The sequence below is a fragment of the Serratia sp. CY76391 genome (assembly GCF_052166695.1).
GTDB lineage: Bacteria > Pseudomonadota > Gammaproteobacteria > Enterobacterales > Enterobacteriaceae > Serratia > Serratia nematodiphila.
Map to the genome: position 1 here is coordinate 1 of NZ_JBJNOJ010000006.1, position 223,552 is coordinate 223,552.

Annotated in this window: 218 protein-coding genes, 7 tRNA genes and 2 pseudogenes (1 of these 227 cut by a window edge); 123 read left to right on the forward strand and 104 right to left on the reverse strand. The window is 58.5% G+C overall.

The features are described from left to right. Positions 1-164 (forward strand): IS3 family transposase (locus ACJ8PN_RS10760; protein WP_442534998.1); only part of this gene is annotated, 164 nt, incomplete at its 5' end. A gap of 167 nt (positions 165-331) precedes the next feature. On the opposite strand, the gene ACJ8PN_RS10765 is transcribed toward ACJ8PN_RS10760, so the two are convergent. Next, positions 332-937, reverse strand: coding sequence for a tyrosine-type DNA invertase (locus ACJ8PN_RS10765; RefSeq protein ID WP_420277198.1), 606 nt, complete (start codon positions 935-937; stop codon positions 332-334). 281 nt (positions 938-1,218) lie between these two features. Between ACJ8PN_RS10765 and ACJ8PN_RS10770 the strand changes: the two are divergent. The 12 genes and pseudogenes from ACJ8PN_RS10770 to ACJ8PN_RS10825 all read left to right on the forward strand — a co-directional run. Next, positions 1,219-1,954 (forward strand): annotated as a pseudogene (locus tag ACJ8PN_RS10770) (transposase); the annotation flags it as partial. A 1,815-nt stretch (positions 1,955-3,769) separates the two neighbouring features. Continuing rightward, the gene (locus tag ACJ8PN_RS10775; protein ID WP_442534918.1) at positions 3,770-4,669 is read left to right on the forward strand and encodes an integrase domain-containing protein; all 900 of its coding nucleotides are present in this window, start codon (positions 3,770-3,772) and stop codon (positions 4,667-4,669) included. A gap of 560 nt (positions 4,670-5,229) precedes the next feature. Beyond that, a complete protein-coding gene (locus ACJ8PN_RS10780) occupies positions 5,230-5,568 on the forward strand; it encodes a hypothetical protein (RefSeq protein ID WP_071532891.1) in 339 nt (112 codons plus the stop codon). A 93-nt stretch (positions 5,569-5,661) separates the two neighbouring features. After that, on the forward strand, positions 5,662-6,036 hold the full coding sequence (locus tag ACJ8PN_RS10785) for a hypothetical protein (RefSeq protein WP_442534919.1): 375 nt from the start codon (positions 5,662-5,664) through the stop codon (positions 6,034-6,036). A 95-nt stretch (positions 6,037-6,131) separates the two neighbouring features. Next, positions 6,132-6,710, forward strand: a complete 579-nt coding sequence (locus tag ACJ8PN_RS10790) for a hypothetical protein (protein WP_442534920.1) — start codon at positions 6,132-6,134, stop codon at positions 6,708-6,710. A 73-nt stretch (positions 6,711-6,783) separates the two neighbouring features. After that, entirely contained in the window at positions 6,784-7,269 is a 486-nt protein-coding gene (locus tag ACJ8PN_RS10795) for a hypothetical protein (RefSeq protein ID WP_442534921.1), read from the forward strand. Positions 7,270-7,356: 87 nt separating this feature from the next. After that, positions 7,357-7,959, forward strand: a complete 603-nt coding sequence (locus ACJ8PN_RS10800; RefSeq protein ID WP_442534922.1) for a DUF3085 domain-containing protein — start codon at positions 7,357-7,359, stop codon at positions 7,957-7,959. Positions 7,960-8,034: 75 nt separating this feature from the next. After that, the gene (locus ACJ8PN_RS10805; RefSeq protein WP_442534923.1) at positions 8,035-9,045 is read left to right on the forward strand and encodes an ArdC family protein; all 1,011 of its coding nucleotides are present in this window, start codon (positions 8,035-8,037) and stop codon (positions 9,043-9,045) included. A gap of 11 nt (positions 9,046-9,056) precedes the next feature. Beyond that, positions 9,057-9,335: a TA system toxin CbtA family protein gene (locus tag ACJ8PN_RS10810; RefSeq protein WP_049209639.1), complete on the forward strand. Its 279-nt coding sequence runs from the start codon at positions 9,057-9,059 to the stop codon at positions 9,333-9,335. Next, the gene (locus ACJ8PN_RS10815; protein ID WP_442534924.1) at positions 9,328-9,600 is read left to right on the forward strand and encodes a hypothetical protein; all 273 of its coding nucleotides are present in this window, start codon (positions 9,328-9,330) and stop codon (positions 9,598-9,600) included. Before ACJ8PN_RS10810 ends, ACJ8PN_RS10815 begins: the two co-directional genes overlap by 8 nt. A 111-nt stretch (positions 9,601-9,711) precedes the next feature. Continuing rightward, a complete protein-coding gene (locus ACJ8PN_RS10820; RefSeq protein WP_442534925.1) occupies positions 9,712-10,635 on the forward strand; it encodes a DUF1281 domain-containing protein in 924 nt (307 codons plus the stop codon). A 114-nt stretch (positions 10,636-10,749) separates the two neighbouring features. Then, positions 10,750-11,439, forward strand: coding sequence for an N-6 DNA methylase (locus ACJ8PN_RS10825; protein WP_442534926.1), 690 nt, complete (start codon positions 10,750-10,752; stop codon positions 11,437-11,439). 54 nt (positions 11,440-11,493) lie between these two features. Here ACJ8PN_RS10825 and ACJ8PN_RS10830 read toward each other — a convergent pair whose 3' ends face one another. From ACJ8PN_RS10830 to ACJ8PN_RS10845, 4 genes are read right to left on the reverse strand one after another with little or no spacing between them, the layout of a single operon-like run. After that, complete coding sequence (locus ACJ8PN_RS10830; RefSeq protein ID WP_442534927.1) at positions 11,494-13,206, reverse strand: hybrid sensor histidine kinase/response regulator; 1,713 nt, start codon at positions 13,204-13,206, stop codon at positions 11,494-11,496. Continuing rightward, positions 13,203-13,706 carry an oxidoreductase gene (locus tag ACJ8PN_RS10835; RefSeq protein ID WP_442534928.1) on the reverse strand — a complete coding sequence of 168 codons (504 nt, stop codon included), beginning with the start codon at positions 13,704-13,706 and terminating at the stop codon, positions 13,203-13,205. The genes ACJ8PN_RS10830 and ACJ8PN_RS10835 overlap by 4 nt, the downstream gene beginning before the upstream one ends. Beyond that, positions 13,699-14,685 (reverse strand): glycosyltransferase family 9 protein, encoded by a 987-nt coding sequence (locus ACJ8PN_RS10840; RefSeq protein ID WP_442534929.1) that lies wholly within the window; start codon positions 14,683-14,685, stop codon positions 13,699-13,701. The genes ACJ8PN_RS10835 and ACJ8PN_RS10840 overlap by 8 nt, the downstream gene beginning before the upstream one ends. A 6-nt stretch (positions 14,686-14,691) precedes the next feature. Beyond that, a complete protein-coding gene (locus ACJ8PN_RS10845) occupies positions 14,692-15,525 on the reverse strand; it encodes a helix-turn-helix domain-containing protein (protein ID WP_442534930.1) in 834 nt (277 codons plus the stop codon). Between the two features lie 666 nt (positions 15,526-16,191). On the opposite strand from ACJ8PN_RS10845, the gene ACJ8PN_RS10850 reads away from it, so the two are divergent. The 3 genes from ACJ8PN_RS10850 (at position 16,192) to ACJ8PN_RS10860 (ending at position 20,451) form a co-directional block, all read left to right on the forward strand. Further along, positions 16,192-17,640: a UvrD-helicase domain-containing protein gene (locus ACJ8PN_RS10850; protein WP_043139353.1), complete on the forward strand. Its 1,449-nt coding sequence runs from the start codon at positions 16,192-16,194 to the stop codon at positions 17,638-17,640. Beyond that, the gene (locus ACJ8PN_RS10855) at positions 17,634-19,334 is read left to right on the forward strand and encodes a TraI domain-containing protein (protein ID WP_442534931.1); all 1,701 of its coding nucleotides are present in this window, start codon (positions 17,634-17,636) and stop codon (positions 19,332-19,334) included. The genes ACJ8PN_RS10850 and ACJ8PN_RS10855 overlap by 7 nt, the downstream gene beginning before the upstream one ends. Positions 19,335-19,419: 85 nt before the next feature. Beyond that, positions 19,420-20,451 carry a tyrosine-type recombinase/integrase gene (locus ACJ8PN_RS10860; protein WP_442534932.1) on the forward strand — a complete coding sequence of 344 codons (1,032 nt, stop codon included), beginning with the start codon at positions 19,420-19,422 and terminating at the stop codon, positions 20,449-20,451. Between the two features lie 192 nt (positions 20,452-20,643). On the opposite strand, the gene ACJ8PN_RS10865 is transcribed toward ACJ8PN_RS10860, so the two are convergent. The 6 genes from ACJ8PN_RS10865 to aspA form a co-directional block, all read right to left on the reverse strand. Next, positions 20,644-20,719 (reverse strand) — tRNA-Phe (locus ACJ8PN_RS10865). A gap of 160 nt (positions 20,720-20,879) precedes the next feature. Further along, positions 20,880-21,455 (reverse strand): division control transcriptional repressor DicD, encoded by a 576-nt coding sequence (gene dicD, locus ACJ8PN_RS10870; protein ID WP_016929381.1) that lies wholly within the window; start codon positions 21,453-21,455, stop codon positions 20,880-20,882. Between the two features lie 39 nt (positions 21,456-21,494). After that, on the reverse strand, positions 21,495-23,213 hold the full coding sequence (locus ACJ8PN_RS10875) for a protein-disulfide reductase DsbD (RefSeq protein WP_442534933.1): 1,719 nt from the start codon (positions 23,211-23,213) through the stop codon (positions 21,495-21,497). Next, positions 23,189-23,512, reverse strand: a complete 324-nt coding sequence (cutA, locus tag ACJ8PN_RS10880; RefSeq protein WP_004929657.1) for a divalent cation tolerance protein CutA — start codon at positions 23,510-23,512, stop codon at positions 23,189-23,191. Before cutA ends, ACJ8PN_RS10875 begins: the two co-directional genes overlap by 25 nt. Before the next feature lie 109 nt (positions 23,513-23,621). Then, positions 23,622-24,923 (reverse strand): anaerobic C4-dicarboxylate transporter, encoded by a 1,302-nt coding sequence (locus ACJ8PN_RS10885; protein WP_171453203.1) that lies wholly within the window; start codon positions 24,921-24,923, stop codon positions 23,622-23,624. A gap of 249 nt (positions 24,924-25,172) precedes the next feature. After that, positions 25,173-26,609, reverse strand: a complete 1,437-nt coding sequence (aspA, locus tag ACJ8PN_RS10890) for an aspartate ammonia-lyase (RefSeq protein ID WP_004929659.1) — start codon at positions 26,607-26,609, stop codon at positions 25,173-25,175. Between the two features lie 368 nt (positions 26,610-26,977). On the opposite strand from aspA, the gene ACJ8PN_RS10895 reads away from it, so the two are divergent. The 5 genes from ACJ8PN_RS10895 (at position 26,978) to ACJ8PN_RS10915 (ending at position 31,997) form a co-directional block, all read left to right on the forward strand. Then, on the forward strand, positions 26,978-27,466 hold the full coding sequence (locus tag ACJ8PN_RS10895; protein WP_004929660.1) for an FxsA family protein: 489 nt from the start codon (positions 26,978-26,980) through the stop codon (positions 27,464-27,466). A 189-nt stretch (positions 27,467-27,655) separates the two neighbouring features. Continuing rightward, complete coding sequence (locus ACJ8PN_RS10900) at positions 27,656-27,949, forward strand: co-chaperone GroES (protein ID WP_004929661.1); 294 nt, start codon at positions 27,656-27,658, stop codon at positions 27,947-27,949. Positions 27,950-27,993: 44 nt separating this feature from the next. Further along, the gene (gene groL, locus ACJ8PN_RS10905; RefSeq protein ID WP_046897953.1) at positions 27,994-29,640 is read left to right on the forward strand and encodes a chaperonin GroEL; all 1,647 of its coding nucleotides are present in this window, start codon (positions 27,994-27,996) and stop codon (positions 29,638-29,640) included. A 226-nt stretch (positions 29,641-29,866) separates the two neighbouring features. After that, positions 29,867-31,474 carry a methyl-accepting chemotaxis protein gene (locus ACJ8PN_RS10910; RefSeq protein WP_171453206.1) on the forward strand — a complete coding sequence of 536 codons (1,608 nt, stop codon included), beginning with the start codon at positions 29,867-29,869 and terminating at the stop codon, positions 31,472-31,474. A gap of 178 nt (positions 31,475-31,652) precedes the next feature. Beyond that, entirely contained in the window at positions 31,653-31,997 is a 345-nt protein-coding gene (locus ACJ8PN_RS10915) for a DUF4156 domain-containing protein (RefSeq protein ID WP_004929664.1), read from the forward strand. Positions 31,998-32,085: 88 nt separating this feature from the next. Here the strand turns inward: ACJ8PN_RS10915 and epmB are convergent, their stop codons facing one another. Continuing rightward, positions 32,086-33,114 carry an EF-P beta-lysylation protein EpmB gene (gene epmB / locus ACJ8PN_RS10920; RefSeq protein ID WP_042783506.1) on the reverse strand — a complete coding sequence of 343 codons (1,029 nt, stop codon included), beginning with the start codon at positions 33,112-33,114 and terminating at the stop codon, positions 32,086-32,088. Positions 33,115-33,156: 42 nt separating this feature from the next. Between epmB and efp the strand changes: the two genes are divergently transcribed. From efp to sugE, 4 genes are all read left to right on the forward strand, one after another. After that, positions 33,157-33,723, forward strand: coding sequence for an elongation factor P (gene efp / locus ACJ8PN_RS10925; RefSeq protein WP_004929666.1), 567 nt, complete (start codon positions 33,157-33,159; stop codon positions 33,721-33,723). A gap of 70 nt (positions 33,724-33,793) precedes the next feature. Continuing rightward, positions 33,794-33,925 (forward strand): entericidin A/B family lipoprotein, encoded by a 132-nt coding sequence (locus ACJ8PN_RS10930; RefSeq protein ID WP_004929667.1) that lies wholly within the window; start codon positions 33,794-33,796, stop codon positions 33,923-33,925. A 120-nt stretch (positions 33,926-34,045) separates the two neighbouring features. Next, positions 34,046-34,177 (forward strand): entericidin A/B family lipoprotein, encoded by a 132-nt coding sequence (locus ACJ8PN_RS10935; RefSeq protein WP_004929668.1) that lies wholly within the window; start codon positions 34,046-34,048, stop codon positions 34,175-34,177. Between the two features lie 192 nt (positions 34,178-34,369). Next, complete coding sequence (gene sugE, locus ACJ8PN_RS10940; protein WP_004929669.1) at positions 34,370-34,687, forward strand: quaternary ammonium compound efflux SMR transporter SugE; 318 nt, start codon at positions 34,370-34,372, stop codon at positions 34,685-34,687. Here sugE and blc read toward each other — a convergent pair. The 5 genes from blc to frdA form a co-directional block, all read right to left on the reverse strand. Continuing rightward, positions 34,681-35,214, reverse strand: a complete 534-nt coding sequence (blc, locus tag ACJ8PN_RS10945; protein ID WP_171453207.1) for an outer membrane lipoprotein Blc — start codon at positions 35,212-35,214, stop codon at positions 34,681-34,683. The genes sugE and blc overlap by 7 nt on opposite strands. Positions 35,215-35,298: 84 nt before the next feature. Further along, complete coding sequence (frdD, locus tag ACJ8PN_RS10950) at positions 35,299-35,658, reverse strand: fumarate reductase subunit FrdD (RefSeq protein WP_004929672.1); 360 nt, start codon at positions 35,656-35,658, stop codon at positions 35,299-35,301. A gap of 12 nt (positions 35,659-35,670) precedes the next feature. After that, entirely contained in the window at positions 35,671-36,063 is a 393-nt protein-coding gene (gene frdC / locus ACJ8PN_RS10955) for a fumarate reductase subunit FrdC (RefSeq protein ID WP_004929673.1), read from the reverse strand. 15 nt (positions 36,064-36,078) lie between these two features. Next, positions 36,079-36,813, reverse strand: coding sequence for a succinate dehydrogenase/fumarate reductase iron-sulfur subunit (locus ACJ8PN_RS10960; protein WP_004929676.1), 735 nt, complete (start codon positions 36,811-36,813; stop codon positions 36,079-36,081). Then, positions 36,806-38,602 (reverse strand): fumarate reductase (quinol) flavoprotein subunit, encoded by a 1,797-nt coding sequence (frdA, locus tag ACJ8PN_RS10965; RefSeq protein ID WP_171453208.1) that lies wholly within the window; start codon positions 38,600-38,602, stop codon positions 36,806-36,808. Before frdA ends, ACJ8PN_RS10960 begins: the two co-directional genes overlap by 8 nt. 385 nt (positions 38,603-38,987) lie before the next feature. Here frdA and epmA point away from each other — a divergent pair, with 385 nt between their 5' ends. Beyond that, a complete protein-coding gene (gene epmA, locus ACJ8PN_RS10970; RefSeq protein WP_033631603.1) occupies positions 38,988-39,965 on the forward strand; it encodes an elongation factor P--(R)-beta-lysine ligase in 978 nt (325 codons plus the stop codon). A gap of 68 nt (positions 39,966-40,033) precedes the next feature. On the opposite strand, the gene mscM is transcribed toward epmA, so the two are convergent. From mscM to rsgA, 3 genes are all read right to left on the reverse strand, one after another. Then, the gene (mscM, locus tag ACJ8PN_RS10975) at positions 40,034-43,381 is read right to left on the reverse strand and encodes a miniconductance mechanosensitive channel MscM (protein WP_442534934.1); all 3,348 of its coding nucleotides are present in this window, start codon (positions 43,379-43,381) and stop codon (positions 40,034-40,036) included. A 13-nt stretch (positions 43,382-43,394) separates the two neighbouring features. Beyond that, positions 43,395-44,288: an archaetidylserine decarboxylase gene (asd, locus tag ACJ8PN_RS10980; protein ID WP_442534935.1), complete on the reverse strand. Its 894-nt coding sequence runs from the start codon at positions 44,286-44,288 to the stop codon at positions 43,395-43,397. A 76-nt stretch (positions 44,289-44,364) separates the two neighbouring features. Beyond that, entirely contained in the window at positions 44,365-45,414 is a 1,050-nt protein-coding gene (gene rsgA / locus ACJ8PN_RS10985) for a small ribosomal subunit biogenesis GTPase RsgA (RefSeq protein WP_004929686.1), read from the reverse strand. Positions 45,415-45,659: 245 nt separating this feature from the next. Between rsgA and orn the strand changes: the two genes are divergently transcribed. The 4 genes from orn to ACJ8PN_RS11005 all read left to right on the forward strand — a co-directional run bounded on the left by orn (position 45,660) and on the right by ACJ8PN_RS11005 (position 46,745). Then, entirely contained in the window at positions 45,660-46,205 is a 546-nt protein-coding gene (orn, locus tag ACJ8PN_RS10990; RefSeq protein ID WP_004929689.1) for an oligoribonuclease, read from the forward strand. 192 nt (positions 46,206-46,397) lie between these two features. After that, positions 46,398-46,473: transfer RNA gene (locus tag ACJ8PN_RS10995), tRNA-Gly, on the forward strand. A gap of 66 nt (positions 46,474-46,539) precedes the next feature. After that, a tRNA-Gly gene (locus ACJ8PN_RS11000) sits at positions 46,540-46,615 on the forward strand. A gap of 54 nt (positions 46,616-46,669) precedes the next feature. After that, positions 46,670-46,745: transfer RNA gene (locus ACJ8PN_RS11005), tRNA-Gly, on the forward strand. 311 nt (positions 46,746-47,056) lie between these two features. Here the strand turns inward: ACJ8PN_RS11005 and queG are convergent. Beyond that, the gene (gene queG, locus ACJ8PN_RS11010; RefSeq protein ID WP_442534936.1) at positions 47,057-48,196 is read right to left on the reverse strand and encodes a tRNA epoxyqueuosine(34) reductase QueG; all 1,140 of its coding nucleotides are present in this window, start codon (positions 48,194-48,196) and stop codon (positions 47,057-47,059) included. Here queG and nnr point away from each other — a divergent pair. The 16 genes from nnr (at position 48,195) to ACJ8PN_RS11090 (ending at position 66,820) form a co-directional block, all read left to right on the forward strand. Beyond that, entirely contained in the window at positions 48,195-49,709 is a 1,515-nt protein-coding gene (gene nnr / locus ACJ8PN_RS11015; protein ID WP_442534937.1) for a bifunctional ADP-dependent NAD(P)H-hydrate dehydratase/NAD(P)H-hydrate epimerase, read from the forward strand. The two genes, queG and nnr, sit on opposite strands and share 2 nt — an antisense overlap. A 10-nt stretch (positions 49,710-49,719) precedes the next feature. Next, the gene (gene tsaE / locus ACJ8PN_RS11020) at positions 49,720-50,190 is read left to right on the forward strand and encodes a tRNA (adenosine(37)-N6)-threonylcarbamoyltransferase complex ATPase subunit type 1 TsaE (protein WP_015376387.1); all 471 of its coding nucleotides are present in this window, start codon (positions 49,720-49,722) and stop codon (positions 50,188-50,190) included. Between the two features lie 7 nt (positions 50,191-50,197). Beyond that, positions 50,198-51,994: an N-acetylmuramoyl-L-alanine amidase AmiB gene (gene amiB, locus ACJ8PN_RS11025; RefSeq protein ID WP_004929933.1), complete on the forward strand. Its 1,797-nt coding sequence runs from the start codon at positions 50,198-50,200 to the stop codon at positions 51,992-51,994. 22 nt (positions 51,995-52,016) lie between these two features. Continuing rightward, a complete protein-coding gene (mutL, locus tag ACJ8PN_RS11030) occupies positions 52,017-53,900 on the forward strand; it encodes a DNA mismatch repair endonuclease MutL (RefSeq protein WP_442534938.1) in 1,884 nt (627 codons plus the stop codon). Next, positions 53,893-54,834, forward strand: coding sequence for a tRNA (adenosine(37)-N6)-dimethylallyltransferase MiaA (gene miaA, locus ACJ8PN_RS11035; RefSeq protein ID WP_004933679.1), 942 nt, complete (start codon positions 53,893-53,895; stop codon positions 54,832-54,834). The genes mutL and miaA overlap by 8 nt, the downstream gene beginning before the upstream one ends. Positions 54,835-54,948: 114 nt before the next feature. Continuing rightward, positions 54,949-55,257 carry an RNA chaperone Hfq gene (hfq, locus tag ACJ8PN_RS11040; RefSeq protein WP_004933678.1) on the forward strand — a complete coding sequence of 103 codons (309 nt, stop codon included), beginning with the start codon at positions 54,949-54,951 and terminating at the stop codon, positions 55,255-55,257. A gap of 98 nt (positions 55,258-55,355) precedes the next feature. Then, positions 55,356-56,636 (forward strand): ribosome rescue GTPase HflX, encoded by a 1,281-nt coding sequence (hflX, locus tag ACJ8PN_RS11045; protein WP_004933675.1) that lies wholly within the window; start codon positions 55,356-55,358, stop codon positions 56,634-56,636. 68 nt (positions 56,637-56,704) lie between these two features. Beyond that, positions 56,705-57,955, forward strand: coding sequence for an FtsH protease activity modulator HflK (gene hflK / locus ACJ8PN_RS11050; RefSeq protein WP_442534939.1), 1,251 nt, complete (start codon positions 56,705-56,707; stop codon positions 57,953-57,955). Positions 57,956-57,958: 3 nt separating this feature from the next. Further along, positions 57,959-58,963, forward strand: a complete 1,005-nt coding sequence (gene hflC / locus ACJ8PN_RS11055) for a protease modulator HflC (protein ID WP_004933669.1) — start codon at positions 57,959-57,961, stop codon at positions 58,961-58,963. A 63-nt stretch (positions 58,964-59,026) separates the two neighbouring features. Further along, on the forward strand, positions 59,027-59,227 hold the full coding sequence (locus tag ACJ8PN_RS11060; RefSeq protein ID WP_004933666.1) for a DUF2065 domain-containing protein: 201 nt from the start codon (positions 59,027-59,029) through the stop codon (positions 59,225-59,227). A gap of 98 nt (positions 59,228-59,325) precedes the next feature. Beyond that, positions 59,326-60,624: an adenylosuccinate synthase gene (locus tag ACJ8PN_RS11065; protein WP_004933663.1), complete on the forward strand. Its 1,299-nt coding sequence runs from the start codon at positions 59,326-59,328 to the stop codon at positions 60,622-60,624. A gap of 233 nt (positions 60,625-60,857) precedes the next feature. Further along, positions 60,858-61,283 (forward strand): nitric oxide-sensing transcriptional repressor NsrR, encoded by a 426-nt coding sequence (gene nsrR / locus ACJ8PN_RS11070; RefSeq protein ID WP_004933660.1) that lies wholly within the window; start codon positions 60,858-60,860, stop codon positions 61,281-61,283. 59 nt (positions 61,284-61,342) lie between these two features. After that, positions 61,343-63,817, forward strand: coding sequence for a ribonuclease R (gene rnr / locus ACJ8PN_RS11075; protein WP_048325821.1), 2,475 nt, complete (start codon positions 61,343-61,345; stop codon positions 63,815-63,817). Between the two features lie 61 nt (positions 63,818-63,878). Next, on the forward strand, positions 63,879-64,610 hold the full coding sequence (rlmB, locus tag ACJ8PN_RS11080) for a 23S rRNA (guanosine(2251)-2'-O)-methyltransferase RlmB (protein WP_004933653.1): 732 nt from the start codon (positions 63,879-63,881) through the stop codon (positions 64,608-64,610). A 116-nt stretch (positions 64,611-64,726) separates the two neighbouring features. Beyond that, positions 64,727-66,355 (forward strand): isovaleryl-CoA dehydrogenase, encoded by a 1,629-nt coding sequence (locus tag ACJ8PN_RS11085; protein WP_351108808.1) that lies wholly within the window; start codon positions 64,727-64,729, stop codon positions 66,353-66,355. 66 nt (positions 66,356-66,421) lie between these two features. Continuing rightward, complete coding sequence (locus ACJ8PN_RS11090; RefSeq protein WP_015376394.1) at positions 66,422-66,820, forward strand: DUF350 domain-containing protein; 399 nt, start codon at positions 66,422-66,424, stop codon at positions 66,818-66,820. On the opposite strand, the gene ACJ8PN_RS11095 is transcribed toward ACJ8PN_RS11090, so the two are convergent. Both ACJ8PN_RS11095 and bsmA read right to left on the reverse strand, forming a co-directional pair. After that, positions 66,817-67,092 (reverse strand): DUF1471 domain-containing protein, encoded by a 276-nt coding sequence (locus ACJ8PN_RS11095; protein WP_028127568.1) that lies wholly within the window; start codon positions 67,090-67,092, stop codon positions 66,817-66,819. The two genes, ACJ8PN_RS11090 and ACJ8PN_RS11095, sit on opposite strands and share 4 nt — an antisense overlap. Before the next feature lie 122 nt (positions 67,093-67,214). Beyond that, the gene (gene bsmA, locus ACJ8PN_RS11100) at positions 67,215-67,523 is read right to left on the reverse strand and encodes a biofilm peroxide resistance protein BsmA (RefSeq protein WP_102948092.1); all 309 of its coding nucleotides are present in this window, start codon (positions 67,521-67,523) and stop codon (positions 67,215-67,217) included. 127 nt (positions 67,524-67,650) lie between these two features. Between bsmA and yjfP the strand changes: the two genes are divergently transcribed. Together yjfP and ACJ8PN_RS11110 are read left to right on the forward strand one after the other, a co-directional pair. Next, on the forward strand, positions 67,651-68,403 hold the full coding sequence (yjfP, locus tag ACJ8PN_RS11105; RefSeq protein ID WP_442534940.1) for an esterase: 753 nt from the start codon (positions 67,651-67,653) through the stop codon (positions 68,401-68,403). A 123-nt stretch (positions 68,404-68,526) separates the two neighbouring features. Beyond that, complete coding sequence (locus tag ACJ8PN_RS11110; RefSeq protein WP_099982117.1) at positions 68,527-68,889, forward strand: hypothetical protein; 363 nt, start codon at positions 68,527-68,529, stop codon at positions 68,887-68,889. Positions 68,890-68,988: 99 nt separating this feature from the next. On the opposite strand, the gene ACJ8PN_RS11115 is transcribed toward ACJ8PN_RS11110, so the two are convergent. Together ACJ8PN_RS11115 and ACJ8PN_RS11120 are read right to left on the reverse strand one after the other, a co-directional pair. Continuing rightward, on the reverse strand, positions 68,989-69,255 hold the full coding sequence (locus tag ACJ8PN_RS11115; RefSeq protein WP_033631615.1) for a DUF1471 domain-containing protein: 267 nt from the start codon (positions 69,253-69,255) through the stop codon (positions 68,989-68,991). A 10-nt stretch (positions 69,256-69,265) separates the two neighbouring features. Then, positions 69,266-69,472, reverse strand: coding sequence for a hypothetical protein (locus ACJ8PN_RS11120; protein ID WP_442534941.1), 207 nt, complete (start codon positions 69,470-69,472; stop codon positions 69,266-69,268). Between the two features lie 236 nt (positions 69,473-69,708). Here ACJ8PN_RS11120 and rpsF point away from each other — a divergent pair, with 236 nt between their 5' ends. From rpsF to ACJ8PN_RS11145, 5 genes are all read left to right on the forward strand, one after another. Further along, entirely contained in the window at positions 69,709-70,107 is a 399-nt protein-coding gene (rpsF, locus tag ACJ8PN_RS11125) for a 30S ribosomal protein S6 (RefSeq protein ID WP_004933634.1), read from the forward strand. An 8-nt stretch (positions 70,108-70,115) separates the two neighbouring features. Continuing rightward, the gene (gene priB / locus ACJ8PN_RS11130; protein WP_004933632.1) at positions 70,116-70,433 is read left to right on the forward strand and encodes a primosomal replication protein N; all 318 of its coding nucleotides are present in this window, start codon (positions 70,116-70,118) and stop codon (positions 70,431-70,433) included. Between the two features lie 4 nt (positions 70,434-70,437). After that, complete coding sequence (gene rpsR / locus ACJ8PN_RS11135) at positions 70,438-70,665, forward strand: 30S ribosomal protein S18 (protein ID WP_000135199.1); 228 nt, start codon at positions 70,438-70,440, stop codon at positions 70,663-70,665. A 39-nt stretch (positions 70,666-70,704) separates the two neighbouring features. Continuing rightward, positions 70,705-71,157 carry a 50S ribosomal protein L9 gene (gene rplI / locus ACJ8PN_RS11140; protein ID WP_004933629.1) on the forward strand — a complete coding sequence of 151 codons (453 nt, stop codon included), beginning with the start codon at positions 70,705-70,707 and terminating at the stop codon, positions 71,155-71,157. A gap of 110 nt (positions 71,158-71,267) precedes the next feature. Next, positions 71,268-71,621 (forward strand): DUF488 domain-containing protein, encoded by a 354-nt coding sequence (locus ACJ8PN_RS11145; protein WP_442534942.1) that lies wholly within the window; start codon positions 71,268-71,270, stop codon positions 71,619-71,621. Between the two features lie 3 nt (positions 71,622-71,624). On the opposite strand, the gene ACJ8PN_RS11150 is transcribed toward ACJ8PN_RS11145, so the two are convergent. Further along, on the reverse strand, positions 71,625-72,299 hold the full coding sequence (locus ACJ8PN_RS11150; protein WP_016929348.1) for an OapA family protein: 675 nt from the start codon (positions 72,297-72,299) through the stop codon (positions 71,625-71,627). 267 nt (positions 72,300-72,566) lie between these two features. Between ACJ8PN_RS11150 and fklB the strand changes: the two genes are divergently transcribed. After that, positions 72,567-73,187 (forward strand): FKBP-type peptidyl-prolyl cis-trans isomerase, encoded by a 621-nt coding sequence (gene fklB / locus ACJ8PN_RS11155; RefSeq protein ID WP_004933618.1) that lies wholly within the window; start codon positions 72,567-72,569, stop codon positions 73,185-73,187. Positions 73,188-73,285: 98 nt separating this feature from the next. Here the strand turns inward: fklB and ACJ8PN_RS11160 are convergent, their stop codons facing one another. Further along, positions 73,286-75,238, reverse strand: a complete 1,953-nt coding sequence (locus ACJ8PN_RS11160; RefSeq protein ID WP_049278073.1) for a bifunctional 2',3'-cyclic-nucleotide 2'-phosphodiesterase/3'-nucleotidase — start codon at positions 75,236-75,238, stop codon at positions 73,286-73,288. Between the two features lie 255 nt (positions 75,239-75,493). Between ACJ8PN_RS11160 and cysQ the strand changes: the two genes are divergently transcribed. Then, entirely contained in the window at positions 75,494-76,234 is a 741-nt protein-coding gene (gene cysQ, locus ACJ8PN_RS11165) for a 3'(2'),5'-bisphosphate nucleotidase CysQ (protein WP_004933611.1), read from the forward strand. A 1-nt stretch (position 76,235) separates the two neighbouring features. On the opposite strand, the gene ACJ8PN_RS11170 is transcribed toward cysQ, so the two are convergent. Continuing rightward, positions 76,236-76,793 (reverse strand): YtfJ family protein, encoded by a 558-nt coding sequence (locus tag ACJ8PN_RS11170; RefSeq protein ID WP_025159587.1) that lies wholly within the window; start codon positions 76,791-76,793, stop codon positions 76,236-76,238. Between the two features lie 330 nt (positions 76,794-77,123). Between ACJ8PN_RS11170 and ACJ8PN_RS11175 the strand changes: the two genes are divergently transcribed. Further along, positions 77,124-77,330 carry a DUF1107 domain-containing protein gene (locus ACJ8PN_RS11175; protein WP_004933604.1) on the forward strand — a complete coding sequence of 69 codons (207 nt, stop codon included), beginning with the start codon at positions 77,124-77,126 and terminating at the stop codon, positions 77,328-77,330. Between the two features lie 69 nt (positions 77,331-77,399). Here the strand turns inward: ACJ8PN_RS11175 and ACJ8PN_RS11180 are convergent, their stop codons facing one another. After that, positions 77,400-78,731, reverse strand: a complete 1,332-nt coding sequence (locus ACJ8PN_RS11180) for a hemolysin family protein (RefSeq protein WP_004933603.1) — start codon at positions 78,729-78,731, stop codon at positions 77,400-77,402. 180 nt (positions 78,732-78,911) lie between these two features. Then, complete coding sequence (msrA, locus tag ACJ8PN_RS11185; protein WP_048325839.1) at positions 78,912-79,553, reverse strand: peptide-methionine (S)-S-oxide reductase MsrA; 642 nt, start codon at positions 79,551-79,553, stop codon at positions 78,912-78,914. A 304-nt stretch (positions 79,554-79,857) separates the two neighbouring features. On the opposite strand from msrA, the gene tamA reads away from it, so the two are divergent. From tamA to ACJ8PN_RS11200, 3 genes are read left to right on the forward strand one after another with little or no spacing between them, the layout of a single operon-like run. Continuing rightward, positions 79,858-81,576 (forward strand): autotransporter assembly complex protein TamA, encoded by a 1,719-nt coding sequence (gene tamA / locus ACJ8PN_RS11190; RefSeq protein ID WP_249339672.1) that lies wholly within the window; start codon positions 79,858-79,860, stop codon positions 81,574-81,576. Next, positions 81,573-85,391 (forward strand): autotransporter assembly complex protein TamB, encoded by a 3,819-nt coding sequence (gene tamB, locus ACJ8PN_RS11195; RefSeq protein ID WP_442534943.1) that lies wholly within the window; start codon positions 81,573-81,575, stop codon positions 85,389-85,391. The genes tamA and tamB overlap by 4 nt, the downstream gene beginning before the upstream one ends. A 2-nt stretch (positions 85,392-85,393) precedes the next feature. Beyond that, positions 85,394-85,741, forward strand: a complete 348-nt coding sequence (locus tag ACJ8PN_RS11200) for a gamma-glutamylcyclotransferase family protein (RefSeq protein WP_004933596.1) — start codon at positions 85,394-85,396, stop codon at positions 85,739-85,741. A 52-nt stretch (positions 85,742-85,793) separates the two neighbouring features. Here ACJ8PN_RS11200 and ppa read toward each other — a convergent pair whose 3' ends face one another. Then, positions 85,794-86,324 (reverse strand): inorganic diphosphatase, encoded by a 531-nt coding sequence (ppa, locus tag ACJ8PN_RS11205; protein WP_004933594.1) that lies wholly within the window; start codon positions 86,322-86,324, stop codon positions 85,794-85,796. 260 nt (positions 86,325-86,584) lie between these two features. On the opposite strand from ppa, the gene ACJ8PN_RS11210 reads away from it, so the two are divergent. After that, positions 86,585-88,138, forward strand: coding sequence for a methyl-accepting chemotaxis protein (locus ACJ8PN_RS11210; protein ID WP_015376405.1), 1,554 nt, complete (start codon positions 86,585-86,587; stop codon positions 88,136-88,138). Between the two features lie 45 nt (positions 88,139-88,183). On the opposite strand, the gene fbp is transcribed toward ACJ8PN_RS11210, so the two are convergent. Continuing rightward, positions 88,184-89,188: a class 1 fructose-bisphosphatase gene (fbp, locus tag ACJ8PN_RS11215; protein WP_004933587.1), complete on the reverse strand. Its 1,005-nt coding sequence runs from the start codon at positions 89,186-89,188 to the stop codon at positions 88,184-88,186. A gap of 169 nt (positions 89,189-89,357) precedes the next feature. Between fbp and mpl the strand changes: the two genes are divergently transcribed. Beyond that, positions 89,358-90,737, forward strand: coding sequence for a UDP-N-acetylmuramate:L-alanyl-gamma-D-glutamyl-meso-diaminopimelate ligase (gene mpl / locus ACJ8PN_RS11220; RefSeq protein WP_004933582.1), 1,380 nt, complete (start codon positions 89,358-89,360; stop codon positions 90,735-90,737). A 197-nt stretch (positions 90,738-90,934) separates the two neighbouring features. Here the strand turns inward: mpl and yhcN (ACJ8PN_RS11225) are convergent, their stop codons facing one another. The 3 genes from yhcN (ACJ8PN_RS11225) to argR all read right to left on the reverse strand — a co-directional run bounded on the left by yhcN (ACJ8PN_RS11225) (position 90,935) and on the right by argR (position 92,456). Then, positions 90,935-91,198, reverse strand: coding sequence for a peroxide/acid stress response protein YhcN (yhcN, locus tag ACJ8PN_RS11225; protein ID WP_156866161.1), 264 nt, complete (start codon positions 91,196-91,198; stop codon positions 90,935-90,937). 120 nt (positions 91,199-91,318) lie between these two features. Next, a complete protein-coding gene (gene yhcN / locus ACJ8PN_RS11230; protein ID WP_004933574.1) occupies positions 91,319-91,582 on the reverse strand; it encodes a peroxide/acid stress response protein YhcN in 264 nt (87 codons plus the stop codon). Between the two features lie 403 nt (positions 91,583-91,985). Then, the gene (gene argR / locus ACJ8PN_RS11235; protein ID WP_004933572.1) at positions 91,986-92,456 is read right to left on the reverse strand and encodes a transcriptional regulator ArgR; all 471 of its coding nucleotides are present in this window, start codon (positions 92,454-92,456) and stop codon (positions 91,986-91,988) included. Positions 92,457-92,920: 464 nt separating this feature from the next. On the opposite strand from argR, the gene mdh reads away from it, so the two are divergent. After that, the gene (mdh, locus tag ACJ8PN_RS11240; RefSeq protein ID WP_004933569.1) at positions 92,921-93,859 is read left to right on the forward strand and encodes a malate dehydrogenase; all 939 of its coding nucleotides are present in this window, start codon (positions 92,921-92,923) and stop codon (positions 93,857-93,859) included. A 66-nt stretch (positions 93,860-93,925) separates the two neighbouring features. Here the strand turns inward: mdh and ACJ8PN_RS11245 are convergent, their stop codons facing one another. Next, the gene (locus tag ACJ8PN_RS11245; RefSeq protein WP_351108823.1) at positions 93,926-94,186 is read right to left on the reverse strand and encodes a helix-turn-helix domain-containing protein; all 261 of its coding nucleotides are present in this window, start codon (positions 94,184-94,186) and stop codon (positions 93,926-93,928) included. 181 nt (positions 94,187-94,367) lie between these two features. Here ACJ8PN_RS11245 and ACJ8PN_RS11250 point away from each other — a divergent pair, with 181 nt between their 5' ends. Next, positions 94,368-94,724, forward strand: coding sequence for a DNA-binding protein (locus ACJ8PN_RS11250; protein ID WP_015376406.1), 357 nt, complete (start codon positions 94,368-94,370; stop codon positions 94,722-94,724). A gap of 50 nt (positions 94,725-94,774) precedes the next feature. Here ACJ8PN_RS11250 and ispB read toward each other — a convergent pair whose 3' ends face one another. After that, complete coding sequence (gene ispB, locus ACJ8PN_RS11255) at positions 94,775-95,746, reverse strand: octaprenyl diphosphate synthase (RefSeq protein ID WP_016929331.1); 972 nt, start codon at positions 95,744-95,746, stop codon at positions 94,775-94,777. A 270-nt stretch (positions 95,747-96,016) separates the two neighbouring features. Here ispB and rplU point away from each other — a divergent pair, with 270 nt between their 5' ends. From rplU to cgtA, 4 genes are all read left to right on the forward strand, one after another. Beyond that, positions 96,017-96,328, forward strand: a complete 312-nt coding sequence (gene rplU / locus ACJ8PN_RS11260; RefSeq protein ID WP_004933561.1) for a 50S ribosomal protein L21 — start codon at positions 96,017-96,019, stop codon at positions 96,326-96,328. Between the two features lie 17 nt (positions 96,329-96,345). After that, positions 96,346-96,603, forward strand: coding sequence for a 50S ribosomal protein L27 (gene rpmA, locus ACJ8PN_RS11265; RefSeq protein ID WP_004933559.1), 258 nt, complete (start codon positions 96,346-96,348; stop codon positions 96,601-96,603). 105 nt (positions 96,604-96,708) lie between these two features. Beyond that, positions 96,709-97,680: a DMT family transporter gene (locus ACJ8PN_RS11270; RefSeq protein ID WP_021504260.1), complete on the forward strand. Its 972-nt coding sequence runs from the start codon at positions 96,709-96,711 to the stop codon at positions 97,678-97,680. 16 nt (positions 97,681-97,696) lie between these two features. Continuing rightward, positions 97,697-98,869 (forward strand): Obg family GTPase CgtA, encoded by a 1,173-nt coding sequence (cgtA, locus tag ACJ8PN_RS11275; RefSeq protein WP_004933553.1) that lies wholly within the window; start codon positions 97,697-97,699, stop codon positions 98,867-98,869. Positions 98,870-98,905: 36 nt separating this feature from the next. Here cgtA and pmrB read toward each other — a convergent pair whose 3' ends face one another. From pmrB to dacB, 3 genes are read right to left on the reverse strand one after another with little or no spacing between them, the layout of a single operon-like run. Beyond that, positions 98,906-99,967, reverse strand: a complete 1,062-nt coding sequence (gene pmrB / locus ACJ8PN_RS11280) for a two-component system sensor histidine kinase PmrB (protein WP_021504259.1) — start codon at positions 99,965-99,967, stop codon at positions 98,906-98,908. Beyond that, a complete protein-coding gene (gene pmrA / locus ACJ8PN_RS11285; protein ID WP_171453220.1) occupies positions 99,964-100,626 on the reverse strand; it encodes a two-component system response regulator PmrA in 663 nt (220 codons plus the stop codon). Before pmrA ends, pmrB begins: the two co-directional genes overlap by 4 nt. Before the next feature lie 8 nt (positions 100,627-100,634). Further along, positions 100,635-102,068: a serine-type D-Ala-D-Ala carboxypeptidase gene (gene dacB, locus ACJ8PN_RS11290; RefSeq protein WP_015376410.1), complete on the reverse strand. Its 1,434-nt coding sequence runs from the start codon at positions 102,066-102,068 to the stop codon at positions 100,635-100,637. A 256-nt stretch (positions 102,069-102,324) separates the two neighbouring features. Here dacB and greA point away from each other — a divergent pair, with 256 nt between their 5' ends. Then, complete coding sequence (greA, locus tag ACJ8PN_RS11295; protein ID WP_004933539.1) at positions 102,325-102,801, forward strand: transcription elongation factor GreA; 477 nt, start codon at positions 102,325-102,327, stop codon at positions 102,799-102,801. 112 nt (positions 102,802-102,913) lie between these two features. On the opposite strand, the gene yhbY is transcribed toward greA, so the two are convergent. Then, the gene (gene yhbY / locus ACJ8PN_RS11300; protein WP_004933536.1) at positions 102,914-103,207 is read right to left on the reverse strand and encodes a ribosome assembly RNA-binding protein YhbY; all 294 of its coding nucleotides are present in this window, start codon (positions 103,205-103,207) and stop codon (positions 102,914-102,916) included. 143 nt (positions 103,208-103,350) lie between these two features. Between yhbY and rlmE the strand changes: the two genes are divergently transcribed. From rlmE to yedF, 19 genes are all read left to right on the forward strand, one after another. Beyond that, positions 103,351-103,980, forward strand: a complete 630-nt coding sequence (gene rlmE, locus ACJ8PN_RS11305) for a 23S rRNA (uridine(2552)-2'-O)-methyltransferase RlmE (protein WP_004933533.1) — start codon at positions 103,351-103,353, stop codon at positions 103,978-103,980. Positions 103,981-104,036: 56 nt separating this feature from the next. Next, the gene (gene ftsH / locus ACJ8PN_RS11310; RefSeq protein WP_004933529.1) at positions 104,037-105,968 is read left to right on the forward strand and encodes an ATP-dependent zinc metalloprotease FtsH; all 1,932 of its coding nucleotides are present in this window, start codon (positions 104,037-104,039) and stop codon (positions 105,966-105,968) included. Between the two features lie 92 nt (positions 105,969-106,060). Then, complete coding sequence (folP, locus tag ACJ8PN_RS11315) at positions 106,061-106,897, forward strand: dihydropteroate synthase (protein WP_021504257.1); 837 nt, start codon at positions 106,061-106,063, stop codon at positions 106,895-106,897. Between the two features lie 4 nt (positions 106,898-106,901). Next, complete coding sequence (gene glmM / locus ACJ8PN_RS11320) at positions 106,902-108,239, forward strand: phosphoglucosamine mutase (protein WP_004933522.1); 1,338 nt, start codon at positions 106,902-106,904, stop codon at positions 108,237-108,239. A 220-nt stretch (positions 108,240-108,459) separates the two neighbouring features. Beyond that, positions 108,460-108,795, forward strand: a complete 336-nt coding sequence (gene secG, locus ACJ8PN_RS11325) for a preprotein translocase subunit SecG (protein ID WP_004933519.1) — start codon at positions 108,460-108,462, stop codon at positions 108,793-108,795. 70 nt (positions 108,796-108,865) lie between these two features. After that, positions 108,866-108,952, forward strand: a tRNA-Leu gene (locus tag ACJ8PN_RS11330). A 60-nt stretch (positions 108,953-109,012) separates the two neighbouring features. Then, positions 109,013-109,089 (forward strand) — tRNA-Met (locus tag ACJ8PN_RS11335). A gap of 217 nt (positions 109,090-109,306) precedes the next feature. After that, positions 109,307-109,759, forward strand: coding sequence for a ribosome maturation factor RimP (rimP, locus tag ACJ8PN_RS11340; RefSeq protein WP_028127574.1), 453 nt, complete (start codon positions 109,307-109,309; stop codon positions 109,757-109,759). 21 nt (positions 109,760-109,780) lie between these two features. Beyond that, entirely contained in the window at positions 109,781-111,289 is a 1,509-nt protein-coding gene (gene nusA, locus ACJ8PN_RS11345; RefSeq protein WP_004933514.1) for a transcription termination factor NusA, read from the forward strand. A gap of 23 nt (positions 111,290-111,312) precedes the next feature. Beyond that, entirely contained in the window at positions 111,313-114,000 is a 2,688-nt protein-coding gene (infB, locus tag ACJ8PN_RS11350) for a translation initiation factor IF-2 (protein ID WP_004933511.1), read from the forward strand. A gap of 70 nt (positions 114,001-114,070) precedes the next feature. Continuing rightward, positions 114,071-114,481 carry a 30S ribosome-binding factor RbfA gene (rbfA, locus tag ACJ8PN_RS11355; protein ID WP_004933508.1) on the forward strand — a complete coding sequence of 137 codons (411 nt, stop codon included), beginning with the start codon at positions 114,071-114,073 and terminating at the stop codon, positions 114,479-114,481. Then, on the forward strand, positions 114,481-115,425 hold the full coding sequence (gene truB, locus ACJ8PN_RS11360; protein WP_171453221.1) for a tRNA pseudouridine(55) synthase TruB: 945 nt from the start codon (positions 114,481-114,483) through the stop codon (positions 115,423-115,425). Before rbfA ends, truB begins: the two co-directional genes overlap by 1 nt. A 124-nt stretch (positions 115,426-115,549) precedes the next feature. Beyond that, on the forward strand, positions 115,550-115,819 hold the full coding sequence (rpsO, locus tag ACJ8PN_RS11365; protein WP_004933502.1) for a 30S ribosomal protein S15: 270 nt from the start codon (positions 115,550-115,552) through the stop codon (positions 115,817-115,819). Between the two features lie 256 nt (positions 115,820-116,075). Continuing rightward, positions 116,076-118,193 (forward strand): polyribonucleotide nucleotidyltransferase, encoded by a 2,118-nt coding sequence (gene pnp / locus ACJ8PN_RS11370; protein ID WP_004933498.1) that lies wholly within the window; start codon positions 116,076-116,078, stop codon positions 118,191-118,193. Positions 118,194-118,321: 128 nt separating this feature from the next. Beyond that, a complete protein-coding gene (nlpI, locus tag ACJ8PN_RS11375; RefSeq protein WP_004933495.1) occupies positions 118,322-119,206 on the forward strand; it encodes a lipoprotein NlpI in 885 nt (294 codons plus the stop codon). A gap of 122 nt (positions 119,207-119,328) precedes the next feature. Continuing rightward, complete coding sequence (gene yrbN / locus ACJ8PN_RS11380; protein WP_223182019.1) at positions 119,329-119,403, forward strand: protein YrbN; 75 nt, start codon at positions 119,329-119,331, stop codon at positions 119,401-119,403. Then, positions 119,393-121,306 (forward strand): DEAD/DEAH family ATP-dependent RNA helicase, encoded by a 1,914-nt coding sequence (locus ACJ8PN_RS11385; protein WP_033638901.1) that lies wholly within the window; start codon positions 119,393-119,395, stop codon positions 121,304-121,306. The genes yrbN and ACJ8PN_RS11385 overlap by 11 nt, the downstream gene beginning before the upstream one ends. A 146-nt stretch (positions 121,307-121,452) precedes the next feature. Next, positions 121,453-122,667: a selenium metabolism membrane protein YedE/FdhT gene (yedE, locus tag ACJ8PN_RS11390; RefSeq protein ID WP_004933488.1), complete on the forward strand. Its 1,215-nt coding sequence runs from the start codon at positions 121,453-121,455 to the stop codon at positions 122,665-122,667. Continuing rightward, the gene (gene yedF, locus ACJ8PN_RS11395; RefSeq protein WP_004933486.1) at positions 122,664-122,903 is read left to right on the forward strand and encodes a sulfurtransferase-like selenium metabolism protein YedF; all 240 of its coding nucleotides are present in this window, start codon (positions 122,664-122,666) and stop codon (positions 122,901-122,903) included. Before yedE ends, yedF begins: the two co-directional genes overlap by 4 nt. Before the next feature lie 37 nt (positions 122,904-122,940). On the opposite strand, the gene ACJ8PN_RS11400 is transcribed toward yedF, so the two are convergent. Beyond that, positions 122,941-123,954: a luciferase-like monooxygenase gene (locus tag ACJ8PN_RS11400; RefSeq protein ID WP_033633542.1), complete on the reverse strand. Its 1,014-nt coding sequence runs from the start codon at positions 123,952-123,954 to the stop codon at positions 122,941-122,943. A gap of 231 nt (positions 123,955-124,185) precedes the next feature. Here ACJ8PN_RS11400 and ACJ8PN_RS11405 point away from each other — a divergent pair, with 231 nt between their 5' ends. The 4 genes from ACJ8PN_RS11405 (at position 124,186) to ACJ8PN_RS11420 (ending at position 127,958) form a co-directional block, all read left to right on the forward strand. After that, positions 124,186-125,157, forward strand: a complete 972-nt coding sequence (locus tag ACJ8PN_RS11405) for an HlyD family secretion protein (RefSeq protein ID WP_004933479.1) — start codon at positions 124,186-124,188, stop codon at positions 125,155-125,157. After that, the gene (locus ACJ8PN_RS11410; RefSeq protein ID WP_044029869.1) at positions 125,139-126,293 is read left to right on the forward strand and encodes an ABC transporter permease; all 1,155 of its coding nucleotides are present in this window, start codon (positions 125,139-125,141) and stop codon (positions 126,291-126,293) included. Before ACJ8PN_RS11405 ends, ACJ8PN_RS11410 begins: the two co-directional genes overlap by 19 nt. Beyond that, the gene (locus tag ACJ8PN_RS11415; protein WP_442534944.1) at positions 126,290-127,429 is read left to right on the forward strand and encodes an ABC transporter permease; all 1,140 of its coding nucleotides are present in this window, start codon (positions 126,290-126,292) and stop codon (positions 127,427-127,429) included. Before ACJ8PN_RS11410 ends, ACJ8PN_RS11415 begins: the two co-directional genes overlap by 4 nt. A gap of 109 nt (positions 127,430-127,538) precedes the next feature. Continuing rightward, positions 127,539-127,958, forward strand: a complete 420-nt coding sequence (locus tag ACJ8PN_RS11420; RefSeq protein ID WP_442534945.1) for a hypothetical protein — start codon at positions 127,539-127,541, stop codon at positions 127,956-127,958. Between the two features lie 307 nt (positions 127,959-128,265). On the opposite strand, the gene ACJ8PN_RS11425 is transcribed toward ACJ8PN_RS11420, so the two are convergent. After that, positions 128,266-129,144 carry a U32 family peptidase gene (locus ACJ8PN_RS11425; protein WP_411261044.1) on the reverse strand — a complete coding sequence of 293 codons (879 nt, stop codon included), beginning with the start codon at positions 129,142-129,144 and terminating at the stop codon, positions 128,266-128,268. Between the two features lie 11 nt (positions 129,145-129,155). Then, entirely contained in the window at positions 129,156-130,151 is a 996-nt protein-coding gene (ubiU, locus tag ACJ8PN_RS11430; protein WP_033631633.1) for a ubiquinone anaerobic biosynthesis protein UbiU, read from the reverse strand. A gap of 258 nt (positions 130,152-130,409) precedes the next feature. Here ubiU and ubiT point away from each other — a divergent pair, with 258 nt between their 5' ends. Both ubiT and ACJ8PN_RS11440 read left to right on the forward strand, forming a co-directional pair. Next, complete coding sequence (gene ubiT / locus ACJ8PN_RS11435) at positions 130,410-130,931, forward strand: ubiquinone anaerobic biosynthesis accessory factor UbiT (RefSeq protein ID WP_033633544.1); 522 nt, start codon at positions 130,410-130,412, stop codon at positions 130,929-130,931. Next, a complete protein-coding gene (locus ACJ8PN_RS11440) occupies positions 130,925-131,428 on the forward strand; it encodes a GNAT family N-acetyltransferase (protein ID WP_442534946.1) in 504 nt (167 codons plus the stop codon). The genes ubiT and ACJ8PN_RS11440 overlap by 7 nt, the downstream gene beginning before the upstream one ends. Here ACJ8PN_RS11440 and ACJ8PN_RS11445 read toward each other — a convergent pair. The 4 genes from ACJ8PN_RS11445 to speFL form a co-directional block, all read right to left on the reverse strand. Beyond that, on the reverse strand, positions 131,415-131,720 hold the full coding sequence (locus ACJ8PN_RS11445) for a GIY-YIG nuclease family protein (protein ID WP_442534947.1): 306 nt from the start codon (positions 131,718-131,720) through the stop codon (positions 131,415-131,417). The two genes, ACJ8PN_RS11440 and ACJ8PN_RS11445, sit on opposite strands and share 14 nt — an antisense overlap. A gap of 86 nt (positions 131,721-131,806) precedes the next feature. Continuing rightward, positions 131,807-133,123, reverse strand: a complete 1,317-nt coding sequence (gene potE / locus ACJ8PN_RS11450) for a putrescine-ornithine antiporter (protein WP_044031912.1) — start codon at positions 133,121-133,123, stop codon at positions 131,807-131,809. Between the two features lie 62 nt (positions 133,124-133,185). Beyond that, positions 133,186-135,348 carry an ornithine decarboxylase SpeF gene (gene speF, locus ACJ8PN_RS11455; RefSeq protein ID WP_082997135.1) on the reverse strand — a complete coding sequence of 721 codons (2,163 nt, stop codon included), beginning with the start codon at positions 135,346-135,348 and terminating at the stop codon, positions 133,186-133,188. A 273-nt stretch (positions 135,349-135,621) separates the two neighbouring features. Then, positions 135,622-135,726, reverse strand: coding sequence for a leader peptide SpeFL (gene speFL, locus ACJ8PN_RS11460; protein WP_004933443.1), 105 nt, complete (start codon positions 135,724-135,726; stop codon positions 135,622-135,624). A gap of 433 nt (positions 135,727-136,159) precedes the next feature. On the opposite strand from speFL, the gene ACJ8PN_RS11465 reads away from it, so the two are divergent. Both ACJ8PN_RS11465 and ACJ8PN_RS11470 read left to right on the forward strand, forming a co-directional pair. Further along, positions 136,160-136,600, forward strand: coding sequence for a YhbP family protein (locus tag ACJ8PN_RS11465; RefSeq protein WP_015376428.1), 441 nt, complete (start codon positions 136,160-136,162; stop codon positions 136,598-136,600). A 30-nt stretch (positions 136,601-136,630) separates the two neighbouring features. After that, on the forward strand, positions 136,631-137,263 hold the full coding sequence (locus ACJ8PN_RS11470) for an NAD(P)H-binding protein (RefSeq protein WP_171453226.1): 633 nt from the start codon (positions 136,631-136,633) through the stop codon (positions 137,261-137,263). On the opposite strand, the gene phnP is transcribed toward ACJ8PN_RS11470, so the two are convergent. From phnP to phnF, 11 genes are read right to left on the reverse strand one after another with little or no spacing between them, the layout of a single operon-like run. Then, complete coding sequence (gene phnP, locus ACJ8PN_RS11475; RefSeq protein WP_437189439.1) at positions 137,220-138,002, reverse strand: phosphonate metabolism protein PhnP; 783 nt, start codon at positions 138,000-138,002, stop codon at positions 137,220-137,222. The two genes, ACJ8PN_RS11470 and phnP, sit on opposite strands and share 44 nt — an antisense overlap. 12 nt (positions 138,003-138,014) lie before the next feature. After that, positions 138,015-138,617: a DapH/DapD/GlmU-related protein gene (locus ACJ8PN_RS11480; protein WP_015376431.1), complete on the reverse strand. Its 603-nt coding sequence runs from the start codon at positions 138,615-138,617 to the stop codon at positions 138,015-138,017. Next, positions 138,614-139,183: a ribose 1,5-bisphosphokinase gene (phnN, locus tag ACJ8PN_RS11485; protein ID WP_442534948.1), complete on the reverse strand. Its 570-nt coding sequence runs from the start codon at positions 139,181-139,183 to the stop codon at positions 138,614-138,616. The genes ACJ8PN_RS11480 and phnN overlap by 4 nt, the downstream gene beginning before the upstream one ends. Next, entirely contained in the window at positions 139,183-140,319 is a 1,137-nt protein-coding gene (gene phnM, locus ACJ8PN_RS11490; protein ID WP_004933428.1) for an alpha-D-ribose 1-methylphosphonate 5-triphosphate diphosphatase, read from the reverse strand. Before phnM ends, phnN begins: the two co-directional genes overlap by 1 nt. Further along, on the reverse strand, positions 140,319-141,023 hold the full coding sequence (gene phnL, locus ACJ8PN_RS11495) for a phosphonate C-P lyase system protein PhnL (RefSeq protein ID WP_019453319.1): 705 nt from the start codon (positions 141,021-141,023) through the stop codon (positions 140,319-140,321). The genes phnM and phnL overlap by 1 nt, the downstream gene beginning before the upstream one ends. 16 nt (positions 141,024-141,039) lie before the next feature. Further along, positions 141,040-141,828: a phosphonate C-P lyase system protein PhnK gene (gene phnK / locus ACJ8PN_RS11500; protein WP_311265642.1), complete on the reverse strand. Its 789-nt coding sequence runs from the start codon at positions 141,826-141,828 to the stop codon at positions 141,040-141,042. Further along, complete coding sequence (locus ACJ8PN_RS11505; protein WP_351108853.1) at positions 141,828-142,688, reverse strand: alpha-D-ribose 1-methylphosphonate 5-phosphate C-P-lyase PhnJ; 861 nt, start codon at positions 142,686-142,688, stop codon at positions 141,828-141,830. Before ACJ8PN_RS11505 ends, phnK begins: the two co-directional genes overlap by 1 nt. Continuing rightward, on the reverse strand, positions 142,681-143,766 hold the full coding sequence (locus ACJ8PN_RS11510) for a carbon-phosphorus lyase complex subunit PhnI (protein ID WP_351108856.1): 1,086 nt from the start codon (positions 143,764-143,766) through the stop codon (positions 142,681-142,683). Before ACJ8PN_RS11510 ends, ACJ8PN_RS11505 begins: the two co-directional genes overlap by 8 nt. Continuing rightward, positions 143,766-144,347: a phosphonate C-P lyase system protein PhnH gene (gene phnH, locus ACJ8PN_RS11515; RefSeq protein ID WP_351108859.1), complete on the reverse strand. Its 582-nt coding sequence runs from the start codon at positions 144,345-144,347 to the stop codon at positions 143,766-143,768. The genes ACJ8PN_RS11510 and phnH overlap by 1 nt, the downstream gene beginning before the upstream one ends. 3 nt (positions 144,348-144,350) lie before the next feature. Continuing rightward, a complete protein-coding gene (phnG, locus tag ACJ8PN_RS11520; RefSeq protein ID WP_016929298.1) occupies positions 144,351-144,794 on the reverse strand; it encodes a phosphonate C-P lyase system protein PhnG in 444 nt (147 codons plus the stop codon). Further along, on the reverse strand, positions 144,795-145,523 hold the full coding sequence (gene phnF / locus ACJ8PN_RS11525) for a phosphonate metabolism transcriptional regulator PhnF (RefSeq protein ID WP_015376439.1): 729 nt from the start codon (positions 145,521-145,523) through the stop codon (positions 144,795-144,797). Positions 145,524-145,750: 227 nt separating this feature from the next. Between phnF and ACJ8PN_RS11530 the strand changes: the two genes are divergently transcribed. The 5 genes from ACJ8PN_RS11530 to ACJ8PN_RS11550 all read left to right on the forward strand — a co-directional run bounded on the left by ACJ8PN_RS11530 (position 145,751) and on the right by ACJ8PN_RS11550 (position 148,886). After that, positions 145,751-146,806, forward strand: coding sequence for a permease (locus ACJ8PN_RS11530; protein ID WP_442534949.1), 1,056 nt, complete (start codon positions 145,751-145,753; stop codon positions 146,804-146,806). A gap of 41 nt (positions 146,807-146,847) precedes the next feature. Further along, positions 146,848-147,033, forward strand: a complete 186-nt coding sequence (locus ACJ8PN_RS11535) for a hypothetical protein (RefSeq protein WP_016929295.1) — start codon at positions 146,848-146,850, stop codon at positions 147,031-147,033. 66 nt (positions 147,034-147,099) lie between these two features. Beyond that, on the forward strand, positions 147,100-148,203 hold the full coding sequence (locus ACJ8PN_RS11540) for an AAA family ATPase (protein WP_080033352.1): 1,104 nt from the start codon (positions 147,100-147,102) through the stop codon (positions 148,201-148,203). Further along, complete coding sequence (locus ACJ8PN_RS11545) at positions 148,200-148,466, forward strand: hypothetical protein (RefSeq protein WP_442534950.1); 267 nt, start codon at positions 148,200-148,202, stop codon at positions 148,464-148,466. The genes ACJ8PN_RS11540 and ACJ8PN_RS11545 overlap by 4 nt, the downstream gene beginning before the upstream one ends. 261 nt (positions 148,467-148,727) lie before the next feature. Beyond that, positions 148,728-148,886, forward strand: coding sequence for a hypothetical protein (locus ACJ8PN_RS11550; protein ID WP_442534951.1), 159 nt, complete (start codon positions 148,728-148,730; stop codon positions 148,884-148,886). Positions 148,887-149,755: 869 nt separating this feature from the next. Here ACJ8PN_RS11550 and nrdG read toward each other — a convergent pair. The 3 genes from nrdG to ACJ8PN_RS11565 all read right to left on the reverse strand — a co-directional run bounded on the left by nrdG (position 149,756) and on the right by ACJ8PN_RS11565 (position 153,686). Continuing rightward, positions 149,756-150,220 carry an anaerobic ribonucleoside-triphosphate reductase-activating protein gene (gene nrdG / locus ACJ8PN_RS11555; RefSeq protein ID WP_116404086.1) on the reverse strand — a complete coding sequence of 155 codons (465 nt, stop codon included), beginning with the start codon at positions 150,218-150,220 and terminating at the stop codon, positions 149,756-149,758. 168 nt (positions 150,221-150,388) lie between these two features. Further along, positions 150,389-152,527: an anaerobic ribonucleoside-triphosphate reductase gene (nrdD, locus tag ACJ8PN_RS11560; RefSeq protein ID WP_437189429.1), complete on the reverse strand. Its 2,139-nt coding sequence runs from the start codon at positions 152,525-152,527 to the stop codon at positions 150,389-150,391. A gap of 244 nt (positions 152,528-152,771) precedes the next feature. Further along, positions 152,772-153,686 (reverse strand): LysR family transcriptional regulator, encoded by a 915-nt coding sequence (locus tag ACJ8PN_RS11565; protein WP_442534952.1) that lies wholly within the window; start codon positions 153,684-153,686, stop codon positions 152,772-152,774. A 106-nt stretch (positions 153,687-153,792) separates the two neighbouring features. On the opposite strand from ACJ8PN_RS11565, the gene ACJ8PN_RS11570 reads away from it, so the two are divergent. Then, a complete protein-coding gene (locus ACJ8PN_RS11570) occupies positions 153,793-154,317 on the forward strand; it encodes an NAD(P)H-dependent oxidoreductase (protein WP_171453234.1) in 525 nt (174 codons plus the stop codon). Positions 154,318-154,345: 28 nt separating this feature from the next. Here ACJ8PN_RS11570 and treC read toward each other — a convergent pair whose 3' ends face one another. The 3 genes from treC to treR all read right to left on the reverse strand — a co-directional run bounded on the left by treC (position 154,346) and on the right by treR (position 158,708). Then, positions 154,346-156,010 carry an alpha,alpha-phosphotrehalase gene (treC, locus tag ACJ8PN_RS11575; protein WP_442534953.1) on the reverse strand — a complete coding sequence of 555 codons (1,665 nt, stop codon included), beginning with the start codon at positions 156,008-156,010 and terminating at the stop codon, positions 154,346-154,348. Between the two features lie 197 nt (positions 156,011-156,207). After that, entirely contained in the window at positions 156,208-157,623 is a 1,416-nt protein-coding gene (gene treB, locus ACJ8PN_RS11580) for a PTS trehalose transporter subunit IIBC (RefSeq protein WP_048325896.1), read from the reverse strand. A gap of 137 nt (positions 157,624-157,760) precedes the next feature. Next, the gene (gene treR / locus ACJ8PN_RS11585; RefSeq protein ID WP_015376450.1) at positions 157,761-158,708 is read right to left on the reverse strand and encodes a trehalose operon repressor TreR; all 948 of its coding nucleotides are present in this window, start codon (positions 158,706-158,708) and stop codon (positions 157,761-157,763) included. Positions 158,709-159,131: 423 nt separating this feature from the next. Here treR and mgtA point away from each other — a divergent pair, with 423 nt between their 5' ends. Next, the gene (mgtA, locus tag ACJ8PN_RS11590; protein ID WP_442534954.1) at positions 159,132-161,840 is read left to right on the forward strand and encodes a magnesium-translocating P-type ATPase; all 2,709 of its coding nucleotides are present in this window, start codon (positions 159,132-159,134) and stop codon (positions 161,838-161,840) included. 211 nt (positions 161,841-162,051) lie between these two features. Next, positions 162,052-164,442, forward strand: a complete 2,391-nt coding sequence (locus ACJ8PN_RS11595; protein ID WP_442534955.1) for a beta-N-acetylhexosaminidase — start codon at positions 162,052-162,054, stop codon at positions 164,440-164,442. Positions 164,443-164,471: 29 nt separating this feature from the next. On the opposite strand, the gene ACJ8PN_RS11600 is transcribed toward ACJ8PN_RS11595, so the two are convergent. The 9 genes and pseudogenes from ACJ8PN_RS11600 to argF all read right to left on the reverse strand — a co-directional run bounded on the left by ACJ8PN_RS11600 (position 164,472) and on the right by argF (position 173,516). Then, positions 164,472-165,200, reverse strand: a complete 729-nt coding sequence (locus ACJ8PN_RS11600; RefSeq protein ID WP_015376453.1) for a proteasome-type protease — start codon at positions 165,198-165,200, stop codon at positions 164,472-164,474. 75 nt (positions 165,201-165,275) lie between these two features. Then, positions 165,276-166,070 carry a transglutaminase family protein gene (locus ACJ8PN_RS11605; protein ID WP_004933384.1) on the reverse strand — a complete coding sequence of 265 codons (795 nt, stop codon included), beginning with the start codon at positions 166,068-166,070 and terminating at the stop codon, positions 165,276-165,278. Next, the gene (locus tag ACJ8PN_RS11610) at positions 166,067-166,993 is read right to left on the reverse strand and encodes an alpha-E domain-containing protein (RefSeq protein ID WP_004933382.1); all 927 of its coding nucleotides are present in this window, start codon (positions 166,991-166,993) and stop codon (positions 166,067-166,069) included. Before ACJ8PN_RS11610 ends, ACJ8PN_RS11605 begins: the two co-directional genes overlap by 4 nt. After that, a pseudogene (locus ACJ8PN_RS11615) lies at positions 166,987-168,302 on the reverse strand (circularly permuted type 2 ATP-grasp protein). Before ACJ8PN_RS11615 ends, ACJ8PN_RS11610 begins: the two are co-directional and overlap by 7 nt. Before the next feature lie 260 nt (positions 168,303-168,562). Continuing rightward, complete coding sequence (gene ridA / locus ACJ8PN_RS11620) at positions 168,563-168,949, reverse strand: 2-iminobutanoate/2-iminopropanoate deaminase (protein WP_004933379.1); 387 nt, start codon at positions 168,947-168,949, stop codon at positions 168,563-168,565. A gap of 98 nt (positions 168,950-169,047) precedes the next feature. Then, the gene (pyrI, locus tag ACJ8PN_RS11625) at positions 169,048-169,512 is read right to left on the reverse strand and encodes an aspartate carbamoyltransferase regulatory subunit (protein WP_004933377.1); all 465 of its coding nucleotides are present in this window, start codon (positions 169,510-169,512) and stop codon (positions 169,048-169,050) included. Positions 169,513-169,524: 12 nt separating this feature from the next. Next, complete coding sequence (gene pyrB / locus ACJ8PN_RS11630; RefSeq protein ID WP_171402869.1) at positions 169,525-170,460, reverse strand: aspartate carbamoyltransferase; 936 nt, start codon at positions 170,458-170,460, stop codon at positions 169,525-169,527. Positions 170,461-170,732: 272 nt separating this feature from the next. Then, positions 170,733-172,301: an ABC transporter substrate-binding protein gene (locus ACJ8PN_RS11635; RefSeq protein WP_442534956.1), complete on the reverse strand. Its 1,569-nt coding sequence runs from the start codon at positions 172,299-172,301 to the stop codon at positions 170,733-170,735. A gap of 195 nt (positions 172,302-172,496) precedes the next feature. Beyond that, a complete protein-coding gene (gene argF, locus ACJ8PN_RS11640; protein ID WP_442534957.1) occupies positions 172,497-173,516 on the reverse strand; it encodes an ornithine carbamoyltransferase in 1,020 nt (339 codons plus the stop codon). A 162-nt stretch (positions 173,517-173,678) separates the two neighbouring features. Between argF and rraB the strand changes: the two genes are divergently transcribed. Both rraB and miaE read left to right on the forward strand, forming a co-directional pair. Next, on the forward strand, positions 173,679-174,104 hold the full coding sequence (gene rraB, locus ACJ8PN_RS11645; protein WP_004933365.1) for a ribonuclease E inhibitor RraB: 426 nt from the start codon (positions 173,679-173,681) through the stop codon (positions 174,102-174,104). Positions 174,105-174,281: 177 nt separating this feature from the next. Further along, a complete protein-coding gene (gene miaE, locus ACJ8PN_RS11650; protein WP_280597853.1) occupies positions 174,282-175,046 on the forward strand; it encodes a tRNA isopentenyl-2-thiomethyl-A-37 hydroxylase MiaE in 765 nt (254 codons plus the stop codon). 15 nt (positions 175,047-175,061) lie between these two features. Here the strand turns inward: miaE and ACJ8PN_RS11655 are convergent, their stop codons facing one another. The 5 genes from ACJ8PN_RS11655 to pepA form a co-directional block, all read right to left on the reverse strand. Continuing rightward, positions 175,062-176,669 carry a GMC family oxidoreductase gene (locus tag ACJ8PN_RS11655; RefSeq protein WP_016929278.1) on the reverse strand — a complete coding sequence of 536 codons (1,608 nt, stop codon included), beginning with the start codon at positions 176,667-176,669 and terminating at the stop codon, positions 175,062-175,064. Between the two features lie 227 nt (positions 176,670-176,896). Continuing rightward, the gene (locus ACJ8PN_RS11660) at positions 176,897-177,400 is read right to left on the reverse strand and encodes a GNAT family N-acetyltransferase (protein WP_016929277.1); all 504 of its coding nucleotides are present in this window, start codon (positions 177,398-177,400) and stop codon (positions 176,897-176,899) included. A 199-nt stretch (positions 177,401-177,599) separates the two neighbouring features. Beyond that, positions 177,600-180,476, reverse strand: coding sequence for a valine--tRNA ligase (locus tag ACJ8PN_RS11665; protein ID WP_442534958.1), 2,877 nt, complete (start codon positions 180,474-180,476; stop codon positions 177,600-177,602). Between the two features lie 12 nt (positions 180,477-180,488). Further along, the gene (locus ACJ8PN_RS11670) at positions 180,489-180,938 is read right to left on the reverse strand and encodes a DNA polymerase III subunit chi (protein ID WP_004933353.1); all 450 of its coding nucleotides are present in this window, start codon (positions 180,936-180,938) and stop codon (positions 180,489-180,491) included. Between the two features lie 231 nt (positions 180,939-181,169). Then, positions 181,170-182,681: a leucyl aminopeptidase gene (gene pepA / locus ACJ8PN_RS11675; RefSeq protein ID WP_004933352.1), complete on the reverse strand. Its 1,512-nt coding sequence runs from the start codon at positions 182,679-182,681 to the stop codon at positions 181,170-181,172. A gap of 282 nt (positions 182,682-182,963) precedes the next feature. On the opposite strand from pepA, the gene lptF reads away from it, so the two are divergent. Then, positions 182,964-184,058, forward strand: coding sequence for an LPS export ABC transporter permease LptF (gene lptF / locus ACJ8PN_RS11680; RefSeq protein WP_004933351.1), 1,095 nt, complete (start codon positions 182,964-182,966; stop codon positions 184,056-184,058). Continuing rightward, positions 184,058-185,128 carry an LPS export ABC transporter permease LptG gene (lptG, locus tag ACJ8PN_RS11685; protein ID WP_004933350.1) on the forward strand — a complete coding sequence of 357 codons (1,071 nt, stop codon included), beginning with the start codon at positions 184,058-184,060 and terminating at the stop codon, positions 185,126-185,128. Before lptF ends, lptG begins: the two co-directional genes overlap by 1 nt. Positions 185,129-185,188: 60 nt before the next feature. Here the strand turns inward: lptG and ACJ8PN_RS11690 are convergent, their stop codons facing one another. After that, a complete protein-coding gene (locus ACJ8PN_RS11690; protein WP_351108925.1) occupies positions 185,189-185,947 on the reverse strand; it encodes a DeoR/GlpR family DNA-binding transcription regulator in 759 nt (252 codons plus the stop codon). 189 nt (positions 185,948-186,136) lie between these two features. Here ACJ8PN_RS11690 and ACJ8PN_RS11695 point away from each other — a divergent pair, with 189 nt between their 5' ends. Continuing rightward, positions 186,137-186,853 (forward strand): LuxR family transcriptional regulator, encoded by a 717-nt coding sequence (locus ACJ8PN_RS11695; RefSeq protein ID WP_351108892.1) that lies wholly within the window; start codon positions 186,137-186,139, stop codon positions 186,851-186,853. Between the two features lie 816 nt (positions 186,854-187,669). On the opposite strand, the gene ACJ8PN_RS11700 is transcribed toward ACJ8PN_RS11695, so the two are convergent. The 7 genes from ACJ8PN_RS11700 to ACJ8PN_RS11730 form a co-directional block, all read right to left on the reverse strand. After that, on the reverse strand, positions 187,670-188,062 hold the full coding sequence (locus ACJ8PN_RS11700) for a VOC family protein (protein ID WP_351108895.1): 393 nt from the start codon (positions 188,060-188,062) through the stop codon (positions 187,670-187,672). 1 nt (position 188,063) lies between these two features. Then, positions 188,064-189,395: an L-fucose:H+ symporter permease gene (gene fucP, locus ACJ8PN_RS11705; RefSeq protein ID WP_442534959.1), complete on the reverse strand. Its 1,332-nt coding sequence runs from the start codon at positions 189,393-189,395 to the stop codon at positions 188,064-188,066. Beyond that, a complete protein-coding gene (locus ACJ8PN_RS11710) occupies positions 189,392-190,921 on the reverse strand; it encodes a xylulokinase (RefSeq protein WP_442534960.1) in 1,530 nt (509 codons plus the stop codon). Before ACJ8PN_RS11710 ends, fucP begins: the two co-directional genes overlap by 4 nt. A 65-nt stretch (positions 190,922-190,986) precedes the next feature. Further along, positions 190,987-191,700: a deoxyribose-phosphate aldolase gene (deoC, locus tag ACJ8PN_RS11715; RefSeq protein ID WP_434093392.1), complete on the reverse strand. Its 714-nt coding sequence runs from the start codon at positions 191,698-191,700 to the stop codon at positions 190,987-190,989. 195 nt (positions 191,701-191,895) lie between these two features. Beyond that, positions 191,896-193,281, reverse strand: coding sequence for a GntP family permease (locus tag ACJ8PN_RS11720; RefSeq protein ID WP_411261138.1), 1,386 nt, complete (start codon positions 193,279-193,281; stop codon positions 191,896-191,898). Continuing rightward, entirely contained in the window at positions 193,281-194,246 is a 966-nt protein-coding gene (gene denD, locus ACJ8PN_RS11725) for a D-erythronate dehydrogenase (protein WP_437189414.1), read from the reverse strand. The genes ACJ8PN_RS11720 and denD overlap by 1 nt, the downstream gene beginning before the upstream one ends. 30 nt (positions 194,247-194,276) lie before the next feature. Continuing rightward, the gene (locus ACJ8PN_RS11730; RefSeq protein WP_351108906.1) at positions 194,277-195,044 is read right to left on the reverse strand and encodes a DeoR/GlpR family DNA-binding transcription regulator; all 768 of its coding nucleotides are present in this window, start codon (positions 195,042-195,044) and stop codon (positions 194,277-194,279) included. Between the two features lie 390 nt (positions 195,045-195,434). Between ACJ8PN_RS11730 and ACJ8PN_RS11735 the strand changes: the two genes are divergently transcribed. The 4 genes from ACJ8PN_RS11735 (at position 195,435) to ACJ8PN_RS11750 (ending at position 197,102) form a co-directional block, all read left to right on the forward strand. After that, positions 195,435-195,519 (forward strand) — tRNA-Leu (locus tag ACJ8PN_RS11735). A gap of 213 nt (positions 195,520-195,732) precedes the next feature. Continuing rightward, positions 195,733-196,254, forward strand: coding sequence for a type IV secretion protein Rhs (locus ACJ8PN_RS11740; RefSeq protein ID WP_351108909.1), 522 nt, complete (start codon positions 195,733-195,735; stop codon positions 196,252-196,254). Beyond that, on the forward strand, positions 196,251-196,631 hold the full coding sequence (locus tag ACJ8PN_RS11745; protein ID WP_351108912.1) for a putative T6SS immunity periplasmic lipoprotein: 381 nt from the start codon (positions 196,251-196,253) through the stop codon (positions 196,629-196,631). Before ACJ8PN_RS11740 ends, ACJ8PN_RS11745 begins: the two co-directional genes overlap by 4 nt. Positions 196,632-196,727: 96 nt before the next feature. After that, positions 196,728-197,102: a putative T6SS immunity periplasmic lipoprotein gene (locus tag ACJ8PN_RS11750; RefSeq protein ID WP_351108915.1), complete on the forward strand. Its 375-nt coding sequence runs from the start codon at positions 196,728-196,730 to the stop codon at positions 197,100-197,102. A 601-nt stretch (positions 197,103-197,703) separates the two neighbouring features. Here ACJ8PN_RS11750 and ACJ8PN_RS11755 read toward each other — a convergent pair. The 5 genes from ACJ8PN_RS11755 to ACJ8PN_RS11775 form a co-directional block, all read right to left on the reverse strand. Further along, the gene (locus ACJ8PN_RS11755) at positions 197,704-198,096 is read right to left on the reverse strand and encodes a type II restriction endonuclease (protein ID WP_351110273.1); all 393 of its coding nucleotides are present in this window, start codon (positions 198,094-198,096) and stop codon (positions 197,704-197,706) included. Between the two features lie 49 nt (positions 198,097-198,145). After that, complete coding sequence (locus ACJ8PN_RS11760; protein ID WP_351110271.1) at positions 198,146-199,363, reverse strand: type II restriction endonuclease; 1,218 nt, start codon at positions 199,361-199,363, stop codon at positions 198,146-198,148. 133 nt (positions 199,364-199,496) lie between these two features. After that, positions 199,497-199,970, reverse strand: a complete 474-nt coding sequence (locus tag ACJ8PN_RS11765) for a very short patch repair endonuclease (RefSeq protein ID WP_351110269.1) — start codon at positions 199,968-199,970, stop codon at positions 199,497-199,499. 8 nt (positions 199,971-199,978) lie between these two features. Next, positions 199,979-201,409, reverse strand: a complete 1,431-nt coding sequence (locus ACJ8PN_RS11770) for a DNA cytosine methyltransferase (protein ID WP_351110267.1) — start codon at positions 201,407-201,409, stop codon at positions 199,979-199,981. Positions 201,410-201,573: 164 nt separating this feature from the next. Beyond that, a complete protein-coding gene (locus tag ACJ8PN_RS11775) occupies positions 201,574-201,885 on the reverse strand; it encodes a hypothetical protein (protein ID WP_351110265.1) in 312 nt (103 codons plus the stop codon). Between the two features lie 405 nt (positions 201,886-202,290). On the opposite strand from ACJ8PN_RS11775, the gene ACJ8PN_RS11780 reads away from it, so the two are divergent. Continuing rightward, positions 202,291-202,716 carry a putative T6SS immunity periplasmic lipoprotein gene (locus ACJ8PN_RS11780; RefSeq protein ID WP_351110275.1) on the forward strand — a complete coding sequence of 142 codons (426 nt, stop codon included), beginning with the start codon at positions 202,291-202,293 and terminating at the stop codon, positions 202,714-202,716. Positions 202,717-202,728: 12 nt separating this feature from the next. Then, the gene (locus tag ACJ8PN_RS11785) at positions 202,729-203,148 is read left to right on the forward strand and encodes a putative T6SS immunity periplasmic lipoprotein (RefSeq protein ID WP_351110263.1); all 420 of its coding nucleotides are present in this window, start codon (positions 202,729-202,731) and stop codon (positions 203,146-203,148) included. A 14-nt stretch (positions 203,149-203,162) separates the two neighbouring features. Here ACJ8PN_RS11785 and ACJ8PN_RS11790 read toward each other — a convergent pair whose 3' ends face one another. Further along, complete coding sequence (locus ACJ8PN_RS11790; RefSeq protein WP_351107538.1) at positions 203,163-204,593, reverse strand: 6-phospho-beta-glucosidase; 1,431 nt, start codon at positions 204,591-204,593, stop codon at positions 203,163-203,165. A gap of 16 nt (positions 204,594-204,609) precedes the next feature. Beyond that, positions 204,610-206,052 (reverse strand): PTS cellobiose/arbutin/salicin transporter subunit IIBC, encoded by a 1,443-nt coding sequence (gene ascF, locus ACJ8PN_RS11795; protein ID WP_171453247.1) that lies wholly within the window; start codon positions 206,050-206,052, stop codon positions 204,610-204,612. Between the two features lie 284 nt (positions 206,053-206,336). Here ascF and ACJ8PN_RS11800 point away from each other — a divergent pair, with 284 nt between their 5' ends. After that, positions 206,337-207,359, forward strand: coding sequence for a LacI family DNA-binding transcriptional regulator (locus ACJ8PN_RS11800; protein ID WP_171453248.1), 1,023 nt, complete (start codon positions 206,337-206,339; stop codon positions 207,357-207,359). A gap of 24 nt (positions 207,360-207,383) precedes the next feature. Here the strand turns inward: ACJ8PN_RS11800 and ACJ8PN_RS11805 are convergent, their stop codons facing one another. The 4 genes from ACJ8PN_RS11805 to ACJ8PN_RS11820 form a co-directional block, all read right to left on the reverse strand. After that, a complete protein-coding gene (locus ACJ8PN_RS11805; RefSeq protein WP_442534961.1) occupies positions 207,384-207,806 on the reverse strand; it encodes a hypothetical protein in 423 nt (140 codons plus the stop codon). A 56-nt stretch (positions 207,807-207,862) separates the two neighbouring features. After that, positions 207,863-208,825, reverse strand: coding sequence for a GTPase (gene yjiA, locus ACJ8PN_RS11810; RefSeq protein ID WP_437189400.1), 963 nt, complete (start codon positions 208,823-208,825; stop codon positions 207,863-207,865). 21 nt (positions 208,826-208,846) lie between these two features. Further along, the gene (locus tag ACJ8PN_RS11815) at positions 208,847-209,050 is read right to left on the reverse strand and encodes a YbdD/YjiX family protein (protein ID WP_004953088.1); all 204 of its coding nucleotides are present in this window, start codon (positions 209,048-209,050) and stop codon (positions 208,847-208,849) included. Between the two features lie 288 nt (positions 209,051-209,338). Further along, positions 209,339-211,519: a carbon starvation CstA family protein gene (locus ACJ8PN_RS11820; protein WP_033648584.1), complete on the reverse strand. Its 2,181-nt coding sequence runs from the start codon at positions 211,517-211,519 to the stop codon at positions 209,339-209,341. A 436-nt stretch (positions 211,520-211,955) separates the two neighbouring features. Here ACJ8PN_RS11820 and sfnG point away from each other — a divergent pair, with 436 nt between their 5' ends. After that, on the forward strand, positions 211,956-213,050 hold the full coding sequence (sfnG, locus tag ACJ8PN_RS11825) for a dimethylsulfone monooxygenase SfnG (RefSeq protein ID WP_004933309.1): 1,095 nt from the start codon (positions 211,956-211,958) through the stop codon (positions 213,048-213,050). Between the two features lie 2 nt (positions 213,051-213,052). On the opposite strand, the gene ACJ8PN_RS11830 is transcribed toward sfnG, so the two are convergent. From ACJ8PN_RS11830 to ACJ8PN_RS11840, 3 genes are read right to left on the reverse strand one after another with little or no spacing between them, the layout of a single operon-like run. Then, positions 213,053-213,742 carry a trehalose-6-phosphate synthase gene (locus tag ACJ8PN_RS11830; RefSeq protein WP_016929237.1) on the reverse strand — a complete coding sequence of 230 codons (690 nt, stop codon included), beginning with the start codon at positions 213,740-213,742 and terminating at the stop codon, positions 213,053-213,055. Positions 213,743-213,755: 13 nt separating this feature from the next. Next, positions 213,756-214,166, reverse strand: a complete 411-nt coding sequence (locus tag ACJ8PN_RS11835) for a GNAT family N-acetyltransferase (RefSeq protein ID WP_049239727.1) — start codon at positions 214,164-214,166, stop codon at positions 213,756-213,758. A gap of 32 nt (positions 214,167-214,198) precedes the next feature. Beyond that, on the reverse strand, positions 214,199-215,569 hold the full coding sequence (locus ACJ8PN_RS11840; protein WP_442534962.1) for a glutamine synthetase family protein: 1,371 nt from the start codon (positions 215,567-215,569) through the stop codon (positions 214,199-214,201). A gap of 245 nt (positions 215,570-215,814) precedes the next feature. Between ACJ8PN_RS11840 and ACJ8PN_RS11845 the strand changes: the two genes are divergently transcribed. Next, positions 215,815-216,114 (forward strand): hypothetical protein, encoded by a 300-nt coding sequence (locus ACJ8PN_RS11845; RefSeq protein ID WP_442534963.1) that lies wholly within the window; start codon positions 215,815-215,817, stop codon positions 216,112-216,114. A 15-nt stretch (positions 216,115-216,129) separates the two neighbouring features. On the opposite strand, the gene ACJ8PN_RS11850 is transcribed toward ACJ8PN_RS11845, so the two are convergent. Beyond that, positions 216,130-216,531, reverse strand: coding sequence for a putative T6SS immunity periplasmic lipoprotein (locus tag ACJ8PN_RS11850; protein WP_131165162.1), 402 nt, complete (start codon positions 216,529-216,531; stop codon positions 216,130-216,132). Beyond that, on the reverse strand, positions 216,528-217,067 hold the full coding sequence (locus ACJ8PN_RS11855; protein WP_442534999.1) for a hypothetical protein: 540 nt from the start codon (positions 217,065-217,067) through the stop codon (positions 216,528-216,530). The genes ACJ8PN_RS11850 and ACJ8PN_RS11855 overlap by 4 nt, the downstream gene beginning before the upstream one ends. 445 nt (positions 217,068-217,512) lie before the next feature. Here ACJ8PN_RS11855 and ACJ8PN_RS11860 point away from each other — a divergent pair, with 445 nt between their 5' ends. Beyond that, on the forward strand, positions 217,513-217,812 hold the full coding sequence (locus tag ACJ8PN_RS11860) for a helix-turn-helix domain-containing protein (protein WP_442534964.1): 300 nt from the start codon (positions 217,513-217,515) through the stop codon (positions 217,810-217,812). Here ACJ8PN_RS11860 and ACJ8PN_RS11865 read toward each other — a convergent pair. Next, entirely contained in the window at positions 217,802-218,719 is a 918-nt protein-coding gene (locus ACJ8PN_RS11865) for a LysR family transcriptional regulator (protein ID WP_432409872.1), read from the reverse strand. The two genes, ACJ8PN_RS11860 and ACJ8PN_RS11865, sit on opposite strands and share 11 nt — an antisense overlap. Before the next feature lie 168 nt (positions 218,720-218,887). On the opposite strand from ACJ8PN_RS11865, the gene ACJ8PN_RS11870 reads away from it, so the two are divergent. The 5 genes in view from ACJ8PN_RS11870 to ACJ8PN_RS11890 are tightly spaced (at most 45 nt apart) and all read left to right on the forward strand, a layout consistent with a single transcriptional unit that may run on beyond the window. Continuing rightward, positions 218,888-219,586: a CoA transferase subunit A gene (locus ACJ8PN_RS11870; RefSeq protein WP_442534965.1), complete on the forward strand. Its 699-nt coding sequence runs from the start codon at positions 218,888-218,890 to the stop codon at positions 219,584-219,586. An 11-nt stretch (positions 219,587-219,597) separates the two neighbouring features. Further along, positions 219,598-220,251 carry a CoA transferase subunit B gene (locus ACJ8PN_RS11875; protein ID WP_015376496.1) on the forward strand — a complete coding sequence of 218 codons (654 nt, stop codon included), beginning with the start codon at positions 219,598-219,600 and terminating at the stop codon, positions 220,249-220,251. Positions 220,252-220,265: 14 nt separating this feature from the next. Next, entirely contained in the window at positions 220,266-221,450 is a 1,185-nt protein-coding gene (locus ACJ8PN_RS11880) for an acetyl-CoA C-acetyltransferase (protein WP_442534966.1), read from the forward strand. An 18-nt stretch (positions 221,451-221,468) separates the two neighbouring features. Further along, the gene (locus tag ACJ8PN_RS11885) at positions 221,469-222,392 is read left to right on the forward strand and encodes a 3-hydroxyacyl-CoA dehydrogenase family protein (protein ID WP_197753521.1); all 924 of its coding nucleotides are present in this window, start codon (positions 221,469-221,471) and stop codon (positions 222,390-222,392) included. 45 nt (positions 222,393-222,437) lie between these two features. Next, on the forward strand, positions 222,438-223,552 hold the 5' portion of the coding sequence (locus ACJ8PN_RS11890; protein ID WP_085058506.1) for a GntP family permease. The gene runs 277 nt beyond the window's last position; the window shows 1,115 of its 1,392 coding nt (coding positions 1-1,115); it begins with the start codon at positions 222,438-222,440; its stop codon lies off the right edge, out of view.

Below are 223,552 nucleotides of genomic sequence, written 5' to 3' on the forward strand. Positions count from 1 at the left end.
TCAGTTCACTAAAAAAAGAACGCATCAGGAAGCGAATATACAAAACTCGGGATCTGGCTCGGGCAGATATCTTCGATTACATTGAAGTGTTCTACAACCGGGCCCTGCGTCACAGCCACTTCGGCGGTGTCAGTCCGGAGGCCTTTGAACAGGCCTCGTCGTGAGGACAGGATATGTCTACGGTCGTGGGGGCAGTCCACATCTAGTAAAACGTGTTATAGTTAATAGAACTTACGACACACTGCCAATTACTTAGTCTGATTTGACGTAAATATCGCTATATTGGGGGGGGGCGAACGAAAGCCATCGCCGGAAAACGATGGCTTAGATGCTACCAAGATAAGAATGGGGATTCTAGCTCTTCTTCTTGTGGAGGGGGAACAGCGGTTTGCCACACGCTGGCAAACCTAGCTGCATTGCTTGCTGTGTAATGCACTGTGTGGCGTATATTTCGATGCCCTAGATAATCTTGGATCAGACGAGTATCTAATCCCTGTTCAGCTAATTCGTACCCACATGCATGACGTAGCATATGTGGGTGAACTTGGAGATTGAGCCCGGCCCGTTGCCCGTATAGGTGGAGCTGTTTACAGAACCCTTGGCGTGTCAGTTGTTTCCCATGGACGGAAAGAAATAACCATTCGTTATTTTTTTTGTTATACATGTGGCGTAGAACTAGCCATTTATTGAGCAAAGATAACTCCCTGGGAAGTAGTGGGTGAGTGGTGCTGAGACCATTTTTGAGGCGCCGGATATAAATCTTCCCACTCAAAAAATCAATATCTGTCATTTTTAGCCCGATGAGTTCACTGACTCTACAGCCATGAATGAAGCACATTAGGATCATGCAGCGGTCTCGTATGCAGTGTTTGGCGCCTGCCGTGGCCTTAAAAATCTGCTGAACCTCCTTGTAAGTGAGATACAAGCGTTTACTCATTATAGGTAGTACCTCTTGCTTACTATTGGGTTTTTAGTTACTACCAGATGTAATTATTATTGTCAATTGTTTGTTTTTGTTATGTGTAGTGCATTTGATTTGTGGGCAAGTATACGATTATTTAATTTTTTGCTAGCGAATGTGGTTAATATGGTATTATGCAAGTTTTTAAATGAATGGGGGGAATCGCAAATGCATTCATTGATGCTGTGGCTAGATTCCTCATTGATTGACATACTCCGATGTTAGTAATGTCTTCATAAGCAACATGAGGACGTCCCATGATGGAGCGTTTTCCCGATAAACATATCATCAGTGTTCTCCGCAAGGCTGAATCCGGGGGACAGCCAGTGAACTCTGCCGTAGGTATGCCATCTCCGACGCCGCCTTACTACTCTTGGCGTAAAAAGTTTGGCGGCATGGAAGTGCCAGATGTTAAACGTTTGAAGACTTCTCGAAGAAGGGAACACTCGCCTGCAGAAGTTGCTTGCAAGGAGGCGCTTCAGGTGGCTTTGGGGATTAAAGTACTGACGATAGACCAGAAGCGGGAAGCAGTGGGAGTGATGTGTGACGCGATGGGTGTGCTAGCCGGTCTATGTCAACATGCTGTCATGAAGCACCGCGGCTGGCAGTTGATGCTCGCTTATCTGAATGTATCACTGAATTGACACTTGGGCGCAGACGTTTTGGCTACCGGTGCATATGGAAGATTCTGCGGCGTGAAGGGCTTTACATTAATGCAGGTGTTTATCATCTGCTAGGGTTTGAAATAATTTCAGGTGATGTCGTAAATTTCAAGTCTTCAGGTGACACGTATTCTGGATAGAATTGCACTGTTTCATCATTATCCGGCGACGACGATAAGGGCCGAATTTACCTGCCAGGTGCCGGATCAATGGGCTTTTGAACATGGTGGGGTTGCGGCTTATTCAGTCGGACAGGCCGACACAGAACTGATTTATTGAAAAAATTAATGAGCGTATATTTCAGATGTTATTGGAAGATGGACATTGGTATGTAAAATGCCAAATTGATAGGAGTAGTGCTATACCTGCTGTTGTTAATATTGCATTTTTGTTTTCTTGTTGATTACCTTGGTGGTTTGCGAAGGAATGAAATAGTGTTAAAGATAAAGGGTGGTAATCAGGTGAATATGTTTTTTATACGCTTTCTATGAGAGAGGGAAGGTGAATTGATGTTGTAAGTGATAATGTGATTGCCAAACTCAACATTGTAAAATTAATTGATTGTATCTTAATTGATTTTTTACTGTTCTATTTAAGTTGATAGTCAGAAGTATGTGTCTTAGGGGCGGCAATGTCAACGTGAGAGCATGTTGCTCTATGAGTGTCTGGGGTCGTAAGGATGTTTATAGTTGTCGAGCTTAGACTTAATAACTGATTTTTTGTAATCTTGTTTGGGTGTTATATGGTTTGGTGGCTATTAGTGAAGGGAGTGTAACTATTACCAATGTTGCAGTTTTTCTTAAGGTTGGAAATGGAAAAGTAAGATTTAATCTGATTAGTTATACGTATTTTGTGTTATTTCATGCTGGAAGTGAGTGTGACAATATTATGAGCCCCTTTATTACTGCAAATAAATAGATGGTTTTTATTCTCTTTCTGGTTAATATTCAGATGTAAATCTTTGGTTTTCTGTTGTTGTCCGTTCTGTTTTTATTGAGGTTTTTAATGGTTTTATAATTATGTTTCCTTGGGTTTTAGAGTCGCCTCACTATTATTATCTAAATCGGATATTGTAACTAAAGTTAATGTTCTTCTTTTAATATCAGATCACTCTTACAACTCACAATAATCACAGGCGTTATCAATACAAGAGAAAAAGTGCGCGGCTAAATATAATTGACTGTACTCAAATGGATCGCTTAAGCTAATCCCGTTGTACTGTCGTCTCCGGACGACCACCAATGTTCAGTGGGTCCGTGATGAGCGCCTTCGGGTGACCCTGCTGTCGATAGGCAGCCACCAATGATCTGGCCATCTGCGAGGATCGCCTTCGGGTGATGGCAAAAGAAAGCTTCCGTAGCCTGAGAGGGAGCACGCCAAGTATGGTGTGGTACATCTGTCCGCCTTTGGGAGCAGATATCGCCTGCATAACGTAGTATTCGGGGCGGTTAAGGCTGCTGAAAAGTCATCACAATGCCATGGCCTCTTAGCTTGGCACACATCTACATCTGGCAGTCCTTGCCTGAAGAATTTAGTCGCAACAGACTGATATCGCTTACTTCTTTAAAGCTGTTAAGGCCTTTATGACGTGTTGCTGACGATGCGACTTTTGAACGCACGTATAAGGCCATTTGGTACATTTGGCCGCTTACGTGAGTCTCATTAGGAGCAGAGGAGCGCGCGTCACTTGTGAAGTGGCGAAGACACTACCAAGTGACGCGCGTAGCGCATAACGTCTCAACCCACGTACGACGTGGCTTTCAACGTTTAACTACCATCTGACCAACATGTAGTCTGTGTCAGTACGGTTTAAACACTCATTCACTTCAACGTAATTACGACGGAAAACACCGTTTTGAACGTTTCACTATCTAAAAGGAGGAAATCGACTCGGTATCGATGGCGACACTACGAACAGTAGTGTTGGAGGCAGCTTGATGAAAGTCAGCTCTGCATTAGCAGCAAACGGATCAGGGATCTGGGGTGCCTCGCAAGAACTCAACATTTCGCCGCCCCGATGCACAGATACCAGTCGAGACGCAGGAAGCGCAAAAGCAACCGTGTCGTCGGGGTTGAAATTACTGAGGTACAGATCCGTCTGCTTCTTTTAAAGCAGAAGGACGTGTATCCCATTGGAGATGTTAAGATGTCCAGATTCGGTAAACAGCTGGGAAAACAACTTGTCACGCTTGCTCGTCAGGGTCGAGGGAGTTTTAAAACCGTTGCTGACCGTTCCAGAATTGCAGACCGTTTTTCTGAACGTCTGGCAAAGTTAAATATTCAAATTCGGGATGTAAAACACATCAAGACCACTCATATCGAAAAGTACGTTCATAGCCGGCAGGCTGAAAATATATCGCTTCGCACATTGCAAAACGAGATGGCAGCTGTGCGCTCAATCATGTCAGCTGCGGGGCGGAATAAACTGGCTGATCCCAACCATGAGAAATTGAGTAACCAGGCTTTAGGGATTTCAGGTGCTAACCGTGATGGAAAAAAAGCCCCTATTTCGGATGAAAAGTTAACTGCTGTCATCAATCACGTCATAAAAAAAGATGCAGGGGTAGCATTGGGTGTTCAGTTGTCTCGCTATGTAGGTTTGCGAACGGAAGAAACGGTTCAGTCAGCAAAGTCAGTAAAAACATGGCGACAGGCTTTAATTAATGGAGACGAGCGTGTTCGGGTTGTGTTTGGCACGAAAGGAGGTCGTCCTCGTGATACGACCATTTTTAATCGTGAGAAGGTTTTATCTATTTTAGAGGCGGCAATAAAACATTGTGATGAACACAATGGGAAACTGATTGATAAGCCTTCATTGCATACAGCAATAGAACGGTACAGAAATATTGTTCGTGAAGCTGGAATGACAGGGAAAGATGCTCCCCATAGTTTGCGATACGCGTATTCACGTGATGCGGTGACTTATCATGTTAAAAATGGAATGAGTCGTGTAGAAGCAGAGGCATTGGTATCGATGGATTTGGGCCATGGTGATGGTCGAGGTCGTTATATTAAGCAAGTCTATTTCAAAGGTGATGTGGAGTAACGGATTAATTGCATTTAGTATGCGGGATTTTATTAATTTAAAATTTTATCAATTGTATGCGTGAATATGATGGTTTGTGCATAACGGTCGCAGCTCTCACAGGGCTGCGACCTCGAAATAATAATGGTGCTGAGACGTTATGTTATTAGGATAATAGGAAATATTATTCCAAAAACAGGTGTTCATGGTCTCTTGACAGATCAGCGATTTGCTCGGAAAATAAACATGCTTACTCGTTGTCTTCGGACAACCACCAATGCTCAATGGGTCTGTGATGAGCGCCTTCGGGTGACCTAGCTGTCAGTCGACAGCCACCAATGATCCTGTCACTTGTGAGGATCGCCTTCGGGTAGTGGCAAAAAACGTTTCCGTAGCTTGAAAGGAAGCACGCCGTTTACGGTGTAGTACATCTGCCCGCCTTTGAGAGTAGATGTCATCGTAGTTTTGATGAACAAGGCTTAACTTTCTTACCTATGATGATTGTGCGTGACGCAATCAAATCCCAAGGGAAATACCTTTCCCTTGGGAGCGGTGTTTCCCTTTTTTACAGGAGAAACACCATGTCTTCTTTTACTTCTTCAGTTGTTCCTGATTTCTTCTCAACCCTGCACCGTGTCAAATCGGCTGTCCAGCGAATACCTTTTCGCATGGCGCCGCCGCGTTTTACTGACTGGTACGTCAATGCAGCCGGTAATTTTGCCGTTCGCGCGCATGTTATCTGCAGTGATGATGGTTCGGTCAGCGCGTTACTGACGCTGCGCAAAGGTTGGTACAAAGGCGAATACACCTACGCAAGCACCCATGTTGTGCTGTCTTGCAAGCATACCGAGCGCAGAAAAGCTTACCGACTCGCCAGTCAACATGCTGAGCATTTGGCCAGACTGCGTTACCGCTTTTAGAGCGGTCAGTTTACTCACTTAATACCCTGACGGGGATTTAAACCCGTTATGGGGATAAATCCCTCGGCATTTTATGTTATGGAGGATTTATCGATGCATACCCCGTTACCCAACGTACTTGACTTAAAAACCGCGCTTGATGCGTTTCATTTCCTTTGCCTGGTTGAAGGCAAGCTCATGAGTATCCGGGCTTGCCAGCGTCTGGGACTGGGTCTTGAACGTGAAAATCCCACTGAGCTGAATGATGTGGAAAATGCCGCTATCAATGCGGGAGAGGCCTTTGGTGGTTTCCTGCTGGTCATGCAGTACGGCTATATATCGACACTTTCCGCTAACGGGCAAGCGCTTATGGCTCGCCTGGATACACTGAGCAAAGATATTCACGCGTCTTATTGGGCGCAGGCCGTGGAGCAAGGCAAGCGCGATGTCGAAGCCGACATTGCGATTGGCGAGCTCGAGGTTTGGTGATCGGCACGGCAGCCTGACAGACACACACCCTGACGGGGATTTATTCCCGTCCGGGGGATAAATCCCCCCAATTTTTTGTTACCGGAGGATTTATCGTGAGTATGAACGTTTATTTTGTCGCAACACCATCCCAGGACGCATGGATTGATTTCACCCTGGCGGTGACCGAGGTGTTCTGGCTGTTGCCGGAAGAGGCCCGGCCAGAAGGTATCACGGAAGCCGGTCAGCTGTTTGATGGCATGATCTTCGAAACGGCTGGTTTACGTGTATCACCGGGAGCAGAGGAAAATATCCCGATGCAACCGGTGGCTTACGTCAAAGAACGTGTGGGGTTCTTTCAGCACCCTGATTTTTTTCACCGACTGGTTCTGATACTGATTCATAACCTGTGCCCTGGCTCTGTACGGATAGAGCGGAACGACTCCAAACTTTCCAAAAATCCAGGATGGGAGTTACCACTGCTCTGGTTGCGCCACCACCTTAAACGCCCGGAACTTCTTGCTCCGGGTGAAGTGGATGAGGCGGCACTGGCTGATGATTCCATTCTTTACCATTTGGAAGGGTATAGCAGTCATAACGATGATCCCGATGAATTGCTTTGTCGCTGGCGCGTTATTGTCGGCATGGATGAAGTGCTGGCGGTGCGTCTGAATCAGGCGCATTCGGCGGCATAGTCGCGATTTTTAATTCACCCGGCAGGGCCTCCCTGCAGGGGAGCTCCTGTCCGTATACCGAGAGGAGTGACCCATGGGACTTGATATCAACTTTTTCCGTCAGCGTAAGGCTGACTATCCGATGTTGCCGGTAAACGGCGACTGGACACCCGTCGGCGACTGGGTGCCGTGTTCACCAGCGTGGCTGGAGGACGGCGGTGATTGTGCGCAGGCGCCGCGAATATACAACCACAAAATGTGTAACCACTACCATCCGCCGCTGCTGGCTCACACCTGTCATTTTCGCGGGTTTACTGCGTTGATGCATTGGGTAGCCAACAGTGTCGGCGACGTCAAAAGCGGTGAGCTGATGGCGTTCGACCGCAATGACATCCAGATGCTGGATTTGTGTCTGTCGCGGCTGAATGAAGCGAACTGCCATGATGAGTTTCCTTCTGAATCTCGTGACTACGGCGGTATTTACTGGACGCAAGTCGATTTACTGAAGGCGTACGTTAACAACGTTCTTGCCAGTTTTGATTTCAGTCGGGACCACCTTTACTTCCGGGCTTCGTGGTAACACCACCACACTGACCATAACGTTTCATTTCCCTGGAGGGGCTTTCCCTCCCGGGGAAGTCTGTCTCCGCAACTCAGGAGACTTACCATGTTGCATTTTAACCCTGCAGAACTGCGCGCCGTCGTGGCTGAAGTGCGCGCCAATCAGTGTGCGCTGGTGTTGGCCAAAGATAATGGCGTCTATTTGATGCCGGCCGTGGGCGAGCGAAACGCCTCCGGCCGTATCAAGCACCTGGCGTATGCTGACGGGTGTCATCCTGACAAGGATGCTGCCTGGTATGAAACGTCCCGGCAGCTTGCCGGCGGCGACGACTTTGGCGAGGAGCTGATGCTGAACGACAGTTGTATCGAGCGAATACTGTCGCAAGGCCATGAGCTCTGGATCCACCTGTTACCCGAAACGGTCTATATGCACGTTGCCACGGTTAACTGGGTGTGTGTCGCCGATTATCGGCGGGTGACCGCGCGCATGCTGCAGCTGGCCGAGGTCCATTACTCGGTCTGCGTCAGCCAGGATGAGTTTAAACACTGGCGTGAGCGGGCCATCAATCTGCTGGCCACGGCCTGTCATACCGATTGCAAACGGGCAAAGCCCGCCGATCGGGCTGATTACCTGGCTCTGTTCGAACGGCTGAAACAGCGTGTTGACACAGTGAATCCGAAAGGGGCGCTGCGTTACCCCGCTCTCTAACCACTTTTCCTGTCCCCAGGGGCGTATTCTTCGCCGCCAGGGGAGGAATGCGCCTTTTTCATTGAGGAGCATTCCATGAAGAAAACATCACCATCACGCCGGCCGGCAAAAGCCCGTCGCGAACGACAAGACCTGTACCAACAGGTCACGGACAACATCATCGGCGCCATCGAGCGTGGCACCTTACCCTGGCGCAAGCCATGGCGGACTGACCGGAACCGGATTTATACCGGGTCCGTCATGCCGCAGAACGGCACGACGGGTTACCACTACAGCGGCGTAAATGTGCTGCTGCTGTGGATAGCTGCGGAAGAACGCGGTTTTCACTCCAATCGCTGGCTGACTTATAAGCAGGCGGAAGCCGTCGGTGGCCATGTACGTGCCGGCGAAACGGCAACCCAGGCTGTGGTATTCAAACCCTGGGATAAGCAGGTGGAGGATGCTGATGGCCGGCAGCTGTTTGACGAAGAGGGGAAACCGCTGAAGACGCGAATACCCATGCTGAAGCCGCTGTACCTGTTTAACGTTGCCCAATGCGACAACCTCCCGGAGACCGTTGTCGGCGTTATGCCGGCAACCGAGACGGATGAGGGTGATGCGTTGGTTGATGCGAAAACGCAGGCTCAGGTTAACACCCTCGTTGAGGCCTGCGGTGTTCGGGTTGAACAGGTCTACCAGGACAGGGCGTTTTACTCCCCGCTCCGAGACCAGATTGTCCTGCCACAGACTCAGCAATTTCGGACTGAGGCGGATTACTGGTCAACGTTATTGCATGAACTGGTGCACAGCACCGGCCATGCTAAACGGCTTAACCGGGAAGGGATCACGTCTTCTTCCCGGCGGTTCGGCGACCCGGTATACGCGTTTGAGGAACTGGTGGCCGAGCTGGGCAGTGCTTTTATGTGCGCGCAGCTTGGCGTCTTTGGTGACATCCAGCACGACAGCTACCTTGAGCACTGGCTCAAGGTATTGCGTGAAGATAAGCGCGCGCTGTTTCGTGCGGCCAAACAGGCCCGTGAGGCGTCAGAATTTTTGCTGAAGCTCCTGGCGGACCCGATGACAACCGATCCAACCGTTGCGGCATGAGGAGTCTGGTGATGACGATTGAACAACGTTACTGGCAGACCATTGCCGGCAGGTTACTGGCCAAATATTTTGGCTTGGCGTTAAACGATACCGATCTGTGTGAAGCGGAGTGCGTGATGGCTTTACAGGAAGCGGGAGTGAGGCCGTTTGAGGCGATCAACAACCTGGTGGATAAATACCACCTGGTACGCCTTGGCGCCAATCCCTTTACCTCATCATCACCGTATCTGCGCCAGGTGGAAGAGCTGGGCGTGATCGGTGAAACAGAACAGGAGATAACCGATGACTAAAGCCACCAACAAGGGGCTACAGGTAACCGTTGACCCTGAGATTGCCAGCGAACTGGCCTACATGCTGAAGCTTCAGCAGACCTGTGGCGCCGCTGTTCAGCTTGAGAATGTCGAGGGCCTGCTCCATTACATTCTGGCGAGTATCGCCGATGGTAGCCGACGGCCGGGCTCCTGGGAGCGCGGAATATTGGTACAGCTGGGATTGGTCGCTAATGGCGACGAACATCAGGTATACCGGGCTCACTATGGCGAGCAAGCCCACTAAGGACAGGATCAGCGTCTTGGCCATCATGAGGTAACACCTAACCCAACGGGGGAGACTTTCCCCCGCTGGGGAAAGCTCCCTCTTTTTTCTTGTAAGAAGAGGAGAACGACCATGTCGAACTGGTGCAGTAACCGTTTAGTGATCACTGGCCAATCCGTTTTTGTTGATGAACTGCAGCAATGGGTCAATGGCCATGTTGTTCCTGACTACCGTCATGCTGTTCAACAAAGCTGCCGGCTGTTCCTGGCCGGGTGTGCCGGCATACTGAAGCCGGCGACGACAAAACCCGGTGTTTATGTGCCTTACCCGGCACTGTTAACGCAGCCGGGAATTGCATCGCCTCAGAATCTGGCCTTTGAACACTGGTTCTGGTTGCTGAAGGCAGATGTAACGTTAACGGGTGAGAACATTCGCCTGATAGAGCGACTCTACCGCCAGTCGGGTATCGATGCGGTGAAATGGGAAAGTATCCCCAACGTCGCGAAGGCGCATATGGCGGATGTACTGTCGCGCCAGTATGCGGACTGGTTCGGACTGGTGGGGGTGAGCCCTGACATCGATGCCGGCATTTGCTGGGAACGTTTGGGCGTGATGCCTGAGTATACCGCGCCATGCGATATGCTGATGTTGCTCCCGACGCGACTGGCAACTGAACTGAATGGCTCAGGCGGGCTGCTGCGTGATGTGCCGACCTCCACTGATCTCTATGGTCGGCAATACGGCGTCGAGTGGCCGGCCGGCCATAATGTCGGTTGCGTACGTGATGGCATCAATACGTTGACGGTACACTTCGATTCTCCGTGGTACCCGCCGGCCGGTGAGGTTATCGGGAGAGTGTCTGAGTTGTTTAGCTGCCAGGTGGAACATACCTGGTATATGCCTGATGCGGAACGCAGCGGCTACGATCGCTACGACCGCGGCGAGCATGTCGACGGTGGACGAATAGCGGCTAAGGTTGAGGAAGGTGAGGTGATCCACCTGACCTACGCCGACAAAGATTCTATTCCCTTGTCACCGAATGCAGCAGCCGGCTAATCACCGTTTTTTGCTGAAGCACTAACCTATGGCCACCGCTATCTCGGTGGCCTTTTTTTTCCGTGGGGGAGTTTTCCCACGGCGGGTGAACTCCTTTTGTTAATGGAGTTCACCATGCTGACGTTTACTGAAGCACAAACCCAATTCATCGGCCTCTTTGGCCAAACGGCACGCTACCATCACCGGTACAAGGTCTTTTCTGACTTTGTTCAGTGCGGCGCGATAGCAATACACAACCGCTTTTGTCCGGACGACGCGCTGGAGAAGCAGTACATGTCGCTCATCAAAGAGTATGAACGTGAGGATGTCGAACGCCTGGCGCACTTACTTGCTCTGGTACGAATAGCACTGGCCGCTAAACCTTGTGATTTTTTGGGCATGGCTTTCATGAGTCTGGAGCTTGGTGATAAACATCGTGGTCAGTTTTTTACACCCTGGAGTGTGGCATCCATGATGGCCAAACTGCAATTCACCGGACTGGAGCAACGGTTGTTGACTCAACCGTTCGTGACGATCAGTGAGCCTGCGTGTGGTGCCGGCGCCATGATGATCGCCGCTGCGGCCGAGATTCAGGCGTTGGGGTACATGCCTTCACAGCATATGTGGGTTTCCTGCGTTGATATCGATGTGGTAGCGATGTCGATGGCATATATTCAGTTGTCTTCGCTTGGCATTCCTGGAGAGGTTGTGTTGGGGAATGCACTGGCAGATGAACGGCGATTGGTGATGTGTACCCCGATGCATTGGTTAGAACAATGGCCACTTCGATTACAGACGCTTAGAGAGTTTAAAGCGATTAGTTGACAACAATCGCCCCTGACTGGGGCGATTTTTTTCGTATTAATTACGGGATGTATTTTATAAGTCCATGTTCCTAGCCAGAACTGACTCTATGGCTTTTTTGATGTCATTCAATCTAACCGGCTTTGTTAAGATCTCAACATCTTTAATGGGGCTTTCGCTCGTATATGCACTGATGAATATGAATGGCGTGCTTTTATTTGGTCCTTTGTTCTCTTTGACTCTTTTATATAAATCATCACCTGTAATTATAGGCATCTGCAGATCGCTCAAAACAAGATCGAAGGATTTCCTATATAATTTCTCCAAAGCCCTTTCTGGGGATGTCGTATACTCTACTGAGAACTCACTTTGAAGAATTGACACCAATGATTCACAGGCCATTTCATTGTCATCGATAATTAAAATACTGATTCCTTTAGCTGAGAAAGGCGTATCTGCGATATCAGTAGTAGTGTCAATCTCTTCAGGTGTTGAAAGTTCAATAGGTAGTGACACGGTAAATGAGCTCCCTTTACCGATGTCACTTTTTACATCAATTGTTCCGTTCATGGCTTTAACAACACCATGAACAATTGCCAAACCCATTCCAAAACCGGGAACCTTATTATCATTCCCAACCCGGATGAACGGATAGAATATTGTATCAATCTTGTCCTTCGGAATGCCTTGACCTGTGTCTTTGACTTTGATAACCAAACTGGATTTATCGTGGATATTTGCGCTTACCTGCACGAGACCATTGTCTGTGTATTTTATTGCATTGGTGACAATATTCTCTATGATTTGCATGACCCTTGATGGATCACTTTTAATATATGTATCTGGAATATTATCCATGCTTACACTAACATTTTTCTTGTTCAATATGGTAATGCTTTGTTCGACAGTATCATGAATAATCTTTCGTATGTTAAATGATGATTTTTTTATTTCAACGTTACCATTATCGACTTTGGCAAACTCAGCGAGGTCTTTCATCTGACGTTCCATTTTCATGGCAGCATTCTCTAATCGCTCAAAGTGGTTGAACGCTATAGCATATTTTTTCTGAATGATCACTTCAACCGAAGAAATTATTGCCTGAAGTGAAGTTCTTAATTCATGACCCAACACTCCGAGGAAAGCATTTTTGTTGTTAAAAGATTTCTTTTCGGACTCCAATTGATTATTGATGGACTTTACTTGTCGATATGAAATAAAAAGCATTAACAAAAACAGGAAGTACAGTGTAGCAATTGGAAACTTCATTGAGTTAGCTTTGTCGATATAATCCTGCTGAATTATGTTTCTTTGCCTGACTTCTGCATGGTCAGATATTACCACTAGATCTTTATTTTCTTGCCCTATTAATTCGATGTTATTAAGTATGATCGAATAGTCAGGGGTTGATTTATTTAGTTCGGTATCGATATTTTCAAGGTTGGCATTTATTTGCTCTATAGTTTTAGCATAGCCTTCCTCCTCATATAAATATCTAGTTGAAACGCTTTTATGTAATAGCACATTTGAGCTTGAGAATAGGAGGTCAAGTTCTGTTTGTAATTCATCTTTATCATTGTTACCTAACCGAAGCTGGCGCTCAATTTTTGCATTAAATCCTGCTAGTCTGATCGTGAATTTAGCAATTGCCCAAGCGTAGTTCTCTTGAGGTCCTGCTGAGTTCATATTATGGCTTGTGGAGAAATACTGTTCGTACATCCACACAAACCCACCCGTTAACACCAGGAAAACTAATAAGTACTGGATGATAAGCCTTTTCAGTTTCATTTTTCTAATACCGTTATGCCGCTGACCTGCCAAATATGACGAGCTTGATAAGTAGGACTATTGAGTTTATCGTAAAATTTGTCCATCGGGTAAATGACGAAGTATGGTCCAAAGTCTCTTACTTTCAGAGGGTTCCCATCCATTTTATTTGCCATCAAGATGTCGAATTGTTCTATATCTGAGACTGGGATATCGACCCAGTAATCATTTAATGCCCTAATTCTTAGCGTTTTTCCACGGGCACCAACAAGTTTCAACAATTCTTTGAATTTTACGCCTTCAAAATCAACAACTCGCCCCGGAACAGTCCAGGAAGTTGTCGTCTTTATATGGCTTTTTTCCAGCGTGTTGAACTCTTTTGCTGATAAGATGTATCCACCTTCGTAATTTCTATTAGTTATTTCGCCATCAATATAGATATCTCCTTTATTTGCGAAAGATGGAGCTGAAATAAATAAAGCAACTAAAAAAGACAATGTTAGAGATATTAATTTACACATAATAATCCTCAAATTCCTTACTGATTAAATCGAGTAAAAATACATTCTCACTGTTATGTATGCCCTCTGTTTTATTATTTCCTATGTAAATAGAGGTGCAGTTATCATAGTATAAGCTGCGTAGTTCAGGTTTCACTGTTGTGAATATACAAGTAGTGGGTGTTTTAAACCCCGCGCCAATATGCAAGGCTGCTGAATCACACGTATAAAGATGCTTCGCATTTTTAATGATGGATGTAAAACAAGTCGTGTTTTTAGATAATGAAGTGATGTTAGTGTAATTATCATGGTTAATATCACTAAACCCTAAGACCTTAACCTTAAATTTATCGCTGAGGTGAGATATTATCTTTTTATGATATTTACTGGGTATGCTTCTTATTTTTGTACTAGCGTATGGGCAGAAAAGAACATACTCACCCAAGTTTATATCTTCGATAGGCGCTGTATTGAGCCATGAGTTGATTTTTAAACTGGCTGATACATGTTTGTGTTCTATGCCTAAACTTCTTAAAAAGAAGTCATGCATTTCCAGTGTGTTAAAATCTTTCCAGTATAGTTGGTTTCCGATATCTATTACTAGGTCTGCATCGGTAGCCCTGGTAATGTCAAACGGCATATAGGAAATGTCATCTATTATATGCTTTGCCAACGTATAAACTTCATTAACATAGTTAGGGCAGTTTTCAGGACGAATGATTCTGATGTCGATGTTTGGATTGAATATTTTTATTACGTGCAGTGCTGATATCCCTACAACAGAATCACCTAGTGTTACCCCTAACCCATTGATGATGGTAAGGCTTTTTACCGTTGAATAGTCCACGGATACTTTACTGATTGCATTATTATGAATAATAGAGTCATTCAAGGGAGATATTTCCCCACACAGATTATCTTTACCCACACCATAGGGAGACACTATGTATCTTCCATCAAGCAATAGACTTCCTGTATAAGTCAGTAAATTATCGTTCATAATGATTCACTTGGGAAAGTGTTTATCCACTAATGATTTTATCACACTGGCTTTGATAGGTTTCTCGTGAGGTCCTGTTATATCATAATCATTTATAGCACTTGCGATCTCGCTATCTACGATCCCTGACAGTTGCCCGGTAAGAACCAGTATCATGGCATTATTATTTTCAGTTTTTCTTATCTCTTTAATCGTGCTGAACACGGTCTTTGTTCCTACAACCCAATCTAGAATATACGCATCATAAGGCTTGTTTTTCAGGCTCTCCTCTAATGAATCAATATCATAAAAGGCATCAACAAGATATTCATTGTTTACAATGATTTCTTTGAGGCTATCGACGATGTTTTTGTCATCATCAAGAATTGCGATTCGGTGTTTTTCTTCATTTTGTTTTTGAGGATATAACTGAATCATTTCAATGTTGCGTTTTGAATCGAATAAAACATCATCTTTTATATCGTTAGTATGAAAAACAACCCACTCATCATTAATCTTTAAAGCCGAATATTCAGCTGTATCAATAGCGTTCACATTAGATAGGTATATTTTGCATTTAACATTAGTTTTGCCATCATTCCATATAGCATCATGTACTTCGTTTATTGAATAATTATAAATGTCAAAGAAGTCACTCATCCTCATATCGATAGAGTCAATAACTTTAACCAGCTGGGATACCTCCCAGTTTGAGGCGCCGCTCATCTTTTTTTGGGCTGCTGCTGTTGTGATGTCCAGTACGTGGCTCGTATGGCTGATGTGTTTTTGCTTTGGAATTCCTTTCATCGTCATCGCTTTGGCAATGACTTCCCCAAGTGCAGTTTTATTGTTGGTTACCATCTCCCACCTTCAGCCTTTTTCGGTTTAAAAAACAAACATCATTCTACACTCCAAGTTGTTTAATTCAAGAAAACCGCACCGTTGTATGTCGCAAAGCGATTTTACAAATCATAAAAGTATCATTTATGTTGACATGTGGTCGCTGTAGTTGTTAGAAAGGAGCCTGAGTGTGGAGGCTCGCGGTGCTTAACTGAGGCTTCTAAGCGTTATGTTCATCTCCTTTCGGGAGAGCATAACGCTCAGGTGATGCTATAGCGCACAACACCAGAGAAAGCGCCCACTCAGAGTTTGGGGGAATAACCAAACGATGCGGAGGGATGCGCAAAAATCATGAGGGTGGACTTTTCATTTGTAGATGCATTTTGTGAATCGTCGGAACGCCCCGTAATAAAATCACCTGATATTTGTTGTTCTTGGCACCAGGGAAACCTGATAAAAACACAATAAAACAATAGATTGTTAGCTTTGGGGTTGCCTTCGGAGGTATAGGCTTCCCCATTGTTTTTGCCCTAAGAGACTCCAGCAATGAGGGGTTGATAGCTGCCTATCAACCTGAAAACGGCTGACTGCGGGAATCTATTTCTTTCGGGAAAAGGTTTTTCTGTGGTGCTGGCTGTACTGACCTGCGCAGGATAAGCGCCGGTCAAGTTTTACGGAGTGCTGCTTATGTCTTATTGTGATACACCTGAACAGGCCGCCATCATTGGTTGGTCCGGCCATCGCCTGGTGGTCAGGGCGTTTGCCGGCACCGGTAAAACGTCTACATTGGTCCGTTTTGCCCAGGCAAACCCGGATTGCAGGATGCTCTACCTGGCCTATAATCGCGCAGTCAGGGATGAGGCCGAGCAAAAATTCCCTTTTAATGTCGAATGCAAGACGTCGCATCAGCTGGCCTGGCCTAACTTCGGGCGCCATTATCAGCGGCGGTTGACAGCTAACCTGCGGATCACTGACGTTGCTCGCCAACTCAATACCCGCTATTGGCCGCTGGCACGCACATCTATCACGACCTTTAACACTTTCCTCTGCAGTGGGGATGGCGAATTGGGTTTGCAACACTTGCCTGATGAAGACTCACGCAGTGGTTTGTCGCCCGATAAAATCCTGGCAGCGGCGCAATTGCTTTGGCGCGAGTCTGCACGCCAGGATGGTACTTTCCCTGTCACCCATGACGTTTACCTCAAGCTGTATCAGCTCTCTCAGCCCGACCTTTCCAAACGCTGGCAGACGCTCTTGTTTGACGAGGGGCAAGACGCGAATCCGGTGACGCAGTCACTGGTACTGGCGCAGAGCTGTGATGTGGTGTTGGTCGGCGACCGGCATCAACAAATCTACCGATTCCGTGGCGCGGAAAATGCCCTCGATGCTCCTGAGTTGGCCGATGCGGACCAACTTTACCTGACTCACAGTTTCCGTTTTGGTCGTGCCGTGGCCCAGGTGGCCAATATGCTGCTTGCCCGGCAAGGCGAAACGATGTCTGTGGTCGGGGAGGGGAGGAACGACAGGGTTGTTGGGTGCATACCTGATGACGTGAAGGGGCAGCCTGTTGCCATATTGAGCCGAACGGTGGCGGGGGTCATCGGCGCTGCGCTGGATGCCAGCCTGGCAGGGAAGAAGGTCTACTGGGTTGGGGGTATCAGCGGCTATAAAACGGAAGAACTGGAAGATCTGTACTGGTTCTCGGCTGACATGCCTGAGCGGATGCAATCTCCGCTGCTGGCGCGAGAATACCGCAACTTTGAGGAGTTTGAGTCGGTTGCCAGAGCAACCCGGGATGTTGAAATGAACCAAGGCCTGCGGTTACTCGAACAGTACTTCCCGCTGCCACAAAAGCTGCAGGTGATGCGCGAGCATGCAGTGACTGATGAATGCCAGGCTCAGGTAACCGTTTCGACGGCGCATCGAAGCAAAGGGCTGGAGTGGCCTGTGGTGGTGTTGAATCATGATTTTGCCGATATCACAGATCCTCTGATGGCCGACAGCGAACGTACCGATGAAACCAACCTGCTGTATGTCGCTGTGACCCGGGCCCGGCAAACGCTGGTACTGAATGAATTGCTCCAGGTGTTGATGGACAACGAGGGTAATGATATCGCCGGAGACCTGGCATGCTGAAGGCTATCAAAGAACTGCTGGTTGGAACCCGGGTTATGTCGGCAAATCCAACGGCAGGCATTTCAGCCTCTCAATGTCCTGTAGGTTATTTTATGCCGGCATCCGCAGAGCAGCTTTTGAGCACGACCTCTCGTCAGCAGTGTTTACAGCAGCTGTGGGAGAACAGCGCACTGCCCAAAGATCTTTATGAACATTTCTATCTGCAGCCCTTGAAGCAGCTTGTTACGCTGATGCAGGTACTTCCGGCCGCGTCCCAGGGGGAGTATGCCAGGGAAGGAGGACTGGTCGATGTTACCCTGCAGACGACGACGTATGCGGTTCGACTGGCCAAAGGGCACATGTTGCCCCCAGGGGCCGCGCCCGAAGAACAATCCGCCCAGAATGTGCAGTGGAATGTCGTGGTGTTTTATGCAGCGCTATGGCACTACCTGCCGCTGTTAACTCAGCTGCAGGGTGAGCTTCAAAGTAGCCGAGCCTGGTTACCTGGTTTGACGGTGCCGGGTGAACCTTACCGTTTTCGCTTCAGAGCCACTCCGTTAGCCCCGACTCTGGCCAGCAGTCAGAGCGCAATGATTGCGGCACGACTGCTGCCTGAAGAGCTTATTGAATGGTTGTCAACACTACCAGCGGCGATACATTCGTTGATGACGATAGCGTCCAGGCAACCGAGCACATTACCTGCAATTGACGATATTACTCTGGAGGCGGCCAAACTGGCTCGTGGCGATGGTTTGGCCGTATCGCTTTTGCCGATATCCAACCCCGACACATTGGCAATAACCTTACCGTCAGTGGCGCCGGCGACAGAACATATCACCTCTTCAGTACCCGAGACTGATTTGCAAGGCGCAGTCAGCAGTATCCGTCCTCCTCTCGCTCAGGAGCAACTGCCGGCAGAGACATTAGATCAGCCCAACGAAAATGCACCGTTAGTCACGGAAGTGTTACTTAGCTCGGCCCTGGATGCGCCGGTCAACGATAAGCCTTTGGCTGAGATGGTCCTGGCGCCAGAAACGGTGGTTGGTGTGGAAGAAGATATGCAGGCTCTGTTGTCATTAATGGCGGTAGAGGTGTCAGTACCGACTTGCCTGGATAACCAAGAAGAGGGAAACGCCCCTCAGAAAGAGAGCCTCCTTCCTGAAGAAAAGCAGGGGTCGGTACATGACATAACTACTGTAATTGAAGATGACTGTGTTTTACCAGGCGTAATAGAATCTGAACTACTAAAGAGCACGGACACAACGGCTATTTTAGAGGCTCAACATTTATCAAAGGATCCAGGGTTAGAAGAAAATAACGTGGAAGGTATTTTGAATGCAGAGAGTAATGTTGGGAACGCATTTCTACAGTGGTTGAGTCTTGGGGTAAAAAAAGGGGATATATCCGTTAATACCTTAGGTTCCAGAGCACATATTGTCAGTGGGTTCGTTTTTCTCTGCGTTCCAGATATTTTTCATCTGTATATCAAAGAAAATAATTTGGAGCGTACTGACCGAAATGCTATCCAAAAAGCGTTTGAAAAACTGGGAAGACATCGGATCCGTAAGGGGCAGCGATTCTTTATTGGCCATCTTTATGAAAAGCCTGAGGGGGTGGGTACATATCGTCGTATCAATGGTTACCTGATTAAGGCAAATAGTTTGTACGGTGGGACACGCGTGCCAGAGGACAGTCAGTTACTCGTGATCCCGTAGTCTTTTGATGCAGGGAGAATCTCATAAATGTTGGGTAAAACTGACGGATTGTGAGTGGATAAATGAACTCATTCGAGGTTATGAAATGAAAAGTGAAGAAAAAATGCACGATGAGTGGGAGTTATTGCTCGAGGAATATTTTTTCACCAAACAACTACGTGCAGCAACGGAATGGAGCTATAGGAAAGTAGCACTAACATTTACGCGTTTTATTGGTGGAACTATAACACCCGCTATGGTGACGCAAAGGGATGTGTTGCTTTGGCGTCGGCATCTGTTAAAGGAGAAAAATCTTTCGGTACATACCTGGAACAATAAGGTAGCCCATCTGCGGGCAATATTTAATTTGGGTATAAAAAAAACGTTGGTTCAGCACGGTGAGAACCCTTTTAATGGAACGGTAGTTCGATCTGATACTAAGAAAAAACGAATATTGACGAAGTCTCAATTGACCCGTCTTTACCTCGTGATGCAACAGTATGAACAGCGGGAGAAGGAGAGAAAACCAGTGAAGGGGGAAAAGTGCGCACTATATCCTACCTGGTTCTGGATGACGGTATTAGACACATTTCGATATACCGGTATGCGTAACAATCAGATGATCCACATCCGCCTGAGAGATGTGAACATTGAGCAAGGTTGGATCGAACTTCGACTTGAAGGTAGCAAAACACATCGAGAGTGGAAAGTACCGGTGGTTCGTCAATTAAGGGAGCGAATAGAGTTGCTCATGATGCGTGCAATCGAGCGAGGTGCGGGTCAGCATGACCTGCTTTTTGATGTCAAACGGTTCACCAATCCACGGAATACTCATTACATCTATGACGAGAAAAACGTTCTGCAGTCATTTCGTAGCTTCTATCGTCGGTTGTCCAGGGAGAGTGGTTTCGATATTTCCTCACACCGTTTCCGTCACACACTTGCCACGGAGTTGATGAAATCCCCGGACAGAAATCTAAAACTGGTGAAGGATTTGCTGGGTCACCGTAACGTCAGTACCACAATGGAGTATATCGAATTGGATATGGAAGTAGCAGGAAAAGCACTAGAACAGGAGCTTGTTTTACATACGGATATCACCGCTACGAGAAGCTTACAAAGCTTGACACAGGCATGATTTGCTGTGAATATCACCAGTTATCGAGAAAAGGACGCCTGTGCTGTCACACAGGCATCCTTCTTGAGGAATTCAACTTACAACGTCGCGATAGTAAACAGTTACTCTGTTATCACTTTGACAAGTCGATTCCGTATTAACCACCCGTTAAAGTTCTCATCCTTTAACCAGTGTGCATTGATGCAGAATTAGTGGTGCCCGGACTCGGAATCGAACCAAGGACACGGGGATTTTCAATCCCCTGCTCTACCGACTGAGCTATCCGGGCAACGCGCAGCATTAAACCGTATTGGCCGATGGCCGTCAACGGCTTTATGCGTGAAAGACGTTAAAATGCCTCCGGTTGCTGGCTTTTCAGGCAAAGGGCGCAAAAAATGCGCCTGTTGTGGCTATCGCCTCGGGTTGGTGGCGCTGCCAACCCTGCAGATTCAGCTCAACGCTCCGTTGCGCCGGCACTGCGCCACCTGCAAGATGTCTTCCGCCAGCCGTTTGGCGACCGATACGTCCTGGAGCTGGCGTTTTACCAGCAGTTTGCTCAGGCAGCCTTCCTGAATCAGCTCCATTTGCTGCGCCACCATGTCGGCGTCGTCGGCGTCCATTTCACGCAGCAATTCGCGGGTCAGCTCCAGCGAGGTCAGCTTTTGCTGCTCCGCCAGTTGGTGGATCGGGTGATCCGTTTCCGGGAAGAAGCTGCAGGCGGCGATAAACAGGCAGCCGGGGTAGCGGTCTTGCTGCACGTATTCCGCCAGCACGTCATAGCGCGCCAGCAGCTTTTGCTGCGGGCTCAGATTCTCGTCCAGCAACAGCTGGCGGCGCCAGGTGTCGATCTGTTGGCCGTGGTAGCGCAGGCAGTCGTACAGCAGCGCTTCGCGATCCGGCCAGAACCGTTTGAGATCGCCGGGTTGAACGTCGAGTTTTTCCGCCAGCATCTCTAATGTGGCGGTCGCCAGGCCCTGTTGTTCCAACAGGCCCAGCGCGGTATCAAGGACGTGTTCACGTTGCACTTGTACTTCCTCCTCTTCGGTTCAGAACCTCAGTGTTATTTATCTCATCACTTTCTGCAAATGCGCGTTGAAGGCTTCCGCCTTCATAAAACCGGTGACCCGCTGCGCCGTCAGCTCGCGGCCAGCCGGATCGAAGAACAGGATCGTCGGCAGCCCCAACACCTGCAGATGCTTCAGCAGCGCAGCCTGTTCTGCGCTGTTGGCGGTCACGTCCGCTTGCAGCAGCACCGCGTTGGCCAGGCTCGCCTGTACCGCCGCATCGCTGAAGGTGTATTTCTCGAACTCTTTACAGGCCACGCACCAGTCGGCGTACAGATCGAGCATCACCGGCTTGCCCCGCGCCTGTTGCAGCACCAGAGCGAGCTGTTCGACGTTGTTGATGCGGGTAAAGGCCAGGTGCGGCTGAGCGGCCTGCTGCGCCTGGTCGGCGCCGAAAGCCCAATCTTGCAGCGGCCGTGCGGCGATCACCGTGGCCGCCAGCAGCAGCAGTTGCAAGGCGCGAGCCCAGCCGCGCGCGCTTCTCAGGCTCAGGGCGAAGGCCCAACCGAAGAATGCCAGGCCGAGCAGGCTCCACAAACGCATGCCCCACAGATCGCCGATCACTCGCTCCAGCAGGAACACCGGCAGCGCCAGAATGACGAAGCCGAAGGCCTCTTTCACGTACTGCATCCACGGGCCGCTGCGCGGCAGCAGGCGGTTGCCGAACAGGGTGACGATCACCAGCGGAATGCCCATCCCCAGCGCGTACAGGTACAGCGTGCCGCCGCCGGCCCACAGATTGCCGCTCTGAGCGATATACAGCAGGATGGCGCTGAGCGGCGCGGTGGTGCAGGGGGAGCAAATCAGCCCGGCCAGGGCGCCCATCAGGAATACGCCGGTCAGCGAGCCGCCGCGCTGGGTGTTGCTCCAGTTAGCCAGCCGGGTTTGCAGTGCGGAAGGCAGCTGCAGGGAATAGAGGCCGAACATCGACAGCGCCAGGGCGATGAACAGCACCGACAGGCCGATCAAGACATAAGGATGTTGCAGCGCCGCCTGGAACTGCAGCCCGGCGGCGGCCACCACCAACCCGAGCAGGGTGTAGGTGAGCGCCATGCCCTGCACGTAAACCACCGCCAGCGCCAGAATGCGGCCGCTGCTTTGCGGCCGGTCGCGGCCGAGAATGATGCCGGAGATCAGCGGGTACATCGGCAGCACGCACGGCGTGAAGGCGATACCGATGCCGATCAGCAATGCCCACAGCGGCGAAAACGGCAGGCTGGCCGGTGCGGCGGGCGCTTCCGCCGGTGCAGAGGCCGAAAGCGGTGCGGCTGCGGCGGCGCTGACCGCGTCCAATGGGATCACCCGGGTTTCCGGCGGATAGCAGAAGCCGGCCTCGGCGCAGCCCTGGTAGGTGACGCTGAGGCTGGCGTTGGCCGCCGCCTGTTGCAGCGGTACCTGCAGATTAAGCTGCTGCTTGAAGATGGCGACTTCGCCGAAGAACTCGTCCTTGTGGCTCAATCCTTCCGGCAGGGTAAAGGCGCCGAGCGTCGCCTGCTGTGGCACCAGTTTGATCTGCTGACGATACAGGTAATAGCCGGGGCGGATCTGCCAGTTCAGCGTTACCTGGCCGCCTTGCTGTTTGAAATCGAAAGCGAAGGCCCGATCGACGGGCACGAACTGGCCGCCGCCCGTCGGCGCGAACAGCGAAGCCTGCGCCGCCTGCGGCAGGAAGAACAGGCTGCACAGCAGCAAAATCAGTTTAATGAAGCGTTGATCCATAACAGGTAGTCTTTATCTCCGGCCATCACCGGCAATACCAGCAGCTCGGGTGTCTGGTAGGGGTGATGTTGTTTCAGGGTGTCGAGCAGGGCCTGCTGACGGCGGCGATCGCTTTTGAACAGCATCTGCACCTCGTATTCCTGTTCCAGTTTCCCTTCCCAGTAATACAGCGAGGTGGCGCCGGGCAGCAGCGTGGCGCAGGCCGCCAGCTTATCGCCCAAGACCCGCGCCGCCAGTTCCTGGGCGCTGGCTTCATCGGGTGCGGTACAGAGTATGACGACAGCTTCGCAATCAGACATCTTCAGCCCTCTCATCGGTTCGAATGGGCACTATACCCTGAAGGCGGATTGGCTAGAAGGCGAGTTTATCGCCAGAAGGAAAACCGGGGCCGCAGCCCCGGTCGAAGCGTTACAGCATGACGCTGCCGAGCAGGAAGCCGAATACCACCGCGAAGATCACGCCCAGGGTGCCGGGAATGAAGAACGGATGGTTGAACACGAAGCGGCCGATGCGCGTGGTGCCGGTATCGTCCATCTGCACCGCGGCGACCAGCGTCGGGTAGGTCGGCAGGATGAACAGGCCGGAAACGGCGGCGAAGGAGGCGACGGCGGTCAGCGGCGACACGTTCAGCGCCAGCGCCATCGGCATCAGCGCCTTGGCGGTGGCGGCCTGCGAGTACAGCAGCGCCGAGCAGAAGAAGAAGATCACCGCCAGCAGCCACGGGTGCGCCTGAATGACGCTGCCGGCCGTCTCTTTGATCCAGTCGATGTTGGCCTGCACGAAGGTGTCGCCCAGCCAGGCGACGCCGAGGATACAGATACAGGCGCTCATGCCGGCCTTGAAGGTGCTGGAGTTCAGCACCATGTCGGTGTCGACGCGGCACAGCAGGGTGGTCAGCGTGGCGACGCTCAGCATGATGATCAGGATGGCGTTGGTGGTGTTCATCAGCGGCTTGGCCACCAGGCCCAGGCCCGGGCTGTTGATGATGGCGTAGGCCACCACGCACAGCACGCCCAGCAGGAACAGCAGCACCGAGGCTTTGGCGCGTGGTTTGATCGCCAGCGCGTTGTTGCCGCGCAGGGTGATCAGGCCTTCTTCCAGGCGTTTCAGGTAGACCGGATCGTTAGACAGCTTGGAGTCGAACAGCCAGGTCACCAGCAGCGACATCACCAGCACGGCACAGAAAGTGGACGGGATCACCACCATCAGCAGATGCAGGTAGCTGACGCCGTGGCCTTCCATCACCGAAGACATGTACACCACCGCGGCGGAAATCGGCGAGGCGGTGATGGCGATCTGGGCGGACACCACGGCGGTCGACAGCGGCCGGCAAGGCTTGATGCCCTGTTCTTTCGCCACCTCGGCGATCACCGGCAGCGCCGAGAGCGAGATGTTGCCGGTGCCGGCGAAGATGGTCAGGAAGTAGGTGACGATAGGGGCGAGAATGGTGATATGTTTGGGGTTCTTGCGCAGCAGCTTTTCGGTCTGCTGCACCAGGTAGTCCATCCCCCCGGCGACCTGCATCGCGGAGATCGCCGCGATCACCGCCATGATGATGGAAATCACGTCGAAAGGGATGCTGCCCGGCTTGACGCCGATCAGCGCCAGGACCAGAACGCCCAATCCCCCCGCGAACCCGATACCGATACCGCCCAACCTGGCCCCTAAAAAGATGGCCAGCAGAACGATAACCAATTCTACGGCTAGCATAGTGTTTACTCCTTAAAATGAGATTTCCCGTCATCCTTGAAACTGCATCGGTGTTGGCTGCGAGCACTCACCCCAGTCACTTACTTGAGTAAGCTCCTGGGGACTTGCGCTCTTGCCGCCTTGATGCAGTCCCAATGATTTAGGGTGTAAATTGAAAATAAAACGTTAAAATTTTGTGGGCGCCGAAAAGTAAAAAGGCACGCTATCCAGAGGATTTAGCGTGCCTTTCAGGGCTACCGGGTAGGTCTGTTATTGTTCATTTTCATCCGTATAGCGTTTGGCTTTATAGGCCGGGTGCATCAGGTTCTCCACGGAGAAGATGTCATCCAGCTCGGCTTCGGTCAGCAGGCCGCGTTCCAGCACCACTTCACGCACGCTCTTGCCGGTTTCGGCGCAGATCTTCCCGACGATGTCACCGTTGTGGTGGCCGATGAACGGGTTCAGATAGGTGACGATACCGATCGAGTTGAAGACGTAGTGTTCGCAGACTTCTTTATTCGCGGTGATGCCGTTAATGCATTTTTCCAGCAGGTTGTAGCAGGCGTTGGTCAGGATGTGGATCGACTCGAACATCGCCTGGCCGATCACCGGCTCCATCACGTTCAACTGCAGCTGGCCCGCTTCGGCCGCCATGGTAACGCAAGTGTCGTTGCCAATCACCTTGAAACACACCTGATTGACCACTTCCGGCACCACCGGGTTCACTTTGGCCGGCATGATGGACGATCCCGCCTGCAGCTCCGGCAGGTTGATTTCATTCAGGCCGGCGCGCGGGCCGGAGGAGAGCAGGCGCAGGTCGTTACAGATTTTGGACAGTTTCACCGCCAGGCGTTTGAGCGCGCTGTGCACCATCACGTAGGCACCGCAGTCGGAGGTGGCTTCGATCAGGTCTTCCGCCGGCACCACCGGCAGGCCGCTGACTTCCGCCAGTTTTTGCACCGCCAGCGGCTGGTAGCCTTCCGGGGTGTTGAGCGCGGTGCCGATGGCGGTGGCGCCCAGGTTCACTTCCAGCAGCAGCTCCGCGGTGCGGTGCAGGTTGCGGGTCTCTTCGTTCAGCAGCACGCTGAAGGCGTGGAATTCCTGGCCGAGGGTCATCGGCACCGCGTCCTGCAGCTGGGTACGGCCCATCTTTAGGATGGTTTCGAACTCTTTCGCCTTGCGATCGAAGCCTTCGCGCAGCTGGTTGATGGCGTCGATCAGTTTCTGGTTGGAGGCGTACACCGCGATGCGGAACCCGGTCGGGTAGGCGTCGTTGGTGGACTGGCATTTATTGAGGTGATCGTTCGGGTTCAGGTACTGGTATTCGCCTTTTTGGTGGCCCATCAGCTCCAGGCCGATGTTCGCCAGCACTTCGTTGGTGTTCATGTTCAGCGAGGTGCCCGCGCCGCCCTGGAATACGTCCACCGGGAACTGATCCATGCACTTGCCTTTATCCAGCACCTCGTCGCAGGCCTGGATGATCACGTCGGCGATTTTGCGCGGGATGGTTTTGAGTTCTTTGTTGGCCATCGCCGCGGCCTTTTTCACCATCACCATGCCGCGAACGAACTCGGGGACATCGCTGATTTTGCTGTTGCTGATGTAGAAGTTTTCAATCGCACGCAGAGTGTGAACTCCGTAGTAAGCGTCTGCGGGGACTTCACGTGTTCCTAACAGGTCTTCTTCGATACGAATGTTGTTTGACATGAGAACCTTCTCTATGTGTTGCTGCCGAATTAATAATTTGTCAGGTCAAGGCTAAAGGGCACAGCCTAAATTAATATTGCCGAAGGCTTGGGGCGTGAAACGATTAACCAAATCGCCCGTTGCTGCCCAGATCATATGCTGGTTGATAAGAAATGACTGAATCCAGATCACCTTATGGTGTTTAAGGATATGCCCTTTTCCGGTTCTGTGACTTCTTTCACGTTTGTGAACTTTAGCAATAAAAACCGGCTCTCGGTTGAAATGGTGGGGGGATGCCCTCATTGTAATGGTGTCGGCCGTTTACGGCCTCTTTTTTCGCGCCGTCGCCCCCGTGGCGGCCGCGTTTTACCTACCGATAGGAGAACCAGGTGCGCTGGTTACCGCTACTGCTGATATTTCTGCTGGCTTACATAGAAATATCCATCTTTATCAAAGTCGCCGCCGTGCTCGGCGTGGCTGTCACCCTGTTGCTGGTGGTGTTCAGCTCCTGCGTCGGCATTTCGCTGGTGCGCAATCAGGGCATGAAAACCTTCGTGCAGATGCAGCAAAAACTGGCGGCCGGCGAAAGCCCGGCGGCGGAAATGGTGAAAAGCGTTTCGCTGGTGCTGGCGGGCTTCCTGCTGCTGATTCCGGGCTTCTTCACCGATTTCCTCGGCCTGCTGCTGCTGCTGCCGCCGGTGCAAAAATCGCTGACGCTGAAGCTGATGCCGCATCTGTCGGTGTATCGCCCCGGCGGTTGGACGGGCGGCGACGCCGCCAACGGCAACACCTTTGACGGCGAATTCCAGCGCAAGGACGACGAGCGCCCGGTGCTGGAACACCGCCCGGACGAGGATCGCAAACCTCACGATCGTTAAGCAAACGCGGCCCAGGCCGCGTTTTTCATCTCTGCGGCACTCGCCGAACCAAAAATGCGAAATTTTTTTCGTTAGCCCCCTTGAAGGGGGCTGGAACGCCCCCATCTCAAATGCCACGAGGCCGGTAATAACAACCATCCGGTGTACAACCCTAAATCTGATAGAGACCTTCTTACAGGAGAGCGTTCAATGAGTATTCGTCCATTGCATGACCGCGTTATCGTCAAGCGCAAAGAAGTTGAATCAAAATCTGCTGGCGGCATCGTCCTGACTGGCTCTGCTGCGGGTAAATCCACTCGCGGTGAAGTGGTTGCAGTGGGTAAAGGGCGTGTGCTGGAAAACGGCAACATCCAACCGCTGGATGTGAAAGTTGGCGATATCGTGATTTTCAACGACGGCTACGGCGTGAAAGCAGAGAAGATCGACAATGAAGAAGTGTTGATCATGTCCGAAAGCGACATTCTGGCAATTGTTGAAGCGTAATTGCGCTTTATCTTCTGAACTGAACGAGTTGAAGGGAAATACCAATGGCAGCTAAAGACGTAAAATTCGGCAATGACGCTCGCGTGAAAATGCTCCGCGGCGTGAATGTTCTCGCTGATGCAGTAAAAGTGACCCTGGGCCCGAAAGGCCGCAACGTAGTGCTGGATAAATCTTTCGGCGCACCGACCATCACCAAAGACGGCGTTTCCGTTGCGCGTGAAATCGAGCTGGAAGACAAGTTCGAGAACATGGGCGCACAGATGGTGAAAGAAGTGGCCTCCAAAGCGAACGACGCGGCGGGCGACGGCACCACCACGGCAACCGTACTGGCTCAATCCATCATCACCGAAGGCCTGAAAGCGGTTGCTGCCGGCATGAACCCGATGGATCTGAAGCGCGGCATCGACAAAGCGGTTGTCGCTGCGGTTGAAGAACTGAAAAAACTGTCCGTACCTTGCTCCGATTCCAAAGCTATCGCTCAGGTGGGCACCATCTCCGCCAACTCCGACGAAACCGTGGGTAAACTGATCGCGGAAGCGATGGAGAAAGTGGGCAAAGAAGGCGTTATCACCGTTGAAGAAGGCACCGGCCTGCAAGACGAGCTGGACGTGGTTGAAGGTATGCAGTTCGACCGCGGTTACCTGTCCCCATACTTCATCAACAAGCCGGAAACCGGTTCTGTTGAGCTGGAAAGCCCGTTCATCCTGCTGGCTGACAAGAAGATCTCCAACATCCGCGAAATGCTGCCGGTGCTGGAAGCCGTTGCCAAAGCAGGCAAACCGCTGCTGATCATCGCTGAAGACGTTGAAGGTGAAGCGCTGGCGACCCTGGTGGTCAACACCATGCGCGGCATCGTGAAAGTGGCTGCCGTTAAGGCGCCTGGCTTCGGCGACCGTCGTAAAGCCATGCTGCAGGACATCGCGACCCTGACTGCCGGTACCGTTATCTCTGAAGAGATCGGTCTGGAGCTGGAAAAAGCCACCCTGGAAGACCTGGGTCAGGCGAAACGCGTTGTCATCAACAAAGACACCACCATCATCATCGATGGCGTGGGCGACGAAGCGACCATCCAGGGCCGCGTTGCTCAGATCCGTCAGCAGATCGAAGAAGCGACCTCTGACTACGATCGTGAAAAACTGCAGGAGCGCGTAGCGAAACTGGCCGGCGGCGTTGCCGTTATCAAGGTTGGCGCAGCGACTGAAGTTGAAATGAAAGAGAAGAAAGCCCGCGTTGAAGACGCCCTGCACGCAACCCGCGCTGCAGTGGAAGAAGGCGTGGTTGCCGGCGGCGGCGTCGCGCTGATCCGCGTTGCAGGCAAAATCGCCGCGCTGAAAGGCGACAACGAAGACCAGAACGTGGGTATCAAAGTTGCGCTGCGCGCAATGGAAGCCCCTCTGCGTCAGATCGTGATTAACGCCGGTGAAGAAGCTTCCGTTATCGCCAACCAGGTGAAAGCGGGCGAAGGCAGCTACGGCTACAACGCTTACTCTGAAGAATATGGCGACATGATCGCGATGGGTATCCTGGATCCAACCAAAGTGACCCGTTCTGCTCTGCAGTACGCGGCTTCCGTGGCTGGCCTGATGATCACCACCGAATGCATGGTCACCGACCTGCCGAAGGCTGACGCACCGGATCTGGGCGCAGCAGGCGGCATGGGCGGCATGGGCGGTATGGGCGGCATGATGTAATCATCCCCCCACACGCTTGTGTGCTGAGAACCCCGGTCAAACGACCGGGGTTTTTTTTAGCTTAAAAATCAATAAAAAGGATGTTTTATTAGCTTGTTATTAGTTTGATGAATGAATGATTGCATTATTTTGTTTTTGCCCTAAACCGTTGTCGTTTCGTACCGATATAGCCCCTACCGGGTGGGGAATTTTCCCCCGCCGGGGTGATTGTCAACGGAGACGACTTATGCTGAAAAATATGAAAATAGCCACCTGGCTGATGTTGATGCTGTTGCTGCTGGGCTTGATGCCCATGGGAACCGGCGCCATCGCCTTCTATTTCATGCAGCAAAACGGCAACAGCATCGGCAGAATGAGCACTTTCTCCGACGAGGAAGCGGCGCTGAACCGCAGCTGGCGTGCTTTGCTGCAAACGCAGACGCTGATCGACAACATGGCGTTCGAGCGTATGGCGCAGACCAGCAGAGCCGATATTCAGCAGGGCATTGATGAGGCGCGCGGCGAGCTGCGCGGCGCCGATGTCGCTTTCAATCTGTTCTGGGATACGCCGGGCCTGACGGTATCGCGCCCGGAGCTGGGCGAGGCGATGAAAAAGGTCTACCTGGCGCAGCAGAGAGTGCTGAAGCAAGAGTTGACGCTGCTGGCCGAGACGCCGCAGGCATCGTTGATTGAACGGCTGCACGCCATGGCGGCCGAGAAGCGTCAGGTGCGCCAACGGTTGGACGGCCAGTTTGCCGACTACATGCGGGCCACGGTGGCCGCCCACCGTCTGGCGGTGGAGGAGGCGGAGCAGACTCAGAAAGTGTTCGCCCGCCTGCTGAGCGGCACCCTGGCGGCGATCCTGCTGCTGCTGCTCGCTGTACAGCGTGATTTCCGCCGGCGCCTGATCCTGCCGCTGCGCCAGATTGCCGAACATTTGCAAAAGGTTGGGCGTGGCGATCTGCGTAGCAAGATCGTGGCGCGCAGCAACGATGAGATTGGCATGTTGTTCGCCAGCCTGCAGGCGATGCAGCAGGAGCTGAGCGCCACCGTGCAGCAGGTGCGTGACGGCGTGGAGTCGATCAACCACGGCACGCATGAGATCGCCGTCGGCAACGCCGATCTCTCCAGCCGCACAGAAGAACAGGCCAGCGCGCTGACGGAAACCGCCGCCAGCATGGAACAGATCACCGCTACGGTGCGGCAAAACGCCGATAACGCCAACCAGGCCGCCGGGATGGTCAATCAGACCGCCGGCATTGCCCGCAACGGCGAAACGCTGATGGCCAGCGCGGTCGACAAGATGCGGGCGATCAACGACAGCGCGCGTCAGGTGGGGGATATTACCAGCGTGATCGACGGCATCGCCTTCCAGACCAACATTCTGGCGCTGAACGCCGCCGTCGAGGCCGCGCGCGCCGGGGAGCAGGGGCGGGGTTTTGCGGTGGTGGCCGGCGAAGTGCGCAACCTGGCGCAGCGCTGCGCGACTTCGGCCAAGGAGATCAGCAGCCTGGTCGACGGCGTCACCGGCGATATCGCCGCCGGCGTGCGGCTGGTGGAACAGGCGGGCGAGACGATGAATGCCATCGTCGGCTCGGTGAACCAGGTGACGTCGCTGATGGATAACATCTCGTACGCGTCGCAAGAGCAAAGCAAGGGCGTTGAGCAGGTCGGGGTGGCGGTGACCCAGATGGATCAGGTAACCCAGCAGAATGCCGCGCTGGTGGAAGAGGTGGCGACCACCGCCGTCGGCGTAGAGGAGCAGGCGGCCCTGCTGGCGCAGGCGGTGGCGGTATTCCAACTGGCGGGAGAGCCGGCAGCGTCGGCTTCGGCGGCCGGTGCCGGCTGGGTATAATGCCGCCGCTCTGTATTTGATGATATTTTTGCCGCCCGGGGCGATTTAGCTGGTAAACTGGTTAGTCATCAGCTGTCGCTCAAGACGTTGGCCCGCTCGCGCGGCAACGGATGCTTAAGAGATGGCATCGCTTTCTGATAAGCTTTTGCGTAATTCTCAACATCGAATGGGGAACAAGATGCGGATTAAAGCCTTACTGGGTCTTTCGGCAGCGGTGCTGCTGGCGGGTTGCAGCACCACTCATGAACTGACCGCTGCGGGTCAGCAGATCAAGTTCACTGACAGCAAGCCGGCGGCGGAATGCCAGCTGCTGGGGGAAGTGACCGGCACCCAGAGCAACTGGCTGTCCGGCAACGGCGGTGAGGGCAGCTCCATGCGCGGTGCGGCCAACGATCTGCGCAACAAGGCGGCGGCAATGGGCGGCAACGTGATCTACGGTGCCAACAGCCCAAGCCAGAACCTGCTCTCCAGCTTCGCGCCGCTGGACAGCAAAATGGTCGGCCAGGTTTACAAGTGCCCGTAAGGCGCTGAGGCCAAACGCCGCACAGAGATAAAAAAAGAGGAATGCCACGGCATTCCTCTTTTCGTTCCATCAGGCCATGTGGCGCGCATCACTCCTGCATCAGGCGCAGGTCGATCGGTGTTTTGCTCGGTTCGCCGCCTACTTCACGCGTCAGGCGCGGCACCAGATAACCGGACACCTTGCTCAGCAGCGCCTGCATGATGACGCGCGCTTCATCGTCGCTGACCATGAAGTGCGCCGCGCCCTGCACCTTGTCCAGCACGTGAATGTAGTAGGGCAGGATGCCGGCGTCGAACAGCGCGTTGCTGAGCGCGGCCAGCGTGTCGGCGTCATCGTTGACGTCGCGCAGCAGCACGCTTTGATTGAGCAGCGTGACGCCGGCGAGGCGCAGCTGAGCCATGGCACTCTGCAGCTCGCGGTCGATTTCGTTGGCGTGGTTGATATGCGTGACCATCAGCACCTGCAGGCGCGAGGCCGACAGCAGGCGGCACAGCGCCGGCGTAATGCGCGCCGGGATCACCACCGGCAGACGGGTGTGAATGCGCAGGCGTTTCAGGTGCGGGATGGCCTCCAGTTCGCCGACCAGCCACTCCAGCTCGCTGTCTTTGGCCATCAGCGGATCGCCGCCGGAAAAAATGATCTCGTCGAGTTCCGGGTGTTGGCGGATATAATCCAGCGCCTGCCGCCAGTTGTTCTTGTTGCCCTGATTATCCTGATAGGGGAAGTGGCGGCGGAAGCAGTAACGGCAGTTGACCGCACAGCCGCCTTTGACCAGCAGCAGCGCGCGATTGCGGTATTTGTGCAGCAGGCCCGGCACCACGCTGCGCTGCTCATCGAGCGGATCGGTGGTGAACCCTGGGGCGTTGATGAACTCCTCTCTGGCGGTCAGCACCTGGCGCAGCAGCGGGTCGTTGGCATCGCCGGGGCGCATGCGCGCAGCGAAGGCGCGCGGCACGCGCAGGGCAAACAGCCGGCGGGCATCGCGCCCCTGCGGCAGTTCCGGGTGCGTATTCAGTGACAAAAGCTGCAGTAATTCATCGGGATCGGTAATAACATCGGCGAGTTGATGCAACCAATCTTCTCTATGTGCCGTACTTTGGGTTATAATGTGTGCCATTTTTTTGGCTAAGCTACCAGTTCAAATATTCAGAGGGCCATCATGGCGACTTATTCTAGCAACGATTTCCGTCCGGGTCTTAAAATCATGTTCGAGGGCGAACCTTACGCCGTCGAAGCCAGTGAGTTCGTTAAGCCGGGCAAAGGCCAGGCGTTTGCACGCGTGAAAATGCGCCGTCTGCTGACCGGCACCCGCGTGGAAAAAACCTTCAAGTCTACCGATTCTTGCGAAGGCGCAGACGTGATGGACACCAACATGAACTACCTGTACAGCGACGGTGAGTTCTACCACTTCATGCACCCTGAGTCTTTCGAACAGCATCAGGTTGACGGCAAAACCGTCGGCGACGCGGCCAAATGGCTGCAGGATAACGCAGAGTGCATCATCACTCTGTGGGATGGCCGTCCAATCGCCGTTCAGCCGCCGAACTTTATCGAAGCGGAAATCACCGATACCGATCCTGGCCTGAAAGGCGATACCGCAGGGACTGGCGGCAAGCCGGCTACCCTGAGCACCGGCGCCGTGGTAAAAGTGCCGTTGTTCGTCCAGATCGGCGAAGTGATCAAGGTTGACACTCGCTCTGGCGAATACGTCTCTCGCGTTAAGTAAGTTTCAAAACAGAGGAACCCCCGCGGTTCCTCTGTTTTATCCCATCCTCGTTCGTTGGCAGAAAATCCGCATGTTCAAGAAAACGCTGTTGGCCGTGCTCTCCCTGTTGTTCCTTTTCTCCCTCAGCAGTTGCAATACGTTTCGCGGTTTCGGCGAAGACGTTCAGCATCTCGGCGGCGCCATCTCCCGCACGGCCAGCTGATCCTGCCTTTAACCCGATGTATTTGCGCCACAAAGCCGGTCACTATCCCACACCCTCCGTCAATTTTGACTACGCTTAGAAAGCCGTACTTTTTCATCAACGACCAATAAGGACTTTCTTATGCTGAAGAAAAGTATTATCGCGATCTTCTCTTTGATGATTTTGAGCTCGCTGACCGCCTGCAATACCACCCGCGGTGTGGGTGAAGACATTCAGGCCGGCGGCAAGGCTATTCAGCGCAGCGCGGAATAATCCGCATTCCACCCGGCGGCGTTCCGGCTGCGGAGAGCCGCCACATTTCTATCCCTTGCCTGAGCGTTAACGCTGCTGCTATCCTGCCGCAGTGCGGGTGAGGTTACCCCTCATGCATCACCTCGCTGAACGGGACGACCCGTTTACGCGTCATTTTATCGGGGACGACCCCAGTGGTAGGGAGGCCGTCTCATGGCCTGGATTATTCTGCTTATCGCCGGTTTGCTCGAAGTGGTTTGGGCTATCGGTCTGAAATACACCCACGGTTTTACCCGGCTGACGCCGAGCATTATCACCATCGCCGCGATGGTGGTCAGCATGTTGCTGTTGGCCAACGCCATGAAAACGCTGCCCGCCGGCACCGCCTACGCGGTGTGGACCGGCATCGGTGCGGTGGGCGCGGCCATCATGGGCATGGTGCTGTTGGGCGAATCGACCAATATCGCGCGCATCATCAGCCTGTGCCTGATCGTGGTCGGCATCCTCGGGCTGAAGTTCAGCAGTCACTGATCGGCGGACTGCTGCACCCAGATCAGCTTGTCGGTGGCGAAACCGTAGCCTTTGGCTGTCTGCAATAAACGGTCGCGCACGGCGGCGTCAAGCGTCGGCGTGCGCGACAGGATCCACAGATAGTCGCGGTTCGGGCCGCAAACCAGCGCGTAGCGATACGCCGGATCCAGGGCAATCACGTTATAGCCGCCGTAGAAGGGGCCGAAGAACGACACTTTCAGCGCCGCGACCTGCGGTGAACCGATAAAGTAGGCTTTGCCTTCGCTTTCTTGCCATTGCTGTTTCTGCGGATTGAAGCCGCGATTGATGACTTTCAGTCCGCCGTCGGCGCGCGGGCTGTAGTGGGCGGTCACCTGCTGCAAACCGCGTTCAAAGCGATGATCCAGACGTGCAATCTCATACCAGGTGCCGAGATAGCGCTGGCTGTCGAAAGGGGTCACGACCTTGATGTCTTTAGGCGGGGAGACGCTGCAAGCGACGGAGAGCAGGGCGGAAAGCATGACGCTAAGCTTTGACCATAAACGCATCGGTGACTCCTGTTTACCGGGGGCGAGTAGACAGTGTAGCCGATGAGAAAAGGGCGGCCAACGGGCGTTGGCCGCCTGAGCGGTTTACAGCGTGACGACGCCGATGACGGTGACCACGCTGAGGATTGCCGCCAGACCGTAGAACACCCACTTGCCGGCCGGCACGTGGATCTTCAGATCGTGCATCGCATGGTGGATGCGGTGCAGGCCGCACCACAGTGGCAGAATGATCATCAGCAGCAGGAACAGGCGGCCGATCAGGCTCTGGCAGAACGCCAGCACGCGCTCGTAACCCAGCGCCTCACCGGGGAACAGCCCCAGCGGCAGCAGAATGCCGACCAGCAGTACGATGGCCGGCGCGACGATCGCCCCCCACATACCGCCGGCGCCGAACAATCCCCAGAAAACCGGCTCGTCGGAACGTTTAGGTGCTTGATTTATCATGTTTCCTCCGGATTAGATCAGGGCCACGGCCAGGATGACCACGCTGACGACGATGGTGACGGCCCACAGCCCTTTCACGATGGGGCCCGGCCCCATTTTCTCGCTGTTGACCACGATATTGGCGGCCTTCGGCGCCAGATCGAACCAGGTTTTGGTGTGCAGCGCCGCCGCCAGCAGGGCGACGACGTTGATCAACAGCACCAGCGGATTCTGCAAGAAACCGACGAAGCCGGCCCAGCTCTCGGCGCCGCCCTTCAGCGCAAACACGCCGTACAGCAGCACGATGCTGAACCACACCGCCAGCACCGAGGTGCCTTCGCGCAGCATGTAGAAACGGTAGAAGCCGAGCTTTTGCCACCAGGTGGGCGTCATGGTGCGCACATAGGGCTTACGTTGAGTTGTCATGGCAATTTTTCTCCCTTATTGCGGCTTCAGCATGGCGATCATGAAGTCTTTGGCGCTCTCCACCTTGCCCTGCTGGATGGCTGCGGCGGGATCGACGTGTTTCGGGCAGACTTCAGAGCAATAGCCGACGAAGGTACAGCTCCAGACGCCGTTTTGGCCGTTGAGCTGCGGCATGCGCTGTTTCTTGCCGTGGTCGCGGTTGTCCAGGTTATAGCGGTGCGCCAGCGTGATCGCCGCCGGGCCGATAAACTCGGGGTTGAGGCCGAACTGCGGGCACGCGGCGTAGCACAGGCCGCAGTTGATGCAGCCGGAGAACTGGTGGTATTTGGCCATCTGCGCCGGGGTCTGCACGTTCGGGCCATCCTCCGGTTTGCGATCGTTGCCGATGATGTACGGTTTGATCGCCTCCAGGCTTTCGATGAAGTGGGTCATGTCCACCACCAGATCGCGCTCGATCGGGAAGTTGCCCAGCGCTTCGACCTTCATGCCGCCGACGTAGTCGCGCAGGAAGGTTTTGCACGCCAGCTTCGGCACGCGGTTGACCATCATGCCGCAGGAGCCGCAGATCGCCATGCGGCAAGACCAGCGGTAGGAGAGGTCTGGCGCCAGGTTATCCTTGATGTAGCCCAGCGCATCGAGCAGCGAGGTCTGTTCATCATAAGGCACGGCGTAAGTGACGAAATGCGGCTCGGCGTCACTTTCCGGGTTATAGCGCATGACGTCGATCTTCAGGGTTTGCATCTCAGCCATTTGCCTGCTCCTTATTCTTTTTCTCCTGCGCTTCGGCTTCTGCGCCGTAGACGCGTTTGGCCGGCGGGAGCTTGGTGATTTTCACGTCGCTGTATTCGAGACGCGGCGCGCCCTGCGGGTTATGGAACGCCAGCGTATGCTTGAGGAAGTTGACGTCGTCACGCTCGGTGCAGCCTTCGTCCAGGCGCTGGTGGGCGCCGCGAGACTCTTTGCGGTTAAATGCGGAGTGCGCCATGCATTCGGCGACGTCCAGGCCGTAGCCCAGCTCGATGGTGTACAGCAGATCGGTATTGAACACGCTGGAGTTGTCGGTGATTTTGACGCGTTTGAAACGCTCTTTCAGCTCGGCCAGCTTATCGATGGTTTTTTGCATCAGCTCCGGCGTACGGTAGATGCCGCAGCCTTCTTCCATCGACAGCCCCATTTCGTCGCGGATCTTCGCCCAGTTTTCGTTGCCTTCCTGCTTCATCAGGTTGCCCAGGCGGGTTTCGACGTCGCGGGTTTGCGCATCCAGCGCGGCGCCGTTGGCCGGCGCGGTTTCCAGCGCGCGGCGCGCGGCGTGTTCACCGGCGACGCGGCCGAATACCACCAGTTCCGCCAGCGAGTTGGAGCCGAGACGGTTGGCGCCGTGCAGGCCGACGGAGGAACATTCGCCGACCGCGAACAGCCCCTTGATGCGGGTTTCGCAGTTCTGGTCGGTTTCGATGCCGCCCATGGTGTAGTGCGCGGTAGGGCGCACCGGGATCGGATCCTTCACCGGATCGACGCCGACGTAGGCTTTGGCCAGTTCACAGATGAACGGCAGCCGCTCCAGCAGCTTTTTCTCGCCCAGGTGGCGCAGATCGAGGTAGACCACGTCGCCGCGCGGGGTGGCGATGGTGCGGCCGGCGCGCCATTCGTGCCAGAAGGCCTGCGACACTTTGTCGCGCGGGCCCAGCTCCATGTATTTGTTCTTCGGCTCGCCCAGCGGGGTTTCCGGGCCCATGCCGTAGTCTTGCAGGTAGCGGTAGCCATCCTTGTTCACCAGAATGCCGCCTTCGCCGCGGCAGCCCTCGGTCATCAGGATGCCGGAACCGGGCAGGCCGGTCGGGTGATACTGCACGAACTCCATGTCGCGCAGCGGTACGCCGTGGTGGAACGCCATGCCCATGCCGTCGCCGGTAACGATGCCGCCGTTGGTGTTGTAGCGGTAAACGCGCCCGGCGCCGCCGGTGGCCATCACCACCGCGTTGGCGCGGATCTGCACGCGGGTGCCTTCCATCATGTTGAGCGCCACCAGGCCGCGCGCCTGGCCGTCATCCACCAGGATATCCAGTACGAAGTGCTCGTCGAAGCGTTGAATTTGCGGGTATTTCAGCGAGGTCTGGAACAGGGTGTGCAGCATGTGGAAGCCGGTCTTGTCGGCGGCGAACCAGGTGCGTTCGATCTTCATGCCGCCGAAGCGCCGCACGTTGACCGAACCGTCCGGTTTGCGGCTCCACGGGCAACCCCACTGTTCTAGCTGGGTCATCTCGCGCGGGCACTGATGCACGAAGTGATCGACCACGTCCTGCTCGCACAGCCAGTCGCCGCCGGCGACGGTGTCGTGGAAGTGGTAGTCGAAGGTATCGTGATCCTGAGTGACGGCGGCGGAGCCCCCCTCGGCGGCGACCGTGTGGCTGCGCATCGGGTAGACCTTAGAGATCAGCGCGATTTTCAGTTGGGGATTGGCTTCCGCTGCGGCTATTGCTGCACGTAAACCAGCGCCCCCGGCCCCAATAATGGCAAGATCGGCGTTAAAGGTTTGCACTGCATTCCTCCAATGTTCTTATTAAGAACGGCAAGTTAAATATCTATGCTTAAAATTTAGCGAACTCTTCGGGTGCTAACTAATTGAACCGATTAATGTTGCTTAAAGGTTAAGGATAGATATCTCCCACCAATAATGGGGAATTAACTATACCTAAAGTTAAGTAGTGGAAATTTGATGTGATCGATTGTTTTGTCGATTAACGCTTGCCCAACAGGCTTGCCTGCCTTTTCGCGCGTTCGGCGTGCTTTACCCTTTTTAACGCGCTTTTGCCGCCTATTTGTCGGAAATTGGCGTTATGGCCGGTTGCGCATCGTGAAGAATTTGTTTGGCTGCAAGGATGCGAGTAGACTGCATCCCCTGTTTGATTTCGGAGTTAATTACCATGAGCGAAACGGCAAGCTGGCAGCCTAGTGCACCCATCGCCAATTTGTTGAAACGCGCAGCGATTCTGGCTGAGATCCGGCGTTTCTTCGCCGATCGTGGCGTGCTGGAAGTTGAGACGCCCACCATGAGCCAGGCGACGGTCACCGACGTTCACCTGTTCCCGTTCGAGACGCGTTTCGTCGGGCCGGGGGCGGCAGAGGGCCTGACGCTATACATGATGACCAGCCCGGAATATCACATGAAGCGCCTGCTGGCGGCGGGCAGCGGCCCGATCTACCAAATGGGGCGCAGCTTCCGCAATGAAGAGGCCGGGCGGCACCATAACCCCGAATTCACCATGCTGGAGTGGTACCGTCCGCACTACGACATGTACCGCCTGATGAATGAGGTGGACGATCTGCTGCAACAGGTGCTGGACTGCGAGAGCGCGGAGACCCTGTCTTATCAGCAGGCGTTCCTGCGCCATCTGGACATCGATCCGCTGTCGGCGGAGAAGGCGCAGCTGCGCGAAGCGGCGGCCAAACTCGATCTGAGCAACATCGCCGATACCGAAGAAGATCGCGATACGCTGCTGCAGCTGCTGTTCACCGTGGGCGTGGAACCGCATATCGGCCGTGAAAAGCCGGCGTTCGTTTACCACTTCCCGGCCAGCCAGGCGGCGTTGGCGGAGATCAGCACCGAAGACCACCGCGTGGCGGAGCGTTTCGAGGTGTACTTCAAGGGTATTGAGCTGGCGAACGGTTTCCGCGAGCTGACCGACGGCCGTGAACAACAGCAGCGCTTCGAGCAGGACAACCGCAAGCGCGCGGAGCGCGGCCTGCCGCAGCAGCCGATCGACTATCACCTGTTGGCGGCTTTGCAGCACGGCATGCCGGAATGTTCCGGCGTGGCGCTGGGCGTGGATCGTCTGGTGATGCTGGCGCTGGGCGCCGAGAGCCTGAGCGACGTGTTGGCCTTCCCGGTCGGGATCGCCTGACGTTTCAGGCGGTGAAAAAAGCAAAAAGGGTCGGCATTTGCCGACCCTTTTTTTATCGCGAGAAGCGCTTACAGCCCCCCGGCGTCGCGCTTGGTGTTCGGCGCCGGCGTAGACGGCGGCGTACGGCCGTTGTTGGTCAACCGCGACAGCGTCTCGGTGCGCACCTGGAACGGCGGGTACGGCAGCGTGATGCCGTGCTCGCGATAGCCCGCCAGGATCAGCTGGTGGATCTCGTGGCGCAGCGGCATGCGGTGGCCCATCTCGGCGGCGTAAATACGCATCTCGAAGATCTGGATACCCTGTTGCAGATCGACCAGGTAAACCTCCGGCGCCGGATTATCCAGCACCAGCGAGCAGCGCTCGGCGGCGTTCATCAGGATCTTGGTCACCTCCTCGCTGTTGGCTTCGCCCGGCGCCGGTACGGTCAGCACCACACGGGTCAGGGTGTCCGACAGCGACCAGTTGACGAACTGTTCGGTGATGAACGCTTTATTCGGCACGATGATCTCTTTGCGATCCCAGTCCGAAATGGTGGTGGCGCGGGTATTGATCTTGGTGACGGTGCCGGTCAGGTTGCGGATCGTCACAGTGTCGCCGATGCGGATCGGTTTCTCGAACAGGATGATCAGGCCGGAGATGAAGTTGGAGAAGATCTCCTGCATGCCGAAGCCCAACCCCAGACTGAGCGCGGTAACCACCCACTGCAGTTTTGACCATTCGATGCCGATCCAGGCGAAGCTGAGCACCGCGCCGAACAGCAGCAGCAAGTACTTGGTGATGGTGGTGATGGCGTAGCCGGTGCCCGGCGACAGATCCAGGTGCTGCAGCACCGCCAGCTCCAGCAGCGCCGGCAGGTTGCGCACCAGCTGCATGGTGATGATCAGCACCAGAATGGCGATCAGCACCGCGCCGAGGGTGATCGGATGGGCGGTCTCCACACCGTTGACCGTCGAAGTCACGTCCCACAGCGAGATGTTTTCCAGGAAGGCGAACGCGGAGTGGATCTCGGACCACAGCACGATCACCGACACCAGCGCGATCAGCGTCAGGATCGACCGCACCAGCCGCAGCGACTGGGCGCTGATGGTGTCCAGATCGAAGTCCGAATCGTCCGGATCGATGGCGCCTTCGGTGCTGTTCGGGGTGTGCGAGGTTTCGTCTTCGCCGCGGGCGCGCTGGGCCAGGATGTCGGCACGGCGCTGTTTGGCGCGATCGAAGGCGATGCGCCGCCGTTGGATCAGCATCCAGCGGCGGATGATGTGGTAGATGACCAGCAACAGGAACCAGATCGCCACCGAGGTCTCCAGGCGCGCCAACAGCGCCTGCGCGGTGGTGAGGTAACCGACGGTCGACGCCAGCGCCGCCAGCAGCGGCGCCGACAGCAGCAGCCCCCAGAAGGCGCTGTTGAGCATGTTGTCGCCGGAGCCGTTTTTATCCAGATACAGCGGAATGCCGGCGCGTTTCAGGCTGTGGGTGACCAGCGCCAGCGCCAGACACAGCAGGATGAAGCACAGCCGCCCCAGCGTATTGGCGAACTCGCGTTCTTTCAGGCTATCGAAGGTGATCAGCGCCATGATCAGCGGCACGATCAGCCAGATCGACATCTTGTAGTAGCGCATGGCGCGCGAAACCTGCTTCGCCGGCCAGCGGAAGTGCACGATGAACAGCCCCTGCGGGTGGGCGAAGGCGGCGCAGATCATACAGATCCACAGGATCGGCAGCGTGGCGGTCACCCCTTTGCCGATCGCTTCCGCCACCGGGTAGTTCCAGGCGCTTTGCAGGCCGTAACCGAGCGCGGCCCACAGCACCGGCAGCGGCATCGCCACCAGAATCGACCAGAACACGGTGCGCACCGTCAGGAAGAATTCGTCCTGCGTCACCTTGCCGACGCGGCTGCTGGCGCGCTCGAGGAAGGCGTGATAGTGCTTGCGTGAACTGATGCTGAAAATCACCAGCAGCAGGGCGCCGAAGATCGGGATCAGCGTTTCGCGGCTGGTCACCATCATCATGAAGGCGCCGCCGAGCTGCGACAGCGTGTCCAGCGACAGGACGCGCGTCAGATCGTGCGCCACGTTGAGCGGATAAGAGAAGTTGATCGGATTGACGTCCGGCACCCAGAACAGATAGCGGTGGGTGGCGTCGCGAATTTCGTTTAACGCTTCGATCAGCTGGGTGTTGGCCACCTTCAGCTTGGTCAGCTCGAGGATTTGGGTGTCGCAACCGGACAGCAGCGAGTTCAGCAGCTCGCGCTGTGTGCGCAGCTGGGCATCGACGATGCGCTGCTCCTGGCTGGTCAGCGCGCTGCCGTCGTCGCGCTTGAATTCGCGCTGCGACAGCTTTTCCAGCTGATTTTCAAACTGCAGGCGCTGCACGCGCAACTGGGCCATGTCGCCGTCCAGCTGTTGCGGTTTGGGCATTTCCGGCAGCGTCGCCACCTGGGCGCGCAGGGTTTCCCCCAGCGCCGACGACGAACCGAGCCACTGGGCCTGCTCGATGATGGTGCTCAGCGCCTGGCGCACCTGCAGCGTCTGCGCCGCCGCCTGCCGCTGCTGCGACGAAATCAGATCCATGCGCTGCGCCTGGCTGTTCAGCGCGGCGGACAGTTCGCGGTTGATCTGCAGCTGCTGGCTGATGCTTTTTGGCAAATCGCCGTTCTGCTCGGCCAATTGCTCGGTTTTTTCCAGCGCCAGCTCCGCTTCGCGTTGGCGTTGGGCGTTGAGGTTGTTGCGCAGCGCCTGCAGCTGAACGTCTATTTTCTCGTGGCGCTTTTTATAGACCTCGGCGCGCATGCGCGCCAGCTCCTGCCGGTTGTTGGCCGACAGCTGCGCCAGCTCCAGCTCGTCCACTTTGGCTTTGCGCGCCGCGGCTTCGGCCTGCAGCAGGGCCAGGGCGGCCTGCGCATACGGGGTTGTCGGGTTGGTAGGCTGCGCCTGCAGGCGGCGCTGCACTTCCGTCAGCGCACGGCGGGCGTCGGTCTGCTGCTGCGGCAACTGGCCGAGCGAATCGCTGATCTCCCGCGTGCGATCCTGCTCTTGCTGCAGCAGGCGCGCCTGTTCCAGCAGCAGGCTGCTGGTTTGCAGGATCTGCTGTTCCAGCTCGGCGGCCGGCAGATCGTCGCCGTTCGGCAGGATCTTGTTGCTTTCCAGCACCAGTTGACGGCGCAGCTCCTGCGTCATCTTCGGAAAATCGTCGATCACCCTCTGATACTGCTCGGAGCGAGTCTGCGACTCTTTGCGCTCCGTCAGCCAGTTGAGGGCGCTTTGCAGCGCCTCGGTGGTCTCCGCCTGATTCGGCGCGTTTTTGCTGCTTTCCGCCTGCTTCAGCTCCTGTTTGAGCTGGGTCTCGGTCGGCACGGGGGCGGCCAGCGCCGGTTGCCACAGCAGGCAACCGAGCAAAAGCGTGATGAAAAGGCGCACGGCGTCGATTCCTTTAGATCGGGGTCTGTGGTGTTTCAGTGGCGGCCGGGATTTCGGCGAAGGCTTCACCCATGCGGGTGACGGTGCCGTTATGCAGCTGCGGCGCAAACTGCACGCTGCCTGCGGTAAACAGGTTGATCACCGTGGAGCCGAGTTTGAAACGGCCCATCTCGGCGCCTTTTTCCAGCGCGATGGCGCCTTCTTCACCAGCGGCCGGGTAGGTCCAGCGCTTGATAATGCCTTCGCGCGGCGGCGTGACGGTGCCGGCCCAGACGGTTTCGATGCTGCCGACGATGGTGGCGCCGACCAGGATTTGCACCATCGGCCCGATGTCGGTGTCGAAGACGCAGATCACGCGCTCGTTGCGTGCGAACAGGTTAGGCACGTTGGCGGCGGTGAGCGGGTTGACCGAGAACAGATCGCCCGGCACATAGATCATTTCGCGCAGCACGCCGGCACACGGCATGTGTACGCGGTGATAGTCGCGCGGCGCCAGGTAGGTGGTGGCGAACAGGCCGTTGCGGAACGGCTCGGCCAACAGGTAGTTGCCGGCCAGCAGCGCTTCCAGGCTGTAGTGGTGGCCTTTGGCCTGGAAGATTTGGTCCTCGCGGATCGGACCGAGCTGGCTGATGGCGCCATCGGCGGGCAGCGCCAGCCAGTTGGCGTCGGCGACGATCGGGCGCGCGCCATCGCGCAGCGGGCGCACGAAGAAATCGTTGAAGGTGGCGTAAGACGCCAGATCCGGGTTTTGCGCTTCCTGCATGTCCACGCGGTAGTAGCGGGCGAAGGTTTTGACCACCAGTTGGGTCAGCCAGCCGGCTCGTTTGTCGGCGCCCCAGCCCGCCAGGCGGGTCAGCGCCAGCTTCGGCAGCCAATATTGCAGTTTAATCTTGATGCTATCCAGCACGTTAACCTCGTGAATCAGGGTAAAGGGCGCGCATTGTAACGAGGGCTCCGCCGTCGTCAATGCCCGCCCGTCAGTGTCAGTCTGCGGCGTCCGTGAAGTTCTTGCGAACCTTCACCTGCGCCATGCTTTCCAGAATGCGGTGGTAGTTGTCGAAACGCTCTTCCGCGATATCGCCTTTCTCCATCGCCGCGCGGATAGCGCAGCCGGGATCGGTATCGTGGCGGCAGTCGCGGAATTTGCAACCGCCTAAATAATCACGGAATTCGACAAAGCCGCGGGTAATTTGTTCCGGCTCCAGGTGCCACAGGCCAAACTCGCGCACTCCCGGGGAGTCGATCACGTCGCCGCCGTGCTGGAAGTGGTACAGCCGCGCGGCGGTGGTGGTATGTTGCCCGAGGCCCGAGACGTCGGAAACCTGATTTACCAGAATTTGCTCTTCAGACGGCGGCAGCAGCGCGTTCAGCAGGCTGGATTTGCCGACCCCCGACTGGCCGGCGAAGATGCTGATGCGCCCGGCCAGCGCCTGTTCGAATTCCGCCATGCCTTCCCGCGTCTGGCTGGAGACTTCCAGCACCCGGTAGCCAATCTTGCGATAGATATCCATCATGCCGTCGACCAGCTTGCGCGCTTCGGCGTCCAGCAGGTCAATTTTGTTGAGCACGATCAGCGGCTCGACTTCGAGCGTTTCGCAGGCCACCAGATAGCGATCGATGATGTTCAGCGACAGCTCGGGCAGGATCGCCGACACGATGACGATCTGATTGATATTGGCGGCGATCGGCTTCACGCCGTCGTAGAAGTCCGGGCGCGTCAGCACCGAGGTGCGCTCGTGCACCGCTTCCACGATGCCCTTCACCCCTTCATGGGTGCCCAGACCGGGGCGCCACACCACGCGATCGCCGGTGACCAGCGAACGCAGCGTGCGGCGGATGTTGCAGCGGTGCTGAGTGCCATCCGGCGCCTCAACGTCGGCGTGCATGCCGAAACGGCTGATGACGACGCCTTCCTGCGGCTCGCCCAGCTGGGAATCATCCGGTTCCGGTTTGTTATCGGCGCGCTTCAAACGGCGCTGATGGTTCGCCTGCACGCGGCGTTGCTGACCTTTGGACAGTTTGTTCTTACTCACTGCGCCTCACTTGAATCGGTTTTATACCTTTACGTATATGCACAGCCGCGGCGGGGAGTTGCCCCCCGGCGCAGCCTTGAACCCGTCAGGGTATATGTCGCCCAAGGCGACCAAAAAGACTATGATACACGCTATTTTATATTAAATAACCGTTGTTAGCCGCCGGCTGCGGCGCGTCGCCACCGGCGGCGCCCGTCGTCTCGTCCGCACAGCGTTTTTCTCTCGGCTTTTAGGCAGGAAACATCATGACAGGAAACGAAAATAACCTGATTTGGATCGATTTGGAGATGACCGGGCTGGATCCCGAGCGTGACCGCATTATCGAGATCGCCACGCTGGTCACCGACGCCAACCTGAACATCCTGGCGGAAGGGCCGGTGATCGCCGTGCACCAATCCGACGAGCAGCTGGCCTTGATGGACGAGTGGAACGTGCGCACCCATACCGGCAGCGGACTGGTGGAGCGGGTGAAAGCCAGCCGCCAGGACGATCGCGCCGCCGAGCTGGAAACCATCGCCTTCCTGCAGCAATGGGTGCCGGCCGGCAAATCGCCGATCTGTGGCAACAGCGTGGGCCAGGATCGCCGTTTCCTGTTCCGCTACATGCCGGAGCTGGAGGCCTACTTCCATTACCGCTACCTGGACGTCAGCACGCTGAAGGAACTGGCACGCCGTTGGAAGCCGGAAATTCTCGGCGGCTTTAAGAAGCAGGGCACCCATCAGGCGCTGGATGACATCCGCGAATCGGTGGCCGAACTGGCTTATTACCGCGAACACTTCATTCAGCTTTAAGGCGATGGCGGCCCCTGCGGGGAAAAAACGCCGTTTTTAGCCGCTTAATTCGCCAATCTGGCGCTTTAATCGGCAATCAAACAAAAATCGCGTTTTTTTGCTTTCAGGGGCTTGCGGCAAAAAGGATTTCTCGTATAATGCGCACCCCGTACCGATGAAGAATTTCGTAACGTTCCACCATCGATACGCCGGGCGGGAATAGCTCAGTTGGTAGAGCACGACCTTGCCAAGGTCGGGGTCGCGAGTTCGAGTCTCGTTTCCCGCTCCAAATTCAACAATGTCGCGATGCGGCATGATGAATAAATAAAGCAGTATCAAGTAGTACCTATGCGACGCGGGAATAGCTCAGTTGGTAGAGCGCAACCTTGCCAAGGTTGAGGTCGCGAGTTCGAGCCTCGTTTCCCGCTCCAAAAATTCAAAGGTCACGCCAGTGTTTGGTGACCGGATGCCAAAAGCATCTCTATGCGGGAATAGCTCAGTTGGTAGAGCACGACCTTGCCAAGGTCGGGGTCGCGAGTTCGAGTCTCGTTTCCCGCTCCAATTTTCTCTTCGTTTCAAACTCAAGTCCAACGCCTTATCCGGCGCGGATTTTTGTCCCGTTTTACACGCCCGGTAAAAATGTTGTGAACAGAGTTATCCACAGCCTCTGCACATAAACTCGCCTGCCTGAAAAATCAACGTCATACAAATTAAATATTTATCTATTTGATTTATATGCTTATTTATTTATCCCAAAACGTTATGCCGATCACTTGCTCTTTTTGTTGCAGTTGAAAGACAACGTGTTTTTATTTTTATGCACAAATCCACAGAGTAAGGGTGCCGGTGATGCGGCCGCGCGGCGCACGCCGTCAGGCGTCCCTCGGTAAACCTTTTTCCACAGCCCGTATCAGCCGTTTTTTCTGTGCCGTCTGCACCTCTATGCCCTGCGCTTCACGGCGAGCAAGCTGTTGCGCCAGCGCCCAGTGGATATGTTCGTCCAGCATGCTGTCCTGGCCCAAACGCGTGCGCAGCGCGAGCACGACGCCGTCCTCATAAGGCGCATTGCCCAGCGCCACGGCGATATTGCGCAACCAGCGCAGGTGGCCGATGCGGCGTATCGCCGAGCCTTCGGTGATGCGCAGGAATTTTTCTTCTGTCCAGTTGAACAGATCGATCAGCTGCGGCGCATGCAGTGCGGCGCGCGGGCTGAAATCGTCTTCGTCAGTGAGCTGCGAAAAGCGATTCCACGGGCAGATCAGCTGGCAGTCGTCGCAGCCGTAGATGCGGTTGCCGAGCCGCGGGCGGAATTCTTCCGGGATCGCGCCTTCCAGCTCGATGGTGAGGTAGGAGATGCAGCGCCGGGCGTCGACAGTATAGGGGGCGACGATGGCGCCGGTCGGGCAAGTGGTGATGCAGGCGACGCAGCGGCCGCACTGTTCTTCCTGCGGCCGATCCACCGGCAGCGGCAGATCGATCAGTAACTCGCCGAGGAAAAACCACGACCCGGCTTCACGGTTGAGAATTAGTGAGTGTTTACCAACCCAACCGATGCCCGCCTTGGCGGCCAGCGCGCGCTCCATCACCGGCGCAGAATCGACAAAGGGGCGGAAATTCAACTCGCCGCAGTATTCCTGGATCTGATCGCCCAGTTTTTTCAGGCGCTGGCGCAACAGCTTGTGATAGTCACGCCCCAGAGCGTAGCGGCTGATGTAGCCCAGTTGCGGATTCTGCAAGGTGCTGGCGAACGCCGCCTTGGCCGGCAGGTAGTTCATGCGTACGCTGATCACTCGCAGCGTGCCCGGCAACAGTTCGTGAGGGCGTGCGCGCAACATGCCGTGGCGCGCCATCCATTCCATCTCGCCGTGGTACTGCTTGTCGAGCCAGGCCTGCAGCTTCGGCTCTTCAAGGCTCAGATCGGTATCGCAGATGCCAACCTGCTGGAATCCTAGCGATTGCCCCCATAGCTTGATATGTTGGGCGAGTTGATGGAGATCGAGGGGGTGCGTCATGACGGGCCACAGTGAAAAAGCATACGCTGACAGTTTACCACACTCTGTCTGGCCTGCGGATTGGATCCGTCGTTCGGAACCCGCGGCGGCGGCCTCGCTCGGTATTTCTCTTTACGATTTGATGCAGCGCGCCGGTCAGGCGGCCTACGCGCTGGCGCGCAACGCGTATCCCTCCCGCGACCACTGGCTGGTGCTGTGTGGCCACGGCAACAACGGCGGCGACGGCTATGTGGTGGCGCGTCTGGCGAAGGCGGCGGGCGTGCAGGTGACGCTGATCGCCTGCGAAGGCGCACGCCCTTTGCCACCGGAAGCCGCAGCGGCTCGCGAGGCCTGGCAAGCTGCAGGCGGCGACATTCTGCCGGCGAACAGCCGCTGGCCGGCGTCTGTTTCGCTCATTATCGACGGCCTGCTGGGCACTGGCCTTGGCAGCGCGCCGCGTGCGCCTTACGACGCGCTGATCGAGGCCGCCAACCGCCATTCGGCGCCGGTGGTGGCGCTCGATATCCCGTCCGGCCTGCTGGCGGAAAGCGGCGCGGCGCCAGGCGCGGTGGTGCGTGCTGCGCACACCGTCACGTTCATCGGCCTCAAACCGGGGCTGCTGACCGGCCAGGCGCGCGACTGGGTCGGGCAACTTCATCAGAATGCGCTAGGCTTATCGGGTTGGTTGGCGAAGCAACCGGAGCAGATTCAGCGGCTTACCGCCGAGGTGTTGCCGCGCTGGCTGCATCCGCGCCGCCCCTGCGCGCATAAGGGCGAGCATGGCCGCCTGCTGTTGGTGGGCGGCGATAGCGGTTTCGGTGGCGCCATTCGCATGGCGGCGGAGGCGGCGCTGCGCAGCGGGGCTGGATTAGTGCGAGTGCTTACTCACATTGATCATGTTGCGCCGCTGCTGGCGGCCAGGCCGGAGCTGATGGCGCAGGCGCTGGACGAGGCGACGCTGCGGCAGGCGATGCAATGGGCGGATGTGCTGGTGATTGGCCCGGGGCTGGGCCAGGCTGAGTGGGGCAAAAACGCCTTGAACGTGCTGCAAACCAGCGATAAACCAGCCTTGTGGGACGCCGATGCGCTGAACTTGCTGGCATTAAATCCCGAGAAACGGCAGAATCGCGTGATGACTCCGCATCCTGGAGAGGCGGCGCGGCTGTTGAGCTGCAGCACTGCCGACATCGAGAGTGATCGCTTACTTGCCGTGCGCAAGCTGACGGCGCGCTACGGCGGCGTGGCGGTGCTGAAAGGCGCCGGTACGCTGATCGCCGATGAGCAGGGGCAGATGGCGATCGCCGACGTCGGCAATGCCGGCATGGCCTCCGGCGGCATGGGTGATGTGCTGTCGGGCATCATCGGCGGTTTGCTGGCGCAAAAGCTCCCGCTGTATGATGCCGCCTGTGCGGGCTGCGTCGTGCATGGCGCGGCCGGCGATCGCGTAGCGGAAAGACAAGGAACAAGAGGCATGTTGGCGACCGATTTACTGCCGGACATCCTTCATTTCGTTAATCCTGAGTGGGCAAAATAGACTTTATCGAATGAAAGAACTCGTTTTACCTCTGCCGGACGAGGCAGCGACTGTCGCTTTGGGCACCACTTTGGCCAAGGCCTGCGATCGCGCCAGCGTCATCTATCTCTACGGCGACCTGGGCGCCGGTAAAACCACCTTCAGCCGTGGTTTCCTGCAGGCGTTGGGGCATCAGGGCAACGTCAAAAGCCCGACCTACACGCTGGTGGAACCCTATGCCTTGCAGCCGCTGGCGGTGTATCACTTCGATCTGTATCGCCTGGCCGATCCGGAAGAGCTTGAATTCATGGGCATTCGCGATTACTTCGCGCAAGACGCCATCTGCCTGGTCGAATGGCCGCAGCAGGGCACCGGCGTGCTGCCGGAGCCGGACCTGGCGCTGCACCTCGGCTATCAGGGCGAGGGGCGAGAGGCGAAGATTGAGGCGATTTCCGCATACGGCAGCCAGTTGTTAGACCGCATTCATGGATCACAGGGATGATGCTGCAATGACGCAGGTGTTGAAAAAATTTGCGGTCATCATGCTGATCGCCGTGCTGGGGCCGCTCGGCGCGTTGAACGCGCTGGCGGCGTCCTCGCTGTCCGATATCAAAGTGTCGAACGCCCAACGCGAAGCGACGGTGTCGGTGAGCTTCAATGGCCCGCCGGATTATGCGTTTTTCCCGCTGCACGGCCCGGAACGGGTGGTGCTGGACGTTAACCAGAAGGGCAAAGTCGGCGGCCTGCCGCTCAACTTTAGCGGGCAAAACCTGGTAAAGAGCATTCGCTCCAGCGCGCCGAAAGACGCTCAGAGCGTGCGCCTGGTGTTTGATCTGACCCAGCGCGCCAAAACCCGCGTTTCCACTCGCCAGAACGGCGGCGTGCATACCGTGGTGTTCACCATTTCGGCTGAAGGCGGCGCCAATATCGTGGCGCGTAAAGCGCCGGTGCAAACGCCTCCGCCGGTCGCCGTCAGTCAACCGCCGCGTCAGGCGCCGGTTGCGGTGCGTGAAGCGCCGGAGCCGCCGCTGCGCAAAGCGCCGACGGGATCGAATCCCTTTACCCAAAAACAGACTGTGGTCGCAGGCACCGCCACTGAGGTCACGCCGCGCAGCAGCCGCGTTTCCGCCGGTTCCGGCGATCGGGTGGTGGTGGCGATCGACGCCGGCCACGGCGGCCAGGATCCGGGAGCCATTGGCCCGAGCGGGTTGAAAGAAAAGAATGTCACCATCGCCATCGCGCGCCGCCTGCAGGCGATGCTGGACGCCGATCCGCAGTTCAAACCGGTGCTGACGCGTAACGGCGACTATTTTATCTCGGTGATGGGGCGTTCCGACGTTGCGCGCAAACAGGGCGCCAACGTGCTGGTCTCCATTCATGCCGACGCCGCGCCAAACCGCAGCGCCAGCGGCGCTTCCGTCTGGGTGCTGTCTAACCGCCGCGCCAACAGCGAAATGGCCGGCTGGCTGGAACAGCATGAGAAGCAGTCTGAGCTGCTCGGCGGCGCCGGCGATTTGCTGGCCAACAGCCAGGCCGACCCTTATCTGAGCCAGGCGGTGCTGGATCTGCAGTTCGGCCACTCGCAGCGCGTCGGGTACGATGTGGCGGTGAAAGTGCTGCAGCAGCTGCAGAGCGTCGGATCGTTGCATAAACGCCGGCCGGAACACGCCAGCCTGGGCGTGCTGCGTTCGCCGGATATTCCATCGCTGCTGGTGGAAACAGGATTTATCAGTAATAGCACGGAGGAGCGGCTGCTGGGCAGTAGCGCGTATCAGGAGAAGATTGCCAAGGCCATTCATAACGGCCTGCGCAGCTACTTCCTGGCGCATCCGCTGCAAGCCGACCCAAAGGTGGAAAACCGACCGCTGGACGTCGCAGCGGCGGTTAACACCTCAACACCAGACGTGCGCCAGCCGGAGCCTATCGTCAGCCCGGCCGGCGCAAGCCGCAGCGTTAGCGGCAAGACCCAGATCCACGTGGTGAAGCGGGCGGAGACGCTGTCCGGCATCGCCGACAGCTACGGCACCACCATGGCGGCCCTGCGGGATCTGAACAAACTGAAGAAAGACGGCGTGTGGGTCGGGCAACGCCTGAAGGTGCCGGCGGGGAAAACCGCCGCCGTCACCGCCGTCGCCAAGGCGAAAACGCCGGCGAAGAAGCCGTCTAAACATAAAGTGGCCCGTGGGGACACGCTGTCCTCTATCGCTTCTCGTTATGGGGTCAGCGTCGGCGATCTGAAACGGGTCAATAATCTGAAGTCGGACGTCGCGCCGCTGGATCGGACGCTGACCATTCCGCAGGCCTAGCGCCACCGCTACAGGAGTCAGCATGCCTATCCAGGTGTTACCGCCACAGCTCGCCAACCAGATCGCCGCCGGAGAGGTGGTTGAACGCCCCGCGTCGGTGGTCAAAGAGCTGGTGGAAAACAGTCTGGACGCCGGTGCGACGCGCATCGATATCGATATCGAACGCGGCGGTGCCAAGCTGATCCGCATTCGCGATAACGGCTGCGGCATCGGCAAGGACGATCTGGCGCTGGCGCTGGCGCGGCACGCCACCAGTAAAATCAGCACGCTCGACGACCTGGAGGCGATCGTCAGCCTCGGCTTTCGCGGCGAAGCGCTGGCCAGTATCAGCTCGGTTTCCCGTTTGACCCTGACGTCGCGCACCGCCGAACAAAGCGAGGCGTGGCAAGCCTATGCCGAAGGGCGCGAGCAGGCGGTGACGGTCAAACCCGCCGCGCACCCGGTCGGCAGCACGCTGGAAGTGCTGGATCTGTTTTACAACACGCCGGCGCGCCGCAAGTTCATGCGCACCGAGAAAACCGAATTTGGCCATATCGATGAAGTGGTGCGGCGCATCGCGCTGGCGCGTTTCGATGTGGCGATCAACCTCAGCCACAACGGCAAACTGATCCGCCAATACCGGGCGGCGAAGGAAGAGAGCCAGCACGAACGCCGTTTGGGCAGCATCTGCGGCCCGGCGTTTTTGCAGCATGCGCTGAACATCGACTGGCAGCATGGCGATCTGAGCATCCGCGGTTGGGTGGCGGATCCGGACGGGGCGCGCCAGCTGGGTGAAATGCAGTATTGCTACGTCAACAGCCGCATGATGCGCGATCGCTTGATCAACCACGCCATTCGTCAGGCCTATCAGGATCAGTTGAAGGACGATCAGCAGCCCGCTTACGTGCTGTATCTGGAGGTCGATCCGCACCAGGTGGATGTCAACGTTCATCCCGCCAAGCACGAGGTGCGTTTCCATCAGGCGCGGCTGGTGCACGATTTTATCTACCAGGCCGTGACCACCGTGCTGCAACAGGCCGGGCAGACGCCGTCGCTGCCGCTGGCGGAAACGCCGGACGAAGCGCCCGCGCCGGTCTGGCAGCAGGAAAACCGCGTCGCCGCCGGCGGCAACCATTTTTCTCAGCCGGCGCCGCGCCGTGAAACGCTGCCACCGGCCGGCGCCGCCCGCGAGCGGGCGCCGCAGCCGAGCCGGCAAGCGGCGGGCGGCTATCAGAAACGCGAAGGCGAGCTGTACGGTAAACTGATGCAGCCCGCAGCCGAGCCGCCGGCCGAGGCCGCGCCGGAAGTCTCGAGCAAGCCGCCGCTGTTCCCGCCGGCGAAAGCCGCAGCGGAAACGCTGTTGGCGGGCGGCCAGCACAGTTTTGGCCGGGTGTTGATGATCCATCCGCCGTGTTATGCGTTGATTGAACGGCGTCAGCAGCCGGCGTTGCTTAACCTGACGGTGGCGGAACGCTGGCTGCGCCAGGCGCAGCTCAACCCGCCGGCAGAAGGGCTGCGGCCGCAGCCGCTGCTGATCCCAGTCAAGCTGACGTTGGAGAAGAACGAAGCGGCGGCCATTGCGCGGCATCAGGCGCTGTTGGCGGCGATGGGGCTGGATCTGCAGGCGGATCATGGCCGTGTGACGCTGCGCGCAGTGCCTTTACCATTACGCCAACAAAATTTACAAAAACTGATACCTGAACTGTTAGGCTATCTGGCCGAACATCAGGAGATGTCACCCGCGGTGCTGGCCACCTGGCTCGCTCGCCGCCTTGGCAGCGAACATGAACAGTGGAACACCTCGCAAGCGATACAATTGCTGACCGACGTTGAACGACTTTGCCCGCAGCTGGTCAAATCGCCACCGAGCGGACTTTTACAACCCGTTGATTTACAGGCCGCACTGGCGGCCCTCAAGCATGACTGACACTGAAATGACACCACGTCCCCCGGCTATTTTCATCATGGGGCCAACCGCCTCGGGCAAGACCGCGCTGGCGATCGCGCTGCGCGAACGCCTGCCGGTGGAGCTGATCAGCGTTGATTCCGCGCTGATTTACCGCGGCATGGATATCGGCACCGCCAAGCCGAGCGCCGAAGAATTGGCGCAGGCGCCGCACCGGCTGATCGATATCCGCGATCCCGCCGAAGCTTACTCGGCCGCGGAGTTTCGCGCCGATGCGCTGAAAGAGATGGCCGACATCACCGCCGCCGGTCGCATTCCGCTGTTGGTGGGCGGCACCATGTTGTATTTCAAGGCGTTGCTGGAAGGATTGTCGCCGTTGCCGTCCGCCGATCCCGCAGTGCGCGAGCGCATCGAACGGCAAGCGGCGGAGCAGGGCTGGGAGGCGTTGCACCGTCAGTTACAGGCGATCGATCCGGTCGCGGCATTGAGAATTCATCCGAATGATCCGCAGAGACTGTCCAGAGCACTGGAAGTTTTTTTTATTTCGGGTAAAACTTTAACGGAACTGACTAAAATTTCGGGTGAATCGTTACCGTATCAAGTTCACCAATTTGCGATAGCGCCGACCAGCCGTGAGTTGATCCATCAACGCATCGAGCTGCGGTACCATCAAATGTTGGCTGCGGGTTTTGAGACGGAAGCGCGTGCACTTTTCGCACGGGGTGATTTGCATACGGACTTGCCCTCCATTCGCTGTGTCGGTTACCGCCAGATGTGGTCATACTTGTCTGGTGAAATTAGTTACGATGAGATGGTTTATCGTGGTATTTGCGCAACACGTCAGTTGGCTAAACGCCAAATGACCTGGTTACGGGGTTGGGAGTCGGTCCATTGGTTGGACAGTGAAAAGCCGGGAGAGGCTTTGGACTCGGTGACACAGGTTGTTAGTGCATAGGTTGGGTGATTGTGTACAATTGCTGAGTATTCAGCGCGCAAATTTTTTACGTCGTTTATTTTAGAGCCGACAGGTTCTTAGTTACAAACAACAAGCAAATAAGGAAAAGATAGAATGGCTAAGGGGCAATCTTTGCAAGATCCGTTCCTGAACGCATTGCGTCGTGAACGTGTTCCGGTTTCTATTTATTTGGTGAATGGTATTAAGCTGCAAGGCCAGATTGAGTCTTTTGACCAGTTTGTCATCCTGTTGAAGAACACGGTTAGCCAGATGGTGTACAAGCACGCTATCTCTACCGTTGTCCCGTCACGCCCGGTTTCGCATCACAGCAACAACCCGAGCGGCGGTTCAAGCAACTATCACCATGGCAACAATCCGTCTGCGCAGCAACAGCCGCAGCAGGAAAGCGATGACGCTGAATAAAGCGCGTTGCAAGTCAACCATGACGGGGAGCATAAGCAGCCGCGGGCTGTTTATGTCCCCCAAACTCACGGTGAGTGTCCGTTTGAGAGGTTGCACGCTTGTTTGACCGTTATGAAGCCGGTGAGCAGGCCGTACTGGTTCATATCTATTTCTCGCAAGACAAAGATACGGAAGACCTCAACGAGTTCGAATCGCTGGTCTCCTCAGCCGGTGTCGAAGCTTTGCAAGTGGTGACTGGTAGCCGCAAAGCCCCGCATCCGAAGTACTTTGTCGGCGAAGGAAAGGCCGAAGAAATTGCAGATGCGGTGAAAGCCAGCGGCGCGTCTGTTGTCCTGTTTGATCATTCCCTTTCCCCGGCGCAGGAAAGAAACCTCGAGCGCCTGTGCGAATGCCGGGTGATCGATCGCACCGGGCTGATTTTAGACATCTTTGCCCAGCGTGCCCGCACCCATGAAGGTAAGCTGCAGGTGGAGCTGGCGCAGTTGCGTCACATTGCCACGCGTCTGGTACGCGGCTGGACGCACCTGGAGCGGCAAAAAGGGGGGATTGGCCTGCGTGGGCCGGGGGAAACCCAGCTTGAGACCGACCGTCGCCTGTTGCGCGATCGCATCAGCTTGATTCTGCGCCGCCTGGAGCGGGTAGAAAAGCAGCGTGAACAAGGCCGACGCGCGCGGACCCGCGCCGATGTGCCGACCGTATCGCTGGTGGGCTACACCAACGCCGGCAAATCCACCCTGTTTAACCGAATAACGTCTGCCGAGGTGTATGCGGCGGACCAGCTATTTGCCACCCTGGATCCTACGTTGCGGCGCATTGACGTGCCGGACGTGGGGGATACCGTGTTGGCGGATACCGTAGGCTTTATCCGGCACCTGCCGCACGATCTGGTGGCCGCCTTCAAGGCGACGCTGCAGGAAACGCGCCAGGCATCTCTGCTGCTGCACGTCATCGATGCCGCAGATCCGCGCGTCGATGAGAACATCGAAGCGGTGAACACCGTGCTGGCGGAGATAGACTCGGATGAAATTCCTACACTGTTAGTGATGAACAAAATAGATATGCTGGACGATTTTGTGCCGCGTATCGACCGCAACGACGAAAACCTGCCGATCCGGGTGTGGCTGTCCGCCGCCAGCGGAGAGGGTATTCCGTTGCTGTATCAGGCGTTGACGGAGCGCTTATCGGGGGAGATCGCGCATTACGAATTGCGCTTACCGCCACGGGCAGGCCGTCTTCGCAGCCGTTTTTACCAGCTTCAGGCGATTGAAAAAGAGTGGAACGAAGAAGACGGCAGCATTGGCGTGGTGGTGCGAATGCCGATCGTCGAATGGCGTCGTCTCTGCAAGCAAGAACAGGACCTGATTGACTTTATCGTATGATCATATCCTGTTACATTTATGCTTCGCGAAAGCCTGAAGTACCCAATCACAGAATATGGAGCTAAAACATGGCGTGGAATCAGCCCGGTAATAACGGACAGGACCGCGACCCGTGGGGGGGCAGCAATAACAATGGCGGCAACTCTGGCGGTAACAACAAAGGCGGTCGTGATCAAGGGCCACCTGATTTGGACGATATCTTCCGCAAACTGAGCAAGAAATTGAGCGGTTTCGGCGGGGGCAAAGGCTCCAACAGCAATAGCGGCGGCACCGGCACCTCTGGTCCGGGCTTCAGCGGCCGCATTATCGGTATCGCGGCGGTCGCCGTGGTGGTGATCTGGGCCGCCAGCGGCTTCTACACCATCAAGGAAGCCGAGCGCGGCGTCGTGACGCGTTTCGGTAAGTTCAGCCATCTGGTGCAGCCGGGCCTGAACTGGAAGCCGACCTTCATCGACGACGTGCGTCCGGTGAACGTGGAGTCCGTGCGCGAATTGGCAGCGTCCGGCGTGATGCTGACCTCCGATGAAAACGTGGTGCGCGTGGAAATGAACGTGCAGTACCGCGTGACCAACCCGGAAGCGTACCTGTTCAGCGTCGTCAATGCCGACGACAGCCTGAGCCAGGCGACCGACAGCGCCCTGCGCGGCGTGATCGGCAAATACTCGATGGACCGCATCCTGACCGAAGGCCGTACCGTGGTGCGTAACGATACGCAGCGCATGCTGGAAGAGACCATTCGTCCTTACAACATGGGCATCACGCTGCTGGACGTCAACTTCCAGGCGGCGCGTCCGCCGGAAGAGGTGAAGGCGTCGTTCGACGATGCGATCGCCGCGCGTGAGAACGAGCAGCAATACATCCGTGAAGCGGAAGCTTACGCCAACGAAGTTCAGCCGCGTGCGAACGGCCAGGCGCAGCGTCTGCTGGAAGACTCCAAGGCTTATAAGGATCGCACCGTCCTGGAAGCTCAGGGTGAGGTGGCGCGCTTTGCCAAGCTGTTGCCGGAATACAAGTCTGCACCGCAGATCACCCGCGAGCGTCTGTATATCGAAACCATGGAAAAAGTGCTGGGCCATACCCGTAAGGTGTTGGTGAGCGACAAAGGCAACAACCTGATGGTGCTGCCGCTGGATCAGATGCTGCGCGGCCAAGGCGCGGCGACGGAGAGCGGCAACAAGGATACCAGCCTGATTCGCCTCAATCCGAATCCTGCGCCGGCTGCCAACAGCAGCACTCCGCGCACCAGCGGCGGATCGGTTATGGATCAGCGCCGGGCGAATGCGCAGCGTGACGACACCACTCGCGTAGGGAGAGAGTAATCAATGCGTAAGTCTTTTGTAGTTATTGTCCTCGCGGTGCTGGTGGTGCTGTACGCTTCGCTGTTTGTGGTGCAGGAAGGCCAGCGCGGCATCGTGTTGCGCTTCGGCAAGGTGCTGCGCGATGGCGAAAACAAGCCGCTGGTGTATGCGCCGGGTCTGCACCTCAAGATCCCGTTTATTGAGACCGTGAAGAACCTGGATGCGCGCATCCAGACCATGGACAACCAGGCCGATCGCTTCGTGACCAGCGAGAAGAAAGACCTGATCGTCGACTCCTATCTGAAATGGCGCATCAGCGATTTCAGCCGTTACTATCTGGCGACCGGCGGCGGCGACGTCTCCCAGGCCGAAGTGCTGCTGAAACGCAAGTTCAGCGACCGTCTGCGTTCCGAAATCGGCCGCCTGGACGTGAAAGACATCGTGACCGACTCGCGCGGCAAGCTGATGTCTGACGTGCGTGACGCGCTGAACACCGGCACAGTGGGCGACGGCGAAGAAGTGGCGACCACCGAAGCCGATGACGCTATCGCCTCTGCGGCGGCGCGCGTTGAGCGGGAAACCACCGGCAAACAGCCGCAGGTGAACCCGAACAGCATGGCGGCGCTGGGCATCGAAGTGATCGACGTGCGTATCAAGCAGATCAACCTGCCGGCCGAAGTGTCCGACGCCATCTACCAGCGTATGCGCGCCGAGCGTGAAGCGGTAGCCCGTCGTCTGCGCTCGCAGGGCCAGGAAGAAGCTGAGAAGCTGCGCGCCAGCGCGGATTACGAAGTGACCCGTACCCTGGCGGAAGCAGAGCGTCAGGCGCGTATCACCCGCGGTGAAGGCGATGCCGAAGCGGCCAAGCTGTTCGCCAACGCGTTCAGCCAGGATCCGGATTTCTATGCCTTTATCCGCAGCCTGCGTGCCTATGAAGCCAGCTTCAAGGATAATCAGGACGTGCTGGTACTGAGCCCGGACAGCGATTTCTTCCGCTACATGAAGTCGCCTGATACCCTGCGCAAATAAGCGCGGGAGGCAATCTGAACGAGGGCCCGTTTACGCGGGCCCTTTCTCGTTTTTGGGGGATGCATGAACTCAACGATTTGGCTGGCGCTCGGGCTGGTTCTGGTGCTGGAAGGATTGGGGCCGATGCTGTTTCCGCAGGCCTGGCGCAAAATGATTGTGGCGATGTCGCAGTTGCCGGACGCGACGCTGCGGCGATTTGGCGGTGGAATAGTGGTTGCGGGCTGCGTGATCTACTATATGTTGAGCGGCCGCACGGGTCTTTAAAGTCTAGCCCAAAATTTATGCAATCGTATGCTAAAAGTGCTGAAAATCGAAAATTACGGTGGTAGAATCCATTTTTAAGCAATCGGTGATTTTGAAAAATGGGTAAGAACGTCGTCGTACTGGGCACCCAATGGGGTGACGAAGGTAAAGGCAAGGTTGTAGACCTGCTGACTGAACGGGCTCAATATGTTGTGCGCTACCAAGGTGGCCATAACGCTGGCCACACTCTGGTAATCAACGGTGAAAAAACCGTTCTTCATTTAATTCCTTCAGGTATTCTGCGTGAAAACGTCACCAGCATCATCGGCAACGGTGTTGTTCTGGCGCCGGACGCGTTGATGAAAGAAATGGGTGAACTCGAAGCGCGTGGCATCCCGGTACGCGAACGTCTGTTACTCTCCGAAGCTTGCCCGTTGATCCTGCCTTACCACGTTGCGTTGGATAACGCGCGTGAGAAAGCGCGCGGCGCGAAAGCGATCGGCACCACCGGTCGCGGCATCGGCCCGGCTTACGAAGATAAAGTGGCTCGTCGCGGCCTGCGCGTCGGCGACCTGTTCAACAAAGAAACCTTCGCCGTTAAGCTGAAAGAGATCGTCGATTACCACAACTTCCAGCTGGTCAACTACTACAAAGTTGACGCCGTCGATTATCAGGCGACGCTGGACTACGTGCTGTCTATCGCCGACATCCTGACCGCCATGGTGGTTGACGTTTCCGAACTGCTGGACGGCGCGCGCAAGCGTGGCGACCTGATCATGTTCGAAGGCGCTCAGGGCACCCTGCTGGATATCGACCACGGTACTTACCCGTACGTCACCTCTTCCAACACCACCGCCGGCGGCGTGGCTACCGGTTCCGGCATCGGCCCGCGTTATGTGGACTACGTGCTGGGCATCGTGAAAGCCTACTCCACTCGCGTGGGTGCAGGTCCGTTCCCAACCGAACTGTTCGATGAAACCGGCGAGTACCTGTGCAAGCAGGGTAACGAGTTCGGCGCCACCACCGGCCGTCGTCGTCGTACCGGCTGGCTGGACGCGGTAGCGGTGCGCCGCGCCGTGCAGATCAACTCCCTGTCCGGCTTCTGCCTGACCAAACTGGACGTCCTGGACGGCCTGAAAGAAGTGAAGATCTGCGTGGGCTACCGCATGCCGGACGGCCGCGAAGTGGACACCACTCCGCTGGCGGCTGAAGGCTGGGAAGGCATCGAGCCTATCTACGAAACCATGCCGGGCTGGAGCGAAACCACCTTTGGCGTGAAAGAGCACAGCAAGCTGCCTCAGGCTGCGCTGAACTACATCAAGCGCATCGAAGAAGTGACCGGCGTACCGGTAGACATCATCTCTACCGGCCCGGATCGCAGCGAAACCATGATCCTGCGCGACCCGTTCGACGCATAATCAGGCTTTGCGGCATTAAACAAACCGGGCGCGTCCCGGTTTGTTTTTATCCTGACTCCCTCCGATTGCGGTTTCACGTCAAAAAATCCTTTCATAAACCCGCCTTAGGGCGCGGGATTCGCTAAATAATTAGCGACGAACTCTCCGGCTGGTTTATTATCCAATGAGTAATCTTTTGAATAGCGCCGAAAAGCGGCGTATCAGACGGGTAAAGTGATACCCAGAGGTAAGATGTGCAGTTAACAAGTTTTACTGATTATGGCCTGCGGGCGTTGATCTACATGGCCTCGTTGCCGCAGGACAAGATGACCAGCATCTCGGAAGTGACCGAGGTTTATGGCGTGTCTCGCAACCATATGGTGAAGATCATCAATCAGTTGAGCCGGGTAGGTTTTGTCACGGCGGTGCGCGGTAAGCATGGCGGCATCCGTTTGGGCAAACCGGCCGAGAGCATTCGCCTCGGCGACGTGGTGCGGGCGCTGGAGCCGCTCGCGCTGGTTAACTGCAGCAGCGAGTTTTGCCACATCACCCCTGCCTGCCGATTGAAGCAGGTGCTCCACCAGGGCGTACAGAATTTCCTTGAAGAGCTGGATAAGCATACGTTGGCCGACATGGTCGAAGACAATCCGCCGCTCTACAAGCTATTGCTTGTCGAATAAAACGACGTTGAGAAGACAAGGCTCAACGTCATCCTGCTGATGACAACGGAGGAACCGCAATGTCACAAGATCCATTCCTGGAACGAGAAGCAGAAAAATACGAATCCCCTATCCCCAGCCGTGAATATATCCTGGCCCATTTGGCGAAAAGAGAAACGCCGGCCAGCCGCGAAGAACTGGGCAACGAATTGGGCCTCAGCGGCGAAGAACAGCTGGAAGCGCTGCGCCGCCGCCTGCGCGCCATGGAGCGCGATGGCCAGTTAGTGTTTACCCGCCGCCAGTGCTACGCGCTGCCGGAGCGTTTGGACCTGCTGCGCGGCACGGTGATCGGCCACCGCGACGGCTACGGCTTCCTGCGCGTCGAAGGCAGCAAAGACGATCTGTACCTGTCTGCCGAACAGATGAAAATGGCGATCCACGGTGACGTGGTGCTGGCGCAGGCCTTGGGCGCGGACCGCAAAGGGCGCCGCGAAGCGCGCATCGTGCGCGTGCTGGTGCCGAAAACCAGCCAGATTGTCGGCCGCTTCTTCATGGACGCCGGTACCGGCTTCGTGGTGCCGGACGACAGCCGTCTGAGCTTCGATATTCTGATCCCGGCGGACAGCGTCAGCGGCGCGCGCATGGGCTTTATGGTGGTGGTGGAGCTGACTCAGCGCCCAACCCGCCGCACCAAGGCGGTTGGCAAGATCGTCGAGATCCTCGGCGACAAGATGGGCACCAGCATGGCGGTGGACATCGCGCTGCGCACCCATGAGATCCCGCATACCTGGCCGCCGCAGGTGGAAAAGCAGGTGGCCGATCTCAGCGAACAGGTGCCGGAAGCGGCCAAGAAGGGCCGCGTCGATCTGCGCAAGCTGCCGTTGGTCACCATCGATGGTGAAGACGCGCGCGACTTCGATGATGCCGTGTACTGCGAGAAAAAACGCGGCGGCGGCTGGCGCCTGTGGGTGGCGATCGCCGACGTCAGCTACTACGTGCGTCCGCGCACCGCGCTGGACGATGAAGCGCGTAGCCGCGGCAACTCGGTGTACTTCCCGTCGCAGGTGATCCCGATGCTGCCGGAAGTGCTGTCCAACGGGCTGTGCTCCCTGAACCCGCAGGTCGATCGCCTGTGCATGGTGTGCGAGATGACCATCTCCGCCCAGGGGCGCCTGTCCACGGCCAAGTTCTACGAGGCGGTAATGAGCTCTCACGCCCGCCTGACCTACAACAAGGTGTGGCACATTCTGCAGGGCGATCAGGAGCTACGCGAGCATTACCATCCGCTGGTCAAGCACCTGGAAGAGCTGCACGCCATGTACAAGGTGCTGGATAAGGCGCGCGCCGAGCGCGGCGGCATCGCGTTCGAAACCGAAGAAGCCAAATTCATCTTCAACGCCGAGCGTCGCATCGAGCGCGTAGAGCCGACGGTGCGCAACGACGCCCACAAGCTGATCGAAGAGTGCATGATCATGGCCAACGTGGCGGCCGCGCGCTTTGTCGAGAAACGCAACGAGCCGGCGCTGTACCGCGTGCACGATCGTCCAAGCGACGATCACATCTCCGCGTTGCGCAGCGTGCTGAGCGAACTGGGGCTGACGCTGGGCGGCGGTAATAAGCCGCAGCCGAAGGACTATGCGGTGCTGATGGATGAGGTGTCCGAGCGCCCTGACCACGAAATGCTGCAAACCATGTTGCTGCGCTCGATGAAGCAGGCGATTTACGATCCGGAAAACCGCGGGCACTTCGGCCTGGCGCTGGCCTCTTACGGCCACTTCACCTCGCCGATCCGCCGTTATCCGGATCTGGCGCTGCACCGCGCGATCAAATACCAGCTGGCCAAGGAACACGGCGAGCCGAAAGAGCGCTGGACGCCGACCGGCGGCTGGCACAGCGAATTCGAAGAGATGCTGCAGCTGGGCGAACACTGTTCGATGACCGAGCGCCGCGCGGACGAAGCGACGCGCAACGTCGCCGACTGGCTGAAGTGCGACTTCATGCAGGATCACGTCGGTGAAGTGTTCAGCGGCATCATCTCCAGCGTGACCGGCTTCGGCTTCTTCGTGCGCCTGAACGATCTGTTTATCGACGGGCTGGTGCACGTATCAACGCTGGATAATGATTACTATCGCTACGATAATATCGGCCAGCGCCTGATCGGCGAGTCTTCCGGCACGGTCTATCGCCTGGGGGATACGGTGGAGATCCGCGTGGACGCGGTGCACATGGACGAGCGCAAGATCGACTTCGCGCTGGTATCCAGCACCCGCAAAGCGCGCGGTGAAGGCAAAACCGAGCGCGATCGCGCCAAGAAGGGCGGCCAGCGTACGCTGCGCGACAGCGGCAATGCGGGGCGCGGCAAGCGCCGCGGCGGCAAACCGCCGGCCAACTTCGAACCGGACAGCGCCTTCCGCAAGCAGGATGACGCCAAGCCCGCCGACAAGGTGAAGAAGGCGAAGAAGAAGGCCAAGAAAGCGTCCGACAAAACGCGGAAAATCGCGGCGGCGACCAAAGCCAAACGCGCAGCCAAGAAGAAAGGTGCCGAGCAGGCCTAACCTGCCGCACATCGTTACCATCGGCCGGTTATCGCCGGCCGCACGAATTTAAAAGAGCATCATGAGCGAAATTATTTACGGCATCCACGCCGTCAAAGCCCTGTTAGAGCGCGACCCGCAACGCTTCCTGGAAGTGTTTATCCTGAAAGGCCGCGAAGATCGCCGCCTGCAACCGCTGATCGCCGAGCTGGAAGCGACCGGCATCGTGATCCAGGTGGCGAACCGCCAATGGCTGGATGACAAGGTTGAAGGCGCGGTGCACCAGGGGATCATCGCCCGGGTGCGCGAAGGGCGCCAGTATCAGGAGAACGATCTGCCGGGCCTGCTGGAAAGCGTGGAGACGCCGTTCCTGCTGGTGCTGGACGGTGTGACCGACCCGCACAACCTCGGTGCCTGCCTGCGCAGCGCCGACGCGGCCGGCGTGCACGCGGTGATCGTGCCGCGTGACCGTTCCGCCCAGCTGAACGCCACCGCCAAGAAAGTGGCCTGCGGCGCCGCCGAAAACGTGCCGTTGATCCGCGTGACCAACCTGGCGCGCACGCTGCGTCTGCTGCAAGAGATGAATGTCTGGGTGGTGGGCACCGCCGGCGAAGCCGACCATACGCTGTATCAAAGCAAAATGACCGGCCCGATGGCGCTGGTGATGGGCGCGGAAGGCGAAGGCATGCGCCGCCTGACCCGCGAACACTGCGACGAGCTGATCAGCATCCCGATGGCCGGTACCGTCTCTTCGCTGAACGTGTCGGTCGCCACCGGCATCTGCCTGTTCGAAGCGGTGCGTCAGCGCGGCTGATTCTCCTGACGGGGGCGCTGTGCCCCCGCTAATTCCCCCTCTTGTGATCCCGCCTGCGGCAGAAATCCCTGCGCCGACCATACTTACTCCTGACGCTTTTTTCAGGGAGCACTCTCATGGTCTGGACTACGCACACCGTTTTTAACCAACCCAAGCCGCTGGGCAACAGCAACCTGTTTCTCTCCGATACGCCGCTGCGTGAAGCGTTGCAGCGCGAGCAAGGCGGTTGGGACGCCGAGGTATTGGCTTCGCTGGGCCAGCAGCTCGGCACGCAGGAGTCGCTGGAGCTGGGGCGGCTGGCCAACGCCAACCCGCCGGAGCTGCTGCGCTACGACGCCACCGGCCAGCGACTGGACGACGTCCGCTTTCACCCGGCCTGGCATATCCTGATGCAGGGGCTGATCGCCAACCGGGTGCACAACCTGCCCTGGCAGGAGGATGCGCGCATCGGTTCCTTCGTGGCGCGCGCCGCGCGCTTTATGCTGCATGCGCAGGTCGAGGCCGGCACGCTGTGCCCGGTGACCATGACCTTCGGCGCCACACCGCTGCTGCAGCAGGCGTTACCGGCCGAGTTTCGCTCCTGGCTGACGCCGTTGCTGTCGGATCGTTATGACGCTCACCTGCTGCCGGGCGGGCAAAAGCGCGGCCTGCTGATCGGCATGGGCATGACGGAGAAGCAGGGCGGCTCCGATGTTTTGAGCAATACCACCACCGCCGCGCCGCTCGGCGCGCGGGGGCCGGGCGAAGCCTACCGGCTGGTGGGGCACAAGTGGTTCTTCTCGGTGCCGCAGAGCGATGCGCACCTGGTGCTGGCGCAGGCCGAAGGCGGGCTGTCCTGCTTCTTCCTGCCGCGCATTTTGCCGGACGGCAGCCGCAACGCCATTCGCCTTGAGCGGTTGAAAGACAAGCTGGGCAACCGCTCCAACGCCAGCAGCGAGGTGGAGTTTCAGGATGCCACCGCCTGGCTGCTGGGCGATGAGGGCGACGGCGTGCGGCATATCCTGAAAATGGGCGGCCTGACCCGTTTCGACTGCTCGCTGGGCAGCCACGGCCTGATGCGCCGCGGGCTGTCGGTGGCGCTGTATCATGCGCTGCAGCGGCAGGCGTTCGGCAAATTGTTGATAGAACAACCGCTGATGCGCCAGGTCTTGGCGCGCATGGCGCTGCGGCTGGAAGGGCATACCGCGTTGCTGTTCCGGCTGGCCCGCGCCTGGGAGAGCCGCAGCAATGATGGCGAACTGATCTACAGCCGGCTGCTGACGCCGGCGGCCAAATACAGCATCTGCCGCCAGGGCATGCCGTTCATCGCCGAGGCGATGGAGGTGCTGGGCGGCATCGGTTACTGTGAGGAGAGCGAACTGCCGCGCCTGTATCGCGAGATGCCGGTGAACAGCATCTGGGAAGGTTCCGGCAACATCATGTGCCTGGACGTGTTGCGCAGCCTGCACAAATTGCCGGGTGCGCTTGAAATGCTGCAGTTCGAGCTGCAGCCGGTGCGTGGCCAGAATCGGTTGTTCGATCATGCCTGGCGGCAGTGGCAGCAGCGCGCCCGGCAACCGCGTGAAGAGATGGGGCTGCTGCTCACTCAACAGCTGTTCGACCTGTGCTGCGCCGCGCAGCTGCTGCAGCACGCCAGCCCGCAGATCGCCGACGCCTGGTGCCACCTGACGCTGGATCACCGCGGTGAGAGCCTGCTGTCGGCCGAGGTGTGCGAACTGCTGCTGAACCGTGCCATCGGCGGTTAGGGAAAAGGGTGGCGCGCGGCGGCGAAAACCTTTTTAATTCAGCCTCACTCTGACAGGAAAATGCACATGGATATTCTCAGCGCGTTGGCGGCGTTCGCCTCTTATTTCTTCAGCGGTTTCGCCATGATTTTGGTGTTTCTGTTCGTCTATACCCGCATCACCCCGCACGACGAATGGGCGTTGATCAAGGCCGATAATCAATCCGCCGCCTTTGCTTTTATCGGCGCTTGCCTGGGGTATGTGATCCCGCTGGCCAGCGCGGCGATCAACTCGATCAGCCTGCTGGATTACCTGCTGTGGGGCGTGGTGGCGCTGGTGGTGCAACTGCTGCTGTTCGCGGCTGTGAAGATCTACATGCCGCGCATCAGCGACAAGATCGAAGCCAACCATCTGGCCGCCGGGATTTTCCTGGGGGGCGTCTCCGTTAGCGGCGGCGTGTTGAATGCGGCGTGCATGAGCTACTAAAGGTATAAGATGGCCGAGGCGCGCCAGCCAAGCGGGTGCGCCTGTTCTTCCATCCGCAGGATGCGGTAATAGCTGGCGCCGTGTTGGTCGGCGGTGCGGGCGATGGCCAGTTCCGCCTCTTGCGGCGAGCCGGGCAGATCGCTGAAGGTGATCTCGGCGATTTCACTGAGCGGCGTCACGCGATCGGCGGGTGCCAGCTCGGCGGACTGTGCGCCGGTGCTGAGCAACCCCATGGAAAGCAAGAGGGAGGTGAGTGCGGTGGAGCGTTTCATGGCGTTCCCCTTCGTCAGATCCTGAATCGCACCCGCAACATGCGGCATGCTGTCCCTCAGTGTGCAACACCCTGCTTCAGCCTGTGCAAAGCCAGTGTAAATCTGCTTAAAAAATCCCCGCCTTAGCGATACAGGATCGCCTGGGAATACCATTGGCCCGGCACGACGGTTTCGCTGTTCATGATGATCACGTAATAACGGGCGCCGGCGGCGGTGGCCTTGCGTTGGATCTCCGCTTCCACGTCCATCGGGCTGCCGCGCACCACGGCGGTGACGGTGCCCATTTTCGCCAGCTCGGCGGTCTGCGCGCGAACGATCTCCTGCGCCTGTGCGGTGGGCGGCGGCGGCGGTTTCGGCGTGGTGGTCATGATGCCGCAGGCGGAAAGCTGTGCGGCCAGCGTCAGGGTAATGAGTGTGCGGGCAATCGTCATGGTGACCTCGTAAGCGCCGGTGCGATGGCTTCAGTGTAACGCAATATAAGCTGTAACAGATTGAGCTAACGCTGCTTCGCGCAAGTTTGTCATGATGAATGCCAACAGGTGAGTTGAGGATGAACGGATGATCGAAATTCATGACGAGCGGGTTGGCGATATCGCGGTGATTCATGCGGTGCCGGCGGGGCAGTATCATCGGCCGCTGCCGACGGTGTTCTTCTGCCATGGCTATACCTCGTCGAAAGAGGTGTACGCTTATTTCGCCTATGCGCTGGCGCGCGCCGGTTTTCGGGCGGTGCTGCCGGATGCCGATCGGCACGGCGAGCGGTTCGACGGCGATGAGACGCGGCGCCTGGCGGCGTTTTGGGAGATCCTGCGCGGCAATATCGACGAGCTGCCACAGATCAAGGCACATTTTGAGCGGCTTGGCCTGATCGCCGACGGCCGCATCGGCGTCGCCGGCGCCTCAATGGGCGGCATGACCGCGCTTGGCGCCTTCGCGCGCTTCCCGTGGATCCGGGCGGCCGCCAGCCTGATGGGCTCCGGCTATTACCGTTCACTGGCGCAAACGCTGTATCCGCCGTTGGGCGAAGAGGGCGAGGCGCTCTCGCCGGCGGCGTTTGCCGCGCGTACCGCCGTGCTGGCGGAATATGAGCTGGAAGGGCGTTTGGAGACGATAGCCGGGCGGCCGTTGTTGCTGTGGCACGGCGAGACGGACGACGTGGTGCCGGCGGCGGACAGCCTGCGTTTGGCGGCCGAACTGCGGCGGCAAGGCGCGGATGGCCGTTTGACGTCGCTCGTCGAGCCGGGGGTGAAGCACCGCATCACGCCGTTGGCGCTGTCCGCCACGGTCGACTTTTTCCGCCGCGAGCTGTGATGCGCCGCCGGGCACGATGCATGGAATTGCAGCGCTCTGTGCCTGCTGTTTCGGGCATTGTTTCATGCATGTCGGAGGAGAATGTCAGCGTGAATTCTTTCAGGGCAGCAAGGAGCAGAGGGCATGATAAAAAGCATCGGCAGTGCGGCCGGCTTAATGGGAACGATAAAAGCGCGCGCCGAGCTTAACTCAGCGGCCTTCAGCGAGATGCTGGAGGCAGCCGACGACAAGGTGCGGCAAAACAAGGCGCATCCGCTGTCGCGCATTACCGCGCAGACGGTGCAAAACATGACGGCGCTGTTCGCCTGCGTGCCGAAAGCGGCTGCCATTCACACTGCGGCGCCGGGAGCACTCTCGTTCGAACAGCGGGCGACCCTGGCGGAAAGTGCCGATCTGCTGCAAATGCGCACTCACTATCTGCGGATGGCGTTGCAGTTGCACAATCCGGGCAAGGCGCTCAACGCGCCGGCGTTGCTCAAGCTCTGATTGGCGGGGGAAGCGGAGCGCCCAACGGGCGGCGCTCCGGTGCGGACTGAACGGGCTTTCTGATGAAGCCCTGGGATTTCCCTGGCGTGGCGCGTCTCTTTAGCGGTACAGCTCGGCGCTGACGTGCATCGTGCTGTTGTCGCCCGGTTCGTGCAGGGCGATGATGCGATAAGAGCTTGCGCCGCGTTGGTCGGCGATTTTACTGACCTGGCTGCTGGCGTCGTCCGGCGAAACCACATTCTGGTTCAGGGTGACGAAGCCGACGCTTTGGCGTTGATCGGCCTGGTGCGAGGTGATCTCCGTCGCAGCCATCACATTGGCGGAGAACAGGGCGGCCAGCGCCGTCGTGAGAATAATGCGTTTCATAGTGCCTCTCTTACTTTTTGCCGTTACGGCCTGACAGCGAGTGTCGCTGCGGCAAAAAGTCATTTATCTGCATTGAATAACCTGGGATCTTTTTCGTCGCGCTGTCTGCGGCGGATATGGTTAATTTTAGTCCGTTGCCGGCGATTAAAAAGCGGGGTGTTTTGAAGACATCTTTCAAAAAAAGTGAAATAGATTTGTGACTCAGCGCTGATTTCATTGAAAGATTTTTGAAACTGATGGATCGGCGTACATAGGTTCACTCACGAGCAAATCGTGCTATTTCCCATAGCGCCTCGCATTAACGCGAATAAAACCCACGCAGTCCTTGAGTTTCCCGCCCTACGTCAGTATGATTACGCGTCATTTTTCAGCCGCACACTAAACACGTTCCTTGCTTCCATGGGCCGCGGTTGACCCTGACAGGAGGCTGAATAATCCGTAAGGAGCAATTCGATGCGTCATTACGAAATCGTTTTTATGGTCCATCCTGACCAAAGCGAACAGGTTCCGGGCATGATCGAGCGTTACAGTGCTACCATCACTAACGCGCAAGGTCAGATTCACCGTCTGGAAGACTGGGGCCGCCGTCAGCTGGCTTATCCGATCAACAAACTGCACAAAGCTCACTACGTTCTGCTGAACGTTGAAGCGCCGCAGGAAGCGATCGATGAGCTGGAAACTAACTTCCGCTTCAACGACGCCGTTATCCGCAGCATGGTTATGCGCGTTAAGCACGCGGTAACCGAAGCATCTCCGATGGTTAAAGCGAAAGACGAACGTCGTGGCGATCGCCGCGAAGACTTCGCTAACGAAACCGCAGATGATGCAGATGCTGGGGATTCTGAAGAGTAATTGCCGCCGTGACGGCTAATCGTCTGGTTTTGTCGGGCACTGTGTGCAAGGCGCCGGTTCGAAAAGTGAGTCCTTCCGGGATACCGCACTGCCAATTTGTGCTAGAGCACCGTTCGCAGCAGACGGAAGCCGGATTCAGCAGACAAGCATGGTGCCGAATGCCCGTGGTTGTCAGCGGACAACAGTCACAAGCACTAACTCAAAGATTAACGGTCGGCAGTCAGATTACCGTGCAAGGCTTTGTAAGCTGCCATCAAGGGCGCAACGGGCTGAGCAAATTGGTTCTGCATGCCGAGCAGATTGAATTGATAGATTCTGGAGACTAGCCAAATGGCACGTTATTTCCGTCGTCGCAAGTTCTGCCGTTTCACCGCGGAAGGCGTTCAAGAGATTGACTATAAAGACATCGCTACGCTGAAAAACTACATCACCGAAAGTGGTAAAATTGTACCGAGCCGTATCACCGGTACTCGTGCAAAATATCAGCGCCAGCTGGCCCGTGCTATCAAGCGCGCGCGCTACCTGTCTTTGTTGCCGTACACTGATCGTCATCAGTAATCGGCCACTGTCCATTAACGACTTTGAGAGGATAAGGTAATGCAAGTTATTCTGCTTGATAAAGTAGCAAACCTGGGCAGCCTGGGTGATCAAGTTAACGTTAAAGCGGGCTACGCTCGTAACTTCCTGGTACCACAGGGCAAAGCTGTTCCTGCTACCAAGAAAAACGTTGAGTTCTTCGAAGCACGCCGTGCTGAACTGGAAGCCAAACTGGCTGACGTTCTGGCTGCTGCTGAAGCTCGCGCAACCAAGATCAACGAACTGGGTTCAGTCACCATCGCTTCCAAATCTGGCGACGAAGGTAAACTGTTCGGCTCTATCGGCACCCGCGACATCGCTGACGCAGTGACTGCGGCAGGCGTTGAAGTTGCCAAGAGCGAAGTTCGTCTGCCGAACGGCGTTCTGCGTACCACTGGCGAGCACGAAGTGCACTTCCAGGTACACAGCGACGTGTTCGCACAGCTGAATGTAGTTGTGGTTGCAGAAGCGTAATTTACGCTGCTGTTAACCGGTTAAAACGCCAGCCTCGCGCTGGCGTTTTGCTTTTCTGCGCCCGGCAAAACGCGCTACGCTTGAAGACGGGATGAAAAGGAGAGCGTGCGATGGCAACGATTACGTTACAGCGGGTTTACGATTTCAGCGCGCCGGCGCCGGAACACTGTTATCTGATAGACCGGCTATGGCCGCGGGGCATCAGCAAAGAGCGGTTGACGGGCGTGCAGTGGTTGAAACAGGTGGCGCCGGATGGCGAGCTGCGCAAGTGGTTCCATCAGCATACCGACCAGTGGGAAGCCTTTGAGACGCGCTATCGCCAACAGCTGGTGGCCAACGACGCCTGGCAGCCGCTGGTGGCGCTGTTACGGCAGGGACAAGCGCTGACGCTGCTGTATGGCAGCAAAGATACCGAGCACAATCAGGGCGTGGTGCTGCGCGAGTTTCTGCTGGCGCAGCTGTAGAGATTAGCGTTCCCGGCGGTAGCTGCCGTCGGCCTGGCGGCGGAACAGCGCCTGGCTGTTGTCTGCCGTGGTGACCGACAGCGCGCTAATCACACCGTTGGCGTCGCGTTCGATGCGCACTTCCTGGCCGGCTTTCATGTTGCTCAGCGGCTTGTCGCCGCCTTCCACCTGCGCCATGGCGAACACTTCATTCACCGGCAGATTGTTGTCGCGAAACAGTTGGGCCAGGGTCTGGCCGGGCTGGATCTGATAACGCTGCCAGTTGCCCGCCGGCGTCGGTTCGTTGGCAGGCGTGGCGGCGCTACCGCCGTTTTGCAGCTCGGCCTGCAGCGGCACGCTGGTTTCCTGCTGAGAGACCGGGAACGGCTGTCTTTCGGGCGAGTAGGGCCATAGCAACGCCAGCAGCAGAATGATGCCGAAGATCAGCACCCAGCGGCGATGAAAGTAGGGCAGCGGTTCCATCCAATGGAAACCGTCCGGCAGATGCCAGACTTTAATCAGCAGCGCTTTGACCCGCTGCATTTTGTCGTTGGCCGACGGCGGCTCCGATGGCGGTTCCGCGCCTTCAGCCGTGGGTGCGGCGCCCGGTTTCAGGCGCTGGCTGATGTTCAGCCAGGTGCGCAGCAGCGGCTGGTAGATGCGGGTGGTTTTCCTTCTCCTGGGCGCGATTCTGCCCATGGTGACCTCTCTTCGACGGCGTAATAATCAGTGCGGCGCGGCAAACGCGTCGCCTGCCCGATATCCTGCTTTCAGTATAGTCCGCTAACTGATTGAAGTGAAAGGCGGCTGAGCGGCAGAGCCGGGGTTTGCGGCTGCGGGCGTTAACAGAAGGTTATTGTTTCTTTTTCTACGACAAAAGTCATCATTCTCCACACAAGATTTTACCCGGCATTGACGCGCTGTTATGCTGCGCTTTCGACTTTTTACAGACTTAAGGAAAACCCCATGACAACCCCTTCTTTTGACAGCGTTGAAGCGCAAGCAAGTTACGGGATTGGTTTACAGGTCGGCCAGCAGCTGCAAGAGTCCGGGCTGGAAGGTTTGCAACCGGAAGCTTTGCTGGCGGGTTTGCGTGACGCGCTGGAAGGGAATGCCCCGGCGGTTCCGGTAGACGTGGTGCACCGTGCGCTGCGTGAAATCCACGAGCGTGCGGACGCGGTGCGCCGCGAACGCCAGCAGGCGATGGCGGTTGAAGGCCAGAAATTCCTGGACGACAACGCCAAGCGCGACGACGTGACGCTGACCGAGTCTGGCCTGCAGTTCTCCGTACTGGAGCAGGGCAACGGCCCAATCCCGTCCCGTCAGGATCGCGTGCGCGTGCACTACACTGGCCGTCTGATCAACGGTGACGTGTTCGACAGCTCGGTTGAGCGCGGCCAGCCGGCGGAATTCCCGGTCAGCGGCGTGATCCCAGGCTGGATCGAAGCGCTGACCCTGATGCCGGTCGGTTCCAAATGGCAGCTGTATATCCCGCACAACCTGGCCTACGGCGAGCGTGGCGCAGGCGCGTCCATCCCGCCGTTCAGCGCGCTGGTGTTCGACGTCGAGCTGCTGGAAATCCTGTAATCCCACCGAGGATTGTTCTGGGCGCCTTCGTGGCGCCCTTATTTTATGCGCCGCGCAGACGGGCGATGAATGGCCGGGCGCGCCGGCCATAAACCGTGTTACTTACCGCTTAAATCGATGCGATAAACCGCGAAGCCGATGCTGTCGCTGCCTGCGGCGCTCATCGGATATTGGGCGTGCTCTTTGATAAACCTTGTCGCTTTGTCCGAAGGCGAGGTCTCGAAGCGGATATCCAGCGGCTGCTGGCTGCTGAAGTTCGCCAAACGCCAGTTGTTGTCCGCCTGCGGGCGCACCGCGCCATGCCGCTGGGTTTCGGCGCTGATGTAGGCCGCCAGCACCGAGCGGTTTTCATCCGGCGAAGCGAAGGCGATATGTTTGTCGCCGGTGCCGGCAAATTTGCCGCCGTAGGCGCGGTAGTTGTTGGTGGCGACCAGGAAGGTGGCGTTCGGATCGATCGGCTTGCCGTTGAAGGTCAGCTGCTTGATACGCTCCGCCTTGTCGTTGATCAGTTGGCATTCGCCGTCGTAGCGCGCCGGCTGGCTGACGTCGATCTGGTAGTTGACGCCGTCGATCACGTCGAAGTTATAGGTGCGGAAGCCGTCCCAGTTGATCAAGCCCTGCGGCTTGGCGCTATTGACGTCGATCTGGTTGAACTGGCCGGCGGAGCACTCCAGCCACTCTTTCACCTCTTTGCCGCTCGCCTTCACCACCACCAACGTATTGGGGTAGAGATAGAGATCGGCGGCGTTGCGGAAGGTGAGCTGGCCTTTTTCCACTTCGACGAAGCTGGCGGGATCGTTCTTGCGGCCGCCGACCTTGAACGGCGCCGCCGCCGACAGCACCGGCAGATCGGCCAGATCCGGGTCGCCCTGGATGTAATGTTCGACGTAGGCCTTCTGCGCATTGTTGACGATTTGCACCGTCGGATCGTCCTGCACCAGCGCCAGATAGCTGTACATGTTGCCGTCGGATTTACCGATCGGCTGGCTGACGAACTCGCGCGTGCCCTTGTGATCGTCCGCCAACACCTTCACCAGCGCGGCGTCTTCCGCCGCCAGCGATTTCTTGTTCTCTTTGTCGTAGATCGGCCGTGCTTCCGCGTTGGCGGCGGTCACTTTCCAGCTGCCGCCATCGTTGTTGAGCTGCAGATCGACCACGCCGAGATGGTCGCCCCATTGGCCCGGCATCACCGCCGGCACGCCGTTCAGCAGGCCTTTGTCGATATCCGCGCCTTTGATGTTGGCAAAGTCCTTGCTCGGGAACACCGCATGGGCGTGGCCGAACATGATGGCGTCGATGCCCGGCACCTGGCTGAGGTAATAGACCGAGTTTTCCGCCATCGCCTTGTAAGGCTCGCTGGACAGCCCGGAATGCGGGATCGCCACCACCAGATCGGCGCCCTCTTTACGCATCTGCGGCACGTAGCGCTTGGCGGTAGCGGTGATGTCGTCCACCGTCACTTTGCCCTGCAGGTTGGCCTTGTCCCACACCAGGATCTGCGGCGGCACGAAGCCGATGTAGCCGATGCGCAGCGTATGCGCCTTGCCGTCGCGATCTTTCACCGGCGTATCGACGATGATGTACGGCGTGAACAGCGGTTTTTGCGTTTTGGCGTCGATGACGTTGGCGTTGATATACGGGAATTTGGCGCCGGCGATGGCGTTCTTCAGGTAGTCCAGCCCATAGTTGAACTCATGGTTGCCGATGTTGCCGACGACGTAGTCCAGCGTGTTCATCGCCTTATAGACCGGGTGCACGTCGCCCGGTTTCAGCCCCTTGGCCGCCATGTAGTCGCCGAGCGGGCTGCCCTGAATGATGTCGCCGTTGTCCACCAACACCGCGTTGGCGGCCTGCTGGCGCGCCTGTTGGATCAGGCTGGCGGTGCGCACCAGGCCGAACTTGTCGGTCGGCGTGTCCTTGTAGTAATCGAAGTCCATCATGTTGCTGTGCAGATCGGTGGTTTCCAGCACGCGCAGATCGACGGTGGCCGCTTGCGCGGAGGCGCACACCAGCAGCGCAAGCGCGGACAGCGTCAGTGGATGCTTCATCATTTGGGATTCTCTCCATTCCATTATTCGAGTGTTATCGCAGAGGGAAATGTAATTAACACTGCTTGCCACAGTAAACTGTGAAGTGTGGCAGAAAACGGCGGCGGGTAACGCGGGGAAGTTCACAGTTGTGTCCAACAAGAAATGAGGAATTCCCGAGGCTTAGGCGGTTGAGATGGATATTCGGCGTAAAAAAAACTAGTCTGCTAGCAGAGACAGGGGGAAATTTCCCACGGAGATGCGGAGTTGAGGTGCATGATGTTAGAGCGAATTTGCCAACTGTCCCGCGAGGCGGGGGCGGCGATCATGGCGGTGTACGATGGTGAACAACCGCTTGATGTTGCACAGAAAAAAGATGATTCACCGGTGACGGCGGCCGATCTGGCGGCACATCACATCATCAAGCGCGGCCTGGCGGCGCTGACACCGGAGGTGCCGCTGCTGTCGGAAGAGGATCCGCCGGCGTGGGAAGAGCGCCGCAGCTGGACGCGCTACTGGCTGGTCGATCCGTTGGACGGCACCAAAGAGTTTTTACATCGCAATGGCGAGTTTACGGTCAATATCGCCCTGATTGAAGACGGGCAGGCGGTGATGGGGGTGGTGTACGCCCCGGCGATCGACGTGTTGTATCTGGCGGAGCGCGGTAAGGCCTGGAAAGAAGAGAAGGGCGTGCGGCAGGCGATCGGCGTCAGCAACGCGCATCCGCCGCTGGTGGTGGTGAGCCGCTCGCATATCGATGACGAACTGAAAGATTATTTGCAGCAGTTGGGCGAGCACCAGACCGTGTCAGTCGGTTCCTCGCTGAAGTTCTGTCTGGTGGCGGAAGGCAAGGCGCAGCTCTATCCGCGCTTCGGGCCGACCAACATTTGGGATACCGCCGCAGGGCATGCGGTGGCGGTGGCCGCCGGGGCGCAAATTCACGATTGGCAGGGTAAGCCATTGCTCTATACCCCGCGTGAATCTTTCCTCAACCCCGGCTTCCGGGTGTCGCTGTTCTGAGTCAGTTCGCCAACAGCTGGTGCAGCTTGGACATCACCTGCTGCACCTCTTCCGGCGTCAGCGCGCCGTCTTTGGCGAACTGGATGCGCCCTTGCTTATCCAGCACCACGATGGCGGAGCCTTTCGGCTGCAGATCCCAGGCTTTGCGCACGTTGCCGTCGCTGTCGACGATAAACTGCGACCATGGGAACTCCTTCTTGCTGTCTTCAATACTGCTGCGCACGAACATCGCGGTGCCCATCAGGGCATCGTCGGTGTTGACGATTGTCGTCGTTTGGTAACGATCGTGTGGTAGCTTCGCCTTCTTGATCGCTTCAATCAGTGGGTCGTTCATGTCTTTGGCGGAGCTGCGGCCGGCAATATGTTGTATCACTCGCACTTTTCCACTGAGCTGCGCGCTGTTCCAGTTCTGATAGCTAAAATTACCGTCAGCGTAATTGAGCTCTCCTTTGTCGCTGACGCCGACCGGCGCCACGCGCTGCTGGAGCTGGAAGTTGTGCGCGGAAGCGAAAAGCGGGGCGAGCAGCAGGGATACCATCAGCATGCGACTTGTTTTCATGCTTTCTCCTTGTAATGGGGGGAATTTGTGCGACAGCACTTCGACAGCCTAAAGCATAGGATGTGATAAGAGGTCTGTCCTGTTAACCGGATCGCAGATTTTCCCTTGGTTCGCTAATCATCAGATTTTGAAGGGATATCCTGAAAACGTTATAAATTATCATATACAATTCTGTCAAAAAGTGTAAATCCAGCGTAGATATCCGGGCAGAAGTGAACGTTCTGGTCTTTACTGGGTCTACTACATGCAATCAAGTTGCGTTCTGAATTTCGAGGCTGCCACCTTTGGCGGCTCGCTGAGCGCATGGATCAACGGGAGGAGCGTAAAAGAATGAGAATCTTCCAGCGTTATAACCCTTTGAAAGTGGCAAAGTACGTTAAGACCCTGTTTCGCGGAAGGCTGTATATCAAGGACGTGGGCGCATTTGAATTCGACGAGGGGAAAATCCTGCCGCCGAAGATTCGCGACAAGCGCCATTTCAGCGTGATGTCTGAAGTGAACCGTCAGGTGCTGCTGTTGCAGACCGAGATGGGGTGAGCACCTCGCTGACAGCGGTAAAAAAATGCGGCCCCGATGGGGCCGCTGATGTTTTTGTCCTTCGCGCCGTCAGGCCGCAGGCGTGTCGTCCGGCGCTTTCGGCAGCACCGCCGCCGGTTTGTCGCTCAGCCGGGTGACCAGCAGCTGATCTATCTTGTAGCTGTCGATATCCACCACTTCGAACTTGTAGCCGGCGTATTTGACGAAGTCGGTGCGTTTCGGGATCTTGCGCAGCATATACATCATAAAGCCGCCAATGGTTTCGTAGTTGCCCGCCTGCGGGAACTCGTCGATATCCAGCACGCGCATCACGTCGTCGATCGGCGTGCCGCCTTCAATCAGCCATGAGCTTTCGTCGCGCGCCACGATCTGCTCTTCCTGGCCCTGGCCGACCAGATCGCCCATCAGCGTGGTCATCACGTCGTTAAGGGTGATGATGCCCACCACCAACGCATATTCATTGAGGATCACCGCGAAGTCTTCGCCGGCGGTTTTGAAGCTTTCCAGCGCTTCGGACAGCGTCAGCGTGTCCGGCACGATCAACGCCGAGCGGATCTGCACGCCGCTGCTCAGCACCAGGCTCTGGTTGCCCAGCACGCGGTTCAGCAGGTCTTTGGAATCGACGTAGCCGACCACCTGATCGATATGGCCGTCGCACACCAGGAACTTGGAGTGCGGATGGGTCGAGACTTTCTCCTTGATGCTCTCTTCGCTTTCGCGCAGATCGAAGTACACCACGCTTTCGCGCGAGGTCATCGAAGACGGCACGGTGCGCGATTCCAGTTCGAACACGTTTTCAATCAGCTCGTGCTCCTGCTTGCGCAGTACGCCCGCCAGGGCGCCGGCTTCCACCACCGCGTAGATGTCATCGGAGGTGATGTCGTCTTTACGCACCATCGGCAGCTTGAACATACGGAAGATCAGGTTGGCCATGCCGTTGAAGAACCACACCAGCGGGCGGAAGATCATGATGGAGAAACGCATCGGGTTGATGATCCGGACGGCGACCGTCTCTGGTGCAATCATACCGATGCGCTTCGGGGTCAAATCGGCGAACAGGATAAACAGGCTGGTCACCAGCACGAAAGAGCAGATGAAGCTGACCTGTTCCGCCAATTCGGGCGACAGGAAACGATCGAACAACACCTTGAAAGTGGGCGAGAAAGCCGCGTCGCCGACGATACCGCCGAGGATGGCCACGGCGTTCAGGCCGATCTGCACCACGGTGAAAAAGATGCCAGGGGTTTCTTGCAGCTTGAGCACTCTGGCGGCGTTGACGTTACCTTCGTCTGCCATCAGCTTCAGTTTGATCTTGCGCGAGGCGGCCAGAGAGATTTCCGACAGTGAGAAGAACGCACTCACCGCGATCAGAAAAAGAATCAGTAAAATACTGTTTAACATAATCTATCCATACGTGCCGACGGGATGCCGGCGCTCTTGAGGAAGGGTAGTACATAGTAAAAAAAGCAGCGATAACAACCAGAAGGGAAGCTATCGGGCCGCAGAAGCGGCCCGCATAGTATAGCAGTTGCCCCACAGGGGCCGCCAGCGGTTAAAAAAGTGCCGCCGGCCGGCATCAAATCAGCCCTGCGGCGGCAGGCAAACGCCGATGCCGCCCAGCCCGCAGTAGCCTTCCGGGTTTTTGAACAGGTACTGCTGGTGATCGTCTTCCGCATAGTAGAACGGCAGCGCCGGTGCGATCTCGGTGGTGATGGCGCGCTTGTCGCCCGCCGCATCCATCGCCTGCTGGAAGCGTTGCAGGCTGCTTTCCGCCTCGGCCTGCTGCTCTGGGCTCAGCGTATAAATCGCCGAGCGGTACTGCGTGCCGACGTCGCCGCCCTGGCGCATGCCCTGCGCCGGATCGTGATTTTCCCAGAACAGCTGCAGCAGCTGTTTGTAGCTGACGACCTGCGGATCGAACACCACGCGCACCACTTCGGCGTGGCCGGTCTGGCCGCTGCACACTTCGCGGTAGGTCGGGTTCGGCGTATAACCGCCGCTGTAGCCGGCGGCGGTGCTGTAGACGCCCGGCTGTTGCCAGAACAGGCGCTCAACGCCCCAGAAACAGCCCATGGCGAAAATCGCCACCTCCATGCCGGCCGGCACCTGAGTCATCGAGTGTTCGGTGACGACGTTGAGCGTTGCGACAGGCATTGGCGTGGTGCGGCCAGGCAGCGCGCTTGCCTTATCGACGGTTTGTGATTTATCAAAAAATGGCACCACGGTTGACTCCTGTTGTCACAGTAAGAATTGACCCTACATGGCGGCGGTTCGGTTGTATCTCACCGCGTCTTTGCCCACAATAAGCGGCAAGTTGGATTTTGTATAAGCTTAACGCAGTATTTTGAGCGCCAAAAGTGAAGAATTCGCCTGTTGCGCGGTAGTGGCAAAGCGCGGCGGGCGGCGTCCGGAAGAAGGTTGAAGAGGGCTGCCGTCATGATAGCGCGGAGTCTGCCCTGGCCCCGGAGCGAACACCATAACAGGACAGTAAAATCAATAAGGAGAACACGTGCCAAAGTACCCGGTCATGTGCTTGATATCTGTGTTGCTTGCGGCACCTGCAGCCTATGCGGCGAACGTGCGGCTGCAGGTGGAGGGGTTAAGCGGAGAGTTGGAAAAAAACGTCCGGGTGCGGCTGTCGTCGATCACGCCTGAAGAGGTCGGCACCGACGGCCGCTTCCGCGCACGGGTGGACGAGGCGGTGCGCCAGGGGCTGCGCGCGCTCGGCTATTACCAGCCGACCATCGAGTTTACGCTGGACGATCGGCCGGGGATGTCGCGCCCGGTGCTGCATGCCAAGGTCAATCCGGGCGAGCCGGTGCGCATCGCCGGCGCCAACATCGTGCTGGAAGGCGGCGCAAAGACCGATGAGGACTACCTGACGCTGGTAAAGAAGGGGCGGCCGACCATCGGCGAGATCCTCAACCACGGCAAGTATGACAGTTTCAAAGGCTCGCTGACCGGCCTGGCGCTGCGCAAAGGCTACTTCGACGCCGACATGACCAAAAGCCAGCTCGGCGTGGCCGAAGATCTGCACAAGGCGTTTTGGGATATCGATTTTAACAGCGGCGAACGTTACCGCTTCGGCAAGGTGAAATTCACCGGTTCGCAAATCCGCGAAGACTATCTGCAAAATCTGGTGCCCTTTCATCAGGGGGATTACTACAGTTCGGAGGATTTGGCCGAGCTGAACCGCCGTTTGTCCGCCACCAACTGGTTCAACTCGGTGGTGGTGTCCCCTGATTTCAACGATGCCAAAGAGAACAAGATTTTGCCGTTGGACGCGCTGGTGACGCCGCGCACGCGCAACACCGTCGAAACCGGTATCGGTTATTCCACCGACGTCGGCCCGCGGGTGAAAGGCACCTGGAAAAAGCCCTGGCTCAACGATCGCGGGCATAGCCTGGAAACCAGCGCCAGCGTGTCGGCGCCGGAGCAGCAGCTGGATCTGACTTACAAGATCCCGCTGCTCAAGAACCCGCTGGAGCAGTATTACCTGCTGCAGGGCGGGCTCAAGAACGTCGATCTTAACGACACCAAATCCGTGACCTCCAAAGTGGTGGCCTCGCGCAACTGGGATCTCTCCAGCGGCTGGCAGCGGGCGATCAACCTGACCTGGCGCTGGGATAACTTTACCCAGGGCAACGTCAGCAACACCACCATGCTGCTGTACCCCGGCGTCAGCTTCAACCGCACCCGTTCGCGCGGCGGGCTGATGCCGACCTGGGGCGACAGCCAACGCTATTCCATCGACGTGTCCGACACCTCCTGGGGCTCCGGCGTGGACTTCGCGCTGATGCAGGCGCAGAACGTCTGGATCCGCACCCTGGCCGACAAGCATCGCTTTGTAGCGCGCGGGCAGGTGGGCTGGATCGAAACCAACGACTTCGACAAGGTGCCGCCGGATCTGCGCTTCTTCGCCGGCGGTGACCGCAGCATTCGCGGCTACAAGTACAAAGACATTTCGCCGCGCGGCGACGACGGCAAGCTGACCGGCGCCTCCAAGATGCTGACCGGCTCGCTGGAGTACCAATACAACGTGACCGGCAAATGGTGGGGGGCGATGTTCGTCGATTCCGGTGAAGCGGTGAACGATATCAAGCAGAGCAACTTCAAGACCGGCGCCGGCGTAGGCGTGCGCTGGCAGTCGCCGGTGGGGCCGGTGAAGCTGGATATCGCCGCGCCCGTGGGGGACAAGGACACCCACGGGATGCAGTTCTACATCGGTTTGGGGCCTGAACTATGAGCCTGGTTAAAAAGATTTGCCTCGGATTTCTGGTCATTCTGCTGTTGCTGATCGGCGGCCTGGCCTTCCTGGTGGGGACCACCACCGGTTTGCATATGGCCATTAACGGCGCGGCGCGCTGGGTGCCGGGGTTGGAGATCGCCGGCGTCAGCGGCGGCTGGCGCGATCTGACGCTGAAGGGCGTGAAGTATCAGATGCCGGGCGTGACGGTCAACGCCGGGCAGTTCCATCTCTCCCTCGATCTCTCCTGCTTTAAACGCAGCTCGCTGTGCGTTAACGCCTTGACCGCTCAGGACGTGGACGTGGCGGTGAACACCAAAGAGATGGCGCCCTCCGCGCCGGTGGAGGAGAGCAGTGAGCCGACCACCAATCTCAGTACGCCTTATCCGATCACCCTGCGCCTGCTGGCGCTGAATAACGTCAAGGTCACCGTCGACGATACCGCCATCTCTCTGGCCGAGTTCCGCACCGGCGCGCAGTGGCAAGAGCGCGCGCTGACGCTGATGCCGACCAAGATCGGCTCGTTGCTGATCGCCTTGCCGAAAACGCCGCAAAATCCGTTGCCGGAAGCGGTGCAACCGGCGGTCGAGGTGGCGAAAAAGGTCGGTGAGCAGGTTACCGACGCGGCGAAACCGGCGCCACAGCCGGAGGAGAAGCCGCTCGGCGAAACGCTGAAGGAACTGTTCGCCAAACCGCTGTTGCCGGATTTGCCGGACATCCGCCTGCCGCTGGATATCACCGTGAAAGAGATCAGCGGCGAACAGCTGCGCTTGACCGGCGATACCGACGTGCTGATCACGAGCCTGTTGCTGCAGGCCAGCACGCAGGATCAGCATATCCAGCTGGACAACTTCGACGTGAAGTCGCCGCAGGGCACGCTGTCGGTGCAGGGGCAAGCGACCCTGACCGGCGACTGGCCGGTGGCGCTGACCGCCAACAGCGCGTTGAACATCGAGCCGCTGAAGGGCGAGAAGGTGAAGCTGAACATCGGCGGTGGGCTGCGCGATGAGCTGAAGGTGGCGCTGAACCTGTCCGGCCCGGTCGGCGCCCAGCTCGATGTGCAAACCCGGCTGGCCGAAGCCGGCCTGCCGCTGGCGCTGACGCTGCAGAGCAAACAGCTGAAATGGCCGCTGAGCGGCGAGGCGCAGTACCAGGTCAACGATTTCCGCCTGCGCTTTAACGGCAAGGCGACCGACTATGCGCTGTCGACGCGCGCCAATCTGAAAGGCCAGGATCTGCCGCCGGCGGTGTTGACGCTGGACGGCAAAGGCAACGTCGAGCAGTTCAAGCTGGAGCGCCTGCGGCTGGCGGCGCTGCAGGGCAATACCGATCTCACTGCGCTGGTGGACTGGAGCAAGGCCATCAGCTGGACCTCGCAATTGACGCTGAGCGGCATCAATACCGCCAAGCAGTGGCCGGAATGGCCGGCGAAACTCGACGGCAAGATCACCACGCGCGGCAGCCTGCACGGCGGCAGCTGGCAGCTGCAGGTGCCGGTGCTGCAGCTGGACGGCAACGTGAAGCAGAACAAGGTCACGGCGCGCGGCACGCTGAGCGGCAACGCCGCCGGGCAGTGGAAAATCCCCGGCATCGATCTGACGCTGGGGCGCAACCAACTGAACGTCAAAGGACAGCTGGACGAGAAGAGCTGGAACCTGGACGCCAACATCGACGCGCCGCGTCTGGACGGCGCGCTGCCGGGCCTCGGCGGCACCGCCAAAGGGCTGCTGAAACTGCGCGGCAATCTGCAGGCGCCGCAGCTGCTGGCGGATTTGACCGCCTCCGGCTTGCAGTGGCAGGCGCTGCGCATCAACCGGGTGAAGATCGACGGCGACGTGCGTTCCACGGATCAGATCCAGGGGCAGCTGGCGGTACGCGTCGAGCAGCTGAAGCAGGACGCGCTGGAGGTCAGCCTGCTGACCCTCGACGCCAAAGGCAGCGAGAAGCAGCATCAGCTGCAGCTGAAGATCGACGGCAAACCGGTCTCCGGCCAGCTGGCGCTGCAGGGCAGCTTCGATCGTCAGCAGCAGCGCTGGCGCGGCAATTTGAACAATACCCGCTTCGATACGCCGGTGGGGGAGTGGCGCCTGACGCGCGCCATCGCGCTGGACTACCTGAACACCGCGCAGAAAATCAGCATCGGGCCGCACTGTTGGCAGAACCCGAACGCCGAGCTGTGCGTGCCGAAGACCATCGAAGCCGGCCAGAGCGGCCAGGCCAGCGTGGTGCTCAACCGGTTCGATCTGGCGATGATCAAGCCGTTCCTCGGCCCGGAGACCGCCCTGAGTGGCGTGTTCACCGGCCGTGCCGACGTCAGCTGGAAACCGGGCGGCGCGCTGCCGGAGGCAAAAGTCACCCTGGCCGGTAACGGCGTCAAGGTGGTGCAGCAGGTGCAGGGCAATGCGCTGCCGATCGCCTTCGATACGCTGACCCTCAACGCCGGGCTGAACAACGGCCGCGCGCAGGCCGATTGGCGGATCAAACTGACCAACAACGGCCAGTTCGACGGCAATATCCAGGTGGCGGATCCGCAGGTGCGGCGCACCATCAGCGGCAATGTCAATATCACCAACATCTCGCTGGCGCTGATCAACCCGGCGCTGATGAAGGGCGAAAGCGCGGCGGGCATGCTGAACGCCAACCTGCGCCTGGGCGGCAGCGCGCAGAAGCCGCTGGTGTTCGGCCGTCTGGCGTTGGATCGGGCGAAGGTGCAAGGACACTGGATGCCGTTCGATATGACCGACGCGCGGCTGGCGGTGAATTTCAACGGCATGACATCAACGCTCGAGGGGCTGCTCAGCACCACGCGCGGCCAGCTGAATCTGGCGGGCGACGCCGACTGGCGTGACATCAACGCCTGGCGTGCGCGCATCGCCGCCAAGGGCGACAAGCTGCGGGTGACGGTGCCGCCGATGATCCGCATCGACGTATCGCCGGATCTGGTGTTCGAAGCCACGCCGCAGCTGTTCTCGCTCAACGGCAAGGTCGATATTCCCTGGGCGCGCATCACGGTGCAGGAGCTGCCGGAAAGCGCGGTGGGCGTCTCTTCCGACGAGGTGATGCTGGACGATCAGCTGAAGCCGATTCAACCGAAGACCGCCTCGATCTCGATCAACAGCAATCTGATGATCCACGTCGGCAACGACGTGCGGCTGGACGCTTTCGGCCTCAAAGCCCGCCTGAAGGGCGATTTGAAAGTGGTGCAGGACAAGAAAGGGCTGGGCCTCAATGGCCAGATTGACATCCCTTCCGGTCGCTTCCATGCTTATGGTCAGGATTTGATCGTGCGTAAAGGGCAGCTGATGTTCTCCGGCCCGCCGGATCAGCCGCTGCTCAATATCGAGGCGATCCGCAACCCGGAATCCACCGAGGACGACGTGACCGCCGGCGTGCGCGTGACCGGCCTGGCGGATGCGCCGAAGCTGGAAGTGTTCTCCGATCCGGCCAAATCGCAACAGGAAGCCCTGTCTTATCTGCTGCGCGGTCAGGGCTTAAGCAGTTCCGGCGCCGACGGCAACGCCATGACGTCGATGTTAATCGGCATGGGGGTTGCACAAAGTGGTCAACTTGTGGGTAAAATCGGCGAGGCATTCGGCGTGAGTAATTTGGCTCTGGACACTCAAGGGGTTGGCGACAATTCCCAGGTTGTCGTGAGCGGCTATGTCCTCCCAGGCTTACAAGTAAAATATGGGGTGGGCATTTTCGACTCGCTGGCCACGCTGACGTTGCGTTATCGCCTGATGCCTAAGTTGTATCTTGAAGCGGTGTCTGGTCTCGACCAGGCATTAGATTTGCTCTATCAGTTTGAGTTTTAGCGATGCGAATAATTGTCTACGGCAGTTTACGGCGCAAACAGGGAAACAGCCATTGGATGACCAACGCCCAATGGCTTGGCGAGCACGAGCTCGAAGGCTATCAGATTTATAATCTGGGCCATTACCCGGCGGCGATCCCTGGAGAGGGCACGATACATTGCGAAGTGTATCGTATTAACTCATCGATTCTGGCAGAGCTGGACGAACTGAAAAGCAACACCAAGGACTATAAGCGCGAGCTGATTCAGACGCCTTATGGGAGTGCGTGGATCTACCTGTATAAACACAGCGTGGACGGTTACCCGCGAATTACCAGCGGTGACTGGCTGAAACGCCTCGAAGATCAGTAATAAAAAAACACCGCTCAATGAGCGGTGTTTTTTCATCGGACGGCGGCGAAAATTACTTCTTGGCAGCGCGTTCGAAGGAGGCGATGATTTCCGCTTTCGCTGCGGCAGCGTCTGCCCAGCCTTCCACTTTCACCCATTTGCCTTTTTCCAGATCTTTGTAGTGCTCGAAGAAGTGAGCGATCTGGGCTTTCAGCAGTTCCGGCAGGTCGTTCACGTCTTTCACGTGATCGTACTCTTTGGTCAGCTTGCTGTGCGGTACCGCAACCAGCTTGGCGTCTTCACCGGCTTCGTCGGTCATCTTCAGCACGCCAACCGGACGGCAGCGGATCACGGAGCCCGGCTGCAGCGGATATGGGGTTGGGACCAGCACGTCAACCGGATCACCATCCAGAGACAGGGTGTGGTTGATGTAGCCGTAGTTGCACGGGTAGAACATCGCGGTGGACATGAAACGGTCAACGAACAGCGCGCCGGTTTCTTTGTCGATTTCGTATTTGATTGGATCGGCGTTGGCCGGGATTTCGATTACTACGTAGATGTCTTCCGGCAGGTCTTTGCCAGCTGGGACCAGATTCAAGCTCATGTCGGTTTCCTTTAATCATCAAACCAGAAATGGAGTGGCGGCTATTATAGCGGACTCTTTTGCGATTTCCTGCCCTTTTCATCGTCGAAAACCCAGTGTCTCTGCGCGCGGAGAATTTCCAGATTAATCCCGCCGCGGCATGAAGTTTTGCCTCCGCCTGCCGATAACTTCAACAAACAATAATGAGCCAGCAAAGCTGGCTCCGCGTTTTGCCACCCCTACTACGTCTGATCTCACTATTCTGAAGCCGGGAAGAACTCATGCTAAAAAAGATTACGGTGAAGGCTGGGTTGATCGCCCTGCTGAGCCTGATGACCATGCTGCTGATCATGGTCAGCGTTATTGGCGTCAACGCGATTAACGAAGGATCGCGCTCGATCCATACCTTGAACCAGATCCTCGGCGAAGAGCTGGGCTCGCTGGCCAATAGCTCCAACCTGACGCTGCGCGCCCGAACCGCCGCCTCGCTGGCGGTGCGCCAACGGGAGATCGGTCAGACTGATGTCGCTGACGCTACCGTGGGCCGCATTTACGGCTACCTCGAGCAGTCGAACAAGGAAATGGCGCGCTTTGTCGGCGTCGGCACCGTGACCGAACGCGGCCGCGAACTCTCCAATCGTCTGCAAAACAGCTATCGCGCCTACCTCGAGCAGGGCGTGAAGCCGATGGCCGCCGCCATCAAGGCCGGTAAAATCGATGAGTATTACCATATTCAGGAGACCCGCATCTCTGCGTTGAGCATCGCGTTTGAAAAGGATCTCAGCGATTTCCGCAGCTTCGCCATGAAGCTCGGCGAAAAGCAGGTGTATGACGCGGAAAGCAACGCCAGCACCAAGATCTCGCTGATCGTGGTGGCGGGCCTGCTCAGCGTGCTGCTGGCGGTGCTGGCCTGGTTTGCGTTGCGGGTGATCATTTTGCGTCCGCTGGATGAGTCCATCGCGCAGCTGGAATACATCGCCGGCGGCGATCTGACCCATGAGATCCGCGGCGAGGGCGATACCGAGATGGGCCGCCTGGTGCGGGCGATGCAGCGCATGCAGCAGGCGCTGGCCAATTCGGTCAGCAAAGTGCGTGACGCCAGCAGCCAGATCGACACCGGTTCACGCGAACTGGCGGCCGGTAACCTGCATCTGGCGCAGCGCACCGAAGAATCGGCCGCTTCGCTGGAAGAGACTGCCGCCAGCATGGAACAGCTGACCTCGACGGTGAAAATGAACGCCGAGAACTGCGAGCAGGCCAATCAGCTGGCGCTGAGCGTGTCCGATATCGCCAACCAGGGCAGCGACGTGGTCAGTCAGGTCATGAGCAAGATGCAAGCGATCACCGACAGCTCGCGCCGTATTGCCGACATCATCAGCGTGATGGACGGCATCGCCTTCCAGACCAATATCCTGGCGTTGAATGCAGCGGTAGAAGCGGCGCGCGCCGGCGAACAGGGCCGCGGTTTCGCGGTGGTGGCCGGCGAAGTGCGCAATCTGGCGCAGCGTAGCGCCCAGTCGGCGAAAGAGATCAAAGGGTTGATCGAAGCGTCGCAGAACCGGGTGCAGGAAGGCGAGCAGATGGTGGAGTCGGCGGCGCAGACCATGAGCGGTATCACCGGTGAAGTGGGCCGGGTGACGGCGTTGATGCGTGAGATCTCGGCGGCGACGCGCGAACAAAGCAGCGGTATCGAACAGGTAAACCTGGCGGTGGCGCAGATGGATCAGGTGGCGCAGCAGAATGCGGCGCTGGTGGAAGAGTCGGCGGCGGCGACGCGCTCGCTGGAAGATCAGGCTCAGCTGCTGGCGCAGAGCATGGCGGCGTTCAAGCTGTAAGGCGATAAGGGTTCGGCGCGGCGCCGAACCCTTGCCAGTAACGCGTTACTCGTCCGGGTTTTCGGCGATGAAGCGTTCTGCGTCTTCTACCATCGACTTGGTGCCGACGAAGAATGGCGCGCGCTGGTGCAGTTTCACCGGCGTGATGTCCAGAATGCGATTTTTGCCGTCGCTGGCCTTACCGCCGGCCTGTTCGGCCAGGAACGCCATCGGGTTGCATTCGTACAGCAGGCGCAGCTTGCCTTGCGGGTGGCTGGCGGTGCTTGGGTAAATGTAGATGCCGCCTTTCAGCAGGTTGCGGTGGAAGTCCGCCACCAGAGAACCGATGTAGCGCGAGGTATAAGGGCGCTGCGTCGCTTCGTCCTGCTCCTGGCAGTACTTGATGTATTTCTTCACGCCGAGAGGGAACTTGATGTAGTTGCCTTCGTTGATGGAATACATGTTGCCGCTCGCCGGGAAGCGCACTTTCTCGTGAGAGAGACAGAACACGCCCAGAGACGGATCGTACGTGAAAGCGTGGACGCCGTAACCGGTGGTGTACACCAGCATGGTGGACGAGCCGTAAACCACGTAACCCGCTGCGACCTGGGCGCTGCCCGGCTGCAGGAAGTCTTCTTCGGTCACCGGCGTGCCGACCGGCGTGATGCGACGATAGATAGAGAAAATCGTACCGACCGAGACGTTGACATCGATGTTGGACGAGCCGTCCAACGGATCCATCAATACGACATACTTGGCATTTTCAGCTCGCTCGCCGTCGAATATCACGATTTCATCTTCTTCTTCGGAAGCGATACCCGCAACTTCACCACGCGCTTTCAACGCCGCTTTCAGTTTTTCGTTCGCGTACAGGTCCAGTTTCATCTGAACTTCGCCCTGTACGTTGGACACCCCGCTGGTTCCCAGAATATCAACCAGGCCGGCCTTGTTGATGTCGCGGTGGATGATTTTAGCGCCCAGTTTAATTGCAGAAAGTAACGCGGTCAGCTCGCCGGTGGCGTGAGAGAAGTCGTGCTGTTTCTCGACGATAAATTCGCCTAACGTTTTCATGACACAATCCCTGAATCTACGGATGGATAGCGGCCTGTTAACAAACCGCCAACGTTTTCGCGTGCAGTGTAGCCCAAAGATGCGCGCCATTCATAGGCAAATCCATTTCTTCTGGACGATTCTGAGCGTTAGAATATGCCGACATTCGATGCACTCACATGAGAAACCTATGCGCATTCACATTCTTGGGATCTGTGGCACCTTTATGGGCGGGCTGGCGATGCTGGCGCGCTCACTGGGGCATGACGTCACCGGTTCGGACGCCAACGTCTATCCGCCGATGAGCACGCTGCTGGAGAACCAGGGGATCGATCTGATTCAGGGTTATGATCCCGCCCAGCTGGATCCGGCGCCGGATCTGGTGATCATCGGCAACGCCATGACGCGCGGCAACCCGTGCGTGGAGGCGGTGCTGGAGCGTGGTATCCCTTACGTTTCCGGCCCGCAGTGGCTGCACGACGCCGTGTTGCGCGATCGCTGGGTACTGGCGGTCGCCGGCACCCACGGCAAAACCACCACCGCCGGCATGGCGACCTGGATCCTCGAGGCCTGCGGCTACCAGCCCGGCTTTGTCATCGGCGGCGTGCCGGGCAACTTCGACGTATCGGCCCGCCTCGGCGGCAGCCCGTTCTTCGTGATCGAGGCCGACGAGTATGACTGCGCGTTCTTCGACAAACGCTCCAAGTTCGTGCACTACAGCCCGCGCACGCTGATCATGAACAACCTGGAGTTCGACCACGCCGATATATTCGACGATCTGAAAGCCATCCAGAAACAGTTCCACCACCTGGTGCGTCTGGTGCCGGGCAAAGGCAAAATCATCCTGCCGGACAACGACAGCCACCTGAAGCAGGTGATGGCGATGGGCTGCTGGAGCGAACAGGAGCTGGTGGGCGAAGAGGGCGCCTGGCGCGCGCAGAAGCTGACGCCGGACGCCAGCCATTATGCGGTGTTCCTCGACGGTGAGCAGGTCGGCGAAGTGAAGTGGGCGCTGGTGGGCGAGCACAACATGCATAACGGCCTGATGGCTATCGCCGCGACCCGTCACGTCGGCGTGCAGCCGGCCGACGCCTGCCGCGCGTTGGGCGATTTCATCAACGCCCGCCGCCGTCTGGAGCTGCGTGGCGAAGCCAACGGCGTCACGGTTTACGACGATTTCGCGCACCACCCGACGGCGATCCTGGCCACTCTGGCCGCGCTGCGCGGCAAGGTCGGCGGTACGGCGCGCATTCTGGCGGTGCTGGAACCGCGATCCAACACCATGAAAATGGGCATCAGCAAAAACGATCTGGCGCCTTCGCTCGGCCGTGCCGACGAAGTGTTCCTGTTCCAGCCGCACCACATTCCGTGGCAGGTCGCGGAAGTGGCGGATGCCTGCGTGCAGCCGGCGCATTGGAGCGCGGATCTCGACACGCTGGTGGACATGGTGGTGAAAACCGCACAGCCGGGCGACCACATTCTGGTGATGAGCAACGGCGGTTTCGGCGGTATTCACGATCGCTTGCTGGACGCGCTGGCGAAAAAGCAGGAACCGAAGGTGACCTACTGAGCGTTCAGCCGCATAAGCCAACCTAAGGGCCGCATTCGCGGCCTTTTTTACGCCCATAAAAAAGCCCTCGCGAGCGAGGGCAACGGGGTTCGTCGGATAGGACGACGAGAGGGTCTCTGGGAAATCGGCGTTTGCGTCAGAACTCGGCAGTGGCAGTGACGAGGGTAATCAGCTCTGCAAAGCCGTTCCCAGAGTTGTTATTTGTAAATCTCGGCGGTGGCGTGGTAGTTGCCTTCGTTACGGGCTTCGATCACGCGGTAGGCAGTCGCGCCTTTCGCGTCGGCTTTTTCCGACAACGCCTGGCGAATGTCGGTCGGCGCGCCGTCGATGCCGCTGACGGTAATGGTGCCGATAGATTGCAGATTGGCGGTCTGATCGTTAGTCACCAACTGGGCGGCAGACGCGCCGAAGGAGATGACGGACAGCAAACCGAGTGCAGCAACAGTAGTTTTGATGTTCATGATAGCGATCCTTGGTCATAACAGCCTGGAAGGGCTTGGCAGCGATTTTTATTCTTGAAGGCCGTTATGACAGCGTTTGATTCCAGAGATGTATTGCCCGTTGCCGGGTAATGCCGTTACTTATTTGTAGATTTCAGCGGTCGCGTGGAAGTTGCCGTCGTTGCGCGCTTCGATCACGCGGTAAGCGGTCGCCCCTTTGGCGTCAGCTTTGTCGGACAGTGCCTGGCGAATGTCGGAAGGCGCAGCGGCGACGCCGCTCACGGTGATCACACCGGCGGGCTGCAGTTTTGCGGCCTGGGTTGCATCAACAGATTGTGCTGCGAATGCACCAAAGGAAAGCATGGACAGAACGCTCAGGGTTGCAACGGTAGCTTTAATTTTCATCATCTCACCTCATCGTATTCTTTTATCAGTTCCAACGAACTGTGATTCAGTTCACGAAAATGAGTATACAGCTAGTAACGTGAAAAATTAATAGTTCGCTAACAGTTGCTAGTGAAACTTTAACCTCATGATCCTTATTTTTTATAACCGTAAGGAATAAAAAACGCTCATAAAACGATCTTTTGATGTTAAATTTATGTAATTTCAATAAGGTAAGTGATTTTGACCAAAAGTGCGGAAGATCACAGTGGGTACTGCTGGTTACATGGAGATGTCATGGAAATGTGTTGTTGCGGGATAAAAAAGCAGTGTTAAACGCGGTTAAAGGCTGGGAAGGTAACGCGAGGGTTAAAGAAGCGCTAACAAAATGCGGTTTACAGCCGCACTTTGTTAGCGCCAGGTTTCACAGCTCTTGTTCGAACACGCCCAAGATCGCTTCATGCAGCTTCTGAGCGGTAAAGCCGTTGGACGGGGTGACGAAAATCGTGTCATCGCCGGCAATTGTGCCGAGGATACCCTGGGATTTACCCAGTGAGTCGAGCAGGCGGGCGATCAGCTGTGCGGCGCCCGGGCTGGTGTGGATCACCACGACGGCATCGTTATGGTCGACGTCGAGCACTAGATTCTTCAATGGGCTGGTGGTGGTCGGCACGCCGAGTTCGGCAGGAAGGCAATACACCATTTCCATTTTGGCATTGCGCGTACGTACCGCGCCGAACTTGGTCAGCATGCGCGATACTTTGGATTGGTTAATGTTTTCGAAGCCTTCTTCTTGCAGCGCCAAAACGATCTCGCCTTGAGAACTGAATTTTTCTTCTTTCAATAACGCTTTGAACGTCTTGATCAGATCTTCCTGTTTTGCGGGATTACGCATTTTGCACCGTGGAATGTTGATAGTGGAAGTCATGATTATGCATATAGATGAATTTTTATGCAACAAAGGCCGCCCCAAAGAAAATAAAAATGACCGGACGGCGAGGAAAGGGCGGCATTTTAACAAAATCCGGCCGCGATGAATATGCCCTTTTGGCGACGGAAAATCGGCCTGCGGTGGTAAATAAAATGTTATTAAAATGATGTTGTTCTGATGTTGCGTAAGGGTGTAATGTAACGGCCGGTTAACTTGCTCGTGAATAACCTCGCACTATTTTTGATTAGTGTGCGCTATGCCCTTCATGCGTAAGCGATTTAATCTAAAATGGGCGCGACAGCGGCCGTTTTATTACACCTGCAGGCAAGAATTGGCTAATTTATTGTTTTGAAAGGTGTAATAACTTAAGGTCCGTAACCAACACATTCACGGCGCTTTATATATTTAAGATAATAAAGGAGTATAGGATGAAAGTTGCAGTTCTCGGTGCTGCTGGCGGTATCGGCCAGGCCCTCGCCCTTCTACTCAAAACCCAGCTTCCTTCAGGTTCTGAACTCTCTCTCTACGACATTGCCCCCGTTACCCCAGGCGTTGCCGTCGACTTAAGCCACATCCCAACCGCAGTTAAAATCAAAGGCTTCAGCGGCGAAGACGCGACTCCGGCTCTGCACGGTGCGGACGTGGTGCTGATTTCCGCCGGCGTGGCCCGTAAGCCAGGCATGGATCGCTCTGACCTGTTCAACGTTAACGCCGGCATCGTGCGTAACCTGATTGAGCAAGTGGCGAAAACCTGCCCGAAAGCCTGCATCGGCATCATCACCAACCCGGTTAACACCACGGTCGCCATCGCGGCGGAAGTGCTGAAAAAAGCCGGCGTTTACGACAAGAACAAACTGTTCGGTGTGACTTCGCTGGATATCATCCGTTCCAATACCTTCGTGGCCGAGCTGAAAGGCAAGCAGCCGGAAGAGCTGAACGTGCCGGTGATCGGCGGCCACTCTGGCGTGACCATCCTGCCTCTGCTGTCGCAGATCCCTGGCGTGAGCTTCACCGATCAGGAAGTGGCGGATCTGACCAAACGTATTCAGAATGCCGGCACTGAAGTGGTGGAAGCCAAAGCCGGCGGCGGGTCTGCAACGCTGTCCATGGGCCAGGCGGCCGCCCGTTTCGGTCTGTCTCTGGTGCGTGCGCTGCAGGGCGAGAAAGGCGTTGTGGAATGCGCTTACGTTGAAGGTGACGGCAAATACGCTCGCTTCTTCGCGCAGCCGCTGGTGCTGGGCAAGAACGGCGTTGAAGAACGCAAAGATATCGGCACCCTGAGCGCCTTCGAGCAGAAAGCGCTGAACGAGATGCTGGACGTGCTGCATAAAGATATCGAACTGGGCGAGAAGTTCATCAATAACTGATCGACACCGATAGTCAGCCGATAAACGCCGCCGGACGCTGTTCCGGCGGTTTTTTTTGCTCCGCGTTCACGATTTGATGCGTGCTTTGCGATCCAGCAGGTAATCGCTGTGCGGATCGTAATAGCGGCTTGGCCAGATCTCCGAAGGGTGGATGCCTATCGCTTCGGCGATCAGCCATTCCCCCTTTGGCCACGGGCGTGACAGCGCATTGGCCAGCGTCGATGAGCTTAATCCGGCCTTGCGCGACACTGCCGCCAGCGTGGTGCCCTGCTTGCGTAGCGCCGCGATGATATCTGCCGGATGCCAATCTGGGTTCCTTGAATTCATGTTTACATTCCTTTTCTGATTAGCCAAAGTTGCGTTAGTGGTATAACTAACGGGTCATGGTTAAGCGTTTGAACAACGTGAAACGCTTATTCGGAAACAAGAATACCATTAAATTTCCTAAAAAATACCCAAGTAATTTCCAAAAAACGACATTGCCCACTATTGCCCAGAGATGATGGCTATGAAAAACGAGTGGTTTGCCGCCAAGGAACTGACAGGCATCGCAGGATTACCTTCCTCACCACAGGGAATCAATCTGATGGCCCGACGCGAAGGCTGGATCAGCCGCAGGCGTAAAGGCGTGCAGGGAAAAGCGTTGGAGTACCATATCGACAGCCTGCCTCCAGGCGTGCGTAACCTGCTGGCGCTGAAAGAAGACGGGGCGACATATGACGTAGAACGCCAGGATCCGTTGGCGGTCTGGATCGAGTATTACTACCATTTGACGGAGAGCGAGCGCGAGAAAATGGTGGCTTTCCTGATGCGGGAAGGGATTGGTGGCCTGCTGGCGCGTATCGACGAAGAGAGCAATACCTAGGCAGGCCCGCGTGGGCGGGCCTGATGAATGTATTGCGAAATTAAAATTTCTTAAAAATCGCGTTGTACCGCCAAATGGGCCAGGCCTTCCAGCGCTGTACGGTGCTCTGATGCCGGCAAGACCTGCAGCGCGGCGATCGCCTTGTCGGCTTCTTCCTCGGCGCGTTTGCGGGTGTATTCCAGCGAACCGCATTGCTGCATCGCCTGCAGCACCGGCTCCAGCAGGTGGCGGCCGTTGCCTTGCTCAATCGCGCCGCGGATCATGTCACGCTGGGCGTCGTCGCCGTTGTGCATCGCGTGCAGCAGCGGCAGGGTCGGTTTCCCTTCGTTCAGATCGTCGCCGGTGTTTTTGCCCAGCGTGCTGCCGTCGGCGCTGTAGTCGAGCAGATCGTCGATCAGCTGGAAAGCGGTGCCGAGGTAGCGGCCATAATCTTGCAGCGCCTGTTCTTGCTCAGCGCTGGCGCCGGACAGGATCGCCGACGATTGCGCCGCCGCTTCAAACAGACGGGCGGTTTTGCTGTAGATCACCCGCATATAACTTTCTTCGCTGATGTCGGGATCGTGCACGTTCATCAACTGCAGCACTTCACCTTCGGCGATGACGTTGACCGCCTCCGACATCAGCGCCAGCACGCGCAGGGATTCCAGGCTGGTCATCATCTGGAAGGCGCGGGTATAGATAAAGTCGCCGACCAGCACGCTGGCGGCGTTGCCGAACGCCGCGTTGGCGGTGGCTTTGCCGCGGCGCATGTCCGATTCGTCGACGACGTCGTCATGCAACAACGTGGCGGTATGAATGAATTCGATCAGGGCGGCTACGGTGACGTGCTTGTTGCCTTCGTAGCCCAACGCCCGCGCCGCCAGGACGGCGATCATCGGCCGGATGCGCTTACCGCCACCGCTGATAATGTAATAGCCAAGCTGATTGATGAGCGTGACATCGGAATTCAGCTGTTCGAGAATTGTTGCGTTCACGGCCGCCATATCTTGCGCGGTTAACTCGGTAATTTGCTCTAGGTTCATTGTGTTTTTTTCAGCTGTGTTTCTCTTCACCGCGTTGAGATCGCTGCTCACATCGGTACATGGCGGTAACTGTCCCTATGATTGTACTTGAAAAACGGTTCAGATAAATGCCACGAAAGAAACTGCGCTTTTTTTCTTCTTTTTTCTCCTTCTGGTCTTATTCTGCTCTTGTCATGCGCCGCTTTTTTGCGTAGAATTCGCGCCCTATTGTGAATATTTATAGCGCGCTCTGAACTAACACAGTCGGGCACGCGGAAAGCGGAGTTTTATATGTACGCGGTTTTCCAAAGTGGTGGTAAACAACACCGAGTAAGCGAAGGTCAGACCGTTCGCTTGGAAAAGCTGGACATCGCAACTGGTGAAGCGGTTGAGTTTGACCAGATTCTGATGATCGCTAATGGCGAAGATATCAAAATCGGCGTTCCTTTCGTCGATGGCGGCAAGATCAAAGCTGAAGTCGTTGCTCACGGTCGTGGCGAGAAAATTAAAATCGTTAAGTTTCGTCGTCGTAAACACCACCGTAAGCAGCAGGGCCACCGTCAGTGGTTCACTGACGTTAAAATCACCGGCATCAGCGCTTAAGTTAGGAGAGCGGATTAATGGCACACAAAAAGGCTGGCGGCTCGACTCGTAACGGTCGCGATTCAGAAGCTAAACGTCTGGGCGTAAAACGCTTTGGCGGCGAAGCAGTACTGGCAGGCAGCATCATCGTTCGTCAGCGCGGCACCAAATTCCACGCTGGTACCAACGTGGGTTGCGGCAAAGACCACACTCTGTTTGCTTTGAAAGACGGTAAAGTCAAATTCGAAGTTAAAGGCCCGAGCAATCGTAAATTCATCAGCATCGAAGCTGAATAATTTTTCGAGCCTTACGAAATAGATGTAAGCCCCGCAATTCGTTGCGGGGCTTTTTACATTTATGGGTTGCCTGAGGGCTGGCCCGTCAGCGTTGGCGAAGGTGATATGGATACGAAGCAGCAGGTCGGCGTTGGCATTTCTCTGGCGTTAACCACGGCGGTTTGCTGGGGCGCGTTGCCGATCGCGATGAAAGAAGTGTTGGTGGTGATGGAGCCGTTTACCGTTGTCTGGTATCGCTTTACCATGGCCGCCATCGGTTTGGGCGTGATCCTTGCGGTGCGCGGCAAGCTGCCGCCGCTGACGATGTTCCGCCAGCCGCGTTGGCTGCTGCTGTTGGCGATCGCGACGGCGGGGCTGCTGGGCAACTTTGTGTTCTTCAGCTCCTCGCTGCAATACCTGAGCCCGACGGCGTCGCAGGTGATTGGCCAGCTGTCGCCAGTCGGTATGATGTTCGCCAGCGTGCTGATTTTAAAAGAACGCATGCGCATTACCCAGGTCATTGGCGCCCTGATGCTGATTTGCGGGCTGATGCTGTTTTTCAACGTCAGTCTGATAGAGATCTTCACCCGGCTGACGGACTACACGCTGGGCGTCATGCTGGGCGTGTGCGCGGCGATGGTCTGGGTGAGCTATGGCGTGGCGCAGAAGGTGTTGCTGCGCCGGCTGGCTTCGCCGCAGATCCTGGTTATGTTGTACACTTTATGTGCGATTGCGTTGTTCCCTCTGGCCAAGCCCGAGGTGATTTTCCAGCTTAGCGGCTGGCAATTGGCGTGCCTGCTGTTTTGCGGCGCCAACACGCTGATCGGCTATGGCGCGCTGGCAGAAGCGATGGCGCGCTGGCAGGCGGCGCAGGTGAGCGCGTTGGTTACGCTGACCCCGCTGTTTACCCTGCTGTTTTCAGATTTATTGGCGCTGGCTTGGCCCCAGGCATTCGCCATGCCGACGCTGAACATCGTCGGCTATGTCGGTGCGTTTGTGGTTGTGGCGGGCGCCATGTTTTCCGCAATTGGTCACCGGTGGTGGCCGCGACGGGCAGACCCCCCCCTGGTTGCTCCTTTGAAGCAGCCCGGTGAATGATTTACGGAGACGGTAAATGAAGTTTGTAGATGAAGCAGCGATTCTGGTCGTTGCAGGCGACGGCGGCAACGGGTGCGTCAGCTTCCGCCGCGAAAAATATATCCCGAACGGTGGGCCTGACGGCGGTGACGGCGGCGACGGCGGCGACGTCTACCTGCTGGCGGACGAGAACCTTAACACCCTGATCGACTACCGTTTTGAGAAGTCTTTCCGCGCCGAACGCGGCCAGAATGGCCAGAGCCGCGACTGTACCGGCAAACGCGGTAAAGACGTCATCATCAAGGTGCCGGTCGGCACGCGCGTGAAGGATCAGGGCACCGGCGAGATCCTCGGCGACATGACCCGCCACGAGCAGAAGCTGATGGTCGCCAAAGGCGGCTGGCACGGTCTGGGCAACACCCGTTTCAAATCTTCGGTCAACCGCGCGCCGCGTCAGAAGACGCTGGGTACCGCCGGCGAAGCGCGTGACCTGTTGCTGGAGCTGTTGCTGCTGGCCGATGTGGGCATGCTGGGGTTGCCGAACGCCGGCAAATCGACCTTCATCCGCGCGGTGTCCGCCGCCAAGCCGAAGGTGGCCGATTATCCGTTTACCACGCTGGTGCCGAGCCTGGGCGTGGTGCGCATGGATCACGAGCAGAGCTTTGTGGTCGCCGACATTCCGGGGCTGATCGAGGGCGCCTCCGAAGGCGCCGGCCTGGGTATTCGTTTCCTGAAACACCTGGAGCGTTGCCGCGTGCTGCTGCACCTGGTGGACATCGCGCCGATCGACGAATCCGATCCGGTAGAAAACGCCAAAGTCATCATTAACGAGTTGAACCAATACAGCGAAAATCTGGCGCAGAAGCCGCGCTGGCTGGTGTTCAACAAAATTGATGTGATTGGTGAGGAAGAAGCCGCCGAACGCGCCAAGGCGATTGTGGAAGGCATGGGCTGGGAAGGGAAGTACTACATGATCTCCGCCGCCAACCGCGAAGGCGTCAACGCGCTGTGCTGGGACGTGATGAACTTCATCAACACCCAGCCGAAAGCGATGGCGATCGAAGAAAGCGCACCGGAAAAAGTCGAATTCATGTGGGATGACTACCACCGCGAGCAAATCGCGGAAGTGGAAGCCGAAGCGGAAGATGACTGGGATGACGACTGGGACGAAGACGACGACGAAGGCGTCGAAATCATTTACCAGAAGTAATTCGGTGATAAAGGGCTCAGCAACGCTGGGCCCTTATTATTTGAGCGCCTTTTCCGGTAGCCAGCACTGGGCATTCAGGCCGCGCGCATCGCGGCGGTTTTCCAGCGTCAAACGCCCCTGGTGCAGTTGCGCGATGCGGATCACGATATTCAGGCCCAGTCCGCTGCCGCCGTAGCGTTGATCCATGCGGCGAAACGCCTGCGTCAGTTCCCCGACCATCTCTTCCTTGATCCCCGGGCCATCGTCGATGACCTGCAGCAGATAGCCGTTGTCTTGCGGCGTTAACCGCACCTGTATCGCGCCGCCTTCCGGGCCGTAACGGTGGGCGTTTTCGACCAGGTTGCGCAGCAGCAGCCGCAGCAGCACCGGATCGCCGTTCACTGTGGCAGCAGCCGGCAATTGCCAGCCCAGCGTCTGCCCGCGCTGGGCGGCCATTTCGTCGAGCTCTTCGCGCAGCGGCTGGATCACATCGGCCACCCAATCGAAATGCTGATAATGGCCGCTGGCAAAGTCTTGCCCGGCGCGCGACAGCATCAGCAACTGCTCGACGGTATGCATCAGCTGATCGATGCGGGCGATCAGCGCCTGGCTGCCCTTGACGCCCTGCTTTTCCATCAATTCCAGATGCAGGCGGATGCCGGCCAGCGGCGTGCGCAGTTCGTGGGCGGCGTCGGCGGTGAACAGGCGTTCCTGTTGAATGGTGTTGTCCAACCGTGAGAACAGCTGATTGAGCGCATTGGTGACGGCCACCATTTCCTGGCTGTCGCTGGTGATCGGCAGCGGCGTCAGGTTATCGGCAGAGCGCTTTTCCAGCCGCTGCTGCAGTTGGTTGAGTGGGCGGATGATCCAGCTGATGGCCCAGAATGACGCCAACAGGGTGACGATCATCATGATCAGCGAAGGCGCCAACAGCGAGGCGATGGCCTCGGCGATCTCGGTATCGACGCGTTCGGTACGCACTTTGGCGGACAGGGTTTCGTCCACCAGGAAGCTGATCTGTTCCTGGCTTTCGTGCCACAGCCAGAAGGCGCTGATGAGCTGCGTGACCAACAGGATCAGCGCCAGCATCAGCAGCAGGCGGCGACGCATGCTGATCATGAGGAAGGTTCCAGGCGATAGCCGATGCCGCGTACGGTGCGGATGCGATCCTTACCCAGTTTGCGACGCAGGTTGTGGATGTGCACTTCCAGGGTGTTGGAGCCCAGGTCGTCTTGCCAGGTGTAGAGATCTTGTTGCAGGAGCTCACGGTTGACCGTCTGCCCGGCACGCATGATCAGGCGCGACAGAATGGCGAACTCTTTTGGCGTGACTTCCACCGGCTGTTGCTGCAGGTAGACCTGCTGGCTGGAGAGGTTCAACTGCAGGTCATCCACCTGCATCAGATTGTCGCTGTGGCCCTGGTAGCGCCGCAGAAGGGCGCGCACGCGCGCCTGCAGCTCAACCAGCGCGAAGGGTTTGACCAGGTAGTCGTCGGCGCCGGCGTCCAGCCCATCGACGCGGTCTTCCAGGGCGTCGCGGGCGGTCAGGATCAGCACCGGCAGATCGATCTGCTGGCGGCGCCACTGCCGCAGCAGCGCTGCGCCGTCCATGTCCGGCAGGCCGAGATCCAGGATCACCATGCTGTATTGGCTGGTGACGAGCAGGCTGCTGGCCTCCGCCGCCGTGGCGGCGCAGTCGCACACGTAGCCTTCACCGGTCAGCGCCAGCGCCAGCCCTTGTTGCAGCAGTTCATCATCTTCAACGACCAGCAGCTTCATGGCGATCCTCAGTTGTTTTGGTAAATATCCCGATACAGGCGGCTTTCGAAACGCACCAGCGGCGCGCGGCGCTGTTTCTGATCTTCCGGCGGCACGGCGTAGCCGGAGAGATACTGCACGAAGGCCATGCGCTGGCCGCTGGCGGTAGTGATGAAGCCCGCCAGGTTGTAGACGCCCTGCAGCGCGCCGGTCTTGGCCGACACCTTGCCGTCTACACCGGCCTCATGCAGGCCGCCGCGGTAGCGCAGGGTGCCGTCATAGCCGGACAGCGGCAGCATCGAGATAAAGTTCAGCTCGTTGTCGTGCTGCGCGATGTACTGCAGCGCCTGCATCATGGTCGCCGGGGCCAGCAGGTTGTGGCGCGACAGGCCGGAACCGTCGGCGATGATGGTGTTGCCCAGATCGATGCCGGCCTTCTGGCGCAGCACCTGCCGTACCGCATCGGAACCGGCTCGCCAGGTGCCCGGCACGCCGAAGCGTTCGTGGCCGATGGTGCGGAAGACGGTATCGGCGATCATGTTGTCCGATTTCTTCAGCATGATTTTCAACAGATCGTGCAGCGGCGCCGACTGGGTTTGCGCGATCACCGTGCCGGTGATGCCGGGGCGCGTCTGGCGTTTCAAATGCCCGTCGATCTGGATGTCGGCCTGCTTCAGCTCGTCTTTCAGGATGGCGCCCGCATAGCTGGCACCGTCCTGGATGGCGAAGGCCAGCGGCAACGGCTCGCTGCGCTGCGTCAGGCAGCCGGTCAGGGTAAAGCGGTTCAGCTCGCCCGGCACCACGTCCAGCTCGCAGTACTGCGCGTCTGCCGAGCCGCGCGCCAGGGTGCGCACCTGGCTAAACATATTAACCGGATAATAGGAGGCGACGCGGATAAACGCCATGTCGCCCGGATTCGGCGCGCTGTACAGCGAGACCGAGAAACAGTTGCGATCGACGATGGCGGCGGCCGGCGGCGCGCTGAAGCACTGCGTCAGATCGTTCCACGGCCAGCCGGGTGCCTTGTCATGGCTGGCGAAGACCGAGGTGTCGACCAGCACGTCGCCGCTGATTTGGCGCACGCCCTGCTTCTTCAGGACGGCCACCATATTGCGCAGGCTCTGGCGTTTGAAGGTCGGATCGCCGCTGAAGCGGGCGATCAGGTTGCCGCGCAGCACGCCGTCGCGGATATCACCCTGGCTCTCCAGCGTGGTGGTGAAACGGTAATCGGGCCCGAGTTGCAGCAATGCCGCCAGCGCCGTCAGCACTTTTTGGGTACTGGCCGGCAGCGCCATTTGCTGAGAGTGGTAATCGATCGTCGGCGCACCGGCACCGATCTTCTGAACGACCAGGGCAAGGTTGGCCCCATCAGGCAGATATTGTGTGTACTCTTCAACCGGGGCCGCATTCGCATTCAGAACAAATGCGCAAGCCAATGCACTGACAATTCGTGAAAAACGCATAATCTCGGGATAACAGCTGGATAACGTGCCGTCATACTACGGTGCAATCAGGGAAAAAGTAAACGATGACCCTCAAGGAACTCTAGGCTAAAATGCGTATCAAAATGCAAAACCGATCTTGGCTTGGGCTCCGTTCCGAGTCAGGTTTCTTTTGTTTGTCGCCTGGAGGCGGGTGGCGCTATGCCAACCGTGTTTTCATACGAATACGTCAGGATGACGGTTATTTGAACAGGAAAGATTTAGAGGTATTTATACGATGAACCAAATTCCGATGACCTTGTTTGGCGCTGAAAAACTGCGCGAAGAGCTCGAATATCTGAAAAGCGTGCGCCGCCCGAAAATCATTGCGGATATCGCTGAAGCGCGTGAACACGGCGACTTGAAAGAAAATGCCGAGTACCATGCCGCCCGCGAACAGCAGGGTTTCTGCGAAGGCCGCATTCAGGAAATCGAAGCCAAACTGTCCAATGCGCAGGTGATCGATATCACCAAGATGCCGAACACCGGCCGGGTGATCTTCGGTGCCACTGTATCGGTGATGAATCTGGACAGTGAAGAAGAAGTGACTTACCGCATCGTTGGCGACGATGAGGCCGATTTCAAGAAAAATCTGATTTCGGTAAACTCGCCGATGGCGCGCGGCCTGATCGGCAAAGAGCAAGACGATGTGGTGGTGATCAAAACCCCAGGCGGCGACGTGGAATACGAGATCCTGAAGGTCGAGTATCTCTGATCGGGACCGTTGGTCATTAATGCGCCAACGTTTTGTAAAGATAGGAAAAAGGCCGCAAGCGGCCTTTTATCTTGGTCAGGCGCATGGCACCTTTTCGTTAACCTGATGGTTATTAACGCGGTAGACTGATCTTGCGCTCTTTCGACGGGCGGTAAAGAATAAGCGTACTGCCGATAACTTGCACATTGCAGGCGCCCGTTTCACGCACGATAGCGTCGGCGATCAGGGTTTTGGTTTCGCGATCTTCAGCGGCGATTTTTACCTTGATCAGCTCATGATGCTCCAGAGCCTGTTCAATTTCAGCCAGCACCCCTTCGGTAAGACCGTTATTGCCCAGCATCACCACCGGTTTTAACGGATGCGCCAGGCCTTTCAGGTGCTGTTTTTGTTTATTATTCAGATTCATTGTCTTTTTTGCTTAAGTTGGGATTGAAAACGGTACATTCTACCGCCATCTCATGTATATCACCAAATCGGTCTTCACCGGTGTGAGTCTACGTGAGCAGCGACCCTGACATAAGACTCTTTTTATGATAGTTGGAAAACGAGATGGCTAATAAAAAGCGTTCGGCTAGCTCCAGTCGCTGGTTACAAGAACACTTTAGCGATAAATATGTACAGCAGGCGCAGAAAAAGGGACTGCGTTCCCGTGCCTGGTTTAAACTTGATGAAATACAGCAGAGCGACAAACTGTTCAAACCGGGCATGACCGTGGTTGACCTGGGCGCCGCACCGGGCGGCTGGTCGCAGTATGTGGTCACCCAAATCGGCGGTACCGGGCGCATCATCGCCTGTGATATTTTGCCAATGGATCCTATCGTTGGCGTCGATTTCCTTCAGGGCGATTTTCGTGATGAACTGGTGCTGAAGGCACTGTTGGAACGAGTAGGCGAGAGTAAGGTTCAGGTGGTCATGTCCGATATGGCCCCGAATATGAGTGGCACCCCGGCGGTCGATATTCCAAGGTCGATGTATCTGGTGGAGTTGGCGCTGGATATGTGTCGTGATGTCCTCGCACCAGGCGGAAGTTTCCTGGTGAAGGTGTTCCAGGGAGATGGCTTTGACGAGTACCTACGGGAAATTCGCTCCCTGTTTACGAAGGTTAAGATTCGTAAGCCAGACGCTTCCCGCGCCCGTTCGCGCGAAGTGTACATTGTAGCGACAGGGCGCAAACTGTAGTACCCTAACGCTGTTTGTTAACACAGTTGTAAGATGAGGTTAATCCCTTGAGTGACATGGCGAAAAACCTAATTCTCTGGTTAGTCATCGCGGTAGTGTTGATGTCTGTATTCCAGAGCTTTGGGCCCAGCGAGTCGAATGGCCGTAGGGTGGATTACTCTACCTTCATGTCCGAACTGACCCAGGACCAGGTTCGCGAAGCGCGAATCAACGGACGTGAAATTAACGTTACCAAGAAAGACAGTAACAAATACACGACCTACATCCCTGTCAACGATCCTAAGTTGCTGGATACGTTGTTAACGAAGAATGTGAAAGTTGTCGGCGAGCCGCCTGAAGAGCCGAGCCTGCTGGCTTCTATCTTTATCTCCTGGTTCCCGATGCTGTTGCTGATCGGGGTCTGGATCTTCTTTATGCGGCAAATGCAGGGCGGCGGCGGCAAGGGCGCGATGTCCTTCGGCAAGAGCAAGGCCCGCATGCTGACGGAAGACCAGATCAAGACCACTTTCGCCGATGTCGCCGGGTGTGACGAAGCGAAAGAAGAGGTGAGCGAACTGGTGGAATACCTGCGCGAACCGAGCCGTTTCCAGAAGCTGGGCGGCAAGATCCCGAAAGGCGTGCTGATGGTTGGCCCGCCGGGGACCGGTAAAACGCTGTTGGCGAAAGCGATCGCCGGCGAAGCGAAGGTGCCGTTCTTCACCATTTCCGGTTCCGACTTCGTCGAAATGTTCGTCGGCGTGGGCGCATCCCGCGTGCGTGACATGTTCGAACAAGCGAAAAAAGCCGCGCCGTGCATCATCTTCATCGATGAAATCGACGCCGTCGGCCGCCAGCGTGGTGCCGGCCTGGGTGGCGGTCACGATGAGCGCGAGCAGACCCTGAACCAGATGCTGGTTGAGATGGACGGTTTCGAAGGCAACGAGGGCATCATCGTCATCGCGGCCACCAACCGTCCGGACGTGCTTGACCCTGCGCTGTTGCGCCCGGGCCGTTTCGACCGTCAGGTCGTGGTCGGGCTGCCGGATGTGCGTGGCCGTGAGCAGATCCTGAAGGTGCACATGCGCCGCGTGCCGTTGGCTGCCGACATCGACGCCTCCGTCATTGCGCGCGGTACGCCGGGCTTCTCCGGTGCAGATCTGGCCAACCTGGTCAACGAAGCGGCGCTGTTCGCCGCCCGCGGCAACAAGCGCGTGGTGTCGATGGTGGAGTTCGAGAAAGCCAAAGACAAGATCATGATGGGTGCGGAACGCCGCTCCATGGTAATGACCGAAGCGCAGAAAGAGTCGACCGCGTATCACGAAGCGGGCCACGCCATCATTGGCCGCCTGGTTCCTGAACATGATCCGGTACATAAAGTGACGATCATTCCTCGTGGCCGTGCGCTCGGCGTGACCTTCTTCCTGCCGGAAGGGGATGCGATCAGCGCCAGCCGTCAGAAGCTGGAGAGCCAAATCTCCACCCTGTACGGCGGTCGTCTGGCGGAAGAGATCATCTACGGGCCGGAGAAAGTCTCTACCGGTGCGTCGAACGATATCAAAGTGGCGACCTCCATCGCCCGCAACATGGTGACCCAATGGGGCTTCTCCGAGAAGCTGGGGCCGCTGCTGTATGCGGAAGAAGAGGGTGAAGTGTTCCTGGGCCGCTCCGTGGCCAAGGCGAAGCACATGTCGGATGAAACCGCGCGTATCATCGACCAGGAAGTGAAGTCGCTGATCGAACGTAACTACACGCGTGCTCGCTCGCTGCTGATGGAAAACATGGACATCCTGCACTCGATGAAGGATGCGCTGATGAAGTATGAAACCATCGACGCGCCGCAGATCGACGATCTGATGAACCGCAAAGACGTGCGTCCGCCGGCGGGCTGGGACGATGCGAACAAAGGCAACAGCTCCGACAACGGCGGCACCCCGAAAGCCCCGACGCCGGTAGATGAGCCGCGCACCCCAACGCCGGGCAACACCATGTCCGAACAGCTCGACAAGTAAGAACGGCTGTGTAATAACATCAAACCCCGGTACGCCGGGGTTTTTTTTTGCCCGGCGGGCAGTGAACCAGGCAACAGTAAGGTGGACCAACCATGCAGTTAACCGTGCGCGACATGACGCTCAATCTCTCCCATCCGCAGGTGATGGGCATCCTCAACGTGACGCCGGATTCGTTTTCCGACGGCGGCCGCCACAACACCCTGAACCAGGCGCTGGTGCATGCGCATGCGCTGATTTCGGCCGGCGCCACGATGATTGATATCGGCGGCGAATCGACAAGGCCGGGGGCGGCGGAGGTGAGCGAAGAGGAAGAATTGGAACGGGTCGTGCCGGTGGTGGAAGCGCTGGCGCAGCGCTTCGAGGTCTTTATCTCGGTCGATACCTCGAAGGCGGGCGTGATCCGCGAATCGGCGCAGGCCGGCGCCCATCTGATCAACGACATCCGTTCGCTGCAGGAGCCGGGTGCCCTGGCTGCGGCGGCGGAAAGCGGCCTGCCGGTCTGCCTGATGCACATGCAGGGGCAGCCGCGCACCATGCAGCAGGCGCCGCACTACGACGATCTGATCGCCGACGTTCAGGCGTTTTTCGAACACCATATCCGGCGCTGTAACGAGGCGGGGATAACAAATCAGAAATTGCTGCTCGACCCCGGCTTCGGTTTCGGTAAAAATTTGGCGCACAACTATCAGCTTCTGGCTCGGTTGTCGGAGTTTCATCGTTTTGGTTTGCCGTTGTTGGTCGGCATGTCGCGCAAATCGATGATTGGACAACTGCTGAACGTGCCGCCGGATCAACGGGTTATCGGCAGCGTGGCCTGCGCGGTGATCGCGGCGATGCAGGGTGCGCAGATTGTCAGAGTGCATGACGTTAAAGAAACCGTCGAGGCGATGCGTGTCGTCGAGGCAACACTTTCAGCTAAGGGACAGTAGAGACATGAGCGAGCGCAAATATTTTGGCACCGACGGCATCCGTGGCAAGGTCGGGGACAGCCCCATCACGCCGGACTTCGTGCTGAAGCTGGGCTGGGCGGCCGGTAAAGTGCTGGCGCGTCACGGTTCCCGCAAGATCATCATCGGTAAGGATACGCGCATCTCCGGTTATATGCTTGAGTCCGCTCTGGAAGCCGGTCTGGCGGCCGCCGGATTGTCCGCCTCCTTCACCGGGCCGATGCCCACGCCGGCGGTGGCCTACCTGACGCGAACCTTCCGTGCTGAAGCGGGCATTGTCATTTCCGCTTCGCATAACCCGTTCTATGACAACGGCATCAAGTTTTTCTCGATCGACGGCGCCAAGCTGCCGGACAATGTCGAAGAAGCGATCGAGGCCGAGATGGAAAAGCCGCTGACCTGTGTGGAGTCCTCGGAGCTGGGTAAAGCCAGCCGCATCATCGACGCCGCCGGCCGCTATATCGAATTCTGCAAAGGCACCTTCCCGAGCGAGCTGAGCCTGAAAGGGCTGAAAATCGTGGTCGACTGCGCCAACGGCGCGACTTACCACATCGCGCCGAGCGTACTGCGCGAGCTGGGCGCTACGGTGATCGCCATCGGCGTTGAGCCGGACGGCATGAACATCAACGAGAAATGCGGCGCTACCGATGTGCGTCAGTTGCAGGAGCGCGTGCTGCAGGAAAAAGCGCACGTTGGCCTGGCGTTCGACGGCGACGGCGACCGCGTGATGATGGTGGATCACCTGGGCAACAAGGTGGACGGCGATCAGATCCTGTACATCATCGCCCGCGAAGGCCTGCGTCAGGGTCAGCTGCGCGGCGGCGCAGTCGGCACCCTGATGAGCAATATGGGGCTGGAGCTGGCGCTGAAGCAGCTGGGCATTCCGTTCGCTCGCGCCAAAGTGGGCGACCGTTACGTGCTGGAGAAGCTGCAGGAGCTGGGCTGGCGCATCGGTGCGGAAAACTCCGGCCATGTGATCTTGCTGGACAAAACCACCACCGGCGACGGCATCGTGGCCGGGTTGCAGGTACTGACCGCCATGGTGCGCAACCACATGAGCCTGCATGATCTGTGCAGCGGCATGAAGCTGTTGCCGCAGATCCTGGTCAACGTGCGTTTCGCCGGCGATCACAATCCGCTGGAATCTGAAGCGGTGCGCAAGGTCACCGAACAGGTGGAAGCCGAGCTGGCCGGTCGCGGCCGGGTGCTGCTGCGCAAATCGGGCACTGAACCTCTGATCCGCGTGATGGTGGAGGGTGAGGACGAGCAGCAGGTGACCGCGCTGGCACATCGCATCGCCGATGCGGTGAAATCCGCAGGTTAAAACAGACAGTTAGCCGCCGGGCTTGGCATCGCTGAGCCCGAACAGACGATTGTTGGCGTTTTTTTCCGCAAACGCGCCGGCGGCTGCAAATTGCCCTTGCGCGGGTTGGCGGCTTTGGTTAGTATTCACACCCGCTTCAGTAGGCAGTTTATAAACACGCCTGCTTGATGAGTGTGAAGCATTTGGCATGCGGTGAGGCCGCAAGGATACGGGTACTACTATGTACGAAGCTCTTCTGGTAATTTTCCTGCTGATTTCAATCGGGCTGGTTGCTCTGATTATGTTGCAGCAAGGTAAAGGCGCTGATATGGGAGCCTCTTTCGGAGCAGGTGCATCAGGCACGTTGTTCGGTTCGAGTGGTTCCGGTAACTTTATGACCCGCATGACTGCTGTATTGGCGACGCTGTTCTTCGTCATCAGCCTGATTCTGGGCAACCTCAGCAGCAACCAAAGCAAGAAAGGCAGCGAGTGGGAAAACCTCGGTCAGCCGGTGAAAACTGAGCAGACAACCGCGCCGGCAGCACCTGCCAAGCCGAGCAGCGACATCCCGCAGTAAGCCGCAACAAAGTTTGTAAACGGTGGTTGTGAACTCGAAAGAACAACGGCCGTTAGCAGTAAGAATCAGTACCGAGGTGGTGGAATTGGTAGACACGCTACCTTGAGGTGGTAGTGCCCTAACGGGCTTGTGGGTTCGAGTCCCATCCTCGGTACCAAATCCCAGAGATAACTTGCAATTTTGCGATTATCGGCGTAGTATTTGCCACGTTTTCGGACGCGGGGTGGAGCAGCCTGGTAGCTCGTCGGGCTCATAACCCGAAGGTCGTCGGTTCAAATCCGGCCCCCGCAACCACTTTCCTTTAAGTGTTTATTTTCAAATACACTTTTCGATTGAAATCCGCTTTTCTCGATCAACATTTGAAAATGACACTTGCTCGAAAGTTGTACCGAGGCCGCCTAGCGGCAAACAGGGTCCAGTTGCATAAAGCCCCGATTTTTCGGGGTTTTTTGTTATTTGGCAACAGAATCACTGGGCTATTTAGCCCTTTTTTTATGTCTTGGGGGTGGGCTTGTCCACATTAGAGCAACAGTTAACAGAGATGCTTTCGGCACCCGTAGAAGCGTTGGGCTTTGAGCTTGTAGGCATCGAATTCATTCGTGCGCGCCAATCGACGCTCCGCATCTATATTGATAGTGACAACGGCATCAATGTTGATGATTGCGCTGATGTCAGCCACCAGGTCAGCGCTGTATTGGACGTCGAAGATCCAATCACGGTCGCTTACAACTTGGAAGTCTCCTCTCCTGGCCTTGATCGCCCGATGTTCACCGCAGAGCACTATACGCGTTTCCTCGGTGAAGAAGTCAGCCTGGTCCTGCGCATGGCGGTACAGAACCGTCGCAAGTGGCAGGGTATTATCAAGTCTGTCGAAGGCGAGATGATCACGGTTACTGTGGAAGGGAAAGATGAAGTGTTCGCGCTGAGCAACATCCAGAAAGCGAACCTGGTACCCCACTTTTAAAGTTTGGAAGAGGCAACTAGGATGAACAAAGAGATTCTGGCTGTTGTTGAAGCAGTTTCCAATGAAAAATCCCTTCCGCGCGAGAAGATTTTCGAAGCGCTGGAAACTGCATTAGCCACCGCAACCAAGAAAAAATACGAGCAGGAAATCGACGTGCGCGTCAGCATTGACCGCAGAACCGGCGATTTCGATACCTTCCGCCGTTGGGTCGCCGTAGACGAAGTGACGCAGCCGACGCGTGAAATCACGCTGGAAGCCGCTCAGTTTGAAGATCCGAGCATCGAGCTCGGCGGCTACGTCGAAGATCAGATCGAATCCGTGACCTTCGACCGTATCACCACCCAAACCGCCAAGCAGGTTATCGTGCAGAAAGTGCGCGAGGCCGAGCGCGCGATGGTGGTTGACGCTTTCCGTGAACACGAAGGCGAGATCGTCACCGGCGTGGTGAAGAAAGTGAACCGTGACAGCATCGCGCTGGATCTGGGCAACAACGCCGAAGCGGTGATTGGCCGTGAAGACATGTTGCCGCGCGAAAACTTCCGTCCGGGCGACCGCATTCGCGGCGTACTGTACGCCGTGCGTCCTGAAGCCCGCGGCGCGCAGCTGTTCGTCAGCCGTTCCAGCCCGGAAATGCTGAAAGAACTGTTCCGCATCGAAGTGCCGGAAATCGGCGAAGAAGTGATTGAAATTAAAGCGGCAGCCCGCGATCCTGGCTCCCGTGCGAAAATTGCAGTGAAAACCAACGACAAGCGCATCGACCCGGTCGGCGCCTGCGTAGGTATGCGCGGTGCGCGCGTTCAGGCCGTGTCGAGCGAGCTCGGCGGCGAACGCATCGACATCATCCTGTGGGATGATAATCCAGCGCAATTCGTCATCAACGCCATGGCGCCGGCCGACGTCGCGTCGATCGTGGTAGATGAAGATAACTGCACCATGGATATCGCCGTTGAAGCCAGCAACCTGGCACAGGCGATCGGCCGTAACGGCCAAAACGTGCGTTTGGCTTCCCAGCTGCTGAAACAACACCGCGGCGACGATCGTTGGGAACTGAACGTGATGACGGCGGACGACCTGCAGGCCAAGCACCAGGCCGAGGCTCATGCCGCTATTGATACCTTCACCAAGTATCTTGATATCGACGAAGATTTCGCCACCGTACTGGTTGAAGAAGGCTTCTCCACGCTGGAAGAGCTGGCCTACGTGCCGATCAAAGAGCTGTTGGAAATCGACGGTCTGGATGAAGATACGGTTGAAGCATTGCGCGAACGCGCCAAAGCTGCATTGACCACGCTGGCCCTGGCACAAGAAGAAAGCCTGGGCGACAACAAACCGGCCGACGATTTGCTCAACCTGCCGGGTCTTGAGCGCAGCATGGCCTTTAAACTGGCCGCGCGTGGGGTTTGTACGCTGGAAGATCTTGCCGAGCAGGGTGTTGACGATCTGGCTGATATTGAAGGGCTTAGCGACGAGCAAGCCGGCGAGCTGATCATGGCTGCGCGCAATATCTGTTGGTTTGGCGACAACGCGTAATAACTGTAGCAGGAAGGAACAGCATGACGACAGATGTAACCGTAAAATCGCTGGCAGCAGAGATTCAGACTCCGGTTGATCGCCTGGTACAGCAGTTTGCTGATGCAGGGATCAACAAGTCCGAGTCGGACTCTGTTACCCAGCAAGAAAAAGAAACATTGCTGGCGCACCTGAACCGTGAACACGGCAGCGCGCCGGGTAAACTCACTTTGCAGCGCAAAACGCGCAGCACCTTGAATATCCCGAGCACCGGCGGTAAAAGTAAATCGGTGCAAATTGAGGTCCGCAAGAAACGCACTTATGTAAATCGCGATACGCAGGAAGCCCAGTTGGCTGAAGCGGCAGAGCAGGCACAGCGTGAAGCGGAAGAGCAGGCACGGCGCGAAGCGGAAGAGCTCGCAAAACGCGAAGCGGAAGCGAAGCGCGCAGCCGAAGAGCAAGCCAAACGTGAGGCCGCGGAGATTGCTAAGCGTAATTCAGCGGAAAAAGAAAAAGTGACCAATCAACATACCGACGAAATGACCAAGCCAGCTCAGGCGGAAAAAGCACGCCGTGAAGCCGAAGCCGCTGAACTGAAACGCAAAGCGGAAGAGGAAGTGCGCCGCAAGGTTGAAGAGGAAGCCAAGCGCGTGGCGGAAGAAGCCCGTCGCATGGCCGAAGAGAACGGCGAGAAGTGGGCCCAGGCAGACGCGGCAAGCGCCGCGGTTGAAAGCGCCGACTATCACGTGACCACCTCTCAGCACGCCCGTGCCGCGGAAGATGAAAACGACGCCAAAGTTGAAGGCGATCGTCGCAGCCGCACCCGCGGCGGCAAAGCCACCAAGCAGAAGAAAGGCAACAAGCTGTCCGAATCCAAAGCGGATCGCGAAGAAGCGCGCGCCGTTACCCGTGGCGGTAAAGGCAAACGCAAGCCTAGCGCTCTGCAGCAGGGCTTCAACAAGCCGGCGCAGGTGGTTAACCGCGACGTGGTGATCGGCGAAACCATCACCGTGGCCGAGCTGGCCAACAAGATGGCGGTCAAAGGTTCTCAGGTCATCAAAGTGATGATGAAGCTGGGCGCCATGGCCACCATCAACCAGGTTATCGACCAGGAAACCGCGCAGCTGGTTGCCGAAGAGATGGGCCACAAAGTTATCCTGCGTCGTGAAAACGAGCTGGAAGAAGCGCTGATGAGCGACCGTGATACGGGCGCTGCGGCCGAGCCGCGCGCGCCGGTCGTGACCATCATGGGCCACGTTGACCACGGTAAAACCTCTCTGCTGGACTACATCCGCTCCACCAAAGTGGCGGCGGGCGAAGCCGGCGGCATTACCCAGCACATCGGTGCCTACCACGTAGAAACCGAGAACGGCATGATCACCTTCCTGGATACTCCGGGCCACGCCGCGTTTACCTCGATGCGTGCTCGCGGTGCTCAGGCGACTGACATCGTGGTTCTGGTGGTGGCGGCCGACGACGGCGTGATGCCACAGACCATCGAAGCCATCCAGCACGCGAAAGCGGCGCAGGTGCCGTTGGTGGTTGCGGTGAACAAAATCGACAAGCCGGAAGCCGATCCGGACCGCGTTAAGCAGGAACTGTCCCAGTACGGCGTGATGCCGGAAGAGTGGGGCGGCGAAGCGCAGTTCGTACACGTGTCCGCGAAAGCCGGTACCGGTATCGACGAGCTGCTGCAGGCTATCCTGCTGCAGGCCGAAGTTCTGGAACTGAAAGCGGTACGCAGCGGCATGGCGAGCGGCGTAGTGATCGAGTCCTTCCTGGATAAAGGCCGTGGCCCGGTGGCTACCGTGCTGGTTCAGGAAGGTACGCTGAACAAGGGCGACATCGTCCTGTGCGGCTTCGAATACGGCCGTGTGCGTGCGATGCGTGACGAGCTGGGCCGTGAAGTGACCTCCGCCGGTCCGTCCATCCCTGTGGAAATCCTGGGTCTGTCCAGCGTGCCTGCAGCGGGTGACGAAGCGACCGTGGTGCGTGACGAGAAGAAAGCGCGTGAAGTGGCGCTGTACCGTCAGGGCAAGTTCCGCGAAGTCAAACTGGCGCGTCAGCAGAAGTCCAAGCTGGAAAACATGTTCGCCAACATGACCGACGGCGAAGTGTCCGAGCTGAACATCGTACTGAAATCCGACGTACAGGGCTCTTGCGAAGCGATCAGCGACTCGCTGCTGAAACTCTCCACCGACGAAGTGAAGGTGAAGATTGTCGGCTCCGGCGTAGGTGGTATCACCGAAACCGACGCGACGCTGGCTGCGGCTTCCAACGCCATCATCCTGGGCTTCAACGTGCGTGCCGACGCTTCTGCGCGCCGCGTGATCGAAGCGGAAAGCCTGGATCTGCGTTACTACTCCGTGATCTATAACCTGATCGACGAAGTGAAGCAGGCGATGAGCGGCATGCTGGCGCCGGAATACAAGCAGCAGATCATCGGCCTGGCCGAAGTGCGCGACGTGTTCAAATCGCCTAAGTTCGGCGCTATCGCCGGCTGTATGGTTACCGAAGGGACCATCAAGCGTCACAACCCAATCCGCGTACTGCGCGACAACGTGGTTATCTATGAAGGCGAGTTGGAATCCCTGCGCCGCTTCAAAGATGACGTTAACGAAGTCCGTAACGGCATGGAATGTGGTATCGGCGTTAAGAACTATAACGACGTGCGCGTCGGCGACATGATCGAAGTGTTCGAGATCATTGAGATCCAACGCACCATCGCTTAACGATTGCACATCTGCTTATATCTGTTTACGGGGGGCCTTTGTGCCCCCCGATTTGTCTGGAGAATCCAAAATGGCAAAAGAATTCAGCCGCGGTCAACGCGTGGCGCAAGAGATGCAGAAAGAGATTGCGATCATTCTGCAGCGTGAAGTGAAAGATCCGCGCGTCGGCATGGCGACCGTTTCCGGCGTGGAAGTCTCCCGTGACCTGGCGTATGCCAAGGTTTACGTCACCTTCCTGAACGTGCTGACCGAGAACCACGATCCGGATCTGGTCACCAATGGCATCAAAGCGTTGCAGGACGCTTCCGGCTATATCCGCACTCTGCTGGGCAAAGCGATGCGCCTGCGCGTGGTGCCGGAGCTGACCTTCGCTTACGACAACTCCCTGGTGGAAGGCATGCGCATGTCCAACCTGGTGACCAACGTGGTGAAGAACGACGCCGAGCGCCGTTCCGCCTCAGGCGATGACAAGGAGGACTGATGAGTCGCCCTCGTCGCCGCGGCCGTGATATCCACGGCGTGCTGTTGCTGGACAAGCCGCAGGGTTTGTCGTCCAACGATGCGCTGCAAAAAGTAAAGCGTCTGTACAACGCCAACCGGGCGGGCCATACCGGCGCGCTCGATCCGCTGGCGACCGGCATGCTGCCTATCTGCCTGGGTGAAGCGACCAAGTTTTCGCAATATCTGCTCGATTCCGATAAACGTTATCGGGTGATCGCCAAACTGGGGCAGCGTACCGATACCTCCGACGCCGACGGCCAGATCGTGCAGGAGCGCCCGGTGAGTTTTACCCAGGCGCAGCTCGACGCGGCGCTGGACACCTTCCGCGGCGATATCCAGCAGGTGCCGTCGATGTATTCGGCGCTGAAATACCAGGGCAAGAAGCTCTACGAGTATGCGCGCCAGGGGATTGAAGTGCCGCGCGAAGCGCGCAGCATCACGGTGTACGAGCTGCAGTTTATCCGCTGGGAAGGGGATGAGTTGGAGCTGGAGATCCACTGCTCGAAAGGCACCTACATCCGCACCATCACCGACGATCTCGGCGAGCTGCTGGGCTGCGGCGCGCACGTGATCTATCTGCGCCGCCTGCAGGTGGCGACTTACCCGATCGCGCGCATGGTGACGCTGGAACAGCTGAACGCTTTGCTGGCGCAGGCGCAGGAACAGGCGATCGACCCCGGCGAGCTGCTCGATCCGCTGCTGATGCCGATGGACAGCCCGGTTGAGAACTATCCGGAAGTGAATTTGCTGCCGGTGGTGGCGGGCTACGTCAAGCAGGGGCAACCGGTGCAAGTGGCCGGCGCGCCGGCTTCCGGCATGGTGCGTATCACCGAGGGTGAAGAGCGGAAATTCATCGGCGTTGGCGACATCGCCGAGGATGGTCGCGTGGCGCCGCGCCGCCTGGTGGTCGAACATTTCGACTGACGGCGGGGCACTGCGTCGCCTTGCGATCGCACTGCGCTAAGAGTAGAATGGCGCAGCTTATGCATTGGGTTGCTGAATTAGAGATCGGCGCCTGTTTTTATTATCTATAATCTGGAGTATTACAATGTCTCTAAGTGTTGAAGCTAAAGCTCAAATCGTAGCTGATTTCGGTCGTGGTACTAACGACAGCGGTTCTACCGAAGTTCAGGTTGCCCTGCTGACTGCGCAGATCAACCATCTGCAAGGCCACTTCTCCGAGCACAAAAAAGATCACCACAGCCGTCGTGGTCTGCTGCGTATGGTTTCTCAGCGTCGTAAGCTGCTGGACTACCTGAAGCGTAAAGATGTAGCACGTTACACCAGCCTGATCGAGCGTCTGGGTCTGCGTCGCTAATCTAGCAAGTTTCAGTGGAAAGGGGCCTATTTTGGCCCCTTTCTTCTAGGAAGCATAAGCAAATCAGGTTAATGTATTACTGATGTTTCCAAACAGGTTCTTCCGTTACAGAGGTTCGCGCGGCTAATGAGAGGCTTTATCTCCTGCCTGAGATAAGGATTGTCATTAGTCGCGAGGATGTAGTGAGAAGGCAAATCGAGTCACAGGCGTGTCGAGTCGTCAATGCGATTGCGCGCCGCTAATCAAGGATATAATTTTGCTGACACCGATCATTCGCAAATTCCAGTATGGCCAGCATACCGTCACCATCGAAACCGGTATGATGGCTCGTCAGGCCACCGCCGCCGTTATGGTGAGCATGGATGACACCGCTGTATTCGTTACCGTCGTTGGCCAGAAAAAAGCCAAGCCGGGCCAGAGCTTCTTCCCGCTGACCGTTAACTACCAAGAGCGTACCTACGCCGCCGGCCGCATCCCGGGCAGCTTCTTCCGTCGCGAAGGCCGTCCGAGCGAAGGCGAGACCCTGACTTCCCGTCTGATTGACCGTCCGATCCGTCCACTGTTCCCGGACAGCTTCCTGAACGAAGTTCAGGTGATCGCGACCGTGGTTTCCGTTAACCCGCAGGTGAACCCGGACATCGTTGCGATGATCGGTGCTTCCGCGGCCCTGAGCCTGTCCGGTATTCCGTTCAACGGCCCAATCGGCGCAGCGCGCGTAGGTTACATCAACGATCAGTACGTGCTGAACCCGACGACCGACGAGCTGAAAGAAAGCCGTCTGGATCTGGTTGTTGCCGGTACTGCCGGCGCGGTGCTGATGGTTGAATCCGAAGCGGACGTGCTGAGCGAAGATCAGATGCTGGGCGCCGTGGTGTTCGGCCACGACCAGCAGCAAGTGGTTATCGAAAACATCAACGCGCTGGTTGCCGAAGCCGGCAAACCGAAGTGGGATTGGCAGGCGCCTGCGGTCAACGAAGCGCTGCACGCGCGCGTGGCTGAACTGGCCGAAGCTCGCCTGGGCGACGCGTACCACATCACCGAAAAACAAGAGCGTTACGCTCAGGTTGACGCGATCAAAGACAGCGTGGTTGAAACCCTGCTGGCGCAGGACGAAACGCTGGACGCCGGTGAGATCCAGGACATCCTGGGCAACCTGGAGAAAAACGTGGTGCGCAGCCGCGTACTGCGTGGCGAGCCGCGTATCGATGGCCGTGAAAAAGACATGATCCGTGGCCTGGACGTGCGCACCGGCGTACTGCCGCGCACCCACGGTTCCGCGCTGTTCACCCGTGGCGAAACTCAGGCGCTGGTTACCGCGACCCTGGGCACCGCGCGCGACGCACAGAACCTGGACGAGCTGATGGGCGAGAAGACCGACAGCTTCCTGTTCCACTACAACTTCCCTCCGTACTCCGTAGGCGAAACCGGCATGGTCGGTTCTCCTAAGCGTCGTGAAATCGGTCACGGTCGCCTGGCGAAACGCGGCGTATTGGCTATGATGCCTAAACCGGAAGATTTCCCGTACACGGTTCGCGTGGTGTCTGAAATCACCGAATCCAACGGTTCTTCTTCCATGGCTTCCGTGTGCGGCGCGTCTCTGGCGCTGATGGACGCCGGTGTGCCAATCAAGGCCGCCGTTGCGGGCATCGCGATGGGCCTGGTGAAAGAAGCCGACAACTATGTGGTTCTGTCCGACATTCTGGGTGACGAAGATCACCTGGGCGACATGGACTTCAAAGTGGCCGGTAGCCGCGACGGTATCACCGCGCTGCAGATGGACATCAAAATCGAAGGCATCACCCGCGAAATCATGCAGGTGGCTCTGAACCAGGCCAAGGGCGCGCGTCTGCACATCCTGGGCGTAATGGAACAGGCTATCAGCACTCCGCGCGGCGATATCTCCGAATTCGCACCACGCATTCATACTATCCGCATCAACCCGGATAAAATCAAAGACGTGATCGGTAAGGGCGGTTCCGTTATCCGTGCACTGACCGAAGAGACTGGCACTACCATCGAAATCGAAGATGATGGTACAGTTAAAATCGCTGCGACCGACGGTGAGAAAGCGAAATTCGCTATCCGTCGCATCGAAGAGATCACGGCAGAGATCGAAGTGGGCCGTATCTACCAGGGTAAAGTGACCCGTATCGTTGATTTCGGCGCATTCGTCGCTATCGGCGGTGGTAAAGAAGGTCTGGTGCACATTTCTCAGATCGCCGACAAGCGCGTTGAGAAAGTGACCGACTATCTGCAGATGGGTCAGGAAGTGCCGGTTAAGGTACTGGAAGTTGACCGTCAGGGCCGCGTGCGTCTGAGCATCAAAGAAGCGATGGCGCCGGAAGCAGGTTCACCTGCGCCTGAAGCAGAATAACTGTATAGATAGTTTTACAGCTCCCCGCCACGGGGTTGGGAGCTGTTCGTATCGCGCGGGTAGGATGCCCGCGTTTTAGCAAACGGAGGACAGGACGTTCATCCAATGTTTGTCTTCGGGAGTGGGAAATGAAGCCTTTCTTGCGCTGGTGTTACGTTGCGACAGCACTCATGCTGGCAGGATGCAGCAACCATGATTGGCGTAAAGACGAAGTTTTGGCAATCCCGTTGCAGCCAACGTTGCAGCAGGAAGTGATCCTGGCGCGCATGGAACAAATTCTTGCCAGCCGGGCACTGACGGATGACGAACGCGCACAGCTTTTATATGAGCGCGGTGTGCTGTATGATAGCCTCGGGTTACGTGCATTAGCGCGCAATGATTTCTCGCAGGCGCTGGCGATACGTCCCGACATGCCGGAAGTTTTCAACTACCTGGGCATTTACTTAACGCAGGCAGGCAATTTTGATGCTGCCTATGAAGCGTTTGATTCTGTACTAGAGCTTGATCCAACTTACAATTACGCGCGTTTAAACCGGGGCATCGCACTGTATTATGGCGGCCGCTTCCCGTTGGCGCAGGATGATCTGCAGGCGTTTTATCAAGACGACCCAAACGATCCCTTCCGTTCGTTATGGCTGTATCTGGTGGAGAGAGAAATCGATCCCAAGAAGGCCGAGGTAGCGCTTCAGCAGCGCTATGACAAAGCGGACAGAGGGCAATGGGGATGGAATATTGTCGAATTCTACCTGGGCAAGATCAGCGAAAAAACGCTGATGGAACGCCTCAAGGCAGATGCAACGGATAACACTTCGCTCGCTGAGCATCTCAGTGAAACTGACTTCTATTTGGGTAAACACTACCTGAGTCTGGGGGACAAGGACACCGCTTCGGCGCTGTTCAAACTGACGGTGTCTAACAACGTTCACAACTTCGTTGAGCACCGCTATGCATTGTTGGAATTGGCGCTTTTGGGCCAAGAGCAAGACGACCTATCGGAATCGGACCAGCAATAGCTGACGAACACCTATCAGCCTGATGGACATTGGTTTTTAACCAAAGTTATCGCCTTCACGGGCGAGGGCTTTTTTGTTCGTTTTATAATCTAATTTGAGCCGGTTCACACTTTTCAATGAAAATGACTGAAAATTTTCTCGACGAGTTATGTAGACTGGCTGCCATTATTAATGAGGCACGTGTACATGACGACTGAGTTTGAAACCTCTTTTGCCGATCTGGGGCTGTCTGCTCCAATCATTTCCGCCCTGAACGATCTGGGCTATGAAAAACCATCTCCGATCCAGGCTGAGTGTATTCCTCACCTGTTGAACGGCCGCGACGTGCTGGGCATGGCGCAGACCGGTAGTGGTAAAACCGCAGCGTTCTCGCTGCCGCTGCTGCACAACCTGCAGGCAGACCTGAAAGCACCTCAGATCCTGGTGCTGGCGCCGACCCGCGAACTGGCGGTTCAGGTTGCCGAAGCGATGACCGATTTCTCCAAACACATGAACGGCGTCAACGTGGTAGCCCTGTACGGCGGCCAGCGTTACGACGTGCAGCTGCGCGCTCTGCGCCAGGGCCCGCAAATCGTTGTGGGTACCCCAGGCCGCCTGCTGGACCACCTGAAGCGCGGCACCCTGAACCTCTCCAACCTGAGCGGTCTGGTGCTGGATGAAGCCGACGAAATGCTGCGCATGGGCTTTATCGAAGACGTAGAAACCATCATGGCTGAGATCCCGGCTGAACATCAGACCGCGCTGTTCTCCGCCACCATGCCGGAAGCGATCCGTCGCATCACCCGCCGCTTCATGAAAGAGCCGCAGGAAGTGCGCATCCAATCCAGCGTCACCACCCGTCCGGACATCAGCCAGAGCTACTGGTCGGTCTACGGCATGCGTAAAAATGAAGCGCTGGTGCGTTTCCTGGAAGCCGAAGACTTTGACGCGGCGATCATCTTCGTCCGTACCAAGAACGCGACTCTGGAAGTGGCCGAAGCGCTGGAGCGTAGCGGTTACAGCAGCGCCGCGCTGAACGGCGACATGAACCAGGCGCTGCGTGAGCAGACCCTGGAGCGCCTGAAAGACGGTCGTCTGGATATCCTGATCGCGACCGACGTTGCGGCCCGTGGCCTGGACGTTGAGCGCATCAGCCTGGTTGTCAACTACGACATCCCGATGGACTCCGAGTCTTACGTTCACCGTATCGGCCGTACCGGTCGTGCGGGCCGCGCCGGCCGCGCGTTGCTGTTCGTGGAAAACCGCGAACGCCGCCTGCTGCGCAACATCGAACGCACCATGAAGCTGACCATCCCTGAAGTGGAACTGCCGAACGCAGAACTGCTGGGCGAGCGTCGTCTGGCCAAGTTCGCCGCGAAAGTTCAGCAGCAGCTGGAAAGCAGCGATCTGGACCTGTACCGCGCACTGCTGACCAAACTGCAGCCGGAAGAAGAGCTGGATATGGAAACTCTGGCCGCCGCGCTGCTGAAAATGGCACAGGGCGAACGTCCGCTGATCCTGCCGCCGGATCCGGTCTTCAAGCCACGTCAGCGCCGCGAGTTCAACGACCGTGACGATCGTCGTGGCGACCGTCGTGACAGCCGTGACGGCGATCGTCCGCGTCGCGAACGTCGTGACGTTGGCGAAATGCAGCTGTACCGCATCGAAGTGGGCCGTGACGATGGCGTAGAAGTGCGTCACATCGTTGGCGCTATCGCTAACGAAGGCGACATCAGCAGCCGTTACATCGGTAACATCAAGCTGTTCGCTTCTCACTCCACCATCGAGCTGCCAAAAGGCATGCCGGGCGAGATCCTGAATCACTTCACTCGCACCCGCATCCTGAACAAGCCGATGAACATGCAGCTGCTGGGCGATGCACAGCCGTTCGAACGTCGCGAGCGTCGTGACGGTGGCAACGGTGGCGAGCGTCGCGGCAACGGTCGTCCGTTCAACGGCGAACGTCGCGAAGGCGGCCCACGTCGCTCCTTCGGCGAACGTCGTGAAGGCGGCAACGGCGGCGAGCGTCGTGGCGGTAACTACAACCGTGACGGCAAGCCGGCGCCACGCCGTGATGACGGCGCACCGGCAGCACCACGTCGTCGTTTCGGCGACGCGTAATCGCTGATTCGCCGTTCGCGGTGAAGCGCTCTGAAAAACCAGCCTGCGGGCTGGTTTTTTTATGCCTGAAAGTTGCCGTCAAACGCCCCTGAATGGCGTATCATTCATAAGGTTTTTTCTTACGGATGATATGCACGGGAGATGCCATGAGTTGGCAGCAGTTTAAATCTCAATACCTGGTGCGCTTTTGGGCGCCGCTGCCGGCGGTGATCGCCGCCGGGATCCTTTCTACCTACTACTTCGGCATGACCGGCACCTTCTGGGCGGTGACCGGCGAATTCACCCGCTGGGGCGGTCATGTGCTGCAGTGGTTCGGTCTACACCCCGAGCAATGGGGCTATTTCAAGGTCATCGGCCTGCAGGGCACGCCGCTGGAGCGCATCGACGGGCGCATGATCATCGGCATGTTCGCCGGCTGCATCGCCGCCGCGCTGTGGGCCAACAACATCAAACTGCGTCAGCCGCAGCACCGCATTCGCATCGTGCAGGCGCTGCTGGGCGGCATCATTGCCGGCTTCGGCGCACGCCTGGCGATGGGCTGCAACCTGGCGGCGTTCTTCACCGGCATTCCGCAGTTCTCGTTGCACGCCTGGTTCTTCGCGCTGGCGACCGCCGCCGGCTCCTACTTCGGCGCCAAATTCACGCTGCTGCCGATGTTCCGCATTCCGGTCAAGTTGCAAAAGGTGAAGGCCGCCGCGCCGCTGACGCAGAAGCCTGAGCAGGCGCGTCGCCGTTTCCGGCTGGGCATGGCGATCTTCGGTCTGGCGGTGGCCTGGTCGTTGTGGACGCTGTTCGATGCGCCGAAGCTCGGCATCGCCATGCTGTTCGGCATCGGCTTTGGCCTGCTGATCGAGCGCGCGCAGATCTGCTTCACTTCGGCGTTCCGCGATCTGTGGATCACCGGCCGCACCCACATGGCGAAAGCCATCATCATCGGCATGGCGGTGAGCGCCATCGGCATCTTCAGCTATGTGCAGCTCGGCGTGGCGCCGAAGATCATGTGGGCCGGCCCGAATGCGGTGCTGGGCGGTTTGCTGTTCGGTTTCGGCATCGTGCTGGCCGGCGGCTGCGAGACCGGCTGGATGTACCGCGCCGTGGAAGGGCAGGTGCACTACTGGTGGGTGGGGCTGGGCAACATCATCGGCGCTACGCTGCTGGCCTATTACTGGGACGACCTGGCGCCGGCGCTGGCGACCGACTACGACAAGATCAACCTGCTCGATACCTTCGGCCCGATCGGCGGCCTGCTGGTGACTTACCTGCTGCTGGCGCTGGCCTTCGCCGCCATGCTGTGGTGGGAGAAACGCTTTTTCCGCGCCCGGCCTGAGGCGCAGGTGGTGAATTTGAGGAGCATGCCATGAAAGAGACGACGATAGTGCCGGACTACCGGCTGGACATGCTGGGCGAGCCTTGCCCGTACCCGGCGGTGGCGACGCTGGAGGCGATGCCGCAGCTGAAGCCGGGGGAGATCCTGGAGGTGATCAGTGATTGCCCGCAGTCGATCAACAACATCCCGCTCGATGCGCGCAACCACGGCTACAAGGTGCTGGATATCCAGCAGGACGGGCCGACCATCCGCTATCTGATCCAGCGTTAACGCCAAGGCGGTGGGGTTCCCACCGCCTTTTCGCTTTTTAGCCCTTCACGATGTCGCCTTTCACGCCGGCGACGATCTCGAACGAACGCAGCCGCGCCTGATGATCGAAGATCTGGCCGTTGACCATGATCTCGTCGGCATCGGTTTCACGCAGCAGCGTTTGCAGCCCGTGACGCACCGTTTTTTCATCGCCGACGATCGACATCCGCAGCGCCTGTTCGACGCCGTACTGCTCGCCGGCGGTCCACAGCGCGTGGATGTTATCCACCGGCGGCGGCAGCGGGCCGGGTGAACCGCGGCGCAGATTGATGAACTGCTGCTGCATCGAGCTGAACAGGAAGCGCGCGTCGCGGTCGCTGTCGGCGGCGATCACGTTGACGCACACCATGGCATGCGGCTGCGCCAGCTGTTTGGAGGGTTTGAAGTTCTCGCGGTACAGCTGCAGCGCCTGGAACAGCATATCCGGAGCGAAGTGCGAAGCGAAGGCGAACGGCAGGCCGAGCTGCGCCGCCAGCTGTGCGCTGTAGAGGCTGGAGCCGAGCAGCCAGAGCGGCACATGCAGCCCCTGGCCCGGCACCGCCTGCACCGGCTGGCCGGGCTGCGCGTCGCAGAAATAGTTTTGCAGCTCCTGCACGTCGCGCGGGAAGGTATCCACATCGCCGGACAGGTGGCGGCGCAGCGCCATCATAGTGCGTTGATCGGTGCCGGGCGCGCGGCCCAGCCCCAGATCGATGCGGCCGGGGTAGAGCGATTCCAGCGTGCCGAACTGTTCAGCGATCACCAGCGGCGCATGGTTCGGCAGCATTACGCCGCCGGAGCCGAGGCGAATGCTCTGGGTGCCGGCGGCCAGATAGCCCAGCAGCACTGAGGTGGCGGCGCTGCCGATGCCGGTCATATTGTGGTGCTCGGCCAGCCAGTAGCGCTGGTAGCCCCAGCGTTCGGCGTGTTGCGCCAGATCCAGCGAACAGTGGAAAGCGTCGCGCGCCTTGGCCCCTTGCGGGATTGGCGATAAATCCAGTACCGAAAGCGGTACGGCAGTGTGTTCAGTCATGACATCGTCCATCAGAGAGTGGATCGCTTAAAGGGCGATTGCAGGAATCTGCATACTAAAAGGCCGAAAAAAGATGCTTTTTAGTGTTAAAAGCATAATCCAATTTATAGTTATAAAAGAGGAGATATGTGCTTGTGATATCCTCATGAGTGCAATGGTGTTTTTTGGAGCAATTTGAGACATGGAAATGATGATCCCCGCCCGCCGCTTACCGTTCCGGGAGCCGATATAATGAAAAAAAAGACGCTGTTTACCCTGTTGCTGATGATGGTGGCGATCGCATTGGCGATCCTGTTCCGCGCGCACAATCAGGATCTGTTGCTGCAGGGTGAAGTGGATGCCCCCGAAGTGATCGTCGCATCCAAGGCGAAAGGCCGGGTTGTTGAACGCCTGATCGAACGCGGCGATGACGTGAAAAGCGGCCAGCTGATCATCCAACTCGACAGCCCCGAACTGATGGCGCAGCTGCGTTCCGCGCAGGCGACGCGCGACGAGGCCAAAGCGCAGCTCGAGCTGTCGCTGCACGGCACCCGTGAAGAGAGCATCCGCAACCTGCGCGCCAACCTGGCGCAGGCCGAGGCGCAGTACCGCAATGCGCAAAACGACTACAACCGTAACCTGAGCGTGGCCGGCAAGGGCTATATCTCGAAGTCCGAGCTGGACGCTTCGCGCCGGTCGCGCGACACCGCCTTCCAGCAGGTGCAGGCCGCCAAGGCCAACCTGGATGAAGGCATCAACGGCGATCGCGTCGAGCAGCGGCAGCAATATGCGGCGGCGCTGCGGGCGGCGGAAGAGAACCTGCTGCAGATCCAGGCGCAGAGCGACGATCTGCAGGTGAAAGCGCCGGTGGACGGCGAAGTGGGGCCGATCCCGGCCGAAGTGGGCGAATTGCTGAACGCCGGCAGCCCGCTGGTGACGTTGATCCGGGTGCCGGACGCTTACTTCGTGTTTAACCTGCGTGAAGACATCCTGGCCCACGTGCGCAAAGGCGACAAGGTCAAGCTGCGGGTGCCGGCGCTGAAGGACAAAATGATCGACACCGAGGTGCGTTACATCGCGCCGCTGGGGGATTACGCCACCAAACGCGCCACCCGCGCCACCGGCGACTTCGACCTGAAAACCTTCGAAGTGCGCCTGTATCCGTCACAGCCGGTGGACGGCCTGCGTCCGGGGATGAGCACCTTATGGCAATGGAAAGAGTAAGGGCCGGCTGGCGCTGCTTCAGTCACGCGTTCGACAAAGAGTGTCGCGTCGCCTTTCGCAGCCCGGTGGTGCACTGGCTGAGCTGGATCTTTCCGCTGATCCTGTTTGCGCTGATCAGCAGCAACTTCTCCGAAGGCACGCTGCTCGATCTGCCGGTCTCGGTGGTGGACAGCGATCACAGCCCGCTGTCCAAATCGCTGACGCGCCGGCTGGACGCCGGGTCGCACGCCCACGTCGAGGCATACGGCGGCGGGTTGCCGGAGTCGCTGAGCCGCCTGCGCAGCGCGCAGGATTACGCGTTGCTGTATATCCCACCGGACTTTGAGGCCAATGCGCTGTCGGGCAAACAGCCGAGCGTGGTGATGTACTACAACGCGCTGTTTTACGGCGCCGGGCTGTACTCCACCCAGGACTTCGGCGGCCTGATGAACGAAATCAACGCCAGCACCCGCAGCATCATCGCCACCGAGATGGGCAAAACGTTGCCGCCGCTGGCGGACGTGACGCTCTCCTACGGCAGCCTGTTCAACGCCAGCGGCAGCTATATCTATTACCAGCAGTTCGCCGCCACCATCCACCTGCTGCAGCTGTTCGCGGTGACCTGCATGATCTACGTGCTGGCGCGCAGCAAGTCGCTGCTGCAGGCCAAGCCGTTCAGCCTGGCGCTGCTCGGCAAGCTGGCGCCGTACACGCTGTGTTTCACCACCCTGCTGATGGTTGAGATCGCGGCGCTGGTGGGCATCTTTGACGCCCGCGTCAGCGGCAACCCGCTGTTTATGCTGATGATCGGCTTGTTCTACGTGATGGCGGCGCAGAGCATCGGCCTGCTGCTGTACACCTTTACCGGCAGCACCATCACCGCCTACAGCCTGATCGGTATTTTGGTCAGTATCGCGATGACCTTCTCCGGCATGGCGGTGCCTGAGCTGTCGATGCCGCTGCCGGCGCGCATCATTTCCAACATCGAACCGCTGACCCACGCGCTGTACGCGATGTTCGACGTGTTCCTGCGGCAGGTGCACGCCAGCGCCATCTTCAGCGTGTGCGCGCTGCTGGCGGTCTATCCGCTGGTGGCCGCGCTGCTGGTGCGCAATCGCCTGCCGGCGCGGCTGGCAAAAGAGGGGAACGCCGGATGAAGCTCTATTGGCAAACCTTCGTTAAAGTGCTGCTCGGCATGCTGGAGCGGCCGGTGTGGCTGATGCTGATCCTGTCGCTGTGCATCATGAGCCTGGTGTACGCCAACCGCACTGTCTGGGATCTGCCGGTGGGGGTGGTCGATCAGGATCACAGCACCGCCAGCCGGCAGCTGATCCGCCAGCTGGACGCCACCTCCAAGATCGCGATTGAAACCTACGACAGCCTGGAACAGGCGCAGCGCGATCTCAGCTGGCGCAAGCTGTTTGCGGTGATCATCATGCCGGTGGATCTGGAGAAGAAGATCCTCAGCGGGCAGAACATCGTGGTGCCGGTCTACGGCGACGCCACCAACCGCCTGGCCAACGGCCAGATCCAACAAGACGTGGTGGCGGCCTATCAGCAGCTGCTGACGGAGTACAACAACGGGCTGCTGCTGCGCAGCGGTTTCAGCGAACGGCAGGCGCAGATACTGCTGACGCCGATACTGGGGCAAACGCTGGACGTGTTCAATCCCGGCATCAGCTTTGCGGCGATCATCTTCCCCGGCCTGCTGGTGATGCTGTTGCAGCACTCGCTGCTGATCGCCTGTATCCGCGTCAATATCGCCATGAAGAGCATGCCCGGCGGCAAGGCGCCGCTGGCGGCGCATCTCGGCGGGCTGACGGCGCTGCTGCCGATCTGGCTGTTCTTGTCGATCGTGTTGTTCGTGCTGTGGCCGTGGGTATTGGGCTATAGGCAGACGGCGAACATCGCCGAGCTGCTGCTGCTGACCTTCCCGTTCCTGCTGGCGGTATTGGGGCTGGGCAAGCTGGTGACAGAATGTCTGCGCAGCGTCGAGATGATCTACCTGACGCTGGCGTTCATCACCACGCCGATCTTCTACCTGTCCGGCACTATCTGGCCGCTGCAGTCGATGCCGGCCTGGGTGCGCGCCATCTCGTACAGCATCCCCTCCACCTGGGGCACCAAGGCGATCGCCGGCGTCAACCAGATGGGGCTGTCGCTGAATGAGGTGTGGGGCGACGTGGTGATGATGCTGATACTCGGTGTGGTCTACACCCTACTAGGCTTTGGCGTCGGCTTCTTGCGCAACAGCGTGGCGCTGCGCGGGATGTTCAGGAAACGGCGGGCGTAGGGGATAAATAAAGGCGCCATTTTCGGCGCCTTTATTATTTCGTATTATTGATATGTTTAAGGTGATTTATTTAGCGGGACGTCTACTCTTATTTTTAATTTGATCTGTTATGTTGATTTTGGTAATTGTAATTACTGACCTGCTTAGGGAATTAATGGTTGGCGTTAACTTTATCTATAACGTGTTATTTAAAGGATGGAGTAATATGTCATCAATAAGAGCGCTTGATTTTGATGAGATGAAATTGATTGGCGGTTGTGGCGATGGAAATAACGGCGGCGATCGTGACAGGCCAAGCAGAGGCGCGTCAAACTCTTGTGCCAATCAGGTTGGAATGGGCATTATCATTGGCGCATTTACCGGTTTTTCCGGCGGCCCGCCAGGGATGATGGGTATGGCCGTTGCCGGTGGCTTAATGGGGGCGGTCTCTTGCGCAGATAACAGCCCAGCCGGGAATAATAAGAATAACGGTGGTGCCTTGGGTAGGAATAAAAACGCCAATAGCGTTAATGGGCAATGTCGCTGGTGATGAGTAAATCGCTTTTAGAGTGTCAAAAATAAGGGGTGGGTTATGGTTAACAGACGTCTTTTAAACCCGCTGTGTAATATGATTGCGCTAACGTTGAGTATGTTACTTGTCTCGTTCTCCTCACTGAGTATTATTTCATACGGAGAACATTTGGTAGATGCGGCCATCGCGGTTTTCACTTATTTTGGTATCAGAAGCTGCTGCCTGATGTGTGTAAGTTTATTCCATTGGTTCCACGGTGGAGATGACCGCATTAATCTTGATCAATAAACAGTGCCGGCAGCGCCCGCTGCCGGCACTGTCCTCGTTAAGACACCAACTCCAACCCCGCCACGCGGCGCCAGTAGCCGTTGCAGTCGGCGTGGTCGGTCAAGGCCAGCGGCTGCTCACCGCGCTCGTTGGCGCGGAAGGCGTCGATCTGCGCCAGCGTCTCGGCGCCCTGCGGCGACAGCCGCACGATGTCTACCAGCCCCTGCATGCTTGGCAGCTCGTTGCCGAGGTTGTAGCAGTAACCGCTCATGGTCTGGATGCCGTTGAGCACGAACACCTGCTGTTGTTCCTGGGAGCGCATCATGCGGCCCTGCGGATATTTGATGCAGCAGGTTTCGCACTCGTCCTTGCCGCGGTTCTCCGAGCGGGCGGTGAAGCAGCGCGCCGAATAGGCCAGCGGCAGGTGGCCGTAGCTCAGCACCTCCACTTCGAAGTCGTGGCGAAAGCCCAGCTCGTCGCACTGCGTCAGCAGATTGGCCAGCCAGTCGCGCGACAGTTCGACCGGCATGCACCAGCGGATCATGCCCTGGCGGCGCAGCAGGCGCAGGGTATAGGCGTTGTAACAGTTCAGCGCATGGCCGGCGACGAACGGCAAGCCGCGCTCCGCCGCCATGTTCACTGCGCCCAGATCGTTGGCTTCAAGCAGGAACTCGCCGTTCTCCACATAGCGTTTCAGCTCATTCAGTTCGGACGGCGCCTGCAGCAGCGCCAGCGTGGAGATCACCACCTGTTTGCCGCTGCGGGCGATTTCGCGCGCCAGCGCCAGCCAATCGCCGACCTTCATCTCGCGCCGTTTGGTGCAGACGCTCTCTCCGAGGTAAATGATGTCGGCGCTGCTCTCCGCCGCCTGTTGATAGAACGCCGCGATGTCGGTTTTCGGCCAGTAGTAGAGTACCGGCCCCAGTGCGTATTTCATGTTTCCTCCGGCTACTGCCATTTGCGGTGATAGGCACCCAGCGTGGTCTGGGTGCCTTCGGACATAGCGCCCAGCGTCTCCATCCAGGCTGCGTCGGCGCGGTAGGCGGCGGGATTGGCCTGACAACGGTCGATCGCCTGGCGCCAGACGCGCGCCACCTGGCTGACGTAAGCCGGGCTGCGCTGGCGGCCTTCGATCTTCACCGAGGCGATGTTGGCGGCCAGCAGCTCCGGCAGCAGCTCCAACGTATTGAGGCTGGTGGGCTCTTCCAGCGCGTGGTAGCGCACGTCGTCCACCAGATAGCGGCCCTTGCACAGCGTCGGGTAACCGGCGTTTTCGTGGTCCTGGTAGCGGTCGATCAGCACGTCGTTCAGGCGCGACTCCATGCCCTGCGGGGTTTGCTGCCAGCGCACGAAACGCGCCGGCGAACAGGCGCCGACGGTGTTCGGCGACTCGCCGGTCAGGTAGGAAGAGAGATAGCAGCGTCCTTCGGCCATGATGCACAGGCTGCCGAAGGCGAACACTTCCAGCGGCACCGGGCTGGTGCGCGCCAGCTGCTTCACCTGGTGCATCGACAGCACGCGCGGCAGCACTACCCGGCCCACCTCGAAGTTGCGCTGGTAGAAACGGATCGCTTCCTCGTTGGTGGCGGAAGCCTGCACCGAAACGTGGCGCTCCAGCTGCGGGTAGCGCTGGGCGGCGTATTCCAGCATCGCCAGATCCGCCAGAATCAGCGCGTCGGCACCCAGCTGGGCAGCCATATCCACCGCTCGCTGCCAGCGGGCGTAGCCGTCGGGATGGGCGAAGGTGTTGATGGCGATATGCAGTTTGCGGCCGTGGCGATGCACGTAATCGACCGCTTCCTGCAGCTTTTTCTCGGTGAAGTTGAGGCCGGCGAAGTGGCGCGCGTTGGTATCGTCTTTCAGACCGATGTAAACGGCGTCGGCGCCGTTATCCACTGCGGCCTTCAGGGCCGGCAGGTTGCCGGCGGGGCAAAGCAGCTCCATAGATTTATCCTGGCTTAGCCGTGCGCCCGGCCGGGCGCACGCTGTCTTTAAAGGTTGCCGGCGGCGGTGTTCCGCCGGCAAACGCGAATCGGGGAGGCCATTTTAGGCAAAGGGGCGCACACAGGTTTTGATTTGGGGCAGCTTATGGCGTATTGATAAACATGGCGGTGAAATGCACTATTTGTTGATATAGACCGCTGAAGCCGCGCGCCAGTGTGGCAAAATAGCGGTAGTCCGTATTGAAAGGAGTGGATGACCGTGTTGGAACAACTACGAGCACGCCTTGTGCGCCAGGGGCCGTCGCTGCTGCGCATCCCGCTGAAATTCACGCCGTTCGCCCTGCAGCGCCAGCTGCTGCAACAGGTGCTGAGCTGGCAGTTTCGCCAGGCGTTGGCGGATGGGGATCTGGAATTTCTCGAATCGCGCTGGTTAAAGATCGAAGTTCGCGATCTGGCGCTACACTGGTTTATGACGGTAGAAAACGACAAACTGGTGGTCAGCCAGCACGCCGAAGCGGACGTCAGCTTCAGCGGCGACGCCAACGATCTGATCCTGATCGCGGCGCGCAAGCAAGATCCGGATACGCTGTTCTTTCAGCGTCGGCTGCAGATTGAAGGGGATACCGAATTGGGCCTGTATGTGAAAAATTTGATGGACGCCATCGAGCTGGAAAGCATGCCTGCGCCGCTGCGCATGGGGTTGCTGCAGTTGGCTGATTTTGTCGAAGCAGGGCTGCAGGAGGGCACGGCGTCGGCTTCCCGTGTGGCGGTATCATGCTGATCCGCGTAGAGATCCCGGTAGACGCGGCGGGTATCGATGCCTTGCTGCGCCGCGCCTTTGGCCGCGACGACGAAGCAGACCTGGTGCAACAGCTGCGCGAAGACGGTCTGCTGACGCTGGGCGTGGTCGCCACTGACGACGAAGGCGGGGTAGTAGGTTACGCCGCGTTCAGCCCGGTGGATGTGGCCGGCGAAGATCGCCAATGGGTGGCGCTGGCGCCGCTGGCGGTAGACGAAAGCCTGCGCCGCCAGGGGCTGGCTGAAAAGCTGGTGTACGAGGGGTTGGATTCGCTGAACGAATTCAGCTACGCCGCGGTGGTGGTGCTGGGCGATCCGGCCTATTACGGCCGCTTCGGCTTCAAACCGGCCGCCGCCTATGGCCTGAATTGTCGCTGGCCGGACGCGGAAAGCGCATTCCAGGTGTATACGCTGGCGCAAGACGCCCTGAATGGCGTCAGCGGCGAAGTGGCTTTTTCGGCGCCGTTTAATCGCTTTTAACCACCGGCAACAAAGACGCCAACGACAGCGGCGGGTGATTCACCAGCCGCTCTTTTTGTATTTTGCTCAGCTGTTTGACGCGGTATTCCAGCTTCAGCGCCGTTGAGCGATCCCCCACCTGGCAGTGAAACGCCAGCGTCAGCTCCCCTTTACCGCGCAGTGCCTTGGCGCCTTTGCCGGCCTGATGCTGCGCCAGGCGGCGCGCCACGTCGGTGGTGATGCCGGTATACAGCATGCCGCTCGGTAAACGCAGCATATAGAGGTGCCAGGGAGTGGGGGAGGTATCGGTCATCGTACGCCGTTTCGGTGGCCAGGGTCGGCGTATGATGGCATGTTCGCCGCCACAATCCCACCCCCGGCCGCCGGTGCTTTACCGCTTTACCCCTTTTTTCCCGCCAGCTCGAAGCGCGGCGAGACGATGCCGTACAGCGTCCAGCCGAGGAAGGTGGCGATGGCGCCCCACATCATCGCTTCCTCACCGGAGCTGTAAAGCGCATAGAAGCTGTACAGCGCGCCGATGCCGGCGATGATATTGGCGATGCGCGCCTTGTTGTCCGGCACCTTCGCCACTTTCTGAATAATGACCAGCGCCGCCATCGACAGGATGTACGGGATGATGTTGGTCACCACCGCCAGGTTCACCAGCACGTTGAACTGCTTGTTCAGCGACGGGCTGATAGTCATCAGAGACAAACCGCTCTGGATGACGACGATGGTCAGCATGCCTTTGACCGGCGCGTCGGCCTTGCTCAGCCTGGAGAAGATTTTCGGGAAGAAGCCGCTGTCGGCGGAGGATTTGAACACCTGCGCGATGGTGAACTGCCAGCCGAGCAGCGAGCCGACGCAGGACATCACCATCAACGCCATGATGATCTTGCCGACCGTCGGGTTGAACATGTGGGAGAACGCCAGCCCGAACGGAGCGGTGGAGTTGGCCAGATCCATGTTCGGCACGATGCCGGCGATCACGTTGGTCGAAACGATATAGATCACCGCCGCGCTGAGGGTGCCGCCCAGTACGGCGATCGGCACGTTGCGCTCCGGGTTTTCCACCACGTCGGTATTGGCGCAGGCGGATTCCAGCCCCAGGAATGCCCACAGGGTCATCGAGATCGAGGCGCCGATGGCTTCGAAGGTCGGCACCTGATGCGGGTTCCAGGCGGCGACGTAGGCGCTGCCGCTGAACCAGTACCAGCCGATGACCGAGATGCCCACCACCGGAATGATCACGCCCCAGACGGTGATGCCGCTGATTTTGCCGGTAATGCGCGCACCGCCGAAGTTGGCGACGGTCGCAAGCCACAGCACGCCGATGGTGGCGATGCAGATCCCGAGCGGGCTGAGCGTAGCGCCAAACAGCTCGGTGCCGTAGCCGACGGCGGAAATGGCGATGGCGATGTTGGCGATCAGCAGCGAAACGCCATAGGTGTAGTTCGCCATAAAGTTGCCTGATTTACCGAAGGCGTATTCGGCGTAGCCGCCCATGCCGCCGGATTTACGGCTGAACATGCCGCATTTGGCGAAGGCGTAGGCCAGCGCCATCGAGCCGACGGCGGTCACCAGCCAGGAAACGATCGAAATCGTGCCCACTTCGGCCAGCTTGGTCGGCAGCATAATTATGCCGGAACCCATCATGTTCACGGCGGTCAGGATCGTTAATTGCACGACCCCCATTTTATTATTGGACTTACTCATGATCATTTTCTCTTTTAGGATGCGATCCGGGCGGCGAGAATAATCACCGCCCCGTAAGGTGATTAATTTTTCATGACGTAGCCGTAAGCGCGGTTCCAGCCGTCCTCATCCTGTTGGATATAAACGCCCTGCAATTCCGGCGCGAATCCCGGCAATAAATTGATGCCTTCTTCCAGTGCCAGGAAATAACGCTGCGCGGCGCCGCCCCAAATTTCACCGGGCACCACGCACAGCACGCCTGGTGGGTAAGGCAGGGCGCCTTCGGCGGCGATGCGGCCCTCGGCCTTGGCCAGCGAGACCAATTCCACGTTGCCGCGAACAAACTCGGTATTGGCGTCCTGCGGATTCATCACCACGCGCGGGAAATAACTTTTGCGGAACATCTCTTTTTGCAGTTCTTTAACGTCATAGCTGACGTAAAGGTCGTGCATTTCCTGGCACAGCTGGCGGATGGTGTAGTTTTTGTAGCGCTGCTGGTGGTTTTTATAGACCGCAGGCAGCACCTCGCTGAGCAGGGAGTTTTGCTCGATGTGCTTCTCGAAGCGGGCGATCAGGGCCACCAGGTGTTGCATCTTGGCGATGTCTTCCGCCGGCGTCAGCAGGAACAGGATCGAGTTGAGATCGCATTTTTCCGGCACGATGCCGTTTTCACGCAGGTAGTTGGCCAGAATGGTCGCCGGGATGCCGAACTCGCTGTAGCTGCCGGTCGCGGTATCGATGCCCGGCGTGGTGAGCAGCAGTTTGCACGGATCGACGAAGTACTGCGACTCGGCATAGCCTTCAAAGGCATGCCATTTCTCGCCGGGCACGAAGTTGAAGAAGCGCAGATCGTTGGCCATCGCCGCGGTGTCATAGGCCTGCCACGGCTTGCCGTCGATCTGATCCGGCACGAACGGTTTGATCATCGTGCAGGTATCCAGCAGCATTTTGCGCGCTTCGATGCCCACGCGCACACATTCTTGCCACAGGCGCTGGCCGCTCTTGCCCTCGTGCATCTTGGCGTTGACGTCCAGCGCGGCGAACAGCGGATAGAACGGGCTGGTGGAGGCGTGCAGCATAAAGGCGTTGTTGAAGCGCTTATGGTTGCAGTAGCGGCTCTGCCCCTTGATATGCTTGTCTTTTTTGTGGATCTGCGAAGTCTGCGAGAAACCGGCCTGCTGTTTGTGCACCGACTGGGTGACGATGATGCCGGGATCGTTTTCGTTCAGCTCCAGCAGCAGCGGCGAGCAGTCTTTCATCATCGGAATGAACTGCTCATAGCCCACCCAGGCGGAGTCGAACAGGATGTAGTCGCACAGGTGGCCAATCTTGTCGACCACCTGACGGGCGTTGTAGATGGTGCCGTCGTAGGTGCCGAGCTGGATGATCGCCAGGCGGAACGGGCGGGCCTCGTTGGCGCGTTCCGGCGCCACCTCGCGGATCTGCTGGCGCAGGTAGCGCTCGTCGAAGCAGTGCGCGTCGATGCCGCCGATAAAGCCGAATGGGTTACGGGCGGTTTCCAGATAAACCGGCGTGGCGCCGGCCTGGATCAACGCGCCGTGGTGGTTGGATTTATGGTTGTTGCGGTCGAACAGCACCAGATCGCCGCGCGTCAGCAGGGCGTTGGTCGCCACCTTGTTCGAGGCCGAGGTGCCGTTGAGCACGAAGTAGGTCTTGTCGGCGTTGAACACCTTGGCGGCGTGCTGCTGCGCGGCGCAAGGCGCGCCTTCGTGGATCAACAGGTCGCCCAGTTTGACGTCGGCGTTGCACATGTCGGAGCGGAAAATCGTTTCGCCGTAGAAGTCGAAGAACTGGCGGCCCGCCGGGTGTTTGCGGAAGAACTCGCCGCCCTGGTGGCCAGGGCAGGCGAAAGTGGCGTTGCCCATTTCTACGTATTGCGTCAGCGTGTTGAAGAATGGCGGCAGCAGCTCGCTCTCATATTTTGCGGCGGCGGCCTCCAGCTGTTTGCCGTAGAACTGGGTATTCTTGCCGCACAGTTCAAATACGCCGTGCAGCGCCGGCAAGACGGCGTTATCCAGCTCTTCTTCGCAGCAGACGGCGACGAACAGCGGAATGTTCAGGCCGTGCTCTTCGATGCGCGCCACCATACCTTGCGCGACGTCTTCTACCGACAGCACGATGGCGGCGACGTCATTGAAATCGCTGTGATGCACATCGACGATGTCGCGTTCAGTTTCAAAGCAGCCGAGGGTTTGGGTGTTGGCGGCAATTTTTAATTTTTTCATTTTTCTCATTCTTCAGGCAAAGGCATTCCGCCAGCAAATAATTTCATTTGCCGCTAACGCCTTCACGAAAATAAAGGTGTGCGAGAACCCAGTGATGCCGAAAGGCATTAACTGTGTTCGCTGTTTTATTTGGCTTGAATGCGCTTGGCCGAAATTAAAAATGTATTGCGCGCCCTTCCCGCTTAGCGAGAAAAAGACATTATCACCGGAGTGCGGAGAATAAAGTGAAACGCAAAGACACTCTTAACAACGGCGTAAGAGCGAGGGGGAGGGTTATCTGTAGTTAAAGAATGCGAAGCTAAAGCAGCTGCGATGAGCCATCATCATAATATGGGTTGTACGCCTGATGTGCGCCATTTTTCGGTTATTGTTTTCCATTTTCTAATCCACCTTGCTGAGTGAAAAGATGGCGCTATTTTAGCGCAAGATGCACTAAAAATTGTGATTATGATCACATAAATGCCGGTTTTGATAAATAACTATTCACCGGTTATGCAATGTGTTGCATAAGTATCATCCAGACGCAGAGGTTGGCATGTAAATGAATTGCTAATGTTCGCGGGCCTTGAGCGCTTAATTTTGATGTCGCTCGAGAAGGAATAAAAAAAGCGGTCAAATAACCGGCTGTATAACGATAAAATAAATCAGCATTGTGTTATTTATGTTATCAACCTGCTTTATGCTGTAGTGGGTAAAAATTCAAATATAATGGTTTTGTATTCATGCAAGATTTTTGATGATTATCGTTATTTGTGACTCGCCTCAACAACGCAGGGTAAGATGAAGTGAGTGAACAGGGAGGCGAGTAACCTTGAATACCCCAGAACAACGGCAGCAGATTGCGGATTTTATCGGTAAACAACACGTCTTGACGCTGTGCGCCGGCGACGGCCTCGACATGTGGTGCGCCAACTGTTTTTACGTGTTCGACGCCGCGACGATGGCGCTGTGGCTGATGACCGAACCGCACACCCGCCACGGCGGGCTGATGCTGAACAACGGCCGGGTGGTCGGCACCATCGCGCCGAAGCCGAAAAGCATCGCGCTGATCCGCGGCGTGCAGTACCGCGCCGAGGCGGTGCTGCTGAGCGGCGAAGAGGCCGAGGCGGCGCGCGCGCGTTACTGCAAGCGCTTCCCGATCGCCAGGGCGATGAAAGCCTCGGTTTGGCGGCTGGATCTGCACGAGGTGAAGATGACCGACAACACCCTCGGCTTCGGCAAGAAGCTGCACTGGGCGCGGTCTATACTTTAAGTCGACATAGCCATTACAACGGGAGATCGCATGGCGCGAGCACTGTTAGTCGGCGCAACCGGGCTGGTGGGGCGCGAGTTGCTGCAGCGGTTGCAAAGCGATCCGCAGATAACGGCCATCGTGGCGCCGACGCGCACGCCGCTGCCGCCGCACGGCAAGCTGACCAACCCGGTCGGCGATGCGCTGTTCGAACTGCTGAGTAGCCTGCAGCAACCGGTCGATCTGGTGTTCTGCTGCCTGGGCACCACCCGCCGGGCGGCGGGCAGCGCCGATGCCTTCCGCTACGTCGATTACCAACTGGTGGTGGAGAGCGCGCTGACCGGCCGCCGGTTGGGGGCGCAGCACTGTCTGGTGGTGAGCGCGTTGGGTGCCAATGCGGATTCCACCTTCCTGTATAACCGCACCAAAGGCGAGATGGAGCAGGCGCTGCGCGAACAGCGCTGGCCGCGCCTGACGCTGGTGCGGCCTTCCATGCTGGTGGGAGAGCGCCCGGCGCCGCGCCTGATGGAGCGCCTCACGCTGCCGCTGTTCAGGCTGCTGCCCGGCAAATGGCGGGCGGTCGCCGCCAAAGACGTGGCGCAAACGCTGCTGCAGCAGGCGTTCACGCCGGGTGAAGGGGTCAGGGTGCTGGAGTCGGACCGGCTGCATTGCTACCGAGGCTGACGCTGAGGTGATCGAACGCCAGCTCCAGGCCGGCGGGCAGTTCGTTGTCCAGCAGCCACCGATCGAGATGATGGCTGATGTGCGTCAGCAGCGTGCGTTTGGGTTGCAGCAACCGCTGCGTCTCCTGCGCGCGGGTCAGATCGTTGTGGTTGCGCGGCGCCTGCGGCTGAGGCGGCAGGCTGCAATCGAGCACCAGCAGATCCAGCGCCACGTTCTGCAGATAGTCGGCGGTGGCCGGCGGCAGGCCGACGGTGTCGGTCAGGTAGGCCAGCGCAGCGCCCGCCGCCTGGATCAGATAGCCGTGGGTCAGTTTGGAGTGTTGCAGCGGCAGCGGGGTGATGCGCATGCCGCCCAGCTCGACGGTGGCGAAGGGCGCCAGCGGCGGCTGAAACGCCAGAATGCCGGGGTGTTTGAATAGATCGTCGCAGCCCTGTTCATCCGGCGGGCCATATACCGGAATTAAATTTCCGCACCCCCAACGCAAAGGAAATAACCCCTGAACGTGATCCATGTGGTAATGTGTCAGTAAAAAACGTTGAATTTGCCCCGCCGAAAATCGCCGCTCCAAAGCCGGTAATCCCGCATCCAATAAGGTCGTTTCCCCCTGATAGTTGAGCATGGCGCTGCACGCTCGCCGCCGAAATGCCGGCTCGCGCCGCGCCCGTTGGCAGATCGGGCAGTCGCAGCCGAACACCGGCACCTGCTGCGCGCCGCCGGTGCCGAGAAAGGTCAGTTGCATCGCTCCCCTCCGTTAAAGGTACTTCTGCGCAAAGCGGTTGATGTCGCGAAAATCCGCCAGCCGCGCCTGCAGCGTGGCGTGATCCCAGTGCCACCACTGGCTGCGTTCGATACGCTCTATCAGCGCATCGTCAAAGCGCATGCCGATCTTTTTGGCCGCCACGCCGGCGACGATGCTGTAAGGCTCCACGTCCTTGGTGACCACCGCCGCGCTGCCGATCACTGCGCCGTTGCCGACGCTGACGCCCGGCATCAGGATGGCGTTATGGCCGATCCACACGTCGTGGCCGACGGTGACATGGTGCTCGCGCCGCCAGTCGAAGAACGCAGCGTCATCTTCCCCCAGCCCGTATTCGGAGGCGCGGTAGGTGAAGTGGTGCTGCGCGATGCGCTGGTAGGTCGGGTGGTTGCCGGGATTGATGCGCGCATAGGAGGCGATGGAGACGAACTTGCCGATAGTGGCGTAAAAGATCTGGTTGTGCCCGGCGGTGTAGGAGTAGTCCCCCATCTCCACCTCTTCCAGGATCGCATCGTCGGCCAGATGCACATATTGGCCGAGCCGGGTGCGGTTAAGGGTCACGTTGTCGCCGATTTTCGGCTGGGCGAAGTCGTTCATGGCGTCGCGTCCTGAGTTTGTCGGGTAGAGGTCGGCAGCAGCGCCAGCAGCGCCGCCAGGGTGTCGTCGAGTGGGCCGTCGTTGTGCAGCACCCGGCAGCTGGCGGGCAGGCTCTGCTGATATTCCGCCGCCCGCGCCAGCCGCTGCTCGATCTGTTCAGCGCTTTCCCGCCCTCGATCTTGCAGGCGCCGGCGCAGGATCCCGGCGCTGACCTGCAGGCACACCGGCAGCAGCTGCGCCCCATAGCGCTGCTGTGCCTGCGGCAGGTGGGCGCGTGAACCGTTGACCGCCACGTCGATCCCCTGCAGCAGCCAAAGATCCACCTCGATCCCAAACGCGTAGCGCTGCTGGTGCGCCTGCCAGTCGAGCGCGAACAGCCCCTTGGCGCGGCGGCGCAGAAATTCCGGTTCGCTCAGCGCAATATGATTCTCGCAGCCGGCGTCCGCCGGCCGGGTGATGTAACGGTGCGCCACCAGCGGCGCGCGGTCGGCGTCGGCCCGCAGCGCGGCCAGCAGGCTGTCCTTGCCTGCGCCGGAAGGCCCCATCAGATAGATGAGCCGCGCCATCAGAACACCTGCCTGCCCTGGCGCCACACGTTCTGCACATAAACGTGCTCGCCGTGCGGCCGTGCCAGTACCAGATCCGCCCGCAATCCTTCGGCGATGGTGCCGCGATCCTGCAGATCCAGCGCCCGCGCTGGGTTGCGGGTGATCATGCGCACCGCCTGGGGCAGATCGTAGGCGTTGCGTTCGTCCGCCGCGAGGCGAAACGCCGCGTCCAGCAGGCTGGCCGGGTAATAATCGGAAGAGAGAATGTCCAGCACCCCCAGCGCCGCCAGGTGGTGCGCCGCCACGTTGCCGGAGTGGGAGCCGCCGCGCACGATGTTCGGCGCGCCCATCAGCACCTGCAGGCCCTGCTGGTGCGAGGCGCGGGCGGCCGCCTCGGTGGTGGGGAACTCTGCGATCGCGCTGCCCAGCGCGCAGGATTCGGCCACGTGCGCGGCGGTGGCGTCGTCATGGCTGGCCAGCGAGATGCGGCGCGCGCGGCAGTGGGCGGCGATCGCCTCGCGGTTCGGCGCGGCCCAGCGGGCGGACAGGGCAACCTGCTGCTCCTCGTACTCGCTCATCTGCTGGTCGTTGAGGTGGTATTTGCCCTGATAATATTCGCGGTATTTTTCGCGCGAGGCGAACTGACGCTGGCCTGGCGAATGGTCCATCAGCGACACCAGCGACACGCCCGGCTTGTCCATTAGCTGTTCGAACAACGGCAGCGTGCTCTCGTGCGGCAGCTCGCAGCGCAGGTGCAGCCGGTGCTCGGCGCGGTTCACCCCGGCGCGCTGGCTGTGGATCACCGCGTCGATCATCTTCTGCAGGTTTTCCAGCCGGTGGCCGCCGTCGCGCACGTCGCCGATCGCCACCGCGTCCAGCACCGTGGTGATGCCGTTGGCCACCATCAGCGCATCGTGGCTGCTCATCGCCGAATGGGCCGGCCAGTCGACGTTCGGGCGCGGGGTAAAGAACTTGTCCAGGTTGTCGGTATGCAGTTCGATCAGCCCCGGCAGCAGCCAGCCGCCGTCGCCGTCCAGCGCCTGCGGCAGCCGGCTCGGGCCGTCGGCGAAGCTGCGGATCACGCCATCCTGCATCTCCAGCGAGCCTTGCACCACCTGGTCATCCAGCACCAGCTTAACGTTATTGACGATCATCAGAGGGCCTCCAGCGCCTGCGGCGCCTGCATGTCATAAAGCCGGTCGGCGACCTGTCGGCGGACGCCTTCATCGTGAAAAATGCCGACGATCGCCGCGCCGCGCGCCTTGGCGCGTTCGATAAGCTGCACCACCGCCGCGCTGTTGCGGCTGTCGAGCGAGGCGGTCGGTTCATCCAGCAACAGAATGGGGTAATCGACGATAAAGCCGCGTGCGATGTTCACCCGCTGCTGCTCACCGCCGGAGAAGGTGGACGGCGCCAGCGGCCACAGGCGCTGCGGCACGTTGAGCGCGGCGAGCAGCGCTTCGGCGCGTTCGCGGCACTCGGCGCGCTCGACGCCCTGCTCCAGCAGCGGCTGCATCACCACCTCCAGCGCGCTGATGCGCGGGATCACCCGCAGGAACTGGCTGACCCAGCCCAGCGTATGGCGGCGCACCGCCAGAATCTGGCGCGCATCGGCGCTGACCATGTCCAGCCAGTCGCCCTGGTGATTGATCCAGATATGGCCGCTGTCCGGCAGGTAGTTGGCGTACAGCGAACGCAGCAGGGTGGATTTGCCGCTGCCGGAGTGGCCGTGCAGCACCACGCATTCGCCGCCGTGGACCGTCAGGTTGGCGTCGTGCAGCACCGGCAGGCGGGTGCCGTACTGCTGATGCAGCACAAAGGTTTTACTGAGATGTTCAACTCGGATTTGCATAGTCATCTGTTATCGCCTTGGGTTACGACAGCACCGAAGAAACCAGCAGCTGGGTGTAGGGATGGTGCGGATCGTCCAGCACCCGGTCGGTCAGGCCGCTCTCCACCACTTCGCCCTGTTTCATCACCAGCAGGCGGTGGGCCAGCAGCCGCGCCACGCCGAGATCGTGAGTGACGATCACCGCCGCCAGCTGCATCTCCACCACCAGATTGCGCAGCAGATCGAGCAGGCGCGCCTGCACCGACACGTCCAGCCCGCCGGTCGGTTCATCCATAAACACCAGCCTGGGGTGGGTGACCAGATTGCGGGCGATCTGCAGCCGCTGCTGCATGCCGCCGGAGAAGGTGGTCGGCAGATCGTCGAGGCGCGACAGCGGGATCTCGACGTCTTCCAGCCACTGGCTGGCCTGGCGGCGAATGTCGCCATAGTGGCGCTGGCCGATGGCCATCAGCCGCTCGCCGATGTTGCCGCCGGCGGAGACCTGCGGCCGCAGCCCGTCGAGCGGGTGCTGGTGCACCACGCCCCAGTCGGTGCGCAGCAGGCGGCGGCGATCGCTCTCCGCCATGGCGTACAGGTCGTGCTCCTGGTCCGCCTGCGGGCGGTAAAGGATCTGCCCGCGCTGCGGCGCCAGCCGCGCCGAGATCGACTTCAGCAGCGTGGTTTTGCCGGAGCCGGATTCGCCGACGATGCCCAGCACTTCACCGGGGTAGATGTCGAACGACACGTCGCTGAAGCCCTTGCCGGGGGCGTACAGGTGGGTGAGCCGGTTCACCGACAGCAGCGGAGTGGTGCTCAAAAGGGTGGAAGTCATCAGTGCTGCGCCTCTTGCGAAGATTGCGCCAGCTGCTGCCGGCAGTAGTCGGTGTCCGAACAGACGAACATGCGGTTGCCCCGATCGTCGAGCACCACCTCGTCGAGATAGCTGTGGCGCGAGCCGCACAGCGCGCAGGGTTCGTCCCACTGCTGCACGCTGAACGGATGGTCGTCGAAGTCCAGGCTCTCCACCTTGGTGAACGGCGGCAGGGCGTAGATGCGTTTCTCGCGCCCGGCGCCGAACAGCTGCAGCGCCGGCATCATGTGCATTTTTGGGTTGTCGAATTTCGGGATCGGCGACGGATCCATCACGTAGCGATCGTTGACCTTCACCGGGTAGGCGTAGGTGGTGGCGATATGGCCGTAGCGCGCGATGTCTTCGTACAGCTTCACCTGCATCACGCCGTACTCCTCCAGCGCGTGCATCTTGCGGGTCTCGGTTTCGCGCGGTTCGATAAAGCGCAACGGCTCCGGGATCGGCACCTGATAGATCAGGATCTGATCTTCGCGCAGCGCGGTTTCCGGAATGCGGTGACGGGTCTGGATCAGCGTGGCCTCCGGCGTGCGTTCGGTGGTTTCCACCCCGGCGACGCGCTGGAAGAAGCGGCGGATCGACACCGCGTTGGTGGTGTCGTCGGCGCCCTGATCGATCACCTTCAGCACGTCGGCGCGGCCGATGACGCTGGCGGTGAGCTGAATGCCGCCGGTGCCCCAGCCGTAGGGCATCGGCATTTCACGGCCGCCGAACGGCACCTGATAGCCGGGGATCGCCACTGCCTTGAGGATGGCGCGGCGGATCATGCGCTTGGTCTGCTCGTCCAGATAACCGAGGTTATAGCCGGTCAATATTTCACTCATCGCGGGCCTCCTGACGCTCGCTGTATTCCTGTCGCAGCCGCTTGAGCAGCTCCAGTTCGGCCTGGAAGTCGACGTAGTGCGGCAGCTTGAGATGGGAGACGAAGCCGGCGGCCTCGACGTTGTCGGTGTGGGCCAGCACGAACTCTTCGTCCTGCGCCGGGCCGGCGACGCCTTCGCCGTAGTCCGGGCTCTGCAATGCGCGATCCACCAGCGCCATCGCCATCGCCTTGCGTTCGGCGCGGCCGAACACCAGCCCGTAACCACGGGTGAAGTGCGGCGGATGGTCCTTGGGATCGACGAAGCCGTTGACCATTTCGCACTCGGTCAGCAGGATTTCGCCGATATCGATAGCGAAACCGAGCTCTTCAGGCACGATCTCCACCGAAACGTGGCCGGTGCGGATCTCGCCGGCGAACGGGTGGTTGCGGCCGTAGCCGCGCTGGGTGGCGTAGCCGAGCGCCAGCAGGAAGCCTTCGTCGCCGCGCACCAGCTGCTGCAGGCGCGCCGAGCGCGAGCAGGGGTAAACCGGCGGGTTGCGGGTGATGTCGTCCGGCGCGCTGCCGTCGTCCTGTTCCTCGCGTGCCAGCTGCTGGCGACACAACAGATCGAACACGTGGCTACAGTTGTCCGGCAGCGGTTCGTCGGCCTGCGGCGCACGCGGTGCCTCGTCTTCCGCCAGCAGCGCGAAGTCCAGCAGCCGGTGGGTGTAGTCGTGGGTCGGCCCCAGCACCTGCCCGCCGGGCAAGTCCTTGTAAACCGCCGAGATGCGCCGCTCCAGCCGCATGTTTTCGCTGGCCAGCGGCTCGCTGACCGCCAGGCGCGGCAGGGTGGTGCGATAGGCGCGCAGCAGGAAAATCGCTTCCACCAGATCGCCGCTGGCCTGTTTGATGGCCAGCGCCGCCAGCTCGCGATCGTAGATGCCGCCTTCGGTCATCACCCGATCTACCGCCAGCCCCAGCTGCTGTTCGATTTGTTTCGCGCCGATCGCCGGCAGCGCCTCGTCGCCGCGCCGCAGCTGTTCCTGCAGCTGATGGGCGGCCTCAATGGCTTTTTCGCCCCCTTTTACCGCTACGTACATCAGCACACCTCCACGCGGGTGGTCCGCGGGATCGCCAGCAGGCGATCGCCGCAGGTCAGCAAAATATCCAGCCCCAGCGGGAAGCGCTGCGGGCGGTTGACCAGGTAATCCAGCAGCGCCGGCGGCAGGCGCGGCGCAATCAGGCGATGATTCTCGATGCCGGGGCCGGTCAGGCGCAGCGCGGCGCCGTTCTCCAGCTCGGCGAGCTGCACGATGACCGTGGCGCCGAACTCTGGCGAGATTTCAGTGCCGTGCGGCAACGCCTGCAGATCGGCGGCCTGCACGTGCTCATCGAACAGGGCAAAACAGACCTCCTGCGCCGTGGCGGCCAGCGGCGCGCCGCTGTGAAAACGAATGTTTGTTAGCACTTGCTCACTTTTAAGCGCAGCGCACAGCTGCAGCGGCGTTTCCTGATCGGCCAGCGTCAGCAGCGCGGCGGTGCTGGCGGCGTTCAGCGGCGCCCAGGCCGGGCCGTTCGGCAGCGTCACCCGGTGGCCCGGTTCGCTTAAGGCTTTAAGAATCAAACGGAAAGCGTGCTGCGATTGGTCTATCGGTTGTTCAAAACCGGTCAATAAACTCATGGCTTAATCCCCTCGCACCAGCGTAAAGAAGTCCACCCGGCTGGCGGCGATCGCCCGGGCGCGCAGCTGGCGCTGCTCGTGCTGCAGCGCGGCCAGCGGCGCGATCAGCTGTTGTTGCAGGCGTTCGCCGTGCTCCGGCTGTTGCAGCAGCGCATCGGCCAGCGCGCACAGCTCGGCGTGCGCCTTGTCGCGCCCGGCGATGTAGCTGTAGCCGTAGCCGCCGTTGTCCAGCTGCACCACCGCGCGGGTGACGGTCATGTCCCCCAGCACGAAGCGGCGGCCGGTGGCGCCCATGCGCCCCTGCAGCTGGGCCAGGCCGATCTCCGGCGCGCGGATGCTGCGGTAACCCGGGCTGAGGTTCAGCGCCTGCCAGTGGCTGCGCAGCTGCTCGGGCCGGCTGTGCGCCAGCACCGACATCCAGCGTTGTCTCGACTCTAAGGCGTGCATTCAGTGCTCCATCGTCAGTTCAATCATGTCGGCGCGGGCCAGGCTGACGGAGTATTCCGCCACGTCTTCGCCACCGCTGCGGACGTTAAGGGTGCGCACGCACAGCAGCGGCGCGTGGGTGGCGATCTCCAGCAGCCGGCTCTCTTTGGCCTGCGCGCGGCGCGCGCTGATGCGCGTCTGGCGGCGGGTCAGCGGCTGCTGGAGGTGCTGTTCGATAAACTGGTGCAGCGAACCGCTGTGGAACTGCTGCAGCGCCGGCCACCAGTCCAGATCGGGCAGATAGTGGTCGATCACGCTCATTGGCACGCCGTTGACCCGGCGCAGGGTGCGCAGGTGGATCACCATTTCGCCTTCTTCACGCGAGAGTGCGCTGGCGACATGCCCATTGCACGGGCGCAATACAGCGAGTAAGCGCTCACTGGTGGGGTGGCTGCCCTGCTCGAACAGGTTCTGGCTGAAGCGGGTGTTGGCGTGCAGCGGGTAGTCATAAGGCCGCATCAGCACCAGAATGCCGACGCCGTGGCGGCGCTGCAGCCACCCGCGCTCCACCAGCTGATCCACCGCGCGGCGCAGGGTGTGGCGATTGACCTGATAGCGCTCGGCCAGCTGCTGTTCCGAAGGCAGGTAGTCGCCGCAGCGGTACTGCGTGCGCAGCTCCTGTTCCAGCTGCGCGGCGATCTGCTGATAGCGGGTGGGGTAAGTGGTCGGATGTCTAGATAACTCCATCATAATAAAAACCTCGTCATGCCGATGGCGGTGCGATGAAGGCGGAAGCGGTGCGTTTCATCGGGCGTCTACCCTGTGGTTTTCACGTCGGCATCATGGTGACGGGCGCAGATGACAATCGCGTTACGCCTCGGTGGCGAACAGATGAACTATTTAGGACAGCCCAGGCGTGCACGGGCGGCGGCGGCGCGCTATGCTGGCGCCACTGTTGACTGACTCTGGCCGCTACCATGCCGCAATCTCTGAATGCCCCTGAACCCGCCCCACGCGCCTGGCCGCTGTGGAAACCGATCCTGTTTCTGCTGGTGGTGGCCGTCGGCCTCTACTACGTCAAATGGCAGCCTTACTACGGCAAGGCCTTCGTGGCGGCGGACAGCCACTCGATCGGTAAATCGATCCTGGCCGACGGCGCCGCAAGCCCCTGGCTGGCGGCCTGGCAGTATGCGCTGGTCTACTTCACCGCGGTGTGGAAGGCGGCGCTGCTCGGGGTGCTGTTAGGCTCGCTGGTGCAGGTGCTGATCCCGCGCGACTGGCTGGTGCGCACGCTCGGCCATCGGCGTTTTTCCGGCACCGTGCTGGGGGCGCTGATCGCGCTGCCGGGCATGATGTGCACCTGCTGCGCCGCACCGGTTGCCGCCGGCATGCGCCGCCAGTCGGTATCCAGCGGCGCCGCGCTGGCCTTTTGGCTCGCCAACCCGGTATTGAACCCGGCGACGCTGGTGTTCATGGGGTTTGTGCTCGGTTGGCCGTTCGCCGCTATCCGCCTGGTGGCGGGCGTGGTGATGGTGCTGGGCATCGCCTGGCTGGTGCAGCGCGTGACCGCCAACGATCCGCAGCCCGCCGCGCCGCAGCCGCCGCTGATGATGGCGCAGAACGACGAGCAGCCGTTCCTCGCTCGCTGGGGCAAAGCGCTGTGGGCGCTGTTTTGGTCGACCATCCCGATCTACGTGCTGGCGGTGCTGGCGCTGGGCGCGGCGCGGGTCTGGCTGTTCCCGCACGCCGACGGCGCCGTCGACAATAGCCTGCTGTGGATCATCGGCCTGGCGATCGTCGGCTGCCTGTTCGTTATCCCCACCGCGGCGGAGATCCCGATCGTACAGACCATGATGCTGGCGGGCATGGGCGCAGGCCCGGCGCTGGCGCTGCTGATGACCCTGCCGGCGGTCAGCCTGCCTTCGCTGCTGATGCTCAACAAAACCTTCTCCGCCCAGGCGCTGTGCCTGACGGCAGCGCTGGTGGCGCTGTGCGGCGTACTGACCGGCGTGGTGGGGATGGGGTTGGTGTAACGGATTCGTGACTTGATGCTGTCTCAAAGGAGGAAATGAGAATGGAACAGCGGAATAAACCCGAAATGGACGTAGAGGCGATATTCCTAGAGCAAGCGTTGCGTGAAAGGGTGGATGCCGCCCTTGAACGCTTAAGAAACGGCACCGCGGTTTATCTCAGCCATTCGGAGGCAGAAAAACGAATGGCTATATTCAAAGCGAAAATTCGGGGGCGCTATCGAGGATGATGTTGAGTTATACTCGTTAAGAATGTTATCTTTGGTTTTTTTTACTAACTTTATCTCGGTAAAAATATGGAATTCGCTGAAAATAATAAGTTCACTTATATTATTGGTAACAATGGTTCAGGAAAAAGTCGAGCATTAGAAGAGAATGCGGAGCGGCTCTCAGAAAGTCGAGATGTAGTAGTGATTGCTTCTGGTGTATCGGATAAATTCAAATTTAGATCTCAAATTAAGAAAACGGCCAATGGGTCATATCGTTACTTGGGGAATAGAACCGTCGGAAACGGTACTCACAATGGCACCTTAGCAGCAAATGCTGTGATACTTTATCTTGCAATACTAGACACAGATTTGTGTCCGGCATTAATGAATTTTCTTGAAGAAATAGGGTTTGAAGGAAAGTTTGGTATTAGTTATAGAAAAACAAAGTTTTCTAAGACTCAACCGTTTAACACACAAGAGTTAACAAGTGATTTTGCAACAGTAAATAAAGAGATACTTGTTGCTAAAGAGCGTCCTTTTGAGGCTGTTTTTTACAAAAATGGTACTCCATACCCCTTTTCTGACTTGAGTTCTGGTGAGCAATACATAATTAACACCGCTTTAAAAATAGTTACATCAATTAATCAGGGTGTATGCTACTTTATTGATGAGCCTGAAGTTAGCTTGCACGTTGAATGGCAAGTTAAGTGGCCTGAAATTTTTCATCCATTACTATCTTTAAAAGATGACGTTAACTGTTATATTGCTACTCACTCGCCGGTAATAATTTCAAGCGCATTGCAAGCTGGAGCTGATTGTTATAATTTGTCCGCTGGGGAACTGATTAGAATAATGGATGATGAGTTCAATGTTGAGCGTATTCTATATAAAAATTTCAATACAATCCCTCCTGATAATAAATATATATTCGAAGAGTTTGCTACTATTGTTACAAAAACCATTGAAATCCTAACCAGTGAGAATATTAACAGGGCAAGATATAATAGAGCCGAGACATCAACTCTTGCATCCGTTGAGAATTTTAAAAAAAAGCTTAAGCTTGCATCTCATACAGAAAAGGACAGCGAAGATATTAAGCGAACAATCGAGGACTTTGAGATGGCTATCAGGGATTTGATTGCGATGTCTAAACCGGCTAACCTTCAGGGAGAGGAGATAGAGACTGAATGAAACTTCTGAGGGAGGTTCGCAAATCTTATTCGCAAAAAAGAAAAATCAAAGAAGCAACGAATAAGGCAATTTATTATTATGATGAATCGCGCAATGGGACAATTAAATTATGGGCGAAGTTATATAATGATGGTCCTGTTGGAAGACGAGTCTATGATGCAATTACTAGCTATGTACATGGACTTTCAAATCGTTGTGGATATTGTCAAGACAGAATATTTCATAATAGCAATTCTAATGTTGATCATATTTTACCAAGCTAAATATACCCGCAATTCACATTTGTAGAAGAAAATCTAGTTCGAGTATGTATGACATGTAATATGATTAAAGCAGCAAACGATTTTTATTCGTTGCCCCTACCTGCTGGGAACGGATATCGACAACACACAAGAACATGGGCATGTTATCATCCACGTCATCACATTTTTTCTCAACATGTTGAGCGACTGGTGGTTCAGACTAATCACCTGCATTTTCGTGCTTATATAGGTAAAACTACACAAGGAAGGAAAATTTGCAGTATGCTGTTACAGCAAGTCAGCGAGTTTGAGGTGAAAGCGACAGTAAATCCAGTCGTCGCTCAGGCCGCACAAAAACTTAGCCAATTCATACAGTCAAAAGGTAGTGTGCCATCAGATTCCATCAATGATTTACTACAAGCGTTGGTGAAAAATACTTAACTTTAAATAAGTATAATTGAATGGAAATAATTTAAGTTATAACTTTTTAATCAGGTGGCATAAATACTGATTATACTCCTAGTCCATACAGTCGTCATCACTAGCATAGTATGATGACTGCTTGTAAAAATGAATGAAGTTTATGATTTCTTTAACCGTTTATTATTCTTCTTAAAAATTTATTGCTTAAATTTATTATAGTCATCAGACAAAGAATTAAACAGGGGTTTTCGTTTGTAAAGTAACGTGGTTCTTACTTTTTCTATGTCTGTCTTATCAATGTCAACTTTACAATTATAAAGTTTTTGTCGCATTCATTTTAAATAATCAACTTAGGCTATCAACCCGAACGATGTTGATATAAAACCTAAAAGTATCGACTTTGCAATTGTTGTTTTTTGAAATGATAAAATTAATTTAATTGATTTTTACGTTATTTGGTTAGATTTTACCATTTTATCCCTTATTTCTAATCCATTCAGTTATCAAGAATCAATAGTTAGGTGACATAAAGTTTTGAGTGCTTTCTGATTATAGGGCGCCATAATAATGGCGACTTTACCCTTTTCGAATTTATGTTTGTGATTCATTTTTGAAATGATAAATGTATTATACCACCAAAAAATATTTACTGCTCTATTGAGTATGTCCACCCAAGTTGTCATCAAATGTTACCGGTAATATTATACTTGAAGAATAATCAACTATTAGCAAAAGTGAATAGATACGGCACTAACTGAAATTTTTCAAACAATTAGGTTGGGATGAGTAACTGCCTCTGGCTCAGATCCACCCATCAGATTGTCTCCATGTCGTAGCTGTGTCTGAGCAACTTTGGATTAACACATGCTGAGACGCGTGTTATCAACTCAACGCAACCTATGCACCACCTGGTTGCTGCTGCCGCGCCAGATCAGCGCTGGGTCCTTCAAATCCTGCACGAACTTGCCGTCGATCAGCACGTTGATTCTGTCCACCACCTGCATTTGCTGTGCGTCCAGCTCCGCCAGCCGGTAGCCGGTCCACAGCCAGATATCCTTGCCGGGGCACTCGGCGCGCACTCGTTTCACCAGCTTCAAGATGCTCGGCACGTTGGCCGGATGCAGCGGATCGCCACCGGAGAGCGACAGCCCCTGGCGCGGCACGCGCGCATCGTTCAGATCGGCGATGATGCGGTCTTCCAGCGCCGGGGTAAACGGCTGGCCGGAGTTGAGCCGCCAGGTGCTTTTGTTGTAGCAGCCGGGGCATTGGTGCACGCAGCCGGCGACAAACAGCGTGCAGCGGGTGCCGGGGCCGTTGACGACGTCGATCGGGTAATACTGGTGATAATTCATGTGAGGCCTGCCCATCAGGCTATTTTACTGGCCATTTTGCCTCCGGGCAGTGCTCCCAATCCTCACGTACTGCGTGTACGCTGCGGTTGGTGCGCGCTGGCCGAAGGCAAACTGGCGGCGACAATCACGCCTGATGAACAGGCTTCTGCCTAGGTTGCACGGCGCTTTTTAGCCGAGCTGCCCGTTGCCGAGGTGTTTCACCCGGCGTTTCACCTCTTCCTGCTTGCCGGCGTTGAACGGCCGGGCATCGGGGCTGCCGAGATAGCCGCACACCCGGCGGGTGACCGAGACCTTGGCCGAATCGTGGTTGCCGCATTTCGGGCAGGTGAAGCCCTTGCTGGTGCAGGAGAATTCACCGGTGAAGCCGCATTCGTAGCACTCGTCGATCGGCGTGTTGGTGCCGTAGTAAGGCACCCGGGTGTAGCTGTAGTCCCATACGTCTTCCAGCGCCTTCAGGTTGTGCTGCAGGTTCGGGTATTCGCCGTAGCAGATGAAGCCGCCGCTGGCCAACGGCGGGTAGGGCGCTTCGAAGTCCAGCTTGTCGTACGGATTGACCTTCTTCTCCACGTCGAGGTGGAAGCTGTTGGTGTAATAACCCTTGTCGGTGACGCCCGGCACCACGCCGAAATCGGCGGTGTCCAGCCGGCAGAAGCGATCGCACAGGTTTTCGCTCGGCGTGCTGTAGAGGCTGAAGCCGTAACCGGTCTCGTCTTTCCAGGCGTCGACGGCGGCGCGCAGCCGCGCGACGATCGCCACCGCTTTGGCGCGCAGCGCTTCGTCGTCATACACGTGGTTTTCGCCGCCGAACAGCGCGTTGATGGTCTCGTGCAGGCCGATATAGCCCAACGAAATCGAGGCGCGGCCGTTCTTGAAGATCTCGGCGATATTGTCGTCGGCCTTGAGCCGCACGCCGCAGGCGCCTTCCATGTACAAGATTGGTGCCACCCGCGCCTTGATGCCTTCCAGCCGGGCGATGCGCGTCATCAGCGCCTTTTTCGCCAGCTGCAGGCGCTGATCCAGCAGCGCCCAGAAGCGCGACTCATCGCCCATCGCCTCCAGCGCGATGCGCGGCAGGTTGAGGCTGATGACGCCGATGTTGTTGCGGCCGTCGTGCACCAGCTCCCCGTCCTGCTCGTAGGTGCCGAGGAAGCTGCGGCAGCCCATCGGCGTTTTGAACGAGCCGGTCACCTTCACCACCTGATCGTAGTTGAGGATGTCCGGGTACATGCGCTTGCTGGCGCACTCCAGCGCCAGCTGCTTGATGTCGTAGTTCGGATCGCCGTACTGGTGGTTGAGGCCGTCGCGGATGGCGAACACCAGTTTGGGGAACACGGCGGTCTTGCGGTTTTTGCCCAGCCCGGCGATGCGGTTTTTCAGGATCGAGCGCTGGATCAGGCGCGACTCCCAGCTGGTGCCGAGGCCGAAGCCGAAGGTGACGAACGGCGTCTGGCCGTTGGCGGTGTGCAGGGTATTGACCTCGTACTCCAGCGACTGGAAGGCGTCGTAACACTCTTTCTCGGTGCGCGCCATGGCATAGCCTTTGGCGTCCGGGATCTGCCATTCTTCCGCCACCTGCAGGTGTTTGCGGAAGCTCTCGTCGACGAACGGCGCCAGAATTTCATCGATGCGGTTGATGGTGGTGCCGCCATAAATATGGCTGGCGACCTGGGCGATGATCTGTGCGGTCACGGCGGTGGCGGTGGAGATCGACTTCGGCGGCTCAATCTCGGCGTTGCCCATCTTGAAGCCGTTGGTCAGCATGCCTTTCAGATCGATCAGCATGCAGTTGAACATCGGGAAGAACGGCGAGTAGTCGAGATCGTGGTAGTGAATTTCGCCGCGTTCATGGGCCAGCACCACGTCGCGCGGCAGGATGTGCTGCTTGGCGTAGTGTTTGGCGACGATGCCCGCCAGCAGGTCGCGCTGGGTGGGGATCACCTTGCTGTCCTTGTTGGCGTTTTCGTTCAGCAGCGCGCGGTTGCTCTGCTCGACCAGGCCGCGAATTTCCTGATTCAGGCGGCCGCGCAGCTCGCGCGCCACGTCGCGATCGTGGCGGTATTCGATATAGGCGCGCGCCAGCTGTTTGTACTCGCCGGCCATCAGCTGGTTTTCCACCGCCTGCTGGATCTCGTGGATATCGACGCGCGGCTGCTGCTCCATGCGCTGAGCGACCACGCGGGCGACGGTGGCGCAGTAGTCGGCATCGACCACGCCCACCGCCAGCGCGGCGCGCTCGATGGCCTGCGCGATGCGCGCTTCGTCAAAAGGTACCTGGCAACCGTCCCGCTTAATCACTACTGGTTTCACGTTGTACTCCTTGTTCCCCGAGGGAGCGTTCATACCCGCCTGGCGTGGCGAGCAACCGTCAAATTTCGCTTATCCACAGGGCAAAGCCGCAGCGCGCAAGGGCTGTGGCGGTGTGTGGATGATTTTGTGGATAACTACTATATATAGGTGTTCGCAATTCTTAATGCACTATATATAGATATTGGCGCGATTCTTTTGATGTAGAACAAGGAAAACGGAAGAGCGTGTGCAAGCTGAACAGTCGTCAATCGCCGGTTAGCCGATCGCGAAAATGCTCCAGCAGAAAATCGACCCAGACGCGCACCCGCGGCGGCAGATCCGCCGAGGCGTAATAGAGCCACAGCTGCACCGGGCGCGGCCAGCATTGCGCCAGCACCGGCCGCAGCGTGCCTTGTTCGAAGTGCTTTTCAACGTACCAGCGCGCCAGGTTGACGATACCGAGCCCGGCCAGCGCCGCATCCAGCAACATCTCCGGCCGGCTGACCACCAGCCGGCCGTTCAGATCCAGCGCCAGCGTTTCGCCCTGATGGCGCAGCTGCCATTTGACGTGGCGGCCGTTGCCCGGGTTGCGGTGCAGCAGGCAGTCGTGGCGCAGCAGATCGTGCGGCGTTTGCGGCTCACCGCGCCGCGCCAGATAGTCCGGCGACGCCGCCAGCACCATGTGCATTGGGTAGAGCGGGCGGGCCACCAGCCGGCTGTCGGGATCGACCCGGCTGCCGATGCCGACGTCGAAGCCTTCGCCCACCAGGTTCACCACCCGGGCGTCCAGCGACAGATCGAGATCGATCTGCGGATAGCGCGCCAAAAATTGCGGGATCAACGGCATCAGCATCTGGCGGCCGAAGCCGGGGATCATGCTGACGCGCACCACCCCGGCCGGCGCCTGCCGTTCACCGCCGGCGCTCTCCAGCGTGGCCGCCAACGCCTGCCACAGCGGCGCCACCTGCGCCAGCAGCGCTTTGCCCTCGTCGGTCAGCAGCACGTTGTGGGTGTTGCGCTGAAACAGCCGCAGCGCCAGCTTCTCTTCCAGCGCGCGGATGTTTTTGCTGACCGCCGCCGGCGTCACGCCCAGCTGGCGAGCGGCGGCGGAGAAATTTTGCGCCTGCGCGGCGGCGAGGAAGGCCGGCAGCAGGCGGTGCACGTCAAAGGGCAGCGACATAGTGGTTGATACTTTTGGTTGAAATTGAAGTGACCTCTAACAGCCTACACCCGCAGCGGCGGAAATGGAAAAATGCCTCATCTTCTTTACGTTCGAGGAATCATGTATGTCGCGCATTTTAGTGTTAACCGCCCACCGCACCCCCGACGAGTCGCGCATTAATAAGGCGTTGATCGAGGCCGTACGCCCGCTGCCCAACGTGACCGTTCACGAACTGATCCGCGCGTACCCGGATTACCGCATCGACGTGGCGCGCGAACAGGCGCTGCTGCAGAGCCATGATGCGGTAGTGATGCTGTTCCCGTTTTATTGGTACAGCTCACCGGCGATCCTCAGCGAATGGCAGGATGCGGTATTAACCTACGGTTTTGCCTACGGCAGCGAAGGCACCCAATTGCACGGCAAGCCGCTGCAGCTGGTGGTGAGCACCGGCGGCAACGCGCAGGCCTACACGCCGGCAGGGTATAACCGTTATCCGGTGCAGGATCTGCTGCTGCCGTTCCACGCCATGGCCAACCTGACCGGCATGGATTATCTGCCGCCGCATCTGGTGCAGGGTGTGTTCGACATGAGCGATGAACGCCTGGCGCAAGAGGCCGCCGGGGTGGTAGCGCTGCTGGGGAAATGGTAGGGCGCAGCGCTCGCCGCGCCCTGCGGGGTTAGTCTTCGAGCAGCCACCACACCGCTTCGAACGGCCGCAGCGTCAGCGCCTGCGGCTGGTCTGCCGAGTCGCTGTAGTTGCTCATCAGCGGGCGCCACTGGGCGGAAGGCTCCACGCCCGCCGCCGTCCAGGCCTGCGGCTCGCGGCTCAGGTTGGCCGCTACCAGCAGGCGCTGGCCATTCCAGCTGCGCTGATAGCACCACAGCGCCGGGTGTTCCGGCGCCAGATCCTGATAGTCGCCGTGGGTCAGCAGCGGGTACTGCTTGCGCAGGGTGATCAGCTGGCGGTAGGCGTAAAACACCGAGTCGAGGTCGGCCAGCGCCGCTTCGGCGTTGATCTGCGGGTAGTTCTCGGCGCAGCCGATCCACGGCGTGCCGGTGGTGAAACCGGCGTGCGGCGCGGCGCTCCACTGCATCGGCGTACGGCCGTTGTCGCGCGATTTGTCGGCCAGGATCGCCAGCAGTTCGGCGTCGCTGCGGCCCTGAGCGCGCAGTTCAGCGTACATGTTCAGGCTTTCCACGTCGCGATACTGTTCAATGGCACGGAAGCCGGGGTTGGTCATGCCGATCTCTTCACCCTGGTAGATATAAGGCGTGCCCTGCATGCCGTGCAGCACCATCGCCAGCATTTTGGCGGCCGGCACTCGCAGTGCGCCTTCATCGCCGAAGCGTGACACGATGCGAGGCTGATCGTGGTTGCACCAGAACAGCGCGTTCCAGGCGCGGTTATGCATTCCTTGCTGCCAGTGGCGGAAGATCTGCTTCAGCTCCACGTAATCCGGCGCCGCCCGCGTCCATTTTTCGCCGCCGGCGTAGTCCACCTTCAGGTGGTGGAAGTTGAAGGTCATCGACAGCTCTTCGCCGCTCTGCGCCGCGTATTGCTGGCAATGTTCGAGCGTGGTGGAGGACATCTCGCCCACCGTCATCAGGCCGCGCGGCTGGAACACGTCGCGGCTCATCTCCTGCAGGAACTCGTGGATGCGCGGGCCGTCGGTGTAGAAGCGGCGGCCGTCGCCCTGGCAGTCGGACGGGAAATCCTGCTGCTTGGACACCAGGTTGATCACGTCGAGGCGCAGGCCGTCGACGCCTTTGTCCGCCCAGAACTGGCACACTTTCTTCAGCTCTTCGCGCACCGGCGGGTGCTCCCAGTTGAGATCCGCCTGCTCGGCGGCGAACAGGTGCAGGTAGTACTGGCCGCTGTCGGCGTGCCACTGCCAGGCGTTGCCGCCGAACTTGGAGCGCCAGTTGTTCGGCGGCGTATCGCCTTCGCCGTCGCGCCAGACGTAGAACTGACGATACGGGCTGTGGCGATCCTGCGCGGCCTTGAACCACGGGTGTTCGGTCGAAGTGTGGTTGAACACCATGTCCATCACGATGCGGATGCCGCGCTGGTGGGCGGCGGCGACCAGCTGCTCGAAGTCGGCCATCATGCCGTAAGCCGGATCGATGGCGCAGTAGTCCGCCACGTCATAGCCGTTGTCCACCTGTGGCGACACGTAGACCGGCGTCAGCCAGATGGCGTCCACGCCCAGCTCCTGCAGATAGTCCAGCCGCCGGGTCACGCCGGCCAAATCGCCGTAGCCGTTGCCGGTGCTGTCCTGAAAACTCTTCGGATAAATTTGGTAGATGACGCCGTTCTGCCACCAGGGGGTTGGGTTGCTCATAGATCAATACCTTTGAATCGTGACAACGGGCCCGTACCCTTCATCTTTCAAACTGCAGCGTTGTTGGCTGCTGGCGCTGCACCCCAGTCACTTACTTGAGTAAGCTCCTGGGGATTTGCACCCTTGCCGCCTAGCTGCAGCTCGAAAGCTATAGGGTATTTCCAGCCCCTACATTCATGTTGCGTATTTTGCGTGAATCAAACCGGCAGCTCGCCGCGCGCGGCCTTGCGTTTGTAGACCATGATGGTCAGCACCAGCGGGATGACGATCGCCACCAGAATCGCCAGCGAGTAAATCAGCCAGAACTGCGGCTTGATAGACAGGATGCCCGGCAGGCCGCCGACGCCGATGCCGTTGGCCATCACGCCGTCCAGCCCGCAGATAAGGCCGGCGAAGGCGGAGCCGATCATCGCGCACAGCATCGGGAAGCGGTATTTGAGGTTGATGCCGTACATCGCCGGTTCGGTCACGCCGAGGTAGGCGGAGATCGCCGCCGGCACTGAGATTTCACGCTCGTTGGCCTTGCGGCTGATGATGATGATGCCGAGCACTGCCGAGGCCTGCGCGATGTTGGACAGCGCAATCAGCGGCCATACCGGGGTGCCGCCCATGCTCTGGATCATCTGCATGTCGATGGCCAGCGTGGTCTGGTGCACGCCGGTGATCACCAGCGGCGCATACAGGAAGCCGAACAGCGCGGCGCCCACCGGCGCGAAGCTGCCGGTCATCACCGCTTTCACCGCCCAGGCGACGCCGTCGCCGATCATGCGGCCGAACGGCCCGATCAGCGCGTGCGCCAGGAACACCGCCAGCAGCAGCGAAACCACCGGCACCACCACCAGATAGAGATAGTCGGGGACGATCTTTTTCAGCCGGGTTTCGATCCAGCCCAGCGCCATGCCCGCCAGGATCGACGGGATCACCTGCGCCTGATAGCCGACTTTCTGGATCACGAACCAGCCGAAGTTCCACACTTCCGGCGTTTGCTGGCCGAGCAGGTAGGAGTTCATCAGCTGCGGCGACACCAGGGTGACGCCCAGCACGATGCCGAGCACCGGCGTGCCGCCCATCTTTTTCACCGTCGACCAACAGATGGCCACCGGCAGGAACATGAAGATCGCTTCACCCAGCAGCCACAGGAAGTCGTAAACGGTTTTCCACGCCGGGTGCATCTGCGCCAGCGTTTGGCCGCCGGACATCGGGATGTCGCCGATCACGTTGCGGAAGCCGAGGATCAGACCGCCGCTGATCAGCGCCGGCAGCAGCGGAAAGAAGATCTCGGCGAAGTGGGAGATGGTGCGCTCGGTCCAGGTCATGTTCTGGCGCGCGGCCACCTTGGCCTGTTCCTTGTCGGCCTCGTTGACGCCGGTGCTGGCGATCAGCGCCTGATAGTAGTCGCCGACGTCGGTGCCGATCACCACCTGGAACTGCCCGGCGTTGGTGAAGCAGCCTTTGACCATCGGCAGCTCTTCGATTTCCTTTGGGCTGGCCTTGCTGGGGTCATTGAGGACGAAACGCAGCCGGGTAATGCAATGGCTGACGGTGGCGATGTTCTCGCGGCCGCCGACCAAAACAATCAGGCGATCAATATCCTGCTGTTTTACTTTGCTCATTATGGGATACCTGCAGAGGTGTTGACTGAGTAATGATCAAAGCTTAGCCACTCGGCTTTTTGAATGAAATGGGAACGTTCCCGGTTTGGGGCGAGGATCACAAAATGACAAAAAATGGTCAACTTCTAAGCAGATCGTCAGGACAGTTTGCTGGGCACCACCAGGCGGCGGATCCCCTGTTCGCCGCTGAGCTGCGCCAGCAGCTGCTGCGCGGCCAGCAGGCCGGCGCTGCCGTAGCCGAACTCCACCGACAGAGTGTCGGGGAACAAGAAGCTGAGCAGCGGGGTGTTGCCGATGGCGCATACCTGAATGGCGCGCGCCGGCTGCTGCTGCAGGTACTTGATCGCGCCGAGGGCGATGCTGTCGGAGGCGCAGATCAGCGCGCTGGTGTGCGCATCGATCACTTCGGCGGCGTGCTGGAAACCGCTCTGGTAACTCAGCTCGCCCAGCGTGGCGCGCGGCGTGAGCGTGAGGCGTTCACAGGCGTCGAGATAGGCCTGGTAGCGGCGCTGGCCGGTGGTGGCGTCGCTGAGCTGCACCCCCAGATAGCCGATATGCCGATGCCCCTGCCGATACAGGCGATCCATCAGCAGGTTCACCGCGCCGGCGTCGTCGTAGCAGACGGACGAAAAGCCGTCGTATTCGCGCACCATCACCACCATTTTTTCCTGCCACGGCTTGAGCATCGCCGCGGTCAGGCCGGTGAAGCCGAACAGGATCACGCCGTCGACGTTGCGCTGGCGCAGCACGTGCAGGTGCTCCTGCACCAGGCGGGTTTCGAACTGGCTCTCCATCACGATCGGGTCGAAGCCCTGCTGATACAGCAGCGGCAGCATGGTGCGCACCGCCTGGTTCTCTGACGGTGAGTCGAGACGGGAAACGATGATGCCCACCACTTTGTCGCTCTGGCCGCGCATGGCGCGCGCCGACTTGGAGGGGGTAAACCCTTGCTGACGGATCACCGCTTCCACCCGTTCGCGGGTTTGCGGGCTCACGCTGCCTTCATTGTTCAGCACGCGTGAGACGGTGGATTTGCCTACGCCGCTCAGGCGCGCGATGTCCTTGATGGTCAGCCGGTTTTGCATGGTTTACTTTTCGTTGAGGTGGACAGGCGTAGCATAATGGCCTGTAAAACAATGCCCGTCAGCATAGCTCATTTTCCCACGCGGATCTTGAGGCAAAACGGGATTGTTGCACTGCGCTGAACGGCCGCTCCTGCCGCTCTGTTTTTCCCTTTACCGGAGGTTATACCCCATATGGACCCCGACCCGACTGCTTTAGACACTCACTCGGTTCACCGGTAAACCTCTCCGCCTGGCGCTGCTGTTTTACCGGTGAAGTACATCACGGTAACCGGTGGCGCGCGCTTCGTCGTTCGCTCCTGCTGCTGAAAAAAAGAATAAGGATCTGCATGGGCAGAGGCTTTTTGGCGTGCGCGCCATCCGCCCGGCCGATGACGATCCCCGTTTACCCGCTGCCGTGAGGCACCGGGCGAAGAGGTGCGAATCATGAAACTGAAAAAACTCCCCCGTCAGCTGCTGGGCCTGTTCGCCCGCGGCCTTCCGCGCCGTTTGGTGCGCCGCGACAGCCTGCTGGACGGCGTCAGCGGCGCTGCGCGCGATATGCCTGCCGGCCTGGCGCAGCAGCGGCTGGAATGCGCCGCCGCAGAGACGATGCAGCTGTTTGAGCGTTTTCACAGCCACCCGGAAGGCATCACCGCACATGAGGCGGAACAGGTGCGCCGGCGCTGCGGCGAGAACGTCATCGACGATCAGCAAAAAGAGGCCTGGTGGCAACACCTCTGGCACTGCTACCGCAACCCGTTCAACCTGCTGCTGACCGCGCTCGGCATGATCTCTTACGCCACCGAAGATCTCACCGGCGCCTTGGTGATCGCGCTGATGGTGCTGATCTCCACGCTGCTGAACTTCATCCAGGAGGCGCGCTCCAACCGGGCGGCCGATGCGCTGAAAGCGATGGTGAGCAACACCGCCACGGTGATCCGCAGCGATGCGCTCACCGGCAGGAGCGAGCATGTGGAGCTGCCGATCGCGCAGCTGGTACCGGGCGATATCATCAAGCTGGCGGCCGGCGACATGATCCCGGCGGATCTGCGCGTGCTGTCGGCCAAGGATCTGTTCATCAGCCAGGCGGCGCTGACCGGCGAATCGCTGCCGGTGGAAAAATCCGCCGCGCCGCAGTTGCCGGCGGCCGATCCGCTCGACTGCCGGAACCTGTGCTTCATGGGCACCAACGTGGTCAGCGGCACCGCGCTGGCGATGGTGATCGGCACCGGCGGCAGCACCTATTTCGGCCAGCTGGCGCAGCGCGTCACCAGCCAGGATGAACAGCCGAACGCCTTCCAGAGCGGCATCAGCAAGGTCAGCTGGCTGCTGATCCGCTTTATGCTGGTGATGACGCCGATCGTGCTGCTGATCAACGGCTACACCAAGGGTGACTGGTGGGAAGCGGCGCTGTTCGCGCTGTCGGTAGCGGTCGGGCTGACGCCGGAGATGCTGCCGATGATCGTCACCTCGACGCTGGCCAAAGGGGCGGTGAAACTGTCGCGCCAGAAGGTGATCGTCAAACGGCTGGACGCCATCCAGAACTTCGGCGCGATGGATATTCTGTGCACCGACAAGACCGGCACCCTGACCCAGGACAAGATCGTGCTGGAGCGCCACACCGATGCGTTCGGCGCCGGCAGCGAGCGGGTGTTGCGCTACGCCTGGCTGAACAGCTTCTACCAGACCGGGCTGAAAAACCTGCTCGACGTGGCGGTGCTGAGCTGCGCGGAGCAGAATCGGCAGCCGGAGGCGCTGCAAAACTACCGCAAGGTGGATGAGATCCCGTTCGATTTCGTGCGCCGCCGCATGTCGGTGGTGGTGGCCAAAGACAACGCGTATCACGAGCTGGTGTGCAAGGGCGCGCTGGAAGAGATGCTGGCGATTTGCAGCCACGTGCGCCACGAAGACGAGGTGATCCCGCTCAGCGAGGCGCTGCTGGCGCGCATTCGCCGCATCACCGACGATCTCAACCAGCAGGGGCTGCGGGTGGTGGCGGTGGCCAACAAGATCCTGCCGGCGCAAACCCATGAATACGGCGTGGCGGATGAATCGGATCTGATCCTCGAAGGCTACGTCGCCTTCCTCGATCCGCCGAAGGAGAGCACCGCACCGGCGCTGGCGGCGCTGAAACAGAACGGCGTCACGGTGAAGATCCTCACCGGCGACAACGAGCTGGTGGCCGCCAAAGTGTGCCGTGACGTCGGGCTCGAGGCCGATCACCTGCTGCGCGGCAGCGAGATCGAGCAGATGGACGACGAGCAGCTGGCGCAGGCGGCGGCGCGCACCACGGTGTTCGCCAAGCTGACGCCGCTGCACAAGGAGCGCATCGTCAAACTGCTGCGCCGCCAGGGGCACGTGGTGGGCTTTATGGGCGACGGCATCAATGACGCGCCGGCGCTGCGCGCGGCCGATATCGGCATCTCCGTCGATTCGGCGGTGGACATCGCCAAGGAAGCGGCGGACATCATCCTGCTGGAAAAAAGCCTGATGGTGCTGGAACAGGGAGTGATCGAAGGGCGCCGCACCTTCGCCAACATGCTGAAATACATCAAGATGACCGCCAGCTCCAACTTCGGCAACGTGTTCAGCGTGCTGATCGCCAGCGCCTTCCTGCCGTTCCTGCCAATGCTGCCGCTGCACCTGTTGATTCAGAACCTGATGTACGACATCTCGCAGATCGCCATCCCGTTCGATAACGTCGACGACGATCAGATCACCCAGCCGCAGCGCTGGAACTCCGCCGATCTGGGGCGGTTTATGGTGTTCTTTGGGCCGATCAGTTCAATCTTCGACGTGCTGACCTTCAGCCTGATGTGGTGGGTGTTCAAGGCCAATACGCCGGAAATGCAGACGCTGTTCCAGTCCGGTTGGTTCGTGGAAGGGCTGCTGTCGCAAACGCTGATCGTGCACATGATCCGCACGCGCAAAATTCCGTTTATCCAGAGCCGCCCGTCCTGGCCGCTGTGCATCATGACGCTGGCGGTGATCGCCACCGGCATCGGCCTGGTGTTCTCGCCGCTGGCCGGCTTCCTGCAGCTGCAGGCGCTGCCGCTCGCCTACTTCCCGTGGCTGGTGCTGATCCTCGCCGGTTACATGGTGCTGACCCAGTGCGTGAAAGGCTGGTTCGTGCGCCGCTACGGCTGGCAATAACCCGTTCGCCCCCTCCGGCCGGGAGGGGGCAACTGTGATCCCGTCCGCTTTTTCACCGCAACGGTTGGACATCTGTTCTGTGCTGAGTCTTTATCTACAGCGTTGGCTGTTTTTCCCTGCGCCTTTCAAGCCACCGCGTTGTTGTTTATCGCCTAGCGGTGGTTTGAAATTCATTGGGGATATTTTGTTTTTTTCCTCTGAGGAATTTCCGATGCACCGACCTTTCCGTTATACGCTACTGGCTTCATCGTTATGGTTTTCTTGCGGCGCGCTGGCGCAGCCGGCGGGTGATCTGCCGCTGATGCCCTGGCCGCAGCAGGTGGACGTGACGCAACCGGCGGGCAAACTGATTTTGGATCACCGGCTGTCGTTAAGCCTCCAGGGCGATGATTTGGGCGACGCGCTGCCGCGCTGGCGCCAGCGCATCGAACTGCAGACCGGCTGGACGCTGGCACCGAGGGAAGAAGCGAACGGCGCGGCGATCAAGGTGGTGATCAAGGATCGGGTGGCGGCGCAGCCGCTGCCGGGCAGCGATGAGAGTTACCGGCTGGCGGTCACGCCGCAGGGCGCCACGCTGACCGCCAACACCCGCTTCGGCGCGCTGCGCGGCATGGAGACCCTGCTGCAGCTGCTGCAGACCGACGGGCAAAACACTTTCCTGCCATTGGTGGATATTCGCGACGTGCCGCGTTTTCCGTGGCGCGGCGTGCTGCTGGATTCGGCGCGCCATTTCCTGCCGCTGCCGGACATTCTGCGCCAGCTTGACGGCATGGCGGCGGCCAAGCTCAACGTATTCCACTGGCACCTGACCGACGATCAGGGCTGGCGCTTCGCCTCCGAGCATTACCCCAAATTGCAGCAGCAGGCCAGCGACGGCCTGTTTTACACCCGTGAACAAATGCGGCAGGTGGTGGCTTACGCCACGGCGCGCGGCATTCGCGTGGTGCCGGAGATAGACATGCCGGGGCACGCCTCCAGCATCGCGGTGGCCTATCCCGAGCTGATGAGCGCGCCGGGGCCGTATCGCATGGAGCGCGAGTGGGGCGTGCATAAGCCGACGCTCGATCCGACCCGCGACGAGGTTTATCAGTTTGTCGACACGATCGTCGGTGAATTGGCAGAGATCTTCCCCGATCCTTATCTGCACATCGGCGGTGACGAAGTGGACGCCAGCCAGTGGCGAGCGTCACCGTCGATACAGGCGTTTATGCAGCAGAACGGGCTGGCGGATACCCATGCGCTGCAGGCCTACTTCAACCAGAAGCTGGAAAAGATCCTCGAGAAGCACCAGCGGCAGATGGTCGGCTGGGATGAGATCTACCACCCGTCGCTGCCGCGCTCGATCGTCATTCAATCCTGGCAGGGGCAAGACTCGCTGGGCGCCAGCGCGCAGGATGGCTATCAGGGCATTCTCTCTACCGGTTTCTATCTCGATCAGCCGCAAAGCACCGCCTATCACTACCGCAATGAAATTCTGCCGCAGCCGCTGGGGGTCGAAACGGCGGTGCAACCCGGCGAGCAGGCGCAAAGCTGGCGTTTCAGCATGCCGCGCCTGAAGGGCAGCGCGGTGGAGGGCAGCTTCACGCTGATCGAGGGCAAGCAGGGCTGGCGCGGCTTTATCGATTTCAACGGCAAGTCGCGCCGCGCGGTGCACGACATCGTCTGGCGCACGCCGCAGCAGGTGACGTTCCGCGTCGATACCTGGATGGGCGACACACGGCCGGTGTTTACGCTGCAACAGGACAAGCTCAGCGGCTATACGCTGGTCGGCAACGTGCGTTATCCCACCAGCGGCGACAAGCTGGCGGCGGCGCCGGCGGGCAAGATGCCGGTGGTGCCGGATGAGAAGGGGCAGGCCAAGATCCTCGGCGGGGAAGCGGCGCTGTGGGCGGAAAACGTGCGCGCGCCGCTGCTCGATCTCAAGCTGTGGCCGCGCGCCTTTGCGGTGGCGGAGCGGCTGTGGTCGGCGCAGGACGTCACCGATGAGAACAACATGTACCGGCGGCTGGCGGCGATCGACGCCTGGTCGGTGGTGTCGGTCGGCCTGCAGCAGCACGCGGAAACGGCGCGCGAATTCACCCGGCTGAGTCACAGCGTGCAGATCATGCCGCTGCAGATCCTGGCCGAGGCGGTGGAGCCGGCGCAGTATTACACCCGCCAGCACCTGAAGTTCCAGGCCGGCAACTATCATCAGTTCGAACCGCTGAATCGCTTTGCCGATGCGCTGCCGCCGGAGAGTGGTGCGGTGCGCGAGATGCATGCGCAGGTCGCGGCTTTGCTGAAGGATAAGCGCGATAAGGCGGCGGCGCAGGCGCTGCGCGAACGGCTGCAGCGCTGGCAGGCGAACGGCGCTGCGCTGCAGACGGCGATCGCGGGCAACCGCGCGCTGCGGGAGCTGGCGCCGGTGGCGCAGGATGTCGATGCTTTGGCCATGCTGGGCTTAACGCTGCTGGAGCGCCATCAGCAGGGCAAACCGCTGAGCCGGGCCGAAGCCGAACAAGCACAGCGCCAGCTGGATGCGGCGGCGCAGACGCGCGACGAAGTGGTGATTGCGGCGGTATACCCGCTGGAGGCGCTGCTGCGCGGGATGCAGGTGCAATGAGGCGGACGGGCTCGTGTGAGCCCGGAACCCTACAGCTGGAGCGGCGGCAACTGGGTGAAAATGCTGACCAGCCCTTCGCCCCAGCCCTTGCGGATGGCGCTGAAGTACGGATGATCTTCGGTAATGCGGTATTGCCGGGCATGACTGAAGCTGTCGCGCGGGTAGATCATCACGTCGAGCGGCAGCCCGACGGACAGGTTGCTGCGTAAGGTTGAATCCAGTGAAATCAGCGCGCATTGCATCGCTTGTTCCAGCGGCGTGTCGTAGTGCAGCACCCGGTCGATGATCGGTTTGCCGTATTTGCTTTCGCCGATCTGAAAATAGGGCGTGTCGCGGGTGGCTTCGATAAAATTGCCTTGCGGGTAGATATGGAACAGCCGCATCTCTTCCCCGCTAATTTGGCCGCCGAGCAGCAGGTTGCAGCTGAAATCGGTGGTGCTGCCGCTTTGCTGCGCCTCACTGTCGCGCTGGATCACCTCGCGCACCGTTTCCCCCACCAGCGTGGCGGCGTCGTAGAGGCTGGGAGCGTTGAGCAGGTTGGGGCGTTCGGCGTCCTTGCTGCGGTGCAACAGCAAACTGATGATGCTCTGGGTGGTCGCCAGGTTGCCGGCGCTTTGCAGCACCAGCGTGCGATCGCCATCCTGTTGGAACACGTGCAGTTTGCGGAAGGTGGAAATATGATCCACCCCGGCGTTGGTACGCGAATCGGACGCAAAGACCAGCCCGGACGACAAACGCATGGCCACACAGTAGGTCATACTACAATCCCTCAAAACAAGACCGGCACGCCGCCAACGCGCAGCGTGCCCGAAACATTTTCCATCGGCAAGCGGCTACTGGCCGGTTGGCATCATTTGTACGGCGGCGATGGCGCTCATGTCTTCGCAGCCGCCGCCCAACCGCATGCCGCGCACCGGGCAGGCGTCCAGATAATCGATGCCGACCGCCAGCTTAAGGTGCTGATTTGGCATGCGCGTATTGTTGGTCACGTCGAAGCTGTGCCAGCGTTCCTCCACCCACACTTCCGCCCAGGCATGGGTGGCGACATGGGTCGAGTCTTCGCTGTACAGGTAGCCGCTGACGTAGCGCGCCGGGATGTTCAGGCTGCGGCAGCAGCTCAGGAAGACATGCGTATGATCCTGACACACGCCGCTGCCGGCGGCGAAAGCCTCGGCGGCGCTGTCGGTCACGCGCGTGGAGCCAGGGCTGTAAGGCATCTTCAGCAGCAGTTCGCCCATCAGATGTTCCAGGCCGCTCAGCACCGCCTGCGGTTGATGATAACGCAGGGCGAAGGCCTGAATGGCGTCATCGGGCTGGGTCAGCGGGCTATGGCGCAGAAATACCAGCGGCGACAGATGCCCGAGCGCCCGATCTTCGACGCCGTCTTCAATTTCCACTTCCCCGAGCACCCGAATGGTGATGGCCTGATGCGGTTCATCAAGCGTCAGCACGTGCAGTACGTTGCCGAAGGCGTCGGTGGTGCGCACCGCGTCATCCGGCAACGACAGTTGCCAGGAGAGGATGCGCTGATGCGGCGAATCCTGCGGCGTCAGCCGCAGATATTGGGTGCTGCGCTGCACCGGCTGAGCGTAGCGATAATGGGTGTTGTGCTCAATATTCAGTTTCATTGCGCCTCCAGATAAGTGTGATGGATGCTTTCGGCGATGCCGTTCACCTGGCCGAGAAAGGCGCTCAACCACTCGCCCAGGCCGATCTTGTTCAGATCCTTCATGCTGCTGAAGCGCAGCTCGGCATGCAGGGTGTGCGCCAGACGTCGCGGTTGGTTGGCGCCGCCGCCGATCAGTTCCAATTGCTGCACCATGTCGCCGACGCAGGCCAGCAGTGAACGCGGGATTTCATTGCGCAGAATCATCAGTTCGGCGATGGTCTCGCGGCTCAACGGCTGCTTGTAGATGCTGTGGTAGGCTTCGCGCGCGCTCACCGCCCGCAGCAGCGTGTCCATGCGGTAATATTCGCGCACCGGGTCGCCGTCGATGTCCATCAGCGTGTTCTTCACCTCCAGCAGACGGGCGGTGCCGTCGGCCCGCTCCAACAGGGTGCCGAGACGGATAAAGCGCATGGCGTCGCTGCGCAGCAGCGTGCCGAACATGGCGCCGCGAAACAGATGGGCGCGCTCCTTCACCCAGTCGAAGAAGGCATCGGCGCCCACCGAGCCGATGCCCTGGCGGCGGATCAGTTTCATCTCTATCCAGGTGGCGTTGATGCACTCCCAGACTTCGGACGACAGGCTGCCGCGCACCGCGTGGGCGTTGTTCCAGCCCATTTGCAGGCAGCTGAAGATGCTGCTGTGGTTGCGGTTGTCGAGCGCGAAGAAACTGACCAGATTCGGCATCGTCAATTCCGGGTAGGCGGCGGCATACAGCTGGCCGGTGCCGGTCAGGTTGAGCGGCACCTGCAGATCCTGATCGCCGCCGTCGCGGATCGGCATCATCGATAGCTTGTTGGTGACGTCCAGCACCCGGGCGATGCTTTCCGCCCGCTCCAGATAGCGGGCCATCCAATAGAGTTCACTGGCGGTACGGCTCAGCATAGGTCGTCCTCCAATACCCAGGTGTCCTTGGTGCCGCCGCCCTGCGACGAGTTCACCACCAGCGAACCTTCCGCCAACGCCACCCGGGTCAGGCCGCCGGGCACCAGGCGGATCTCCGCGCCGCTGAGGGCGAACGGCCGCAGATCGATATGCCGCGGCGCCAGACCGTCGTTGACGAAGGTCGGGCAGGTGGACAGCGCCAGCGTGTTTTGCGCGATGTAATTCTGCGGGCGCGCCAGCAGCAGCGCGCGGAAGCGGGCGATTTCGTCCTTGCTCGCCGTGGGGCCGATCAACATGCCGTAGCCGCCGGCGCCGTGCACCTCTTTCACAACCATCTGTTCGAGGTTGGCCAGCACATACGACAGTTCGCTTTTATGCCGGCACTGCCAGGTCGGCACGTTGTTGAGGATCGGTTCCTCTTGCAGGTAGAAGCGCACCATATCCGGCACGTAGGGGTAGATCGATTTGTCGTCGGCCACGCCGGTGCCGATGGCGTTGGCCAGCACCACATTGCCGGCGCGATACACCGACAGCAGCCCCGGTACGCCGAGCATCGAGTCCGGCCGAAACGCCAGCGGATCGAGGAAGGCGTCGTCCACCCGACGATAGATCACGTCCACTTTGCACGGCCCGGCGTCAGCACCACCACGGTGGGATCGTTGATGGGCGAGCTTTCGCGCAGCGTTTGCAGCAGGTGCGACGGGTAGCGCTCCACCGGCGCGATGCGTTGCCGGGCGAACAGTTCCGGATACAGACGCATCATCATTTTGCGGTTTTCCAGCATGTAAGAGACGCCGGACGGGGTGCGCAAGTTATCTTCCAGCACGTAGTATTGGCCGTCGCTGTTGCGGACCATGTCCACGCCGACGATATGCGCATAGATATCGCGATGCAGATCAACACCTTGCATACAGGGTTGATACTGATCGTTGGCCAGCACCTGTTCTGCCGGAATGAGGCCGGCCTTCAGAATATGCTGCTGGTGGTAAATGTCGTGCAGGAAAGCGTTGAGCGCCTGTACGCGCTGGCGAATGCCGCGATCGAGCATCGCCCATTCGGCGGCCGGAATAATGCGCGGCACGCTGTCGAACGGGATCAACCGCTCGGCGCCGTCATCGTCGCCGTAGACGTTGAAGGTGATGCCCACCCGGTGAAACAGCAGCGCAGCCTCTTCCCGCTTGCGCTGCACGGCCTGGTGATCGGCCTGCTGCAGCCATTGCCAGTAGGCGTCGTAGTGGCCACGGTGTTTTCCCTCAGCCAGAAGCATCTCATCAAAAAACGGTGAAGCGGAAAGATTGATATTCAGCATCGTCACCTCGTCGACATTGCAGGCTGTCAATCAATCGAGCATAAAACGTGCCAAGGCGATAACGGGCGAAAATGGCGCAGAGCGGGGCTGCCGCGATGAAAAACGCCCGTTTGCGGTGCAGGTGCGGCGTAGCGACGCCTTAATATAGGGCGAAAAGGGGGCGGCGGTGAGCGCTAAAGGCGCAGGGACGGCAGGCTGTCGGGGCAGAGCAGAAATAAAAACGGCCAGTCTGCACTGGCCGTGATGCGCGTGAGCGTCGATTAACGACGCACGGCGATGGCTTCGATTTCGATCTTCACGTCTTTCGGCAAACGCGCCACTTCCACGCAGGAGCGGGCCGGGAACGGCGCGCTGTGCTCGGTGAAGAAGGCTTCGTACGCGGCGTTGACGGTGGCGAAGTCGTTCAGGTCTTTCACGAACACGGTGGTTTTCACGATGTCGGCAACGATCAGGCCGGCGGCTTCGACGATCGCCTTGACGTTTTCCAGCGACTGGCGCGCCTGAGCGGCGACGTCGTCGGCGACGGCGCCGGTTTTCGGATCGACCGGGATTTGGCCGGAAGTGATGATCATGCTGCCCAGATCAACGCCCTGCACGTAAGGACCAATGGCTGCCGGGGCGAGTTCAGTGCTGATGTTACGTGACATGTTTTCTCCTGATAAACGAGGATTGTTCTATCCAGAAATCCCATTATAGGGCGTCACCGGGAGAATAACAGCGCCATCTCCCGGCACCCATACCGGGCTTAGTCGGCCTGCAGCACCACCTGGTGCTCGAACTCTTTTTCGCAGTAGCGGCACTTCAGGTGCACTTCGCCGCCGCGCGATTTGACGCTGAAGCTCGACGCCACCGGCTCGCTGCGGCTGATGCAGTTGCCGTTCGGGCAGGTCAGCACGCCGTCGATGTGGTCCGGCAGGCTAAGGGTCAGTTTGCGCACCACTTCATAGTTGTCGATGCGGTTCACCGTGGCCTTCGGCGCGTACATCGCCAGCTGGTTGGCCTGCTGCTCGGTCAGGAAGGTGTTCTCGATCTTGATCAGATCCTTGCGGCCCAGCTCGTTGGAAGGCAGGTTCAGGCCGATGGTGATGCGCTGGTCGGTGGCGGTCAGCTTGAACAGCGTCAGCAGTTTGAAACCGATCTGCGCCGGAATGTGGTCGATCACCGTGCCGCATTTGATCGCTTCGACCTGCAGTTTGTTGTCATGAGTCATGGCGGTTCCCCCTTAAAGAGCCAAATCTGCGTTGAGCACCAGCGCCAGCAACGCCTGGCGGGCGAAGATGCCGTTGCCCGCCTGCTGGAAGTAGTAAGCGTGCGGCGTTTTATCCACGTCGGTGGCGATCTCGTCGATGCGCGGCAGCGGGTGCAGCACCTTGAGGTTGGCGCGCGCGCCGGCCAGATCGGCGGCGCGCAGCACGAACTGCGCCTTCACGTTGGCGTACTCGGACGGATCGAGGCGCTCTTTCTGCACCCGGGTCATGTAGAGAATATCCAGCTCCGGCACCACTTCTTCAATGCTGCCGTGCAGGCTGTACTCGATGCCTTTCTCGTCCAGCATTTTCAGGATGTAGGCCGGCATCGCCAGCGCGTCCGGGGCGATGAAGTAGAAGCGGTTGCCTTCGAACTTGGCCAGCGCCTGAGTGAGTGAGTGCACGGTGCGGCCGTACTTCAGGTCGCCGACCATGGCGATGCTGAGGTTGTTCAGGCGGCCCTGGGTTTCCTGGATGGTGAACAGATCCAGCAGGGTTTGGGTCGGGTGCTGGTTGGCGCCGTCGCCGGCATTGAGCACCGGCACGTTGCCGGAGAACTCCGAGGCCATGCGCGCCGCGCCTTCCTGCGGATGGCGCATCACGATGGCATCCACGTAGGTGCTGATCACCGAGATGGTGTCGGCCAGGGTTTCGCCTTTCTTGCCGAGCGAGGTGTTGCTGCCGTCGGCGAAACCGACCACCGAGGCGCCGAGGCGGTGCATCGAGGTTTCGAACGACAGGCGGGTACGGGTCGAGGCTTCAAAGAAGCAGCTGGCGATCACCTTGTGTTTCAACAGCTCCGGCTGCGGGTTGGCTTTCAGACCGGCGGCGGTGCGCAGCACCAGCTCCAGATCCTCGCGGCTGAGATCGTTAATAGAGATGATGTGTTTGTGATACAGCGGGTTGGCCATTTTTCACTCCTCCTCGACGCGTGCCCGTGGCGCGGGACTTTTTAAGGCAAAAAAAAGCCCCTCAATGAGGGGCTTGAAACGATCGGTTTAGCAACAGGAGAAACAACGGCAGCTGGCCGCCGATAGGCAGTCGGTTTTGTCGATTGCGGCTAACAAAACAAACGTCGTTTTTCATGCTTTCTCCTGGCAAATTGTGGCGCATTATACTCGCGCTTTTCGCCACTGCAAGCGTTAAAACGCCGTTTTTTGCCGCCCCGCAATCGATTGGCCGGCTATTTGCTGACGCGATCGTAGTAGACCATGTCGGCGTTCAGCCCTTGTTGATAGCCTTTGACGTTGTCGCGCAGCACCACTTCGGTTTTGGCCTGATCGATAAACACGTACGGCGAACTGCGCTGCAGCTCCTGCTGCATGGCGGTGTACAGCGCGCGGCGCTTGGCCGGATCGGCTTCGGCCAGCGCCGCCAGCGTCTGCTGGTTCAACTGCGGGATCTGCCAGCCGTTCAGCCCGGCCACCGTGCTGCTCTTGCCGTCGTTGTAGGCAAAGGCGCTGGCGTTGGAGTGAGCGTCGAAGTAATCCGGGATCCACAGGCGGATCGCCGCCTGATGCTGCCTGGCGCGCACGCGGGAGTAAACCTGGCTGCCCGCGGCCGGCAGCAGCTCGACCTTCACGCCGGCGGCGGCGAAGCTACCCTGCAGCGCCTGCGCGATGGTGATGAACGGCGGTTTGTTCTCCACGTCCAGCGTAAAGGCGGCGTGGGTGATGCCCGCCTTGGTCAGGATGGCTTTCGCCCTGGCCGGATCGTAGCTGAACGGGTTGGTCTCCAGCGCGCCCGGCAGCCCGACCGGCAGGAAGCTCTGGTGCACGAAGTATTGTCCCTTCAGCAGCTCCTTCGTGATGCCTTGATAATCCACCAGGTAGCGCGCCGCTTCCCAGAAGGCCGGGTTGCTCAGCAGCGGATTGGCGCCGTTGCCGGTGTTGAACACCAGATAGTTTTGCTCGGCGGACGGGATCTCCAGCACCTTGACGCCGGGCTGATTCTTCAACGTATCGGTCTGGTCGGCGCCCAGTTCGCGGGCGATATCGGCGTCGCCCTGCTGGAGCAGCAGGCGGCGGGTAGCCGGATCCGGCACGTTCTTGATGATGATGTTTTTCAGCTGCGGCTTGTCGCCAGGCGTGGCGGGATTGGCGTCCAGCACGATCGCCTGATGCGGCTGATAGACGCGCATCTTGAACGGGCCGCTGCCGGCGGAGTGCATCTTCAGCCAGGCGTTGCCGAAGTCGCCGTCTTTGACGTTGGCCAGCGCCGCTTTGCTGTCGACGATCGAGGCGATCGGCGTCGAGAGGATATTCAGCGCCACCGCCGGGCTGACATCCGCCGTCCAGCGCAGCTGCACGGTATGTTCGTCGATCTTCTTGAGCTGCGCGTCGATGTTGTCCGGCTGCCAGCCGAGCACGTTGAGGATGAACGCCGGCGATTTGTTCATCTTGACCGCGCGGCTGTAGGAGAAGATCACGTCGTCGGCGGTTAGCGGGTTGCCGGAGGCGAACGCCGCCTGCGGCCGCAGTTTCACCGTCAGCGTTTTGGCCGCCGCATCGCTTTGCCAGCTTTCCGCCAGCACCGGCGCCACCTTGGCCGGATCGTCGCGATCCGCCTGCACCAATCGTTGATACAGGCTGGGCACCGTCTGGATGCTGGAGAGTTCGTTGGCTTCCGCCGGATCTAGGCTGACGATGTCATCCAGCGATTGCACCACCACCAGCGTATTCGGCGGCGTGGCGGCTAATGCGGCGGCGGGCAGGGCGGCGAGCAGGAACAGCGGCAAGAGTTTGGCTTTCATCGGTGTATATCCCCTGAAGGCGCCGCAGAGCGGCGCTGAGAACGGTTTGTTATCGTTGGTTTTTACGGCGCGGGCGCCGTCGGCCTGTCACGGTAGAACCTTTACCGGTGGTGGGCAAAGGTCAATCCGCTATTTGATATTCCAGGAATATATTAGCCGCCCTGGCCGGGGGCGCCAGGGCGGAGGGGGGGATTGTCAGAGGGTTTCGCTCAGCGTGGCGACCAGCACCGCCTTGATGGTATGCAGCCGGTTTTCCGCCTGATCGAACACCACGCTGTGCGCCGATTCGAACACTTCGTCGGTCACTTCCATGCCGCCGTGCAGATCGTACTGCTGCGCCATCTGCTTGCCGAGCGTGGTTTGGTCGTCGTGGAACGCCGGCAGGCAGTGCAGGAACTTCACGTTCGGGTTGCCGGTCAGTTTCAGCATCGCCATGTTGACCTGATACGGCCGCAGCAGCGCAATACGCTCCTGCCAGGTCTCTTTCGGTTCGCCCATCGACACCCAGACGTCGGTGTAGAGGAAGTCGGCGTCTTGCACCCCTTCGGCGATGTCTTCGGTCAGGGTGAGTTTCGCGCCGGTTTGTTGCGCCAGCGCCTGGCACTCGGCCACCAGCTCCGGCTGCGGCCAGCAGGCCTTCGGCGCCACCAGCCGCAGATCCATGCCCGCCAGCGCGACGGCTTCCAGCAGCGTGTTGCCCATGTTGTTGCGCGCGTCGCCGACGTACGCCAGTTTCACCTCGCTCAGCGCCTTGCCCGGCAGGTGTTCCTGCACGGTGAGCAGATCCGCCAGCAGCTGGGTGGGGTGGAACTCGTCGGTCAGGCCGTTCCACACCGGCACGCCGGCGTGCTGCGCCAGGGTTTCCACCAGCGCCTGACCGTAGCCGCGGTACTGAATACCGTCGTACAGGCGGCCCAGCACCCGGGCGGTGTCTTTCATCGACTCTTTATGGCCGATCTGGCTGCCGCTTGGGCCGAGGTACGTGACCTGCGCGCCCTGATCGAATGCGGCAACTTCGAAAGAGCATCGCGTGCGGGTTGAGTCTTTTTCGAAGATGAGCGCAATGTTTTTGCCCTGCAGCCGGCGCTGTTCCTGCCCCAGCTTTTTGGCCTGTTTCAGATCGGCCGCCAGCTTCAGCAGCGCCTGCAGCTCGGCGGGGGTGAAATCCATTAACCTCAGAAAGTGACGTTGGTAGAACGCATTGCCGGTGCTCATAGTCCGATTCCCTGATTGTGTAATTGAATTAAAATTCACTTTATATGTATGAATATTCAATTTCAACCCCGACGAGGAAATCTTTCACGTTTATCGTGGAAGCAATGTCGGCGGTGTGTGAAAATAGAAGGAATGAAGGCCATTTGACTTGAGGATATAGGCATGGCAAACCGCGAATTGCTGGAAGAACAACGTGAAGAGACCCGCCTGATCATCGAAGAGCTGCTGGAAGACGGCAGCGATCCGGACGCGCTCTACACCATCGAGCACCATCTGTCCGCCGAGAAATTTGAGGTTCTGGAGCAGGCCGCCGTTGAAGCCTTCAAGTTGGGCTACGAAGTGACCGACGCCGAAGAGCTGGAAGTGGAAGACGGTTCGCTGGTGATGTGCTGCGACGTGATCAGCGAAGTCGGCCTGAACGCCGAGCTGATCGACGCCCAGGTCGAGCAGCTGGTGGCGCTGGCGGAACGCTGCGGCGTCAACTACGACGGCTGGGGCACCTACTTCGAAGATCCGAACGGTGAAGACGGTGAGGATGACGAAGACGGCGACTACATCGACGAAGACGACGACGGTAAACGCCACTGATTAACCCCGCTTATTCACATGGGCCGGTTCTCGCCGGCCCCTGATATCCCCGTCGTCTTTCAAGCTGCAGCGTTGTTGGCTGCACTCTCTCACCCCAGTCACTTACCTGAGTAAGCTCCTGGGGATGAGTGAGCTGGCCGCCTGGCTGCAACTTGAAATACATAGGGCAATGACGCCATGACATACCAATCCCTGTTAGCCCCGATTTTAAGCTTCCTGCACTGTGAAACTCCCGATGCCTGGATCGACGCCGCGCGCCGTCCGGAAAACCTGCAGCTATTGCTGACCGACCACCTGGTGTGCGAGCTGAAAGCCGCGCAGACCGGCATGTGGCTGATCCGCCGTTACGTGGCGGACAAAGAGAGCGGCGACGCGCTGTTGGCGCTGCTGCGGCCCTACGAGGCGTTTCTGCACGAGGCGCAGGGCGCGCCGGACACGCTGTTCCGCCAGGGCCAGTTCACCCGCAAGATCCTGCCGAAAAACGGCTCGGCCTACGGCCAGGATCTGGCGGATCGCATGGTGCTGTTGATCAAGGAAGAGCTGCATCACTTCTCGCAGGTGCTGGAGATCATGCAGGCGCGCGGGATCCCGTATCGCAAGATCACCGCCAGCCGCTACGCCAAGGGCATGATCCGCGAGATCCGTACCCACGATCCGGCGACGTTGATCGACAAACTGATCTGCGGCGCCTACATCGAAGCGCGATCCTGCGAACGCTTCGCCAAACTGGCGCCGCACCTGGATGATGAGCTGAACCGCTTTTACGTCTCGCTGCTGCGCTCTGAAGCGCGCCACTATCAGGACTACCTGACGCTGGCCGAGCAGATCGCCGGCGGCGACATCAGCGAACGGGTGGCGCATTTCGGCCGCCTCGAAGCTGAACTGATCCTGGCACCGGACAGCGAGCTGCGCTTCCACAGCGGCGTGCCCGCCGCCGCCTGACGTTGAGGCGCGCCCTTACTGCGGTGCGCCCAGCAACAGATCCACCGCCTTTTCCGCCAGCATGATGGTCGGCGCATTGGTGTTGCCGCTGGTGAGCTGCGGCATCACCGAGCAGTCGATCACCCGCAGCCGTTCAAAACCGTGCACCCGCAGCTGCGGATCGGTCACCGCGTCCTGGGGCGACGGCCCCATGCGGCAACTGCCCACCGGGTGATACACCGTCTTGCAGAAGTTGCGCACGAATTCTTCCAGCTGCGCTTCGTCGCGCGTCCACTCCGGCTGCGGCATCAGCAGATCTTTGATCAGCGGCTTCAGCGCCGCGGTTTGCAGGAAATCCAGGCCGAACTTCACCGCGCGCACGCTGCCGGCCAGATCGTCCGGGTGGCCGAGGTAGTTGGCGTGCAGCTTGACCGGATCGCGCGGGTTGCTGCTGCGAAGCTGTACTTCGCCGCGCGCCTTCGGCTGCAGGTAACCGACCTTGAGCGTGAAGCCGTGAATGTTCGGCAGCGGCTCGCCGGGCACGTCGTCCCAGCTGTCCAGCAGCGGCAGGAAGTGGATCTGCACGTCCGGCCGGCCGTCGCCCTGGCTGTCGGTAAAGGCGGCGCCTTCCAGCACGTTGGACGAGAGCACCCCGCTGCGAAACGCCAGCCACTGCGCGCCGTGGCTCAGCGCCTGCAGGCCGCGATCGGCGCCGAACAGGCTGATCGGCTCGCGGGTGCTGACGTTGATCGACATGTGCAGGTGGTCGTGGAAGTTTTTACCCACCGGCAGATCCGCCCGCACCTCGATGCCCAGCTGCTGCAGGTGATCGCGCGGGCCGATGCCGGACAGCATCAGCAGCTTCGGCGAACCGACCGCGCCGGCGCTGACGATCACCTCTTTGGTGGCGCGGGCGGTCACTTCCGCGCCGCCATTCTGGCTGTAGACCACGCCGGTGGCGACGTTGCCCTCGAAGGTCAGCCGGTGCGCCAGGGCGTTCAGTTTCACCACCAGCCGCCGTTCGTCGCGCACCGCCTTCAGGTAGGTGCGGGCGGTGCTGGCGCGCTCGCCGTTGTGGGTGGTGGTTTGGTAGAAACCGACGCCGTGCTGGCTGTCGCCGTTGAAGTCGTTGCGATAGGGCAGGTTCAACTCCTGGCCGGCGCGGATAAACGCCATGCTCAGCGGATGGCGGTAGCGGTTCTCGCTGACCGGCAGCAGCCCGTCGGCGCCGTGGTAGTCGTCTGACAGGCTTTCATTGGCCTCGGCGCGTTTGAAATAGGGCAGCACCTCCCGGTAGCTCCAGCCGGCGCAGCCGTAGCGCTCGGCCCAGTCGTCGTAGTCCTGCGGCTGGCCGCGCAGGTAGATCATGCCGTTCACCGAACTGCTGCCGCCCAGCACCTTGCCCTGCGCGATCTGCATGCGGCGGTTATTGGCGTGCGGTTCCGGCTCCGTCTCATAAGGCCAGCTTTTTTTGGCGATGATCTTGGCCACCCCGGCCGGCATCTTGATGAACAGGTTATTGTCGTCGCCGCCGGCTTCCAGCAGCAGCACCCGCGCCTGGGTGCGGCGGATCAGCTGCGCCGCCAGCACACAGCCGGCGGAACCGGCGCCGACGATGATGTAATCAAAGGTATTTTCCGACATGACAGCACTCCGTGCGCGATTGGGATACTGGCAGAGTAACGCGGGGGAAAAGGCGGTCAATTTGCGATCGTTAATTTATTAACGAACTTCACATTAAATTTACATCGTGGTTTTTAACGTCAGTTTATCTGCTTGAAAAACGGCGTTATAGCGAGTTTTACTGATTGATTGCGATATTAATAAAAAAGGCGCAGCAAGCTGCGCCCTGATGAAGAGGCGGGGGAGGATTACAGCGTTTTCAGCATGGTGACTTCACAATCGACGTGGCCGGTGGCGCCCATCGCGTGGTCGATGTGTTCGAAGCCCAGATGTTCGTACAGCGCAACGGCCTGCGTCAGGCTGGCGGTGGTCTCGAGGTAACAACAGCGGAAGCCGTGCTGGCGGGCGAAATCCAGCGCCTGCAACGCCAGGCGTTTCGCCAATCCCTTGCCGCGCAACACCGGCAGGAAATACATCTTCTGCAATTCGCAAATATCGTCTGCGCCGCCCTGCAGCGGCGCGATGCCGCCGCCGCCGGCGACCTGGCCGTCCACCTCGATCACCCAGTAAGCGCTGCGCGGCAGGCTATAGAGCTGATACAGGGCATCCAGGTTGGGATCGGAGACGGTATAGCCTTTATCCGCCGTCAGGCCGTGCTCGGCGGAGACTTCGCGAATGACGTGAGCAATGGCGGCATTGTCTTCCGCCGTGATGGGGCGCACCAGCAGGCGCGCCGGGGTTGCTGTTGTCATGTTTACACTCGCCATTGAAAGAGACCACGTTCGTTTTTCGTTTTTATCGCAGCACGAAACGCGCCGGGGATTATTTCCCGGCGGCGTCCCTGCAGCAGTAATATCTTGTAATAACATCTAACCCGGCCCGGATGCAACGGCGATAAAAAAACAGCGGGGAAGACCCCGCTGTTTTCAGGCGTTGGCGTGAGCCGGTGGATTACAGCGCGGCGATGGTCGCCTGCTGTTCCTGCAGCTTCACTTTGCCTTCTTTGCAAGCCGCCAGACGATCGCGTTCTTTGGCGACCACCGCTTCCGGCGCGCGCGCCACGAAGCCTTCGTTCGCCAGCTTGCCTTCGATCGAAGCGATTTCCGCATCCAGTTTGCCCATCTCTTTGGCCAGACGCGCGATCTCGGCGTCCTTGTCGATGAAACCGGCCATCGGGATCAGCAGCTCGGCGCCGTCCACCAGCTTGGTGACGGAGACCGGGCCTTTCTCACCGGCCGGCAGCAGCGCGATGGATCCCAGGCGCGCCAGACGGGCGATAAAGCTTTGGTTCTCCTGCACGCGGCGCTGGGCGTCGGCGCTGCAGTTGCGCAGCAGCACGTCGAGCGCTTTGCTTGGCGCGATGTTCATCTCGGCGCGGATGTTGCGCACGGCGATGATGGTTTGCTTGATCCACTCCAGATCGTTCAGCGCCTGCTCGTCTTCCAGCGCGGCGTCGTAGGCCGGGAACGGCTGCAGCATGATGGTGTCTGCGGTCGTACCGGTCAGCGGCTTCACGCGCTGCCAGATGGTTTCGGTGATGAACGGAATGATCGGGTGCGCCAGGCGCAGCAGCGCTTCCAGCACGGTGATCAGCGTGTGGCGGGTGCCGCGCTGTTCCGCTTCGCTGCCGTTGCTCACGACAGGCTTGGTCAGCTCCAGATACCAGTCGCAGAACTGGTTCCAGGTGAATTCGTACAGGATGTTGGCCGCCAGATCGAAGCGGTAGGTATCCAGCGCTTCGCGGTAGGCTTTCACCGTGCGGTTGAATTCGGCCAGGATCCAGCGATCAGCCAGCGACAGCACTTTCTCGCCGCCGTTGAAGCCGCAGTCGTGCGCTTCGGTGTTCATCAGCACGAAGCGGCTGGCGTTCCACAGCTTGTTACAGAAGTTGCGGTAGCCTTCCAGGCGCTTCATGTCCCAGTTGATGTCGCGGCCGGTCGAGGCCAGCGCCGCCAGGGTGAAGCGCAGGGCGTCGGTGCCGTGCGGCTCGATGCCGTTCGGGAATTGCTTCTCGGTGCGCTTGCGGATCTTCTCCGCCAGCTGCGGCTGCATCATGTTGCCGGTGCGTTTTTCCAGCAGATCTTCCAGCGAGATGCCGTCGACCATGTCCAGCGGATCGATCACGTTGCCTTTCGACTTGGACATCTTCTGGCCTTCGTCGTCGCGGATAAGACCGGTCATGTAGACGGTCTTGAACGGCACCTGCGGCTTGCCGTTTTCATCCTTGATGAAGTGCATGGTCAGCATGATCATGCGCGCGATCCAGAAGAAGATGATGTCGAAGCCGCTGACCATCACGCTGGTCGGGTGGAAGGTTTTCAGCGCGTCGGTCTGCTCCGGCCAGCCCAGGGTGGAGAAGGTCCACAGGCCTGACGAGAACCAGGTGTCCAGCACGTCTTCGTCCTGGGTCAGCACCACGTCGGCGCCCAGGTTGTTCTCGCTGCGCACTTCTTCTTCGCTGCGGCCTACGTAGACTTTGCCGTTCACGTCGTACCAGGCCGGGATGCGGTGGCCCCACCACAGCTGACGCGAGATGCACCAGTCCTGGATGTCGCGCATCCAGCTGAAGTACATGTTTTCGTACTGTTTCGGCACGAACTCGATTTGGCCCTGTTCGACCGCTTCCACCGCCACTTTGGCCAGCGGCGCGGTGCGCACGTACCATTGGTCGGTCAGCATCGGCTCGATCACCACGCCGCCGCGGTCGCCGTAAGGCACCGTCAGGTCGTGCGGTTTAATCTCGTCCAGCAGGCCCAGATTTTCGAAGGCGGCAACCACCGCTTTACGCGCCGCGAAGCGCTCCAGGCCACGGAACTCGGCCGGGATCTCGTTGCAGTAGTCGGTGCAGACTTCGCCCAGGGTGTTGAACACTTCCGCTTCCTGACGGATGTCGCCGTCGAAGGTCAGAATGTTGATCATCGGCAGGCCGTGGCGTTTGCCGACTTCGTAGTCGTTGAAATCGTGCGCTGGGGTGATCTTCACGCAGCCGGTGCCTTTTTCCATATCGGCATGTTCGTCGCCGACGATGCGGATGCGGCGGCCGACCAGCGGCAGAATGATCTCTTTGCCGATCAGGTTCTTATAGCGCGGATCTTCCGGGTTGACCGCCACGCCGGTATCGCCCAGCACGGTTTCCGGACGGGTGGTGGCGACCACCAGGTAGTCTTTGCCCTCGGCGGTTTTCGCGCCGTCGGCCAGCGGGTAGCGCAGGTGCCACATGGAACCTTTGGATTCGCGGTTTTCCACTTCCAGATCGGAGATGGCAGTGCGCAGCTTCGGATCCCAGTTCACCAGGCGCTTGCCGCGGTAGATCAGATCTTCTTTGTGCAGACGGACAAACACTTCGCGCACTGCGTTCGACAGGCCTTCGTCCATGGTGAAGCGCTCGCGCTCCCAGTCCACGGAGTTGCCCAGACGGCGCATCTGGCGGGTGATGGTGCCGCCGGATTCCGCTTTCCACTGCCAGATCTTGTCGATGAACGCGTCACGGCCGTAGTCATGGCGGGTTTTGCCTTCTTCTGCGGCGATCTTGCGTTCCACCACCATCTGGGTGGCGATGCCGGCGTGGTCGGTGCCCGCCTGCCACAGGGTGTTTTTACCCTGCATGCGCTGATAGCGAATCATGGTGTCCATGATGGTCTGCTGGAACGCGTGGCCCATGTGCAGGCTGCCGGTGACGTTCGGCGGCGGGATCATGATGCAGAAGCTTTCCTGGCTGGTATCGCCGTTCGGCTTGAAGTAACCCTGATTCTCCCAGTGATCGTACAGCTTCTGTTCGATCTGTTTTGGGTCGTATGCGGTATCGAGCTGACTGTTTGTCTTTTCCATTCTTTATCGTATTCAGTGAGTTGGCGGCGTAGCCGTGGTCAAATGGAAGCCGACGCTGCGATAGGCCTTGTAACGGTCGCGCGCCAACTGTTTCAGAGTGTCTTCGTAAGGAACGAAGTCTACCACTTCATGGAAAGCGGTAGCAAAATCGGCAAACTGCGGCAGCAGGGCGATCAGCAGATCGCGCGGGGCGTTGCCGCGCTTGCCGGGCCAGCACAGTTCCACCGGCGCGCCGTAGTGCGGCCCTTCGCCGGCCAGGTTGTGCGGCACGAATTCATGCGGCTCGCGCTGCCACAGCGCTTCGTCCAGCCGCTGGGCCTGCTCCTGGCTCTCGCAGGCGATCAGCACCCGCTTGCCGGCGCGGAAGCCGTTGGCGGCAACGGCGCAGGCCACGGCCTCATGGGCGCTGAGCGCGCCTGACGGTTCCGCGTTGTCGAGCAAATAAAACGTCGCCTGTTTCATTAAGGATCCACCGCTGCCGATAAAAAAACAGGGCACAACATGTAGGTTGCGCCCTTTTTGGGAACGGAGCAGATAACTCTACCCCTTCGCTGCTGAGAGGATTATATACCCAATAGATTTCAAGTTGCAGCTAGGCGGCAAGTTCGTTCATCCCCAGGAGCTGACATCAAGTCAGTGACTGGGGTGAACGAATGCGGCCAACAACGCTGCGGCTTGAAAGATGAAGGGTATTTAATCGTCGCCGTTCAGGCCTGCACGGTTGAGCAAGAACTGCGACAGCAGCGCCACCGGGCGGCCGGTCGCGCCCTTGGCTTTACCGGAGCGCCAGGCGGTGCCGGCGATATCCAGGTGCGCCCAGGTGTACTTGCGGGTGAAGCGCGACAGGAAGCAGGCAGCGGTGATGGCGCCGCCAGGGCGGCCACCGATGTTCGCCATGTCGGCGAAGTTGGAGTCCAGCTGCTCGTAGTACTCGTCGGCCATCGGCAGGCGCCAGGCGCGGTCGCCGGCCTGCTCGGAAGCGCCCAGCAGCTCGTGCGCCAGCGGGTTGTGGTTCGACATCAGGCCGGTGATGTGGTGGCCCAAGGCGATCACGCAGGCGCCGGTCAGGGTGGCGATGTCGATCACCAGCTCCGGCTCGAAGCGCTCGACGTAGGTCAGGGTGTCGCACAGCACCAGACGGCCTTCGGCGTCGGTGTTGAGCACCTCGACGGTCTGGCCGGACATGGTGGTCAGCACGTCGCCCGGACGATACGCCCGGCCGCCCGGCATGTTTTCACAGCCGGCCAGCACGCCGATCACGTTCAGCGGCAGGTTCAGCTCCGCCACCACGCGCATCACGCCGTACACGGTCGCCGCGCCGCACATGTCGTATTTCATCTCGTCCATGCCGTCGGCCGGTTTGATCGAGATGCCGCCGGAGTCGAAGGTCAGCCCTTTGCCTACCAGCACGATCGGCTTAGCGTCCGGATTTGGGTTGCCCTTATATTCCATCACCGACATCAATGATTCGTTCTGCGAACCGGCGCCGACCGCCAGATAGGCGTTCATGCCCAGCTCTTTCATCTGCTGTTCGCCGATGACGCGGGTGGTGATGTTGGTGCTGAAGGCGTCCGCCAGCTGACGGGCCTGCGAGGCCAGGTAGCCGGCGTTACAGATGTTCGGCGGCATGTTGCCGAGATCTTTGGCCGCCTTGATGCCGGAAGCCACCGCCAGACCGTGCTGAATCGCGCGCTCGCCGCTGGTGAGCTCACGGCGGGTCGGCACGTTGAACACCATTTTGCGCAGCGGACGACGCGGCTCCACCTTGTTGCTTTTCAGCTGATCGAAGGTGTAGAGCGTCTCTTTGGCGGTTTCTACCGCCTGACGCACTTTCCAGTAGGTGTTGCGGCCTTTCACGTGCAGCTCGGTCAGGAAGCAGACCGCTTCCATTGAGCCGGTGTCGTTGAGGGTATTGATGGTTTTCTGGATCACCTGCTTGTATTGGCGCTCATCGAGCTCGCGCTCTTTGCCGCAGCCGATCAGCAGGATGCGCTCGGAGAGAATGTTGGGCACATGGTGCAGTAGCAGCGTCTGCCCGACCTTGCCTTCCAGTTCGCCACGGCGCAGCAATGCGCTGATATAACCATCACTGATTTTGTCGAGTTGTTCTGCGATAGGGGACAGGCGGCGCGGTTCGAAAACGCCGACTACAATACAGGCACTGCGCTGTTTTTCCGGGCTACCGCTTTTTACACTGAACTCCATGCACTCTCCTGAATCTTAAAGACAAAGGCGGACGCTACGGCTAGAATAATCGACTCCGTAACGATCTCCCGCCATTTGAGTTAACGGATTATGTTAACCTGAACGGCGTAAATTGCTCTGTTTTGGCGACTATAAGCAAGTTCCTATAGGACACCCAAACGGCTTGATGTTGTAATACTATTTTAGCTGTGAAGGTTGCCATATGATGAGAATAAATGGCGGATTAGCGATGAAATTATCGATTTTCCTGCAAAAAGACAAGTTTTCACAGGCGTAATAAGCGTGATCATCATAAGATATCTGGTACGGGAAACGCTCAAGAGCCAAATCGCCATCCTGTTCATCCTGCTTCTGATCTTCTTTTGTCAGAACCTGGTCAGGGTGTTGGGCGACGCGGTGGACGGCAATATCCCGACAAACTTAGTACTCTCTCTGCTCGCTCTGGGCGTGCCGAAGATGGCGCAGCTCATCCTGCCTTTGAGCCTGTTTCTCGGCTTGCTGATGACGCTTGGGCGGTTGTATACCGAGAGCGAAATCACCGTCATGCACGCCTGCGGGCTGGGCAAACGCACCCTGATTATCGCCGCAATGATCCTGGCGCTGTTCACCTCTGCGGTCGCGGCGGTGAACGTGTTTTGGGCCGGCCCCTGGGCCTCGCGCTATCAGGATGTGGTGGTGAACGAAGCCAAGGCCAACCCGAGCATCGCCGGGCTGGCGGAAGGGCAGTTCAAACCCTCGCAAGACGGCAACGCGGTGCTGTTTATCGGCAACGTGAAGGGCAGCACCTTCAACGACGTGTTCCTGGCGCAGCTGCGGCCGAACGGCAACCAACGCCCGTCGGTGGTGGTGGCCGAGCACGGCAACATCGTGCAGCAGAAAGACGGCTCGCAGGTGGTGACGCTCGACAAGGGCACCCGCTTTGAAGGCACCGCGCTGCTGCGCGACTTCCGCATTACCGACTTCACCGACTACAAGGCGGTGATTGGCCACCGTACCGTGGCGGCGGATAACACCGAATCCGAACAGATGTCGATGCAGACGCTGTGGGAATCCGACGATCCGGACGCGCGCGCCGAGTTCCACTGGCGCCTGACGCTGGTGGTGTCGGTGGCGCTGATGGCGCTGCTGGTGGTGCCGCTCAGCGTGGTGAACCCGCGCCAGGGCCGCGTGCTGAGCATGCTGCCGGCCATCCTGCTGTATCTGATCTTCTTCCTGCTGCAGACCTCGCTGCGCTCCAACGCCGGCAAGGGCAAGCTGGATCCGATGCTGTGGCTGTGGCTGGTTAACGGCGTTTACTTCGCGATCGCGCTGGCGCTGAACCTGTGGGATACCGTGCCGATGCGTAAGCTGCGCGCACGCCTGAGAGGAGCGGCCTGATGTTTGGCGTATTAGACCGGTATATCGGTAAAACGATTTTCAACACCATCATCATGACGCTGTTCATGCTGGTGTCGCTGTCCGGTATCATCAAGTTCGTTGATCAGCTGCGCAAGGTCGGCCAGGGCGAATACACCGCGCTGAGCGCCGGCATGTATACCCTGCTGAGCGTGCCGAAAGACATCGAGATCTTCTTCCCGATGGCGGCGCTGCTCGGCGCGCTGCTCGGCCTGGGCCAACTGGCGACGCGCAGCGAACTGGTGGTGATGCAGGCTTCCGGCTTCACCCGCCTGCAGATCGCCGGCTCGGTGATGAAAACCGCCATTCCGCTGGTGCTGCTGACCATGGCGATCGGCGAGTGGGTGGCGCCGCAGGGCGAGCAGATGGCGCGCAACTACCGCGCCCAGCAGATGTACGGCGGCTCGCTGCTCTCCACCAAGAGCGGGCTGTGGGCGAAGGACGGCAACGACTTCATCTACATCGAGCGCGTCTCCGGCGATAAAGAACTCTCCGGCGTGAACATCTACCACTTCAACGATCAGCGTCGCCTGGAAACGGTGCGCTATGCGGCTACCGCCAGCTTCGAGAACGGCCTGTGGCAGCTTTCGCAGGTGGACACCTCGGATCTGACCAACCCGAAACAGGTGACCGGCACCCAGACGCTGACCGGCGAATGGAAAACCAACCTGACCCCGGACAAACTGGGCGTGGTGGCGCTGGATCCGGATTCGCTCTCCATCAGCGGGCTGCACAACTACGTGAAGTACCTGAAGCAGAGCGGCCAGGAAGCCAGCCGTTACCAGCTCAACATGTGGAGCAAAATCTTCTCGCCGCTGTCCGTGGCGGTGATGATGCTGATGGCGCTGTCGTTCATCTTCGGCCCGCTGCGCAGCGTGCCGATGGGCATCCGCGTGGTGACCGGCATCAGCTTCGGCTTCCTGTTCTACGTGCTGGATCAGATTTTCGGCCCGCTGAGCCTGGTGTACAGCATGCCGCCGGTGCTGGGCGCGCTGTTGCCGAGCATGCTGTTCCTGCTGATCAGCGTGTATATGCTGCTCAAACGCAAGTAGCGGGGCGATCGGTAGTGAAGAAAGGCGTGGCCGCGGGGCCGCGCCTTTTTTGTTGGGGGATCAGCCGACGCTCAGCAGCGCGATGCCGGCATCCTGATAGGCCTGTGCGTCTTCCGGCAGACGATCCAGCACCAGGATGTCGATCTGTGCAGGGGAGGCGAACTGCGCCAGCGAGGTGTTGCTCAGCTTGGAGTGATCGCACACTACGATCACCTGATTGGCATGCTCCACCATCGCGCGCTTGGTTTCGGCCAGCATGATATCGGCCACGCAGGCGCCCTGTTTCAGTGACAGCGCGTTGGTGCCCATAAACGCCTTGTCGATGTTCAGCGTATCCAGCAGTGAACGGCCGTTGATGGCGACCGCGCAGTGATAACCCTTTTTGACGATGCCGCCCAGCAGGATGATCTGGATCGATTCGACGTCTTCCAGACTCTTGGCGATCATGAAATCGTTGGTAACCACGGTCAGGTTGCGCTTTTGGCGCAGATGGCGAGCGATCTGCAGGGTGGTGGTGCCGGTGTCCAATACGATGATGTCGCCGTCTTCCACCAGGCCGGCGGCCAGTTGACCTATCTGCTCCTTGGCGCTGAGGTTCACCTCTTCACGCTGATCGGAACCGACCTCAAAGCTGGCACGGGTGCGCAGAATGGCACCGCCGTGGGTACGTGTCAGCATACCAGCGTCTTCCAGAATGCGCAGATCGGTGCGGATGGTGGCGCCGGAGACGTTAAAGCGCGAGCTCATTTCCCCCACGGAGAGCTTGCGCTTCTCCTTGAGAATGGCGAGGAGTTTTTCTTGGCGCTCTTCTGCGAACATGCTCACTCATTCACTCCTGACCGGCACAATGGATGTGCGGCTAATATACCTTGCACATCGGCCGCAGGCAAAGCGCTTGCCGGCCGCCGCAGCCGGACTGCCCGTAGGAGAATGTGAAGGTTACGGCGCGTCGCTCCTTTTTGCTATAGTCGGTGCAGCGGTAGGTTGGGCGGAGGGAGCTGGCAGCCAATGGAAGATGAATATAATCTCAGCAACATTATCGGCAAGCGCCTCGAAGCGGCACTAGGGGAGTTGGGCGATCTCCTGTGGGCGTATGTGGTCCTATCCAAAAAAGACATTGCCTGCATCTTTGGCGTCACCAACTACCCGAGTGAATGGGTAAAAAAGTATCAAGAGCAGGGGTTGCAGTACATTGATCCGGTGGTGCTTACCGCCCGCAACCGCCTGACCCCGTTCGCCTGGGACGAGCAAATCATGGCGGACGCAGGGCTGCATTTTCCCGAACTGTTTGAACAGGCTCGCGAGTTCGGTGTGACGCACGGCTATACCTTCGTGCTGCACGATTACAACGACAATCTCGTCACGCTTTCCTTTGCCTTCAACCTTGAGCAGAGAGCGGAAGCTATCCAGGCACTCACCGAGCGTAAAGGCGACATTTCGGTATTGCTGGCCTCAATCCATGAGTCGTACCTGGCGCTGTCCCCACTGTCAGCAAAAAACGCTGCAGCCCTGGAGCGTAACGCCCGCTTTACCGACAGGGAAAACGAAATCCTCTATTGGGCCAGCGTGGGTAAAACCTACCAGGAAACGGCGATAATCCTGGGCATCAAGACCGGCACCATCAAGTTTCATATGTCCAACGTCGTCAAAAAGTTGGGGGTCACGAATGCCCGACATGCCGTGCGTCTGGGGATGGAGCTGCGGCTGATTAAACCGGTGGAATGACGGACTCGCTAGCCCGTAGAATACTGAGGCAACGGCTGCGCAGAACTCATCAGCGGGATATGTCTAAAGGGAGAAAATATCGGCTAGAGAACAGCATCTTTCGATTCGGGAAATGGCGAGCGTTAACTGGTATTGATTTGGCGCTGTGGCGATTAACGCGAAGGCCGCAATAGCGTATCGGCCCCGATCTCTGTGATATGAAATAATCACCAGACTGAACTTATAAAGGTCTAGTAAGGGACTGTACTTTAGTCTAACTAGTTTCTCATCCTTTGAGGCGATACACTTTCCCGGTAATGTTTTGATAAAAAATACAAAAAAAAACCTGACCGCGTAGGGCCAGGTTGCCAATATTGGCCAACACCAGGGAAAATTTTCTTGCACCATCTTAAGGCTATTAACTCCGCAGAGGCAAGCGATCTCAGCTGCTTTTTAAGCATTAACTAGCCATTTTGTTACGTATACACGCTATTTCCTGGTGATTTAAGATAAAACCCATCCAACGTGAATAACCTCTATCTCTTGATAGCCCCGTTTCGATTTTTATTTCCCGCCTGATATTCAGTAATGAAAAAATAGTGTTCTCGTAATGTTAAGCAAACTCACTCTTTATTGGCTGACACATTGTTATGCAATTATTTGCAGCGTTGTCATTGTTGCTGGGGATTATTTGACGCTGCTTGGATACGCCGGGAAAACGGTCCTAATGGACGAAGATGGAATTATTTAGCGTAGGGGGTATATAAACAGACGGTAGAGCGAAGGAGGCCCGTGGCTTGGAACAACCACCGGGTCTCATGTTGCGGGGAAAAGGCATTACAGCGGCTGGCTGAACTCCACTCGTTCGCCGTCCGGCCCGGCGATCATCAGATAGCGCACGCCGTTGGCACCGCTGGGCTGCTGCGTCGGCCCTTCAATCATCGGATACCCCAGCTCCGCCAGCCAGCGTTGCGTGGCCGCCAGATCGGTGACCCGCAAAGCGATATGGTCGATACCATAGGTGCTGGCGGGGCGAGTCAGCCCTTCGTCAGGTAACTGGTATAACTCCAGCGTTAGCTCACCCAACTGCAAAAACTGTACGGCGACGGGGCCGCCGAGCGCCAGCGTTTGCCGGGGTTCGAAACCGAGCGAACGATAGAAGCCGGCTGCTCGTTCGATATCGGCGCAGCGCAGGCCGACGTGCATCAGCCCGTTAATCCGATGTGCCATATCAAATCCCCTTGCGCGCGCAGTAGAAGCCATAGAAAGCGACGTAAGCGAAGCAGACCAGCGGCACCGCGAAGGCGATCTGCATATCGCCGCCGTTGAGATCGGAGATGATGCCCATGATTAACGGCACCACCGCGCCACCGATGATCGACATCACCACGATCGAACCGGCCACCTGAGTTTCTTCGCCCAGCCCTTTGATCGTCAGGCCAAAGTTGGTTGGCCAGCACAGCGCCATGCAGAAGTTGACACCCATGATCGCCACCACCGCCAGCAGGCTTTGGATATTGACGGCCAGCAGCAACAGCAGCACGCATACCGAACAGAACACGCCGAGCAACCGCGCCGGGCTGAACTTTTTCATCAGCGCGGTGGTGACCACCTTGCCGGCCGAATAGCAGACCAGCGTGGCCAGCAGCCAGTAGGTGGCCGAATGCTCGCTTGCCCCCTGTTCAATCATCTGCACAAAACGAATGGTGAAACTCCACAGCCCTACCTGCGCGCCGACATACAGGAACTGCGACAGCACCCCCAATCGGAAGCGCGGCAGCGCCAGCAGGATCTTCAGCGATTGCATCAGCGGCTTGCCCGCTCCCTGATGCGAGCGTTGGGTTTTGCAGGCGGGGAATTTCACCGCCACGAAGATCAGCGCCAATACGATCAGCACGCTGCCGATGATCAAATAAGGTGTGACTACCTGCGACACCATCTGGGTGCGTGCCGCTTCGGCCGCCGCCGGTGGCATCTGCAGCAGCTCGGCGTGGCTGGGATCGTTTTTGCCGAACACCAGCTGCTGACCGATCAATACGCCAAAAATGATCCCCAGCGAGTTGAAGATCTGCGAAAAGTTGATGCGCTGGGTGGAGGTTTCCAGCGGCCCCAGCAAGCTGGAGTAGGTATTGGCGGAGGTTTCCAGGAACGACAGCCCGGTGGCGATCACCCCCAGGCAGGCCAGGAAGGCGCCGTAGGTCATGATCTGCGCTGCCGGGATAAACAGGAAGCAGCCGAGCGCGTACAGGCACAGGCCGATCACGATCGCCACCTTGTACGAGTAGCGTTTGATCACCGCTGCGGCGGGCAGCGCCATCATGAAGTAGCCGAGGAAGAAGATCGACTGCACCAGTGCGGTTTGGGTATCCGACAGATCGAACCCCTTCTTGAACTGGGCGATCAGGATGTCGTTCAGGTTGCCGGCCATGCCCCACAGGGCGAACAGGCAGCAGACCAGCATCAGCTGCAGCCAAGGCGTGGCGGGCAGATAGGCGCTGCGGTCGATGCTTTCGGCCGCGGCGTGTTGTGCCACGTCGCCTTTGTTAATCAGAGAGTCGCTCATTGCGGTGTTCCTTCATCCGGAGAAAAAGAGAACGAGCTAATAACGTCAAGCTGCTCGTAGAGGGGCTGCGCCTGGTGATAGAGCTGCTCGAACAGCTCAAAGCAGCGCAGATAGTGTTCGTGTTGGCGCAGATCGGGGGTAAATTCGCGCTCGATGCTGACGGTGCGGCTCACCCCCTGGGCGAAACTGCTGAACAGCCCGACGCCGACCCCGGCGACGATCGCGCAGCCGGTAGTGCCGTTCTCCTGATTGCGCGTCTGCAGCAGCGGCAGGTTGTAGACGGAGGCCTTGATCTGCAGCCACAGCGGGCTGCGTGCGCCGCCGCCGGAGGCGATCATTGCCTCCGGCTCCTGCGCGTGGCGCCTGAGCTGCTGCAGATTGCGCAAGGACGCCAGCGCCACCCCTTCCAGCACCGCGCGGTAGAGGTGCGCCTGTCTATGCTTGCGCTGCAGGCCGAAGAACTGCGCGCGCGAGTTGGTGTGTTCCGCCAGCCGCTCGCCGGTCAGGTAGGGCAGGAACAGCAGCCCCTCGGCGCCCGGCGGTACGTCGGCCGCCATATCGAGCATCTGCTGGTGGCTGAGTTGGCCGGCGCTCAGCGCCGAACGCGCCCAGCGCATGGCGTCGCCACCGGCATCGAGCAGAGTAAAACCGCCCCAGGCCGAGTTGGCCAGGTGCAGGTTGTTGACGCTGGCGGAGAGCAACGGGTGCTCCGAAACCACGGTGAGTAACGTGGAGGTGCCGGTGCTGTCGGAGGCGATGCCAGCCTGATAGACGCCGGAGCCGAGCAGGGTAGCGGCCATATCCGCCGTGCCCGCCACTACCGGCACCCCCGGCGGCAGACCGGTGGCGCTCGCCGCTGCGGGCGTAATGTGGCCAATCACTTCGCTGGAGAGATAGATGGCGGGCAGCTGATCGGCGCGCAACCCGAACTGCCGCAGCGCCTCTGGCGACCACTGCAGCGTGGCGCTGTCCATCAGGTAATAGCAGGAGGCTTCGCTGTAATCGGTGGCGCGTACGCCGCAGAGTCGGAAATTGACGTAATCCTTCGGCATCAACACCGTGGCGATGCGCTCCCACTGCGATGGATGATGCTCGCGCAGCCAGGCCAGCTTGAACGCCGGCCAGGCGGCGGTGGGGGGATTATTCAACAGTTCCAGCCAAGGCTGCGGCGGCTGCTGGTGGCTAAAGCGCGCCACCTGCGGCTGTGCGCGTTTGTCGTTCCACAGCATGGCGCGATCGACGACCAGTTCGCCGTCGGCGTCGAGCAAGACCGTGCCGTGCATTTGCCCGCAGGCGCCGACGGCGGCGATACGCGGCCAGTATTCGGCGTAGCGCGCGTGCAGCTCCTGCGTACACTGGCAGACGCACTGCCACCACAGCGAAGGCGGTTGTTCCGACCAGCCGGCCTGCGGCGTGATCTGCTCGTACTCGCGCTGCGCGAAGCCAAGGATTTCCCCGGTGTTGGTGACCAGCCCGGCGCGGGTGCTGCCGGTGCCGATATCAAGGGTAAGAAGTAAATCTTTCATTGTTATCACTCCCGTGGCGGATGGCGCGGGCCACTCGCAGAAGCGTGCGCTGGGATCGCGCAAGATTAGTTATCGTTCAGTTCCGGAAACAGGCCTGGATCCTGTTCGAGCTGCTCCAGCACGCGCTGGGTGGCCGCCGCGCTCATGCCAAAGCGGCGTACGCCCAGCCGATACAGCGCGCGCACCGTGTCCAGATCGCGAATACCGCCGGCCCCTTTGATCTGGATGCGGCCACGCAACTGATCGGCGATGATCGCCACTTTCTCTACCGTAGCGCCGGTCGGTGCCCAGCCGGTGGAGGTTTTCACCCAGGCCATGCCGACTTCGACGGCGATGTCGCACACCCGACGGATTTGTTGCTCGTTCAGATAGTGCGTCTCCAGAATGACTTTGGCCGGCACCGGCGCGGCGGCCTCGACTACCCGGTGCAGATCTTCGCGCACGTAGTCGTAATCCCCCGACAGCACCTTACCGATGTTCACCACCATATCGACCTCGCGCGCGCCCTCGGCGATCAGCTGGCGCACCTCCTGCACCTTGAGATCGGTGGTTTGCCCACCACCGGGAAAACCGACCGGCCCGCCAATCATCACGTCTGCCTGGCCGCGCTCCGGCAGCAAAGTGCTGAGGAAACGCGTCCAGCACGGCAGCACGTGCACCGAGATGATGCGATAGTGGCCGGCCAGCGCGGCGCAGTGGCGCACGTCTTCCTCGGTATTGGTGGCCTGCACTGCGCTCAGATCGATCAACCTGGCCATGCGTCTGGTTGTTTCATTCATTGTGTTTATCCTTCTTTTATTTTCATTTGATTTTATTTACTCACCTTATTCTCTTTCATATGGCTTTAAAATCATCTATTGGTGAAATTGTGATCGGTTTTGCGCTTTTGTTATGAAAGCGGCGCAACGAGCGAGAGGAAAAGAAAAAGGGCGCGATTCCGTCAGGATCGCGCCCTTGCCGTTTCTGCCGCGGCGTTACAGCAGCCAGTCCAGCAGTATGACGCCGCCCAGGCTGATGGCCCAGGCGATAGTAGTGGGTACCGACCACACCATCATCTGCTGGCGCACATCCTTGATGCCCATCATGCGGTTGACCACCCAGAACATGCTGTCGTTGAAGTAGCTGAAGAACAGCGCGCCCATGGTGGCCGCCTGCGCCGCCGCCAGCATATTGACGCCGGGCAGCAGGCTGACGATCGGCGCCGAGATCGACGCGGCGGTGATCATCGCCACCGTGCCGGAACCCTGGATCACCCGCACCAGCGTGGCGATGACGAACGGGATCAGCACCGGCGAGATCGGCAGCCCGGCGACGTGCTCCGCCAGCTGCGTGCCGGCGCCGCTCTCGCGCAATACCGCCCCCAGCGCGCCGCCGGCGCCGGTGACCAGCAGGATGATGCCGGCGGTTTGCAGGCCTTCCTCCAGCCGCTCCAGCGTGTCGTGCTTATCGGCGTGCGGCATCAGGGTGTACACCGCCAACAGCACGCTGATCGCCAGCGCGATCATCGGCGAGCCGAGAAACGCGAAGCTCTGGCCCCACAGGCTTTCCGCCAGCCAGCCCAGGCCCTCGCGCTTGGCCAGCATGTGGTTGACCGCATTGACGAAGATCAGCCCGATCGGCGTCAGGATCGGCAGCAGCGACAGCGCCAGGCTCGGCAGCGCCTTGCCTTCTTTTTCCGCCAGATACTGCTGATGCGCGGCGCGCAGATCCTGCGGCGCTTCCTCTTCCTGCGGCGTAAAGTCCGGGTAGCGCGCCCCCAGCCAGCGTGCATACAGCACGATGCCGATCACGCAGGGGATGGCCAGCACCAGCCCGGCCAGCATCATGGCGCCGATATCCACGCCGAAGATGCCCGCCACGCCCAGCGGCCCCGGCGTCGGCGGCACCGCGTGGTGAGTGAGGATCAGCCCGCCCGCCAGCGCGACGCCGAGCGTCAGCAGGTTGCGCTTGCCCTTTTTCGCCAGCGCCTTGACCAGCGGGTAGAGGATGACGAACGCCGAATCGACGAAGATCGGGATGCTGACGATATAACCGGTGATGGCCAGCGCCCACTCTTCGCGCTTTTTGCCCAGCCATTTGATAAAGCTGTAGGCGATCTGCTCGGCGGCGCCGGAGACTTCCAGCACCCGGCCCATCATCACCCCCAGCCCGATGACGATGCCGATGCTGCCGAGCGTGGAGCCGAACCCTTTGGTGATGGCGTCGACGGTTTGCGCGGCGCCCATGCCGCCGGTTATGCCGGCGATGGAGGCGGCGATCAGCATGGCGATCAGCGCATGCACGCGGGTGCGCAACACCAGGAAGATCAGCGCGAACACCGCCACCGCCAGCCCGATGATTGGGGTATACATCGTCATGATCAGCTCCCGCCCTGCGGCATGTCGTCGCGGATAAAGGCGCGGATAGCCTGCTCGAAGCTTTCATCGGCGGTGAAGCCCAACTGCTGCGCCCGCCGGGTATCGAATTCGCCCGGCCAGCCGGCGACGATGCGGTTGATGGCGGCGTCCGGCTCGAAGCGCACCCGCGCGGCGACGGCGTCACCGGCCACCGCGCGCAGCGCCTCCAGCATCTCCCGCACGCGCACGCTGATGCCGGGCAGGTTGAGCGTGCGCAGCGCGCCGAACGCCGACGCGGGCAGCGTGGCGGCGTGAATGAAGTTGCGCACCACCGCCGCCGGGCTGGAGAGCCACAGCGCCAGCTCGGCGTCTACCGGGCACACCGCCGGCTCGCCGTGCAGCGGCTCGCGGATGATGCCGCTGGCGAACGACGAGGCTGCTTTGTTTGGCTTGCCTGGCCGCACGCTGATGGTGGGCAGGCGCAGCACGCGGCCATCGACGAAGCCTTTGCGCGCATAGTCGTTGATCAGCAGCTCGCACATCGCCTTCTGCGCGCCGTAGGAGGATTGCGGGGTGACCGCGCAGCGATCGTCGATCACCGGCGGCAGCTCACCGCCGAACACCGCCAATGAACTGGTGAAGATGAACTTCATGCCCGGGGCGCGGCGGCGTGCCGCTTCCAGCAATTGGCGGGTAGCGTCGAAATTGACCTGCATGCCGAGATCGAAATCGCTCTCCGCATGGCTGCTGACGATGGCCGCCAGATGGAACAGCACGCCGCAGTCGGCGTCGATCAGCCGCTCCGCCGCGCCGGGCTGCGACAGATCGAGCGCCAGACACTGCAGGCGCGCATCCGGCAGCGGGGCAGGCGGCGGGGTGATGTCCGCCAGGATCAGCTTGTCGAAGGCCAGTGGGCAGCCGCCGTGCAGCAGCGCTTTCGCCAGCCGCTGGCCGAGAAAACCGGCGCCGCCGGTGATGACGATATTCATATGATGCTCCTTTCCCTAGTGTTGTTGTTATCAGAGTTGAACGCTGTGCAGTTGCAGCCCGCGCTCGCGCAGCTGTTGCTGCGCTTCCGGCGGGAGCGCGGCGTCGCAGATGATGTCGTTCAGCGCCTCCAGCGGACAGACGCGGAACATGCCGTATTTGCCGTATTTGCTGCTGTCTGAGACCAGCACCCGGCGGCGGGCGACCTCTAACAGCGCCTGCTTGACCAGCACCTTCTCCTCGTGCGGCGTGGAGAGGCCGTGCTCCAGATCCCACGAGCTGGTGCTGATAAAGGCCACGTCGATGTTCAGGCTGCGCAACAGCATGGCGGCGCTGTTGCCGACGCAGGAGTAGTTGCGCTGATCCACCAGGCCGCCGGTGTGGAACAGACTGAGCTGCGGGCGGTTCATCAGGTGCTGAATGATGGAGAAATCGTTGGTGACCACCGTCAGATTGAAGCGCTCCGCCAGGCTGCGGGCGATCTCGAAGGTGGTGGTGCCGGCGTCCAGATAGACCACCTGGCCGTCTTCCACCAGCCCGGCGGCGTATTTGCCGATCTCGCGCTTGTGGCGATGGTGCAGCTGCGCCTTCTCGCAATAGGCCAGCTCCTGGCGCAGCGCTTCGCTCAGGCGCACGCCGCCGCTGACGCTGACCACTTTGCCTTGCTCTTCCAGCACGCGGATATCGCGCCGCACCGTCATGTGGGAAACGCTCATCAGCTCCGACAGCGCGCTGATGCTCGCCAACTGGTACTCGTGCACATAGCGATAGATGTAATCGCGGCGTTCGGACGGGATCATGTTCGCTCCTGTGGCCCCGGCGGCGGGCAGGGGCGCCGCGAAGCTGTTATTTTTTGTTATGGAGCAACATCTTCAACCATCGCGGTTAACAAGTAAGCGACGGTTATCACAAATGTCGGCGTGGAGGTTGGGTGATTTTAAGATGATAACTTTATGATTAAACGTTGGTTTTTTTATTTTTTGTGGTTTCGCTGCGTAACACCATCTTGTGATAATTAATGTGATAAGCCACAGGGGTTGTGAAGGCGGGAGAGACGGGGCGGCGAGAAAGGGCGAACAAACGTGCGCGGCGGCGCTTTTTTCGACACTTAACTCATTGAACAACGGATAAGTGTTGCGTGACGATCGCGGGAAGGTATAATGCACCCGTTTTCCGCATACTACTTCAGTGCCGAAGTGGCGAAATCGGTAGACGCAGTTGATTCAAAATCAACCGTAGAGATACGTGCCGGTTCGAGTCCGGCCTTCGGCACCATTAAGTACCGCGCGAACAAGAAGCCACCGAGAGGTGGTTTTTTTGTGCCTGGAATCTGCCCGCTGCAATTACCTATCCACTTTACTCTGTATTGACGTATTTCCCATTTCAGTAAAAACCGGATCTTCCTGATGCTTTCCTAAGGCCTATCTGATTGACCTTAAAGGCTAAAATGGCGTTTCATTGGACTCTTTCGGATCAAGGAGTTCCAGGATGGAGCCACAACAGGAAGGGAGCACGCGGGCGTTAACGCCGGGCGAAGTCAATCTGGCGCGTTCGGTGTTTGGCAGCACCATTTTCTATCAGAGCGTGTTGGTTCACTGCGACAGCTACCTGCCGTTTGGGCTGCAGAATCAGTACACGGCGATGAGCCCGAATGGGGAGTTGTACTTTCGCAGAGCTTTATACCGACCTGATTTTACGGTGCATCATTTGGCACAGCACCTGTTTATCCACGAGATGGCACATGTTTGGCAGCATCAAAAAGGCATGTGGGTGCGTACCCGTGGGCTTCTCAGTTGGGCGGTGAGCTATCAATATCGGCTTGATCAACCTTTGCTGCGCCACTACAGCATGGAACAGCAGGCATCGATAATTGCGGACTATTTCATTCTCAAGAGATATGGGGCGAATACCTTTTTCCGCTTGCCAAACAGGAAACTCATCGGGATAGTGGACAGACGGACATTGTCACAATTTCAACCCATAATCAGAAGCGCAGGGCTGCCGCTATGAGAAAATATTTATTCCTTCTTCTTCCTCTTTTTATCTCGGGTTGCCCAACGGGTGACAAGTTTAACCTCTATCAAGTACAAAGTAAGATCGTAGACGGTAAAGTCTGCGTCTTTTTTAATGAGAATGATATCGTAAAAAATGAATCCATACTGAATATCGCCATCTGGAGACAGGGAGGGGATGACTATGTTTATGAAAAGTCATATGCCTACAATCCGGTAGCGTTGGAGGCCAACAAGTGTGTTCCAGGTATCGGTGAGTTTAGTTTTATCGCTGATGAAGGATACACCGTGTTGGTAAGAACACCGCTGAACTCTTATCGGACCAGTTTTGTTGTGTGGAAGAAAGATGAAAGCATGATGCTGAAGCCCGATTAGATTGCAATGAGATTTTTTAACTAAAGATTATCATGAGAGCAATTTATTAATTCTATAGAATTTATAACCTGTAATAGGAAGCACAGGACTCCCACAATGAAAAAACTCCTCTTACTCTTTATTCCTCTTTTTATCTCTGGTTGTCCTATGGGGGATAAAGTTAATTTACGCCCGGCAAAAGCAACGGCCGTCGGCAGCAAGATCTGCGTTTTTGTCGATAAGAATGACATGGAAAGAGAAGAGTCCATTCTGAAAGTAGCTATATGGAAATATGGCAATGATAATTATGTCTATGAAAATTCATATGCAAACACGCCTGTTGCATTGGAACCGGGGAAGTGTGTTCCCGGCATTGGTGAGTATGACTTTATCCCTGGTGAAGGATACAGTGTTATTGTCAGTACACCTTTGCATCCTTATGAGGCTAGGTTTATTGTATGGAAACGGGGTGAAGAGGTTGTATTGAAATAGAATTAGGTTTTAATTTTATAGCAAAATAGAATATCGTCATGATAATGAATTTCATTTCTTTTTGCCCTGAAAATCCTATAAAAAATGCAAATTTACCGTTGTGAGAAAATATTTATTCGTTCTTTTTCCTCTTTTCTATCTGACTGAAAATAGTGTGATAGACTCAATCTCTATCAAGTAAAAAGTAAGATCGTAGAGGGTAAATCTTGCATGTATTTCAATGAGATCGATACAGTAAATAATGATTAAATATCAATATATAGAACCAGGAGGATACCGATTTTTATGAATATATATATGTTTATGACTCAGTGGTTTTAGACGCTGAGAAGTGTGCTCTAGGTATCAGTGAGTTTAATTTTACTCTTGATGAATGCAACATCTTTCTGGTTAGAATGATGTTGATTTTATATTTAACCTTTTATATGGAGTAAGTCTAAAATAATAACTGATAAAATAGCGGGTGGATTATTTAATGACACGTTGGGAGTAATTATCTTTTTCATGAAAGAATAGATGTTGATGTGATTTATATGAAAAAGGTAGCCCATCATTACAATGAGCTTCTTATTTTTTAATTGTGGCTGTATGTGGTTTTACATTAGACAATTCTCCATCCTTTTATATTGTCATCTTTTAATACTCCTCTCTTTATTAATATTATATGTATGTTCTCAGTAGAGTCGAAGCCTAGAACTATGTCATCTCCTTCCTCCGCCATTTGCATAACAATATTGTCATTGAAATAAAGACGATATTCTGAACGCGTTGGGTGCGCCTCTCTGGCATCGTACCATGTTATATTAGCTGTGCATTTTATATCATCACCTCGAATTGAAAATATGGCATCTTTGCTAAATCCAGTTAAACCAAATAGCGATTTTAGCTCTTTTACACCATTAAATTCATGTTGATTTGACCTTTCTGGCCTTGCTTCTACGGCAGACAATGTTTTTATACATGAAGCGCGAAAGCGAATCGTTCCTTTAGTCATAGTATTACCATCTGTGAAATCTATAGTACCGTTCATGAGAGCATAAAAATCACTCTCCACCTTCTATTTTAGTTTCCTCAATAAAGTCGTATAATGAAATTAATTCACCCCTTATTTCTCTAGGATATTTATCATGTAATGGCTTTGGCACTACTAATGTAACACCTGCATCTTTCATTTCTTTAAATTGATTGATTGAAACGCCTTCCTGCAGGGTAAATAAGTGTATTTTATCAATGCGATCTGCTTCATTAAGTGCTTGTCTCCAGCGATCTTTACAAGTCGTTTTTACAGCAAGCATTCTTAATTTTTCAGCTGGGTAAGCAGGATTGTGATAATCTATTTCTGAAGGGAAAAGAAAATCAGGCTTCTTCTTTCCTTCTGTGACACTCTGTGTTGTGAATTTTACCAATCCGTTTGCGACGAAAATTTTCTCTAGGTGCATCTCAAGAGACTTTCCTGAGCGAGATTTACGGCGATTGCTTACTGAGTTTGCGAGCTTGATGAAATCTTCAACAGAATCAAATCCCTCTTTAACTTTGTCAAGAACATGGAGCTCTTCGACCTGACGGAAGAGATCGTATTCTTTTTCTCTTCTCTCTAACAGAAGTTTGTCAGGAGTTTCACCCTTGAATTTAAATATTTTTGGTAAGTATTCAATGATCTCGCTTCCACTAGGGAATGTGACTTTCCAGTGCTCGGGTATTTCATAATTCCGAGATTTCCAGTTTGTATCATCGATAGCGAAACCGCCGAGAAGTTGTGTCGATAACCCTGATAATGCGGTTCCAGGAAGTACTTCTCCAATAATTGTTTCAACTAAGTCTTCTTCATCAATGGAGCTGCATACCCATACTTCGACAAGATCACAGTCTTTTAGGTTATCGGATGCAGAGAAGCAGAATATAGCTAATGCACCTGTATTTTTCTGGTTTTGAAGTGGACTTTTTTTACCACCCCAGCAGGTAATTCGTGTTTCATTCCTGCCCTTGGGGTTAAGAGTTCTCGGTTTGCTGTTATAATAGACAGCTCTAACCTGAGTATCGCTCACATTATGGGAAAGTGTTTTAGCGATAAGTTCTACAGAGGGATTCTCTTCATCGATTCTGTTAATTGAAGGAAACAAAAAATTTGCTGCGTTCTTCGGTAGGTAAACACCTGACTGATGGCCGCCGGTAGCACCTGTATCGTTTGCAGAAAGCCGTTTTATGTGAATATACCAATCATTTGATGACTTTTCATTTAGCCAATTTTGAAAGTTCGACACTTAACGCCTCTCATCGATACATAAATAACTATCATGGGACTATTATCCATTTTGTAAGATAGATGTCGATGATAGAAGATGATATTTTTGATTTTGGCTGGGTTTTCCCTATGCGGAATGGAAGGTTAGTGAACTAGTCATTTAGATGATGAATGCCTTTAGTATCGATACAGGCGTGGTGCTCACTTGCGCATAACCATTCTTCAATTCTTTCTGACAGTGCGCTGGTTGAAAGCTTGAGCCGTCCTTTCATGGCGCACTCCCATATAATCAACTCGCGCCATCCTTGCTCTGATAATAATTCCGTTACTTTATTATCTCGTTTCACATTTGAATCAATTTTTTTTAGCCAAAAATCTGTTCTTGTAGCTGGTATCTTGAACAGATAGCAATCATGTTGATGCCAGAAGCATCCATGAACAAAGATGACTGCTTTATATGCATCGATAACAAAATCAGGTTTACCTGGCAGGTCCGTAGCTTGAGTACGGTAAGCTATCCCCGCTTCGTCCAGAAGCTGGGATAGCTTTTTCTCAATGGCTGTATTTTGATTGCGTATGGCCCGCATATTTTTACTTCTGACTGCGGGGGTATGCACATCAGCCATTTTTCACCTTAAGCAGCTTTACTGTTATCTTTTTCAACGGCAGAAACAATGTAAGGTTCAAGCAACTTAGCAACGGCTGCAAAAGCGGGAACAATGACTGAGTTACCGAATTGCCGGTATGCCTGAGTATCTGAAACCGGGATGCGGAATGATTCGCCATCAGGTTTTTCAAAACCCATAATTCTGGCGCACTCTTTAGGCATTAAACGGCGTGGTCTGTTAGCCTGGTTTTTGGGATCTGAGAAATTTGTTTCACCAAGCTTCATGTCCCAACCCCTGTCGATGAGAATTTCTGAACCGTCTTTGTGATAGCGTGCCGAGAGCGTTCTGGCAATACTTGTCTTATTTTTCGGATCGACTAAGCCAAAACCAAATCCATTTCCTTTAGCCTGATGTTTTTTTGCGTAGTTATACAAATACTTCCATAGATGCTCCGTAAGAATATATTTTTCAGGTGGGTTATCTATTAATAACTCACCGAAAGATGGGCGATTCTCTGGGAAGAAACGATTTAAGTCGTTCAATGTAAAACCACTATGAATATTGAGATCGCGGCGGAATCCCACTAACACAATACGTTCACGATGTTGAGGCAAGAAGTTTTTTCCATCGATGATTTTAGGATCGCCAGGGCCTGAAGCCTGAGCATCAGCAACTTCATAACCTAATTCATCTAACGTCTCCATGATAATTTTAAATGTTTTTCCTTTATCATGGCTTTTAAGATTTTTAACGTTTTCTAGAAGAAAGATTGCGGGTTTTTTTGCAGCAATGATCCGTGCAACATCAAAAAACAATGTACCCTGAGTCTCACACTCGAAACCGTGAGCACGGCCAAGTGAATTCTTCTTGGATACCCCTGCAAGGGAGAATGGCTGGCAGGGGAAGCCTGCGAGTAAGACATCGTGATCAGGAATTTCTTTATCTATATTTTTATATGCATCCTGAACGGAGACATCATTATCTTCGCTAAGAGTTATTTCACGTATATCTGAATTAAATTTGTGATGTTCAGGATCGCAGTACCAGTTCGCTTTGTAGGTACGAACTGCTTCTTTGTTCCATTCACTGGTAAACACGCACTGCCCACCGATGTCTTCAAAACCTTTGCGAATGCCACCGATACCAGCAAACAGATCGATAAAACGGAATTTGTAGTTGGGGTGAAACCGGGAAGGTTCCGGCAACATCGATCTAAGTAACTTGAACTCTTCCTCTGTCAAAACTTTTTGTGGGGTTTTCCCCTTCAGCCAACGATTGAGTGACTCACGAGTCCACTCGTAGCTCCCGCTGACCTCACGCAAAAGCTCAGCTATGGCTTTTTGATCATAAATTTCTACCAGTTTCTCGACCAGAGCTTTGTCTTGCTCTTGTCTGGTTTGTTGCTGATGTTCTGCTTCGACACGCAGCTTTCTGGCATACTCTTGGAACTCTTGCATAATAACATTTTCCAAATGTGGAACGACTTAGTGATAGCTTATCACTCAGTATACCCAGTTAAAAGGTGTATGGATAAATATCCAGTAAATTTCCTTCAGGTCTGGATGTAGACAATGAGGTTAGTGTAGCAGTGCTGGTCAAAAGCCAGCACTGCCACTACAGTTCATCGTTCTACACCTTCCATCTCCCGCAGCGCACGTCCATACAGGTTACATAGCGCAGGAACCAGATGCGCTGTGGCGTTGAGATAGCGATTCAGCTGCTCCCAGCCTTCGGCATCCAGCTGTGGGTGCTTTTGTAGTAACTGGCCAAACAGCATCAGGCCGTGGCACAAATCTTCCGCCTGTTCGGCGGAGAGGGCGGCCAGGTCTAAAAGTTCTGAAGGGTTAAAAGCGCTGAGATCGAGGCGGTTAAACAGTTGGCGGTAGAGAGTGAGGGTACTTGTAACGGATTCTGTCGTGGGAACCTTTGTCATGGGTGCATCTCCGTATGTCATTAGCTAATGACTATCACCAGAGACGCTAAACTCGGGTGGTAGCCCAGACGGGGTTAGCGTCACCGGGACATACGAACCGGCGCTTCTTGCGAAGCCCCCGCCTGAGCCACCATTATTTGGAGTGAACTAAAGCTGCTGCATTATTACATAATACAGCGGTAGTATGTCAGATTCGGAACGCTAACTCCGGCTGCGGATTTTGCCGCAGCGGAAAAACTATAGCGTTATCAGTAAAAGGAAAAAATAAGCTGTATGGAATTACAGTTTATTTGCTTTTATGATTGGGATGTACCTCGCAATTCGGCATATCATCTTTGTATTGAATTATCAGTCATCCATTCATGGATAATATTTTTCATTAAGATTTATAAATAATAGAATATGATGAAAGCTAATTTCTTGCTTATCAATTTCGGTGCAGCATTACTGAGCGCCTGCACCGTCGATCGTCTCGATCAGCGCTATGCGCCGGATATCCCTATCGCCGCCCATGCTAAAGAGAATGGCGACATCTGTATCTATCCTTCACCAAAGGAAAACGAAAGGCCAGATACGCTCTATCTCAGTGGTGATGCTGATGAGAAATTGATTGAGGTGGGGAATCAGGATCTTAAAAAGGGCATTTGCGTTACGCAGAACGATTACCCGTTTCAGGAAAATCATACCTACAGCATGAGGCTAAATTTTGTGCCGATTGAGAAGCGCAGAAACCTGCAGGATGTTTCCGGCAGGGCCTTTATTGCTCACTTCAAAGTGACAAAGCTCAATGGTGTTTACGAAATTGAAAATAACACACAGGGCAGCAGATAACGCAGAGACAAAATGAAACGGATCTTCCCCCTCGCATTCCCCTTCCTGCTCGCCGGCTGTCCGTCGATAGGCGATCGTATCCCCGTAGACTATCCCGCTACCGCCGGCTTGCGTGAGGGCAAAGTATGCATCACCGTTCAGCCGCAGGGAGACGAAAAGCTCGCGGGTATCTCGATTTACCGATTGGATGAGGCGCAGAACCGCACATTCAAATTCTTCAAGCCGCTGCGGGATATCGCCCCCAATCAGTGCGTCCCTGATGAGGGCTACGTATTTACGCCGGGGCAGCAATACCATTTCTCCGCGAAGCTGGTCTCCATCAAGAAACAGCAGGCGGGTGAGTTTCCCTCTACGCGTGAATTCGTCGCCGAATTCGCTGTACAGCAGGAAGGCAATCAACTTAGGTTGGAAGCCCTCCGCACCCCACGCTAACCCCCTGCCCAAACCTACCCCAAATCCCCCCCATTGCTGGCGATCACTTTCTTATACCACCAGAACGATTTCTTGCGGGTGCGGGCGAGGGTGCCGTTGCCCTGGTCGTCGCGGTCGACGTAGACAAAGCCGTAGCGCTTGCTCATTTCGCCGGTCGAGGCGGCCACCAGGTCGATGCAGCCCCAGGTGGTGTAACCCAGCACCGGCACGCCGTCGGCGATGGCGTCGGCCATGGCGCGGATGTGTTCGCGCAGGTAGCTGATGCGGTAGTCGTCTTCTATCTCGCCTGCTGCATTGAACTCGTCGTGTGCGCCCAGGCCGTTTTCCACCAGGAACAGCGGTTTTTGGTAGCGGTCGTACATCATGTTCATGGTGATGCGCAGCCCCAGCGGATCGATGCCCCAGCCCCAGTCGCTGCGCGGCAGGTGCGGGTTCGCCAGCGATTTCACCACGTTGGCGGCGCTGCTGTTGTTGTCGTTCATGTCGGTGGAGGCGCAGCGCGAGGCGTAGTAGCTGAAGGAGACGAAGTCGACGGTGTGTTTCAGGATGTCGGCGTCTTCCGGTTCCATGACGATGCTGACGTCTTTCTCACGGAATACGCGGGCGGCGTAGGAGGGATAAGCGCCGCGCGCCTGCACGTCGATAAAGAACAGGTTCTCGCGGTCTTTCTCCAGCGCGGCCCACACGTCTTCCGGCTTGCTGGACCACGGGTAGAAGTTGCCGCCGGCCAGCATGCAGCCCACCTGGTTGGCGGGGTTCACTTCGTGGGCGATGCGCGTCGCCAGCGCGCTGGCCACCAGTTCGTGGTGCGCGGCCTGGTATTTCACCTGTTCGGGGTTTTCGTCCGTTTCAAACACCAGCCCGGCGCCGGAGAACGGGCTGTGCAGCAGGATGTTGATCTCGTTGAAGGTCAGCCAGTATTTAACCAGTCCGTCGAAGGCTTCGAAGCAGGTGCGGGCGTAGCGGGTGAAAAACTCCACCATCTTGCGGCTGCGCCAGGAGCCGTATTCGGTCACCAGGTGCATCGGCACGTCGAAATGGCACAGGGTCACCAGCGGCTCGATGCCGTATTGGCGGCACTCTTCGAACAGGCTGCGGTAGAAGGCGATGCCTTCGGGGTTGGGCGTCAGCTCGTCGCCGTTGGGGTAAATCCGGCTCCAGGCGATGGAGGTGCGGAACACGGTAAAGCCCATCTCCGCCATCAGCGCGATGTCGTCGCGGTAGCGGTGGTAGAAATCGATGGCGTCGTGGCTGGGGTAAAACTCGTCGTCGCGCAGGCTAAAGCGCTTCTCCAGCCCGAGTTTGACCGCCATGCGGTTGGCGCCGTGCGGGAGCATATCGACGGTGGTCAGCCCTTTGCCGCCCTCGCGATAGCCGCCTTCCGCCTGGTTGGCGGCCAAAGCGCCGCCCCATAAAAATCCTTTAGGGAATGTTGAATCGGACATGCAATCCTCTGGTGTCTCAATGCGTTGCGCTGGCGGCGTTCGCCGCCGGTGCGGTTTGGCCGGGCGCGGCGGCGTTTTCCGGCAGATCCTCGAAGCCCAGCATCAGCGTGAGCGCGAACGACAGCACCACCGAGAGCGCCATCACCGCCACCACCCACACGATGCTCATTGGGTTGGCCGGATCGAAGAACTGCACGCTGGTGAACAGCCCGGGCGAGGCCATCGAATGGCTGGCCAGCCCGCCGATGCCGGCGACCGCGCCGCAGACGAAGCCGCTGATCAGGCTGGCGATCAGCGGCCGCTTCAGGCGCACCGCCACGCCGTACAGCGCCGGTTCGGAAATCCCCGCCACGATGGCGGAAGCGGCGGCGGCCAGCGCGGTCTGGCGCAGCTCGCGGTTCTTGGTTTTCAGCGCCACCGCCAGCGAAGCGCCGCCGAGCGACAGGTTGGCGCCGATCTCCGAAGGCATCACCATGCCCTCTTTGCCGGTCTCGGCGATGGTCTGGATGATGGTCGGGGTAAATACCCGATGCATGCCGGTGATCACCAGCAGCGGCCAAATCGCCCCCATAATAGCCACGGAAAGCCAGCCCAGGTAGCCGTGCACGGTGTACACCAGCGCAGAGATGCCGCTGCCGATCCAGATGCCGAGCGGCCCGATAAGCAGAATGGCGATCGGCGCGGCGATCAGCACGATCAGCATCGGCTTGAGGAAGTTCTTGGTCACCGCCGGGGTGATGCGATCCACCCCGCGTTCGATGTGCGACAGGATCCAGGTCATCACCAGCGCCGGGATCACCGTGTAGGTGTATTTCACCGCCGTCACCGGGATGAAGGCGAATTCCACCGCCTGGCCCTGCGCCGCCTTGGCCATCAGATCGATAAAGTTGGGATGCACCAGCACCCCGGCGATGGCGATCGCCAATGACATGTTGGTTTTGAACTTCAGCGCCGCCGAGGCGGCGACCATCACCGGCAGGAAGAAGAACGCGCCGTCGCCGATCACATTGAGGATGACGAGGGTCGAGGAGCCTTTCTCGAATACCCCGGCCATATCCAGGATCATCGCCAGCAGCTTCACCATCGAGCCGCCGATGATGGCGGGGATCAGGGGCGACATGGTGCCCACCAGCGCGTCGAGAATGCCGGCGCCGATGCCCTTCAGGGTGAGCCGGCGTTTTACCGGGGCGGCGGGGGCCGCCGCGCCCGGCATGCCGAGCGCCAGCACCGCCTGATAGGCCTTGGCCACCTCGTTGCCGATGATCACCTGGCACTGCTCGCCGCTGTGCACCACGCCCAGCACGCCGTCGATGGCCTTCAGCGCCGGCGTGTCGATCCGCGCTTTGTCTTTCACCACGAATCTCAGGCGGGTCATGCAGTGGGTCACGGCCTCGATATTGCCCGTGCCGCCCAGGGCGGCCACGATGGCGTGCGAGATCTCTGCGTAGTTCTTCGGCATGGCGTGTCGTCTCTCAGATAGCAATTCGGATAGCCCAAAGGCGAATATTTACTGCCTGGGCGATCCGTCGTTCCATCCGTATGAAACGCCCACAAGAAACCGGTTTCACAAAATCATGTATTTGTGTTTTGTTGTTGGCAAGAACTATGGTTTTTGGCGTTGCGTTTTCGTGATCTGGATCGTCAGGGGTAAGCGCATACCGCTGTGCAGGGGCGTGAAAACGTTCCAAACGCCGGGCGTCTTGGGTAGACTGCGCTGAACCCATGGATTTTGGCGGCGCACAGATGGCAACGATACTCGAGGTGGCGAAAAAGGCCGGCGTTTCAAAGGCGACGGTGTCGCGCGTTTTGTCCGGCAGCGGCTATGTCAGCGAGGAGAAACGCGCGTTGGTGGATAAAGCCATCGCGGAAACCGGCTATCGGCCCAATCTGCTGGCGCGCAGCCTGGCGACCAACACCACCCAAACCCTCGGCCTGGTGGTCACCAACACCCTCTACAGCGGCAACTATTTCAGCGAACTGATGGCGCAGTCGGCGCGCATCATGGAGGCGAACGGCCGCCAACTGATCCTGGCGGACGGCAAGCACACCGCCGAAGAGGAGCGGGCCGCCATTCAGTTTTTGCTGGATCTGCGCTGCGACGGGGTGATCATCTACCCGCGTTTTCTGTCGATCGCGGAAATGGACGAGATCGTCTCCCAACACCGCCAGCCGATTCTGGTGATCAACCGGCGGCTGCGGTTGAACGACAGCTACTGCATCTTCAGCGATCAGCACGCCGCCGGCGCGGCGGCGGTGGCGCACCTGATCGCGCGCGGCCATCGCGACATCGCCTTTATCACCGGCTCGCTCGATTCCCCTACCGGGCTGGAGCGGCTTTCCGGCTATAAATCCGCGCTGGCGCAGCAGGGCATCGCGGTTAACGAGGCGCTGATCGTCGAAGGGAAATGGCACGCGCAAAGCGGCGTGGCGGCGGTTGATACGCTGCTGGCCGGCGGGCAACCGTTCAGCGCCATCGTCGCCGGCAACGACGAAATGGCCATCGGCGCGATGAAGCGGCTGGCGGAGCGTGGCGTGGCGGTGCCGGAGGCGGTATCGGTCATCGGCTTCGACGACATCCCATTGGCGCCCTATACCGTGCCGTCGCTGTCGAGCATGAAGATGCCGGTCACCGAGATGATCCAGGAGACCATCAACCGCCTGCTGTCGATGCTGGACGGCGGCGAGCTGAGCAAGCGCCCCAGCTTCCCGGCCAGCCTGATCGAGCGCGAGTCGGTGGCGGCGGGGCCGTATTGGGGAAAGGCATAATCGCGTACCCGTCTTTTTCAGGCGCTACAACGCTTGAACCCGCCTCTTCGACAAAGTAAAAATCCCCAGCGCGCTGCCCAATGCCAGGGCGCTGGCAAGTGCCGTGGATAGCGCGAACTCGCGCGTGTAGGGCAACAGCAGGCCAACCGCAGAGATGCTGCCCAACAGCAGGCTAAAGAACAGCGCTTTTTTACGATAGGGTGCCATTAGGTTGAGATAGGCGGCGACGGCGCAGACGATAAGTGTGCCACCGACGACGGCCAACAGCGGCAGGATGATGAGCGCCCCGGCGAGGAGATTGGACAGCCCAACGTCCTCCACGCCGGCGTAAGAGACAATAAGAAACATGATGCCGATGGCTAACACCGTGCTCAGTTTGATGACGATATAGGCGCTCGCGCACAGGTTAAGCGCCTTTAATCCTACTATCATCACGTTGTTTGCCATCGTTCATCCTTGAGTTTGCCGGATAGGGGCCGCGTTGGCCTGGGGAATGGTTTATCTTACCCCAACCCCCCAATCCTGCCCCGAATCTCCTCCTCCGGCAGATCCACGCCGATAAACACCAACGTGCTCTTGCGCTCTTCCTCCGGCAGCCACTCCCGATCCCAGTCGGCGTTATACAGCCGCTGCACGCCCTGGAACAGCAGGCGGCGCGGCTCGTCTTCGATAGACAGAATGCCTTTGTAGCGCAGCAGGTTGTCGGCGTATTCCAGCAGCAGGCCTTCCATCACCTCGGAGATTTGCATCAGCGGCAGCGGGCGCTCCAGCGTCACCACGATCGAGCGGATGTCGCTCTGCGGCTGCGGGATGCGGCGGAACAGCGGGGCGGGTGGCGTCAGGTTGAGTTTGTCGTTCAGCGTAAAGCCTTCGATGTCGAACAGCACGCTCAGATCGATGTCGCCGTGCGTCACTTGGTAGACCGCTGCGCGGGCGTTCATCCGCTGCAGCCGCTGGATCAGCGCCTCGCAGTCCGGCGCCACGTCGGTTTTGGTCAGCAGGAGGCGGTCGGCGTAGCCCACCTGCGCCTGGGCGATGCTGAACTGGCTCAGCTGCTGCTCGGCGTGCGCTGCGTCCACCAGGGTGATGATGCCGTCCAGCAGAAAGCGCTCGCACAGGATCTCGTGCGAGAAAAAGGTCTGGGTAATCGGGCCGGGATCGGCCATGCCGGTGCATTCGATGATCAGCCGATCGAACGCCAGCTGGCCGCTGTCGACGCCGTCCAGCAGATCCAGCAGCGCGTCTGCCAGTTCGTTGGACTTGCTGCAGCAGATGCAGCCGTTGCTTAACGTGGTGATGCGGCTGGCGCGATCGCCGATCAGCGCGTCGTCGATCGGCACTTCGCCGAACTCGTTCTCGATGACCGCGATTTTATAGCCGTGTTCGGCGTTCAGGATGTGGCGCAGCAGGGTGGTTTTGCCGGCGCCCAAAAAGCCGGTCAGGATGGTGACTGCAATGGGTTTCATACGGATCCTTGTGACTGCGGGTTAACAGCAGCGCATGCCGCCTTTGCCGTCGCCGCCGTAGCGCGCTTGCTGGCGCTCGCGGAAAAATTCTTTATAGGTCATCACCGGCTTGTCCGGGTGGTTGTCTTTCATGTGCTGGACGTAGGTATCGTAGTCAGGCACGCCCACCAACATGCGCGCCGCCTGCCCGAGGTACTTCCCCGCCTGGCCGAGATTTCCGAACATAGTTTCTTACTCCCAAATACCCTGCTTACCCTTCGTCTTTCGAACCGCAGCGGTGTTGGCTGCACTCCCGAACCCCAGTCACTTACTTGAGTAAGCTCCTGGGGATTAATGAGCCTCATCCCTGAGGCTCACCCTTTGGGCCAGCGTAAACGCTGTTCAAATCGGTTCCCTACCGATTTGTCGCTCACTTGCCGCCTTGCTGCGGCCCGAAATCCTTTGGGTACCGGTTAGCTTTCATGTCGGTACTGCATAACTGATTTCATTATGCAGGGTATCCGTTAAATCACATCAATGCTGGGTCGAAACTTTGACCTCCCCCTCAGTTACGCCGTCGGCGGGCGCGGCCTGCGGCACCGGCACGTAAGGCGTTTCCTGGTCGGTGCGTTTCGGGTTCTTGTGCGCCGCCATCGCGGTTTTCACCCCGTAGAAGATGATGCTGTACACCACCAGCAGGAACAGAATGCTCAGCCCGGCGTTGGTGTAGTTGTTCACCACGATGTGGTTCATGTTGGCGATCTGCTGGGCGCTCAGCTCGGCGCCGCCTTCGGCGATTTTGCGTTTGTACTCGCCGGCCAGGAAGAAGAAGCCTTCCAGCTGTGGGTTGTCGCTGAACAGCTTCAGGCCCAGCGCGTAGGTGGTGCAGATCAGCAGCCACACCGCCGGCAGCACGGTCACCCAGATGTATTGGGTGCGCTTCATCTTAATCAGCACCACGGTGCCCAGCACCAGCGCTACGGCAGCCAGCATCTGGTTGGAGATGCCGAACAGCGGCCACAGGCTCTTCACGCCGCCGAGCGGATCCACCACGCCCTGATACAGCAGGTAGCCCCACAGCCCGACGCAGCCGGCGGTGCCGACGATGCCGGCCACCAGCGAGTCGGTTTTCTTCAGGAACGGCACGAAGTTGCCCAGCAGATCCTGCAGCATAAAGCGGCCGGAGCGGGTGCCGGCGTCCAGCGCGGTCAGGATGAACAGCGCCTCGAACAGAATGCCGAAGTGATACCAGAAGCCCATGTTGGCGCCCGGAATGATCTGGTGGAACACGTGGGCGATGCCCACCGCCAGCGTTGGTGCGCCGCCGGCGCGGTTCAGCACCGAAGGTTCGCCGATGTCGGTGGCGGTCTGCAGGATCTGTTCCGGGCTGATGACGAAGCCCCAGGAGCTGACCGCCGCCGCCGCGTGCACGGTGACGTCCTTCAGCGAAGCCATGATCATCGGCGCGTCTTCGGTGCCCAGGCGGTGCAGATCCGGCATGGTGATGCCCAGCGCCGCCGGCGGGGTGTTCATGGCGAAGTACAGGCCCGGCTCGATGATGGAAGCCGCCACCAGCGCCATGATGGCGACGAAGGACTCCATCAGCATCGCGCCGTAGCCGATAAAGCGCGCGTCGGTCTCATTGGCCAGCAGCTTCGGCGTGGTGCCGGAGGCGATCAGCGCATGGAAGCCGGAGACCGCGCCGCAGGCGATGGTGATGAACAGGAATGGGAACAGGGTGCCTTTCCACACCGGGCCGGTGCCGTCGACGAACTGGGTGACCGCCGGCATTTTCAGCTCGGGGTTGAGGATCACGATGCCGATCGCCAGCCCGACGATCACGCCGATTTTCAGGAAGGTGGCCAGGTAGTCGCGCGGCGCCAGGATCAGCCACACCGGCAGCAGGGCGGAGACAAAGGCGTAGCCGATCAGCGTGAAGGTGATGGTGGTGTCTTTAAAGGTCAGCGCCGGGCCCCAGTACGGGTCGTGCGCCACCACGCCGCCGAACCAGATGGCGGCCACCAGCAGCACGATGCCGATGATTGACACTTCACCCACGCGGCCGGGGCGCAGGTAGCGCATGTAGATGCCCATAAACAGCGCGATCGGCACGGTGGAGCAGACGGTGAACACGCCCCACGGGCTTTCCGCCAGCGCTTTCACCACGATCAGCGCCAGCACCGCCAGGATGATGATCATGATCAGGAAGCAGCCGAACAGCGCGATGGTGCCCGGTATCGGCCCCATCTCTTTTTTGATGATCTCACCGAGCGAGGCGCCGTTGCGGCGCGAGGAGATGAACAGCACCATAAAGTCCTGCACCGCCCCCGCCAGCACCACGCCGCCCAGCAGCCACAGCGTGCCGGGCAGGTAGCCGACCTGCGCGGCCAGCACCGGCCCCACCAGCGGCCCGGCGCCGGCGATGGCGGCGAAGTGGTGGCCGAACAGCACGTTCTTGTTGGTTGGCACGTAGTTGAGGCCGTCGTTATTGACCACCGCCGGGGTGGCGCGGCCGGCATCCAACTTCATCACCTTGGTGGCGATGTACAGGCTGTAGTAGCGGTAGGCCACCAGATACACCGCCACCGAAGCGACGACGATCCACAGCGCGCTGATGTGTTCGCCGCGGCGCAGCGCCACCACGCCGAGGCAGGCTGCGCCGAGTATCCCCAGCAGCATCCACGGAATGTGCTTTAAAATCCCCTCTCGTTTCATGAGGTATCCTTAATTCCAGTCTGCAAAATATGAATGAACTCATCCGCTTGTAAGAGATGTCAGAGTGGCGCGGTGAGCCGTAGCGTCTTTCCCGAGGTAAGGCGGGTTTAGGAACAGCTCATCATCGCCGGGGGTAAGGGGGGAAGACAGGCGTATTTCGCTCAGCGGTCAGATCTGCCGGGTGAACGGTTGGATTGGCGGGGTGAGCGGTTTGCTGCATAACCAACAGCCGCCCGCCAGCCGCTGTTGCCAATGCAGCACCCGCTTTAACCCGCCGGCTTTAAACCCTCGGTTTATCAGCCAGATGCCTTAACGCGGCGGTTGGCACGCATTCTGCTATCGGATTTATAACCAAAACAAGGTTTTCAATATTTGTAAATCGATAATGGTTATATGCGTGCCGCATCGCGGCGCCAACGAGCAGAGGGAGAGAAGCATGTCAGCAGCAAACCACTCGCAGCAGCCTATTCAGTTCGCCTACTGGGTGCCGAACGTCTCCGGCGGTCTGGTGATCAGCAACATCCCGCAGCGCACCGGTTGGGACATCGGCTACAACCGCAAGCTGGCGCAGATTGCCGAGCGCGCCGGTTTCGACTACGCGCTCACCCAGATCCGTTTCACCGCCGGTTACGGTGCCGACAACCAGCACGAGTCGGTGTCATTTTCGCAGGCGCTGCTGGATTCCACCGAGAAGCTGAAGGTGATCGCCGCGCTGCTGCCGGGGCCGTGGAACCCCACGCTGGCGGCCAAGCAGATCGCCACCATCAGCCATCTTTCCAACGCGCGCATCGCGGTCAATATCGTCAGCGGCTGGTTCCGCGGCGAGTTCAAGGCCATCGGCGAGCCGTGGCTGGATCACGAAGAGCGCTACCTGCGCTCGGAAGAGTTTATCCGCTGTCTGCGCGGCATCTGGGCCGAGCCGAGCTTCAGCTTCGCCGGCGATTTTTATCGCTATCGCGACTACTCGCTGAAGCCCAAGCCGCTGGATCCGCTGCCGGAGATCTTCCAGGGCGGCAGCTCGCGGGCGGCGCGCGATATGGCGGCGCGAGTCTCGGACTGGTACTTCACCAACGGCAACAGCGTGGAGGGCATTCGCCAGCAGGTGGACGATCTGCAGACCAAGGCCAGGGCCAACCAGCACCGGGTCAAGGTGGGGGTGAACGGCTTCGTCATTGCCCGCGATACCGAGCAGGAAGCGCAGGCGGTGCTGCAGGAGATTATCGATCACGCCAACCCGGAGGCGGTGCAGGGCTTCGGCCACGAGGTGAAGAACGCCGGGGCGGCTTCGCCGGAGGGTGAGGGCAACTGGGCCAAATCCTCGTTTGAGGATCTGGTGCAGTACAACGACGGCTTTAAAACCAACCTGATCGGCACGCCGCAGCAGATCGCCGAGCGCATCATCGCGCTGAAAGACGCCGGGGTGGATCTGATGCTGTTGGCGTTCCTGCACTTCCAGGAAGAGGTGGCGTTCTTCGGCCGCGAGGTGATCCCGCTGGTGCGCGAACTGGAGCGCCAGCGGGCGGCGGCCTGAGTTCAGTAAACCTGCCTGGCGTTGATGCCGGCGGGGAAAATGCCGGTGGCGAAAATATGCCCGTTGGCCTGGATCTGGTCGTCGGGCAGCATCTCCAGCGGGAACTCGCCTGACAGGCAGCTGAGAAAGGCGTTGCGATCGTCCGTGGTGGTAAAGCCGATCAGATCGTAGAACAGCAGCGAAGCGATCAGCTGGCGATGTTCCGGGATGCGCCGCAGCAGCGCCGCCGACGGGAACGGCAGGTGGAAGAAGAACGCGCAGGCATTCAGCAGCCCCTGCTCCTTCAACGCCTGGGCGCAGGGCAGCAGCTGGTAGTCGTCGATACAGACGATATCGCCCGGGCACAGGTGCTCGCAGGCGATATCGGCGAAACGGCAGTTCAGCTGCCGGTAGGCGCGGTAGTTTTCCGGCGTGAAGTGCGCCTTCTCCGGCTGGTTGTGGAACACCGGCCACAGGCCGTCGTGGTAGTAGCCCTGATAGTGGCGGCGAAACTCCTCGATCGACAGCGGGAAGGTCACCTGATCGTAACCGGCGCGTTGGCGGCAACTGATCGGGCGCTGCGCGAAATTCTGCACGTCGCCGTTCCAGCCGAGCCACAGCCCCGGTTCGGCGTCGGCCGCCAGCGTCCGGCCGGCGCAGGCCAGATCCTTGCCGTCGCACTGTTTGTTGGAAATCAGCACCAAACGAGACATCGGGTTCTCCTTATCAGTGCAGGGCGCGCGGGGCGTGCGCCGCGCAGTCGGCGCGCCAGGGCGCTTGCAGCACGGGCAGCGTGACGCGCAGGCCGCGCAATGCCGGATGCGCCAGGCAGCAGCGCGTCAGCCAGCTTCCCAGCCCGACGCCGCGGTATTCGGCGCTGACGAACAGCTCGCTCACCGAGGCGAAGGTGGCGTAATCGGTCACCATACGGGCGAAGCCGAGCTGGTGGCGTTTGCGGTACAGGCCAAAGCACAGGCCGTGGCGCGCCAGGCGCTCCGCCGCCGTCCGATCCGGCAGGCTGAGGAAACGCTGGATCGCCTCGATATCCAATAACTGCCGATCGGTGCTGATATGAAAAACGCCTTTGCGCCAGCATAGCAGCGGCTGTACGGGGGCCAATTGCGGTTGCATGTTCATGATTATCCTTAGGTTAACGAATCAGTGGATGGTTACAGCATCCAGCCGAGTTCGGCGGCGGTGACCTGTTCCTCGAAGCGGCGCAGTTCGGCGCTTTTGCAGGTGTGCCACAGGGTGCAGAACGCCGGGCCGAGCAGCTCGCGCAGCGGATCGCTGTGGCGGAACAGCGCCAGCGCCTCCTGCTGGCCGAGTGGCAAGGGGGCGGCGTTGTCGCTTTCGCAGCCGTTGGCGGCGGGCGGCAGCGGCAGCGGGTGTTCCAGCCCGTGCAGCAGGCCGCCGAGCATCACCGCCAGCGCCAGATAGGGGTTGGCGTCGGCGCCGGCCAGGCGGTATTCGATGCGCTGATTGGCGCTGTCGGCGCAGGGCAGGCGCAGCGCCACCGTGCGATTGTTGTGGCCCCAGGAGGCGCGCAGCGGCACGTGCATGCCGGGGCGGAAGCGGCGAAACGCGTTGATGTTGGGCGCCAGGATCGCCATCGACGCCGGCATCAGCGCCAGCATGCCCGCCATCGCCTGTTGCATGTTGTCGCTCAGTTCGCCCGGCGCGCCGGTCAGCAGGTTCTCGCCGTGCTCGTTCTGCAGGCTGATGTGAAAATGCAGCCCGCTGCCGGCGGCGTGGGCGCAGGGCTTGGCCATAAAGCAGGCGTGCTGGTGGTGTTGCTCGGCAATCTGCCGCGTCAGGCGTTTCAGCGCCATGATCTGATCGCAGGCTTCCAGCACGCGCCGGCTGTGATGCAGGTTCAGCTCGTACTGGCCGGAGGCGGCTTCAGCCACCACGCCGGTCAGCGGCAGGTTTTGCAACCGCGCGTGCCGCTCGATGTCGCTCAGCAGCGCATGGTGGCGCTCGGGCGCATCCACCGCGAAGCTCTGCGTCGGGCAAGCTTCCGCCTCGGCGGGGTGCAGCGGATCCTGCAGGTAGAACTCCAGTTCGGCCGCCACCACCGGGAAGCAGTTGCGCTCGTGCAGGCGCTTCAGCACCCGTTGCAGCACCACGCGCGGCTCCAGCTCGCAGGCGCCGCCGTCGGCGTTTTGCATCGTCAGCAGCAGCTGGGCGTGGCGTTCAGGATCGCGCGCGCAGGGGCGCAGCGTGCCGGGCACCGGCAGGCACAGCCGGTCCGGCTCGCCCGCCCGCTGCCCCAGCCCGCTCTCTTCTATCACCCGGCCGTGCAGATCCAGGGCGTAAATCGACAGCGGGAAGTAGCAGCCTTTTTCCAGCCCAAAGGCTTCGGCGATCGGCAGGCGCTTGCCGCGCAGCTGGCCGTTCAGATCGTGCAGATAAATATCCAGCTGTTCGGTATCCGGATAGCGCTGCAGGTAGTGTTCCAGCTCTTTGCGGAAGGTGCGCGTCTGCGATGCGGGCAGCTCCGCCAGCAGAGGATTGAACCCGATAATATTAGAATGCATGGCGCGCTCCAGAACGAAGACCGGTCACGGCCAGAGGCAGGGATAAACGCATGAGACAACTCTCTTGTGAGGCCATAGCGGCGATGTGAAAAGGGTATCTGCGGCGGCAAAAACTGTCTGTAAAAACGCCGTAACGTTAACGGGGCGCGGAATAAAAATGCCGTAAAGAGCGCGGCGGGTTGGCCGGGGCGGCCGGGTCGGCACGGTCTATACTGGCGAGATGGGCCGTAGAAAGAGGGATAACGATGAAGAGAATAGGGCTGCTTATCGCCGCGCTGGCCGCGTTCAACGCCACTGCGTCTTCCCCACAGGCGTGGGCCGAGAGCGAACAGGCGATGCGCGCCGCCTGCCTGAAAGCCAGCGGGCTAAAAAACGCCAGGGTGGAAGGGGCGATCGTTCACTACGGTGATGACGTCGGCTATTCGGCGCTGTTTATCGGCGGGCGCTACCCGCAGCCGTTTATGAAAAACCAGCCGGGCAGGGAGCTGTGCTTATATCAGCGCGCCACGCAGAAGGCGGCGGTGCAGGCGGTGGAGGGGGAATAAATAATCCCAGTCTCCTTACTGTAGCTGTATTTCTCCTTTGGGATTAATTCTTAAGTTGAATTCTTTCATGTATTTACGCCTTTCCGTATCGTTATTCATCGAGACGCCGAGCAAGACGGAGTATTCTCCCGCAGCCCAGTTTACTTGCGGATAAGTGACGCATTGCCCTGGTTTCAGGTCAGGCAACGGAGTGACTTCTGGTGAGGTCCAGACGATATGCCATTGCTGTTGTTCCTGTCGTGAGACGATCACTCCCCGGTTTTGCAGGTTGTCGCCGCTGCGAACGCTGTTGATAGGCACTGCAAAGCAAGGTTGATTGTCTTTGAGCGAGACATCCAACGGATGGTACCAGGGCTGAGTGGATTGACAGCCGTTCAGTAGCAGTACGCACAGCAAAGAGAGATAACGTCTTGTCATAATAAGGTGTTCCGGTTCTTTGGATTTTTCAGGAAAGCTCGCAATACCCATTCATAGCGTTTTTTGATGTCTGGCCCAATAATGCCGCTGTAGTTGGTGATTATTTGAAAACCATTGCGCCCGAATTTAGTGAGATAGAAATAGTCTGCAATGATACTTGCCTGTGCCTCCATTCCATAATCGGATAGAAGATGATAATTGGGCAAGGAATACTGATAGGAAACCGCCCAACTAGCCAACCCGCGCAGGCGTACGTTCATACCTAATTGATATTGCCAGACATGCGCCATTTCATGGATAAACCAATGCTGATCGTAGGCGTTTGCCGTGGCAAAGTCTTCTTTGAAGTGTTTGGGCATAAAATAGAGCGTGCCATTTGGTGTTACGGCCGTATCTTCATGCTGTAAGCCGAAGGGGAAATAGCTGCCGTTATGGACGCGAACGCGCGAGTAATCGACAGCATCTTTGTAGAGCAGTCTGGCCAATGTGATTTCACCGGCCGTAAGTTTTCTGGCGTTTCCTTGAGTTATGGCGATGATTTTAATCCGTTAAAACATGAAAAAATACCATAACGAAAGTTCAGACATGATTAACCCACTTTGTCACAATCTTTTGCGTTCGCTCACAAGACGGAAAGGCAAAGGAGTATTTGGTGTAATTGATTGATATGGAGAATAATTCTATTATTTTGATATTCATTCATAAATAAAAAACCGGGTTGCGTGCTTTATTACCTCGCCAAATCAGCATGTTTTCTTCTCTGTCCGACGCTGATGTCGCTGTTCCCGTCTCTTGTTGCATCCCATGTTCAAGCCGCAAGGCAATAACCACTTTCTTTTGTCAGCTGCCAGGCAAAACGCCAATGGTGGTCTGGAGAAAATTATATATTCCAGTCTATCGTCTTGTCATAGATTGTAATCTATAATCTGGCGATGCCACGTGGACGGTAATGACAACGAAAGAGTTTACAAGGAGTAACCCATGAGCACCCTAAAGCAACTGCTGGCCTCCCGCACCCCGGAGAGCCGCCGGCGCATCGAGGAAATGGCCGAAGAGATGCTGTTTGGAGCGCACCTGCACCAGCTGCGGGAAGCGCTGAGTATTTCCCAACAGGAACTGGCGAAAACGCTGGGTATTTCTCAGCCTTCGGTCGCGGCCATTGAAGGGCGCGGCAACGAGCTGAAGATTTCGACCCTGAAACGCTACGTGGAAGCGATGGGCGGCACGCTGCGCCTGGACGTTGAGCTGCCGGGCGGCAAGCACGTCGGGTTTACGGTTTAAGCGCAGGTTCTGCGCCACTCCCCGCCATCTCCCGTTCGATCACCGTCGCCAGCGCCTGCGCGGCGGAAGAGAGCTGATGCTGCGCCAGACGGATCAGGCCCACGCGCCGTTCGATGATCGGGCCGATCAGCGGCACGCACACCGCTCCCAGCTCATCCATCTGTCGCTCGCACAGCGCCGGCACCGCGCTGGCGCCGAGGCCATTGGCCACCATGCGCCCGACCGTTACCAGCTGGTGGCTTTCAAACGCCACCTCCAGCGTTCGCCCGCTGCGGGCCAGCTCCTGCTCCAGCAGCAGCCGCACCGCCGATGGCCGCTGCAGGGTGATGAAATCCAACGTCAGCAGCTCCTTCCAGCTCACCTGCGCCTTGCGCGCCAACGCCGAATCCTTCGGCACCACCGCCAGAAAGCGATCGCGGCACAGCGGGGTGAAGTGCAGGGTGTCGCTCGGTTCCGGCTCAAAGGCGATGCCCATCTCCACCCGGCCTTCGCGGATCATTTCAAATACCTGCTCGTTGATGACGTCGTGCACCGCCACGTTGATGCCGGCGTAACGATCGCGAAACGCCTTGAGGATCGGCGGCAGCGGGTTGCCGGCGAACGACGGCATGGCGGCGATCGCCACCTTGCCCATCTGCAGGGTGAAGCGCTGACGCATCGCCTCTTCCGCGTTATCCCAATCCGCCAGCAGCTGGCGCGCCATCGGGAAGAAGGTTTCGCCCTCCGGCGTCAGCGTCACCCGGCGGGTGGTGCGCAGCAGCAGCGGCCCGCCCAGCGCGTCTTCCAGCCCACGGATCGCCAGGCTGAGCGCCGGCTGAGAAATATTCAGCCGCTCGCTGGCCTGGGCGAAATTCAGAGTGTGAGCTACCGCTAAAAACGCGCGTAACTGTTTGATGCTCATTTTCATTTTGGTTGGCGTTAACTCTTTGTTAATTGTCGGTTAGCGAGTGATTAATAAAAATTCTAAATGAATACGGCATAAAAACAAAATTAACAAATCATTTTTGTGACCTGAAGATGCCCTCACGCAAGCCAGGGCATTTCGCCCTGCGCCGCAACATGCAGAGGCAACGATATGGCAGGGCTCGACAAACGCGTCGGCAGCTACCAGGAAGCGCTGGCAGGCCTGACGGACAACATGACGGTGCTGGCGGGCGGCTTCGGCCTGTGCGGCATCCCGGAAAACCTGATCGAAGAGATCCGCCGGCGCGGCGTGCGCGGGTTGACGGTGATCTCCAACAACTGCGGCGTCGACGGGTTCGGCCTCGGGCGGCTGCTGGAGACCCATCAGATCCGCAAGGTGGTGGGATCGTACGTCGGCGAAAACGCGCTGTTCGAGCAGCAGGCGCTCAGCGGCGAGCTGGAGGTGGATCTCACGCCGCAGGGCACGCTGGCGGAGAAGATCCGCGCCGGCGGCGCCGGCATCCCGGCGTTCTTCACCGCCACCGGTTACGGCACGCCGATCGCCGAAGGTAAAGAGGTGCGCGAGTTCAACGGCCGCCCCTACATCATGGAAACCGCCATCACCGGCGATTTCGCCATCGTGAAAGGCTGGAAGGCCGATCACTTCGGCAACGTCATCTACCGTCACACCGCGCAGAACTTCAATCCGCTGATGGCGACCGCCGGGCGTATCACGGTGGTGGAAGTGGAAGAGATCGTGGCGCCGGGCGAGCTGGATCCGGCGGCGATCCACACCCCCGGCATCTACGTCGATCGGCTGATCCAGGGCATCTTCGAAAAGCGTATCGAACAACGCACCCTGCGGGCATAAGGAGAATTCGCATGCTTACCCGTGAACAAATGGCGCAGCGCGTGGCGCAAGAGCTGAGAGACGGTTACTACGTCAACCTGGGCATCGGCATCCCGACGCTGGTGGCCAACTATGTGCCGGCGGGCATGGACGTGATGCTGCAGTCGGAAAACGGCCTGCTGGGGATGGGCGAGTTCCCGACCGAGCAGCAGCTGGACGCCGACATGATCAACGCCGGCAAGCAGACGGTCACCGCGCGCCTCGGCGCGTCTATTTTCGATTCGGCGCAGTCGTTCGCCATGATCCGCGGCGGCCATGTCGATCTGACCGTGCTGGGGGCGTTTGAAGTGGACGTCGAGGGCAACATCGCCTCGTGGATGATCCCCGGCAAGATGGTCAAGGGCATGGGCGGCGCGATGGATCTGGTGGCGGGGGCGGAGAACATCATCGTGGTGATGACCCACGCCGCGAAGGGCGGCGAGTCCAAGCTGCTGCCGCGCTGCACGCTGCCGCTGACCGGCGCCCGCTGCATCCGCAAGGTATTGACCGATCTGGCCTACCTGGAAATTGAAGACGGCGCCTTCGTGCTGCGCGAACGCGCGCCGGGCGTCAGCGTGGCGGAGATTGTCGCCAAAACCGCCGGCCGGCTGATCGTGCCGGAGCAAGTGCCGGAAATGCGTTTCTGAAACGGGAGGTGAATGTGCAACAACGTGAAGTGGTGATCGTGGCGGCGACGCGCACGCCGGTAGGCAGTTTTCACGGCGCGCTGGCGCCGCTGACGGCGGTGGAACTGGGCACGGCGGCGGTACAAGGGCTGCTGGCGCAAAGCGGCGTGCCGCCGCAGCAGATCGATGAAGTGATCCTCGGCCAGGTGCTGACCGCCGGCTGCGGGCAGAATCCGGCGCGCCAGACCGCGCTCAATGCCGGGCTGCCCGTTACGACGCCGGCGCTGACCATCAACAAGGTGTGCGGCTCCGGTTTGAAGGCGGTGCATCTGGCGGTGCAGGCGATCCGCAGCGGTGATGCCGAGGCGGTGATCGCCGGCGGCCAGGAGAGCATGAGCCAGTCGCCTTACCTGATGGCCGGCGCGCGCGCCGGTCTGCGCCTCGGTCACGCGCAGATGGTGGACAGCGTGATCCACGATGGCCTGTGGGACGCGTTCAACGACTACCACATGGGCATCACCGCCGAGAACCTGGCGGAGAAATACGCCATCAGCCGCGCCGAGCAGGACAGCTTTGCGCTGCGCTCGCAGCAGAAGGCGCTGGCGGCGCAGCAGGCCGGGCGTTTCGCGCAGGAGATCACGCCGGTGACGGTGCCGCAGCCGAAGGGCGAGGCGCTGCGGGTCGAGCGCGACCAACAGCCGCGCGACACCAGCCTGGAGGCCCTGGCGCGGCTGCGGCCGGCGTTTCGCAAAGAGGGCACGGTGACCGCCGGCAACGCCTCGTCGCTCAACGACGGCGCCGCCGTGGTGCTGCTGATGAGCGCGGAAAAAGCCGCCGCGCTGCGTTTGCCGGTGCTGGCGCGCATCGCCGGTTACGCCTCGTCGGGCGTCGAACCGGCGATCATGGGCATCGGCCCGGCGCCGGCCGCGCGCCGCTGCCTGGAAAAAGCCGGTTGGCGGCTGGAGGAGGTCGATCTGATCGAAGCCAACGAAGCCTTCGCCGCGCAGGCGCTGGCGGTGGGTAAAGAACTGGGCTGGGAGGCGGAGCGGGTCAACGTCAACGGCGGGGCAATCGCGCTGGGGCATCCGATCGGCGCGTCCGGCTGTCGCATTTTGGTGTCGCTGCTGTTCGAAATGCAGCGCCGCGGGGTGAACAAGGGGCTGGCGATGTTGTGCATCGGCGGCGGGCAGGGCGTGGCGCTGGCGGTAGAGCGCCCGTAAACAACCGAGGAAGGCACGATGCAGTCATCTGACTATGCGGTACTGGGCGCCGGGCTGATGGGGGTGGGCATCGCCACCCACTTTATTCGCCACGGCCATGAGGTGCTGCTGTATGACCCGGATCCGCAGCGCCTGGCGGAAGCGCCGGCGGTGGCGAGCGGCATTCTGGCCGAGCTGAGCGACGTCGGACAGTTTGATAACGATGAGCGCGACGCGGCGCTGGTGCGGCTGCGCGTGACCGGCGATCTGAACGAGGTGGCGCGCGCCCGGCTGCTTATTGAGGCGATCCCGGAACGGCTCGAGCTGAAGCATGCGCTGTATGAGCAGTTGGAAGGGCTGATCGCCGACGACGCGGTGATCGCCAGCAACACCAGCGGCCTGCCGCCGGACGAGCTGGCGGCGCGCATGACCCATCCGCAGCGCCTGTTGATCGCCCATTTCTGGCACCCGCCGCACCTGATCCCGCTGGTGGAGATCGTGCCTGGCAGCGCCACCGAACCGCGTCATCTGGCGGCGGTGCAGGCGCTGCTCGGCGAGATGGATCTTGAGGCGGTGCTGCTGGAGCGCGCCGCGCCGGGGTTTGTCGGCAACCGGCTGCAGTTTGCGGTGCTGCGCGAGGCGCTGCACATCGTCCACAGCGGCATCGCCAGCGCCGAGGTGGTGGATCAGGTGATGCGCGCCTCGTTGGGGCGGCGCTACGCCATGGTCGGCCCGCTCGAAGCCGCCGACATGACCGGGCTGGCGACGGTGGCGGACATTGCCCGCCACCTGTTCCCGGAACTGGCGACCGGCGACGAGATGATGGCGCTGGTGGAACAGCGGCTGCAGCGCGGCGATAGCGGCCAACGCAGCGGCCGGGGATTTTATCTGTGGGATGAAGCACGCAGGGAACGCATTCAACGGCGCCGGGCGCATCAGCTGCGCTTTGCACTGAAACCGTAATTTCGCACTCCGTACCTGACAATAACAACGATAGCGAGGTGTCCGATGAGCGTTTTGATTGCCCTGGCAGCACTGGGATTACTGATGCTGGCCGCCTACCGCGGCTACAGCGTGATTTTGTTCGCCCCGATCGCCGCGCTGGGCGCGGTGCTGTTGACCGACCCCGGCGCGGTGGCGCCGACCTTCACCGGGCTGTTTATGGAGAAGATGGTCGGCTTCGTGAAGCTTTATTTCCCGGTGTTCCTGCTGGGGGCGGTATTCGGCAAGCTGATCGAACTGTCCGGTTTTTCCCGTTCGATCGTCGCGGCGGCGATCCGCATTCTCGGCCGGCGCCACGCCATTCCGGTGATCGTGCTGGTGTGTGCGCTGCTGACCTACGGCGGGGTGTCGCTGTTCGTGGTGGCGTTCGCGGTCTATCCGTTCGCCGCCGAGCTGTTCCGCCAGAGCGGCATCCCCAAGCGGCTGATCCCGGCCACCGTGGCACTCGGCGCCTTCTCCTTCACCATGGACGCCTTGCCCGGCACGCCGCAGATCCAAAACATCATCCCGACCAGCTTCTTCGGCACCAATGCCTGGGCCGCGCCCTGGCTGGGGCTGATCGGCTCGCTGTTCATCATCGCGGTCGGTCTGCTGTATCTTGAACGCCAGCGGCGCAAGGCGCAGCTGAAAGGCGAAGGGTACGGCACCGAGCTGCTGAACGAACCGGAAACCCCGGACGATATCAACCTGCCGAATCCGCTGATCGCCATCCTGCCGTTGATTCTGGTCGGGGTATTCAACCTTGCCTTCACCCATTGGATCCCGCAGTGGTACGGCGCCAGCCACGATCTGACGCTGCCGGGGCTGGCCAAGCCCATCACCACCGACGTGGCGAAGATCACCGCCATCTGGGCGGTGGAAGCGGCGTTGGTGTCGGGAATTTTGCTGGTGGTGGTGTTCGGCTTTGGCAATATTCGCGGCCGGCTGGCGGAAGGCAGCAAGACGGCGGTCGGCGGCGCAATTCTGGCGGCGATGAATACCGCCTCCGAATACGGCTTCGGCGCGGTGATCGCCGCGCTGCCGGGCTTTTTGGTGCTATCGCAGGCGCTGTCGGCGATCCCCAATCCGCTGCTGAACGAAGCGATCAGCGTCACCCTGCTGGCCGGCATCACCGGCTCGGC

Excerpts from the sequence above, each read along its gene's own strand:
- ACJ8PN_RS10765 (WP_420277198.1), bottom strand. The coding sequence starts at position 937 with ATGAGTAAACGCTTGTATCTCACTTACAAGGAGGTTCAGCAGATTTTT.
- ACJ8PN_RS10775 (WP_442534918.1), top strand. The coding sequence starts at position 3,770 with ATGTCCAGATTCGGTAAACAGCTGGGAAAACAACTTGTCACGCTTGCT.
- ACJ8PN_RS10780 (WP_071532891.1), top strand. The coding sequence starts at position 5,230 with ATGTCTTCTTTTACTTCTTCAGTTGTTCCTGATTTCTTCTCAACCCTG.
- ACJ8PN_RS10785 (WP_442534919.1), top strand. The coding sequence starts at position 5,662 with ATGCATACCCCGTTACCCAACGTACTTGACTTAAAAACCGCGCTTGAT.
- ACJ8PN_RS10795 (WP_442534921.1), top strand. The coding sequence starts at position 6,784 with ATGGGACTTGATATCAACTTTTTCCGTCAGCGTAAGGCTGACTATCCG.
- ACJ8PN_RS10800 (WP_442534922.1), top strand. The coding sequence starts at position 7,357 with ATGTTGCATTTTAACCCTGCAGAACTGCGCGCCGTCGTGGCTGAAGTG.
- ACJ8PN_RS10805 (WP_442534923.1), top strand. The coding sequence starts at position 8,035 with ATGAAGAAAACATCACCATCACGCCGGCCGGCAAAAGCCCGTCGCGAA.
- ACJ8PN_RS10810 (WP_049209639.1), top strand. The coding sequence starts at position 9,057 with ATGACGATTGAACAACGTTACTGGCAGACCATTGCCGGCAGGTTACTG.
- ACJ8PN_RS10815 (WP_442534924.1), top strand. The coding sequence starts at position 9,328 with ATGACTAAAGCCACCAACAAGGGGCTACAGGTAACCGTTGACCCTGAG.
- ACJ8PN_RS10820 (WP_442534925.1), top strand. The coding sequence starts at position 9,712 with ATGTCGAACTGGTGCAGTAACCGTTTAGTGATCACTGGCCAATCCGTT.
- ACJ8PN_RS10825 (WP_442534926.1), top strand. The coding sequence starts at position 10,750 with ATGCTGACGTTTACTGAAGCACAAACCCAATTCATCGGCCTCTTTGGC.
- ACJ8PN_RS10830 (WP_442534927.1), bottom strand. The coding sequence starts at position 13,206 with ATGAAACTGAAAAGGCTTATCATCCAGTACTTATTAGTTTTCCTGGTG.
- ACJ8PN_RS10835 (WP_442534928.1), bottom strand. The coding sequence starts at position 13,706 with ATGTGTAAATTAATATCTCTAACATTGTCTTTTTTAGTTGCTTTATTT.
- ACJ8PN_RS10840 (WP_442534929.1), bottom strand. The coding sequence starts at position 14,685 with ATGAACGATAATTTACTGACTTATACAGGAAGTCTATTGCTTGATGGA.
- ACJ8PN_RS10845 (WP_442534930.1), bottom strand. The coding sequence starts at position 15,525 with ATGGTAACCAACAATAAAACTGCACTTGGGGAAGTCATTGCCAAAGCG.
- ACJ8PN_RS10850 (WP_043139353.1), top strand. The coding sequence starts at position 16,192 with ATGTCTTATTGTGATACACCTGAACAGGCCGCCATCATTGGTTGGTCC.
- ACJ8PN_RS10855 (WP_442534931.1), top strand. The coding sequence starts at position 17,634 with ATGCTGAAGGCTATCAAAGAACTGCTGGTTGGAACCCGGGTTATGTCG.
- ACJ8PN_RS10860 (WP_442534932.1), top strand. The coding sequence starts at position 19,420 with ATGAAAAGTGAAGAAAAAATGCACGATGAGTGGGAGTTATTGCTCGAG.
- ACJ8PN_RS10875 (WP_442534933.1), bottom strand. The coding sequence starts at position 23,213 with ATGGATCAACGCTTCATTAAACTGATTTTGCTGCTGTGCAGCCTGTTC.
- cutA (WP_004929657.1), bottom strand. The coding sequence starts at position 23,512 with ATGTCTGATTGCGAAGCTGTCGTCATACTCTGTACCGCACCCGATGAA.
- ACJ8PN_RS10885 (WP_171453203.1), bottom strand. The coding sequence starts at position 24,923 with ATGCTAGCCGTAGAATTGGTTATCGTTCTGCTGGCCATCTTTTTAGGG.
- aspA (WP_004929659.1), bottom strand. The coding sequence starts at position 26,609 with ATGTCAAACAACATTCGTATCGAAGAAGACCTGTTAGGAACACGTGAA.
- ACJ8PN_RS10900 (WP_004929661.1), top strand. The coding sequence starts at position 27,656 with ATGAGTATTCGTCCATTGCATGACCGCGTTATCGTCAAGCGCAAAGAA.
- groL (WP_046897953.1), top strand. The coding sequence starts at position 27,994 with ATGGCAGCTAAAGACGTAAAATTCGGCAATGACGCTCGCGTGAAAATG.
- ACJ8PN_RS10910 (WP_171453206.1), top strand. The coding sequence starts at position 29,867 with ATGCTGAAAAATATGAAAATAGCCACCTGGCTGATGTTGATGCTGTTG.
- ACJ8PN_RS10915 (WP_004929664.1), top strand. The coding sequence starts at position 31,653 with ATGCGGATTAAAGCCTTACTGGGTCTTTCGGCAGCGGTGCTGCTGGCG.
- epmB (WP_042783506.1), bottom strand. The coding sequence starts at position 33,114 with ATGGCACACATTATAACCCAAAGTACGGCACATAGAGAAGATTGGTTG.
- efp (WP_004929666.1), top strand. The coding sequence starts at position 33,157 with ATGGCGACTTATTCTAGCAACGATTTCCGTCCGGGTCTTAAAATCATG.
- ACJ8PN_RS10930 (WP_004929667.1), top strand. The coding sequence starts at position 33,794 with ATGTTCAAGAAAACGCTGTTGGCCGTGCTCTCCCTGTTGTTCCTTTTC.
- ACJ8PN_RS10935 (WP_004929668.1), top strand. The coding sequence starts at position 34,046 with ATGCTGAAGAAAAGTATTATCGCGATCTTCTCTTTGATGATTTTGAGC.
- sugE (WP_004929669.1), top strand. The coding sequence starts at position 34,370 with ATGGCCTGGATTATTCTGCTTATCGCCGGTTTGCTCGAAGTGGTTTGG.
- blc (WP_171453207.1), bottom strand. The coding sequence starts at position 35,214 with ATGCGTTTATGGTCAAAGCTTAGCGTCATGCTTTCCGCCCTGCTCTCC.
- frdD (WP_004929672.1), bottom strand. The coding sequence starts at position 35,658 with ATGATAAATCAAGCACCTAAACGTTCCGACGAGCCGGTTTTCTGGGGA.
- frdC (WP_004929673.1), bottom strand. The coding sequence starts at position 36,063 with ATGACAACTCAACGTAAGCCCTATGTGCGCACCATGACGCCCACCTGG.
- ACJ8PN_RS10960 (WP_004929676.1), bottom strand. The coding sequence starts at position 36,813 with ATGGCTGAGATGCAAACCCTGAAGATCGACGTCATGCGCTATAACCCG.
- epmA (WP_033631603.1), top strand. The coding sequence starts at position 38,988 with ATGAGCGAAACGGCAAGCTGGCAGCCTAGTGCACCCATCGCCAATTTG.
- orn (WP_004929689.1), top strand. The coding sequence starts at position 45,660 with ATGACAGGAAACGAAAATAACCTGATTTGGATCGATTTGGAGATGACC.
- nnr (WP_442534937.1), top strand. The coding sequence starts at position 48,195 with ATGACGGGCCACAGTGAAAAAGCATACGCTGACAGTTTACCACACTCT.
- queG (WP_442534936.1), bottom strand. The coding sequence starts at position 48,196 with ATGACGCACCCCCTCGATCTCCATCAACTCGCCCAACATATCAAGCTA.
- tsaE (WP_015376387.1), top strand. The coding sequence starts at position 49,720 with ATGAAAGAACTCGTTTTACCTCTGCCGGACGAGGCAGCGACTGTCGCT.
- amiB (WP_004929933.1), top strand. The coding sequence starts at position 50,198 with ATGACGCAGGTGTTGAAAAAATTTGCGGTCATCATGCTGATCGCCGTG.
- mutL (WP_442534938.1), top strand. The coding sequence starts at position 52,017 with ATGCCTATCCAGGTGTTACCGCCACAGCTCGCCAACCAGATCGCCGCC.
- miaA (WP_004933679.1), top strand. The coding sequence starts at position 53,893 with ATGACTGACACTGAAATGACACCACGTCCCCCGGCTATTTTCATCATG.
- hfq (WP_004933678.1), top strand. The coding sequence starts at position 54,949 with ATGGCTAAGGGGCAATCTTTGCAAGATCCGTTCCTGAACGCATTGCGT.
- hflK (WP_442534939.1), top strand. The coding sequence starts at position 56,705 with ATGGCGTGGAATCAGCCCGGTAATAACGGACAGGACCGCGACCCGTGG.
- hflC (WP_004933669.1), top strand. The coding sequence starts at position 57,959 with ATGCGTAAGTCTTTTGTAGTTATTGTCCTCGCGGTGCTGGTGGTGCTG.
- ACJ8PN_RS11060 (WP_004933666.1), top strand. The coding sequence starts at position 59,027 with ATGAACTCAACGATTTGGCTGGCGCTCGGGCTGGTTCTGGTGCTGGAA.
- ACJ8PN_RS11065 (WP_004933663.1), top strand. The coding sequence starts at position 59,326 with ATGGGTAAGAACGTCGTCGTACTGGGCACCCAATGGGGTGACGAAGGT.
- rnr (WP_048325821.1), top strand. The coding sequence starts at position 61,343 with ATGTCACAAGATCCATTCCTGGAACGAGAAGCAGAAAAATACGAATCC.
- rlmB (WP_004933653.1), top strand. The coding sequence starts at position 63,879 with ATGAGCGAAATTATTTACGGCATCCACGCCGTCAAAGCCCTGTTAGAG.
- ACJ8PN_RS11085 (WP_351108808.1), top strand. The coding sequence starts at position 64,727 with ATGGTCTGGACTACGCACACCGTTTTTAACCAACCCAAGCCGCTGGGC.
- ACJ8PN_RS11090 (WP_015376394.1), top strand. The coding sequence starts at position 66,422 with ATGGATATTCTCAGCGCGTTGGCGGCGTTCGCCTCTTATTTCTTCAGC.
- ACJ8PN_RS11095 (WP_028127568.1), bottom strand. The coding sequence starts at position 67,092 with ATGAAACGCTCCACCGCACTCACCTCCCTCTTGCTTTCCATGGGGTTG.
- bsmA (WP_102948092.1), bottom strand. The coding sequence starts at position 67,523 with ATGACGATTGCCCGCACACTCATTACCCTGACGCTGGCCGCACAGCTT.
- yjfP (WP_442534940.1), top strand. The coding sequence starts at position 67,651 with ATGATCGAAATTCATGACGAGCGGGTTGGCGATATCGCGGTGATTCAT.
- ACJ8PN_RS11110 (WP_099982117.1), top strand. The coding sequence starts at position 68,527 with ATGATAAAAAGCATCGGCAGTGCGGCCGGCTTAATGGGAACGATAAAA.
- ACJ8PN_RS11115 (WP_033631615.1), bottom strand. The coding sequence starts at position 69,255 with ATGAAACGCATTATTCTCACGACGGCGCTGGCCGCCCTGTTCTCCGCC.
- ACJ8PN_RS11120 (WP_442534941.1), bottom strand. The coding sequence starts at position 69,472 with ATGAAATCAGCGCTGAGTCACAAATCTATTTCACTTTTTTTGAAAGAT.
- rpsF (WP_004933634.1), top strand. The coding sequence starts at position 69,709 with ATGCGTCATTACGAAATCGTTTTTATGGTCCATCCTGACCAAAGCGAA.
- rpsR (WP_000135199.1), top strand. The coding sequence starts at position 70,438 with ATGGCACGTTATTTCCGTCGTCGCAAGTTCTGCCGTTTCACCGCGGAA.
- rplI (WP_004933629.1), top strand. The coding sequence starts at position 70,705 with ATGCAAGTTATTCTGCTTGATAAAGTAGCAAACCTGGGCAGCCTGGGT.
- ACJ8PN_RS11145 (WP_442534942.1), top strand. The coding sequence starts at position 71,268 with ATGGCAACGATTACGTTACAGCGGGTTTACGATTTCAGCGCGCCGGCG.
- ACJ8PN_RS11150 (WP_016929348.1), bottom strand. The coding sequence starts at position 72,299 with ATGGGCAGAATCGCGCCCAGGAGAAGGAAAACCACCCGCATCTACCAG.
- fklB (WP_004933618.1), top strand. The coding sequence starts at position 72,567 with ATGACAACCCCTTCTTTTGACAGCGTTGAAGCGCAAGCAAGTTACGGG.
- ACJ8PN_RS11160 (WP_049278073.1), bottom strand. The coding sequence starts at position 75,238 with ATGATGAAGCATCCACTGACGCTGTCCGCGCTTGCGCTGCTGGTGTGC.
- cysQ (WP_004933611.1), top strand. The coding sequence starts at position 75,494 with ATGTTAGAGCGAATTTGCCAACTGTCCCGCGAGGCGGGGGCGGCGATC.
- ACJ8PN_RS11170 (WP_025159587.1), bottom strand. The coding sequence starts at position 76,793 with ATGAAAACAAGTCGCATGCTGATGGTATCCCTGCTGCTCGCCCCGCTT.
- ACJ8PN_RS11175 (WP_004933604.1), top strand. The coding sequence starts at position 77,124 with ATGAGAATCTTCCAGCGTTATAACCCTTTGAAAGTGGCAAAGTACGTT.
- ACJ8PN_RS11180 (WP_004933603.1), bottom strand. The coding sequence starts at position 78,731 with ATGTTAAACAGTATTTTACTGATTCTTTTTCTGATCGCGGTGAGTGCG.
- tamA (WP_249339672.1), top strand. The coding sequence starts at position 79,858 with ATGTGCTTGATATCTGTGTTGCTTGCGGCACCTGCAGCCTATGCGGCG.
- tamB (WP_442534943.1), top strand. The coding sequence starts at position 81,573 with ATGAGCCTGGTTAAAAAGATTTGCCTCGGATTTCTGGTCATTCTGCTG.
- ACJ8PN_RS11200 (WP_004933596.1), top strand. The coding sequence starts at position 85,394 with ATGCGAATAATTGTCTACGGCAGTTTACGGCGCAAACAGGGAAACAGC.
- ppa (WP_004933594.1), bottom strand. The coding sequence starts at position 86,324 with ATGAGCTTGAATCTGGTCCCAGCTGGCAAAGACCTGCCGGAAGACATC.
- ACJ8PN_RS11210 (WP_015376405.1), top strand. The coding sequence starts at position 86,585 with ATGCTAAAAAAGATTACGGTGAAGGCTGGGTTGATCGCCCTGCTGAGC.
- fbp (WP_004933587.1), bottom strand. The coding sequence starts at position 89,188 with ATGAAAACGTTAGGCGAATTTATCGTCGAGAAACAGCACGACTTCTCT.
- mpl (WP_004933582.1), top strand. The coding sequence starts at position 89,358 with ATGCGCATTCACATTCTTGGGATCTGTGGCACCTTTATGGGCGGGCTG.
- yhcN (WP_156866161.1), bottom strand. The coding sequence starts at position 91,198 with ATGAACATCAAAACTACTGTTGCTGCACTCGGTTTGCTGTCCGTCATC.
- yhcN (WP_004933574.1), bottom strand. The coding sequence starts at position 91,582 with ATGAAAATTAAAGCTACCGTTGCAACCCTGAGCGTTCTGTCCATGCTT.
- argR (WP_004933572.1), bottom strand. The coding sequence starts at position 92,456 with ATGCGTAATCCCGCAAAACAGGAAGATCTGATCAAGACGTTCAAAGCG.
- mdh (WP_004933569.1), top strand. The coding sequence starts at position 92,921 with ATGAAAGTTGCAGTTCTCGGTGCTGCTGGCGGTATCGGCCAGGCCCTC.
- ACJ8PN_RS11245 (WP_351108823.1), bottom strand. The coding sequence starts at position 94,186 with ATGAATTCAAGGAACCCAGATTGGCATCCGGCAGATATCATCGCGGCG.
- ACJ8PN_RS11250 (WP_015376406.1), top strand. The coding sequence starts at position 94,368 with ATGAAAAACGAGTGGTTTGCCGCCAAGGAACTGACAGGCATCGCAGGA.
- ispB (WP_016929331.1), bottom strand. The coding sequence starts at position 95,746 with ATGAACCTAGAGCAAATTACCGAGTTAACCGCGCAAGATATGGCGGCC.
- rplU (WP_004933561.1), top strand. The coding sequence starts at position 96,017 with ATGTACGCGGTTTTCCAAAGTGGTGGTAAACAACACCGAGTAAGCGAA.
- rpmA (WP_004933559.1), top strand. The coding sequence starts at position 96,346 with ATGGCACACAAAAAGGCTGGCGGCTCGACTCGTAACGGTCGCGATTCA.
- ACJ8PN_RS11270 (WP_021504260.1), top strand. The coding sequence starts at position 96,709 with ATGGATACGAAGCAGCAGGTCGGCGTTGGCATTTCTCTGGCGTTAACC.
- cgtA (WP_004933553.1), top strand. The coding sequence starts at position 97,697 with ATGAAGTTTGTAGATGAAGCAGCGATTCTGGTCGTTGCAGGCGACGGC.
- pmrB (WP_021504259.1), bottom strand. The coding sequence starts at position 99,967 with ATGATCAGCATGCGTCGCCGCCTGCTGCTGATGCTGGCGCTGATCCTG.
- pmrA (WP_171453220.1), bottom strand. The coding sequence starts at position 100,626 with ATGAAGCTGCTGGTCGTTGAAGATGATGAACTGCTGCAACAAGGGCTG.
- dacB (WP_015376410.1), bottom strand. The coding sequence starts at position 102,068 with ATGCGTTTTTCACGAATTGTCAGTGCATTGGCTTGCGCATTTGTTCTG.
- greA (WP_004933539.1), top strand. The coding sequence starts at position 102,325 with ATGAACCAAATTCCGATGACCTTGTTTGGCGCTGAAAAACTGCGCGAA.
- yhbY (WP_004933536.1), bottom strand. The coding sequence starts at position 103,207 with ATGAATCTGAATAATAAACAAAAACAGCACCTGAAAGGCCTGGCGCAT.
- rlmE (WP_004933533.1), top strand. The coding sequence starts at position 103,351 with ATGGCTAATAAAAAGCGTTCGGCTAGCTCCAGTCGCTGGTTACAAGAA.
- ftsH (WP_004933529.1), top strand. The coding sequence starts at position 104,037 with ATGGCGAAAAACCTAATTCTCTGGTTAGTCATCGCGGTAGTGTTGATG.
- folP (WP_021504257.1), top strand. The coding sequence starts at position 106,061 with ATGCAGTTAACCGTGCGCGACATGACGCTCAATCTCTCCCATCCGCAG.
- glmM (WP_004933522.1), top strand. The coding sequence starts at position 106,902 with ATGAGCGAGCGCAAATATTTTGGCACCGACGGCATCCGTGGCAAGGTC.
- secG (WP_004933519.1), top strand. The coding sequence starts at position 108,460 with ATGTACGAAGCTCTTCTGGTAATTTTCCTGCTGATTTCAATCGGGCTG.
- nusA (WP_004933514.1), top strand. The coding sequence starts at position 109,781 with ATGAACAAAGAGATTCTGGCTGTTGTTGAAGCAGTTTCCAATGAAAAA.
- infB (WP_004933511.1), top strand. The coding sequence starts at position 111,313 with ATGACGACAGATGTAACCGTAAAATCGCTGGCAGCAGAGATTCAGACT.
- rbfA (WP_004933508.1), top strand. The coding sequence starts at position 114,071 with ATGGCAAAAGAATTCAGCCGCGGTCAACGCGTGGCGCAAGAGATGCAG.
- truB (WP_171453221.1), top strand. The coding sequence starts at position 114,481 with ATGAGTCGCCCTCGTCGCCGCGGCCGTGATATCCACGGCGTGCTGTTG.
- rpsO (WP_004933502.1), top strand. The coding sequence starts at position 115,550 with ATGTCTCTAAGTGTTGAAGCTAAAGCTCAAATCGTAGCTGATTTCGGT.
- nlpI (WP_004933495.1), top strand. The coding sequence starts at position 118,322 with ATGAAGCCTTTCTTGCGCTGGTGTTACGTTGCGACAGCACTCATGCTG.
- ACJ8PN_RS11385 (WP_033638901.1), top strand. The coding sequence starts at position 119,393 with ATGACGACTGAGTTTGAAACCTCTTTTGCCGATCTGGGGCTGTCTGCT.
- yedE (WP_004933488.1), top strand. The coding sequence starts at position 121,453 with ATGAGTTGGCAGCAGTTTAAATCTCAATACCTGGTGCGCTTTTGGGCG.
- yedF (WP_004933486.1), top strand. The coding sequence starts at position 122,664 with ATGAAAGAGACGACGATAGTGCCGGACTACCGGCTGGACATGCTGGGC.
- ACJ8PN_RS11400 (WP_033633542.1), bottom strand. The coding sequence starts at position 123,954 with ATGACTGAACACACTGCCGTACCGCTTTCGGTACTGGATTTATCGCCA.
- ACJ8PN_RS11405 (WP_004933479.1), top strand. The coding sequence starts at position 124,186 with ATGAAAAAAAAGACGCTGTTTACCCTGTTGCTGATGATGGTGGCGATC.
- ACJ8PN_RS11410 (WP_044029869.1), top strand. The coding sequence starts at position 125,139 with ATGGCAATGGAAAGAGTAAGGGCCGGCTGGCGCTGCTTCAGTCACGCG.
- ACJ8PN_RS11415 (WP_442534944.1), top strand. The coding sequence starts at position 126,290 with ATGAAGCTCTATTGGCAAACCTTCGTTAAAGTGCTGCTCGGCATGCTG.
- ACJ8PN_RS11420 (WP_442534945.1), top strand. The coding sequence starts at position 127,539 with ATGTTGATTTTGGTAATTGTAATTACTGACCTGCTTAGGGAATTAATG.
- ACJ8PN_RS11425 (WP_411261044.1), bottom strand. The coding sequence starts at position 129,144 with ATGAAATACGCACTGGGGCCGGTACTCTACTACTGGCCGAAAACCGAC.
- ubiU (WP_033631633.1), bottom strand. The coding sequence starts at position 130,151 with ATGGAGCTGCTTTGCCCCGCCGGCAACCTGCCGGCCCTGAAGGCCGCA.
- ACJ8PN_RS11440 (WP_442534946.1), top strand. The coding sequence starts at position 130,925 with ATGCTGATCCGCGTAGAGATCCCGGTAGACGCGGCGGGTATCGATGCC.
- ACJ8PN_RS11445 (WP_442534947.1), bottom strand. The coding sequence starts at position 131,720 with ATGACCGATACCTCCCCCACTCCCTGGCACCTCTATATGCTGCGTTTA.
- potE (WP_044031912.1), bottom strand. The coding sequence starts at position 133,123 with ATGAGTAAGTCCAATAATAAAATGGGGGTCGTGCAATTAACGATCCTG.
- speF (WP_082997135.1), bottom strand. The coding sequence starts at position 135,348 with ATGAAAAAATTAAAAATTGCCGCCAACACCCAAACCCTCGGCTGCTTT.
- speFL (WP_004933443.1), bottom strand. The coding sequence starts at position 135,726 with ATGGAAAACAATAACCGAAAAATGGCGCACATCAGGCGTACAACCCAT.
- ACJ8PN_RS11470 (WP_171453226.1), top strand. The coding sequence starts at position 136,631 with ATGGCGCGAGCACTGTTAGTCGGCGCAACCGGGCTGGTGGGGCGCGAG.
- phnP (WP_437189439.1), bottom strand. The coding sequence starts at position 138,002 with ATGCAACTGACCTTTCTCGGCACCGGCGGCGCGCAGCAGGTGCCGGTG.
- ACJ8PN_RS11480 (WP_015376431.1), bottom strand. The coding sequence starts at position 138,617 with ATGAACGACTTCGCCCAGCCGAAAATCGGCGACAACGTGACCCTTAAC.
- phnN (WP_442534948.1), bottom strand. The coding sequence starts at position 139,183 with ATGGCGCGGCTCATCTATCTGATGGGGCCTTCCGGCGCAGGCAAGGAC.
- phnM (WP_004933428.1), bottom strand. The coding sequence starts at position 140,319 with ATGATCGTCAATAACGTTAAGCTGGTGCTGGATGACCAGGTGGTGCAA.
- phnL (WP_019453319.1), bottom strand. The coding sequence starts at position 141,023 with ATGACTATGCAAATCCGAGTTGAACATCTCAGTAAAACCTTTGTGCTG.
- phnK (WP_311265642.1), bottom strand. The coding sequence starts at position 141,828 with ATGACTTCCACCCTTTTGAGCACCACTCCGCTGCTGTCGGTGAACCGG.
- ACJ8PN_RS11505 (WP_351108853.1), bottom strand. The coding sequence starts at position 142,688 with ATGAGTGAAATATTGACCGGCTATAACCTCGGTTATCTGGACGAGCAG.
- ACJ8PN_RS11510 (WP_351108856.1), bottom strand. The coding sequence starts at position 143,766 with ATGTACGTAGCGGTAAAAGGGGGCGAAAAAGCCATTGAGGCCGCCCAT.
- phnH (WP_351108859.1), bottom strand. The coding sequence starts at position 144,347 with ATGAGTTTATTGACCGGTTTTGAACAACCGATAGACCAATCGCAGCAC.
- phnG (WP_016929298.1), bottom strand. The coding sequence starts at position 144,794 with ATGCACGCCTTAGAGTCGAGACAACGCTGGATGTCGGTGCTGGCGCAC.
- phnF (WP_015376439.1), bottom strand. The coding sequence starts at position 145,523 with ATGATGGAGTTATCTAGACATCCGACCACTTACCCCACCCGCTATCAG.
- ACJ8PN_RS11530 (WP_442534949.1), top strand. The coding sequence starts at position 145,751 with ATGCCGCAATCTCTGAATGCCCCTGAACCCGCCCCACGCGCCTGGCCG.
- ACJ8PN_RS11535 (WP_016929295.1), top strand. The coding sequence starts at position 146,848 with ATGGAACAGCGGAATAAACCCGAAATGGACGTAGAGGCGATATTCCTA.
- ACJ8PN_RS11540 (WP_080033352.1), top strand. The coding sequence starts at position 147,100 with ATGGAATTCGCTGAAAATAATAAGTTCACTTATATTATTGGTAACAAT.
- ACJ8PN_RS11545 (WP_442534950.1), top strand. The coding sequence starts at position 148,200 with ATGAAACTTCTGAGGGAGGTTCGCAAATCTTATTCGCAAAAAAGAAAA.
- ACJ8PN_RS11550 (WP_442534951.1), top strand. The coding sequence starts at position 148,728 with ATGCTGTTACAGCAAGTCAGCGAGTTTGAGGTGAAAGCGACAGTAAAT.
- nrdG (WP_116404086.1), bottom strand. The coding sequence starts at position 150,220 with ATGAATTATCACCAGTATTACCCGATCGACGTCGTCAACGGCCCCGGC.
- ACJ8PN_RS11565 (WP_442534952.1), bottom strand. The coding sequence starts at position 153,686 with ATGTCGCTGCCCTTTGACGTGCACCGCCTGCTGCCGGCCTTCCTCGCC.
- ACJ8PN_RS11570 (WP_171453234.1), top strand. The coding sequence starts at position 153,793 with ATGTCGCGCATTTTAGTGTTAACCGCCCACCGCACCCCCGACGAGTCG.
- treC (WP_442534953.1), bottom strand. The coding sequence starts at position 156,010 with ATGAGCAACCCAACCCCCTGGTGGCAGAACGGCGTCATCTACCAAATT.
- treB (WP_048325896.1), bottom strand. The coding sequence starts at position 157,623 with ATGAGCAAAGTAAAACAGCAGGATATTGATCGCCTGATTGTTTTGGTC.
- treR (WP_015376450.1), bottom strand. The coding sequence starts at position 158,708 with ATGCAAAACCGGCTGACCATCAAGGACATCGCGCGCCTGAGCGGCGTA.
- mgtA (WP_442534954.1), top strand. The coding sequence starts at position 159,132 with ATGAAACTGAAAAAACTCCCCCGTCAGCTGCTGGGCCTGTTCGCCCGC.
- ACJ8PN_RS11595 (WP_442534955.1), top strand. The coding sequence starts at position 162,052 with ATGCACCGACCTTTCCGTTATACGCTACTGGCTTCATCGTTATGGTTT.
- ACJ8PN_RS11600 (WP_015376453.1), bottom strand. The coding sequence starts at position 165,200 with ATGACCTACTGTGTGGCCATGCGTTTGTCGTCCGGGCTGGTCTTTGCG.
- ACJ8PN_RS11605 (WP_004933384.1), bottom strand. The coding sequence starts at position 166,070 with ATGAAACTGAATATTGAGCACAACACCCATTATCGCTACGCTCAGCCG.
- ACJ8PN_RS11610 (WP_004933382.1), bottom strand. The coding sequence starts at position 166,993 with ATGCTGAGCCGTACCGCCAGTGAACTCTATTGGATGGCCCGCTATCTG.
- ridA (WP_004933379.1), bottom strand. The coding sequence starts at position 168,949 with ATGTCACGTAACATCAGCACTGAACTCGCCCCGGCAGCCATTGGTCCT.
- pyrI (WP_004933377.1), bottom strand. The coding sequence starts at position 169,512 with ATGACTCATGACAACAAACTGCAGGTCGAAGCGATCAAATGCGGCACG.
- pyrB (WP_171402869.1), bottom strand. The coding sequence starts at position 170,460 with ATGGCCAACCCGCTGTATCACAAACACATCATCTCTATTAACGATCTC.
- ACJ8PN_RS11635 (WP_442534956.1), bottom strand. The coding sequence starts at position 172,301 with ATGAAAGCCAAACTCTTGCCGCTGTTCCTGCTCGCCGCCCTGCCCGCC.
- argF (WP_442534957.1), bottom strand. The coding sequence starts at position 173,516 with ATGAGCACCGGCAATGCGTTCTACCAACGTCACTTTCTGAGGTTAATG.
- rraB (WP_004933365.1), top strand. The coding sequence starts at position 173,679 with ATGGCAAACCGCGAATTGCTGGAAGAACAACGTGAAGAGACCCGCCTG.
- miaE (WP_280597853.1), top strand. The coding sequence starts at position 174,282 with ATGACATACCAATCCCTGTTAGCCCCGATTTTAAGCTTCCTGCACTGT.
- ACJ8PN_RS11655 (WP_016929278.1), bottom strand. The coding sequence starts at position 176,669 with ATGTCGGAAAATACCTTTGATTACATCATCGTCGGCGCCGGTTCCGCC.
- ACJ8PN_RS11660 (WP_016929277.1), bottom strand. The coding sequence starts at position 177,400 with ATGACAACAGCAACCCCGGCGCGCCTGCTGGTGCGCCCCATCACGGCG.
- ACJ8PN_RS11665 (WP_442534958.1), bottom strand. The coding sequence starts at position 180,476 with ATGGAAAAGACAAACAGTCAGCTCGATACCGCATACGACCCAAAACAG.
- ACJ8PN_RS11670 (WP_004933353.1), bottom strand. The coding sequence starts at position 180,938 with ATGAAACAGGCGACGTTTTATTTGCTCGACAACGCGGAACCGTCAGGC.
- pepA (WP_004933352.1), bottom strand. The coding sequence starts at position 182,681 with ATGGAGTTCAGTGTAAAAAGCGGTAGCCCGGAAAAACAGCGCAGTGCC.
- lptG (WP_004933350.1), top strand. The coding sequence starts at position 184,058 with ATGTTTGGCGTATTAGACCGGTATATCGGTAAAACGATTTTCAACACC.
- ACJ8PN_RS11690 (WP_351108925.1), bottom strand. The coding sequence starts at position 185,947 with ATGTTCGCAGAAGAGCGCCAAGAAAAACTCCTCGCCATTCTCAAGGAG.
- ACJ8PN_RS11695 (WP_351108892.1), top strand. The coding sequence starts at position 186,137 with ATGGAAGATGAATATAATCTCAGCAACATTATCGGCAAGCGCCTCGAA.
- ACJ8PN_RS11700 (WP_351108895.1), bottom strand. The coding sequence starts at position 188,062 with ATGGCACATCGGATTAACGGGCTGATGCACGTCGGCCTGCGCTGCGCC.
- fucP (WP_442534959.1), bottom strand. The coding sequence starts at position 189,395 with ATGAGCGACTCTCTGATTAACAAAGGCGACGTGGCACAACACGCCGCG.
- ACJ8PN_RS11710 (WP_442534960.1), bottom strand. The coding sequence starts at position 190,921 with ATGAAAGATTTACTTCTTACCCTTGATATCGGCACCGGCAGCACCCGC.
- deoC (WP_434093392.1), bottom strand. The coding sequence starts at position 191,700 with ATGAATGAAACAACCAGACGCATGGCCAGGTTGATCGATCTGAGCGCA.
- denD (WP_437189414.1), bottom strand. The coding sequence starts at position 194,246 with ATGAATATCGTCATCACCGGCGGCGCCGGTTTTCTCGGCCAGCGGCTG.
- ACJ8PN_RS11730 (WP_351108906.1), bottom strand. The coding sequence starts at position 195,044 with ATGATCCCGTCCGAACGCCGCGATTACATCTATCGCTATGTGCACGAG.
- ACJ8PN_RS11740 (WP_351108909.1), top strand. The coding sequence starts at position 195,733 with ATGGAGCCACAACAGGAAGGGAGCACGCGGGCGTTAACGCCGGGCGAA.
- ACJ8PN_RS11745 (WP_351108912.1), top strand. The coding sequence starts at position 196,251 with ATGAGAAAATATTTATTCCTTCTTCTTCCTCTTTTTATCTCGGGTTGC.
- ACJ8PN_RS11750 (WP_351108915.1), top strand. The coding sequence starts at position 196,728 with ATGAAAAAACTCCTCTTACTCTTTATTCCTCTTTTTATCTCTGGTTGT.
- ACJ8PN_RS11755 (WP_351110273.1), bottom strand. The coding sequence starts at position 198,096 with ATGACTAAAGGAACGATTCGCTTTCGCGCTTCATGTATAAAAACATTG.
- ACJ8PN_RS11765 (WP_351110269.1), bottom strand. The coding sequence starts at position 199,970 with ATGGCTGATGTGCATACCCCCGCAGTCAGAAGTAAAAATATGCGGGCC.
- ACJ8PN_RS11770 (WP_351110267.1), bottom strand. The coding sequence starts at position 201,409 with ATGCAAGAGTTCCAAGAGTATGCCAGAAAGCTGCGTGTCGAAGCAGAA.
- ACJ8PN_RS11775 (WP_351110265.1), bottom strand. The coding sequence starts at position 201,885 with ATGACAAAGGTTCCCACGACAGAATCCGTTACAAGTACCCTCACTCTC.
- ACJ8PN_RS11780 (WP_351110275.1), top strand. The coding sequence starts at position 202,291 with ATGAAAGCTAATTTCTTGCTTATCAATTTCGGTGCAGCATTACTGAGC.
- ACJ8PN_RS11785 (WP_351110263.1), top strand. The coding sequence starts at position 202,729 with ATGAAACGGATCTTCCCCCTCGCATTCCCCTTCCTGCTCGCCGGCTGT.
- ACJ8PN_RS11790 (WP_351107538.1), bottom strand. The coding sequence starts at position 204,593 with ATGTCCGATTCAACATTCCCTAAAGGATTTTTATGGGGCGGCGCTTTG.
- ascF (WP_171453247.1), bottom strand. The coding sequence starts at position 206,052 with ATGCCGAAGAACTACGCAGAGATCTCGCACGCCATCGTGGCCGCCCTG.
- ACJ8PN_RS11800 (WP_171453248.1), top strand. The coding sequence starts at position 206,337 with ATGGCAACGATACTCGAGGTGGCGAAAAAGGCCGGCGTTTCAAAGGCG.
- ACJ8PN_RS11805 (WP_442534961.1), bottom strand. The coding sequence starts at position 207,806 with ATGGCAAACAACGTGATGATAGTAGGATTAAAGGCGCTTAACCTGTGC.
- yjiA (WP_437189400.1), bottom strand. The coding sequence starts at position 208,825 with ATGAAACCCATTGCAGTCACCATCCTGACCGGCTTTTTGGGCGCCGGC.
- ACJ8PN_RS11815 (WP_004953088.1), bottom strand. The coding sequence starts at position 209,050 with ATGTTCGGAAATCTCGGCCAGGCGGGGAAGTACCTCGGGCAGGCGGCG.
- ACJ8PN_RS11820 (WP_033648584.1), bottom strand. The coding sequence starts at position 211,519 with ATGAAACGAGAGGGGATTTTAAAGCACATTCCGTGGATGCTGCTGGGG.
- sfnG (WP_004933309.1), top strand. The coding sequence starts at position 211,956 with ATGTCAGCAGCAAACCACTCGCAGCAGCCTATTCAGTTCGCCTACTGG.
- ACJ8PN_RS11830 (WP_016929237.1), bottom strand. The coding sequence starts at position 213,742 with ATGTCTCGTTTGGTGCTGATTTCCAACAAACAGTGCGACGGCAAGGAT.
- ACJ8PN_RS11835 (WP_049239727.1), bottom strand. The coding sequence starts at position 214,166 with ATGAACATGCAACCGCAATTGGCCCCCGTACAGCCGCTGCTATGCTGG.
- ACJ8PN_RS11840 (WP_442534962.1), bottom strand. The coding sequence starts at position 215,569 with ATGCATTCTAATATTATCGGGTTCAATCCTCTGCTGGCGGAGCTGCCC.
- ACJ8PN_RS11845 (WP_442534963.1), top strand. The coding sequence starts at position 215,815 with ATGAAGAGAATAGGGCTGCTTATCGCCGCGCTGGCCGCGTTCAACGCC.
- ACJ8PN_RS11850 (WP_131165162.1), bottom strand. The coding sequence starts at position 216,531 with ATGACAAGACGTTATCTCTCTTTGCTGTGCGTACTGCTACTGAACGGC.
- ACJ8PN_RS11860 (WP_442534964.1), top strand. The coding sequence starts at position 217,513 with ATGAGCACCCTAAAGCAACTGCTGGCCTCCCGCACCCCGGAGAGCCGC.
- ACJ8PN_RS11865 (WP_432409872.1), bottom strand. The coding sequence starts at position 218,719 with ATGAAAATGAGCATCAAACAGTTACGCGCGTTTTTAGCGGTAGCTCAC.
- ACJ8PN_RS11870 (WP_442534965.1), top strand. The coding sequence starts at position 218,888 with ATGGCAGGGCTCGACAAACGCGTCGGCAGCTACCAGGAAGCGCTGGCA.
- ACJ8PN_RS11875 (WP_015376496.1), top strand. The coding sequence starts at position 219,598 with ATGCTTACCCGTGAACAAATGGCGCAGCGCGTGGCGCAAGAGCTGAGA.
- ACJ8PN_RS11885 (WP_197753521.1), top strand. The coding sequence starts at position 221,469 with ATGCAGTCATCTGACTATGCGGTACTGGGCGCCGGGCTGATGGGGGTG.